The organism is Paenibacillus sp. FSL H8-0168 (assembly GCF_038592955.1).
GTDB lineage: Bacteria > Bacillota > Bacilli > Paenibacillales > Paenibacillaceae > Paenibacillus > Paenibacillus polymyxa_B.
Window position 1 is genome coordinate 922,400 of sequence record NZ_CP151948.1, and the last position, 207,601, is coordinate 1,130,000.

Here is a 207,601-nt window from a genome sequence, read left to right on the forward strand (position 1 = left end):
ATACTGGAGGAGGAAATTGCTGCTCATCCAGAGAAGCAAGCGAAATATCCTCCAAGCTTGAATGGGATTCCCAAACAGCAGTCTTGATGCTGCGTGGGATGGACAACGAATTACTGTATAGAACCAAGACGATTGGACGTCAGATGAAGTAGTTACTAATGCTAGACCTGTCTCGCAAAAAAAAGAAGCAGCAGTTACGGTGGTCAACCGTTACTGCTGCTTCTTTTGCATAATAGAATGTTGAATTATTTGATTTGGGATAACTACTTTTAGTATTCATTAAAAAAAGATTGAATTTGGTTAACATCGTGTGTTTGGGTCAAAGCAAGCATGAGCAAAATCCGTGCTTTTTGCGGATTAAGCGAATCGGTCGATACAAAGTTCGATGCCGCGTCTTTTGTTGACGGGGACACCACTCCACTTCCCACGCGGCTGGAGCGGGCAATGATCACTCCTTTTTTACCTGCGGCCTCTGCGCCTTCTGAGGAGGTCTTGGACAAGGAACCATTACCGGAACCAGCTACGACAATACCCTTGGCACCAGCTGCTACGGCTGCATCATACAGATAGCGACCATTGTTTTGATATTCGTATAAAATATCTACTTGTGGCAGTTGAGCAAGGTTAGAGATGTCGAATACAGAAGAAGTCGTATGCTTGTGTGTGGATTTGTTGTAGTAGTACACTTGATCGCCCACAACAGCTCCAAGGTATCCTTGCTCCACAGACTTGAACGTATCGACTGCTGTTGTGTTCGTTTTGGTGATGTATCTTGCTGCACCGATACGGTCGTTCAACAGGACGAGTACACCCTGACCTTTAGAGGCCGAAGCCCCGGCGACTTTCACTGCATTATAAAGGTTGAAGGGACCATCAGCACTGATGGCAGTAGCTGGACGCATAGAGCCAACGACAACTACTGGCTTATCGCTTTTGATAACAAGATTGAGGAAATAAGCTGTTTCTTCTAATGTATCTGTACCATGTGTAATGACAATGCCATCTACATCGTCTCTGGCAAGCAGTTCATTGGTGCGTTTGGCAAGTTTTAGGAGGATCTCATTATTAACGTCGGGACTACCTACATTAACAACTTGCTCACCACTGACATTTGCAATACTTTTCATCTCAGGAACGGCATTGATCAGAGTTTCCACACCCAACGCGCCTGCTTTGTAGCCGGTTGTATCCGTATTGACGGAAGATGATCCTGCGATGGTCCCTCCTGTGGCAAGTATTTTAATATTGGGTAAATGATTGGTTTGAGGATTTTCGGATTTGTCCGACGTTGTAGTGGTAGAAGCAGGTGCAGTTGTGCTGGTTGTAGCTGCTGCCGCAGCCGCAGCGTTGGCGGTAAATCCACCACTCCATAAAGTACTACCGAGAATAAAGCTAGCCAACAGGGGAATCATCGTCATTTTTTTCATGTTAGTCATATAAAGCTCCTCTCCAATCTTAAACCTCAAATATAAATGATAGATTAACTGACAAATATTTTGTCGAATTACGTTAATATCACGAATTATAGGGTGTAAAATTGCTTTTAGTCAACACTTATGTTAGGAAATATGACTTTAGAACTTATTTATTATAAATGTAATCGATTTCAAAAAAGACATTTACAAAACAAAACAACAAGCAGATATCTCATAAGGAGTCTGCTTGCTGTTATTGTGGAAGCTAAACAACAGATTTTACCCTGTAATCAATTCGCATAAAAGGCTGCAGGGTTAAGTTGATACTTTAGGTTAATAACGCGGCTATACAGCTTAATGCAGATTCGTTGATCAAGGATTGTTGGAATGCTGTTTTGTCGGCAAGCTGGCGCTGGGAGTTCCTTTTCCTCGTTTACGGTTGCGTTCTGCCTTTTTTGCATTTTCTCGCAGCTTTTCAACGTATTCATGGGTGCTTTCCATCGCAGTTCCTCCTTTAAGACGAAATAGATGCACTCGGGGATCGCCCTTATGCCACCTTACTATTTCCGCAAAAGCGCTATCCAAGTCAGAAGAGGCGTTGTTTCTGTAAAAGGGGTGGGGTTATAATGAGGGGGAGAGCGCTATATAAGGCCTAATACCTGAACTTGGTACGGTGTGCAAAAGGAGGAGAGACATTGCAGACAGGCTTGTTGGTATGGCTGCTGTTTATCAATGCAGTAGGCTATCTGGTAATGTCGGAGGATAAAAAGAGAGCACGTAAACATCGCGATCGTGTACCTGAACGGACGTTGTTTTTCCTGGCCCTGATCGGGGGAGCATTAGGCGTTCTAATTGCCATGTACCGTAAACGCCATAAAACACGGCATATGAGCTTCAGACTAGGTATTCCTGCGTTGCTATTCATGAACGCATTGCTGTATGGGTATTTTTTACGGTAAAGGGGAGGAGTTTAGGTTCTCATAGGGAAGTTTAATGATGAGTGAGAAGACTATTCCAGCCATCCGGTGACATGGAATGAACAACCACAGGAATACATATTTCAGGCTTTGAATCAATAAACTGAATGAGGAAGAGGTGCATATTATGATATTTTCAAAAGTATTGCTTGCTTATGATGGTTCGGATGCATCCAACAAGGCTTTGTTAAAGGCGGCTGAATTGGTCAAGGCATCACCGTCCTCGAAGCTTGAGGTGGTAACGGCATTCGATTTTCCTCGGATCTTTATGGGCGAAGGTTTGGCTCCAATTCCGGCTTCAATAAATAAAGAATATTACGATTTGGCCGAACAAACTACGGATGAAGTTAAAAAACGACTTGCTGAGCAGGGTGTAGATGCCAAGGTGGAACTGATTCAAGGTTCTCCAGCCGAAGTCATTTTGGATTATGCCAATGAGAATGGCTTCGATGCGATTGTGATCGGCAGCCGAGGTTTAGGTGGTATCCGTGAATTTGTATTGGGTAGCGTAAGTCACAATGTGGTGCAGCATGCGCGTATTCCTGTGCTGGTCGTAAAATAACTGAATAAAAAAGTAAAAGTCGGTTTACTGCCTGTATAGGGAGTGCCGACTTTTATTTTTTTTAGTGGGATGCGTTGCGGTCGCTGTTATCAGGGGAGGGGAGCGATAGCTAAATATAATACAATAGTCCTGACCTGTGGGTATATAAGGGTACTGATTTCAGTAAACACGAACATTCTATTGTATGATTATTCTAATGTTCGTTTTCAAGTTGACATAAGGTGTAGGGAATTGTTAAACTAGGGAGTGTATTATCGATAAAAAATGAACTTAAGGTGCAATTTAATAAGGTACACATGTTTGAGCCGAAACAAACCACGATCATACTTGTAAAGAATATCGATTGGGATGGAATAGGCACAATGCTAACTCGTATAATGCCGGGGATATGGCCCGGAAGTTTCTACCTGGAAACCTTAAATTTCCGGACTACGGGAGACATACGGCTGAAGCCGCATTGGATGCGGTGGAAGAGGCTTGCTTTTGCATGCCTTTAAGAGGCTCTGTCGTTTGTTTTTTCGTAGTCCGGTGTCTTGAAAATAACTTTATTTTCGAGTGCCGGATTTTTGGCGCTTATTGATAAACAGGGAGTGAAGGACATGTCAGTGCAGGTCGCTGTCATTATGGGCAGCACATCAGACTGGGACACCATGCAGCATGCATGTGCTGTGCTGGACGAGCTTGAAATCGGATATGAGAAAAAAGTAGTTTCAGCCCATCGTACACCGGATTTAATGTTTCGTTTTGCAGAAGAGGCCGCTGGGCGTGGACTAAAGGTCATTATTGCTGGAGCGGGTGGGGCTGCGCATCTGCCAGGAATGGTGGCTGCGAAGACAGCATTGCCGGTCATTGGTGTGCCTGTTCAGTCGAAGGCTCTGAACGGTCTGGACTCCCTGCTCTCCATTGTGCAGATGCCGGGTGGTATTCCGGTTGCCACTGTGGCAATTGGTAAGGCAGGCGCTACAAATGCAGGGCTGCTGGCAGCACAAATATTAGGCGCTTTTGACGAAAAGATAAGCCAGCGGGTTTTGGCGAGACGCGACCGTATTCGTGATGAGGTGCTGGAAGGCAGTGACTCGCTATGAATGGGGCAAGTGAACCCGCAGGCCGTATCCGACCTCCTGGTACAACGATTGGACTTTTAGGAGGCGGGCAATTAGGAAGAATGCTTGTACTGGCCGGAACCAATCTAGGATATCGCTTTGTGACACTGGACCCTGTACCGGATAGCCCCTGTGGGCAGGTATCTGAACAAATCCGCGCTGCCTATGATGATGAGCATGCGGCCAGAGAGCTGGCTGAGCGGTGCGATGTGATCACGTATGAGTTTGAAAATGTGGACGCAGGTGTGGCTGCACTTTTGGAAAAGGAATCCAGTGTGCCGCAAGGCAGCAGTCTTTTGTACACAACACAGCATCGTCTGAGAGAAAAGCGTTCTATTGAAGCTGCTGGTGTCCCTGTCGCTCCGTATCGTGAAATCAGTAGTCTTGCGGATATGGTTCAAGCGGTAGCTGAACTGGGTGTACCGTGTGTGCTCAAGACAGCAGTCGGTGGTTATGATGGAAAGGGACAAGTGGTCATTCGCCAACCAGAGCAAGCCAGGGCTGCCTACGAACAACTGACAGGAGGCGGTGCGGAACTGGTATTGGAACAGTTCATTCGTTTTCGCTGCGAAATCTCGGTGATTGTAGCTCGCAGCACGAACGGTGAAGCCAAAGCCTTTCCACCTGCCGAAAACATTCACGTGAACAATATTTTGCACACGTCAATTGTGCCTGCACGTGTGCCAGAGCCTGTCCAGGAGGAAGCACGCAAGTTGGCGCTGGCTGTGGCAGAGTCGCTGGGTGCGGTGGGACTGCTCGCTGTGGAGATGTTTGTCACCGAAGACGGACAATTGTACGTTAATGAGTTAGCACCACGACCGCATAACTCCGGTCATTACACGATGGAGGGGTGCGCGACGTCGCAATTCGAGCAGCACATACGTGCGATTTGCGGTTTACCCTTGGGCAGCACGAAGCTGCTGACTTCCGTCGTGATGGTCAATGTGCTAGGTGAGCATTTGGAGGATGTGGTTCGGCGGTTTGCGCAATCGGATGTTGAAGCTGAAAGATTGGATGTTGTACCCAAGCTGCATTTGTATGGAAAAAGTGAAGCCAAGCCAGGCCGAAAGATGGGACATATTAATCTATTGTGCCAGGATGCGGAACAAGCGCTGGAATGGATTGAACAAACCAATATTTGGGGGGATAAATAGTCATGATCGAACGCTATAGCAGACCGGAAATGAGAGCGATTTGGACGGAAGAAAATAAATTTAAAGCGTGGCTGGAAGTAGAGCTGTGTGCCTGTGAAGCTTGGGCGGAATTAGGGGTTATCCCAAAAGAGGATACTGTGGCTCTGCGTAAGAATGCAAGTTTTGATATTGAACGGATCTATGAAATTGAGCAGGAGACAAGACATGATGTCATTGCTTTTACCCGCACGGTGTCCGAAAGTCTTGGAGACGAGCGCAAATGGGTACATTATGGCTTGACCTCCACAGACGTAGTTGATACGGCACTGGGCTACCTGTTAAAGCAGGCGAATGAAATCCTGGAGCGCGATATCTTGAATTTTATTGAAATTTTGAAGGAAAAGGCATTGGCTTACAAGCACACACCGATGATGGGACGTACACACGGAGTACATGCTGAGCCAACAACGTTTGGACTGAAGATGGGATTGTGGTACGAGGAAATGAAGCGCAATCTGGAACGCTTTCGTTTTGCGGCTGACCAAGTACAATACGGTAAAATGTCCGGTGCAGTTGGGACATATGCCAACATTGACCCGGCCGTAGAAGAATTTGTATGCCGCAAGCTGGGCACCAAGCCTGCACCAATTTCTACACAGACGCTTCAGCGCGACCGTCATGCCGAATACATGGCAACATTAGCGTTGATCGCTACATCGTTGGACAAATTTGCTACAGAAGTCCGTGCTCTGCAAAAGAGTGAGTTCCGTGAGGTGGAAGAAGCTTTTGCCAAAGGTCAAAAAGGTTCTTCTGCGATGCCGCATAAACGCAATCCGATCGGCAGTGAAAACATCTCTGGCCTGGCACGCGTGATTCGTGGGCATATGGTATCTGCGTATGAGAACGTAACCCTGTGGCATGAACGCGACATCTCGCATTCTTCTGTGGAACGTATTATCCTGCCAGATGCAACAATGCTGTTGAACTACATGCTGAACCGTTTTGGCAATATCGTAAAAAATCTGACGGTCTTCCCTGAAAATATGAAGCGCAATATGGCACGTACGTATGGTGTACCATTCTCCGGCCGTATTATGACGAAGTTGATCGACAAAGGCTTTAGTCGTGAAAAAGCCTACGATACCGTGCAGCCGCGTGCTATGCAGGCGTGGGAAGAGCAACGCCAATTCCGCGAAATCGTCGAGGCAACTCCGGAAATTACTGCCGTGCTCAGCGCAGACGAAATCGAGGATGCGTTCAACCCAGCCTGGCATCTGAAGAACGTGGATACGATCTTCAAAAAGCTGGGATTAGGGGAGTAGGAGGGAAGGTTGCTGCGTGGTGAGGCCGCTGCGCGAACGGATCATTCCTCCGATTGCTGTTGCCCCTGGATTCCTGTGATTGTATAAGACCAGATATTGGTTGGAATCCAGAGGCAAAGGCAAGCGCTGACGCTTCTCCAGAACGATTCCGTCCGCTCCGCTGCACCCAGCACCAACCTTCGTGTGGGAGCAGAACTAGGGAAGGTGCGGCACATAAGATGCCGCACCTTCCCAAAGGCGATGGAAAAGCGTGTTCCACTGCTTTCTATCGCAGGCCACGTTCTCGTGAGGGCTGCCGAATTTGCGCAGCAAACAGCCCGCTGCCCTCACGAGAACGCGCAGGCTCAAGAAGCGAAGCCTTGAGCCACCGTATCCGTGCGCAGCGTAGCACATGCGCACAACAGGGCAAAGCCCAATGCTCGCTGCACGGCATGCCGTGCTACGGCCACGGGCCGAATGGTTTGGCGGTATGTAGACGCTGAACCACGGTCGAGCTGTAAGCGGCATAAAACTTGTCGCTTAGAGTCGGGAGCGTTAATACATTGTTAATACGTAAAAACGTCGATCTGTACTAACGTAAAAGCGTTGCTGGATGAAAGCTTGTGCAAACAAGCCTTCATCCAGCGGAACGCGCTCACTCCACCGTAGCTCCAGTAACCCGCCATCCCCTGCTCACTAGCCAACCCTTGCGGGAGTCCCGAGGGCAGCAGCCCTGGGGGTCCTCCCTGAGGGGAGGATTTAGGAGGGGCAAGGTTGATTTAGGAGGGGGTATACTCTTTTGGAAGAGGTGTAATGAAATGTCATTGTCTACTGCCGAAGGTCTGATCCATGCGCCGCTCTTGTATAAAGGCAAGGTGCGTGAACTGTATGATCTCGGAGAGCATTTTCTGATTGTGGTGACAGACCGAATTTCGGCTTTTGATTATGTGTTAGAGCCACCCGTGCCCGAAAAGGGGAATGTGCTGAATAAGCTCAGCGCTTTCTGGTTTGAGCAGACGAAAGACTTGTTGGAAAACCATGTCGTGCACACTGATGTGAACAAGCTCGGGCATGTGATCGACGAACAGAATAAAGAGTTGCTGAAGGACCGGATCATGGTCACGCTGAAGGCTGAACGCATCGACATTGAGTGTGTGGTGCGCGGATATATTACCGGAGGCGGGTGGCGTCAGTATGAGCAGAACGGTGAGGTGAACGGCATTCCATTGCCAGAGGGGCTGCGTAAAAATGAACGCTTTCCCAAGCCTTTATTTACACCAGCTGCAAAAAATGATGTTGGACACGACGAGGACATTTCCCTTCACCAAATGAAAGAACTGGTCGGGGTTGAACTAACAGGTGAGCTTGAGGAAAAGAGTTTGGCGTTGTACGAATTTGCACGTGCTTTCTGCGAGAAGCGGGGGATTATTTTAGCCGATTGCAAGTTTGAGTTTGGTCTTGTTAACGGGAAGGTTATTTTGATTGACGAAATTTTCACTCCGGACTCATCCCGATTCTGGGCACAGGAAAAGTATGAGCTGGATGTTGAGATTGACAGCATGGACAAGGAGCCGGTACGAAGTTATTTGGCATCATCCGGTTGGGACAAGAATAGCAAGCCTGATCCGTTGCCGGCTGATGTCGTAAAAGAAACAACTGCAAGATATACGGATATTTGGCGGCGTCTGACGGCACAGTAAATAGTAATCATAATTCAACCAATAGGATTCACTCATTCGGAGGAGGAACTGAAGGAACATGATGAAAGCAACAGTCTATGTCACGATTAAGCAAAGCGTTTTGGACCCGCAAGGGGTTGCGGTGCAAGGCGCACTGCATTCTATGGGTTTCGGAGAAGTGGACAGCGTCAGAATTGGCAAGTATATGGAACTGAATCTGGATACAACAGACCGCGAGAGTGCTGAAAAGCGCGTCATCGAGATGTGTGAAAAGCTATTGGCCAACACGGTCATTGAAGACTACCGCTACGAACTGGAGGGCTAATTCCATGAAATTTGCAGTTCTGGTTTTTCCAGGATCCAACTGTGATATTGACTGCTATAAGGCGATAGAGGACACGGTCGGTGAACCTGTCGATTATGTATGGCATACTGCGACGGATCTGTCGTCTTATGATTGTATTCTTGTTCCTGGCGGCTTCTCTTACGGGGATTATCTACGCTGCGGTGCGATTTCCCGGTTTGCACCGGTGATGAAGGAAGTAGCCAAAGCGGCTGCCGAGGGCAAATATATTTTGGGGATTTGCAACGGTTTCCAAATTCTGACCGAAGCCGGTCTGTTGCCAGGGGCTTTACGCCGTAATCTGTCGATGAAATTCCTATGCCGGGATACGGTGTTGCAGGTTACGAATAACCAAACACCTTTTACTAAAGATTACGCTGCTGGTGAAAAGATCGTCATTCCGATCGCACACGGCGAAGGCAACTATTACTGTGATGATGAGACGCTGGCTCGCTTGCAGGCGAATAACCAGATCGTATTTACGTATAAAGATAATCCAAACGGTTCCATGACGGATATCGCAGGGATTTGTAATGAACAAGGAAACGTGCTGGGCATGATGCCTCACCCTGAACGCGCGGTGGACGCATTGCTCGGAACGGATGACGGCAAACGTATGTTTACATCTATTTTGAACGCATGGAGGGATCGACATGGCACAGCAAGTGTCCGCTAAGGAACCAACGGCAGAGCAGGTTGCCGAGCATAAACTGTACCAGCAGATGGGTGTGTCGGATAGCGAATATGCGTTGATCTGTGAATTCATGGGACGTCAGCCGAATTATACGGAGATTGGTGTATTCAGTGTCATGTGGTCAGAGCATTGTGCTTACAAAAACTCCAAGCCGTTATTGCGTCGTTTTCCAACGAGTGGTCCACGAGTGCTGATGGGACCCGGTGAGGGCGCAGGCATTGTAGATATCGGTGATAACCAAGCGGTTGTATTTAAAATCGAAAGCCACAACCATCCGTCGGCTGTGGAGCCTTTTCAAGGAGCAGCGACTGGGGTAGGCGGTATCATCCGTGATATTTTCTCCATGGGCGCAAGGCCTGTTGCGGTGTTGAACTCTCTGCGTTTTGGCAAGCTGGAGAGCGACCGTGTGAAATATTTGTTCGAGCATGTAGTATCTGGTATTGCGGGCTACGGGAACTGTATCGGTATTCCGACTGTAGGTGGCGAGGTTGTATTTGATGAAAGCTACGAAGGCAACCCACTCGTTAATGCAATGTGTGTCGGACTGATTGACCATGATAAAATCCAGCGAGGTGTTGCTAAAGGGGTCGGTAACCCGGTGTTCTATGTGGGCCCACCGACAGGTCGTGATGGGATTCACGGAGCGACATTCGCATCGGTTGAGCTGACAGAAGAATCTGAAGCGAACCGGACTGCGGTTCAAGTAGGCGATCCTTTTATGGAGAAGCTGGTTATGGAATCATGTCTGGAACTGATCGACAGCGGTATTGTGCTGGGTATTCAGGATATGGGTGCCGCAGGACTTACCTGCTCCAGCGCGGAGATGGCGAGTAAGGCTGGCAACGGCCTGGAGCTGTATCTGGATCAGGTACCGCAGCGTGAAGAGGGTATGACACCTTATGAAATGATGCTGTCCGAATCACAAGAACGGATGCTGTTCGTAGTAGAGCCTAAGGATGAAGCACAGGCACTGGAAATTTTCGAGCGCTGGGGCGTTATTTGTGCCAAGGTCGGTAAAGTGACGGATGACGGTCGTTTGCGTTTGTTCCATCACAATGAAATGGTCGGAGATATGCCAGTGACGGCGCTGGTTGATGAATGCCCGATTTATGACAAGCCTTCCGAAGTCCCCGCTTATTATGAGCAAAATGCTGCCATTGACGCACTTCGTTATGCAGAAGTGACGGATTTGAACGGTGCGCTGAAAAAGGTGCTGTCTTCACCAAGTGTAGCTAGTAAGAAATGGGTATACGAGCAATATGACTACATGGTTCGTACGAGTACAGCCGTTCGTCCGGGATCGGATGCAGCTGTAGTGACTGTGCGCGGAACTCGTAAGGGACTTGCCATGACGACAGATTGTAACGGACGTTATGTATACCTTGACCCAGAGGTAGGCGGACGGATTGCAGTCAGTGAAGCAGCGCGTAACATTGTATGTTCTGGCGGCGAGCCGTTGGCGATTACAGATAACCTGAACTTCGGTAACCCTGAAAAGCCGGACATTTTCTGGCAAATGGAAAAAGCCGTGGACGGTATGGCAGAAGCTTGCCGTGTACTGGATACACCTGTCATCGGGGGCAATGTCAGCTTGTACAATGAAAATGCTAAAGGCTCCATCTATCCGACGCCTGTTGTCGGTATGGTAGGTTTGGTACATGATACAGATCATATTACGACACAAGGCTTCAAAGCCGAAGGCGATGTGATTTTTCTGGTGGGGGAAACGAAGGCTGAGCTGGGAGGCAGTGAGTTCCAAGCTGTCGTACACGGTGTATCCGAGGGACGCCCGCCTGAGCTGGATTTGAACGTAGAGAAAAAACTGCTGACTGCGGTACTGGGAGCGATTCAGGGCGGATTGGTACAATCTGCGCATGATTTGGCAGAGGGCGGATTGGCTGTAGCGCTTGCGGAATCTGGGATTAGCGGCGGATTGGGAGCACAGGTCAACGTAGAAACGACTTTGCGTCCTGACCATGCTTTGTTTAGCGAAAGCCAATCCCGTATTTTGTTATCTGCATCGCCGGATAAAGCGTCTGCTCTGGAAGCACATCTGCGTGGTTTGGAAGTGCCAGTTACTGTATTAGGAAAAGTTGAAGGATCACAATTGACAGTTGAGGTGAACGGACAACCCGCTTTGAACGAGGCAGTCGCCAGTTTGAAGCAAATCTGGGAGGATGTCATTCCATGTCTGATGAAATAACAGCACGGACGTTGTGGACTGGAGATTATTATAATGAAGGCTCTGGTAAAGAGGGGCTGTTTGATAAATTAAAAGAGGAATGCGGCGTGTTTGGAGTGTATAGGCACTCCGATGCCGCTTCCCTAGCCTATTACGGATTGCATGCACTCCAGCATCGCGGGGAGGAAAGTGCAGGCATCTGTGTGAGCAGTGGCGACGAGTTCCATTATCATCGTGGAATGGGGCTTGTAAAAGAAGTATTCAATAAAGATTTGATGGCTTCGCTGACAGGCGATATTGCCATAGGACATGTGCGCTACTCGACAAGTGGAGACAGTAAGCTAACGAATGCACAGCCTTTGGTGTTCAAGTATCGTGATGGCGACCTAGCGGTAGCTACGAACGGGAATATTGTGAATGCTTTGCAAATTCGACATGAGCTGGAGCAGGGCGGGTCTATTTTTCAAACGACCAGCGATACAGAAGTAGTGGCGCATTTGATCGCACGATCATCCAAGGATTTAGTGGAGGCCGCGAAAGATGCATTGAAGCGGATTGTCGGCGGATTTGCTTTTCTCATTATGACCAACGACAAGCTGCTCGTGGCTTCCGACCCCAATGGTCTGCGTCCAATCACGATGGGCAGACTGGGAGATGCTTATCTGTTCGCATCCGAGTCTTGTGCCCTGGAAACGATTGGTGCAGAACTGCTGCGCGATATCGAGCCGGGTGAACTGCTAGTGCTGGATAAAAACGGCTTGCATGAAGATCGGTACACGGAAGATAAGCACCGTAAAGCGTTATGTGCGATGGAGTATATTTATTTTGCTCGTCCTGACAGTGACTTGAATGGTTCTAATCTTCATGCTGCACGCAAAAGAATGGGTAGCCAGATGGCGTTGGAAGCTTTTGTCGATGCGGATCTGGTGACAGGAGTGCCGGATTCCAGCATATCGGCTGCGATTGGTTATGCAGAGCAGACAGGTATTCCTTATGAGCTGGGCATGATTAAAAATAAATACACTGGACGTACCTTCATTCAGCCGAGTCAGGAGTTACGCGAGCAGGGTGTGAAAATGAAGCTGAGCGCTGTACGCCGTGTTGTTGAAGGTAAACGGGTCATTATGATCGACGACTCTATCGTCCGGGGCACTACATCCCGTCGAATCGTGAATATGCTGCGTGATGCGGGAGCGTTGGAGGTACATGTACGTATTACCTCGCCGCCTTTCAAAAACCCGTGCTTCTACGGTATTGACACGCCGGATCGCCGGGAGCTGATTGCTTCATCCAAAACCGTCGAGGAAATTCGTGAGGAAATTAACGCCGATTCGCTTTACTTTATGAGCGCCGAGGGTTTGATTGCCGCTGTAGGTGGATATAACGAACAAGATTACAAAGGCGGTTTGTGCCTAGCTTGTTTCGATAATGATTACCCAACTCAGGTGGATTTCAAAGGTGAAGAAAAGTTCGGATGTAGTTGTTGAGAAACGGGAACAAAAGAGATACAGGTGGCGCATGGTGCAGGTGAAGCGGTTCTGAGGGGGCCACTCCGCGTGTGGAAGGTTCTTCCGATCGCTGTTGCCGCTGATTCCCGAATTGGAATAACCCCTTAGAGGGTTGGAATCCAGCGGCAAAGGCGAACGCTTCGCTTCTCCAGAATTCTTCCACCCACTGCGTTTCTCAGGTGTGCAGCATTTTGCAGCAGTGCCTGTACCTCTTTGGTTCCCACCGGGAAGAGGATAGGTAAGGTCGTTAAAAACTCATGGCATAACTATTTCATGCCATGAGTTTTTAACGGAGCGGTGACTCACAAAAAGTCACCCTGCTCTTATAAGGTTGAGCCAGCGAAGCGAAGCTCAACAGCAGGCAAGGCGAAGCTGCCTGCCTCAAAGGGCAAAGAAGTGAGCCACTCGTAGGCACCGTTCACTTCTTTGCCTGGCACGTCCCCGCCTTTGCGAAGCAAACAGCCCGGGACGTGCCCGCCGCCGTGAAGGCGGCCACGCACCAAAGCGTGTCTTTGTGAATTGCGGGAATGACCCGCAATTCACAAAGGACAACACGCGACTCACAGCACGAACCAACCACCAAGCAGCACCCAACCCTACACATCTGACCGATTCTTGAGGGGTCCAGGGGGAGCAGCCCCATGGAATCCTCCCTATTAGGGAGGACTTAGGAGGGTCAATCATTTGAAGGAGTGTTCATGAATGTCCGAAGCATACAAAAACGCAGGGGTAGATATCGCTGCCGGTAATGAAGCAGTAGAACGGATGAAAAAGCACGTTAAACGTACCTTCCGTCCCGAAGTGCTGACGGACTTGGGCGGATTTGGTGCATTGTTCGGCCTGAATAAGGATAAGTACGAGGAGCCTGTACTCGTTTCCGGTACCGATGGTGTCGGCACGAAGCTGAAGCTTGCTTTCGCAATGGATCGTCATGACACCATTGGTATTGACGCGGTTGCGATGTGTGTAAACGACATTGTCGTCGGGGGAGCGGAGCCACTCTTTTTTCTGGATTACCTCGCTTGTGACAAGGTTGTGCCCGAGAAAATTGAAGCTATAGTCGCTGGAATAGCAGAGGGATGCCATCAATCGGGCTGTGCGCTGGTCGGCGGTGAAACCGCAGAAATGCCAGGGATGTATAGCGAGGGTGAATATGATATTGCCGGATTCACGGTAGGGATTGTAGATAAAAGCAAAATTATCAACGGTAGCTCCATTGCTCCCGGAGATACAGTGATCGGTCTGGCCTCCAGTGGAGTTCACAGTAACGGCTTCTCACTGGTGCGCAAGCTGTTATTGGAACAGCAGGGTTATGATTTGCATGAGGAAATCGAAGGCTTGAACGGCAAACTGGGCGATGTACTGCTGGAGCCGACGAAAATTTACGTGAAATCCGTTTTGGCATTGCTGGACAAGGTAAAAGTAAAAGGTATGGCGCATATCACAGGTGGCGGTTTTATTGAAAATATCCCTAGAGTGTTACCGGATCACGTCAATGTGGATATAGAATACGGCACTTGGCCGATTTTGCCAATCTTCCAGCTCATGCAGGAAAAAGGTGCAATCTCCAACAAAGACATGTTCACAACCTTTAATATGGGAATTGGGATGGTAATCGTTGTAGGCGAAGAGCATGCACAGGCTGCACTGGAAGTTTTGAAGGAACAGGGCGAAGCCGCATATGTGATCGGAAAAGTAACGGAAGGCAGTTCTATCGTGACCTTTACGGGAGCAGAGGTGTAATGAACGAGTACCGGATTGCTGTTTTTGCATCAGGCGAAGGGACGAATTTTCAGTCATTGGTGGATGCGGCTGCGCGAGGAGAACTGGGCGGCGCCTCGGTAGAATTGCTCATCTGTGACAAGCCTGCGGCTCCTGCCGTAGCTAGAGCACAGAAAGCTGGAATTGCGTGCCATACTTTTCGACCCAAGGAATATCCTTCTCGAGAAGACTATGAGCGTGAATTGGTGGCTTTACTGGAGCAGAAATCGATTGATCTCATCGTGTTAGCTGGCTACATGCGTTTGCTATCCAGCGTCATGGTCGATGCCTACGCAGGAAAAATTATTAATATTCATCCGTCACTACTTCCGGCATTTCCAGGGAAAGATGCTGTTGGACAGGCATTGACCTATGGGGTCAAGGTAAGTGGCGTCACCGTTCATTTTGTGGACGGGGGCATGGACACGGGAGCCATTATTGCCCAGCGTGTCGTGGAAGTTGACGACCATGATACAGCGGAATCCTTATCCGCAGCCATTCAATCCGTGGAACGTCAGCTATATCCAGAGGTAGTTGGCAAATTGGCCCAAGGTAAAATCCAATTAAATGGTCGCAAAGTGATTTCACTTCTCTAAGAATGATTGTAATTTGTCATATCAAGGATGCTGTACAGGCATTTTCCGATATTTCTCGGGAAATAAAATGATAAAAGAGAATTTTGCAAAATTCTGAAAGAGCTAAAGGAGGAGACAGGGTGAGTATTAAAAGAGCGCTCGTCAGCGTATCGGATAAGCGAGGGATCGTGGAATTTTGCCGCGAGTTGTCCAAATTGGGTGTGGAGATCGTTTCGACAGGGGGAACGAGCAGCTTGTTGTCGAAGGAGGGCATTCCCGTCATCGGCATTTCAGAGGTAACGGGTTTTCCTGAAATTATGGATGGACGTGTTAAAACACTCCACCCTGCAGTACACAGCGGCTTGCTGGCTGTTCGGGATAATGAAGAGCATCAGCGTCAGATGAAAGAACTTGGATTGGGTTATATTGATCTGGTCGTTGTGAATCTGTATCCTTTTGCGGAAACGATCGCCAAACCCGGTGTAACTTATGAGGACGCGATTGAAAATATCGACATCGGCGGTCCAACGATGCTTCGTTCTGCGGCAAAAAATCATGCTTTTGTCAGTGTGGTAGTCGATGCTGATGACTATAGCACAGTGTTGGAGGAAATTCGTAAGGATGGCGATACGGAACTGAATACCCGTAAGCGTTTGGCCGCAAAAGTTTTCCGTCATACGGCGTCATACGACGCTTTGATTTCCGATTATTTGTCGAATGTAACAGGCGAGCCATTGCCTGAGCGGTACACTGTAACCTATGAAAAAATTCAGGATTTGCGTTATGGAGAAAATCCACACCAGCAAGCGGCTTTTTATCGTCAGCCGTTGGCAGCGAAAGGTACACTGACAACAGCCAAGCAGCTTCACGGTAAGGAGCTATCCTACAATAACATCAACGATGCTAACGCGGCACTGCAAATCGTCAAGGAATTCAGCGAACCAGCAGTGGTGGCGGTGAAGCATATGAACCCTTGCGGCGTGGGAATCGGCGGTAGTATTTATGAAGCGTACAGCAAGGCGTATGCGGCTGATCCAACCTCCATTTTTGGCGGCATTGTAGCGGCTAACCGAATTATTGACGGTGATACAGCCAAAAAACTGAGCGAAATCTTTTTGGAAATTGTACTGGCACCGGGCTTTACGAAAGAAGCGATGGAAATTTTAACCAAAAAGAAAAATATCCGTTTGCTTGATATGGGTGAGATGTCCCCGTCTGAACAGCCGGAGAGCCGTTTCGTTGTGACTTCTATTGAAGGTGGCATGGTCGTTCAGCAAAATGACATTCACGCTGTAGACTCGGATGCACTTACAGTTGTAACGGAGCGGGCACCATCCGAGGAAGAAATGAAACAGCTTTTGTTTAGCTGGAAAGTGGTTAAGCATGTGAAATCCAACGCCATCGTACTGGCGGCAGATAATATGACCATTGGCGTAGGCGCAGGACAAATGAACCGTGTCGGTGCGGCCAAGATTGCTATCGAGCAGGCCGGTGACAAAGCAAAAGGTGCCGTACTGGCATCCGATGCATTTTTCCCGATGGGCGATACGTTGGAGTTGGCAGCTAAAGCAGGCATCACAGCAGTTATTCAGCCGGGCGGCTCCATCAAAGACGAAGAATCCATCAAGGTTGCTAACGAATACGGCATTGCCATGGTCTTTACAGGCGTACGTCATTTCAAGCACTAACTTGTATGAGTTGAGGATGCAGCAGCATTTTCACCTGAACAATCTTAATGGGAGCGGGAGGAAACACCTGAATGGATATTTTGGTTATCGGAGGGGGCGGCCGCGAACATGCAATTGTGTGGGCGCTGAAGAAAAGCCCCAAGGCCGGGCAAATCTATTGCGCACCAGGCAATGCTGGTATCGGACAATTAGCGGAGTGCGTGCCGATTCCGGTGAGTGACTTTGACGCGCTGACAGAACTGGCGGAATCCAAAAAGGTAGGACTTGTCGTGGTTGGTCCCGATGATCCGCTGGCAGATGGTATTGTGGATGCTTTTGAAGCGAAAGGCATTCCAGTATTCGGACCGCGTAAAAATGCAGCGGAAATTGAAGGTAGCAAAATCTTCATGAAGGATTTGCTTCATAAATATCATATTCCGACAGCAACCTATCGCAAGTTTTATACTTACGAGGAAGCACATGCATACTTGAAGGAACAACCGATTCCGGTTGTCATTAAGGCAGACGGACTCGCGGCAGGCAAAGGGGTAACGGTCGCTTACTCAATGGAGGAAGCGGAAAAGGCCCTCTCTGACATTATGGTGACCAAGGTGTTTGGTGAAGCCGGGGCACAGGTCGTGATCGAGGAGTTTCTGGCTGGTCAGGAAATGTCGATTCTCTCCTTTGTCGACGGTGAAACGGTTCGTCCGATGGCCGCGGCCCAAGACCACAAGCCCATTTTTGATGGTGACAAAGGGCCGAATACAGGTGGCATGGGTACGTATTCTCCGTTGCCTCACATAGCCAATTCTATTATTGAGGAAGCTATTGAGACGATTATTAAGCCGACGGCCAAGGCCATGGTTGCTGAAGGGCGTCCATTCCGAGGTGTATTATTTGCCGGATTGATGATTTCGCCGGATGGCAAGCCAAAGACCATTGAGTTTAATGCACGTTTCGGTGATCCTGAAACTCAAGTGGTTCTGCCTCGTTTAAAATCCGATCTGCTCGATATTTTTCTTGCTGCTATAAATGGCACGCTGGATCAGGTGGAGATCGAGTGGAAGGATGAAGCGGCGGTATGTGTGGTGCTGGCATCTGGAGGTTATCCTGGAGCTTACGCTAAAGGTGTACCTATCCACGGATTGGAACAGGTAGACGAAGCTATCGTGTTCCATGCTGGAACGGGCATCAACGAACAGGGCGAGTGGGTAACGAACGGCGGACGTGTATTAGGTGTGGTCGGCTTGGGACGTGATATTGCCGGGGCACGGAACAAAGCTTACGAACAGGCGGATCGTATTACCTTTGAAGGTAAACAAAACCGTACGGACATTGCGGCAAAAGCCTTGCTGTAGCAGCGATATAAAGGATAAAGAGAACCTCTGTGGAGGTTCTTTTTTTGTTCAAAGGAAATTAAGTTGTAGACTGAGAAAATAAAGCGTTTTCTTAGTGCTTATATTACAGCAACAAGGAATTCACCCCAAAAAGGTTGTTTTAGTTCATTCACATGATTAAACTAACGGTTAATACTAGGTTCAAGTAATCGATGAGACGAAGAGGGGGAAACCGAAATGAAGACGATCAAGTGCATGATGGACCACCTGTACTGGGCGGACGGACGCATCTTGGACGCGCTCGAGGAGAGTGAGACGAAGAACAAGGACCTTCTGAAGCTGGTTCGGCACGTCGCGGTCGCGGAACGAGTCTGGCTGTCCCGATTGCAGGGCAAGGGCAGCGCGCAATATTCGTTGTGGGAGGAAGCAGAAGACCTGACGGCGATCCGGACGATATTCGAAGAAAACGCCGAGCAATATCGCGTCTATATCGAAGGGCTCGAGGAATCCGAGTTGGACGAGATGATCGACTATGCGAACCAGAGTGGGGTTCCGTTCCGAACGTCCGTCCGGGACATCCTGTCGCAGGTCCTCTTACATGGGCAATATCACCGGGGACAGATCAACCGGTCGCTTCGGATCGAATCGGCAGAGCCTGCCCAAGTCGATTACATCACGTTCGCGAGGCTCTAACAGAGCCTAATAATCACCTTTACTCGGAATGGGATTGGCATTGAACGACGGGTACGAAAGCTCAACAAATTGCTTTTACCATATAAGAGCAACATGCTAATGTATATTAGCAGACGATGGTGTTTTATAAGTGATAAGAACCTACACTGCCTTATTTAGGATCAAAGAGAGCCCATACCCTTATAAATTGGAAAATTAATTTGCTTCCAAATACGGTTATGGGCTTATTTACTTTTCATAAGCACTACATTAGACTGCCGGTACTTGTTTAAGCTAACGGGCAGGGGAGTTACAATATGTAGAATTGTAGGATAACCAACTCGATGGAAATATTATGTCAGTCAAAAAGAGCATAACGATTCTTTACTGATCGTTCTCAATATGTTATATTAATTGAGGGAGGGAGATTGGAATGGCGAGAAGCAAGGAGTTTGAAGAGAAAGAAGTCTTGGATAAGGCGATGCGGCTCTTTTGGGAGCAGGGATACGAGAAAACGTCCATGACCGAGTTGGTTGAGCATATGGGTATTCATCGAAGAAGCTTGTATGATACTTTTGGAGATAAGCATAATCTGTTCCTGAAAGCGATGGATCGGTTTGACGACAAAATCAGCGCCGTGCTTGCAGGAGCGGTTAAAGGATCCAAGACCGCATCGGAGGCATTACAGTTTATTTTTGGTTTCATGATCGACGGGGATGAGGACTCTCCAGCCGGCTGCTTAATGGTGAATTCGGCCGTAGAATTGGCGGCGCGTGACGTCGAGGTGGACAACAAGTCCACGAAAGCATTCACGACAGCAGAGCAATTGCTCAGGGAGATTATTCTTTGGGGACAACGTGACGGTGAATTCACCTCCACATACAATGCTGAGGAATTGGCGGAATACCTGCATAATGTATGGATTGGGTTAAGGGTAATGGCAAGAACCACGGCTTCCAGAGAAAAGCTTCACCGTATTACTCATATTTCAATGAAGCTCCTGGAAGAATAAGGGTAATTGTGGTAGTCAGTTCAGATGTGAAGTGTCCCTTCTGCTAATCCATGCTCTTTGCGATCGAGTTATCTTACGCCTAATTTAGAATGAACATTCTAAAAACGCCGAAAGAAGCTCTAAAGCATAGTTTACAATGAAGTTTATCAGCGCAGTTAAAACAACAAACAACACAACACATAAAAACAACAGAGTAAGGCACTCAGCATTTTTTTTAACGATTTTGAGAGTGACCGTTCTCGTTAGAAAACAAGTATCGAGTAAAACTCGCTTACCGTAATTACTACGTATCAAAACGCAGACCAAATAGCTTCAAGAAAACAATTTCATAAACAAAATACAATAAAAGGAGCACATGAAAATGAATATTTCTCAACAAGTTGCATTTGTCACTGGCGCGAACCGAGGTTTTGGTCGCCATCTTGCCCTTGAACTTCTATCCAGAGGGGCTAAGGTGTATGCCGGAGCAAGAAATCCGCAGTCCATTGACATTCCCGGTGCAATTCCTGTAAAGCTTGATATTACGAACCCTCAAGAGGTAGCGGCAGCTGCTATGGCCGCTCAAGATGTTACGCTTCTGATCAACAATGCAGGCTCGGCTACAGGAGCTACTTTGCTTGACGGTGATCTCGATCAAATACAGTTGGAATTTAATACGCACTTCTTTGGCACATTATCCATGATTCGCAATTTCGCACCTATTCTTATTAATAATGGTGGGGGATCCATACTGAATATCCTTTCCGCATTATCATGGTTCAGTAGTGGCGGGAGTGAAGGCGCTTATTCGGCTGCAAAGGCGGCTGCGTGGGCAATGACGAACGAGTTGCGCTTAAATCTGTATCCTCAAAATGTAAGAGTAGCTGGCTTGCATGTGGGCTTTATGGATACAGACATGACGTCAGGCGTTGAAGCTCCGAAGTCCAACCCTGCTGATATTGCAAAAATTGCAATTGATGGAATAGAGTCCGATAGCTTTGAAATTCTTGCTGATGAACCGAGCCGTCAACTCCAGCGTGCTCTCGCTGGCGGTGTAGCTGCTATTTACCCACAGCTTAAATGATGAGCAAAACTGTACTAATTACCGGAGCGTCGGGCGGAATTGGAAAAGAGCTGGCGGATCGTTTCGCCAAAGACGGATACGATTTGGTGCTGGTCGCACGCAGCGAGGACAAGCTCGTGGATCTCGCGGGGGGAATATCGGAAGAAGTACCGTGTCCAAACGACATACATCGCCAAAGATGTTGCATTACCTGGCGTGGCAGAGGAAATCTACAGGGAGCTTAAAGAAAAAGGGATCACCGTCGACTTTCTTGTTAATAATGCGGGCTTCGGCTTGTACGGGGAATTCTTGGAGACACAGTTGGAGCAAGAGATGAATATGATCGACATTAATATCAAGGCTCTGACTGTAATGACTAAGGTGTTCTTACCGGATATGGTCAAAAGGCAGCAAGGGGGTGTGCTGAATGTGGCTTCGTTGGTGGCTTTTTTTCCTGGACCACTGATGGCAGTTTACTATGCGACAAAAGCGTACGTACTATCGTTCACTGAGGCTTTGGAGAATGAGCTGCGCGGCACAGGCGTGACTGTGTCCGCACTCTGTCCGGGAGCGACAGCGACTGGCTTTGTCGATCGTGCTGGGCTAGCCACCTCAAAGCTGTTTAGAAGCGGCGTCATGGAGGTTGGGCAGGTGGCTGACATAGGATATCGCGAATTCTTGCGGGGCAAGACTTTAATCATAACAGGGGGGCGCAACAAGTTCATGGCGTTCTTGCCGCGGTTGCTGCCTCGCAAGCTCATGACAAATGCGGTCAGATCCGCACAGGCTAAAGTGGAGCGATAATCGAAAGACATTGGAGTTGATAAACTCAATTCAAAGAGGGGGGGTTAAAATGGAAAAACTGTGGAGCAAAACGAAAATTGGCAACCTGGAATTACCTCATCGGTTAGCGATGGCACCAATGACACGTAGTAGAGCGCAAGAGGATGGTACGCCGGGAGAGCTAACTTCCCATTATTATGCTCAAAGAGCATCGATGGGTTTAATTATTACTGAAGGCACACAACCTTCTGATGATGGTCAAGGTTACTTAAGGTCACCGGGCATCTATACGGAAAAGCATATTGAAGGTTGGAAAAAGGTTACGGATGCGGTACATGAAGAAGGTGGATTTATATTTATCCAATTAATGCATGTCGGTCGTGTTTCGCACCCCGACAATACACCACATCATCGTCAACCCGTTGCACCATCTGCGATCGCACCCGGTGTAGAAATGTTTACGGCTAAAGGGATGCAGGAAATACCCGTTCCAAGAGAGTTAAGTGAAGAAAATATCCAGACGACAATTGCAGACTTCCGGAAAGCAGCAGCGGCAGCTATTAAAGCAGGAGCCGACGGCGTTGAAATTCATGGAGCAAATGGTTATCTGATTAATCAATTTATTGGGGAGAATTCTAATATACGATCGGATAAATACGGTGGATCGATAGAGAACCGTGCTCGCTTTGCAATTGAAGTAACGAAAGCAATCGTTGAAGAAATTGGAGCAGAACGAACAGGCTTCCGTATTTCACCGGGAACACCTCTTAACGGAATTGATGAGGGCGAACACGGTCTTGAAGTTTATCTTCACCTTGTAAAAGAATTAGCTCAATATAATTTAGCTTACCTCCATGTTATGCATTTAGGGAACGAAACACTGCTCCGTGAAATTCGCAACATCTGGCCAAATCCATTATTAGTCAATAGAGCTGGACGGGCTCTAGAAGATCTTAGTGTAGATATTGATAATGGCCTTGCTGATATGGCGCCAGTCGGGGTATGGTCATTAGCTAATCCGGACTTAGTTGAACGTCTTAAAGAAGGCTTTCCTTTGAATGAAGCAGATCGTAAAACATTGTACTCTGGTAACGGAAGCGAGGGTTACACAGATTATCCTACGATGAAAGAACTTCAACTCAACATCAGTAAAGAATAACATGGATATTGCTTTATGATGGCGTACAAGTTAAAGTACGCCATCAATTTTTCCAATAAACGAATGTGGAATTAAGATAAATGAGAAAAGGGAAGATGAAGAATTGAAAGCTGCGCAAATGCAAAAATATTCAAAACAAATCCAATTAGGAATAAACAATATAAAAATACCGGAAATCAATAAACATGAGGTTCTTATCAAAGTAAAAGCTGCAGGTGTAAATCCCTTAGACATTCTTATTTTAAATGGTAGTATTCGCATGATTGCCGATTATGACTTCCCTTTAACTTTAGGAAACGAACTATCCGGCGTTATTGAGGCTGTTGGAAAAGATGTTGTGAAATTCAAGGTTGGAGATCCCGTTTATACGAGGCTGCCAATAAATAAAATCGGAGCTTTTGCTGAGTATGCGGCAGTCCATGAGGATGCGATTTCCGTTATGCCTAAAAATCTTTCTTTTATTGAGGCCGCCGCGGTACCCCTCACGGCTTTGACTGCATATCAAGCCTTGCATGATGTACTTCATGTTCAACCCGATAAAAAACTATTTATTTCTGGAGGAACCGGCGGCTTTGGTACGATGGCTATCCCGATTGCCAAATCGATGGGGTTATATGTGATTACGAGCGGCAGTGAAAGAGGGAGATCACGAACACTGTCCATCGGCGCTGATCAATTCATTAACTATAAAGAGGAAAATTATTTTGATTTGCTATCTAACATCGATTATGTTATCGATACATTGGGGGCAAAAGAAATTAAAACGGAACTTGCTATTCTCAAACCCCAAGGGAAATTGGTATCATTGAAGGCTTTACCCAATTACCGCTTTGCTTCTGAAAATAACTTTCCAATATGGAAAAAGCTATTGTTTGGTTTAGTAGGTGCTCGTTTAGATCGATTAGCAGTTAAACAGGATAAAGAATATCGCTTCTTATTCGTGTCCGCTAATGGCAGGCAATTACAAAAACTGACGAAACTAGTTGAGGATGAAGATATTAAGCCTGCTATAGATTCAGTTTATAATTTTGATGACATTAACATGGCTTTAAATAAAGTTTCTACTGGCCACTCCGAAGGAAAAGTGATAGTAACCTTCTAAGGAGAGGATATATGAATTTTGGAAATACGCTCGAAAGGTGCCTTGGCATAACACCACATTCACGCTTCGTAGCATTTGGCTGATTACGCTAAAGGAGAACGTTAGTTTAATAAAACAGCAGTAGTCTAAGACTGCCGCTGTCTTTTTTGTTGGCGCCAGTCTAATACTTATTTTATGGGATCTGTCGGTTTTTAAAATTCAAAAGCCGCTTGGAGCAGCAAAACTTTATTTTCTTCTGACACTTTTTTCTTTGACAAAAGTATACTTATCCTATAGGATTAAAAATACAAAACTGACTGACTGATCAATCGGGAGGAGGGAACCCATGCAGCCACGGAAGGCGAAGCAGTCCGAGACCGTCTCAAATGACCAACCTGCCGAGCACGCGGGAGAAGAAACAGACCGCAGAACACAGCTTCTTCACATAGCATTGAAGCGGTTCGCCGAGCAGGGTTACCATCAAACGAAGATTTCAGATATCGTGGTAGAGGCGGGAGTAGCCCAAGGCACGTTTTATTGGCATTTTAAAAGCAAAGAGGCACTGGCGCTGGAGATTATCGCTACCGGTCGTGAACAACTACTGTCAGCGATTGGACAGGGATATCGCCGTGATGCGGGAACGCTGGCTGATATGGTTAAGGCATCGGAGGCGCTGTTTGTTCGGTTATTTGATTTTGCATTGGAGAACCGCTATCTGATGGGTTTGCTGCTGATCGGCAGTGGTGTCGATGAACCGGTGCGCCAGAGTATCCGAGAGACAAGGGCCGCGATGGAGCTGGCATTCCGGCGCAATATGGAAAGAGCGATCGAGCTGAACATGTTGCCTGCTGAATTGGATGTCGAATTAAGGGCGGCACTACTCATGAGTATGATCGAAGGTGTCATTACACGCTGGCTATTCGGTTCAGAGGGAACATATGACCACATCACGCAGATAACTGCTAAAAGATTGGCAGCAGAGGCGGCTAATTTTGAGTTTTATGGACTACTAGGTCAAAGCTAGAGGGTCAACATCGCATGAATGGGTAGTTGGCAACAAATAATATAGCCAAATCACATATATGAACTCAATCATTTACATCCAGACAGGAGAGAACGATACATGAAAACACGTAAAAAAGGGTTCTTGGTAACTATACTCATGGCTGTGGCATTGTTCAGCCTTGTGCTAAGCGCTTGCGGTACTAAGCCAGAAGCTTCTAATACTAGCAATGGAGCGGGTAGCAGTAATGGGGCAGCGAGTAACCAGCTCGAAGCAATCAAGAAGGCCGGTGTGATTAAGGTAGGCATGATGGGCACCTATCCGCCGTACAATTTCTTGAACGATAACAAGGAATTGGACGGATTTGATGTGGATATCGCCAAAGAATTGGCGAAGCGGATTGGAGTGAAACCGGAGTTCACGGCACAAGAATTCTCGGGGCTGGTTCCAAGTTTGCAAAAGAAAAAATTCGATGCAGTGATTAGTCAGGTGACGATTACAGAGGATCGTAAGAAGGCTATTGACTTCACAGAGCCTTATATCACAAACAATGTAAACATTATCGTAAACAGCAAAACAAATGATATTACCAAGCTGGAGGACTTTAAAGGCAAAACCATTGGTGTCGGCTTGGGAACGAATGATGAATCTTATCTGCGGAATGAAGTACTGCCGAAGGTAGGCGATTTTGAGATTAAAACGTATGATGATGTCATTACTTCCTTAAAGGATCTAAACTCTGGTCGTATTGACGCAACAATCAACAATCTGTATGCTCTCAAGCCCATTATCGATAAAAACGGGTTCCAAATTAAAGCCGTAGGCGAGCCAATTAAATCGGATCAAGCGGGTGTAGCCATTAACCAGAAAACTCCTGAGCTCAAAGAAGCCTTGAACAAGGCTTTGAAGGAAATGAAGGAAGACGGCACTTACAAAACAATTTTCAAAAAATGGTTTGGCGAGGAGCCAAAAGAATAACGTAAGCCTGTTAGAGGCGTCTGGCTCCAGTCTTGGCTTTTATGCTGACATGGGGCCACTCGTCTGAAAGAAGGGAATATAACCAATGCTTGAATTAATGTGGGAGAACGTCCCTTTTTTATTAAAGGGTGCTTATTATACGCTATATATTACGATTGTCTCTATGTTTTTTGGCCTAATCATTGGTTTGATTGTTGCTGTGGCCCGGTTGAAGGGGAATCGACCTGTTCGATGGCTGGCGCGCATGTATGTATCGATCATTCGGGGGACGCCGGTTTTGGTGCAGATTGCAGTCATTTATTATGGGCTGGATGATTATGGAATATCATTCGGATCGCTGACAGCTGCTTGTCTGGCACTTAGCATTAATACAGGGGCGTACTTATCGGAGACGTTCCGTGGAGCTATTTTAGCCGTACCCCAGGGACAGACCGAGGCAGCTTATGCAACGGGAATGTCGCCCGGTCAAACGATGTGGCGTATTATTCTTCCTCAGGCGGTACGGATCGCAATTGCACCGATGGGGAATACATTTGTAGGTATGCTTAAAGAAACGTCGCTGGTGTCGTTTATCGGGGTCAGTGAATTGATGCGGCAGGCACAGCTTTTACAGGCGCAGTATTTGCTTTACATGCCGTTTCTGCTCGAAATTGGCCTGATGTACTGGATTATGAGCATTGGATTCTCCGCTATACTGGAGCGGGTGGAAAAGCGTCTGGCTCGAGCTTATTAAGGTGGAGATGATAGATGATGATAACAACTAACGGATTAGGTAAACGATTCGGACAGGTAGAGGTTCTGAAAAGCATTGATTTTCAGGTTGCCGCTCGTGAAATCGTCGTATTACTCGGCCCGAGCGGTTCAGGTAAAAGTACCTTGCTGCGCTGCCTGAACGGTCTGGAAGAGCTGTCTTCCGGCAAGTTTGAGGTGAATGGGATTGAGGTCGATGCTACGGCTCCCGTTCGTGTCCGCCAAGCAGCCATTCGTGAGATTCGCAAACAGACAGGGATGGTGTTCCAGCAATTCAATCTGTATCCGCACAAAACCGCAATCGGCAATGTCATTGAAGGACTGCTGACAGTAAAAAAAATGCCGCGCGACAAGGCTATGTCCATCGGACAACGGTTGTTGGAGCGGGTGGGGTTATCGGACAAGCAGGATGTACATCCTTCACGTCTGTCTGGTGGACAACAGCAACGAGTAGCCATTGCGCGTGCGCTGGCGATGGACCCGGCGATTATGCTGTTCGACGAGCCGACATCGGCGCTTGATCCCGAGCTGGTAGGGGAAGTACTGGGAGTTATGCGAGAGTTGGCTCAAGACGGAATGACAATGGTCGTCGTTACTCATGAGATGAAATTTGCTCGCGAGGTGGCGGACAAGGTCGTATTTATGGCAGATGGTATCATTTTGGAGGAGGCAGCGCCACAGGCGTTTTTTGACACTCCCCAGCATGAGAGAACACAGAAATTTTTACGCCAAATCAGTGAATTTTAAAGTTAAGATCGAGGATGAATCATAGATTATTAAGAGGGAAAGAAGGCCTTTGAACATGAAAGTATCTACAACTTGGCACGGCAAACGCGCGTTTACTTCGGAGGGTCCATCCGGTTATTCCGTTGGGATGGATGCTACGGCGGCTTATGGCGGTGATGGTAAAGGGATGACACCTATGGAACTGCTGTTGGCGGGTCTGGCGGGATGTATGGGCATTGATATTACGATGATTTTGGATCGTTTCTTGTCGGACATTACTCGCATCGATATTGACGCAGAAGGTACGCGCAAGGAAGAAATGCCGACAGGCTTTACAGCGATTGATCTGACATTCTACGTAGATGGCGATATTCCAGATTACCGCGTATGGAAAGCGATTCAGATGGGGAAGGAAAAATATTGTGCAGTATCCGATTCCTTAAAAGCGGAAATTCGGATGCACCTCATATTGAATGGAACCGAAGTACCCTATCCAGCATAAGGGTCGAAGGATAGTGAAAGAGAGTCAGCCTGTGTTATATACAGGAGGCTCTCTTTTTTATGTTATTTGAAAATATGACACGTAATGAAACTTTTTGTACTGTGTTTTCGTTTAAAATAGAAATTGAAATATAAAAATGGGAAAATAAACCTGTGTGTGAAGTGCATACGGGGGGAGGTAATAGTGAAACGAAAGCGCCTTATCGTGGTAGCAACTAGTTTGGCTACAGTGCTCATCGTTATGGGTGTAGCGGCAGGCTTACTATCTTTCATGCAGAATCAAGTGGCTAATCCCCCGAATACCGTCCGGCCCACAACTGCGATTGCAGCTGACGTTAAGGAAGAAACGAAGGAACAGGATGCTGCCCGCCGTTTACTTCATTTTGTGGAGGCGAATGCAGAAAAAGTTTCGATTACGATTCTGAGAGATGGAAAAAAGCTGGCAGGTCAAGAGGAAAACCGGATGATGCCTTTGGCGAGCACCGTCAAAACAATCATTGCGATCGAATATGCCAAGCAAGCGGTGGTGGGTAAGATTAACCCGGACGGGAGAGTGAAGCTGATTTCGCTGGAAAGGTTTTATTTGCCGGGTTTGGATGGGGGTGCTCATACGGCGTGGCTACAGAATATGGAGGCTAAAGGGCGGATACAGAATGAAACTGTATCTGTACGAGACGTCGCCAAGGGGATGATTCAATTCAGTTCCAACGCCAATGCGGAGTATTTAATGGACAAACTGGGGGTGGATGCGATCAATCGGACGAGAGCCAAAATGGGGCTGCAAAATCATGATCCCATTTATCCGTTTGTATCCTCCATTTTGATTCCCTACGAATGGATGAGGGAGAGACAAGGTGAGAATTGGAATAATACAAAGAATAATATTTCTGCCAAAGAAGCCATTCAGGCGATGTCTGATACGGAATTTCGCCGATATGCCCGCGTGATTCATAACAAGCTGCGCCGTGATGTGAGTGGTTCTTACAAGAGAAACGCAGATATTACGACTTGGTATGATCAGGATTATGATCGTATCAATACGGATCGCTTTATAGCATCAACGACAGCCGAGTATGCCTCTTTAATGAGTAAGCTGAATCGTCGTCAAGGGTTCACAAAAGCTGAGCAAAAGTTATTGTCCGAGGTCTTGGAGGAACCATTTATGGTTCTTCCTGAAAACCAGCAATCCCTTAAACATACTGGGCAAAAAGGTGGCTCCACGGCTTATGTTTTGACACTGGCCATGTATGCGACAGATAAGGAAGGGCATACGACAGAGCTAGCTGTCTTTTTTAACGATTTGGACCCAAGCACAAATGCCAGCTTTCCCGAAATGATAAATGATTTTAAAAAGAGGCTACTGCATGATGAATCGTTTAGAAAAGAAGTTAATCGGCGTATCGGTGTACAGGTAGCGCTGCTAAACGCTAGGGTATAGTACTGCGTTTAGCTGCGCTGCGCAACTTCTTATCCTCATCCTATCCGCTGTCTTTTTGTTTGCGTTCCCGAAGCAATAGATACAAAAAATATGGCGCGCCAATGACGGCTGTCACGATGCCAGCGGGAATTTCGAGCGGCGGCTTCAGACCTCGTCCCAGCGCGTCAGCAAGGACGAGAATCAGGGCGCCGATCATCGCCGAACCGGGCAATAGATAGCGGTGGCGATTGCCAAATAACCGCCGTGCCAGATGCGGTGCCAGCAGTCCAATAAATCCGATGGAGCCGATGGCAGCGACACAGGAGGCAGCCAAGGCGACTGACACGGCTAGCAGTCCTGTACGCACACGCTTCACGCTAAGTCCCAGCCCAGCAGAGCTTTCCTCATCTAGGCTCATAATGTCCAGCTTGCGCTGTAGGGTATAGGCGAGAGGCAGCAACACGATTAACCACGGCAGTAGCCCATACACTTCGTCCCAGCCTTTGCCCCACAGACTTCCAGCTAGCCAAGTGAGCGTGTCGCTGGCTTCGAGTGGATACTTGACCAGTATATAATCGGTCGCAGCCTGAAAAATAGCGCCCACCGCCAGTCCGGTCAAGGCTAGCATATTGGGACGCATGCCTCCCTTCATCGAAAGCTGTACGAGCAACAGTGCAGCTAGCCCAGCCCCGACAAAGGCGGCTACAGGCAGCAGTGCCACTGGGGATGAGGGCAGCAGCACGATGACGAGAACCGCCGCAAAGCCGGCCCCCTTGGATACACCTACCACATCTGGCGAGGCTAGCGGGTTGCGGATCATGCCTTGCAGCAGAACACCGGCTACTGCCAGCCCAGCTCCGGCCATGATGGCCAGCAGACCGCGTGGCAGCCGATAATGATGAACGATGAACCAGGAAGAGGCACTCCGGTCCGTCAGAGCCTTGATCAGCTCAGAGGGCGTAATGTAGGTGCTGCCCACGCCTATAGCTATAAAAGCAACACCCAGCATGAGCGCGAGTAAAATCCACAGTTTTTTCATCGTGAAGCCCTCCCGTTCTTATGCGCCAGATATAAAAAGAAGGGCGCACCCACCAGCGCGGTTACAATGCCAACGGGTGATTCATAAGGAAATGCAATAAATCGTCCAAGCACGTCCGCATAGGTCAGCAGCAGAGCTCCGCAGATTGCAGACAGGGGAATGACCCGCTTGTAATTGTCGCCTGTAAACATCTTGATGATATTCGGTACCATCAAGCCCACAAAGCCGATGGAACCGGCTACCGCTATGGCAGAGCCTGCCAGCATAATCACTGAGGCCGAGGCCAGTAGACGGACAAGACGTACGTTTTGTCCCAATCCCTGTGCGACCTCCGTCCCGAGGCTCAGCACAGATAGCGAGGGGGCCAGCGCTAGCGCAAGAATCATACCCACGGCGAACCATGGTAGCACCAGACGCGTGTCGGCCCAAGTGGACCCGTCGATGGCTCCGGCGAGCCAATATAGCACATCGGATATTTGCTCGTTGAACACGAGCAGTCCCTGGGTGATGGAGGCCAGCAGCAGATGCACGGCCATCCCGGCAAGGGCCAGCTTGACCGGCGTCATGCCCGCCGTTCCGGCCAGCGCATATACGAAGGAACCGCCTGCGATGGCCCCGGCAAAAGCAAAATAAATGCTGCCGGACGATCCGATATTCGGCAGCAGCACGACGGACAGCACGACAGCCAGCGAAGCGCCTGAGCTGACCCCGAATACCTGCGGCGAAGCCAGCGGGTTGCGTGTGATGGCCTGCATCAGGGCTCCAGCCACGGCAAGCCCGGCCCCGACGATTAGGCCAATAACGGCACGCGGTAGGCGTACCGTCAAGACAATGAGCTGATCCTTAGACGGATGCTCAGTGAACAGCGCAGTCAGCATGGTGGGGATGTCCATCCTGACTGGGCCAATCGCCACGCTAAGCAGCAATCCAGCCAGCAACGCAGCGATAAGTGCAAAGAAGACCGGCTTATTCAGCCGGTCGCGTGAGGCTTGTCCGATCAACGGGAGCCGTCTCCTTTACTTTGCGCGGGATACAGAAGCGAAATGGCTTGCTCCAGTATTTTTTCGGCTGAGCCGAGCCCACGGTACCGGGTCCACAGTGCCCGGTTTACTTCGTAAACTTCCCCTTTTTTGACGGCCGTAATGTTTTGCCAAAGCGGGTTTTGCTTCCATTCCGCAATCAGCTTCTCATCGGCTTCCACCAAAAAGATCACATCAGGATCCGCTTGTGAAATTTGCTCCAGCGTCAGCTTGACGGTAGGCTCGCTTGTATTTTGAAGGGCATTGTGGATACCCGCTTGCTCCAGTAGTTGTCCATCAAAGGATGAAGCGCCGTGAGCCGATAGTGAATCAGAACGGAATACCCCTAGCAATACGCTGCGTGGCTCACCAGCTTTGATGCCTTCTTTCAACTTTTCCATTGTAGCTTTATGCGTAGCGAGAATTTGCTCGCCTTTTTCCTTCTCACCCAACGCATCGGCGATGACACCGAAGGATGCCAAGTTTTGTTCATAGGAGGAATTGCGGCTCTTTAGAACAATGGTCGGAGCAATCTCACTAAGTTCTTTGTATATGCTTTTATGACGATTCAGATCAGCAATAATCAAATCCGGCTTCAAGGAGCTGATCGTTTCCAGGTTTGGCTGTTTGCGTGTGCCTACTGGTGTGAAGTCGATTTTCTTGCCGAGCAGCCCATCAATATCATCGTCATTTTCCTGAGCTATACCGACAGGAGTTACGCCCAGTTGGGTTGTGGCATCGACAAAAGAGAATTCCAGGGTTACGATTCTTTTGGGTGTACCTGAAACTTTGGTTTCTCCCATCTCATGTTTAATCATTCGAGTGTCGCCTGTTGCTTGAGGTGCTACTGCGCTGTTATCTTGTGACTGGCTTCCACATCCCGCCATAATGACCGTCAGTAGTGCCAGGACCGCTGCAAGCAGCATACCTGTGCGCAGTGGTTGTTTCGGTGTTGCCATATGTTATCCCCCGTTCCAGTATGATTATCAGAGAAACTGATAATCATTATCAATCAACTAACTGTTGATCATTCTAGCAATCGGGAAGGAGGACGTAAATAATGTGGTTATTTAAACCGTTTTGATCGATTAAGTGAATTAAATTCAATAAAATTATGAATAGGAGGAGGGGGAGTACCAGGACATCAGAGTTGGACGGTTTATGCATCCCTCCGCTGTCGGCGATAGATACGCTCCGGTCTGCCGACGGTTCCGTACACCTGATCGTGGTGCGCGTCGCCACTTTCCACTAAATACTCCAGATACCTTCTGGCTGTAGAACGGCTCATACCCAGCTCGATTCCCACTGTACCTGTAGTCACCTCACCCAGTCGATTCAGGAGATCTAGCACTTTGTCGCAAGTTACTTTATCGATGCCTTTGGCCCATAGTTCTCCGACTCCGTTCCCCGCCATCCGACCGGTGCCCGCGCTTTGAAGCAAACTGTCAATTTCAGATTGCTCGACTGTGGATTGTTCCTCTTGCCATGTTGTGATTTGTCGCCGAAACCGGGCATATTCCTCCAAGGTCGCACGCAATCTCTCGAATATAAGCGGCTTTACGATAAAATCAAACACGCCTGCTCGAACGGCTTGTACCACTGTTTCAGCTTCTTTGGCGGCAGTCAGCATAATAACATCTGTACCCGGATAGTGTTGCTTGATGAACGATAGCAGGGTTAGACCATCCGTATCGGGAAAATAAACATCCAGCACGACTAGAGGAGGACGGAGCACGTCCAGTTGAAGTTTTGCCTCAAATTCGTTCGTCGCGATTGCACATACGGTGAACCCATCCACCTTTTCAATAAATCGGCGGTTAATCTCCGCAATTCGCGGATCGTCTTCAATAATAAGAACCTCAATGTCCGATAAAACCCGCTCATTCATGGGCATAACCTCCTTTTGCATCATTACTCGTATCTGTCCTAATTAAAGGAATGTATACCTCAAAAATACTTCCTCCACCAGGACGTTTGTGCACTTCTATAGAGCCGCCCATTCGTTCAGTGTACTCTAGCACGAGAGCAAGGCCATATCCATGTCCTGCTTCTGCTTTGGTCGAAGCTCCTCTGACAAACAACTTTTCTTGGATATCGTCCGAAATTCCCGATCCGTTATCCGCAACTTCGATGATGATGGCTTCAGTCGTTTCTTCAAGCCGGAACCAGACCTGTCCGTCAGAGATGGAGGACATCGCAACAGCTTCCATGGCATTGTCCAGCAGGTTTCCGGCTATGGAAGCGAGAAAGGACCACTCCAACGTAGGGGACTGGGTTGAGAATGCTCCTTTAATATCAGAATGGAGTAAAACCCCTTTTTCCAGCGCCTGTTTCTTCTTACCGATCAGTAGGCTGGCGATGATTGAATCGGTTAGGAGAGCTGTGCCAATCGGCCTGTGTACACGATATTCCTCTGATTCCTGGGTGATAAAGTCCACCGCTTCGTCATAACACTCCAACTGAATCAGGCCGGATATGAGATACAGCCGATTGGCGTATTCGTGTGTTTGTGATCGCAGTACTTCCGCGTAATCTTTGACCTCTGTCAACTGTTGTGTCATGTGGAGCAGTTCGGTCTTGTCACGCAGACTGGCAACCGTGCCCATGATGCGACCGGAACGATCCTGGATCGGCACACGGCTGACGACTACAATTCGCTGCTGGACCTCAATTTCCTTATTCCATATGTCCTGTCCCTGATCTGGCCCCATCGTTGAATGCTCTACTGTGTAATCGGCAACAAGCATATCAATCAGTACATCCGGAACACCTGTCAAGTGACGAAGGTCGCATCCGTAGATAGAGGTTTCCGGCGGGAGTCCGATCAAGCGAGCTGCCTGTGGATTGGCAAGTGTGATTTGTCCGTTACTATTCACCGCGATAATCCCTTCGCCGATGGACTCAATAATGGCTTGCTTTTCCTGGTACAACCGTCCGATCTCCACTGGCTCCAGTCCATGCAGTGCGCGGCGTACCCGTTGCGCTATAACCAGGCTTCCCAATATGCCGATCATCAGCGCGCCCACCATAAACCAGAGCCATGCATATGTGTATGTACGAATATTTTGCTGCACATCTGTCATTAAAAAACCTACAGAGACGAGCCCGATGGCCTTACCTTGCGTATCATAAACGGCTGTTTTGGCGCGTATTGACGGTCCGAGAGAGCCCGTCGATTCAGTGATAAAGGACTGCCCTTGCAGTACCTTATCATTCATGGGGTCTATCATAGGCGTGCCGATGCGCTCCGGGTTTACATGCCACTGCCGGATGAGATGACGATCAGCAATAGTAATAAAATCAGCGCCGCTGCTGGCTTGGACAGGCTTTATGACCTCGTTGATACGCGAACGCAATTGCGTCGTCTCAGTCTGCTCCAGAGCGTCTCTGACCTGCGCATCTACGGCGAGGGTATTGGCGACGGTGAGCGCCCTTTCTCCGATTTCATCATATAGAGCGGAGGTGATCATATATCGAAAGGATAATCCCAACAGCCCGGTAACTACCAGTACTAATAGGGATATAAATACCATTAGTTTTGTCTGAAAACGCACATGCCTTCACCGCCGTTAAACAAAATATAGGAGGAACGGATCAGTTGATCTCTCCCCCATACGATCTATTTTACTGTATTACAGAAACGCCCGCACTTTTATTCTTTCGAAAGAATGGTCTATAATAGAAATAGTTACATAATACGAGGAGGAACATAATATGATTATTATTCATGCCGATATGAAAGTTTTACCTGAAAAAAGAGAGGCTTTTTTGCAACAAACCCAAGGGCTGGTCAGCGCATCCCAAGCTGAAGAAGGCAATGTACGCTACACGTTAATGCAGGATCTGAATGATTCCAACGCATTTACGATGGTTGAAGAGTGGAAAGATGCTGCTGCTGTAGATTTCCATAATAATTCTGCCCATTTCCAGGCATTTGTTGCCGCGGCTAAAGAATTGTTGGCTGCTCCGCTTCAAGTGAATGCTTTTCAGGATGCAACTAAACTGTAATCATCCCGTTGGATCATTCATAATCAGGAACAGGAGGAATAGACATGGGGAACATTGCGGATACAACTGTACTGAATAACGGAGTTCAGATGCCTTGGCTCGGTTTCGGTACTTACAAGGCGGAAGGCAATGAGGTCTACGAAGCGGTCAAAACAGCTATTGAGGTCGGTTACCGTCACATTGATACAGCGGCGATCTACGGTAACGAGGAACTGGTTGGACAAGCCATTCGTGATAGTGGGACGTCTAGAGAAAATCTGTTTGTAACTACCAAGCTATGGAATCAGGATCAGGGCTACGATTCAACACTGCGTGCCTTTGAGGAAAGCCGTAAGCGGCTGGGTCTGGATATCATTGATCTGTATCTCATTCATTGGCCTGGCAAGGATAAGTACAAGGAAACCTGGAAGGCATTCGAACGACTGTATGAAGAAGGAAGCGTACGCGCTATCGGAGTTAGTAACTTCCAAGTTCACCATCTCGAAGACCTCCTCAAAGACAGCAATATGGTTCCTGTCATCAACCAAGTGGAGCTTCACCCTCGTCTGACTCAACAAGAACTGCATCAATACTGCCGGGAGCACCAGATTCAGCTTGAATCGTGGAGTCCACTGATGAAGGGGAAATTAACCGAGCAAGCGGACATCGTTGAGATTGCTGCCAAATACGGTAAAACCTCTTCGCAGGTTATTTTGCGTTGGCATCTGGATCGGGGGATTGTGACGATTCCCAAATCGGTAACCGCGCATCGTATCCGCGAAAATGCCGATTTGTTCGATTTTGAACTGACGACTGAGGATATTGACCGAATCAATGGTCTTCATCTGGATGAGCGTGTAGGCACCCATCCCGATAAACTGTTGTTTTAAATAAATATTCACTTGTAAAAAGAACCTCCCATTCTGCGTTTATCGCGGTTTGGGAGGTTCCTTTTTAGGTTCAGGTGTAGCTTTGTTTAATTACTTGTTTAGCTTACGATACAACAAGTAAGAATAGAGTACAGGAGAGATAACGGATATGATCAGCACGGTAAGGAAAATGACTACTCCCGCCATTCCACCGACCCATGCCGCCACCAACGCTGAAGCACCGCCAAGCATCATCATAGGCCCACCGAAACGGTGCGTTTTACGCCATACCTCGGGATTAGACAGAGTCCACGGCGTGCGGATACCGAACGTATAGTTCGGCTGTACCTGAGTCATATAATTCCCCATCGCCATCAGCATCAGGCCTATTAACCCTAAAATTATAGCATTCATTTGCAGTCGTATATTCAGGTTATACAGCAGCATTCCCCATCCAGCTACAGCGAGAACTACAGAAACACCTGCACGCGTAACTTCATAGGCTTTTGAAAATTTCTCATAATTAGCTCTGTTGGGGTCCATGTGGCGAGCCAATCGAATGACCAGCGGGACTAGGCCCAACAACACGAGCATGATAATAGAACCACTTTTGCTCGTATACCCGTCTGCTGTATTGTTAAAGTTAATATGCGAGGCTAGAACATTGGGAAGTCGGTCGTACAGCAGTATAGCGCCTATGGCGGGTGATAAGGCAATCAAAGTTGTCAAAACATCCGTCAAGCTCCAAGGTGTTCGAAATTTCATTCAGATTCCTCCCCATCCTTAATATGATTCCTATTTTTTTTCGCAGGGGTATCAGAGTGGGCGATGCTGAACATCCAACCGATGACATCCGCCACAACCGTTGTATGCAGGGTGTAGATAATGTTTTGCCCCTGTCGTTCATCCAGCACCAGCCCAGCCTGCTTCAGGATATTGAGGTGGTGGGAGATGCTGGGCTTGCTAATTTGAAAATGTTCAGCCACTTCGCCTGCGCTCATACTTTTCTCCTTTAAAAGCTGTAAGATTGTACGCCGGGTCGGATCAGCCAAAGCTTTAAAGGCATCGTTCAAAATACATTTCCTCCTTTAGATATTTAGATAATATTCTAAATATCTAATATCATATTAAAATAGAGCTATAATACATGTCAACGGAACAATACATCATTTTAGAAAAAAAGATTTAAATCAGGCTGATTGTGTTTGTAAAAGGTAGAGAAGTTGGCTATAATCAAATTACACAAAAATAAGAATCTTAATTTAGAACAAAAATGAAGGAGGGAATATATATGAAACACGTATTTCGTAAAGGAAATCATCCGCAAGCCCCGGTTATTTTGCTGCTACATGGTACCGGCGGGAACGAACAGGATCTGATTCCATTGGCTGACATGGTAGCACCGGGAGCGTCTGTGTTAGGCGTAAGAGGAAATGTGCTGGAAAATGGGATGCCACGTTTCTTTCGCCGTTTGGCAGAAGGCGTGTTCGATATTGAGGATCTTGTATTCCGTACCAAGGAGCTGAGCGAATTCGTGGATTCAGCTGCGGAGCAATACGATTTTGACCGTAACAACGTTGTGGCTCTTGGCTATTCCAATGGAGCAAACATAGCGGCCAGTATGCTCTTTCACGATGCAAAAGCGCTGCGTGGAGCTATTCTGCATCATGCGATGGTGCCGCTGCGTGGGCTGAATTTGCCTGATTTAAACGGTATCCCTGTATTTCTGTCTTCCGGTGAAAATGACCCGATCGTTCCGGTCACGGAATCCCGTGAGCTGCAAGCTTTACTGGAAGGTGCTGGTGCGCAGGTGAATGCGTATTGGGAACGCAATGGTCATCAATTGACCCGTACTGAGGCCGAAGCCGCAGGACGTTGGTTTGGGGAGCATTTTAACCCGAGTGGAGAGCAGGTATAAGCACTAAATTTAAAAATGTGAGGAATAGGGCGAGTGACCTGGCTAAGGTTTCTCTACAGAGAGTCGATTGCTTTCAAGCAGTCGGCTTTTTCACTCGCACATAGAAGGTCGGATCTATTGACCCGGATGCTTTTGCCCGCCATGTCTCCTATTGGGCTTACACTTACCCCAGTAATATTCCTCCCGCTGCGCCCGCAAGAACAACCACCCAAGGCGGAAGCTTCCAAAAGACCAGCATCATAAACAAAATGATCGCCAGGGTAAAATCCATCGGTTTCAAGATGGCGGTAGTCCAAAGTGGATCATACAGCGCAGCCATCAAAATACCAACCACGGCTGCATTAATCCCCACTAAAGCTCCTTGGATTTTCGGGTTGTTTCTTAATCCATTCCAAAACGGGAGTGCACCGACAACAAGAAGAAATGCCGGTAAGAAAATGGCGAGAGTGGCAACCACTGCTCCTGGTACTCCCCCGGCGATAGCTCCAAGGTAACCTGCAAAGGTGAATAACGGCCCTGGAACGGCTTGCGTAGCTCCGTAACCAGCCAAGAAATTCTCTCGGCTAACCCATCCAGTTGGAACAACTTCCCTCTCCAAAAGCGGCAATACCACGTGTCCCCCACCAAATACCAAAGAGCCTGAACGAAAAAAGCTATCGAACAGCGTTAACCATCCCACTTCCTCTGAGGATCTAAGAAGCGGAAGTGCCACAAGCATTGCAACAAATACAATCAAGGAGCAGACCGCAAAAGTTCGGCTAATCGCAATTTGAAGATTGGACGTAATCTCCGCCTCTTGCTTTCGAAAAAGCCATAACCCGATAACACCAGCAGCAACAATGATTAGAATTTGACTGTAAGCTGTATGCCAGGACAACGTAATCACGGCGGAAATCACGGCAATTGTCGCCCTATCCCGATCAGGCGTCAGCTTCTGTCCCATCCCCAGAATAGCATGGGCCACAATCGCTACTGCTACGATCTTCAGTCCATGAATCCACCCCGCACTCGCTATATCGTATCCTTGAAGCAGGAAAGCAAACGCAACCAACAGAAGGAGCGACGGCAGTGTAAAACCAATCCAGGCTAACAATCCGCCAAGTAATCCTGCTCTTACAACTCCAATTCCAATGCCAACCTGACTGCTGGCCGGACCGGGGAGGAACTGGCAGAGCGCTACAAGATCGGCGTAACTTTGTTCATCCATCCACTTTCGACGGCGTATGTACTCATTATGAAAGTACCCTAGATGTGCAACCGGCCCTCCAAAGGAGGTTAGACCTAACTTTGTAGACACCCCCAGCACTTCAAGAAGAGTCGCTAATCGTCCCTTTGGAATATCTTCTAGCGGGTCTAGCTTACTCGTTTCCATATAACAGGTTGCTCCCTTTTCTTTTTTCCAACTTCAATATAACTGAATAATGTAATCTAAGTTACTCTATTTTATTAATTGCTACAAGAATGCATAAAATCATTCGATAGCGATCAAGCTACGGATTAGCGCTCTACTGAGCGACCCCATGATTAGGAGGCGACAAACGAATGGCAAAACCAGATAATCGAGCCGACAATGTTGAACATTTGCAACAAAGTATTCAGAACACACAGCAGAACCTGCATGAAGCTGAAGGATATCTAAACGAATTTTCCTCTGAAATCAGCAACGAGGAGCGTAAGCAGATCGAAGAAAAAAATAATCGTCGTAAAGAAAGTATTAGATCATTTCGGGAAGAAGTGAAGGACGAAGCAGCACATTCGCAAGAATAATTTAAAAAGCGCGACCCAATTCCGAGTTTCAATTGGAATTGGGTCGTTTTTTTATGCAAAAATCATCATAGCCTCATACAATTCATTTTCCCCCTATAATGCAAGGGGGACGCTAATCTGCATTGAAAATAAATATTTTATAAATAATGTTGTTGTAAACTAATTTGTATTGATGTTAAATAATAAAAGAAAGCGCAATCATTTATGAATTAGGATTTCATCATGCGAAGGGGGAAGGATATGCTGCTGCAAAGAAAAAGCATGGCTTTGATGCTTATGGCGGTGGTTTTGATGGCTGGACTGCTGCAAGGCTGTTCTTTCAAGACCGATGAAAAGGATGGGCCGGGAACAGAACTTGTATTATGGACGTTCAATGAACTGCATGAGAAGTTTTTTCTGCAAATGGCTGACCAATGGAACCAACAGCACCCTGATGAACTGATTAATTTGAAAGCGAATACATTCCCCTATGACAACCACCACAGCAAGCTGTCGATTGCGCTGCAATCGGGGGTGGGAGCGCCGGATATCGCGGATATCGAGGTGAACAAGATCGGTAATTTCCTCAAAGGAATACCGCAGCTGGTCCCGCTCAATCCGGTGATTGACCCCGAGATCAATAACATTGTGCCTTCCAGAGTACAGATTTACGGCAAAGACGGTAAGTATTACGGCATTGACTTCCACGTTGGGGCCGAAGTGATGTATTACAATAAAGAGATTATGGATCAGGCGGGGGTAAACCCGGATTCCATCGTCACCTGGGCAGACTATGCTGCTGCAGGCAAGCAAGTGCTGGCGAAAACAGGCAAGCCGATGGCGACCCTGGAAACGAATGACCTGTGGAGCTATTGGCCGATGATCTCCCAGCAAAATTCAGATTTTCTGGATGACAAGGGCGAGTTGACGTTGGATAACGAAACCAATATTAAAACACTCGAGTTTCTTCAACAGATGATAAAAGACAAAATCGCTGTTCCCGCACCGGGCGGCGGGCATCACATGGAGGAATACTACGGATTTATGAACAAAGGTGGGGCCGCTTCGGTATGGATGCCGATGTGGTATATGGGACGTTTTACGGATTACATGCCTGACCTAAAAGGTAAAATTATCATCAGACCCATGCCAGCGTGGGAAAAAGGCGGTTTTCGCTCAGCGGGTATGGGCGGAACCGGAACAGTAGTCACGAACCAATCAGAGCACCAGGATCTGGCGATGCGCTTTCTGGCCTTTGCCAAGCTATCCAAGCAAGGGAATGTGGAGATCTGGAAGCAGCTTGGTTTTGATCCCATCCGCAGTGAAGTGTGGACCATGCCGGAAGCCAAAGCCAAGAATAAATTTACGGAGTATTTCGGAACGAATATTTTTGACACGCTCATCGAAGTCAAAGATGAAATCAATGCGGTGCATATCGGACCGAAAACGCCTGATATCGCCAGTGCTGTGCGCAATAAAATACTTTATCGGACACTGCAGAGTGGCGAAGATCCAGCCACGGTGCTACATGAGCTGGCAGATGAACTGAGATAGACCCCAACAGGAAAGGGAGTGAGATTCATGGCAACGCCCGTTCATACGAACGCTAATGTACCGACAGGTCAGCCGCCACAACCTCAGCGTCCGACCAGAAGCCGATGGAGTCGCTTTATTCATTCCAGCCGTACGGCACCGTATGTGTTTGTCCTTCCATTTTTACTGTCCTTTGCGTTATTTTTTGCCTATCCGGTCATCTCGACGGTCATTATGAGCTTCCAGGAAGTCCTGCCAGGGATAACAACTTATGTTGGACTGGAAAATTATAAGGACTTAATCAATCCTACGTTTGGAAAGGCGATATTGAATAGCGTCCTGTACACGCTGCTTACACTGGTCGTGCTGATTCCTCTGCCGCTGGTATTGGCAGTATTGCTGAATTCGCCTAAAATGCCGGGCAGAGGGTTGTTTCGCTCCGTGATGTTTATACCTGCACTAACCTCGGTGGTGGTAGCAGGAACGATCTTCCGCCTCATGTTCGGGGAATTGGATGGTTCGCTGATGAACTCCCTGTTGGGGGTATTCGGTCTGGAGCCGTATAAATGGCTGATGAACGCCAACACCGGATTTTTAGCGTTGATCGTGCTGGCATTATGGAGATGGCTGGGTGTGAATATGCTGTACTACATGTCGGGACTCCAGAACATTCCTCCCGAGTTGTATGAAGCTGCGCAGATTGATGGAGCCAGTCGTTTCGATTCATTTTGGCGGATTACGATTCCTATGCTGAAACCAGTAACGATCTATGTATTTACGATTAGCATTTATGCGGGGTTATCCATGTTCACGGAAAGCTACATGTTGTGGAACGGAAATAACTCCCCGAACGATATTGGTTTAACGATTGTTGGCTATCTCTATCGCCAAGGTCTGGAGCAGAACAGTATGGGCTTCGGAGCTGCGGTGGGCATTGTATTGCTCGTATTTACACTCGTGCTGAACCTGATCCAGCTCAAATTTTTCGGCATGTTCCGGAAGGAGGATTAAGCGATGGCTCAGAAACAAAAAGGCTCGTTATCCGCATTGCTCGTTGTCCTGTTCATTCTGTTTGCCGGGTTTGCCCTGTTTCCGCTATTTGCCGTGACGCTTGCCTCGTTCAAGCCATCGACGGAGCTGTTGCGCTACGGCTTGAATCTTAAGCTGGAGTGGGACATCATGTCCCTGAAAAACTATGCGTTCATCTTTCAGGGGACGACGGATTATTTTCAATGGTACTGGAACAGTATTGTCATTACCGTCTTGTTTACGGTGTTATGTCTGATATTGTCCGCGATGGTAGGCTATGGTCTGGAGATGTACCGTTTTAGATTGAAAAATGTGATTTTCACACTGGTGCTGGTCGTGATGATGATCCCGGTAGAAATTATCATGCTGCCGCTCTACAAGCTAATGATTGGCATGAAGCTGATTAATACAGTGTGGGGTGTAATTCTACCATTCGTCGTCGCGCCGATCCCGATCTTTTTCTTCCGTCAATATTTGAGTGGTGTTCCCAAGGACTTCATGGATGCTGCACGGGTTGACGGCTGTTCAGAATATGGCATTTTCGTACGGATTATGATGCCCTTGATGGCGCCTGCATTTGCAGCAATGGCTATTTTGCAGGCGATGAACAGTTGGAATAACTTCCTCTGGCCGATGATTGTATTGCGTACCAACGATATGCTGACACTGCCAATTGGACTGTCCAGTCTGCTGACGCCATATGGCAACAATTATGATGTGCTGATCGCGGGGTCCGTTTTGGCTATTTTACCGATTCTCGTCGTGTTCCTGTTCTTCCAGCGTTACTTTATTGAAGGGATGACGGCAGGCGGAGTAAAAGGATAATCGGAAAGGTATTAAATAGAGCAATGGAGTACAAGAAATGTGCAACGTCAAAAAAGGCTGATCGGGCAGTGTCCCGGTCTGCCTTTTTTTAGATTCGATTGATTTTCATTCTCATTTTCATGACTATCATCTGCACAAGCTATGGGTAAACGTGGTATGATATTTGAAAGATTTCAAATACAGCACTTTGCATAATTTGATTCCTAACGCTCAAAAGTACAATATATAAACGAACTAAACCGTTTCGATTATATATTGCTGGTTTGAAATCGCTCTTGGGATTTATGCAAAATGCTCAATACAGAAATATTCAGGCGGAGCGTGGAGAACCTATGGAACCAACAGAAACCCAGAAAACTGACCCGGCCATGGCGTCAGCCGTTGGCATGGAGGATATTGTACGAGCGCATCATATGCTGCGTGAGGTGATTGTGCGTACACCTTTACAGAGGGATGCCGTCCTATCGGCCAAATATAACTGTAATGTGTATCTGAAAAGAGAGGATCTCCAAGTCGTGCGGTCCTTTAAAATTCGTGGAGCTTACAACATGATCCGCAGCTTGACCCCTGAGCAAATGGAAAAAGGCATCGTGTGTGCGAGTGCGGGGAATCATGCGCAAGGTGTGGCTTTTTCATGTAATGCACTTGGTATCCACGGTAAAATATTTATGCCGAGTACAACGCCTAATCAGAAGGTGAAGCAGGTTCGTCGCTTTGGCGGTAACAGTGTAGAGGTCATTCTGACCGGAGACACGTTTGACGATGCTTATGATGAGGCCATGAAGGTGTGTAGCGAGCAGGCAATGACCTTCATCCATCCGTTCGATCAGCCGAAAATTATTGCGGGCAATGGTACGATTGCGATGGAAGTGATGGAGAGCCTAGATACACCTATGGACTATGTGTTCGTAACGATTGGCGGCGGCGGTTTGGCGGCAGGCGTAGGTACGTATGTTAAAACCGTGAGTCCGTCCACCAAGGTAATTGGCGTGGAGCCCCTCGGCGCGGCGTCGATGACGGAAGCGATGCGTTTGCGCAAGGTCGTTACACTGGATCAAATAGACAAGTTTGTTGACGGAGCTGCGGTGAAGCGTGTGGGTCAGCTGACATACGATATTTGTAAACACACCTTGGACGATATTGTGAAGGTACCGGAAGGCAAAGCATGTACCGCGATTCTGGAACTGTATAATGAAAATGCGATTGTTGTGGAGCCTGCGGGTTCACTGCCTGTGGCAGCACTTGATCTGTATCGCGAGCAAATTCAAGGCAAAACGGTTGTCTGTATCGTCAGCGGTGGTAACAACGATATAGATCGTATGCAGGAGATTAAGGAACGGTCCCTAATTTATGAAGGACTGAAGCATTATTTTATGGTGAATTTCCCACAAAGAGCTGGGGCACTGCGTGAGTTTCTACAGGATGTGCTTGGACCGGACGACGATATTACTAGGTTTGAATATACGAAAAAGAATGATAAGGAAAATGGACCAGCTCTGGTCGGCATTGAGCTGTTCCACAAGGAAGACTATCTTCCTTTAATTGAACGAATGAACCGCAAGGGGCTTAAATATACGGAACTGAACAAAAACGAAAATCTATTTAATATGCTAATTTGAAGAGGAGCCTACAGGCTCCTTTTTTGTATCAACATTTTGCAAAATCCTCATATGTATAGCGGTATGCGTAGTTTATGAATTTCTTTTTATTTGAAATAAAGCGTTTACAAAACTGAATGTAATAGGTTAATATATGGGTAACTTCATAAGTATAAACACTAATGTAATAGGTGTGACACCTGAATTTCATTATAAGATACTCATTCGGAGGTGCGAAGGAATGTTGAAAGCATGGAAAAAATCAGTACAGAGTAAATTGACCCGAACGGCGTTTGCTGCCGTAACCTCGGCTGCTTTAATGCTGTCAGTGATGCCATCTGCATCCGCAGAGCATTGGGCGTTAACTGGCGATGTGGCAGTGCATGATCCGTCCATTACGAAGGAAGGCAATGCATGGTATATTTTCTCCACAGGGCAGGGGATACAGGTTCAAAGATCGGACGACGGACGCAATTTTTACAGATTGCCGCAAATATTCCTGTCACCGCCATCATGGTGGAAAACGTATGTACCTAAGCAAAAGACTAACGATGTATGGGCACCGGATGCTCAAAAGTACAATGGACGGGTATGGCTGTACTATTCCATTTCTACTTTTGGTGCCCGGACCTCGGCTATCGGACTAGCCTCCGCAACGAGCATTGGCGCGGGGAGCTGGAGAGATGATGGACTAGTGCTGCGTACGACGGATGCTAACGATTATAATGCCATTGATCCCAATCTCGTCATTGACGCTTCCGGTAACCCATGGCTTTCCTTTGGTTCATGGAATTCAGGCTTAAAAGTGACTCGATTGGACAAGAATACGATGAAGCCTACGGGCCAGATCTATTCTATCGCCAAGCGTACGGCTGGTGGTTTGGAAGCGCCACATGTTACATACCGCGACGGCTATTATTATCTGTTTGCTTCCATTGATAACTGCTGCAAAGGCGTAGACAGTAATTATAAGATTATTTACGGTCGCTCTACTAGTATTACCGGACCGTATGTGGACAAGAGCGGCAAAAGCCTGATGGATGGCGGTGGAACGATACTGGATGCAGGGAATGACCGTTGGAAGGGACCGGGTGGACAATCTGTCTATAACAACAGTGTGATTGCACGTCATGCCTATGATGCCACTGATGGTGGAAATCCAAAGCTTCTGATTAGTGATTTGAAGTGGGATTCGGCAGGCTGGCCTACGTACTAAAGAGAGGACCGTTTGGAGTCATTTGTGCAGTAAAATCATATAGATATATTCAAAAACTGTTCCTCCTAAGGGGAACAGTTTTTGGCTTGCAATGTCATAGAAACATGCTATTATGTATCAAGTTGATAATAATTATCATTATCGTTATAAGAGACGTGATGATTTTCAGGTATGGAGGGAGTGACCTCACCAAATGCAGTCCAAAGACAGCATGGACAAACATACAGCTCTGACAGAGAGGGCAGTTCCTGAAGTAGACATAACAGCACGTCCAGTGCTTCGAGCGGGTAGGATTCGGCAGGCGTTGTTGTTCACAGCTTCGGCTGTATTGTTGGCTTTGGCCATATTCGCCGCCATTTCTTTTGGAGCCAAGGACTTGACCGTAAGCACCGTGTGGTCGGCAGTATTTCACTATGATCGTTCGCTAATGACACATCAGATCATTCATGAGCTGAGATTGCCGCGTGTACTCGGTGCAGCTGTCATTGGAGCTGCACTGGCAGTGGCAGGCTCTCTGATTCAGGGCATTACACGCAACCCGCTGGGAGATACAGGTGTGCTAGGCATTAACGCAGGAGCGATGTTTGTAGTTGCAGTGAGTTTTGCCTTTTTCCCCAATCTACCTTATGGGACGTTAATTGTATTGTCGTTCCTTGGTGCGCTGATGAGTACCTTACTAGTATTTGGTCTGGGAGCATCTGCACCGGGAGGATTGACACCTATGAGATTGACGGTGTCTGGAGCTGTGACGGCAGCCTTGTTAGGTTCCATGACTTCGGGGATTGCGATTTATTTTGATCTAAGTCAGGATTTAGCCTTCTGGTATGCGGGTGGTGTAGCCGGGATTAAATGGTCGCAGCTTGAGATTCTTGCACCGATTTTGCTTATTGTGATCGTCTGGTCTATGGGGCAGGCACGTTCTATTTCGCTGATTTCGATGGGCGAGGAGGTGGCGTTAAACCTTGGGTTGAATCTCAGGCGTATCCGGCTTTTGGGTCTGCTGACTGTAGTGGTACTGGCCGGACTCTCTGTATCGGCTGCCGGAGCCATCGGCTTTGTAGGTTTGGTTATCCCACATATCGCCCGCAAGCTAATCGGTGTGGATTATCGTCAGATTGTGCCGCTGTCTGCATTATTGGGAGCCGTGCTGCTGGTGCTGGCAGATTTGGGAGCGAGAATGGCAAATCCGCCGGAGGAGCTAGCTATTGGAATTATGGTGTCTTTTATTGGAGTACCCTTTTTCCTCTTTCTCGCCCGTAAGGAAAGGAGGGATTTATAGTGAGTCGCTCTTTAGGGATTGGGGACACCAGAACGAAAAAGGCTTGGCTCGTTTGTTTGGTATTGGCGGGGATCAGCTTTGCCGTCCTTGTTTTGGGTTTGAATACCGGAACGATTCGTATTCCACCGCTACGCGTGCTGGATACGTTGTTTGGCGGTGGCAGTGGACGTGATCATATTGTTCTGTTCGAGTATCGTCTGCCTCGTATTGCTGTAACGGTGCTGGCTGGAGCGGGACTAGGCGCAGCCGGGGCGGTCATGCAAGGCTTGTCACGGAACGCACTTGCTGATCCCGGAGTTCTGGGACTTCACGCAGGGGCTGCGTTGGGGCTGGTAATGTTCGTTAGCTTTTTTCGCGATCTGGACGGATCAGCCGCCGTTCTGATCCCCTTGTTTACCTTTGCAGGAGGTGTCATTGCGGCCGTGCTTATTGTTTTGTTGTCCTATAGCCGCAGCAGAGGAATCGTGCCCGTGCGTCTGATTTTGTCCGGCATCGGTGTAGCCTCGGGTCTTAGCGCCATAACGCTGTATTGGTCGTTGCGGCTAGATGAGGATACGTACGCATTTACTGCACGTTGGTTGGCTGGCAGCGTTTGGGGCCGGGACTGGATACATGCAGCGGCTTTGCTGCCTTGGATTGTCATTGTACTGCCCTACGTTCTGTCGCAGACGCGCAGTCTGAACAATCTGTCGTTGGGCGATGAGACCGCAGCTGGAATCGGCACAAATGTGAAGCGCCAGCGCCTATTACTGCTGGGCGCAGCCGTGGCTCTATCCAGTGCCAGCGTATCCATGGCCGGAGGCATCGGTTTTATTGGGCTGATTGCGCCTCATCTGGCTCGCCGTCTGGTTGGGCCGATGTACCAGCATTTGCTGCCAGTAGCCTGTTTGGTCGGGGTCGTTATTCTGGTCACCGCAGACACGATTGGGCGTTCGGTGTTTCAGCCGAATGCGATTCCCGCAGGTGTGGTGGTTGCTGTGGTAGGAGCTCCGTACTTTTTATTCCTGTTGTCCCGAACAAAATGACAGAAGGAATAGGTACATATGAAATCATATGATGCAAATGATGCAACCCGCTGAAATTAATAACTAAGCAGAAGCCTTCTATATTGATCATTATAATGTAGAGTTTCTGTAGCATAGGAGAGAGTAATCATGAGAAAGCACAAATTTGAGGGTTCAGGTTTTAAACGTTCATGGGTAGTCACAACTCTTGTTGTATGCATGATCATGTTGTCCGCTTGCGAACAAGTAGCCGACAAGCAGGCTACCGATCCGAAAGCGGCTGGCAATGCGCAGACAACCATTAGTGCGGATTCGCGTATTGCTTCGATGTCTATTCATTTGACGAACAACCTGCTGGCATTGGGCATTACTCCGGCTGGTTCGGTCATTGGCGGAGATGTGAAGGATTTTCTGCCCCATGTAAAAGATCGTCTTCAAAATACCCGTAAGCTAGGTGTTGTCACAGACCCGGATATGGAAGCGGTGCTGGAGCTTCAACCTGATCATATTTTCTTGGACAAAAAATATTCGGGAACCGATGTGGCCAAATTTGAAAAAATTGCGCCGACCGAAGTTTTTGATCTGGATGAAGGCACATGGAAGGATCAATTAAAAAAAATAGCCGTTATGGTCAAACATGAAGCACAGGCAGACGCATTTCTAAAAGATTATGATACACAGAAGGAACGAGTCAAAAAGCTGATTCATTCAAAAATTGGGGACGGAACGGTTATGGCTGTACGTGTGACGGCGAAAGAGGTTCGTGTTATGGGGATGAAGCGTCCGGTAGGACCGCTTTTGTATCAGGACTTGGGCTTGAAGCCAGCCAAAGGTGTAGAAAAGATCAACAAGGCTTATCAGGTTGTTTCCCAAGAGGTTTTACCGGATTATGATGCTGATGCGATCCTTGTTATCATTAGTAAAGGCGCGGATGCCCAAAAGGTATACAAGCAGCTGGAAGGAAATACAGTATGGCAAGGTCTCAAGGCGGTGAAGCAAGGGCATGTCTACATCTTGGACGGACAACCTTGGCTGGACTATTCCGCGATGGGACATAAAATTGCTCTGGATAATGCAGAACAATTATTTTCCAAATAAGTTCTAAAGTATATCAAGCCGTATTCCCCCATGCAGCTTCTTGCAGGCCAGGAATACGGCTTTTTGGCGCACACCCCAGCTGTAAGTCGGTTGCCTGATCAAAATGAAAAGGAGCTGCTGCGATCCAAAATGAGGCAGCTCCATATAATGAGAATTGCGGGCTATGAACGTTTTTTACGCAGAAAAATCGGTTTGAGTCCAATAAAGCCGATGGCGGCGAGAATTAAATTCACCCAGGGTGAGATTCTGAATACTGGTAGTACACTGCGCAGCGCCAGTCCGGCGACAAGAATCACGACAACTAACACAACATACATCAAGATGGATTTAAGATTCATCTGGGGCTTTACAGGGGCATGGTCTGGCTGTTGTGTCTCCTCGCCTTCTTCGGGACGGTCCATAAAATTCATCAAAGCTTCAACGAGTAGAATGGCTCCTGCGGCGATGATGATAAGGGTGGATAGGCTGATTTTTTCAAAGGGTTTGATATCCCCACCTGTAAAGGTGACAAACCATCCGATAATTGCCTGTGTCAAGAAAAACATAGACAAGGCAATCCATGCAATAAGCGTATAATTTTTTGCTTTATTCATTTCTTCCTCCTGCTTTATGAGCGTATCCCGGGCTGATGGAACCGCCATTTCGTAACAAAGACAGTATACGTGAGGAAGCGTCGGATGGCAAAAGACTTTATCTATAAAATGTATATTACCGCTGCATTCTCCTCAAACTGGATACAGGGTGAGCACATAGAGCAACCTGAATATAAACGTTAAGAGGGTGTGGCATCATGAAACTGGAGAACCAGGCAGATTATTCAGTCCAAAAACGACTGGCAAACGCTTCGAACGGGAATAGCGGGGTGGTCTCGTCTACAAATGTGAGTCACCGGAGCGTTCAAGGATCATCTCCAACGTACCGTATACTGGACGATATCGAAGTGGCTGAGGATACAGAATTTGCGGGTGAACTAGGTGCACAGAACTACCGCAGCCTGTGGCATGAGGATGAACATAACGGCGCCTCTTGTAAGCTGGAGTGGGAGGGACGAACGGAGACCCACCAAATGTTTAGGAACAGCTACGAATAATGAATGTCTACTTTAATGTAGTGGATTCACTCTAATAAATGTAGTATAGCGTTCTCCGGAATCGCATCGGGGAGCGCTATTTGTTTACTTTTTTAACGATGTGAACTGACAGGTTGACAAGGAAGCAGGGCGATGATAGACTGACTTTATTATAAAATCTTATTAAACTTATCGGAATTAAAGTGAATGAATATCCTGGATGGATATTCCACGTTACTATATGAGTTTGAATTCATAAATGTGTAGTGAAGCTTGAAACAGGGGGAATCAGGATGGAACGGCAAATTGGAATTCGCTTTGAACATGAAGAACTGGCAGCAACAATTCATTATCCAAACCGTATAAATGAGGGAGATCGTCAGAAAAGGGTTCCTCTCGTTGTTATATGTCACGGTTTTGTAGGCAATCGTATCGGAGTAGATCGATTATTCGTCAAGACTGCGCGTGAACTGGCCGAAGGGGGATACTTTGTCCTGCGCTTTGATTTTGCCGGTTGTGGGGAAAGCACAGGTGAATACGGCAAGCAGGGGCTTGAGTCCATGATTAATCAGACACGTACCGTGTTGGATTACGCCGTCAATTGCGCGGACATTGACCCGACCAAGGTGACGCTGATCGGTCACAGTCTGGGGGGCGCAGTTGCCCTTCTCACAGCCGTACGGGACAAGAGAGTACAAAATCTGGTTCTTTGGTCCGCAGTGGGCTATCCGTTCAACGACATTGTCAAAATTACGGAGCGAAGCGTGTACGATGAGTCTGTTAAAACCGGTCATGCCGACTATTTGGGCTATAAGTTTACGCCTGCTTATTTTGAGTCGTTAGCTCAATTTCAGCCGTTCCAGGAGGCCGTTAAATTTAACGGAGATGTGCTCGTTGTTCATGGCACCTCGGATGATATTATTCCTGTGGATTATGCATTTCTGTTTCAAAAGATATTCTGGATGCGTCCAGAGGGACGCTGTGATAAAGAGATTATTTTCCAGGGAGATCACACTTTCTCGTCAGGTAAAGAGCGTCAACGGCTGATTGATCGAACACTTGAATGGCTGGATGAACAGGAAAATATTCAACGGGATTGGCAGCACTGGATGATCTGATTTCAGTGTGTAACGTTTTGTATTGGAAATTGCGCCTCCGCCGGAGTAAAATGGAAGAGTAACACTATACTGGCGTGTGGAGGTTGGCAGCGATGACATTACCCTCAATTTTTGTTGCGCATGGTTCACCGACACTGGCTGTAGAAAATAACGCATATACCAGCTTTCTTGCAAAGCTGGGCGCGAGCCTGCCCCGACCCAAAGGAATTGTCATTTTTTCCGCGCATTGGGATAGCCCCGATCAATGTATTGGCGCGGATGATCAGCATGCAGCGTTGCACGATTTCTATGGCTTTCCCGAAGAAATGTACTCAATCGATTACCCTGCACCAGGCGATCCAAAGCTGTATGAGGAGATAGAGCATCTGTTCAGTCAGCATAACCTGTTCCACCAGCCGGTTCGGAACCGGGGACTGGATCATGGAGCATGGGTGGTTTTGCGGCATATATACCCTGATGCGGACATACCGGTCGTACCCTTATCCATTGATTCTCGGCGCGCTCCCCAGGAGCAATACGAGATTGGGCGGATGCTGGCGCCGTTGCGAAAACAAGAAATTCTGATTATCGGTAGCGGTGGATTGGTCCACAACTTGCGGACACTCAAGCAGACGAGTGAGCCAGCCGATTGGGCCGTTCAATATGATGACTGGATTGCACAGCAGCTCCAAGACTGGAATTTGCGTCACCTATTCCAATATGACAAAAAGGCTCCATATGCCAAACAGGCGGTACCTTCTTATGGAATAGAGCATTTTTCACCTTTGTTTTATGCGATGGGGGCTGCGGATCATGAGCGCTCTGCGCATAAGCTTTTTCAGTCGTATGTCCTTGGCTCGTTGAGTCTCAATTGTTGGGCTTTTGGTCAAGAAAGTGATACGTAAATGTAAAAAAAGAACTTCCGAATCCACATGGTGTGTGGGAATGGAAGTTCTTTTGTGTATTTTGCGTCTTCGATTAATTAGAAGGCACGTTCTTTTTTAGCCAAGTGGATACCTGCGTAGTACGCTGATCTCCATTTTGATCCAATAGTGTCATAAATGCTTTCAGCTTTTGAATGTAGGTACTCTTCGAATCCATATTACGTTGAACGACGAATTGATACCCTTTTTTGGCATTCGGATGAATCTTTCCGGTATCATAATCGAATAATGGCGTATTGTTCGTGCCATAGAAAGTATAGAAGAAGTACAGATCGTGCAATTTTTTTATAGCTTGTGTACGGTTGGAATGAGGATATTGGTTTAAAAATGCCTCCTGTGCCAGCACTCGTCCGGCTAACTGTTGATAGCCGATACGGAGCGCGGCATCCTTGGTAGCCGCCTGTCCGGATTCCATCGCCATGATGTCAATATAGCTGCGGATATCTGTCGTGGTGTGCTTCCCGAAGACTTTATATTTTTCATAGTTGATGACTGGGTAGTACATGCCTTCTGCAGTTTCAAGTTTGTAGCCGGCATCTCTTGTTTGAGTTAGCAACTTTTTCAGGTTCACATCGCTTGAACGGATGATTACATTTGTGAACGAATCACCGGGTTTATAGATTTGATTTATTTTGGTTTGAACAGAGGCCGGGTATAAGGTCTTTGCATAGGAATCTAATTGCTGGTTCTGTGCATTTTCCAGATGAAGCACCATGATGGTAGCTTGAGAGGCTGGAATGGTTTGAATATGCTTTTGCAAATAAGTGAATGCCTGAGGTAGCTTGCCGGGTTGGCGTAGTAGCTGCTCGAAGGTCTTGGAGATATGTTGTACACTTTCTGCCTGAGATGTCATAGTAGACGTCGCCGCTTTGGCTGATGTCGTATATCCCAATCCCATAGTTTGCACTGTGAAAGTTACGGCTGCGAGCATGAGATAGGCTTTGGTAATTTTTTTCATGATATAACCCTCCATTACGTTCTTTGATGTAACTGTAGTGTATAGGGTAAATGTATCGTGAGCATTCCATGTTGTATCCAACTTGTAAACGTTTGGAGGGGATGATGAATCCGATAAAAGAGTTCGAGTTAGAAGGAGCTGAAAGACCCCTTGTGAGCATAACAGCACAAAAAAAATAACCATTACCCGGAGGATAACGGTTATTTTGGGATGTTTAAGCTATTTTTCGGCTAGGGTCAGCTGGAAAGGTATCTTTATTTTTACGAAACAGTCCACGCAGGAAGGGCAGTACCCAACGGTCAAAGCCAATTCTTCCGGCATTTGCACCAGCGACTACAAGGAAGATTTCAAACAGCAGGTAGATTGCATTGGTGCTTACTGTACCCGAGAACAGGAACGAGAAGTTCATAACCATAGCCATCAAAGCAGCCAGTGTAGTCAATGTACCGAGAAGCAGGCCAACCCCTACCAAGAACTCACCCAATGGGATCAGGACGTTGAACAAACCTACATTAGGCAGGGCAAAGGCTTCCAGGAACGATCCCCACCAGCCTTGTACAGCGGGATGTTCTCCACCTGTTTTAGCAATGGCCCCCGAGATAAATCCGCCTGCATCGAATCCACCTGTCAGCTTTTCAAGTCCGTGGGTCATCCATTCATACCCTAGATAAACCCGTACTACAGTCAGCAACCACATTGCCACTTTGTTTTCACGTAACCAGCTGTTAAACATTCAAACCACTCCTCTTTCTTAATCTATAATGTTGGTTGTATTTCATTTTGTTGGGGATGATCATCTTTGCTACACCTTTATTGTAGTAGGTTCAGTTACAGTTATTTGTGATAAAAATCACAAAGTCTAAATATTTTTTAAATTTTAATGTCTTTAGATAAGTATTCTATAGATTGGTCACGCTTCAATCAAGACAAAAACAGGAAATAAAGCTTATAATGAGAAAAATAACTAAGTGGAGGGATGAACTTGTCCGGGCCCATTTCCCAACGAAATCATTGGTTGCGTGTGATGGCCTCAGCTCTGTTATGCATGACGCTGATGTCTTGTTCTGCTATGTCCAATACGGGTGAATCTGAATCCGTTCCCCAACTGCCCAAGCAAGAAACAGAGAAGGAGGCACTTAAACCGCCGAAGGAGCAGTCTATTCCAACATTTACAGCTCCGCTCACCGGTCTTCCGGTGGAGCAGCCAGTTTTGGAGCGACCACTCGCTGTCATGATCAATAATGCTCCGGCTGCACGTCCACAGGCAGGACTTAGCCAGGCAGACATGGTATATGAAGTTCTTGCAGAAGGCGGGATTACCCGTTTGGTCGCTTTTTTCCAAAGTCATGGCGGAGATGTAAAGATTGGACCGGTCCGTAGCATTCGACCGTATTTGATTGAGCTGGGCGAAACCTATGGTGCGTTGCCTATACACGCAGGGGGAAGCACAGATGCCTATGCGATTTTACAGCAGCAGCGGAAGGAACATCTGGATGAGATTTCAAATGGAGGGGCTTACTTCTGGCGAAGCAAAGATCGTCGTCCTCCACATAATTTATACACAGACGTGAACAGACTGCGCAAAGGAAGCGATAGTAAAGGGTATGCCAAGCATACGGACGTTCCAGTATATTCTTACCTTAAATCCGGTGAAACCCCAGTTATGGTAGATGAGCGCGCAGCATCTTTACAAATCCGGTTTTTGCTTAAAAGCTATCGGGTATCTTATACCTATGATCCAGCGGATCAACAATATAAGCGTTTTGTGAACGAAAAGTCACATGTGGATCAAAATAATAACCAACAGCTCTCAGCAGCCAATGTCATTGTGATGAGCACTAGGCATCGAACGTTGGATGATGTAGGCAGATTAAGTGTTGAGCTGGACGACAGCGGAGAGGCCATGGTGTTTCAACAAGGACAGTTAATACAGGCTGAGTGGCAACATACACCAGGCGATGCGATTCGTTTTATGAAAAATGGGGTTGAAATCCCGTTAACGCCAGGTACATCCTATATACATGTAGTACCTGCAGATACACCACTAAAGGAACATGTAACCATAGAAGAAAATTAGAAAACGAAATACACCTTTTTAGGAAAAAATTGTCGGATAATGACCTTCTATGTCGGGCATTGTATACGTATATCATGAAATTTGCTTTTACAAACATTACAAAAACATTGATGAGTGTGATAAGATAGCAAAGGTTGTCTATTGCAGTCGAAACAGGTTGCGGATATTTTCGTAAAGGGGTAATCGTTATGAGATTGAAGAAAAAGGATATATTCTTCGAGACGTTGGAAAATATGGCAGATACGATCGTGCAAGCAGCCGATTATTTTGCCCAACATACTTCAAATCTTCAAGATGTGACTTTGTTTACAAATGAAATGAAGAAGTATGAAAATAAGTGTGATGATTACACACACACGATTATTACTGAGCTGAACAAGACCTTCATTACGCCGTTGGAACGCGACGACATCATGGAACTGACAACAACCATGGATGATGTGCTGGACGGTCTTGAAGCGACGGCTTCCCGTTTTTATATGTACAACATTACGGAGCCGGACGAGTATATTGTGCAGTTCGCTGATATTTTGCGTCAATCAGCTTACGAAATTCAGAAAGCTGTGCATTTGCTTTCACAGAAAAAATTGCTGGCCATTCGTGAATACACTATTCGCCTGAATGATTTGGAAAATCAGGGGGATGAATTATTGCGTATTTGCATCAAAAACCTGTTTGCAACTGTAACTGACCCTATTGAACTGATTAAACGCAAAGAATTGTACGAACGCCTTGAAACGACAACGGATTCATGCGAGGATGTTGCAAATATGCTGGAATCCATCATTATGCGTAACTCGTAAGGGAGTCCTTTTACATGGATACAAGTTTACTGGTATTGGGTATTGTTATTTTTCTTGCTCTGGCGTTTGATTTTATTAATGGTTTTCATGATACGGCGAACGCGATTGCAACTTCGGTATCGACCCGTGCATTGACCCCGCGACGTGCGATTATTATGGCTGCGGTCATGAATTTTCTCGGGGCAATATTGTTTACAGGCGTTGCGAAGACGATTGGTGGAAGTGTCGCTGATCCAACCAAGCTTACGAATGGAATTGATATCGTCATTGCGACGCTGATCGCTGCGATTATCTGGAACCTCTTAACCTGGTGGTTCGGTATTCCTTCATCCTCTTCTCATGCACTAATTGGTGCATTGGCTGGAGCGGTGTATGTAGGTGCGGGATCGGATAAATTGAACTGGAGCGGCTTCATCGGGATTGTCGAAGGACTTATTTTCTCCCCGTTGATTGCTTTTGTTGTCGGTTACATCGTGATGATGATTTTAAAATACATCTTCGCTCGTCGTAGTCCGCATACGGTGAACAAAGGGTTTCGTACAATGCAGGTCATTACGGCAGCGATTCAGTCGTTCACGCATGGTACGAATGATGCTCAAAAGGCGATGGGGATTATTACATTCGCACTCGTTTCGGCGGGGTATCAGGACCATTTGGAAGTACCCATGTGGGTAAAAATTTCAGCCGCAACAGCCATGGCGCTGGGTACATCTATCGGGGGCTGGAAAATCATCAAGACGATGGGAACCAAGATTTTTAAAATCGAGCCAATTAACGGATTCGCAGCCGACATTTCGGGAGCCTCTGTTATTTTCACAGCTACATTGCTTCATTTGCCCGTAAGTACCACTCATGCCATTACTTCGGCTATTTTGGGTGTGGGTTCTGCAAAGCGTTTTTCAGCTGTGCGTTGGTCGCTGGCCGGTCGAATTATTATTACTTGGGTTATAACGATACCGATTGCTGCGCTGTTATCTGGATTGATTTTCAAAATTCTTTTCTAGTTCATTATTATTTCTTGAAAAATAGGTACACACTATAGAATACACAATAAGCTTCCGTCCGCTTTTTGCGGCAGGGGCTTATTGGCATTCTGGGGCAAAACGGCTTCTTCAAAGTTCACACCTCCAGATAGTTCCATGAAACATTTTTCAAAAATAGCTGACATCAAAGTAGTCAATTTTTAATAACTCCTGTAAAATAAACAGAAAACTTTGAACCGTTCAACTGACTGGAGGAAATTATGCAAAAATCTAGAAAACTAATAGCACTCATGATTTGTTTGTTTTTCTTGGTTGCCCTGTCCGGTAATTTCGGTGTAGTGGCACATGCAGAAAATAAAACAAAGTATGATATCGGCACGGATACAACGTTCGCGCCTTTTGAGTTTGAAGATGTCAATGGTAAATTTGTCGGAATCGACATGGATTTGCTGGCAGCTATTGCCAAGGATCAGAATTTTGAATATACCATTAAGCCTCTTGGCTTTAACGCGGCAGTGCAGGCCCTTGAAACGAATCAAGTGGATGGTGTCATTGCCGGGATGAGTATTACCGATGAACGTAAGCGGAAATTTGATTTTTCCGAGCCTTATTTTGATTCAGGCGTCGTCATGGCGGTCCGCAAGGATAATGATACGGTTAAACGCTATGAGGACTTGAAAGGACAGCGTGTCGCTGTCAAAACAGGAACGGAAGGTTACACATTCGCAGAATCGATTAAGGCCAAATACGGCTTTACTACAGTACCGTTCGATGATTCTTCTCAAATGTATGATGAAGTCAAAACAGGTAATTCGGTTGCCTGCTTTGATGACTATCCGGTACTGGCATACGGTGTAAACCAAAATAACGGCCTTAAGCTGGTAACAGATAAGGAAAAAGGTGCTTCTTACGGGTTTGCTGTTAACCAAGGCAAGAACCAGGAGTTGCTGGAGAAATTTAATGCAGGGCTTGTTAATCTGCGCAATAGCGGGGAATACGATAAAATTTTGGCTAAATACCTTGGCGAATCGGGCAAAGGTGTGGCGCCTGTAGAGACCAGCCGCTGGGGACTGATTTCCGCTTCGCTGCCTTCGCTGATTAAGGGCATGGGAAATACGTTGCTGTACACACTTGTATCTTTACTCGTAGCCTTTATCCTAGGATTGGTGTTTGGCTTTATGAAAGTAAGCCATAACAAGGTGTTCCGTGGTATTGCAACTGTATTCGTCGATATATTCCGCGGTATTCCGCTGATCGTGCTTGCTTTCTTTATTTACTTTGGTATTCCACAGGCACTGGATTTCAAAATGCCGCTTTTTGTTGCGGCTGTACTGACGTTATCCCTGAATGCGGGTGCGTATGTAACTGAGATTATCCGTGGTGGTATTCAGTCCATTGATCCGGGACAAATGGAAGCAGCTCGTTCGCTTGGTCTACCCTATCGGACGGCTATGCTTAAAATCATTTTGCCACAAGCTGTGAAAATCATGATCCCGTCGTTTATCAATCAGTTGGTTATTACGTTGAAGGATACGTCCATTTTGTCTGTTATCGGTCTGGTCGAGTTGACCCAATCGGGTAAGATCATTATTGCGCGGACATTCCAATCCTTTGATATTTGGCTGGTAGTAGCGGTGATGTATCTTATCGTCATTACAGTCCTGACCAAAATTTCCAACCGTCTTGAAGGGAGAGTTCGCCGTGGGTAAAATTATCGTTAAAAACCTGAAAAAAAGCTATGGTAGTAATCAAGTGCTAAAGGGCATCGACATGCAAGTACGTGAAGGCGAAGTTGTGTGTGTCATTGGCCCGTCTGGTTCGGGGAAAAGTACGTTTTTGCGTTGTATGAACATGCTTGAAGAAATTACAGCAGGTGAGGTCATTGTCGATGACTACAACTTGAGTGACAAAAACGTGGACATTAACAAAGTCCGTGAAAATATAGGTATGGTATTTCAACATTTCAATCTGTTTCCGCATATGACCGTGCTCAAGAACATTATGTTCGCGCCGACTGAACTGGGCAAACAGTCCAAGGCAGAGGCCCGGGAAACGGCTATGAAGCTGCTGGATCGTGTAGGTTTGGTCGATAAGGCAGATGCATTGCCAGGACAGCTTTCCGGCGGTCAGAAGCAGCGTGTGGCGATTGCACGTGCGCTGGCAATGAACCCAGACATTATGCTGTTTGACGAGCCTACCTCGGCGCTCGATCCTGAAATGGTGGGCGAAGTGCTCGGCGTAATGAAAGATCTGGCGCGTGAAGGCATGACGATGATGATCGTAACGCATGAGATGGGTTTTGCACGCGAAGTAAGCGACCGTGTTGTGTTTATGGACGGTGGTTACATCGTAGAAGAAGGAACGCCACAAGAGGTATTTGGTAATCCGAAAAATGAGCGGACCATTAGTTTCTTGGAGAAGGTATTGTAAGAGGATTAAAAGTGAGGCAGGGTTTGTGTTTGTAGGCGGGGATCTCGTTGTAAGACGCTCCGCGATCCATTTGATCTTTCGATCGCTGTTGCCCCTGAATTTTTGGATTATATAAGACCTTATTAGGTGAAAATTCAGAGGCAAAGGCGAACGCTGCCGCTTCTACAGATTCAAATGGACCGCTACGCTACTGCTCGCTGAGTAGCCCCTTTTCGTGCAAAGAGCCGGCCTCACTTTTGAATGAGTGGGTGCAGGGGAAGAGGGCGCGAGTGATTTTTCATTTTTGATGTTTATTTTCATAAGTGGAGGGCTTGCTTTGAAGATAAGGACTGCTCATCATGAGGATATTCGGGCTTTGGCTTATCTGATGGAGGAGCTTGGTTATCCTACGACTGTAGAAGATATGAAGATGAGATATGATCGTATCGCTTCTGACCCTAACTACCATACTCTGGTGGCTGAAGATGAAGGGGAAGTCGTTGGGATGGTTGGACTACATGCTGATATCTTTTATGAAAGAAATGAAGATTACGCGCGTATCGTCGTTTTTGTGATGGATTCAAAACATCGTAATAAAGGCATCGGCAAGGCGTTAAATGAGGAAGCGGAAGCTTGGGCTAAAGAGAACGGGTTGGTTGCCATTGCTTTGAACAGTGGTAATCGAAGTGAGCGACAGGATGCTCATCATTTTTATCGTCGATTAGGATATGAAGCGACAAGCACAGGATTTGTAAAAAAGATTTAATTTATAATGAATTGATTATTTTATAAGGATATCTTGGGAGGCATGTTGGCCCGGAGATATCCTTTTCTTTATTAAAAGGAATTTAGAACTTGAGATTTGTATAATGTTAATTGGCTTATATAAAATATAAATAACATATCAGACGGAAGTGTAAGCGAGGGGGACGTACGGTGATACGTACATTGGCTATAGGTCATGATCATCAGGTAACAGTGGGAAAACCACTGGATCAGATCGTCATGGAGGATTATATATGGATGTGGGTAGATTTTAGCGAGCCTACAGATCGCGAGACGGAGCTGCTGACGAGTTATTTTCATTTTCACCCATTGGCTGTGGAGGATTGTATGCATGTTCTGCAACGTCCCAAATTGGATTATTACGAGGATGTGCAGTTTCTGGTCGTGCATGCGCTTGATGTAGATACGTTAGCTGCGGAAGAAGTGGATATGTTTATTAGCAGTCGTTTTTTGGTTACATATCACCATCGTGAGTTGGAGGAGCTGGATCAAGCCTGGGAGCGGATTGTCCAGCATGCGAATGAACGCAAAATATGGTCTCGAGGACCGCTGTCTGCAGCCTATACGGTGATGGACAAGCTGGTAGATAACTATTTTCCGAGCCTTTTTATGATTGAGGATGAATTGGCCGAGCTGGAGGGCTTGGGCGGTCGCGAATCCGTAGAGGAATTAATGAAGCAGGTGTTTGACCTGCGTGGCAGGCTGCTCAAGCTGCGCCGTACCATCGTACCCATGCGTGATCTAATGTACCGAGTTTTGAATTCGCAGCATGTGCAGGGCCAAGGAGATCATATGGCTTATTTTACCGATATATATGATCATTTATTGAAGCTGACAGACATGCTGGAGGCCGACCGCGAGATGACAGCCGACCTGAGGGACAGTTATATATCGCTCAATTCCAATCGCATGAATTCAATTATGAAGACGCTGACCGTAATTACGACCGTTTTTATGCCCTTGACGCTGATTGCAGGAATCTATGGTATGAATTTTTCGAATATGCCCGAGTTGGGCTGGAAATATGGATATTTTGGCGTACTGTTCTTCATGTTTTTGTTGAGTGTTGCAATGGTGGTCTGGTTTATGCGCCGAGGCTGGTTCAAATAGTATAATCTACTTTCTTTTGCGCTTGCGCGGACGTCTACGCGGGGTAGTGGTGCTTTTGCGCTGCGTCTTTTTCCGGCGTGGGCGTGGTGGTGTGTATTCATCCAATTCCTCGGTGATATCTGTGGCAGAATTTTTGCTCGCGGATTTGCCGAATGCTGGGAGCGAGCCCATAATCAGCTTCGCCATTGGAGCAAATTGCTGCACACTAGACATAACCTTTTGCACCTTGCCGACCGTAGCAACAATTCCATCAATGCCACCCATACGGTCAATGAAGCCTTTGATTTCGTTGAGATTACCGAGGTTGCCAAGACCCCCAAGCAGTCCTCCTTTGGCTGGAACCGGGTCTGGTGTGACCACGGCAGAATCCGTAATACTCGCTGGCGCCTCGTAAGGAACCAGCCCGGAAGAACCGGCTTGCGGAACCTCGTTATATGGATCGAGTCCGGGATAAGGAGATGAACTATACGGATCGGAAAGGGAACGCTGTAGCGGCCTCCGATGATAGTAGTGTCCAGGCATGAGATCACATTCCTTTGCAGGTTGATACTCTACTGTATGTTGCAAACGCACAGTGGGTTTAGGCGCGTGTCCCGAAATCAGGTATAAAAGCGGATTTGGGCATTCGTACGGTACGTTTCTATGGTCATGTAATGTTGTTCTGTAATGCGTGAAACCGTTAATGCTTGAAAAACCGACTATTCCTCGGGTACAATGAGGAGAGATCGTAACCTTGGGAGATGATAATCCATGCAGCTTAAAAAGCTTAATGATAAAAGTATTGATCAATTGTTCGAAGCTATTTTAACTCTTAAAAATTTGGAAGAGTGCTATGTATTTTTTGATGATCTGTGCACGATTAATGAAATTCAATCCCTCTCCCAACGTCTAGAGGTTGCCCGTATGCTAGGCAAAGGCAGCACATATAATCAGATTGAAGCAGAGACGGGGGCCAGTACAGCTACCATTTCACGTGTTAAACGTTGTCTGAACTATGGTAATGATGGGTATAAAATGACTCTGGAACGTCTGGGACGCTAATGCGGAGCCCTGGGATACTGGTAATCAGCCATGGCTCTAGGGAGCCATATTGGGTGGAACAGGTGGATCAGGCAGTTGCGAAGCTTCATTTGTCGGAAGAAATGCCGATAGAGGTTTCATTTTTGGAAACGGTTAAAGGAAGATTGATTCAAAATGGTATTGACCGTCTGGAAGCCTTGGGTGTAACAGATATATTGGTTATACCTTTGTTTGTGTCATCAGGCAGTACGCATGTAGATGAGATTAGCTATGCGCTGGGTGTCAAAGATGCGCCGGACAAAGAAACAGATTTGGAGCCGTTTCAACTGAAGGCGCAAGTGCATTTTGGCAGCCCGCTGGATGACGGAGAAGATGTTGCCCGCATGGTGTGGGACAAGGTTCGCCCGCTATCAGCCGACCCTGCGAGAGAGGTTATTTTACTCGTAGGTCACGGCAGTGTGCACAACGGCTTTTTTCAGCGCTGGGAGCAGGGGATTTCTTCGTTGGCCCGTACGGTGCAAAGCGTTAGCGGTATCATCACGGACCACGCTTTGCTAAATCCCGAGAGTGTGTACGACAAGGCAGCGTATTGGAATCAGGAGCGGGGTCATGATGTTATTGTGGCACCGCTATTTTTGAGTTCGGGATATTTTACAAGTCGTATGATTCCTAAACGCTTGCAGGGACTCGAATACCGTTATTCAGGAGACCCTTTATTACCGCATCCTTTGCTCACAAGCTGGATGGATAGACAAATTCGTGAATTATTGCAAAGTGTGCAGAAGCAAGCAAGGTCAAGTCATAGATAGTCTGGTTCGGCTATAGCGTCATCTTAGCCTTAAATTTCCTTATTTGGGCAAAGTCTGGCTTCTTTTATTGTAAAAGAGGTCTTTTTCCAGTATGATGATATTTTGTACAGACTGAATGTGATGAACTGCTATGTGAATATAAATATCATTAAATATACGGGTGGCGTAACGGAATGAAAAGAGCTAGATTAATCTATAATCCGACCTCTGGGCGTGAGGAAATGAAGCGTCGTCTTGCGGATGTTTTGCAGCGCCTAGATGAAGGGGGTATTGAAGCCTCTTGCCATGCAACTACGGGTGAAGGGGACGCAACGCGTGCCGCAATAGAGGCCATTGAGCGTGGGTATGACATGATTATCGCCGCTGGTGGGGACGGTACATTGTATGAGGTCATTAACGGAATGGCTGAAAGAGAAAACCGCCCGCCCCTAGGTGTGTTTCCTCTGGGGACGACGAATGATTTCGCCAGAGCACTGGGCATCCCCAAGCACTGGGAGGATTATTGCGACCTCGTTATTCGTCAAAATCCGAAGCCGCTGGATATCGGAAAAGCGAACGACCGCTACTTTATCAACATTGCAGGCGGGGGGACTTTAACCGAGCTTACGTATGAAGTTCCGAGCAAGCTAAAAACGATGATTGGCCAGTTGGCATATTATTTTAAAGGTATGGAGAAGATGGTCAGCCTTGCTCCACAGGAGCTGATCATCAAGGCATCGGGTCAGGAAGTGATTCACGACGAGTTTATGCTCTTCCTGATTGCGAATACGAATTCGGTGGGCGGGTTTGAAAAGCTTGCTCCTGGGGCGACAATAGATGATGGACTGCTCGACGTCATCGCTGTACGGAAATGCAATCTGGCGGAAATGATCCGATTGGTAACACTTGCGCTGCGTGGTGAGCATTTGCAGGACAAGAAGATTGTTTATTTCAAAACAGATTACATGGAAGTGACTTCACCCGGCTATGTCCAGCTTAATCTGGATGGCGAACTGGGGGGCACTTTGCCAGCGACTTTCCGGAATTTACCTCATCATTTGAATGTTTTCCGGTGAGAAATAAGTGGGGAATTCTTCTGTTTCCGGGCGAAACCGCAATATAGTATACGGAATGCAGAATAGGTAGTTGTTTTTTGTGAACATATTGGTTCTTGCCGTTCTCCGAGGGGAGTAACGGCATTTTCGAGTTGATATTTGTATGTTTAGATAACCGTTCAAAATAGACGTCCGAAAGAAAATATTGCATAAAAAGAAGATCAGAAAGAAGTGACAATCATGACGAATAACCGTAGCGGACGTGGAAAAAGCCGCCGGAATGCAGCATCAGCAACTCCTGTTCAAGGAAACCAGCACAAAAAGACTATGAAGGCGACAAGAGAGAGAGAACCGGAGCAGTCTCGGGTTAGAGCTGGAAATGGGCTGCTTCAAGCTGAAATCAAACATAAAAATGGAAATGCGAATGAAAATATGAATGATTCGAATCGGAAGAAGAGAAAGAACGGACAAGATTCTCGTCGCTCTTCCAGAGGTGGGCGGAGTCAGGAAGCTTCCAATCATATCCGATCCAGTGCAGAGCGTACCGATCTGCCTGTGCAAAAGAACGATGAGGCCGTGATAGACATCATCGGCATGAACCACGATGGCGAGGGTGTAGGACGTGTCGAGGGTTTTACGCTGTTCGTTCCAGGTGCGTTACCGGGTGAAAAGGTTCGAGTAAAGGTGTTAAAAACGAAAAAGCAGTATGGGTATGCCAAGCTGCTGGATATTGCGCAGGCTAGCCCTGACCGGATTGCAGCTCCGTGCGCCATCTACGATCAATGCGGTGGCTGCCAGATCCAGCATATGAGCTACGAAGCGCAGCTTAGCTGGAAGCGACAGCATGTCGTGGACGTGCTGGAGCGTATCGGGAAGCTGAGTGTGGCTACAGAGCCCAGTGAGCATACTGCACAGGTTTTGGCTGCTTCTGCGGATACAAATGGTGAGGCCGATACAGTCACGATTTCTGATTCGGCCATGAATGCGGATGGAAATGCTGATAGCATGTCGCGTGTACATGGCGTAGTCGTGCATCCTACACTCGGTATGAGTGAGCCTTGGCGATACCGCAACAAAGCCCAGGTGCCGATTGGTGTCACCGAGGGTGGGCTTGTCGGCGGTTTCTATGCACGTGGCAGCCATCGAATTGTGGATATGAACACCTGTCTCATTCAGGATGAGCGTAATGACGAAGTTGTCGCACGTGTGAAAGAGATTGGCCGAATGCTGGGCATCAGTGCATATAATGAAGAAACCGGACGCGGGCTGCTGCGCCATGTCGTTGTAAAGACTGCTTTTCGCACGGGTGAAATGATGCTGGTGCTCGTGACGAATGGGCGAGATATTCCGCATGCAGATGCGTGGATCGGCAGTATCCGTGAGCATATCCCACACGTGGCAAGCATATGCCAGAACGTGAATACGAAGCGAACGAACGTTATTTTTGGCGACGAGACTCGTGTACTGTGGGGACGTGATGTGATCTACGACTACATTGGAAACGTACAGTTTGCGATTTCCGCAAGATCCTTTTATCAGGTGAATCCCGTACAAACAGAAGTGCTGTATGGCAAAACCGTCGAATATGCCGGGCTCACGGGCAAAGAAACGGTAATTGATGCGTATTGCGGCATCGGCACGATCTCTTTGTTTCTCGCTCAGCATGCGGACCAGGTGTATGGGGTGGAGATCGTCAAAGAAGCCATCGACGATGCACGAAGTAATGCGCTGTTGAACGAAATGCGCAATGTGAAATTTGAGGTAGGCGCGTCCGAGGACGTCATTCCTGCATGGAAAGAGCAAGGCATCACCGCCGACGTTATCGTCGTCGATCCGCCCCGTAAGGGCTGTGATCCACGCCTGCTCGACACCATTCTGGAGATGAAGCCAGAGCGTGTGGTGTATGTATCCTGTAATCCAAGCACACTGGCGCGGGATTTAAGGATACTGGAGGATGGCGGTTATAAAACAGTGGAAGTACAGCCCGTGGATATGTTCCCGCATACGGTACATGTGGAGAGTGTGGCATTGCTGGAATGGTGGGGTTTGGAATAAGTGAATGTTTGAGTTGGGGACGGATTGGGGACGCGTCTGATTTTGTATTCTTACTTGTTTCTTGGATTAGTATTTTGATAAGTAAAAATTGAACTTATGAGCAAGAATTAGGGATTCGCATATATCTGGTAATTCTATAAGAGCTTTGCACTCCGCTGAATAAAAAAGAAAGTACAACCGGCTAGCCTTTAATACTGAAGACTTTTACGCTTAAACTCGTGCGTTGGCAGTTTTGCTCTAACTTACGCTTTTCATTAAAATGCCTTGCACTCAGGTAAAGTCATGAACCACTCGCTAAAGCATAAGGGGCTATTCGTTTTAAATTGCCGTGCATGCATCTTTGGTTGTAAAACTTTATTTAGTCATCCAATGACGAATACTCGCGTCGGCGAAATAGGTTGTACTCCCAAATGCTGTGGAATTACTAAGCGTTTTGCCTTGTTTTAAGTAGGACGTAGCATCCCGCGTCCAAGGTTTTTTGGAGCATTTCGCAGATCCATGGCAGCTGTACACAACGGCTCTCATTAGCAGCCCACAATCGAACGGCCGAAGACATCTCGTTTCATTTGGTATAATAAATTCGAATGGAATTCTCTATTCTACTTAGGGAACCCAAGAGATAATAGATGTACAAGAAGAAAATATTAAGATAAGCGTCAAGAAAAGCAGAAAAAACAGAGCAAACTCGGACTTTCGGAGTTTCGCGAGTGCTCATTGTAAAAATCGGAGGTATACAAATGTCAAGTGCAGTACAACGTGCAGGATTACAATCTCAAATCTGGAAAATAGCCAATGATGTTCGTGGATCTGTAGATGGATGGGATTTTAAGCAATATGTTTTAGGAACGCTATTTTATCGTTTCATTAGCGAGAATTTTTCTAGCTATATTGAAGCAGGAGACGAAAGCATTAAGTATGCAGATCTTCCTGATGATATTATAACGAAAGAAATCAAAGAGGATGCCATTAAGACAAAAGGTTATTTCATAAATCCTAGTCAGCTGTTTGCTAATATTGCAAAAACCGCCAATACAAATGAAAGTTTGAATACAGATTTAGCTACTATATTCTCTGCTATTGAAAGTTCAGCAAATGGTTATCCTTCTGAATTGGATATTAAAGGGTTATTTGCTGATTTTGATACTACAAGCAATAGATTGGGGAATACTGTAAAAGATAAAAATTATCGTTTAGCAGCTGTGATTAAAGGTGTTGAAGGTCTTGATTTTGGAAAATTTGAAAATAATCATATTGATCTTTTTGGTGATGCTTATGAGTTTTTAATTTCTAATTATGCTGCCAATGCAGGAAAATCTGGAGGAGAATTCTTTACACCGCAATGTGTGTCTAAGCTTATTGCTCAATTAGCAATACACAACCAAACAACCATTAATAAAATTTATGACCCTGCAGCTGGTTCTGGTTCACTTTTATTACAAGCAAAAAAACAGTTTGATGCTCATATTATTGAAGATGGTTTTTATGGACAGGAGATCAACCATACGACTTATAACCTTGCTCGTATGAATATGTTTTTACACAATATAAACTACGATAAGTTTAATATTGTTTTAGGGAATACTCTTTTAAATCCTCACTTTGGTGATGAAAAACCTTTTGATGCTATAGTATCTAATCCACCGTATTCAGTAAAATGGATTGGAAGCGAAGACCCAACTCTTATTAATGATGAAAGATTTGCCCCTGCAGGAGTATTAGCCCCAAAATCTAAAGCCGATTTTGCTTTTGTGCTTCACGCTCTTAGTTATCTTTCCAGTAAAGGGCGTGCTGCTATAGTTTGTTTCCCTGGTATATTTTACCGTGGTGGTGCAGAGCAAAAAATTAGAAAGTATCTGATTGATAATAACTTTGTTGAAACGGTTATTTCATTAGCACCTAACCTTTTTTATGGGACTTCAATAGCGGTTAATATCTTGGTTCTTTCTAAGCATAAAACCGATAATAAAACTCAGTTTATTGATGCAAGTGGAGTAGATTTCTATAAAAAAGAAACGAATAATAACATACTTACAGATGAACACATTGAGCAAATTATGAAAATGTTTGACAGCAAAGAAGATGTTGACCATGTTGCAAAATCCGTTGATTATGATGCAATCGTTCAAAATAATTACAACCTATCTGTGAGTTCCTATGTGGAAGCAAAAGACACAAGGGAAGTCATTGATATAAATGAGCTGAATGCAAAAATAAAAACGACTGTAGCAAAGATAGACCAACTTCGTGCTGAAATTGATGACATTATTGAGGGGATTGAATCATGATTAAGCCGAACTTTATAGAGAAATTGCTTGACGGGGGTGAGGTGGAATGGAAGCCTTTGGGGGGAGTATTTGATATTTTGGCTGGTGGTGATGTACCGAAAGATGCTTTATCTGATATAAAAACAAAAGAATTCAACATCCCTATCTTATCTAATGGTATAGATGATAAAGCTTTGTATGGATGGACTAATAAAGCAAAAATAGATAACCCAAGCCTGACTATATCTGCACGTGGCACAATAGGCTGGACGAGCTTTAGAGAAAAACCGTTTTTTCCAATAGTTCGTTTGCTGGTGTTAACGCCAAAGATTGAATTAAATTTAAAGTATGCCTATCACTTTATGAAAATGATTGAGAACGATTATAAAGTCCCAGAAGCTGGCATACCACAACTTACAAAGCCTATGATAAAAGATATAGAACTTCCAATTCCATGCCCAGAAAATCTAGCAAAATCCCTTCAAATCCAAACCGAAATCGTCCGTATTTTGGACGCCTTCTCAGAGCTTACAGCAGAGCTAACAGCAGAGCTTACAGCTCGTAAAAAGCAATATGAGTATTATCGTGATAAGTTGTTGACTTTTGGAGAGGGTGAAGTTGAGTGGAAGACGTTAGGGGATGTGGGTGAATTTACTCGAGGCAAGAGATTTGTAAAAACCGACATGCTTTCAGAGGGGTTCCCATGTATTCATTATGGTGAAATGTATACGCATTATAATATCTGGGCAGAAAAGACAAAATCGTTTGTTAGTCATGATCTAGCTTCAAAGCTAAGAGTTGCAGATCATGGTGATGTGGTAATTGTTGCTGCTGGAGAAACAATTGAAGATATTGGGAAAGGTACTGCTTGGCTTGGCAATACGGGAGTTGTTATTCATGATGCTTGTTTTTCATATAGAAGTTCTTTGAATCCCAAGTATGTTTCATACTTTTTACGCACCAAGCACTTTCATGACCAAATTAAGAAATATATATCTTCGGGGAAAATCTCGGCGATTAATGCGAACGGTTTGAGTAAAGCAAAAATCCCCATCCCACCCCTTGAAGAACAAGCCCGCATCGTATCTATCCTCGATAGATTCGATGCATTGACATCATCAATTACCGAGGGTTTACCTCGTGAAATAGAGTTGCGTCAAAAACAATACGAATATTACCGTAATATGCTTCTTAGCTTTCCAAAAGAGGAGGTAGAGGCGTAATATGGGTGTTTCATTAACTGATATTGCACAAACGTTGAAAGATGCCAAACATAAAACTAAAGCTAAAGATGCGAGAGAGTCTGATGTAACAGTTCAGTTGATTTATGCTTTTAATGGAACTGGTAAAACTAGGCTTTCACGGGAATTCAAATCGTTAGTGCTACCGAAATCAGATGGGGATACGGAGTTAGAAGTATCGGAAGTGGTTGGTAGAAAATACCTTTATTATAATGCTTTTACGGAAGATTTATTTTATTGGGATAATGACTTAGAAAATGATGCTGAACCAAAACTTAAAATCCATCCTAATTCTTTTACAAGATGGATCTTTGAAGAGCAGGGGCAAGATAGAAATATTATTTCTAATTTCCAACATTATACCGATGAAAAATTAACGCCACATTTTAATGAAGAATATTCTATTAAAGATAAGGATGGGAATAATGTAACCGTAGGAGCCTTTTCAGAAATAACCTTTTCATATGAGCGTGGTAATGATGAGCGTTCCAATAACATTAAAATTTCAAAAGGAGAAGAGAGTAACTTTGTATGGTGTGTTTTTTATTCTCTGCTTGAACAAGTTATTGATGTATTAAATGTAGCTGAACCAAGTGAGAGAGAAACAAATCAGTTTGATCAGCTGGAATATGTATTCATAGATGACCCTGTAAGTTCATTAGATGATAATCGCTTGATTGAATTAGCGGTAAATTTGGCACACTTGATTAAGTCAAGTCAGTCATACCTTAAATTTATTATAACCACACATAATCCTTTATTTTATAATGTGCTGCATAATGAGTTTAAAAAGGGTACATTTAAAAAATATTTTCTTAAAAAAAATGAAGATGGAGAATATGATTTGGTTTCCCAAAGCAATGATTCTCCTTTTTCCTATCATCTTTTCTTAAAAACCGAAATTGAAAAAGCGATTGAAACAGGTCAGTTAAAGAAGTATCATTTTAATTTCTTTAGAAATATTTTGGAGAAAACATCAACATTTTTAGGTTATGACAACTGGGGAGAACTTCTACCTAAAGACACAAATGGGAATATTAATCCTTATGAGACAAGAATTATTAATATATCAAGTCATTCAAAGCATTCAGGAGACGAGATGGTTGAATTGACAGACGATGATAGACGTGTAATAAAGTATTTAATGAATAACATTAAAGAAATGTATCGATTTAAATAAGATGAAAGAAAAGAAATTTTATATAGGGGGGGAAATGAATGAGCGATTTTAAACCCATCGCAGAATCAAACAACTTTATAGTTTTGGATAAATATACCAAGATAGATCAACAAGGGGGTGGCTATCAAACAGAAGCTGATTTAGAACGAGAACTCATTCAAGATTTAGTAAATCAAGGTTATGAACATCTACCAAGTTTAACCACTCCTGAAAAAATGCTTGCTAATGTCCGAGTGCAACTGCAAAACCTTAATAATGTACAATTTTCAGAAGCTGAATGGTTTAGATTTTGTGAACAGTTTTTAGATAAACCCAGTGATAACCATATTGATAAAACACGTAAAATTCATAATGATTACATCTATGACTTTGTCTTTGATGATGGGCATATTCAAAACATCTACTTAGTGGACAAAAAGAATATTGCCAATAATAAAGTGCAAGTCATTTCCCAATTTGAACAAAAAGGAACGCAAGCCAACAGATATGATGTTACCCTTTTAGTCAATGGCTTACCTTTAGTACAAGTAGAGCTTAAAAAACGTGGGATTGCCATTCGTGAAGCCTTTAATCAGGTTCATCGATATAGTAAAGAGAGTTTTAATTCAGAAAACTCTCTGTTTAAATATTTACAGATTTTCGTGGTTTCTAATGGGACAGATAGCCGTTATTTTGCTAATACGACTAAACGTGATAAAAACAGTTTTGATTTTACTATGAATTGGGCTAGATCAGATAATACCCTGATTAAAGATTTAAAAGATTTCACAGCTACATTTTTTCAAAAAAATACTTTACTGAATATACTACTGAAATATTCCGTTTTTGATGCGAGCGATAACCTGCTGATTATGCGTCCTTATCAAATTGCTGCTACAGAAAGGATTTTATGGAAAATAGAAAGTTCAAACCTGGCCAAAAATTGGAGAAACACTGAAAGTGGCGGATATATTTGGCATACAACAGGTTCTGGGAAAACGCTTACGAGTTTTAAAGCAGCTCGTTTGGCTACTGAACTGGATTTTATAGATAAAGTATTTTTTGTGGTGGATAGGAAAGACCTAGATTTTCAGACGATGAAAGAGTATCAACGTTTCTCTCCTGATAGTGTGAATGGTTCAGAAAGTACCGCTGGATTAAAGCGTAACATTGAGAAAGATGATAATAAAATTATAGTGACAACGATTCAAAAACTGAATAACCTGATTAAGAGCGAAACAGAGTTACCTATATATAATAAGCAAGTGGTATTTATTTTTGATGAAGCCCACCGTTCACAATTTGGTGAAGCTCAAAAAAATATCAATAAAAAGTTTAAGAAGTTCTATCAATTTGGATTTACAGGTACACCTATTTTCCCAGAAAATGCGTTAGGTTCTGAAACGACTGCTTCTGTCTTTGGTCGAGAGTTACACTCTTATGTAATTACGGATGCCATTAGAGATGAAAAAGTTTTAAAGTTCAAAGTAGATTATAACGATGTACGTCCCAAGTTCAAAACGATTGAAACAGAAAAGGACGAGAAAAAGCTATCTGCAGCAGAAAATAAAGAAGCTTTACTGCATCCTGAACGAATCAAAGAGATTTCCCAATATATTCTTAATAATTTTAGAGTAAAAACCCATCGTCTAAACGCGAATGGAAAAGGATTTAACGCCATGTTTGCTGTGAGTAGTGTTGACGCAGCCAAACTCTACTATGAATCATTAAATAACTTACAAAAAGGAAGTAATAAACCCCTTAAGATTGCGACAATCTTCTCCTTTGCAGCTAATGAAGAGCAAAATGCTATAGGTGAAATTGTAGATGAAACATTTGAACCTTCAGCAATGGATAGCAGTGCAAAAGAGTTTTTAAGTTCAGCGATTAAAGACTATAATGCTATGTTTAAAACCAATTACGGCGTAGAAAGTAAGGAATTTCAAAATTATTATCGTGACCTTGCTAAACGAGTAAAAGACAAAGAGATCGATTTATTGATTGTTGTAGGCATGTTTTTAACCGGGTTCGATGCTCCTACATTAAATACTTTATTTGTTGATAAAAATCTCAGGTATCATGGTTTGATGCAAGCCTTTTCGAGAACAAATCGTATCTATGATGCAACTAAAACCTTTGGAAATATCATTACGTTTAGAGATTTAGAACAAGCCACTATAGATGCTATTACTCTTTTCGGGGATACAAACACTAAAAATGTGGTGCTGGAAAAAAGCTACAAAGAGTATATGGAAGGGTTTACTGATATCGCAACGGGGGAAGCCCGGCGTGGTTATGTAGACGTAGTAAAAGAGCTGCAAGAACGTTTTCCTGATGTTGAAGATATTTCTACTGAAAAAGATAAGAAAGAGTTTGCCAAGCTTTTTGGTGAATATTTGCGTGTTGAAAATATTTTGCAGAATTATGATGAGTTTTCAAGTCTAAAAGCTTTACAAACAGTAGATCTCAATGACTCTGAGGCTTTGGAAAATTTTAAATCTACTCACTATATGGGTGATGAAGATATAGCTGCCATGCAAGAAATTAATGTACCAGAAGAAAGAACGATTCAAGATTATCGTTCATCCTATAATGATATTCGTGATTGGCTTCGTCGTGAGAAAAACGGAAAACAAAAAGACAATTCCTCAATTGATTGGGATGATGTTGTCTTTGAAGTGGATCTTCTAAAATCCCAAGAGATCAATTTAGATTATATTCTTGAACTTATTTTTGAAAATAACAAAAAAATAAAAGATAAAGAATCGTTGGTTGAAGAGGTACGTCGTTTAATTCGTTCTAGTGTGGGGAACCGTGCGAAAGAAAGTTTAGTAGTCGATTTTATCAATCAAACAGATTTAGACAATATTCAAGATAAAGCAAGTATTATTGATGCTTTCTTCTCATTTGCTCAAAAGGAGCAAAAACGTGAAGCAGAAGAATTGATTAATACTGAAAATCTTAATGAAGAGGCTGCAAAAAGATATATTTTCAATTCATTGAAAAAAGAATATGCTAGTGAAAATGGAACGGAGCTTAATGAAATTCTTCCTAAAATGAGTCCTCTTAATCCTCAGTATTTAACAAAAAAGCAGAGCGTTTTTCAGAAAATCTCTGTCTTTGTAGATAAATTTAAGGGAGTAGGTGGAAATATTTAATAAATCTAAAATAGTATGGTGTCTTGTTCCGTGGTGCAGCAGAAGGTGCGATTCGCCAAACGATCATTGAGAAAAACTACCTTGATACAGTTATAGGCTTACCTGCTAACTTGTTTTACGGTGTATCCATCCCAACTACGATTTTAGTATTCAAGAAAAATCGCAAAATAAAAGACATCTTGTTTATTGATGCAAGCAATGAGTTTGAAAAAGGTAAAAATCAAAACAAACTTACTGATAAAAACATTAATAAGATTATTGAAACGTACCGAAATCGTGTAGATGTTGATAAATATGCTCACGTGGCATCACTTGAAGAAATCAAAGAAAACGAGTTTAACTTAAATATTCCTCGCTACGTGGATACGTCTAAAGAAGAGCAAGTCATTGACCTTGCCGAAGTGAGTAAGCTTTTAGAGCAAGATAAACAAGAAATCGCTGAACTTGAAGCCAAAATTAATGAACAGCTGAAAATTTTGGGTATTCATGTGTAGAAATTGACGAAAAGGGTCAAGGATATTATTCCTCGGCTCTTTTTTTAAGCCATTCGCTTGGGAACGGCGTAGGCTGGGGGAAGTTATGCCGTGCAGTATTTCTATGAACTGCGGCGCTCTTCCTTTTTTTGCGAGTCTTTTGGGGAGTCTGCTCCTCTATTGGGTATGATATACTCATTTAGATGTCTATGCTTAACATATACTGCCGTTTGAACTACGTTGCTTAAACATGTTTTATGTGAAGAAGAAGCAAGGACATGAACAGGTTAGCTTTACCATTTTGGGACCAAAGATTTGTCTTGGTATTTATAGAGGAGTTTTTGATATGACGAATAATTTTTGGCGTGATTTGCCACGACCTTTTTTTATACTGGCACCGATGGAAGATGTGACGGATGTTGTGTTTCGCCATGTCGTAAGTGAAGCAGCCAGACCGGATGTGTTTTTTACGGAGTTTGCGAATACAGAGAGTTATTGTCACCCGGAGGGGAACAAAAGTGTACGCGGGCGTTTGACTTTTACAGCGGATGAACAGCCCATGGTGGCCCATATCTGGGGAGATAAGCCAGAATACTTTCGTGAAATGAGCATTGGTATGGCGAAAGAAGGCTTCAAAGGCATCGATATTAATATGGGTTGTCCCGTAGCGAATGTAGCTCAGAATGGGAAGGGAAGCGGCCTGATCTGCCGTCCCGAAATCGCAGCGGATATCATTCAGGCCGCCAAAGCCGGGGGACTGCCCGTCAGTGTAAAAACAAGGCTCGGTTTCACTGCCGTAGATGAATGGCGCGACTGGTTGACCCATATTTTGAAACAAGACATTGTGAATTTGTCCATTCATCTGCGGACAAGAGAGGAAATGAGCAAAGTAGACGCTCACTGGGAACTGATTCCGGAGATTAAGAAACTTCGTGATGAGATGGCACCAGATACACTGCTGACCATTAACGGAGATATTCCGGACCGTCAGACCGGCTTGAAGCTCGCTGAGCAATATGGTGTGGATGGCATTATGATTGGGCGTGGTATTTTCCAGAATCCATTTGCGTTTGAGAAGGAGCCGAAGGAACACAGCAGTGAGGAATTGCTTGAACTGCTGCGGCTTCATCTAGATCTCCATGATCATTATTCAGCGCAGGAGCCACGTTCGTTCAGCCCTCTCGCCCGCTTCTTCAAAATATATGTCCGTGGATTCCGAGGGGCAAGTGAACTCAGAAACAGCTTAATGAACGCCAAATCAACAAGTGAAGTGCGTACATTGCTTGATGAGTTTGGAAGCAAGGAACATGATGAGGTAGAGTAACGTGGAAATTAAATTGCCAAGTTGGGGAACGGGCTGTTAGTAGGCATTGAAAACATAGGAGGGTATATGTCCTGGAGTAAATTGAAGCAACAACTGGAGAGCTTCCGCTGTCCTGCGTTAGACGGAAGGGTCGAATACCGAGCGACCAGTTACCGTTATTTGCCTGATAAGTCTGGAATTTGTTATATAACTGTAGATAAGAAGAACATACTCAATATGAATGATATCACTAGTCCAATCAAATGGTATCAGACGGAGTTGGAAATCAAGAATGATCCAGATATCCAAGTTCCTATCAGCAATGAAGAAATTGAAGCGGTTAGAAAAGATACTAATGGGAACGTTCCCGAGGAGCGTCTACAAGTAATTGCAAGAGGTAGAAAAATATCAGAACATGCAAAGGAGCTTTTGTCAGCACAGGCCTCATTAAGCAAGTCTAATTTTAATGTTGTAGCTAATAAGTTTTTAACTACTTCTATAGAGGACAGCTTAGAGAGTAATGATATCTTATTGAATATTCTAGCTTTAGTGGACAGACGAGTAGGAAAAAAGCGAATTTTAAACATGACCGAGAAGATGAAGTTAAAGCATCCCAGTGTGCAGTATTTTTATGAACTACGGCGTAGTACGTTATGAAAATAAATAACTTCCATTGATGGAGGCACGTCGTTTTAGGATTGAGTGCTGTTCATTGTTACTGTATTACACAATGGCAAATAGTTTGGAAGATGTACAGGAAAAAAGTTAAGAGGGGCGGCATGCCCCTCTTATTTGTGTGATGCTGATCGTTTTCGCTTATTTACAGAAATCTTAGCAATTCTTTTCATAATTTTTCATCGTAAAAAGGCTTTTCTCTCATTCAATGAGCGTGCTATATTCGATAAAAGCTGAATTGTATTCCTTATCTCATGTTCCGTAGTGTCTGGGTGAATTGCACAGATTCGGAGAACAGTTTTTCCATTAAGTTGTGTCGTAAGCACAGAGGCGTATCCGTTTGTCATCATTTCTTGTGAGATCCTTTTATTGAGTGAATCTAATTCTTGCTCAGATAATCCAGTTGGCGCATATCGAAAATTAACAATCGCTAACTGTGCGGGGGATACAATTTCCCAATGATGATGTTTTTTGATTTCATCATCAGCCCATTCTGCGAGTTGAACTCCATGCTCTATGGCTTCACCGACAGCATTAGTTCCTAAAGCTTGTAGTGTCACCCATAGTTTCAAACTTCGAGCAGGACGCGTTAATTCAGGGCCCAGATCCCAATAATTCATATGTTCCTCATTAGTCTCGGCATCTTTCAAATATTCTGGATGAGTGCTGAAGCAGTTTCTAAGCTGTTGATTTTCTTTGGCTAAAACTACGCTACAGGAGTATGTCTGCATTAACCATTTATGTGCATCCCAGGTGATGCTATCTGAACGCGATATCCCGCTCAAAAGGGGCTTATATTTCGAAGAAGCCAAAATCGACGCACCGTAAGCTCCATCCACGTGTAACCAAATGTTATGTTTTTCACATAGGTCAGCAATTTCGTTTAACGGGTCAATGCTTCCCGTATTGGTTGTGCCTGCCGTGGCAATGATCGCAAAAGGCTTCATGCCAGCCGCCTGATCATCCATTACTTTTTTTTCTAAGGCTGAAACATCCATACGAAAATTTTTATCACTTGGAATCTTTCTGATTTGATCACCACGGAATCCGAGGATGCGTAACCCTTTGGCGACCGATGAATGAGTTTGATCTGAAACATAAGCAGTACCAATGGCATATTCCTGCTCGGATAACCTTGCATTGCGTGCAGCCGCTAAAGCGGTCAAATTCGACAGCGATCCGCCCGACAGAAATAAGCCTCCAGCAGTATTGGGATATCCTGCTTGGTCACACATCCACCGGATCACTTCCCCCTCTAAAAGGCTTGCGCTTGAACTCAGCATCCAGCTTCCGGCATGGGTATTATAAGCGCTGGTCATGATATCTCCTAACCACGAGTAAAGAGACATTGGACCAGGAACCAATGCGAAAAAGCGAGGGTGTTGCATGAAGGTTTGGTGAGGATAGACGTTTTTCCTCATTTCATCGACGACCTCTTGTATCGGTCTTCCTTTTTTCGGAAAACCAATTCCCCTTAAATGAGCTATTGTATCCCCATCTGCAGTGTTGATTACTTTTCGGGATCGAATATTGTTATTTTCTGCAATATATGAATGTACGAACTGTTCAATAATCTCACCTAATTGCTGATTTGGTTCTTGATTCATTATAAGCATCTCCTTTGCTTAACTTCAATCAAGTATAATATAACATCTGTTGTCATTTTGTGAGATTCACCGATTTCATCATTACGTTTATTTTTAGGCACTTGGCTATTACATAAATTAATTTTCAAGGTCAAAGATGGCTATACAACGGGGCTTGCTGGAATGGAGTTATTAAAAGATTTGAATTTTATGCTTTTCTAGATACATTGCAAAATGTGATTAATCATATAAAGCAGAAAATGGCTAGTTTGATATCCAGAATATTGAATTCGTTTTATCAAGTTTATTTCTGCTGTTATGCTAAACCCATCCCGTAAACTCCAGTATAGACGCTTTCGCAGATTGCGCTTCAGATTGTGCCCCTTTACGCCATTCTTTTGGCGGCTTTCCCATAAGCCTGGAGAAGCAACGGTTGAAGCTGGAAATGGAGTGAAAACCGACTTGTTCGGAGATCGAAAGAATAGAATCCTCCGTGCTTTTTAACTGCTTGCAAGCCTCTTCGATTCGGGTGCTGTTTAGGAAATCGAGAGGCGACGTCCCCATAATTTCATGGAATTTTCTTCGAAAATGAGTTGTACTTAAATGGCACAGGTCGGCCAAAAAATCCATCGTAATGGGGTTCATATAGTTTTTCGTGATGTATTCCAAAACCGGAGAAATGACAAAATCGTTTTTCAGGCTATGCTCTGTTTCTTGATCTGCCAACAGTTCATTCCTGGAATGAATTCTAAGGAGTTCTATGTAAAGGGATAGCAATAAGCCATAGGCACTTTCCTGATAGTAAGGATTCTGCTGTTTTAATTCTTCTACGATCGAAGTTGCAAGTGTATAAACCTTGGGATACTGCTCCTTATTCAATATACAGTTTTTTCCCTTCACCACCCACAAATTTGGTTCGAAGTTGCTGTAAGCACTTTTAAATGAATGTTGAAAGAGATCCTCTGGTGAAAAAAAGATATAAGACCACAGACTGGCTGTATTTGGCGAACTATACGTGGTATGAGGAAGATACCTGGGGATGAAGGTCACATCGCCGGCTTTGAAGGGTACAGATTCTCCTTTGATCTCCATGACGCCGCTATCTGAATAGCATATACCAATCTCCAAATGGTTATGGAAATGGAGATGCTCACTTTTAATATCAGAAATCTTCCAACGTTCACCGCTTAATAGCAAGACAGGGAAATTTATGGGCAAGCTATAGTGTCGATATTCTATAACGGGCTTCTTTTTTCTGGGCATATTCAATACCCCCATGACTTTGGTTTTAACCAGCAGATATACATCAGGATTTTGTAAAATCCTCACATAAATGATTGGAAATGCGCAGTTTTGTTGCGAATATGCTTAGATGGAGACTATTTTACTGCGTACAATGGAATAAGTAAAGCGTTTTCAAAATAGTGACGAACAGCTCTCAAGCGCTTTTGGGAGCGTGGGCGCTAAGAGAGGGGAATAAAGATGCTTCAATTGGTTTGTGACAAGGAAGAGATATTAAAAGTTATCGACAAAGTCGTCAGAAAAACCATGACGATGGATTTAACGTGGGATTGGCCCTGCGGTGTGGCTTACTATGGTGTATCCAGAGCCTATACGAAAACAGGAAATAAAGAGTATTTAAATATGCTTGTGCAGTGGGCGGATGAATATATCGAGCTGGGTCTGCCGCACTGGACGGTAAACACATGTGCTATGGGCCATATGCTGATCACGTTGTATGAAGAAACAGGAGACCCAAAATATTGGGATATTGTGATGAGCAAGGTGGATTACATCCAAAACAATGCTCTCCGGTTCGGAGACCATGTTTTGCAGCATACGGTATCCGTGGCTAATGATTTTCCAGAACAGGCATGGGCGGACACATTGTTTATGGCGGCATTTTTTCTGCTGCGTGTAGGAACCAAATTAAAGGATGAGGCAATGATCCAGGACGCCTTAAATCAATATTACTGGCATATCAAATACCTGCAAGACCCTAGTAGCGGTCTCTGGTACCATGGCTACAATAATGTCAAGCAGGATCACATGTCCGGATTTTTCTGGGGGAGAGCGAATGCTTGGGGAGCATATACCATGTCGCAAGTCAAAATTCATTTAAAAGACTGGTACTTGTATCCGCAATGCATGGACGTAGAGTGTTCGCTTCGGGATCAACTGGCGGCACTAAAGGGTGTTCAAACGGAGAATGGTTTGTGGCGGACGGTACTGGATGACGAGGAGTCCTATGAAGAAGTGTCGGCATCTTGCGGTATCGCGGCGGCCATGATCAATAACGGCAATCCGCTGCATACCAAATACGTGCAAAAGGCATTGGAGGGCATCTTGAACCATATTAGCGAGGACGGTCGGGTACTAGGTGTGTCGGGCGGCACAGCGGTTATGAAAGATCGGGATGGGTATCGCAATATTCCAAAGGACTGGATTCAGGGCTGGGGTCAAGGCCTGGCATTGGCCTTTCTGTCTGATATGTTGAATTAGGAGGGAAGCAAGTTGTCCAAACAAACTACGGGGAACTTTACACTACCGGGAGAATCCGGTTATGAGGCGCTGACCCTGAAATTAGCTGAACGGTGGGGTGCCGATGTCATCCGTGATAGTGACGGCACGCAATTGTCCGATGAGATTATTAACGCTGGGTACGGCATATATTCGACAATCTGTATCATCAGAGATCATAATGAGTGGGCGTCCCGTAATCTGGATAAGCTGCAGCAGTGTTTTTTAATTACAAATCCAAAGGTAGCTGTACAAGATTATGTGTCCATCTATCTGATGGAGGATTTTTTTGCTGAACAGTTCAAAGTGAATGATTCCAAAGAAGCGTTTAACTATTGGCAGGTTTTTGACAGAACGACCGGAGAGGAAGTTCCAAGAGAACAGTGGAATTATGAAAGGGAATCCGGCAATGTGGTCATTACCGGAATTGTTCCTTGGCATAAATACACGGTAAGCTTTATGGCCTACCGGATCTGGGAAGAGATTTCCATGTACAATCACACCACGAATCATTGGGACAAAGAGCATTTGATGCAGATTGATCCTATCTATGCAGAAACGCAACAATATCTGCTGGATTGGATGGAAGATTGGTGTCTTCATCATAAGGAAACCACGGTTGTTCGGTTTACCTCCTTATTTTATAATTTCGTCTGGATCTGGGGCAGTAATGAGCGCAATCGCCATCTGTTCTCAGACTGGGGTTCATACGATTTTACGGTAAGCTCAAGGGCGCTTGATCTGTTTGCCAAGAAATACGGGTATTCGATGACTGCCGAGGATTTTGTTAATGGCGGGAAATACCGCGTCAGTCATATCCCGGCTGAGCAGCGCAAGCTGGATTGGATGGCATTTATCAATGATTTTGTAATCGAATTTGGCAAGAAATTAATTGATATTGTGCATAAGCACGACAAGCTGGCCTATGTTTTCTATGATGACAGTTGGGTTGGCATGGAGCCTTACAATGACCGTTTTCAAGAGTTTGGATTTGACGGGTTGATTAAATGTGTATTCTCAGGTTATGAGGCGAGGCTTTGTTCAGGTGTAAAAGTGAATACACATGAGATTCGGCTGCATCCTTACTTATTTCCGGTTGGCTTAGGCGGGCTTCCGACCTTTATGGAAGGGGGAAACCCCACGCTGGATGCCAAAAAGTATTGGATTAATATCCGGCGCGCCTTGCTGCGGGAGCCTATTGACCGGATTGGGCTGGGGGGATATTTGCATCTTGTAGAGCCTTACCCGGATTTTTGTGACTATATCGAAAAGATTGCCAATGAATTTAGAGAAATTAAAGAACTACATCATGAAGGCAAACCCTATCAAATGAAGACGAAGGTAGCTATTCTGCATAGCTGGGGGAAATTGAGATCGTGGACCTTGTCCGGCCATTTCCATGAAACGTATATGCATGATTTGATTCATGTCAATGAAGCTTTATCTGGATTGCCGGTTGAAGTGCAGTTCATTAATTTTGAAGATATCCGTCAGGGAATTCTACAGGATTGTGATGTAGTGATCAATGCCGGCTCTGCTGGTTCAGCATGGAGTGGTGGGGAGTACTGGAATGACAACAAGTGTGTGGACTTACTGACCCAATGGGTTTATGAGGGGGGTACCTTTATTGGCATCAATCAGCCTTCGGCGGTAGAAGGTCACGACAGCTTTTTTAGAATGGCGCATGTTCTCGGACTGGATGAGGATACAGGCTCCAGGGTAGGTCATGGAAGATGGACATATGAGGTTAGGGATGAGTATGGTTTGGTGCCTGAGGGGGCAAGTATAACGCCAAAGAATAGCATTTATCTTACGGATGGGTCAGCTGTGGTAGTGGAGGAAGCAAGTGGTATGATAACACTGTCTATACATGCCTTCGGTAAAGGAAAGGGAATTTACCTTCCTTCATTCGAATTCAGCTGGGAGAACACAAGATTGCTGCTGAATATGATTCGCTTTGCGGGCAATGAGTTACATGAAACGAAGTATATTACGGATAACCTATATACAGAGTGTGCTTATTATCCAGAAAGTAAAATGTTGGTGGTTATTAACAATAGCGATCAACTTCAAAGAACGACGGTTGATACGGAATATGGCAAACAAACGATGGAATTAGATCCGTATGACACCATGATCACTCGTATTGGCTTAACAAAATCGGTATAGAAACGGAAAATAATAAGAGTAGCGGTGTCAAGCCCTCCTTTATTTAAGGAAGGGCTCTTTGTTTTAGCACCTCCAGAAAATCCAGCCAATTTACCGGGGATTTTGTCCATTCAAAAGTATCTACTCCATCATTAACTATAAGTAAAACAATGAAGGAGATGATTTCTTTGAGAAAGGCAACCTTAGTTAAAATTAGAAAAGCGGAAGCAAAACTGGGGAAAAAACTGAAAAAAAGAAGTCACGTGGTTATGAATCTTAAAAAAGCCATTCGTGTAACTCAACTTGGAGATGGATTTGCGCGTTTCACTTTCGCTGCGGTTACTATCCCCCCAAATAGCTTTAGAAGCACTACGATTAACGGTAACGACTACAATCTGATTAGCGGTTCATGGATTTTCTCTGGAAATCAGCAAGGGTTTCTTCTCGATAACTATTCTGCGGCGGAAGACAGATGGTTCTTTACTGCATGGAATCCAACTGGATTCACAAGAACGGTCTCCTATGCTGTTATCGCCAAACGGAAGCCATAATTCAAATGTCATCGTTAGCAAGGAAAAGGAGCTTGATCCTTCTTTTCCTTGCTAAAAGGTAGAGGAAATGTTGAACAAACCTTCGATGATCTTATAATTTTTGATAGTGGTTCAAGAGATGCTCAACTTTTTCTTTAATAATCTGTTTTAAAGATTCAGGCTTCACAGATCGTACATAATGACCATATCTCATAAAATAATGAGCGATAAACTCTTCTTCTCCAGGATTATAGAATCCCTTAATGACTGTCTTATCACCATTTTCTATTTTCATAGAGGGATAATGTTCTTTATAGAAAATGTCCTTCGCTTGTTCTACAATCTCTACTTCAAAGTCAATGCTCTTCTCGGATTGATACATTTCTAATGAACGATTAAGGAGCTCATCTATAGAAAAGTCAGAATTGCTCTCCTCTTCTTCTATTAAGGTTATTCGATCACATCTGAAAACTCTATATTTATTCGTATTTAACTCTATGCCAGTAGCATACCATTGACCAAACTTAGCGGAAATTTTGAAAAATTGAATATAGTAACTTTTTTTCTGATTATTTTTTACATATTTAACTTTACAGGTACTCTCATTAAGAATGCTTGTTAGAATTTTATCTAAATAACGACTAACATGAGTATGCTGATATACTTCAAATTGTAAGACCTTTTTCATTTTATGAATCTGGTCTATTTGTGTTTTAGAAAGACAGTGTTCAAACTTTTCATTGAGTTTATTAATACTTAAATGAAAGGGGGTGGATTGATAAGCTTCTAACGTCAACATTGCAAAGTACAGAGCATATACTTCATCCATCGTGAAAATAATGGGAGATAACAACCTATTTTTTAAGATACCATATCGCCCATGTCTGCCATGTTCCGAAAAAATAGGCATACCTAATTGTTCTAATGAATGAATATCACGTAGAGCTGTACTTTTTGAAATATGGTATTTATCCATCAGGTCATTTAAATTAAAGAACTCTCGACTGTTTAAGTATCTGATCATATCATTTAATCTTTCTGATTTCTTCATCTAAACCTCCTTATAAAGGTGTCATGTTTTGATACCTTTTTATATGATAATAAGCTTAAGGGAATATATCAAATTCATAAGATATCTACCTGAGGATTTTACAAAATCCTGACTAAGATTATATATAAAGGAGATTGATATCATGAGTGCAACACTGGAAGTAGCTATTTTCTTATCCATGAACGGAAAGGCAAAGGAAGCTATGCATTTTTACAAAAAACACTTCAACGCAGAGGAATTGTTTCTGGTTACCTATCAAGACATGGCCCAACGTGACAGTTCCATACAGATTACGGATGAAAATGAAAATTATATTTCTCATTCTGTCTTATCCATCGGAAAAACAAAAGTAATGATAGCAGAAGATACAATGAATCCCAGTGAAAAATATACAGTTGGTAATAACACTTCATTATGTATTCAAAGTGCTGACTTAGAAGAAATTAAACATTTTTATCATAGCTTAATTACAGATAATCGCGTGAAAATTATCGTGCCTTTATCTAATAATATGTTTAGCCAAGCCTACGGTATTATTGAAGACCCGTTCGGTATTCAAATACAATTAATGTTTGATAATCGATTACAATAAAAAGGTTGTTAAAAGCTAAAAAGCACAATAGCATGGTGAAAAGTGGATAATAAATGGACAGAGGTAAAAACTAAAAGGGGAAAATCCAAGATACCACAGCAGAAAAGGAGACACTATGACGGAGAGAAAAGAAATAGCAGATAAAATAGGGTGGAACTTCGACAACAGTTACTCTCGTCTGCCGGAATCCATGCTTACAAAGCTCAACCTAACTCCTGTCCGCTCACCAAAGCTGATTATACTTAATCATCCGTTGGCAGCATCACTGGGGTTGAACGGCACGGCGCTGCAAAGGAATGATGGCGTAGCGGAGCTGGCCGGCAACCAAATTCCTGAAGGGGCTACGCCTCTTGCTCAAGCTTACGCAGGACATCAATTCGGGCATTTTAACATGTTAGGAGACGGTCGTGCTCTGCTGCTTGGCGAACAGATCAATCCCTTGGGTGAACGGGTTGATATTCAGCTCAAGGGCTCTGGCAGAACGCCATACTCCCGTGGTGGTGACGGGCGTGCGGCACTTGGTCCGATGCTTCGTGAATACATCATTAGTGAGGCGATGCATGCGCTAGGTATTGCTACCACCCGCAGCTTGGCGGTGGTATCCACAGGTGAGACGATCATCCGGGAAACCGAGCAGCCCGGTGCCATTCTGACCCGTGTGGCTGCCAGTCATCTTCGCGTCGGAACCTTTCAATACGTCTCAGCATGGGGCACGTCCGAAGATCTCCGTGCTCTGGCTGATTATACATTGGAAAGACACTACCCGGAAGTTGCCAATGACGAAAACCGTTACCTTTCACTGCTTCAGGAAGTGATTAAGCGTCAGGCCGAGCTGATTGCCAAATGGCAGCTGGTTGGTTTTATTCACGGGGTGATGAACACCGACAATATGACCCTTAGCGGAGAAACCATTGATTATGGTCCTTGCGCCTTCATGGATACCTATGATCCTGAGACGGTATTCAGTTCCATCGACAGGCAGGGACGCTATGCTTATGCCAATCAGCCGCATATTGCTGCGTGGAATCTCGCGAGATTTGCTGAGACGCTCTTGCCACTGCTGCATGACAACAGGGAGCAGGCTGTCACACTGGCTGAGGATGCAATTTCAGATTTTGTAAAAATGTTTCACAGTCACTGGCTTGCAGGAATGCGAGCGAAGCTAGGGATCTTTAACGAAGAGCAGGAGGATGAATCTCTTATTGAGGATCTTCTGAATATCATGCAGAAGCATCGTGCTGACTACACCAATACCTTCCGTGCCCTAACTTTGGACAAGCTGGAGGATACGGTTCTGTTCAGCACTGAGGAATTCACCCAGTGGCACGAGCAGTGGCAGGCGAGACTGGGCAGACAGCAGGAATCCCAAGATTCATCGCATCAGCTGATGCGCAGCAGCAATCCTGCAATCATCCCGCGCAACCACCGAGTAGAAGAAGCATTGGAAGCTGCGGTGGAACGAGAAGACTACCATGTGATGGAGCAACTCCTTGAAGTTCTTTCGAACCCTTATGCTTATTCTGACGAACAGGCTATTTACTCTACATTGCCTGAGAAATCCAACTGCTCATACCGAACCTTTTGCGGTACCTAATGTAATGTAATCATGTTGAACAACTCGATGATAACCTATTTCATGCGTTGGTGGAGAAGATAGCCATTCTCTCACCAGCGCATTTTGTTTTTATTTTGGTAGGCTGCAACTAATTAATCCAGCTCTTGACCGTCATTTTCGATTTGTATGTGCCCGCAATAAAGACATTGATGCGTACAGTTCTGTGTAAGAGCAGGCTGGCCTTCGATGCGCATGTCGCTTTTTCCGTTCAGCCAAGGCATCGTAAGAACAGGAATACATGGAGCCTTTTTCACCCCATAAATATCGACCATCTCACTGGCTTGCACAGTCGGATTCAGCGGACTGGAGCAATTTCCAAAAGATTTTATGTTCACTCCAGGCACATAATCTCCAATATTCATCTGGGCTTTATTTTTGACATACACCCCGTGGCTAAAAGGGCGCTTCAAACGCGTAGGCTGTGTACCGTAACTACAGCTTAAAATCGCACCTGCCACGACATAGCTTTTTTTCGCACCTGACCCAGGCTGCACACTTGCTTCTTCCATACGGATTATTCCTCCTTTGTGGACATCTCCACTTTTTGCACACGAACACCTGTAAATGGACGACGCAGCAGACTTTCCGCTACCGCGAGATTGATATAGATATGAGCTTCCAACAAGCCGGCGATCCGAAATATAGACGATTGGATTTTTCCGTGTTTAAGTACCAACTGCTTCAAGGTATGGTCAGGATACCACTCGGTTTGTGAGGAAAGACAATCCACCACAGGTGGACGCAATATCCAGTACACATCCTGCCTGGCCTTCTGAAAATCGGTAAGTATAGCGACCTTCCATTCCAGCTCCGGCATATATTTTTCCAACAGGACTTTCATGGAGTCTGAAACCAGTGGCAAAGGGAACTCCAGAAAATCCGGATATACGGTTCGTGGATCTGTATGTACTGCTAAAAACAGGGGAGTGTCCTCCGCCTGAATGGTATGACCCGAAAGGAGTTCTTCCACCTGCAAGGGAGACAGGGGCGCAGTCTCTACCCGATGCTTTACGCGCTCGTCCACCATGAGTCGAAAATATCTCATTTACCCCCACTCTCCTTACTCACTGTATCTGTTACCTGTGTAACCAGGGGTGCTTCTACAGCAGCAAGACCAATGGCTTCGCTTAGTTGGATATCTGTAAAGATTGCCCGGTGTAGCTTTGCCCCTGTAAAATTAGCTTTTACTAAACATGCACCTATAAACGAAGCGTCAGTGACATCAGCTCCTACAAAGCAGGCACCTGTTAGATCCGCGCCGTTAAATAAAGCTCTTTGCAGCGCGGCATCTTGGAAAGTAGCTCCTTGAAGCTGTGCCTGTTGAAAACGAGCTCCCTGTAAATTAGCTCTTGTAAAATCCACTCCATCCAATCCTAACGGTTCCCAATCCAGCCAAGCATCCGATCCATATTCGCTATTGCTTAAAACTTCGTCCAGTACAGCCTCTTGCAGGGAACAGCCACGGAAATCGGCTCCGTGAAGCAGGCTGTGCGAAAAGTCGGTTCCATCTAGCTGAGCTTCTTGCCATACCGTGCCTACGAGGATACAGTGATGCAATCGGCTTTGTTGCATCCCGATCTGGCGAAAGACTGTATAACGAAAATCCAAGGAACTGTAATCTCCATCCGACAATTGCACTTGAGACAGTGCTTGGTAGCTGTAGGCCGATCCTTCTTTTTCCTCCAGCCAAGACTTTATGATGTTAGCATCCACGGGTCTTCGATCTTCCCGGTACACGGAGACACTATGATCCATATACTCTCCGACGCGAATCTCAAAAGCTTCTTCACGATCCAACGCCTCAAACTCTGGTAGGTGGACTGCTTGCTTCATAGCCTGACGAACCAGACTAACGATCATCGTATGAAGATATCCCGCTGCTTCCAGCATGATCTGCTCTAATTCAAGTTCGGAAAGGGAGACTTGCTGGTTCAAGGTTTCAGCCCCAAGTTGTTCATGTAATTGAGTCCAATAGAGAAAAATCCAACTTGCATCGTATTCCAACTGAACGGGCTCAGCATCAAGTATCCATAAGGCATCCGTAGCTTCAACAAGATAAACGGGCTTCTGTTCAAGCCATGTGGTGCGCAGCATGGAGTAGGTGATGTAACCGATAAGACCTTTACGACCTGTGAGTTGCTTTTGCCGAACCAGCTCACAAAAGGCGCGAAAATGTTCTACTATATGCTGTAATCGTTGTGTTTGTGTTGATGTACATTTCAACGCCCATTCTTTGCGAATGAGAGACCAAGCCTGTTGAAGAGCTGCTTGTTGCTGATCTAACACATCTGTTTGCTTTTCCATTGCTAATCATCCTTAATTTGACTTCACTTCGCTGCCTTTCATATCCGCTGACCCGCTTAATTCAATATGACTGCCGTTACAATCCATACGGAGCTGACTACCTGCGGACAGGCTCATCGTCTTTCCCGCAGACAGGCTGAGATTGCCTCCTGCCGAAATATTCACTTGCTTGCTGCTGGTGATATGAATGCCTTCTTTATCATCCAGTTTGATGTAAATAGCGCCGTCCTTGGCTGTAACGACCAGTTCATCCGGTCCCAGTCGAACTTCCTTGCCATGCGGGGTACGCCATATTTTCATTTGCGGATTGGAAAAATGGTTATGCGTACTCTTGCGATCTGCCCGTCTCACCGCACTACCTGCCACGCCGTCTTCTTCCCGACTACCGGGGAAATAGAGAGAAACGGAATCGCCTTTTTCTGGCATGACGTACCAGCCAGTATGGCCACCGCCACTGTAAACAGTAGAATAGTTGAACCAGTGTGCTTTGCTTGCGTCTTGTTGTTCATCACAATCCAGATGAATGCGTACCTGATCCTGACGTACGTCCAGTACAACACCGCTTAATGAGGCTCCTGCCAGCTTATCCTGGTAGTAGCTTTTTTGCCGAAATCCCTGGTAAGAACCCAACACATACTGATGCCGCAGCAGTCCTTGACTCATGGCGGTGTAGGCTTCCATGACATACAGGTTATGCCCCTGAAAATTCAACTGAACGCCCAAGTCGAGTACCTCATCTGTTTCTACCTCATAAAAAATAAAATCGTGTTCACTCAGTTTGGTCTGTTCATTCTCCTGAAAATAACGAAAAGGAAGCAATTGCTTACGTACGGTATAACGGGTATGATCCAGTATCGCCTGTGCAGGGCTGTCCTCAATACCAAAATAAAATTTGGGACTGTCAAAACGGGCTACAGGCATCAGACTCGTATGATAACGGGAGGCTATGCGTCTTAAAAAAGCCCAGTCTGTCTCCTGATACTGAATGGCAAGCCGCCCGATGGCTTCTCCGCCAGTAGCCCCGTCGATCACATCCAGTCCTTCATAGTCCTTACCTATGTGCTCCAGCATTTGAGGAATCGTCATTTTCGTATACTGAAAAGAACGAGTACGCTGCTTCATGTCCATCCGGTATGTATGGGAAATGGCTTCCACCTCCAGATAGTACACACCTCGCACGACTTTTACCTCGACCGAGAGGGCAATCCCACTAAATAGCGGCTTGCTTGCGCCAGATTCATCTTGTTGGCTGACTTCAATGATGGTATTTTTTTCTGTCGTTTCCACGTAACTGTCTTGCAAGTCTTCGGGGATAACACCTGTAAAATAAAGCCGAGTATGCTCGTTAACTCTTTTCGTTAAGGTGAGCTCTTCTAGATCAATTTGTTCATAAGGGTGAATTTGAATTTGATCGTATCCCAGACTCATGGTGTAGTCATTCCTTTCTCATTTGTAGAATAGGCAGAGGTGGGGAGTACAGAAAGGGATTGAACCCAGTATTCCGCTACAGGTAACCAGACTTCGAGATCTGCCTCCAGACAGCTAAAGGAACCTATGACAACTCGTCCTTTGTGGATAAAGAGCAGCATTTCGTTGTATAGATTACCGTCGATCCCCGCCGCCACAAAACGAATCTGTCCAACTGAAAGTCCGGAACAGTTGGTGACCATTTCGGTACCTAACCAGTTGCGAATCGGTTGTACAGACCGTAGAATATCCGCCATTTGCTCTATAAAATCGGGCAGTTCTTCCGCTTCCAGAGCGGTATCTGTAGGATTAAAAGTGATATTGATGGTCTCCTCAGATGAGGTATAAATGACCTTTGGTCGATGCTCTGAAGGATATTTGATTATAGCTTGCTCCATTGGCATAGGAGTAAAGGACTTGGGGATGTAGAAACCAATCTCTCCGTGTAGTATTGTAATGGGCTCCAACGTGAGATAATCATTTTCAACATGAAGTAGCTTTGTTTCTTCAAACATGGAACCGTCCTGTTCCGATTTCTGAGTTTGAGCTGGGATGGATTTCACATTATCGTTATTAGCTGTCTTCTGATCCACCATTTTAGCTTTGAGGCTAAGTATATGCTCGTCTAGATAGTTCATAGAAAGCCCCCTTTTAGGAAAAATACGCGTTTGTACTTGAATATGTAAAGATGAGAGGAGATATTTAAGTACAGAACCAACATATGTATTTATCGGTTAAAAGAGAGATTTAGTTTACAAAATGAACCATTCGTTGGAGGAGCATTGTTCGATATTAGATTCTATTTCATTCCATAACGCCTTTTTGCCGTAATAATTCGGTTGTAGTACTCCAAAGTAGGCGTTGCATCTTGATATCCCCACCAGGATATGTCGGCACAATCGGCTTACCAGTACCAACATTAAAATATCCGCCTGTCACTTCTTGATATTGGGATTCTGTTGCTAAACGAATAATGATGTCCGCTCCTTTCCGTGGGTCTCCGATATGCAAAGCGTTCAATATTTTCGCAAGTATCGAAGAAAATCCTAACTCGCGACCAAGGCCGGTAACGTTAAAGCCTGGATTAAGTGCGTTAACTACGATTCCAGTTCCATCTAGCTGACGTCCAAGTTCTTCTGTAAACATGATATTAAGAAGCTTGGTCTTTCCGTATATCTTAGATGAACCTCTTGCTGTAAATGCAGATGTATCTGTTAAATCCTCCGGTAATTTTAATTCACCATGGTTGCGTGATGCTTCAGAAGCCACATTGACGATCCTAGCATTTGTGGATTCCATGAGTGAATTGAGTAGTGTATGTGTTAACAGCCACGGTGCAAGATAGTTTACGGCTATCATTTCTGCCAAACCCTCTGAGGTTATTCGCTGTTCAAATCCATGTAATCCAGCATTGTTCACTAATACATCAATCTTTGGATAATTAGCTTTAATTTCATCTCCCATACGTTTGACATCTTTCATAAGAGACAGGTCTCCGAAAAAAAAGTCCACCTTTGTATTGGGCGCCAGATCTTTTAAAATATTTTTAGTCGTTTCAGCACGTTTTTCATTTCTGGCTGTTAAGACTAGATGTGCCCCACGTTTGGCTAATTCAATTGCTACCCATTGTCCAAGACCGTTAGTAGCACCAGTGATTACAATAATCGGGTATATCGACATATAAATCATCCTCCAAATTCTCGATCCAATTACATCCATATTCATGTCTACGCTTTACGGTTGTGGATGCTTTATACTGTAGATCTTCTGCTTGACACTTACCAAAGTTGAAAATATGATTGATATATATCAAGTATATGTATTTTGATTGATATATGTCAAATATATATTCGAACTCATTCAAATAAGGTGGAGACATATGGATAATAAAACTCAACATCCAGATTCTACAAGAGAGCAATTAGAACTGAATCTTGGTGAACAACTTAATGCACTTATAAGCGCGTCGCATGCACTCAATGTAAAAACTGCGGCACTTTTCGATCCATCATTACAACCTGCAGCTTTTCTGATTGTACGTTGTCTCCTGTCATACGGTCCGGCAAGCGCTACATTTTTGGCGGAATCCACCGCTATGGATCGAAGCTCTGTTAGTCGGCTTGTTACTCAGCTTAAACACTTGAATTATGTAAAAAGTGAAACTCATCCTGAGGATCGTCGGGGAGTGTTGATATCCCTGACAGCCAATGGTCGTGAAAAAGCCTTGGAAGCTTTAAAAGAAAAAGAAAAAGAGTTTTATCAACGTATTTCAACATGGGAGGATTCTAAACTTGAAGCGTTCATCGAGATGCTGAAGTGTTTTAACGGGTATGATTGCGAGGATTAATGATTCAACATAAAGCATCGTATGATGAAAAAAGGAGGCATTTTAAAAGTGAAAGAAAAAAATGTTAGGGAAATTAGAGTCTCTGATTATCATGATATTTATTTGTTGAACCAAGATTTTAACCCCAATCTATATCTATTTTCTGAAGAAAAAGTAAAAGAGAAGATTGAAATGATTATAAAAAAATCAAAAGATGTGATCTTTGTTTATGAAGAAAATAACGAGGTGTTAGGATATATTCATGGAAGCCCACATGAATTACTTTTTTCTGAATCTTTGGTAAATGTACTAGGATTTGTTGTTAAAGAAAAGTATAGAAGTCAAGGTGTAGGTAGCATGTTGATTGAGCGTCTTGAACAGTGGGGGAAGTCCCATGGATTTTCCGGGATCAAACTGTTATCTCATCCAAGTAGGATACAGGCTCACAGGTTCTACGAACGACGTGGCTATATGTTTACCAAGGATCAAAAAAATTTTATAAAAAATCTCAAATGAATACATATTCATCATTGAATAAGTGGTTCAAAACCCTGATCTTCATCTCCTTGTTTGGAATTCATGCCTAGTTATATCACAAGGTAATGTTTGAAATGTTGCTCTTTCATTCGGATTTCATGTTTTTCACTGTAAGAATACAGATTTCAAATAGGCTTAACATCGTGATATTTATCATTGAAGAAATATGTATGTTTAGCACTCTAATGCATTGCATTAAATTGACCATTGTTCAGAAAATATGAATAGCCTTCCTTTCCATTTCATGCCTAAAAATGTCTGCTAATTAGCAGTTGTATTTAGGCGTTTTTTGTCATACAATGCATCTAATGCTACGGACTCGGTCTTAGAAACAGTAAGGTTTGGACGGTAAATAGGACGTGGTTTCCTTGTATAATTACGAATCGTGGAACTACTTTGTAGTTGTTCACTCACGACCACGTCAGTCTGAAAAATTAATAATGTTTGGGGACAGTTTTCCGGATCATTAGCGTTTGATGATGAACATATACGAAGGGGAGCGTTCTTTTGGAATCGAAACAATTAACGAGAGGGCTAAAGCCACGGCACGTTGAGTTGATTGCGCTTGGAGGTACGATTGGCGTCGGTTTGTTTATGGGGTCGGCAAGTACGATAAAATGGGCAGGTCCCTCAGTGCTGTTGGCTTATCTCTTAGCTGGGATTATTATGTTTTTTGTCATGCGGATCATGGGGGAAATGCTGATTCTTGAACCGGTGACAGGCTCATTCGCTACATTTGCTCATAAATATATCAGCCCTTTAGCCGGTTTCTTGACCGCCTGGAGCTATTGGTTTTTATGGGTTACCGTAGGGATGGCAGAAGTCACTGCGATTGGGGTATATGTGGGCTACTGGTTCCCAGATATCCCGCAATGGTTGCCGGCTTTGGCAGGTGTAATTATTATTGCATTGGCCAATTTGGCGGCTGTGAAATTTTATGGGGAATTTGAGTTTTGGTTTGCGATGATTAAAATTGTCGCCATTATCTTCATGCTAGTAGTTGGTACGGGGATGATTTTCTTTGGACTCGGTAACGGTGGACAACCGATAGGTCTATCCAATCTGTACAGCCAGGGAGGCTTCTTTGCAGGTGGTTTGAAAGGGTTTCTATTTGCACTCTGCATTGTAACAGCGGCTTACCAAGGGATAGAGATGGTAGGTATTACGGCAGGTGAAGCTGAAAATCCAAAGATGACACTGCGAAAAGCCATTAAAAACATCATCTGGCGTATTTTGATTTTCTACGTGGGTGCAATCTTTGTCATTGTTACGATTTATCCTTGGAACCAAATAGGCGAGATCGGCAGCCCATTTGTTCTGACTTTTGCCAAGGTAGGAATTGTGGCTGCTGCGGGTATCATTAACTTTGTTGTACTTACAGCTGCGATGTCAGGTTGTAACAGTGGTATTTACAGTGCGGGCAGAATGTTATATACATTGGCTAAGAACGGACAAGCTCCTAAGTTCTTTGGGAAGGTTTCCGCAAGCGGCGTCCCTAGAAATAGTATAATAACGACCATTTCCTTGCTGCTGGTAGGGGTGTTATTTAACTACTTAATGCCTGATTCCAAACTGTTTCTGTATATTTACAGCGCCAGTGTTCTTCCAGGCATGGTACCGTGGTTTGCATTAGCCATCAGTCAATTTAAATTCAGGAAAAAGTGGAAGGACGAAATGAAGGATCACACCTTTAAGTCTCGTTTTTTTCCAATCAGTAATTACATCACCATTGTCTTTTTGTTGCTGGTGATCGTTGGAATGTGGTTTAATCCAGACACACGCTTGTCGTTGATTGTCGGAGCAACATTTATGGCGATCGTCATTATTGGATATTTTGTCTTTGGCATAGGAAAGCGGCAGAAAATTGAAGAATTAGAGGAAAACTAAAGATTGCTAAATATGTAACACTTGCCGAGCGCAATTCAGATGATCCTGAGTTCGCTCGGCTTTTCTTTTACATGACGAGAGAGAGGGCTAGGGAAGGTTATTACTGAGGTATAGAACCGTGTGGTTAGCCTGTTCGCACTACAAGTGTAAATACAAATACAAAAAAAGTGAGAAGGGAAACGATAAAGCTGGCTATTGCCATACTTTTACGATTGGCCTTAAACTCCGTGATGCCAGAACATAAAAGCACGAGACTAAGAAAAAATTGTGCGATTTTGTATGAATGCTTGTAGGTATCTGGATATACGAGGGATAAAGAGGAAAAGATCATAACAACTACAGCAAATATTAAAGTGAGGATTCTGTAAATATCCATTTTCTTGAACATAGATAAGTTCCACCTTCCTATATATTCCTATTGCATTATATTCTAAGGGTGGAATCTTTGGATTACAAATAAATACAAAAAGAGGAAATGGACAATAAGATGGTAGACAGAATAAAGTGAAGGTGTCCCAAGTAATACTTTGGGGACACCTTCACAATTAAAATCACTTGTACAACTTATGATTTACATAGCTTACATTGTGCTAATGTCAATTACGAATCTATACTTCACATCAGAAGCTAACACTCGTTTGTAGGCTTCATCAATCTGGTCGGCCGAAATTACTTCAATTTTAGGAACAATATTGTGTTTTGCACAAAAATCCAACATTTCCTGTGTCTCACGGATGCCTCCTATCATTGAACCAGCAAATGAACGGCGATGTCCGATAAGGGACATCACATTTAGTGACAACGGCTCCCCAGGGGCACCGACATTCACCAAAGTTCCATCTAGATTGAGTAGTGCAAAATAAGCATCCATATCGATGGCAGCACTTACCGTGTTAATAATCAAATCAAAGTGCCCAGCAAGTTTTTCAAATGTTTCTGGTTCGCTTGTAGCATAATAGTGATCAGCACCAAATTGCAAGCCATCATCTTTTTTCTTTAATGTTTGGGATAGAACGGTTACCTCAGCACCCATAGCATGTGCGATCTTGATAGCCATATGGCCAAGGCCTCCCATTCCCACAACGGCCACTTTCTTATCTGGACCAGCACCCCAGCGGTTCAACGGTGAATAAGTCGTAATACCTGCACAAAGTAATGGAGCAGCCACGTCAAGCTCAATGTTATCTGGAATTTTTACTACAAAATCCTCAGTTACGACAATGTGGGTAGAATATCCGCCTTGTGTAGGCTCGCCGTATTTGTCAACACCAGCATAGGTAGGGACATTTCCTTTAAGGCAGTATTGTTCCTCTCCTTTACGACAGTTCTCACATTCGCCACAGGAATCAACCATACAGCCAACCCCTACCCGGTCACCAACTCTGTACTTTGTAACCTCAGATCCTACCTCCGTGACAATCCCTGCAATTTCATGTCCAGGTACGAGAGGGTAGTTTACTGGCCCCCATTCGCCGTGAGCAGTGTGGATGTCAGAATGGCATATGCCGGCATATTTAATTTCAATCAGAACATCGTGTGAATCAAGATCCCGTCGTTTAATTTCAGCCGATCGAAACGGTTTGTCTGGGCCATCGACAGCTCGTGCTTTAGCAGTTATCATAAACAGCCTCCTATTATTTGAATTTTTCAAGAGAATGAAGTTATATCGGTATAAATTGAAAACTAGCTGAAGCGGTTGAAGTTCCCCTTCATTCATTTCCATTTATACTTTTTCTCTTGCAAATCAATGTTAACCCTTATAGTTAACTCTAAGTCAAGCGACAGGTTCAGGTACATTACATCTATTAATAAAGCCTCTATCCAGTAATGTTGTTTTCTTGCTAATTATATTTCGTTAGATAGCACCTGATTCTACTTTTCCTATAAGGGGACTTTGACATTCAACAAATAACTTGATAGAATCCCCCTTATATCATAGAGTTAACTCGAAGTCTATGTCATTAAAAATAGGAGATACATGATGAAGACATATTCTATCAGCGAAGTTGCAAAAGAATTGAATCTTACAGCATACGCTTTGCGTTACTACGACAAGGAGGGACTTATGCCTTTTGTAGAACGGACGTCTAGCGGAACAAGATTATTTAAAGAATCCGATATCGACGCTTTAAAAATAATTGAATGTCTAAAATCCACCGGGATGCCGATCAAAGAAATTAAAAATTTCATTGATTGGTGTTCTGGTGGGGATTCCACACTACAACAAAGATATGACATGTTTATGGAACGAAAAGCTACTGTAGAAGCACAAATGGAAGAACTTAAAAAAACAATGGAAGTTATTGAACATAAATGCTCATATTACAAAACTGCATTGGAAGCCGGAACGGAAAATATTCATAAAAACAATAAAATAGGGAGTCTCATTACTAACTAATAGAAAAGCATCTGTAATTCATCCATTTCTATATGAATTACAGGTGATTTCGTTTGTAATATTCGATTTACTACAACCTACTGATTTAAAACAGCGCGATCGGCTTTAGAAAACTAGGAACCAACTATAATGTAACTTGAACAGACAGGAGTAGTACCGAGGATCAAGTATTCCGAAAGTCAACGGGCAATTTGCCCATTATATAGCAGCAACCGATCAGCAGAATACAGGCAAATAGTTTAAATCATCTTTTGCAATAATACCCATACGTACCCCATCCGAGAGAGAAAGCTCAAATTATCTTGAGAACAGGCTAATATGGAAAGGACATAATTTATCCATACTTTCTTCTAATATTTAACTGTTGATAGATTTATTGAAAAGCTATAATGCTAATGATGATTTGAGTGTACTTGGAGAAAAGAGGGTGAGGGTATGAAGTTGAAAAAATGGCCGTTGGTATTCATGGTAGGTATTCTCATGCTGTTATCCTTAGGCTGGAACAGTGGAGTATCTTATGCGAAATATTATTACGAATACACTTGGGATCAGTACAAGGGGACTGAAATCAAGACGTATAGGTTGACACCAGTAGCTGGAAGAGCTGGATTAATGGATCAAGAAAAGGCCTTGGCTACTATTGGCAAAACCCCGAATGTGTATGGAAAGTTCAGTGGCTATAGAACAGAAAAAACAACTGAAATAGCAACCAAGAGTGTAACGGATGAGGTTTATAAATATGCAGTTGTTGATTTTATTAGCGACAAGGAGCCAGAAATTGTAGAATACGTTAATCCAAAAGGCGGAGTTCCTCATAGATGGAACGGAACCGATGAGATTCGAATTTTTATGAGAGGGTCTGAGGCAGCTTCTTTGGCAGAGCTGTTTTATGAGGGAACTCCAAGTGAAGGACGATATCATTTTAATGCTGACGATGTCTACTTAGTTACATTCTGGTCCAGCACAGTAAAACCAATCACTGAAATGTCTGCTGAAGCACTAATTGAGGAAGGCCCTTCTACGCTTATAAATCGAGAGTTGGTAGGCCAAATAAAAGACAAAGATCCTGCTGCTTATCCGCAAAACGGAACTTTAAACGGCTACTTTTATGTTTATAAGGGTTCTGAGTTTAAAGAGAATTAAAAGAGCAGACAGGAATTAATAAGTATATATGTACACGAGAACGAGATAACATTTTGTATTCTCCAAGCGAATGCGGATACAGATGTTATCTCTTTTTTTATTTGTATACGGGATCAACATAGTAACTCAAAAAGGTGATAAATATTTAATTACCAATGAAAACCATTGTTTAGTGATAGGGAATTACGGCTTAAAAAACATGGTGAATAAACAGGACATTAGATTGCCAAAACCACTTTTTTTGCTGGCTTTATTCAATCCTAGGGAGATTATTCCGATAATTCAAGTATATACAGTTTGGTGTTAACAGTAATGAAAAACCGTTTGAAAACAAGAGAGATTAATTTTCAAAGTTGATATGAAGGTACAGGTGAAAGTGGCCCAGTGCTATCTCGTAAAGGAGGTGTAATAATCTCGAATAATGAATTATGAGAAAAAGTTAAAACAAATTAGGCTTTACATGGCTGGTTTACTGGCTGTCTGGTTGTTCTGTATACATAGTGCGCCTGTTTTTGCGGACAGAGCCTTTAATGATATCGAACATTCCTATGCAGCTGATGCGATTGAGACCATGGCTGCTCAAGGTTATGTTACGGGTTATCAGGATGGGAGCTTTCGACCTTTACATTTTATCTCACGACAGGAATGGGCAAGCATTTTCGCTAAAACCTTAAAGCGAACATCGAATAACAGAGGCGTAACTTCTTTTCGTGATGTGTCACCATGGGCTCTACCTTATGTACAGGCCTTACAGGAAGAGAGAATTACGAAAGGAATTAGTGATCAATTATTCGGTGCCAAGCACAATATGACTCGTCAGGATATGGCCGTTTGGTATGCACGGTATTTTGGTGTTACTGAAGATACCCGATATGCTGGTATATCCAGTTTTGTGGATCAATCTGATATATCAGATTATGCACAAACGAGCGTATGGCTGATGGAACGGCTGGAACTGATCGAGGGAGATACGAATCACTATTTCCATCCTAAAGAGTCTGTGAGACGGCAGGACGCCACGCTGGTTGCTTATCGGATATGGTTAGGCGGTGGAGGTCTGAGAGAACGTGCCAAGCGTTTGCTGGAGTCATTAGGAAGTGGAACTGTAGCGATACCTCACACGGCCAGCCAACAAGAATCGAAGAAGATCACGGTAGATTTGACACCGGAAACTAGTCAACAACCTGTGAATTCGGAAATTGAGGAGCCTAAAAAGCATCGCCCAAGCCCCGATTCACCGGAGTCGCCGGTGACACCACCGGAGCCGAAGCCGGAACCGCCAGTTACACCACCGGGACCTAACCCCAAACCACCAGTAATTCCGGCAGATCCACCAGTGCTTCCACCGGATCATTCTTCGGATTTTCTGGTAGATGAGGTCGTAATCAAGGCGCAGGAGCTGGTAAATCAGCCGGAAAGGTACCCTTCGTATCAGCTATCCTTTCAGCTCTACAATAAAGGGCGACCCGTAAGCATTCCTGCTGCCAGCGTCACAAGTGTTACGTACACATTTAGTGATGGGTTAGGTATTTTTGATGAACAAGGGAAAATCGCACATTCCGAAAATATTCCGGCTACGGATAGCTTCATTCCTGTAGAAATGAAGGTCACTATTGCCAAACCTTATCAGGTTCTTACAGCTCAGACCAAGCTGATCGTGAAAGGGAAGACTCCGCCGGCAGAGCCACCGAACGTAATCAGGTCCGTATACTTGGCCACGTATACTATTTCAGAGGCTGCTACTTTAGATCCTGCTGCTTGGAATATGTCCTACGTATTTCATAATGCTAATGGAGAGGTTATAGCTCCTGGATTGCTGCCGACAGACTTGATACTTCGGGTAGAGGATTCCAGAGGAATATTTGACGAGGATGGAAAGATTGCCAACCTGCATTTGATTCCGACAGTGAACTCGGTCATTCCATTAAAGATCACGGTTGAGTCACCATCCCAAGGGGTTCTCTTCACATCCGATGCGGAATTAACAGTAGTATCGGGAGAACGCAAAAAGCAATACTTTGCTGTCTCCATCATGCTGCAGGGAAGCGTGACGACGGTAGATCAAATCAAGCAAGCGCGTCAATTGCTGATGGACCACTTTGGTCCCAATATCAAAGTGACGTGGGCCATGCAAAACGGTTTTGTTTTTTTAGAAACGAATCGACCGCAGCTTAAACAGGTTCTGGAATTCGTCGATCAGTATGGAGATGAAGTCGGAATTCTGGCGGGGTACCCGAACCAGACCGAGCCCGGGCTTCCAGTTTGGGAAGCAAAGATGGATGAGTGGCTATACATGTATCGTTACAATGCATTCAATGAGCTACATCAATCCGGTACAATGGGATCACCATCTGTGTTTGAAAGCATGGATACAGACCAATATCGGAAGTATCTGCCGAAATCATTGACCAGCTTTACGGTGAATCCCGAACAGACTCAATGGCTTGAAGATCACTATCGGATTACATCCGCGATGGGATGGTCGGCTACACAATATAATGTCAACGGTATGTTTGGTGAGGGCTCTCCCTTGATGCCTTACTGGTCCCATAAGGACAATCCGATTGTTCCCGCACAGGGACTTGCAGATAATAGCGGTACCGTATTCATGAACTCGGTTACGATTGATCCGATTGGATCACGCTATACGAAAGATTCCTCACGCTGGACTCTTCATCCGCTTGACCCATATGTGACTGAGACGGATGCAGCACCACAACTGTATATAGTACAGCAATATTTGGATAACCCTTATCAACGTATAAATACGGTGAACTACTTGTCCATTATTTTGGACATCAACGCACTTGCCAACACCCATAACATGGCTCCAATATGGGAGAATTTTGTGAATCACTTCCCTGTTGATCGCAAGGTTGAGATCGTAGGCGTGGACGGGCTGAAACAGATTTATGAATCAGTAGCAGGATCCAATAATGATCATACGGAGTTTACGCTCATGTTTAGAGGCTCAGGTATTAAGACGGCTATGGATTCCAATAATTCACCAGCGAATCTGCGCTATTTGTGGACCGAAAATGCCTCACAGCGGATTATTTTATCCAAAGAGGATGGAGATGCGGCATGGTCCATTATTGACTTTACCGATTATACCCGAAAACCGGTTCCGAAGATGGCCTACAACTTGGATGGTCACACGGACGTAAGCTATGTCACCGGAAGGAACTTCAAGCTATGTCCAGCGGCTCCTTTAACAGCAGATGAAATTCAACGCGTAAAGGATCGTTTGAAGGATATTTACTTTGCAGAAGAAGTGAATTATCAGTAGGTAATTGGAAAAAGTAAGAACTGAGGTTTTATGAAAAGGGGGTGTCCCAACAGCCATCGAAATGGCTGTTGGGCACCCCTTTGTTTTAGAGAAAAGGTTTTACACCCACTCAATAACCTGATCTACAGAGCGTCGAGTTTTGCCACGCGGCTCGTTGAGACGGTAGCCAAATGCCAACATACAAGAAATACCGAAATGCTTGGCATCCATAATGCCTTCTTCAGAGAGGATGCGTTCGATTTCCTGTTTATTAAAACCTTCGATAGGGCAGGAATCAATGCCGATTTGAGCTGCGGCAGTCATCATATTGCCCAGTGCGATGTAGGTTTGCCGGCAGCCCCATTCGAACAAGGCTCTTTTATTTTCCTCCAGCGCAAAATCTGATTTAAGGAAGGCATCATATACTTTCTCTTTGCCTTGCATCACTTCAGCAGGTAATTGCTGCACGTTCTCCATCATACTCTTGATATAATCGGAGGAGGCTACCATATCTTCAGGAAGTCTAGAGAGGATGAGTACAAAATGGCTGGCTGTTGGCAGCTGTTTTTGTGCCCCCCAAGAGTAAGGAAGCAGCTTCTCGCGCATAGCTTTACTTTGGACGACAACAAATTTCCAGGGTTCAAAGCCAAACGAGCTTGGAGATAAACGACCGGTTTCAAGAATAAAATCAAAATCGGAATCGCTAATTTTCTTATGACTATCAAATTCCTTCGTTGCATGTCTGAACTCGTATGCAGATAAGATTTGATCTTTAGTAGTAGCTAAGGTTTCCATCGTTATTCCACTCCTTATGGATGTTGATTAAAATTGACGCTTACCAAGTGACATGCTTAATATTAGAATATACATGACCGTTTTTGAAGTACGCACATTAATGTGCTGTAGTATATAAAATGATACCAAGGAGGAGAAAAGCCTATGCGCAATCGGAAAGGCGGCTTTGGGGAATGTACCGCTGGAAATGATCAGGCGTGTCCAGTTGAGTTCACGCTGGACGTGATTGGGGGCAAATGGAAAGGGATTATTTTATATCATCTCATGTATGGGACTAAGCGATTTAGTGATTTTCGGCGGATCTGTCCGGGAATTACTCAGCGTATGCTGACACTCCAATTGCGTGAGCTGGAAGAGGACGGAGTAGTTCACCGTGAAGTCTACCAACAGGTTCCTCCTAAGGTCGAATACTCTCTCACCGAATTCGGAAAAACGCTCATCCCGATTATTAACTTGATGAAGGATTGGGGAGAAGAATATAAAACAAAACAGCGATCACCAGAAAGCAGTCTTCAGCAACCTAGCCCCAATGTGTAGGTTTTTGAAGACGGCTCCACGAAAAAGACCTGACCATCATTTTGGCAGGTCTTTTGATTTATTAAGGAGGGATGTACAAAGTTCGTTTTTCAGTTGACAGCAAGGACGACGCTTGATATATTTCTTACGATATTGATAATCATTATCATGCGTATCGGGAAGATCATCTTCACAATATATAGGGGGTTAATCAGTTGAAAAGAAAATCGTATTTTATGATGACAGCTATGTTACTTGTATTGTCTGTACTCATCAGCGCTTGCGGCGGAAATAATAATGGAAGTAATCCGGCTTCATCTTCAGGAGATAAGCAAGAGTCGGCTACTACTGGAGAGACTAGAAGCTTTAAAACGGTTAAGGGGGATATTCAAATTCCTGCTAAGCCCCAGCGTATTGTAACGGATTTTTACGGCGGAGAACTGCTGTCCGTAGGTGCTAACGTGGTGGGTGTAGAGCCGACTGCGTTTCAAAATCCTTTTCTGACCGATTTGCTGAAGGAAAAAAGAACCAAAGAGGTGGGTGATCCGACCAATTTGGAAAAGACGCTGGAACTCAAACCCGATCTGATCGTGGTTATGAAGGATACGAATTATGAGGCTTTGTCTAAAATCGCACCTACCCTGTACATTCCGTACGGTACGACGACTAATATCTATGATACGGTCAAGCTGTTCGGCGATATCACTGGGGAAAAGGAGAAGGCTGAGCAATTTATTGCTGCATTTGATAAAAAGGCCGCTGAAGGTCGCGCACGTCTTAAAGGTGTGATTGACGAAAAAGCAACTTTCGGTCTGTATGAGCTGACGGACAAGCACGCACTTTGGATCTTTGGCGACAATGCGGGTCGCGGCGGCCAAGCTGTATACAATGCGCTTAAACTGAACATGCCAAAGAAAACAGTGAACTCCAAGGAACAAACGGTGCAGCTTTCGATGGAGGTATTGCCACAGTATGACGCAGATTATATGTTCCTGACTACGTATGACCCCGAGAAAAAGGGTGACGCGCTCAAACAACTAAAGTCGTCCGCTGTGTGGGGGAATCTTCCAGCGGTGAAGAACAATAGAGTGTTCTTTAACGATTTTGATACGTATTATCGTTATGATCCAATCGCTATTACCGGGCAAATTGATATGATCGTAGATATGCTGGTCGAAAGAGAAAAAGAGAATAAAGCTAAACAATAGATGTGAGATTCTGCGTTGTATACGCAGTATATAGCATTAAAAACCAGTCCAACATGAATCATTTTGGACTGGTTTTTAATTTACAATTTTGTCGTAATTTCAATAGTATCTTCTTTTTGTATCCAATCTACCTTGGCCCCCAGCGTTTCGCTGAGTAGCCTTAGTGGAAGATAACCAATACCATTCACCATGAAGGGCGGATTGGTGAATTTTACGGCTTTATCGTTCACTTTTGTTTGGCTGGTTTTGAAATTTACTTCTAGAGAGACAGGATGGTCTTCTGTCTTAGACTGATTCATTTTCGCTATTTTGCTGTTGAAATCATAAGCGATCTCAGCCCCCAGTTTGTCAAAAACAGAACGAAGGGGAATAAACGCTTGCCCGTTGCGGGTAATGACACCATTACTCAGAGAGACAGGCGAACCATTGAGACGGACAAGAATCGGTTTTTGTACAGGAACTGGTGAACTGTACAGAAACTCATAGTCCCCTATACCAAGCTGCGCGTGTTTGTTGACACCCCAGCCCCATAGGGCGCCATCTGCTTTTTGCATGATTACGTGCCGTGGACCTGCTTTGATGCTTTGAATATTTTTAGTAAGTAATGTAAAGGGTGTATTAGATGGTAACTTTTCACCATCTAGAGACGCAACATATACATTCCCAGCTGTGGTGAGGGCAAGTATGGAGCGTTCGGCGAAAAAGGCGTCTTTAACATCCTTTACTCCTGTTAATAGTACAGGGGTATTTTCGTTGTGATAGGTTGTATTATCTGAGTAACCTGTAACTGTAGCACCCCAGAACCATAGCCGACCTTGCTGATCAATTGCGAGATTGGAATACCTATTGGCCTTGATTGTCTTGATATCCGATAAGGCTTGAATTTGCGATACGGATAGAGTTTCGGACGGAGTTGCATTTTTATCAAATTCTTTGGGCCACGTCCACACGGTGCCATCTTTTTTTAAGGCTATGTTTTTAGCGATTGACGTAATATCCTTTAATGATGAAATAGGTTCGAAGCCCTGCAAGGCTTTTGTATTTTTCCATACACTGCCGTCTTTCTTTAGAAATATCCAGCGTTCCTCATAATCCGGTCTTTCCTCATAGTAACTATCAATATTGGCAACCTCGTCGATGCCAGATAGGGTTTGAAAAGGACTAGAGATGTTTCCATTGTCGAGCCGTTCAGCGGAAGATATGCTGCCTTCGCTGCTCAGAGCGAGCACATGATCATTCAAATTACTTACAGCTGCGAGGTTCTGTAATCCTTCCAGAGGAACGAATTTCACGGATTCAGCAATATTATTTCTAGGCACATACCAAGCAGAGTGGTCTTGTAAGGTAAATACCAGATCGCCCTCGTTGATGATATTAGAAAATGTTTTTACAACGTCCGGCTTACCCTCTACACGAGTCGGTACGGATTGATTATAACCCCACAGCCACAAGCTTCCATCAGACTGAATTAAACTTCCAGAATCATAGGAGCGAATATGGGATGTGGAGTTGTCTCCGGCCGCCCATACACTAGGACTGAGCAGCAATAACGTGATTATACTGAGTAATAGAGCCCGTCTTTTCATACGATTTTCCTCATTTCTTGATCAATGTATCCCCCTATCCATAGACGTAAATTATATAGAAAAGTTTTCCAAAATGTATCAATTTCAATAAAATAACCTCCAAACCCACGATTAGAGATGGATTTGGAGGCTATTTTTTAATGAGTAAGCAGAATATATTGGTTCGAACAGGTTAAACACGGTTATGAGCAATCTAATTCGCTATTCGACTGCGCACCATCAACAAGGTTTGTTCTTTGATCTGTCCGATTTCACGGATGAGTGCGGCTGTTTTGGTCTCATAGGAGTATTTGACATCCAAATCTTTCAGCGAAGCAAGGTTAATGTCGACGGTAAGCAGGGCAGATTGAGCGGCGGCTTCGAACAGGATTGCGCCGATGCCAAGATCCGAAATCACATTTTTATTGGACATTTCCACAATGTTGTAGGCTTGCGACAATCCGTCCCGGCATACTTCCAGCAGGCGCATGGGGACCTCAATGGCAGCGATCACCGCTGTCTGTAAGGAATGGATACGATAGCGCTTTTCTTCGTCCGTTTCCTTGGGCAAACGCAGCGCGGTCATGTACTGTTCAAAGGATTGGATGTCTGCGACCATTAGTTCCTCACAATGTGTAGACAATCTTTCCATGCTGCTAATGACGTCCGTGATTTGTTCATGGATATGCGCATATTTTTCTCCTTGTGAAAGGTTGGCGGTCATGGAGGTCATAGCCGCGCCTAGTGCCGCAGCCAGTGCGGATACACTTCCTCCGCCGGGGGTAGGCGCTGCACTTGCAGCCTCTTTTAGAAAATGCCCGATGGAATGATTCCACGACAGTTCACTCATGAATAGACCACCTCTCTGGAGTAGTGTTGCAGATGTATTGCTTTGAGCAGATTTTTGTATAAAATCGCAGTTGTTAAGGTGCCAACACCGCCGGGAACCGGAGAAATGGCATGGACCTTTTCCCCAACGTCTAAAGCGGCATCCCCCACTATTTTTCCCTCTAGCGTCTCATTAATTCCCGCATCTACCAAAATCAGACCGGGATGAACCATATCCTGTGTAATCACATCAGGGCATCCGACTGCGACGAAGGCAATGTCTGCATGGCTCAGATGCTCTGCAATATCACGTGTTCCTGCATGACAGGCGGTAACGGTGGCATTTTCTCTTTGCAACATGTGGAAAAGGGGAAGTCCCACTGTCTGTCCGATGCCCACGAGAGTGACATTTTTGCCTGCCAATGTGTGACCGTAATGCTTAAGTAGCTCGATACAGGCTTGAGGTGTTGCGGGATATAGTCCGGCGTCACCTGTTACGGTAGCCAGCTTGTTATCAGGTGTAATCCCATCAATATCCTTGTAGGGGGCGATGGATTGTTTAATAACGGAGGCGGAAAGATGTTGGGGAAGCGGCAGTTCCAGCATAATGCCATGTACATGGGATGCATCGTTCAGACTGCCGATCAGGTGCAGTAGCTCGGTTTCGCTAACATGACGATCAAAAGTATGGAGATGAAATGAGATGCCCAGCTTCTCCGCTATTTTTTGCTTGGTCCGGGCATAGTAGGCAGATGCCGGATCACCTTCTACCAATAGTGTCGCCAGATGGGGACGGTGTCCTTGCTGCTTCATTTCTTCTACCTGTGAACGGATCGTTGCATATACTTGCTCAGCTGCTTCTTTGGATTTCATGATAATAGCCATAGTCCGAGCCTCCTCTGAATTTATCGAATGATTTATCAACAGGGTGTCATGGTCTTGTAAAACGAAAAAAAGTATTTGCACAAGGTCGTCAAGACAGACGAATCCTCTGCAAATACTTCTCCCAGGCGAACGGTACGCTTTTTTTGTATGCTCCCTCGTGGTTCATTCCACTGACTTCGCCAGTCACATACAGCGTTATTATGTCTTATATTTTAACAAATAATCCTCAGAAAAGAAACCCGCGAACATTTGGAAAACGGGTTATGTTACTTGTCTATATGACAAATGTCATATACCCGAGCTGACGTTTATGACTACAGCGTCTACAGTCTTCACCTTATACTGAGATTAGATCAACATGTACGCCTAACAGGATCAAGGTATAGGCGTCATTTTAAAGGAGGATCATAATGAGTATGACACAACTCCCATTAGCCCAATTGAAAAAAAATATGGCTCCCTACGAGAAAATAAACACGAAATCCAGCGTTCTGCAACTCATCAATACTTTGGGTCCACTGATCCTATTGTGGTATGCTGCTTATCTTAGCCTGTCGGTTTCGTACTGGCTGACGCTTCCCATTGCCATTGTTGCATCGGGGTTTGTGGTACGGACGTTTATTATTTTTCATGATTGTGGTCATCAATCCTTCTTCAAAAGCCGCAAGCTGAACGACATTGTGGGAACGATTACAGGTATTATTACGCTCTGTCCTTATCATCAATGGAAAAATAGTCACGCGATCCACCATGCAACAAGCAGTAATCTGGATAAAAGAGGCACAGGTGACATGTGGGTGCTTACGGTAGAAGAGTACACAGAGGCTTCAACTTGGACACGGCTGGCCTATCGCATATATCGAAATCCTTGGGTTATGTTCGGGCTAGGTCCGATCTATACTTTTTTGATTTCCTATCGCTTTAATATCAAGACAGCCAAACGCAAGGAAAAAATGAACACTCATGTGACGAATATATCCATCGTTGCATTGTATGCACTGTTGTGCTGGGCTATTGGATGGCAGGCCTTCCTTCTCGTACAGGCACCTATCTTTTTTGTATCCGGTATGTTGGGCATCTGGTTGTTCTATGTACAACATCAATTTGAGGATTCGTATTTTGAGCACGATGAAGAGTGGAGTTATATTAATGCAGCCGTAGAAGGCAGCTCTTACTACAAGCTTCCTAAAGTATTGCAATGGATTACGGGGAATATCGGATTTCATCACGTTCATCATTTGAGCCCCAAAGTGCCAAATTATAATTTGGAAAAAGCGCATGAAGCGACACCGTTACTTCAAAAGGCGACCACGATCACAGTAAGTAGCAGTCTGCAATCATTGAAGTTCCGCCTTTGGGATGAAAATACGAAAACCTTTTTGACCTTTAAACAAGTGAAGCCGCTCCTCAGCAAACGGGTTGCAGTTACGAAACCCATCCCTACACCTGTTGTAAGCACAGAAAGAAAATAACTTTGTACAAAACTTGGTATGATATGATAAGAGATATAAGTCAAGTGAAGTAGAAGAGGGTGGGCAGGATGCAAAAATGGTATCAGATTTTCCAAAGAAATACAGGGCTTAGCCCTTATGTGTGGGTCGTCTTTTATATCCTGCCCTTTTACTACTTTAGCTCTTCATCTACAAGTCATATTATTCTGGGTACTGCTATTATTTTGGTGTTTTTTGCATGTTATGTATTGGCTTTTGTCTCGAAAGGCTGGCTCATATACTTTTGGACCAGTGTACAAATTGCCATATCGATTACCATGACACTGCTGTTTAGCTATATGTATTTTTCCATATTTATCGCCTATCTGATCGGTAATATTAAAAGTAAGGCTGCATTTACGACGCTGTATATTATTTTAATGGTTATTACGATTGGATTGATCAATTACGGTTTTGTTTCTCAAAATCCCGTTTTTATTAAACAGATTCCTTTTATCCTGCTCAATCTGATCGGTGTGATTCTCCTTCCGATTACGAATTTTAATCGCAACAAAAGCGATCGGCTCCAAGTCCAGTTAGAGGATGCCAATAAGAAAATATCGGAATTGATTAAGCTGGAGGAACGGCAAAGAATTGCGCGCGACCTGCACGATACCTTAGGTCAGAAGCTGTCACTCATTGGGCTGAAGAGCGATTTGGCGGGCAAACTGATAGATCAGTACCCGGAGCGGGCTCATGTCGAAATTAACGATGTTCGTCTCACGGCGAGAAGTGCGTTAAAAGAGGTGCGGGAAATGGTTACTCAAATGCGCGGTATGCGACTAGAGGATGAACTGCTACGTATTCGGCAGATTTTAAAGGCTGCTCACATTGAATTGACTTTAGAGGGCGACCCGAAGCTGGAGCATACATCATTAATGAATGAAAATGTCCTTAGTATGTGTATGAAGGAAGCAGTGACAAATGTGGTTAAGCACAGTGGAGCCACCGCTTGTTCCATCACCATTGAGCCGTCTCGTAAGGAATTAACCCTTCGGATTCAGGATAATGGAGTCGGTATTACGAGAGAAAATGGAACCTTTCGTGGAAATGGTCTGCAAGGTATGAAAGAAAGGCTCGAATTCGTGAACGGATGTATGGAGCTGCGTTCAGATCAGGGAACGACCCTGGTTATTAAAGTGCCCAATATCACTGAAAAGCCGAATGAGGAGGTGGGGCCATGATTCGAATTGTCATCGCGGAGGACCAGCGTATGCTGCTGGGTGCTCTAGCCTCCCTGCTGGACTTGGAAGAGGACATGAAAGTAGTCGGAAAAGCTAGCAACGGGGAAGAAGCTATAGAACTGGTGAAGCTGCACCAGCCAGACATATGCATCATGGACATCGAAATGCCGATCAAGAGCGGGTTGGATGCGGCTGAGGAACTCAAAGGCTTGAACTGCAAGGTGCTGATTTTAACTACGTTTGCCCGCCCCGGGTATTTTGAACGAGCGATCAAGGCGGGGACACACGGTTATTTGCTCAAGGACAGTCCTAGTGAAGAGCTGGCTTCCTCCATTCGCAGTATTATGGCAGGTCGGCGTATCTATGCCCCGGAACTGGTCGATGATGCTTATGCCGAAGTCAACCCGCTAACAGAGCGTGAAAAGACCGTTTTAGCGCTCATCGCTGACGGAAAGAACACAAAAGAGATTGCTGGTGAACTGTATTTAACGACAGGGACGGTGCGCAATTATATTTCAGTCATTCTCGATAAGTTGGGTGTCAGTAACCGGATCGAGGCGATTACACGTTTTAATGAAAAAGGTTGGTTTAAATGAGAAACAGGGACGCTATGAAGCAAAATGTAGCGCTCTGTTTTTTTGTTTTATCCATAGATTTGGTATGCCTTTATCGTACTACCTTGTGATACAATAGGATAGTTGTCCACAGGATGGACTGGAGTACAAGGAGGAGCAGAACTACATGAAGCAAGCCCCATTTATAGCCGTTGAAGGCCCAATCGGAGCAGGTAAAACGACGTTAGCTTCGATGCTTTCAACCGAGCTACATTTGCCGATGATCAAAGAGATTGTCGAGGAGAACCCATTTCTCGATAAATTTTATCAAAATATAGATGAGTGGAGTTTTCAGCTGGAAATGTTCTTTCTCTGCAATCGGTACAAGCAGCTGGAGGATACCGGTCTGCAATATATCGAGAAAGCTCAGCCCGTTATTTCTGATTACCATATCTACAAGAATTTAATTTTTGCCGAACGTACACTTAAGGGTGTGAAGCTCGAAAAATATCGTCAAATCTATCATTTGCTCACAGATGATATGCCTAAGCCGGACATTATCATTTATATTAGAGCAGATTTGGATACCTTGCTGGGGAGAATTCGCAAGCGTGCACGCTCTTTTGAACAGGAGATGGACCCCGCCTATCTGGAGCAATTGATCATAGATTATGATAAAGGCATGCAGTTTCTCGCTGAACAGCCCCCTTCCCCTCTTATATTGACCGTGAATGGGAATGAAATTGATTTTGTAGAAAACCAGGCACAATTTAAACAAATTGTTTCCGATGTAAAGGAGCTTATATAGTGAATAATTACAACATTCCTGCGAATGCCCTGATTACGGTAGCGGGCACAGTGGGTGTAGGCAAATCTACGCTGACTGGTGCTTTGGCCGGACGTCTTGGTTTTAAAACCTCTTTGGAGCAGGTTGATCATAATCCCTATCTGGAGAAATTTTATCACGATTTCGAAAGATGGAGCTTTCATTTGCAAATTTATTTTCTCGCGGAACGCTTCAAGGAACAAAAGAATATTTTCTTGTCTGGTGGAGGTTTTGTACAGGATCGTTCTATTTATGAGGACACAGGCATTTTTGCGAAAATGCATGCCGATCAGGGAACGATGAACCCTACCGATTATGAAACATATACTAGCCTGTTTGAGGCGATGGTGATGACACCGTTTTTCCCGCACCCTGATGTGTTGATCTATTTGGAAGGCAGCTTGCCTTCCATACTGAGTCGGATTGAGGAGCGTGGTCGCGAGATGGAGATCCAGACCGAGCGATCCTATTGGGAGCAAATGCATCGCAGATATTCCAATTGGATCAACGAATTTGATGCCTGTCCTGTACTGCGTCTGAACATTGATGAGTATGATGTACACGACCCAGCTTCCATGGATGCCATTTTGGAAGAAGTAGGAAAAGTGATATCAAAAAAATAGAGATATAACCCCAAATAAATGACAGGGACTGTGGTACAATCAGTATAAATTATGCTGATAGACTACAGTCTTTTTTTGTCGAATGAACATGTTAAAGCATGAGATATGAATAACGGTATAGTGGACAAGTTTAGGCTGGAATGCGAGAATAGGTACATATGAATTGTAATGACTCACGGGAAGGATGGGATACTGTGATGCGTTTTGGTATTGTTGGAACCAACTGGATAACAGAGAGGTTTATTCAAGCTGCGATGGAGACGGACGAATTTTCCCTGACGGCGGTATACTCACGCACAGAGGATAAGGGCAAAGCTTTTGCTGACAAATATAACAGCCAGCCGGAGGTTTTTACAGACCTGGCGCAAATGGCCGCAAGTGATCAGGTCGATGCCGTATATATTGCCAGCCCCAATTCCTTACATGCGGAGCAGGCGATCTTATGTATGAATCACGGAAAGCACGTGTTGTGTGAGAAACCCTTTGCGTCTAATGCAGCAGAGGTGAAGAGCATGATCGAAGCCGCGCGCAACAACGATGTTCTGCTGATGGAGGCCGTTAAATCCACACTGATGCCTAACTTTAAAATAATAAAGGATCATATGTATAAAATAGGCCGGGTTCGGCGTTATTTTGCAAGCTATTGTCAATACTCCTCACGCTTTGATGCTTTTAAGCAAGGTAAGGTATTGAATGCGTTTAATCCGGCTTTTTCCAATGGTTCCTTGATGGACCTTGGAGTGTATTGTTTGTATCCTATGGTGACTTTGTTCGGCAAACCTGAGGAGGTTCGGGCGGTTGGTGTACTTTTATCCTCTGGTGTCGATGGCGAGGGCAGTATCGTGATGAAGTATCCTGATATGGATGCTATCGTCATGTATTCCAAAATTACAGATTCCTATCTGCCTGCTGAAATTCAGGGTGAGAATGGAACGATGGTGATCGACAAAATCAGCCAGCCCTATGAGGTGAAAATTCATTATCGGGACGGCACGATTGAGGATCTGACCAAAGCTCAGACGCGTGAGCCAATGTATTATGAAATTCAGGAATTTATTGATTTGATCAAGAGTGGTGAACGCAACAGTTCCATTAACTCCTTGGAGTGTTCACTTACAGTCGCTGAAGTGATGGAGGAAGCAAGACAACAATTCGGCCTTCGTTATGAAGCAGATTTGAAAAATACTTCTGCACATTAGTTGGCTAGCGATTTAACAAAACCCTTAATAACTTTCTAAGACTCCGCCACTGCTTCTTATAGGGGGTCAGTTTAATACTATATATTAAGAGCACCTAGAACAGGAAGAAGGGCTGCCGGTTTCGCAAACTTTGCAAACATCCGGTAGGCCTTTTTTGGTTTATATACCTAAAGTATAATCTTCGGTGATCAAAGTAGGATAAAAACACACTCATAACCTCATTTTTACAAAGTACTATATTTCCAAAAACAACGTATTAACAATTGATTGTTATGATCATAATTATAACTTTTACATATTTAACCGCAAAGAGGAGTGTATACATGTTTAAGAAGTTTCAAAAATGGTCAGCAGCATCTATGTCTATTGCTCTTATGCTAGGTTTGATTACTGGCATGTCAGCCTTACCTGTCCATGCTGAGTCAGCAGGGAATACAGATCATGGTATTAGTAAAGTTACAGCTACATTTTATGGAGACACTAAAGGCTCCAAAGGATTTACCTGGTATACTTCAAAACTTCTCACGAACAGCACTGTTCAAGTAATAAAGAAAACGGATTCAGAAGCTGATTTTAAGAGTGCTATCGCATTTGAAGGCACTTCCTCTCCATCGACCAATTCTGCAGAAGAGCTTGTCCATAAAGCCGTAGCTACAGGTCTTCAAGCGAACACAACTTATTATTATCGTGTGGGTGATGCAGCGCGCGGGATATGGAGCGAAATAGGTACGTTTCAAACGGCTCCTAAGAGCGGTGAATTTACCTTCATTGATCTAGCTGATACACAAGCAAAAAGCGAAGATGAAGCCATATTGTCTTCACAGACGCTCGAAAAAGCACTTCAAACTGTAGGTAATGCTCAGTTTGTAGTCCACAACGGAGATATCGTAGACACCGGTACCAAAGAAGAGCAGTGGGACTGGTTGTTGGGACATTCACAAAAAAGTCTTTTGAATACAACCATTGTTCCTTCAGCAGGTAATCACGAGGATGAGAACTACGCTTTTTATGATCACTTTAATATTAATGGACCAGCTGGTTCTGCTACTAAAACAGGAGCGTACTACTCCTTTGATTACAGCAATGCTCACTTTATTGTACTGAACTCCAATGAGGACTCAGAGAAATATGCCAATTTTTCTGAAGATCAAGTTGAATGGTTAAAGAAAGATGCTGCGGCAGCCAAAAGGGCAGGTGCAAAGTGGATCATTGTTAACATTCATAAAGGTCCCTATACCACCTCTAATCATGCAACAGATTCTGACATCATAGATAGTAACGGAGTTCGTAACCAGATTGCACCTTTAATGGCTGAGCTGGATATCGACTTTGTTGTGCAAGGGCACGATCATATTTACGCTCGTACGAAACCAATCAACCAAGAGGGTAAAGCAACAACGCCAACAAAATTAAAAGATACATTAAATGATAAGACGATTGAATATAGTGTGAATCCAGATGGAAGTATCTATGTCATCCCAGCAACCGCTGGCCCCAAAGTCTACTACAAAAACCCAAGTGAAAAACTTGGAGATAAGTACTATAATCTCTTTGAACTAGCTGAAGAGAATCATGCGGCAGTATATGGCCCAGATCCGAGTGACAATCGTAGACCAACACGTGGACAGGTACAGAATTTTGTTGGCATTACTGTAGACGGAAATAAACTTACAGCCGTAACGTATGAAATTGATCAAAACAAAAATGATGCCAAACCTTTTATTGTGGATCAATTCGGAATCATCAAAAAAGATTAGTATAATTGATTTAATAGTTTCTAAATGATCATAAAAGGATATCCTACAGTCTGGTTGGCTGCATGGATATCCTTTTTCATTTTCTTAGGGGATATCTACTATTGTACTTGTAATACTTACGCCCTGTTCGGAAGCTGGTAAAACGTACATAATGCAATTAACGACTTTACAAGTTTAAACATGGAGTGACTTACAGGAGGATGAAACGACGATGGCTTATCAAGAAATCAATGGAGTACGAGTATGGGGAGCACCTGATCCAGGGGCATTATCTCAAGCCCGTACATGTGCCGAAAACGGGAATGTGATTCAGGCGCTGCTGATGGCAGATCATCATAAAGGCTACAGTCAGCCGATTGGCGGTGTGATGGTGTATGACGGACAAATTTCGCCTTCAGGTGTCGGGTATGATATCGGTTGCGGAAATAAGGCGGTAAGAACCAAGCTGTTTGCAGCAGATATTATGCCGCGTATTTCAGCCGTGATGGATGAGGTTGCATGTCATATTTCGTTTGGCGTAGGTCGTGTGAATGCAATTCAGATAGACCATGAGCTGTTCGATGACCCGGATTGGGCAGTATATGCGGCGATTGGGAAACAAGAACATGACAAACTGAAGTCCTTGGCGAGAGAACAGCTGGGTACAGTAGGGAGTGGTAATCATTTTGTTGATGTATTCGTCGAGGAAGCGACAGGACAGGTCTGGATTGCCAATCATTTCGGCAGCCGGGGCTTTGGACACAAAACAGCAAGTGGGTTTCTAAACTTGGCCGCTGGACGAGAGTTTCTCGGAAAGGCGCCGGGAGAGCATATGGATCAGCCGCCTGTGCTGCTGGATATGAACAGTGAGTTGGGGGATATGTACTACCGTGCGATGTGCCTTGCCGGACGCTATGCGTATGCGGGACGTGACTATGTGATAGAACAAGTGCTTGGTATTATGGGGACCGAAGCGGACTTTACTGTGCATAACCACCATAATTACGCATGGAAAGAACAGCATGATGGGCGTGACACCATTGTGGTCCGCAAAGGCGCTACTCCCTCGGCACCTGGCCAGATGGGCTTTATTGGAGGAAGCATGGGCGATATTTCGGTGATTGTACGCGGAAAAGATTCGGTAGAAAATCGGGATTCCTACTATAGTACAGTTCATGGGGCAGGTCGTATTATGAGTCGTACCCAGGCAGCTGGTAAAATGAATTGGAAGACCCGCACACGGAGTGGTGGACAAATCACGGACGTACAGATGAAGGAGGCCGTTCGGAACTATAGTGTCGAGCTGCGCGGAGCCGGTACAGATGAAAGCCCGTTCGTCTACCGTAAACTGCGCGAGGTACTGGACGCTCATTCCGAGACTGTAGAAGTTATGCATGAACTGAAGCCTATTGGGGTATGCATGGCTGGGGCCAATGAATTTGACCCTTATAAGGATTAATCAAAAGACTATGCTCGGCAGAAGTGTTCATTCGCCGAGCATAGTCTTTTGAGTACATTCATGAGTATATAATAGAAGGAATTCATTGCTTAGTGCACTTGTTAGCAGCTCTATGTCTACAGCTTATCAGCAAAAAGCTGTTCTTTAATATAAGCGACTGGCATCTCTTGGCCTGTCCACAGTTCGAAGGCCAATGCGCCCTGCCACAGCATCATGCCCAGACCGTTAATGGCAGTTGCACCTACGGATTCGGCTTGTTCCATCAGCTTGGATTTAGCTGGGCTGTACACTACATCGGTTACGATCAGGTCGGAACGTAGCATGGACACATCTTCAATCACACTTTTGCCTTCCAGCGGTTTCATACCAACACCTGTACCGTTAGCGAGAATATGACTTGTGCGGATCTCTTCACGTAGCTGTTCTTGATTTTCCAATGGATAGATATTCGCCTTGACTTGGGTGTGTTTCATATCTTCATTAATAATACGGACATTCTCTTCTGCACGAGCAAAGAACTGATCGTTACGGGCAAAGATTGAAATTTCAGCCAGACCTGCTTGAGCCGCTTCAATAGCAATCGGTGTAGCTGCACCGCCAGAGCCGACAAGTGTCATTTTCTTACCTTTCAGATCAATGCCGTGTTCACGCAAGTTGCGAACATAACCAGATCCATCTGTACTGTAGCCTTTTAGTATACCATCTGTGTTCACGACGGTGTTGACTGCACCTGTAAATTTAGCGCTGTCGTCCAGCTCGTCAAGATACTGTAGAATAGCTGTTTTGTTAGGCATGGACACGTTATAACCGCGTATGTTTAGAGCGCGCATCCCCCGTACCACTTCTTCAAGTTGTTCATTTCCTACTTCAAAGGCCATATACACGTTATTTAGACCCAGCTTTTCAAACGCAAGATTATGCATAGCCGGGGACAAAGAGTGTCCGATTGGTGTAGCAAGCAGTCCGATTAGTTGTGTTCTTCCGTCAATACGTCCAGCATTTTTCATAATATAAGCCTCCAAGTAATCTGTGTAGTTTAATGAAATACTTTTTTATATCGATAAGCAACAAACAAGGCCAGCAAAATACTGACTACAGCAATCGCAATATCCAGAATGAATACCGAGGTGATTCCCAAACTTTTGGACATGCCCCCGGTAGCCAAAGGCATCAGAATGAACGAAAGACTGGCTGCTATGTTCACGAGAGAAGTCGTAGTGCCTTTGTTCTTGCGGAAAAATTCCGTCATAACCGTGAGGGCAATTTGGAATATGCCTGCGGTAGACAAGCCGATCAAGAATGAACTGATCAAAGTAGCGACAGGATTGTGCCATGTAATTAAAGCCAGCAAAGAAAGCAGGGCAATAAGCGGATATACAATCATGACAGTAATCGGTTTAATAAATTTACCAAGTACCACAGCTAACAGAATAACGGAAACCAATGAACCTATACTATAGTAGCTCAGCAGTTTAATGGCACTGGCTTTGTCCATGCCCAGGGCCTCTTGTCCAAAGGTAGGAAGCCATAGCTGCACGATCATGAACAATACAGTAGAAGTAAAACCGATAATAATTAGAGATAAACCTTCTTGCCAAAACTTAGGCTCGCTGCGGAAAGTATCTGTGGATTGGGCAGCCTCGGTTGGAGCCTTTTGTTCCTCTGCTTTGTGGTTGGGGAAAGCTGTCATCGACAAGAAGATACCGTTCAGCAGATAAATCCCTGCTGGAATAAAGAAGGAATATCCATAGAACATATCGTGATTAATAAAGAATGCAATCATGAACGGAATCACAATAGCACCGATCGAGATGGATGCTTTGACCAGTACCGTTGCAGACCCGGCTTTTTTTCCAAAGCCTTCAATTAATGCAGGATACGTTCCTGCATCCATCATAGAGTTGCAAAGCCCTGCGATAATAGCAAACACGAATGCCAACGTATAGTTAGGCGCAAGCGGAATGCCGATCAGGAAGATTAAATAAGCAAATGATGCAATAACAATGAGTGGTTTTCTTCCGTATTTGTCTGACATTTTTCCGGCTACCCCGAGAGCGAGCAGCTTACCGATCCCAATCGCGGACACCAGATAGCCGATGGCTGCTTTATCCGTGTTCAATTGAACGGTCAGGAAGCTCATATTCGACGATAGAATAACATTGATCATACCCAGAAGAAAATAGTTGATGTAAAGCCCTGCTGCCATTCTGATATAAGGATTTTTCATAAGTGTAACTCCCAACTTAAATTTTAGATCAATGGCCTAGGTAGGCATCGTCAGCTGTATTACATTACGCCTACAGATAAGTGAAATTATTCACATTCTTTCTATGTCATTATTATATAAGGAGTGTTATTATAAATCCAATGCATATTTTTATCGTTTTTCATAGTTTGGGTCTATAATTTAAAATATGAATTAAAGAAGGAGAGTACATCATTATGAACCTGAAGCACTTACAATATTTTCGTGTACTTGCAGAGATGGAGCATTTTACCCAGGCAGCTGTGCGACTATGTATTACTCAACCCAGTTTAAGTCATGCGATTTCAGAATTAGAAAAAGATTTGGGAGTTCATCTGTTTGAGAAGCAGGGGAGAAATATTCGGTTAAACAAATACGGACGATTTTTCCTGAAGTATGTGGAGCACGCGATGGATGAATTGGAAAAGGGAGAACACAACTTACGGGAGTTAGTGAGTCCAAGCCATGGAAATATAGATTTGGCTTTCATTTACACGTTAGGCTCACACTTCATTCCAGCGATCATTCAAGCCTTTTCAGCTCTGGATGCCCGCAAAGATATCTCCTTTTCGTTTCACCAAGGGAATACGAACGATATTATCCAGGGGCTGAAGCAGGAACATTATGATGTGGCGTTCTGCTCTCACATGGAAAATGAACCGGATGTGGAGTTTATTCCGTTGGCTCAGCAGGAACTGGTTGTCATTGTTTCGCCTGATCATCCACTGGCCACTCTAGACCAAATTGATCTCAAGGATACAGCGGATTATCCAGTGATCTTCTTTAACAAAAAGAGTGGGATTCGGCCTATTATTGAAAACCTGTTCTCCAAAGCGGGCGTCACGCCACAGATTATTTGCGAGATTGAAGAGGATACAGCAATGGCAGGGCTGGTGTCTGTCAATTACGGAATTGGGGTTATGCCTCGAATTTCATCGTTAGATTATTTTAACGTCAAAACATTGCCTATTGTAAATCCAGAATACGAGCGTTTTATCTACCTGGCCAGCATCAAAAATAGATATTTATCCCCGGCAGTAGTGGACTTTCGGAACTTTGCACTAAGCTACGGCAAGGAGTTTTATCTGAAAACGCATCAGCGCGTCTAGGTTGGGGTCCCGCAATATTTAAACTTGATAAATCTTAAAATGTGTTCTATACTTCATCATCGACACAGGTAATGTGAAATGATTCACATTTTTAATACTACAAGACTTACTTACAAAAGCAGGTGAATTCATGATGAAACGTTCTTCTTTTCCAGTGGCGACAGGCCTTTATGTAAACTATCTTTTGTTCGGCATGTTTAATATTATGCTGGCGTCCCACATGTCCTTTTTAACAGAGCATTTGCATACAGATCAGGCGGGCATCAGTCTCTTGGTTTCTGCGATGGGATTTGGCAGGCTGTTTACCCTGTACATATCCGGGGTGCTCTCCGACCGTTATGGTCGTAAGCCGTTTATTGTGGTAGCAGGGCTACTAATGGCTGTATTCTTGGTCGGTATACCGCTAAGTCCCAGCTTTGAGATGGCGATCGTACTGGCAGTGCTGGCAGGCGTAGCGAATTCTTTTCTTGATTCAGGTACTTATCCAGCGCTGATCGAAGCTTTCCCCCAATCCTCTGGTTCGGCTACAGTGTTGGTGAGAGGCTTTATATCCATCGGGGCGGCATTTTTACCGTTAATGATTATCTTTTTTATGAATCACGACATTTTCTACGGATTCTCTTTCTTTTTACCAGCCTTCATATTTGCTTTGAATGCAATTTACCTGTTCAAGATGAAGTTCCCAGACATGCGGGTTCAGTCACCCAAGGAGCCAGTTGGTGATACTTCTGTATCGAGCGTTGAGCAAGCGGGAAAATTGGAGGCAAATGATCGGAGTAAGCCGCGGTTTTGGCAGGAAGGGGTATGCCTTATCTTGCTCGGATTTACCGGACCGACTTTGCTTTATATTGTGCAGTTATGGCTGCCTACTTTTGGACAACAGTTTATCGGTATGACCCAATCAGAGTCTCTCAGATTATTAGTTTATTACAATGTCGGTTCACTGATTTCCGTGTTTGTATTGGTAATTGTGTTAAGAAAATGGGTTAAACCTGTTCACATTATTCTTATTTATCCATGTATTTCCCTGTTGGCTTTTGGAGCGCTTCTCTTATTCAAGTCAGGGGCTGCGGCCATTATTTGTGCGAGCGTCATTGGGTTTTCAATATCAGGTGTACTTCAGCTGACATTAACCGTAATGAGTGAATTTTTTAGTCAACGAAAAGGACAGATTACCGGGTTTGTGTATACAGCAACCTCGCTGTCATACACGGTCATTCCTGTGTTTACAGGCTTTCTTTTGAAACATTCTCAGATATCCAGTGTTTTTATGCTAGCTATTATTGTGAATGTGCTAGGGATCGTACTGGCGGTGTTTGTTAATTTTCGGTACAGTTTAGTTTTTCCAGCAAGTCGCAAATTGTCCCCTAAAATCGTACTTGATACCAAATAAATGACGACTGGACCTAATCATCTGCATGCTTATTCAGAATGCGTTATACTATGAATTATTGTACATGTTCGACTTGAAACTGTAATTTGGGAGTGAGATAGAGATGGCTAAAATCGTAAAGGTGAAAGATGTTCTGATCGGTGAAGGAGCGCCAAAAATTTGTGTGCCCATGGTGGGAGAAACGTTGGAGCAGTTGAAGGAAGAGGCCACTTATTTACGTACGCTCGACCTGGATATCGTGGAGTGGAGAGTCGATTTTTTTGAGCATGTGGAGAATTTGGAAAAGGTGAAAGCTGCCTTACATGAAATTCGGTCTATTTTAGCAAATGTTCCGCTCGTATTTACGTTCCGTAGCGCTCGGGAAGGCGGAGAAAAGGAAATCAGTGCGGCGAGTTATGTGGAATTGAACCGTACAGTAGCCGAAACGGGGCAAGTCGAACTTATTGATATAGAGCTTTTTAATGAGGAAGCCGATGTGAAGACGCTGGTAGAAGCAGCACATAAGCATAACGTGTATGTGATTATATCTAATCATGATTTTCATAAGACGCCGTCGAAGGAGGAGATTGTGTCCCGGTTACGTAAGGCGCAGGAATTGGGAGGCGATCTGCCTAAGATAGCAGTGATGCCAACCAATACAGCCGATGTGCTCACTTTGCTGGATGCCACGCGTACCATGGCAGAAGAGCATGCAGATCGGCCGATTATTACGATGTCGATGGCGGGGAAAGGTGTCGTGAGCCGCCTGACCGGAGAACTGTTTGGTTCGGCTCTGACCTTTGGTGCTGCTAAGAAAGCTTCCGCACCGGGGCAGATTCCTGTCACTGAACTGAGAGAGATATTGACGGTGCTGCATAACCATTCTTAAAAGATGGATAGGCATTACTCGCTAGTCAGTAATATATCCGCAGTGAACCAAAAAGGAAGGCCCCCATGCGGTAAGCATGCTGGGCCCTCCTTTTTGTGTAACTCTTAATTCAATCCCCGAGTAGGTTCATACAACTCCCAACCTAGATTCAGCGTTTGAATAATATAGTCTGCGACTTCTTCCGCATCCAACTGATCCGTATCGATCTTGGAGTGATTCACCGCGTAAATGTCCTGTCTGGAACGGAAAAGATCCTCAATTTCCCCTAAAGTCTTGTTTTGTAGATTGGGACGGGTGTCAATCAGCATCTTAAGCCGATCTTTCCAGGAATCCCAATTTAAATCCAAGAAGAAAACAATCGATGAAGCCAAACAAGCTTGCTTCACCTCTTCCTGTAAAAATGCACCACCGCCAACGGAAATGATTTTGAGGCGTGTGTTGCTGCATAGCTTCAAAATATGCTCTTTTTCAATCTCACGGAAACGCTTCTCTCCATAAGTTTTGAAAATCTCTGTTGTTGGCATGTTGTATTCTCGTTCAATCTCCTGGTCAATATCCACGAAATCGCGATACAGCTTGCGCGCTAGATGGGAACCGATCGTTGTTTTGCCTACACCCATAAAGCCGATGAGCACAATATTTTGTTCTTTTAATGGAATCTCACTATTGTTTTGCACGATAACCACTCTTTTCTCACCAGTAATGTTGAGATGTAACGCTTCAAAGCACTAAATACATTATACGTTCATCCAACGTGTCATTCAATAGTATAGATCACATCAAAAATAAGGTATGGGACGGAAAAGAGCTTGTGAATACCATTATAGTGATCTAGAGTAAGTCAACGAGACTAGATATTCAAGTCTTGTAATGCGTAAATTGCTGAAAAACAACTTTGTACAAGTATAAAAAAGGCAAAATTGTGTACTTAATTGAAAATAAGCACATATTTTGCCGAAAAATATATTGAAATTACTGGAAGTAGGATTATAATAGAATTATGCAAATTGTAAATGTAATCGCTCTATTTACAATTTGTGTGCACCTGAATTTATAGAATGAAGTTACTTTGAACCAAAAACCAAGTATACATATGCAAATAGTATAATAATGCTTTATAGACATGTATCGGTCAATGGGTTCATTGTACGAAGGTGGTGATACGGTCTACGCGTTCTAGTCAACGAAGAATTGGAACAATAAAAAATATCTACGAGAGGGATGAATTGAAATGAAAACAAACACAGCTAAAGTATTGAAAAAGGGAATCAGTATCGCTTTATCAGGAATGTTGGTCGCGTTATTTGTCGGCAATTATTCTGCACATGCAGCACCAGAAGTCGTTCATAAGACCATACTTGTTAAAGCTGGAGAAGTATACGATGGTAAAGGCAAGACTGTAGTGGCTGATCCCGATACCTTGGGAGACGGAAGCCAGAAAGAGGCTCAAAAACCTATTTTCAAGCTTGAAAATAATGCAACTCTGAAAAATGTGACCATCGCTGCCCCTGCTGCGGATGGTGTGCATGTATATGGCAACGGAACTATTTCCAACGTAACGTGGGAGGATGTAGGTGAAGATGCCTTGACGCTTAAAGAACCAGGCACGGTAAACATTACGGGCGGTGGAGCGTTCCATGCGTACGATAAAGTATTCCAAATTAATGCCGAAGGCACGATTAACATTAAAAACTTTAGAGCCGATGATATCGGAAAGCTGGTTCGCCAACTTGGAGGCTCTACATTCAGAGTGAATATGACTTTGGATAACTCGGATATTTCCAATGTAAAGGATTCAATTCTGAGATCGGACGGTCCTAACAGCAAAGCTAAAATTACGAACACTCGTTATCACAATGTGAAACAATTGTTCAAAGGCTTTAAGTCTGGTAATACGAGCGAGTCCGGCAATACTCAATATTAATGGGTATAGAATAGAGTAAGGATAGGAGTATGGATGTGATAAGGGGCTGCCCAACAGGTCGCGTGATCTGCTTGGGCAAGTCCCTTTTTGGGTGCAGCGAGTTACCCCAAGATGATCTGGGCTTCGTTCGGAACGAGGACTATGATATGATCGTACTATTACATTTTATACAAAAAAGTTGGGTGGCTATGAATCCTTTTCATCAATATGTGAATGTTGACGGCACCTTAAATGATACGCTGGTGCGGAATCGTGAGGTTTTATATACAGGTACGAATGGCCGGCATGTGGAACGTTTTTACGTGTCATCCTCTGAAAGTTATATATTTAAACCGCTAACCAACGATGGTCAGGAAGGGCGTGAGAGATGGGTGTATGAGCATGTGCTTCCTGCGTTATCACCGATCTATCCTCGATTGCTAGCCTGGTCTGATGCAGGTGCGGATGGCGGAGGAGAATGGATGGTTTTTGAGGACCTTGGTTCGTTACATCATCTACACGCAGACGAAACTTTATTGCGAGCTGTTGGACTTGTTGCATGGTGGCATGCTTTGCCGACGGATCGTTTTGCTGGGATGCCGTTACGGGGACCAAAGCCACTTATTCAGGAGATGGTTTCCGAGCTATACACGCGCAAGCCGGATGTGTTAAAGCTTTGCAGCTCACTGGGTTTATCTAAGCAACAGATGCTGCGTATATATGTACAGCTGGAGCATGTATCTTTTTCACAGCAGCTTGTACTGTCTCATGGTGATCTTCATCCGGGGAACTATGCGCTGAGCGGGGAACGGCTTATGGTACTGGATTGGGAGCATGCTCATCTGAACACACCGCTGTGGGATGTATATCACCTGATCGACATGTCCCATCCGTTGTTTCCCCGACGCATGACGTCCGAATTGCGTATTCGTATGCTGGACACATACGTGGAGCAGCTGGAGCTGTTGGGGAAAAGAGTGGATCGAACGGCATTTATGCTGGAATATGGCATGTTTGCGGTTGTATTTTCGCTCTGGGTGCTGTTGTTAATCACAAGTGATTTGCAAAGGATTGGAACGAACCTGCATAGAAACGCCGACAAATGGTCAAAAGAGCAATTAGAGTCCCAGTTGGATGAAACGTTAGCCTGTTTGAACCAATGTGCAGCAATGATGGATTGGGGTCAAGCCCAACAATGTAGATAGTAGCTTAAGACATAGACTGTGTTTAGTTAGCCAAAGAAGGTAGGGAATATATCCATGAAAAAAGTCGGTTTAGTCATGAGAAAAATACAATTTGCTGAAGCACAGGGTCCACGTATTTTTGCAGAGCGTCTGAAGCAGATTGGGTTGGAATTGGGGGTGGACATCGTATTTGTATCACCGGAGCGCCATGTGAACAGCCATGACTGGCTTCCGGGCTATGAGCACGAAAAGGGCGACCTGGTCAACTATGACGTCGTACTGGACCAACTCCATGAGCAGCAGATTGAGCACGTTATTTATACGGTATCTGGCTTTACCTATTTGAACATGTTTTTTAAAAACAGCGTGCTTTTTCCGCATAGTTTTCCTGATCCGGCGCTTACAGGCTATGAGATGATGAAGCCTTTTTATCAGATCGTGGACAAGGCTATCGTACAGACTGCCTTTCTCAAGCAGGAGATGGCTTCAAAGTTTGGCGTAACCGATGTGACGGTCATCCCGATCGGATTCAATGAGCGTCTGGTGGAAAAGCATTTTGATCCCTCGCAAGTGGTAGAGAACCGGGTGATGTGGATTGGTAGAGATGAGGAGAACCGACGTCCGGATTTGGTGCTGGAGTATGCGAGGCATAATCCTGACAAGGATGTCTATATGGTATTTGGCGGTGAACGCTACAAGGAAAGTATGAAGAAGTACGATATCCCGGACAATGTTAAACTTCAATTTGCGTTGACGCAAGATGAGGTGTTTGCACTGATGAACACGGCGAAGGTGTATTGGAGCTGCTCCAAATTCGATACATTCGCAATGCCGCTGACCGAAGCGCTCGCTATGGGGAAAATCGTCGTGAAGCCAGAGCATCCTTGCTATGGACATATCAGCTCTACGCATTCTTTTTCAGGGAATGAGAAAAACTGGTTCGAGCTGGTCAATATGGCTGCCGCCTCACCGCGTCGGGTTTCTACAGAAAATCAGGCATACGCCATGGAACAGTTTTCAAGTCAGGTGATGAAGCAGGGCTATCGGGACTTTTTTGATCATTGGTTAAGCTGAACGGCGAGGCGAAATACTGTGGTTGCAACAAGCGTCTGAGTATCCAGAGTGAAATAAAAATAACCCGCAAGGGGGTCACTTTTTTTAAAAAATGTCCATCTTGCGGGTTACGGTTCATTGTGTTTTTTCAAAGGGGCTTTGTAGTGTTTGCAACCAGGTTGCGCCTTTTATTGGCGAATTCTTTGACTTATCGTTTGGACTTTACTGGAACCGGGGTTCCTTTTTTAAATCGAGTCGGTCTTCTCGGAATTCTGCGAATGCCGGAGTCCTCCGATTTGGAAGGTAATGCTTTATGAGTTGTCTTTGTTGACAGTTGGCTTTGGCTTGTTCTGCCGAACTCGACAGTGTAACTGTCTACAGATGAGTCAATGGAAAGTCTACGCATCCCCACTTGTCTGGATGATCCGCTGCTATAGTTCCAACACCAATGAAAATCACTGCTAGTGCTTCTCGGAAGCCGTGTGCGGTACGTACCACGCCACGAATTGGAGTGATCTTCAGCATAATAATAGAATGTGGTTCCCCCTACAGACCCGCTCCATACTTCTCTCGTATCACCAGGTTCTATCCGATACCAGCCCATTTTAGAATAATTGGTGGGATGACAGTCGGAACTAGGATAAGCATAGGCGGCATAGATGGTGTTACTCGTGTTGTTTGTAAAAAAAAGGCTCATCATACACACTTCTTTCCTCATAAATTAGTATTGCAATGCATACTATGAGGAATTTAGAAGAAGAGAGTGGACAATATCTCTCAATCTATGAAAAATGAACCAATCGTTTACGTCCAACTTGCTAAATGATTCTATGTCTGTATCTCCGCTATCGCTTCAGGATGAGCCGTCTTGCGATCCACAATGTAGCTAACTATCATGAGTAGCAGACCGCCGACAGTGATTAGCGATGCAACCCATGGAATAGCGGCTAGCCCCATTTGATTAATAACGACTCCACCGATAAAAGCGCCGCCTGCGTTGCCTAGATTCAATGCGGAATGGCTGGAGGTAGAGGCAAGCAAAGGAGCCTCATAGGCCAGGTTCATGATGCGAACCTGAATACCCGGCATGATGCCGAATGCAGCAATGCCCCAGATAAAGACAGTGATGACGGCTAATACCTGGCTTTGAAGCGTAAATGTCAGAATGGCCAAAATAATAGCCAGTATAGCATAGTTTGCGATCAGAGATGGAAGTAGTTTCCAATCTGCAAGCTTGCCGCCAACGATATTGCCGATCGTTACCCCTAGGCCAAACAGGACGAGAATCCAGGTAATGCTATGTTCGGCAAAGCCACTAATGTCCGTAAGCAAAGGCGTAATGTACGTAAAGACAGTGAACAGACTACCACAACCGACTGCACCTGTGAGCAGCATCAGCAGCACTTTTGGATTAAACAGGCTTTTGACTTCTTGTTTGAGACTGGAAGGCTTGTCCTGGTGAATTACCGGAATGTAACGAATGATACCAAAGAGAGAAATCAAGCCGATGACCACAATAGCTCCAAAGGAAGCACGCCAGCCGAGTTGTTGTCCGATAAAGGTTCCAAAGGGCACACCAATAATGTTCGCCACGGTCAAACCGGTCAGCACCATAGAAATGGCACCCGCGCGCTTGTCAGGACGAACCAGTCGGGCAGCGATCAGGGAACCGGCTCCCAAAAAGGTTCCGTGCGATAATGCAGTAGCCATACGGGCCGCAATCAGAAATTCGTAATTGGGAGCAATGACGGAAAAAAGATTGCCTAAAATGAATATGGTCATTAGTAGGCATAGCAGCTTTTTCTGCGGAATCTTATGGGTTAATACAGTAAGCACAGGCGCACCAATGGCTACACCAAGCGCGTAACTGGTGATTAACTGCCCGGCTTGCGGAATCGTAACATGAAGATCATGGGCTACATTGGGCAGTAGTCCCATAATGACGAATTCGGTCATGCCGATGGCGAAGGCACCAAGGGTCAACCATAGCAAGGAGGGGGGGAAGCGATTTGCTGTCATATTTTCTTGATTACTCATAAGTGTCTTGTATCCTCCTGGAAAAATAGTAATGCGAGTATATCATTACAGGCGATATCTGGCGACCCATTTTGCAAGAATTTTACATACTAAGTTGATGAGTTTTATGTAATTTACAAAAGCGACAGGTAGGAAGGAGCCAAGTATGTTATTTTGGTAGTATGATATGAAGATCGTAAATAACGCTGTAAGAAACAATCTAAGGAGGATACAACGATGGCACCTAAAGTGGTACATAGTATTACAGATTTAATAGGAGATACACCTTGTGTAAGACTCCAACGGCTCACAGGGCCGCAGGATGCGGAAGTGTATGTGAAGCTGGAGTATTTTAATCCAAGCGGCAGTGTTAAAGATCGAGCGGCGGGCAACCTGATTGCCGAGGCGGAAAAGGCAGGACATCTAAAGCCGGGAGGCACCATTATTGAGCCGACGAGTGGCAACACGGGAATTGGTCTTGCGATGAATGCGGCAGCCCGAGGTTACCGTGCAATTTTGGTGATGCCTTCGAATATGACGAAGGAACGGATCAATATTTTGAAAGCCTACGGGGCTGAGGTCGTACTGACACCAGCGGAAGAACGGATGCCAGGAGCGATTCGCAAGGCACTCGAACTGGGGGCTGAAATTGAAGGGAGTTTTATCCCGCATCAATTTGAAAATGAGGCAAATCCGGATATCCACCGTACGACGACGGCACTTGAGATTTTGGAACAGACAGAAGGGAAGCTGGATGTGTTCGTCGCTTCTTCGGGAACGGGCGGTACCATTACGGGAACAGGTGAAGTGCTGCGTCAGCATTTGCCGGATCTGCGGATTGTTGTAGTTGAGCCTAAGGGCTCGCCAGTGCTATCTGGAGGAAAACCCGGTCCACATAAGCTGGTTGGCACCAGTCCAGGCTTTGTTCCCACCGTGCTGAATACGGAAGTGTATGACGAAATCGTGCAGGTTTCCGATGAGGATGCGATTGCAATGACACGGGCGATTGCTGCCCAGGAAGGGATTCTGGTTGGCCCCTCTAGCGGAGCTACGATATGGACGGCGATTCAGGAATCTCGGCGTTTGGGAGCAGGCAAACGGGTACTTTGCATTGCCCCGGATACCGGAGAGCGTTATCTGAGCATGGGGATATTCGGATAAAAAGATGTGGATTGGGACCAAAGTGATACACGACCGTAAGTAAGTGGTAAAATAGGTGTGTGATAGCGGTTTCACGAACTATTCATATGTGGATAAAGCAGGGAATATTTTGAGGGTTAAAGGAGGAGCAGCATGAAGATTATGCCTTTACAGAAACGTGGAATCTCCGATAGTCGGCTGGCGCTCGGTTGTATGCCTTTTGGTGGAGAATGGAGCCATGCACCGTTTACGCAGGAGCATGTCGTTGAAGCGGAAAGAGCTGTAGAAGCTGCACAATCCATTGGGATTACGATGTTCGATCATGCGGATATCTATCGTATGGGGAAAGCGGAAGAAATTTTCGGTCGGGTTTTAAAGGGACAGCCGGGCTTGCGTGAACAAATCGTAATTCAGTCCAAATGCGGCATTTTTCTGCCGGATGGTACGCTCCCGGGCCGTTTTGATTTCTCATATGCACATATTATGGAGTCCGTGGATGGCATTCTGAAGCGTCTGGGTACGGAATATTTGGACATCCTGCTGCTGCATCGCCCCGATCCGCTGGTAGAGCCGGAAGAAGTAGCGAAGGCGTTCAGCGAGCTTAAGACGTCTGGCAAAGTACGGCATTTTGGCGTTTCCAATATGAATGTAAGCCAAATTCGGTTTCTGGAGCGGAGCCTAACGGAGCCGCTGATCGCTAATCAGCTGGAAATGAGCCTGGCGCATCTGCATTTTGTAGATCAGACAGTACATGTGAACCAGCAGGCGGGGACGAATGTACATTTTGGCGAAGGTTTGCTGGAATATTGCCAAACCGAGGATATTCAGCTCCAAGCCTGGGGACCGCTGGCGCAGGGACGTTTTAGCGGAGGTCCTTTGGAAGGGCAGCCTGAGCATGTTGTTAAGACAGCAGAACTGGTGCAGAAGCTAGCTTCTGAAAAGGAAACGACAAGTGAAGCGATCGTCCTTGGCTGGCTTATGAAACATCCGGCACGGATTCAGCCTGTCATTGGCAGCGCCAATCCTGAACGAATCAAGGCATGTCAGGATGCGGAACGCCAGAGCGAGCTGATGACCCGTGAGGAATGGTATGAATTGTACGTCAGTGCGCGCGGACAAGCCTTGCCATAACTCGTATAGCGGACCAGCTTGTTACAACAGGCGTATGTGGATGTAAGTGTATGACTTCGTTTATACGAACCGTAGTTTAATAGCCCCTCCCTTCGTCTCATTAACAGACGGAGGGAGGGGCTATTTACATGGCTGCATCTCATATTGTCTCAGCAGCTATTCCTCTTCGTAGCGTGCAAGGGCCTTGGCCGTTGTTTCCTTCATTCGTGAAATCAGCCGGGAGCCTTGGACGACCTTGACACGTTTGCCAAGGAAACGGATTTTAGATAGTACATATTCACATTCGTCTGCCTGGAAAGTGAGCGTAATACGATAGGTATCTGCTTCCTGAACATATTCGACTTCTTTTTCAAAGCAGGAAAAAGCATATAAAATACGTGACATTTCCCCGTTGTATACAGGAATAATTTCAATGATGCCCTGTTCTTTTCGCGACTCCAGTATACCGAGTATACGTTGGGTGAATTTTTCGGCCTCTTCGGGTAGAAGCTCATCTTCCGTGACGTTCACGATATTAGACAGCTTGGTAGACATGAGCGCGCGGTGTCTGCGGTTATACCACAGCAGGCTCCATTCTTTTTTGACCATGGAGAACTCCAGCTTATATGGAAAACCGGACATTCGCTCATGCATGTGTCCGTTGCGCAGTTTGTAGGTCATACAGATGCCAGAACGGGATCGCAGAATGGGACGCAATTCGCGCAGGAGTGGATGATAGACCGAGGCAGCAGGAATACCTGCTTTTTCCCGCAAACTGCCATCGGCCTCCAGAGGCTCGTCGTCTGCGAGCATCTGCCGAAGCTTATCAAGCGTAGACGGGGTGAAAGCCTCTATTGCTGCCGAGTCTGTCAGCATAGATTGGAGCCAGACTCTTTCCTGCGATGTGGTAGCAAAAGCGCCCGATTCATCCAGCCGAGAGACGATCTGGTAGTTAAATATTTTCTCGAACAGGCTCATAATAGGCTTGCAGCTCCTTCCATTCCTGTCTGAATTCCTTGCGCAGCCGCTGAGGCTCCAATACCTCACAGCTTGATCCGAAGCTGCGAATCCACGGTTTAATCTCGGTGATTCCATTCACTGTGATTTCATAGATAAAGGATTCACTTTCTTCCTCCGCGATCGTACCCCATTGTCCCTGTGACAGTACACGTTCCCGAATAAAGTTGCGCTTCGCGCCCTCAGGATTAAAAAAACGTACCCGTACCTTCACAGGACGACCGGTATCAACAAGCCAGCTGTACCGCATTTTTTCTTCCAACACCGCTAGCAGATCGGTATGAAACTGCTCTGGTACAGGCTCGCCCTCCACCAATTGAGTCATGCCTTCCATACGAAACTTCATGATTCCTTTACCGCCTACATGACCCAGAACATACCAACGTCCATATTGATGATCATAGATGACTTGCAGGGGCAGAATGGTATGTTCACGGCCCTCCGTCTCTTTTTCAAACAGCGGGTTTGTGTTCTGTGACCCGTACATGCTTCGTTTGGACGTCGAAAAATATAAAAAAGTTACACAGCGACGTTGCCGAATCGCGTGTAGAAGCGGATGAATATGGGCTTCGTCCAGAATGCGTGAATAATAGTGGTATTTATATAAAAAAGGTTCGATTATATCCCGATCTCCGGCTTGACGGCGCATGGCCTTTTTAAGATGATCTCGCAACAGATATCCCTGCACAGAGGGAAGCTGGGTGTTGGCCATAATGTCTACAAAATCATATAAGTCCAGTAATTCCTCGTCCGTCAGTCCTGTCACCAGATCGTTGCGGACAGCATAGCGATAAGGTCTGCCGCCGGGTTCCTTGCGAACCACGCCGACTTCGACCAGATATTTCAGATCGGAACGAATCGTTTTCTCATCCGGCAGCGAACTGTCGGAAGGCAGCCCGTTGCAGCAAGCATCCAGCAATTCCATAGTGGTCAGAGGCTGTGAGTGTAGCGCTGTCAGCAGAAGAGATAAGCGGACGCTTTCTGATTCCTTGAGCGATTTGGCCCGAAACAGAAATAACAATAATGGATCAGCGGATTCGTAATAATTAAAGCGCAGCATCTCATTAAAATCATATCCCTGGTCCTCAGGCAACTGCTGTTGTACGGATTGGACGATTTCCTTGAGACGCCGGATTGTTTTATCAAAGGTATGTACCGAAATGCCCAGTCTATCTGCAAATTGCTGCCGATTATAGGCGCCACTTGTTAATGTGAGCATACGCAGGAATTGAATTTCTTTATCAAAACTCTCTCTCGCCATGATGCATTCCCCGTTTCTGTTGCCGTTCTCCGAAAGCAAGTATCCCTTTATTCTACCAGGGAAGGGAAACAGGAAAAAGGGAAATTATTCTTCTTTGTAATACTTTCACCATGTTCACGACTTTCAAAATAAAGCATCATAGAAATATAAGATAGCACGATGAAATAAGAAGCAATACATAACAGAAGGGTGATGCAACATGTTTGGACGGGAGAGGAAACGGCTATGCGTCTTCGCCGCTTATTAATAGATGAAACGGATGAGTCGATTAGAGAACAGATTCGGGAAATACTTTAATGATAAGGGAGGGAACAACATGACAGATGTGAAGCATGGGCAGGGTTTCATTCAACCGGACATGTGCGAGACGATTTTGCGTGAGCTGCGCGCGTTGGAGCAGGCGGAGCAGGTGCGCATTGTATACGCTTGTGAATCAGGCAGTCGGGCATGGGGGTTTCCTTCACAGGACAGTGACTATGATGTACGATTTATCTATGTAAGACCCGTAGAATGGTATTTATCTATCTTTGATAAGCGGGATGTGATTGAGCGACCCATCAGCAATTTGCTGGATATGAACGGCTGGGATTTGAAAAAGGCACTCCATTTGTTTCGCAAGTCCAATCCGCCTTTGCTGGAATGGCTGCAATCTCCGATTCCCTATCTGGAGCAGTATTCAGTAGCTGACCAGATTCGTGCGATATCGCCGTTAACTTTCTCTCCGAAGTCCTGTGTGTACCATTACCTGAATATGGCGCGGGGGAACTATCGGGATTATTTGCAAGGAGAACAGGTGAAGATTAAAAAGTATTTTTATGTACTGCGCCCACTGCTGGCCTGTGGCTGGATTGAACGTTACAACAGCATGCCTCCGATGGAATTCGTAGACTTGCTAGAGGAATTAATTCCGACCGATACAGAACTTTATCAGGTGATCGGGCATTTGCTACAACGTAAAAAAGCGGGCGAGGAACTGGATATGGAGCCACGGCTTTCGGTGGTGAATGATTTTATCCAGCAGCAAATTGCTTATTTTGAACAAAAGGCGCCCTTGCTTCAGCATGTGGAGAGTGGACGGGATCAGCAGTTGGATGATTTGTTCCGCACTGCGGTGAATGAAGTATGGAAAGCATAAGCTGGGAAGGAGAAGTGGAGTATGCACATTACGCTAAAAGCAACCGGAACGAATGCAGGGATGATTTCGCATTTGCTTGCTAAGAATCCTTACAATACGTATGATCGCACAGAAAAAGGCGCACGTGTACGCATGGTGTACACCGTTTTTACCGAGGAAGAGGCTGAGATCGTCATTCAGGCCTCGCCAGATTCGATTGATTTGGTCAAAAACAGTCCAGACAGCTATGACATTACACAATATATTAATGACCGGGAGTTTGTAACCAGCAGCTTATTTTGCACTTATATTCGTGGCTCGCTTGGCACGGCCCTGAATGGCAAACCCAAGGAGGACTATGCAGGATGGGTGACGCACCCTTTTTCGCTGGAGTTATCGTTTGGGCCCGTTGCTTCGGATTTGCCGGATTCTGTGGTGGAGGGACTATTTGCTCCGCTGGGTTATCATGTGGCCATAGAACGAGGGGAAGCGGACTATTCTTTTCAGCTAAAAAATCGAAGCACCGTCAGATATGTCACGTTAAGTGGTCATCAGACGGTGCAGTATGCGCTTCGTCAGTTATTGCTGTTGATTCCGGTGCTGGATAATTATAAGCACTACTATATTAGTGAAGAAGAGTTTGACAAGCTGAGACGTTACGGTGAGGGCTGGCTGCCAGAGCATCCACTACGCGAGCTGATCATTCGACGCACGCTTCGTTTTACCAATCTGATTGAGCGATTTGAGCAATCTGATTCTGCTGAAACAACAGGTACAAAAAAATACATTGAAAAGGATACTGTCCAAGCTCAAAAGGATAAGCACGAACAGGTTCAACAGCAAGAACAGCCACAGGAGGAAGGGAAGCAGCAGCCTACTGTACGGCTGAATGAACTGCGATACCAAGCCATTATGGACGTGATTCGTAAGCTGCCTCGCAGACAGAAAATCGTAGATTTTGGTTCAGGGGAAGGGAAGCTTTCGGCTCGGCTGGCTCGAATGACGGGCGTTGAAGAGATTTGGGCGGTGGAGCCGTCTGCGTATGCACAGGTGAGAGCCATGGAGCGTTTTGCCAAGCTGGAAAGGCATGCCGACGCGATCAGTCCTACACCCATGATGGGCTCTCTCTTTTATTATGATGAACAATTGCGGGGCAAAGATGTGATGATTCTATGTGAGGTCATTGAGCACGTGGATGAGCATCGTCTGAACCGGGTGATGAAGACGATTGTGACGGAGTATCAGCCAGGCGTGCTGATCGTGACGACTCCCAATCGTGAATATAATGAAGTGTATCGTATGAATCAGCAAGAGCTGCGGCATGGCGATCATCGTTTTGAATGGAGTAGAAGCGAGTTTCAGGAACGATGTGAGCAGTGGATTGCGGAAGCTCCTTATTCGGTAGCGCTGAAGGGGATCGGAGAAGAGGTCGAAGGCTTTGGAAAACCGACCCAAATGGCTATATTTACGCGCAGAAAGGAGCAGAAGGAAGCATGAGCAATTCATCCAAACGTACGATTCATTTACCGCATGCTGGACTGGTTGTGTTGGTTGGGGCCTCCAACAGTGGCAAAACCACATTATTGGACAGGCTGGTGAGCGAAGGGATTCTATTGGAGACAGAAGTGGTATCCTCGGATCATTTTCGCAAGCTGGTCGGAGATACGGAATTTATAGACTGGAGTGGACTTCCAAGGCTGGAATCGGACGTACTGTTCTATGAGTATCAGCAAATGTCAGCCAAGGCGTTTGAGGCGATGGATACGATTCTGGCTATGCGCTGTCGCTTGAATAAACTGACGGTTGTGGATGCCACCCATTTGTATGCTGAGGATCGTCAAAAATATGTACAGCTGGCAGCCAAGGCGCATGTTCCTGTTATGGCCTGGGTACTGGATGTACCCGAAGCTGTGCTGCTGGATCGGGATTTAGGCAGGGAGCATCCGCGTGGCCGCCAACGGGTCAAGCAGCAGGCACAGCTGTTAAAGCGGAACCTGCGTGGTATCCGCGAGGAAGGCTTTAACGCTTGCTATATCCTTAAGGATATAGAAGAAATGAGCTTTGTTCGCCGTGCGCAGCCACTATTTCATGAGATTGGCTCAGGTATTGACATCATTGGTGATATCCATGGGTGCTACCGTGAGATGCTGGAAGTGATAGAGCAGCTAGGATATACGGAAGATACGGAAGGACTATACCATCATCCAGATGGCAGAAGACTGGTATCTGTCGGGGACGTAATGAGCCGTGGCCCAGAATCGTTACAAGCGGTGCAGTTCTGGAAAAAGCACGTGGATGCCGGACTAGCGTACATGATTGACAGTAATCATGGCTGGAAAATCGGCCGTTACCTCGATGGAAGAAAGGTGACTCTCAGTCATGGGGATGAACGATTTGCAGAGGAACTGGCCCAGTATGAACAAAAAGCGGGCAAAGCAGCGGCGGAACAGCTTAGAAGCGAGCTGAGGGATTTTCTGCTACATGCACCCTCTCATCTTATTTTTGGCAGAAATGGATTGCGACACGTGGTCGTGGCTCATGCCGGGATTAAGGATCATTTTATTGGCAAACAGTCGTCACGTATTTCTGATTATTGCCGCTATGGAGATACGGAGGGGCAGGATGCGAACGGAAAACCGATCCGTAAGGATTGGTTCGTAGACCATGAATCAGGAGAAATAGTAGTATGGGGACATGATCCGAGACCGCAGCCTACCCTTGTGAACCAGACGGTGAATATTGATCAGGGTGTGGTATTTGGCGGTATGCTGACCGCTTATCGTTATCCAGAAAAGGAATTTGTCAGCGTTCCGGCACATGAGAATTATGCGAATGATCCCGATAGCCCACTTGTCCGGTGGCAGAGAAAACGGTTTTCCCCGCCGAATTTACGCAAGCTCATCGCCGGCTATAGTGTGTTGACGGAATCGTATGGCGAAGTGCGCGTGCAAGGAGAATGGATCAAATCCGCTATAGATACCGTGTCACATGTGACTGTACCCATGGAGGAGCTGGTGTATATTCCACCAACCATGAGTCCTGCTCCAGCGGTGTCTGCAGAGGAAGGATATCTGGAGCATCCACGTGAGGCGCTGGCTTATTATCGCGGGCAAGGAGTACAAACGATGGTGGCCGAGAAAAAACATATGGGTAGCCGAGCGATTCTACTATTATTCAAAAACGAACAGGCTGCTGTTCAATATGTGGGGTACCCGACATTGGGCACGATCTACAGTCGGAGTGGGAGAGCCTTCTTTGAACAAAGCCTTGGGAAGCAAGTGCTGGAGAAGCTGAATGTGGATCTACGGACTGCTGGATATTTTGATCGGAACCAGACGGATTTTGTGTTGCTGGATGCGGAAATTGTACCGTGGAATCTCAAGGCTCGGGAACTGATTGCTGCACAGTATGCACATGTGGGGGAGGCAGCTCTGCTGGATCGCAGTAAGCTGGTAGACAAGCTGAAGCAGGCAGAGGTTGCAGGCCGAGAGGTTGGAGACTGGTTGGAGGAAATGGAGCAGAAGTACGCGAATGCCGTAACCTTTCAAGAGGCTTTTCAAAAATATTGCTGGGATGTGGACGGTCTGGATGAAATTCGTATCGCACCGTTTCATACGCTAGCACACAGCGGAAAGACTTTTTTCGACCATTCTCATACTTGGCATATGGAGCAAAACCGGGAGCTGGCTGGGCTGTCTTCCCTGTTTATGGAGACAGAGTATCGTGTCATCACGGACGAAGCAAGCGAGGAAGAGGTCATTCGCTGGTGGAACGAGATGACAGAGGATGGTCATGAAGGGATTGTGATCAAGCCGGAACGCTTTTTGATGAAAAATCGGGACAAGATGATTCAGCCTGCAATCAAGGTGAGAGGCCGGAAGTATTTGCACATCATTTACGGTATGGATTATCTTGCCCCTGAGAATTTAAAGCGTCTGAAGCAGCGTCGAACGAACAAAAAGGAGCGTCATGCCCTGATGGAAGGAGCGCTTGGTATGGAAGGCGTGGAACGTTTTGTCCGCAAGGATACGGTAGATCGTATTCATGAATGCGTCCTTGCCGCGCTATCGCTGGAATCGGAGCCGATTGATCCGAGATTGTAGTTTGCGAAGGAGGGATTGAGATGGAAAGGGGTACACCGTTAATTGATATTGGTGTGAACTTGATGCACCGTTCGTTTCATGCAGATCGGGAACAGGTGGTAGAGAGAGCCGCGGCTGTAGGGATTTCACCGCTGATTATTACCGGGACCAGTGTCCGCAGCAGTCGGGAGGCTTCTCAGTATGCAGCACGTTATCCGGGCAAGCTGTATGCGACAGCTGGCGTGCATCCCCATGATGCCAAAGACTGCAGCGCAGACACGATTCAGCAGCTCCGCCAGCTGGCGGGTCAGCCGCAGGTCGTATCCATAGGGGAATGCGGATTGGACTATAACCGTGATTTTTCGCCACGTGATGTGCAGCGTCGATGGTTTGGGGAGCAAATCCAACTGGCGTGTGAGCTGAATATGCCGTTATTTCTGCATGAACGAGATGCACATGAGGACCTTGTCGCTATGCTTCGGGAGTATCAAGGGCTTGTCGATAAAGCGGTAGTGCATTGTTTTACTGGCACTGAACAGGAATTGCATACGTATGTAGAAATGGGACTGTATATCGGGATCACCGGCTGGATTTGCGACGAACGGCGTGGCAAACATCTGCGTGAACTGGTCAGAGATATTCCCTTGGACCGTCTGATGATTGAAACGGATGCTCCATTTTTGACCCCGCGTAATTTGCCCGTGAAGCCCAAAGAAGGGCGTAATGAGCCCGTGTATCTCGCTCATATTGCTGCTACGGTTGCCGAATGTACAGGTCGAAGCATGATGGAGATCGAAATCGCGACGACGGAGACAGCCAAACGTTTCTTCGGATTATAGGATTGTCAAAGCCATAGATGTGGTATATATTATAGTGAATTAAAAGAGCATTGTCGGGAGCTTGAGAAAGTCAGGCTGAGAGGGTGGCCCTTGCCACTGACCGTGAAATCTGATCTGGGTAATGCCAGCGTAGAGAAACCAAGAACACTATACAGGAATGCCGCTTGTTTTGCGGTTGTCGATAGATTCAATGTATGTCCTAGCATTTTACCTTGACCCTGACTTTGGCTTGGTATCAGTGTAGTAGCTTAGACTACTGGTTATATAAGGCATATCGACGAATGATGTTTTGTATGGTGCTTCACCTTTTACTGCGCATAAAGCTTGCCTGGAGATTCAGCTCCAGACAAGCTTTTTTTATGGCCAAGAGGCCAATTATAAGGAAAAAGGGGAGCACGCAATAATGAATACTGCTGTAAGAGCGTCCAAAGGGTTGAAGCTGACTGATATTTTGGTCACGATTGTGATATCTGTTGTGTTCGGGTTGGTCTACAAAATATGGGGACCTGCCTATGATTTGATGAAACCATTTGGTCTACACGCCGAGCAACTGATGTATGGCATGTGGTTTATGGCAGGCACGTTTGCTTATCTCATCATTCGCAAGCCGGGTGTTGCGATTTTGGCAGAGGTGGCAGCGGCAACGGTCAGCGCTTTTTTGGGAAGCGAATGGGGCATGTCCACCTTGTACTATGGCCTGCTGCAAGGCTTGGGAGCGGAGCTGTTTTTTGCGGCTTTTCTGTATCGAAACGCAAACCTATGGGTTGCTTCGCTAGCTGCGGCTGGGGCGGCTGTCGCTTCTCTGATTTTAGACTTCAGCTACGGGTATATTGATCAGCTTTCGACCTGGAACTATGTTTTGTATATTGGATTTCGGATGATTGGCAGTATTGTGATTGCCGGGGTATTCGCGTTCTATCTGGCTAAGGCATTGGAGGTAACCGGAGTTACACGAAGTTTGAGACCTGCAACGGAACAAGATTATAAGGGGCTGGATTGATGAGCCGGGCAACCGAAGATGTGGTGGCTTCGATCACCCGTCTACGGTTGAAATTCCCCGGTGAGCAAGAGCTGCTTTTTCACAATATGTCTTTGTCTGTCCACAAGGGGGAAAAGCTGCTGCTACTGGGACCGAGTGGATGCGGTAAATCAACACTGCTCCAAGTGTTAAGCGGTCTGATTCCACGCACGATAGAAGTGCCCATGAAATGCGATGCTGCTGTAATCCCAAGTGTCTCAGGTATTGTATTTCAAGATCCTGATACGCAGTTCTGTATGTCATATGCAGACGAGGAACTGGCTTTTGTGTTGGAAAATAATCAGATTCCCCGGGAACAGATGCAATCCCGTATTCGCGAGCTGCTGATACAGGTTGGTCTATCGACGGATGATATACACATGCCCATTGGCAACATGTCACAGGGAATGAAGCAGCGTCTGGCGATTGCGTCTGTGCTGGCTATGGAGCCAGAAGTGCTTTTTCTGGATGAGCCCACGGCTTTGTTGGACGAGGAAGGCACCACACAGGTTTGGGACACCATTCGCAACATTTCGGTAGACCAAACGCTGGTGATCGTAGAGCATAAAATTAATGAAATCGTCCATGATGTGGATCGGATTGTGGTGCTTTCTGCTCAAGGGGAGATCATTGCGGATGGAAGGGCAGAAGAAGTATTTCATGTGCATCGGCAGGCATTGTCTGAGTACGGCGTGTGGTACCCGGGAGTATGGAATGAATCGTCTTCGCCACGTTGGAGTGAATCAGTGACACAACAGAACGGTGCGGGGATTGATTTGCTGGAGCTGGAACATTTTAGTGGTCTCCGCGGTTTAAGTTCAGTGATTTATGTGGAGCATGCGCAGGTGAAGCCTGGCGACTGGATTGGCGTGGTCGGTGAAAACGGGGCTGGCAAAAGCTCGCTGCTGCTCTCCATGATGCGCTTACTTCGCACACAGGGACGTTATAGCGTGCGCGGAATTGAGGCAGGCAGTACAGAACAACTGGCAGAGCGTATCGGGTTCGCATTTCAAAATCCCGAGCTGCAATTCGTAGCGCATACCGTACGAAAGGAACTAGAGTATTCGTTACCCAAGAGCTTGTTTAGTGCTGAACAGTGCCGGGAGCGGGTGGATCGGATGCTCGTACAGTTCGGATTGGAGCGGCTGGACGAGCGTCATCCGTATCAGCTTTCGTTAGGCCAAAAAAGGCGGTTGAGTATTGCTACGGCCATGATCCGTGAGCCGGAAGTGCTGCTGCTGGATGAGCCGACTTTTGGTCAGGATGCGCGTAATACCTTTGTCATGCTGGATATGTTGGAGCAGTTGAGAGCGGCAGGCACGGCCATTGTGATGGTCACGCATGACCCGGAAATTGTTCGTCGATATTGTACCGATATATGGCGGATTCAGAAAGGGGCACTACAGTATGAACCTGACCTTTCCCCATCATAAAACATGGCTGCATCGCGTGAATCCGGGCTTAAAGCTCGTTATGTTTTCCATACTGTTTGTGGTCGTTATAGTCATTCATGATCCGAATGTCATGTTTAATGTTGCGTGTTCTATGCTGTTGCTGCTTGTCTGGTCAGGCCATCCATGGAAGAGGCTGCTGCTGTACGGTTCTCCCTTTATATTGGTGTTTATTTCAACTTCAACGGGCATGATGATGTTCGGCAAAGGGGTGACGACCTGGTGGTCATGGGGCTTGATCCATGTGACGCAGGAAAGTTTTTACCGAGGCATGCATCTGGGCTTTCGTGCGCTGAGTATGGCTGCGGTAGGGTTGCTGTTTGGTTTAACGACTCGTCCGGTGGACCTTTTTTATTCACTGATGCAGCAATGGAGGCTCTCTCCGAAGTATGCGTACAGCTTTTTGGCAGCCATGCGGTTGATGCCCATGATGGTGGAGGAATTCCAGGCATTGAGACAAGCACACCGTATTCGAGGTTTACATCAGCATGTGTCCAAATGGAATATGTATGCCACACTCCGCAGATATGCGATTCCGCTGCTCGCTCAAAGTATCCGGCGTGCGCAGCGAATTGCTATTGCCATGGAAGCCAAGGGTTTTGCTAATGAAACCAAGCGCACGTATTATTATGCGATTGGCTATTCGGCTGTAGATATTTTATTTATTTTCTGTTTTGTGGTAATACTTACGCTGGCTTGGGGATTCGGTATCCGCTTTCCTTATGTAGGGGTATGGGATGTACGTTAATTGTTGTCAAAATGCTTTGCCCGTTTTCTGCTCTGTGGTATATTAATGCAATGGGAATTGACGGCTCGTACAGACCCGCCCGGGCTGGCGGGCTTATTACATTTTCCCGCAGAAATGGATCATCAGGAGGCCAAGTTTCATGATTACGCTGCATCAGGTAAGCAAGCATTATACCACCTCAAGCGGCCAATTTCATGCGGTTCAATCCGTGTCCCTTCAAGTGGAGGAGGGGGAAATTCACGGTATCATAGGTGCCAGCGGTGCCGGTAAGTCTACGTTGCTCCGGTTGATGAATGTATTGGAAAGGCCGGATGAGGGAAACGTGGTTGTAAACGGGGAAGATTTGACTCGCATGCCGGAAAAACGTCTCCGTGAAGCGCGGCGATCGATAGGGATGATTTTTCAGCATTATCATCTTGTTCACAATCGGACGGTCAGTGGAAATGTGGCAATGTCGTTGGAGCTGGCAGGTGTCGCGAAAAAAGAGAGAGCGGAACGTGTGCGCGAATGCCTGCAATTCGTCGGTTTAGCTGATAAAGCAGAACAGTATCCGGCACAACTGAGCGGAGGCCAAAAGCAACGTGTGGCGATAGCCAGAGCGCTGGCGAATCGACCTGCGGTGCTGCTGTGTGATGAGCCGACCTCGGCGCTTGATCCGCAGACGACCGCGGATATTCTGGGCGTGTTACGGGAGATCAACCGGGAACTGGGAGTTACCATTGTAATCGTAACGCACGATATGGACGTGGTACGCAATATTTGTACCCGTGTATCAGAAATGCGGGATGGGAAGCTGCTTTCAACGCAGCGTGTAGCTGACACTGCGGTAGATTCAACAGCGGGAGCAGGTGAAGCTGATGAATGAAATGCTGAGCATCATTGCGCAATATCAGTCTGAGATATGGAAAGCCATCGGAGAGACGTTTATCATGGTGGGGATTTCTATCGCAGCAGCTGTACTGTTAGGGCTTCCGGCAGGAACGATTTTGTATTTGTGTGGTAAAGGGCAAAAATATGAAAATCGACTGCTGTTCACCCTATTGAATAGTGTGGTCAATGTTATCCGCTCATTCCCATTTTTGCTGCTCGTCGTGTTTATGATTCCATTTACACGTCTGGTCGTAGGGACGGCGCTGGGCACGATGGCTGCAACGGTTCCCTTGTCAGTGGTGGCCATCGCCTATTATTCGAGGCTGGTGGAGCAATCATTGCTCGAGGTGCCCAAAGGTGTAATTGAAGCCGCTACTTCTATGGGGGCATCCACCCTCCAGCTTATTTTTAAATTTCTGTACGTGGAGGCTCGTTCCGGGCTTGTACTGGGTTTGACCACGTCCACCATTAGCTTCATCTCCTACTCCACGGTGATGGGCATTGTGGGCGGCGGCGGGGTAGGTGATTTTGCCATCCGCTACGGTTACCAGCGTTTTGAAACAGGCTTGATGGCGTTCACCATCGTTGTCATGATTATTTTCGTACAAACGATCCAGTTCACCGGAAGCACCATATCCCGCCGGATCGACAAGCGGTAAGGTGGAATTGTAACTTTCACTATACTTGCACAACTCACTATGGGAAATAAAAATGACTTTACAGTACCTCAAAAGCGGAGCGGGCAGAATTGTTCTGGAGAAGCGTCAGCGTTCGCCTTTGAAACGGGATTCTAACCTATAAATTGTGTTACAAATCAGAGAGAATCCCATTTCAACAGCGATCAGAAGAACAATCTGCACGTGAAGCGGCTGCGGCTCCCACTGTAACTCATTTTTTATCTTCCTAATCACAATTTACTTGGAGGTTCCTCATCAAATGAGTCGGAAAAACAACATGAAAACGAACTTGAAATTACTTACACTATTTGCTGTCGTTATACTACTGGTTGCTGGATGCGGTGGTCAAAAGCAGGCTGCTCCAGAAACACAGTCTAAAGAAGCAAATTCCCAAAAAGAAGTGACCCTGAAAGTAGCAACGCTAATCCCACCGATGACAGATGTGCTGGATATCGTGAAGCCGCTGCTTAAACAGGACGGAGTCAATCTGGAAATCGTCGTGCTTTCAGACAATATCCAACCGAACAACGCATTGGCAAGCCGGGAAGTAGATGCTAACTTCTTTCAGCATGCTCCTTTTATGCAACAATATAATGAAAGCAACAAGTCTGATTTGGTGGCGATAAAACCTATTTACAACGCCATTTACGGCGCGTACTCCAAAAAATACAAGAACGTTAAAGACCTGCCCGAAGGTGCGACTATTGCCATTGCCAATGACCCGGCCAATACTGGACGTTCTTTAGTAATGATGGAGCAAAACGGTTTGATCAAGCTTAAAGAAGGCGTAGGCTATAATGCTACACAGGCTGATATTATTGAAAATAAGAAAAAATTTGTGTTTAAAGAAGTGGATTTGTTGATGCTAGCGCGGTCACTGGATGATGTGGACATGGCTGCCATGTATCCCGCATATGCCAAGCCGCTCGGTCTGACACCGAAGAAGGACGCGCTGATTACCGAAAAAGACGATACGCACTTTGCCATTAATCTGGTAGCGCGTAAGGATAATGCAGATTCCGATGCTATTCAAAAGCTGGCAAAGCGAATGACTGGACCGGAAGTACGTAAATTTTTTGAGGACAATTACAAGGATAGCGTTGTTCCAGCATTTTAAATAAATAAGTATGTTGAAACATCGTTTTATGATGAAATACGACCTGTATAATGGAAGGAAGTCTGTGAAGAGCAGATGGTCTCCCTTGTGCAGGTCTTTTTTTTCATCCTTAATATGGAAAGGAATTCTCGAAAACAGGGTATAAAGTCTTATTTTTTAAGGTTTTAGGGTGTTGCACCGCTGCGAATTTTGGTCATAAAGGGCGATGGAGTAATGATAAGGAACATATTAAAATAAAAATACGAACAAACATTCGTTTTCGATTTCGTTAACGGTGTTTTTATATAGGTCAAAAAATTCAGCTGACAACGGGCCAAAAGCGTGAGTAAAAAGGAAGGGGAACGACATGAAGCTGTTTGTAACTGTAAAAAGTTTGGGAAAGCGCAAGCCCGCACTCGCACGACAGGAAATAGAGCTGAGTCCTGCTCCAGAAACATTGCGAGATTTGATTACTGCAACCGTTGCTCTGAATGTTCAAAAGCTGCGGGAAAAGCAGGAGAGTGTCGCGCTGATTCCGTTCCTTACGGGAGAAGAAGTTCAGGCACAAGGCGAGATAGGCAAAGTAGGATTCGGTTCTATATATAATGATGGTATCCCGGATATTAAGGATGCCGTGAACACGGCGATGCAGGCATTTGAAGATGGTTTATACAGAGTTTTTGTATGTGACGAGGAAACTATTGAACTCGATGCTCCTTTGTCACTTAAGGATGGGAATGAGATTGTATTTATACGCTTCACAATGCTGGCTGGAGGCCTATGGTAGAGGGGGAAACGAAACATGCATCAAGAGAACAATGAGCAAGAATATTTCACCACACTGAAGGAGCGCGCAACGCAACTGGATGGACCACAACAGGAGTTGGCTCAGTATGTTGTGGAACTAGGTAAGCTTCATTACATACAGGAGGACGAGGAGCCATTTAACGAATGTCAGCGAATATTAAAAGAACGAGCGACAGAAAGCGGAGAACCGCTGTTTAAGCCACTGACAGAGGTATTACATGCTCTAATTGGACAAACAGCGGGCGATGTATTCTCACATCTAACGGAGCATGTGACTGAATATCCATACAGCACAGGGTATGCGCGCAAACCGTTTCGCACTTCGGATATTACGGCCCATACTTCCCGGGTTTATAAAAGAATGGTGCAGTTGATCCGAATGGACTGTATCGGGTTCTCCGTAATGGATTATTTAACAAAAAAGGATTATGAACCAGGCAGAGATTATCGGATTCAGGAAACGATTGGTGACTGGATTGCTTATGAGCTGGATCACGGTAATTCACAGGTGCTTGAGGCGTTAAAAGCTATTATTTATGGGGATAATCAGGCGGCGTTACTTACGCGCAATATGATTAAAGGCATGCTCCTGAGTCATCAGGAGGAGAATTATCGCATGATCGGCGAGCTCTTGGCAGCCGCCAAACTCCAGGAGGGATTGCGCCAAAGTATCGTGGAACAAATGGATGAAGGGACCCCGGAGGCTCTAATATATCTGTTGAAGGTAATCATCGACCAAGGCTTCATTCGTTACAGTTCGGTGGTGCGGGCGCTTGCAGTATGGACGGGCATGGGCTTGGAATCCGCCAATCAGCGGGTCGTTCGCCAACTGATCGAGCAGGCATATGAAGCATTGACTCGTAGTGAACTGCGCCAGGAATGGCTGATCAGCTCAAATGCTAATGAAGTTTATATGAGTTTGTGGGCTACGGCAGTACATGAGGAACGTGATTTGTATGGACAGGTTCGAAAACTCATGGAGCAAGGAGCAACCTACCAGAAGATCGTAGCACTGTATGTACTGTCTAACAGTGACAACAAGGATGTGCGCCTCGGAATTGCGAGAGAATATCTGGATGAAACGGACCAAGAGCTTCAATATTGGATACTGACGAACTATACAAGCAATTATTTTTATGAATGGGTAGAAGGCGGGACGGTCGCGGATCGGATCGTTAAAGTGGTGCGTACTCCTTTGCTGGAGAGCAAAGAGGAGCGGCGTAAAGATTTTGAACGACTTCATAACCTGTTTGTACATATGAAAAAGGGTGAGTCCACCGAGCCCTCCAAGGTGCTGGATTTTGTTAATCTGTATCACCGCTCAGATGCACCTATTCAAAAAATGCTGTATCTCGCTGGTTATGATATGGATGCTTCCTGGATTGGGGAAATCATAGCCTTAAAGGAACAGATTAGCCCTAATCTGCGTGGCGAACTGTTGAACCATTTTGTGCAAAAACCTGAGGATGCGATACAACGTGATTTTATTTTTTCCAGTTTGTCTGACAAAAGTATGAGTATCCGTGAGTTCGCTGTGGCCAAGGCACGTAAGCTGACGCTGTCGGAACCAGAAATGCAACAAATGGAAGCCTTATTAAAGCTCAAGACGGGATCGTTGCGCCAAAGTGTCATTGGTGTGCTGCTCTCACAATCGGAAGAGCCGCTCGCTGGCTCATTGGAACGCTTGCTGCGTGCTAAGGCGGAGCTGCAACGATTGGGTGGACTGGAAGTATTGACGAAGATATATGCAGACCCGGATCGTGCCGAACAGTATGAAAGCCTGCGGACTTTGGCGGATATCATTCAGCAACCTACAGCCAAAGAGGAGCAACTGCTGTCCAAGCTGGGACAGGAGGATGCTTTTACAGGGGCTAATGGTTTTGCACTGTACGATCCGAATGTCAAGGAAGCTTGGTTGGAAGAGAAAGTTGATCTGGGTGATTTTCGATTGGCCGATGTTTTTGTTAGTCCATTGGAGAAGCTCAAGCAGTTCTTGAGTGGACTGGACGAGCTTGTTCATCATCATCGTGATGTGGAATATACTGCGGAGTATTATTCGGGCTACAAAGATACATTGCTTATTGGGACGAACCTTCGCCCTCTACGGCTGGTTCAGATCGATGAAGAAGTAGATTCCAGACTGTCTTTATATCCTCTCTATGAGCAGTGGGACCGTTATTTGCAGGAAAGCGGCATGGAAGCGCGTGAACTGCTGGAGCTTGTTTTTTATGACCGATTAGAGCCTATGGACCGAACGCTGGATCGCTATTATCGATACTTTTCTTTTAACATGGACTATTCAGAACAAAGCAAGCACAAGCTGCTGGAAGGATGGCGTAAAGATTTCGCTGAGCAAATGTATCCTTTGGATCGCATTAACGAGGTACAGAAGTGGATGGCAGAACTGACCTATTCCGATCAGGTAAGCACATTAGTTAATGCTTATTTTATGGACACATCCGGTGACCAAACATTTGACGTAATTGACCTTGCTTTAAATTCACTAATGCAAGGCATGCCTAAGGACAGACCTGAAGAGGATATGGGAATGCTCCATCTATTGTCTGGCCCGTGGGTGGCACTGGAGAAGGGGCAGGTTCATGATGGTGAGTCCTTTAAGCGCTTTTTCCATACCTTTGTGAACTACGCAGAACTGCCAGGAGCGGAAAATCGTTTTTATTCTCCGCTGGATCTGGAGGATTATTTCAAAGCATATGAAAAAGGGTTGATCGGTGTAGGGGAAGTGTATCGAGAGCTGTTGGCCGGTAGTGAAAGCAGAAGACATATGAGTTCCTTAACCAATGCCCGCAATACATGGATTTCTAGCAAACATGAATTTTTGGAAATACGTCGTACGGTTATTGATCGACTGCTAGAGGTTGAATTGGTTCGAGGCGATTTGCCTACCGAGGCTACGCCAAAGGTTATGGGATTGAGCCAATTTGAAGGTATGGATTATTTCATCCGTATTCTGGAGGGTCTCGACAAGGAAACGTTTGTGCGTGGTTATGTGTACGGCTACGGTGATCGTATTACCAAAAAAGAATCCTTCAGCCACTTGCTCAAAGCATGTTATCCGAGTGATGGCGAGAATGCCACGTTGCTCAAGGAAAAGCTGAAGAACACTAAAATTACAGATAAACGTCTGCTGGAGGCGGCTATGTATGCACCGCAGTGGATTGAGATTGTAGCAGACTATCTCGGTTGGGAAGGGCTTCGCAGTGCGGCATGGTATTTCCATGCGCATATCAATGAAGGTTTTTCGGCCGAGAAGGAAACGATTGTAGCTCATTACTCGCCGATTGCTCCACAAGATTTTAATGATGGTGCCTTCGATATTCACTGGTTTCATGAGGCCTATGAGACGTTGGGCGAGGAACGTTTTGACCTGCTGTACGATTGTGCCAAGTATATTTCGGCTGGAGCCAATCATCGTCGATCCCAGTTGTTTGCAGATGCGACGCTGGGTAAGCTGAAACGGAGTGAAATGGAAAAATCAGTGGAGGACAAGCGAAACAAAGACCATTTGCTGACCTACAGTCTGATTCCACTTGCTCAGCCGCCTGAACCAGATATACGCGAACGTTATGATTTTATCCAGAGGTTTCTGGAACAAAGCAAAAAATTCGGGGCACAGCGTAAGGCCAGTGAGGCACTCGTTTCACGGATTGCGCTCGGGAATTTGGCACGTAACGCAGGCTACGATGACGTAACCCGTCTCGTATGGGACATGGAAGCTCGGAAGCTGGATGATCTTCGGTCTTATTTTGAGCCACATGCTTTGGACGAGGCTACAACGGTGCAGCTCGTCATTGATACTGAAGGAGCGGCAGATATTGAAATTGTCAGCAAAGGCAAGACGCTGAAATCCATTCCGGCTCGTTTCAAGAAGGATGAGTATGTTACGTCGCTGAAGGAGCTTAAAGGTGATCTGGTGGATCAGTACCGCAGAGCTCGCAAAGAATTGGAACGCTCTATGGAGTCTGGTACGACCTTTATGGTGAAGGAATTGAGAGGATTGCTGGGTAATCCTGTACTTGCTCCGTTGGTGCGGACACTGGTTTTCAAGGCTGATGATCATCTCGGATATTTTAATGAGGAAACGTTGGTATTGACGGCTCCTTTTGCTGAACAGCATACTATAGGAGAAGAGGACAAGCTGATTATTGCTCATCCCCTTCATTTGTTCGAAAGTGGTCGTTGGAGCGACTTCCAGAAGGACTTATTCGACCGCCAGATACGCCAGCCATTTAAGCAGGTGTTCCGTGAGCTGTACTTGCTGAATGCTGATGAACGTGCAAATGCGACCGTTTCCCGTCGATATGCAGGACACCAGGTACAGCCGAATAAAACGGTATCCCTGTTGAAAGGACGGCAATGGACGGTCAGCTATGAGGACGGACTTCAGAAGGTGTACTATGCTGAGAATCTGATTGCGAACCTGTATGCCATGGCGGACTGGTTCTCACCAGCGGATACCGAGGCTCCTACACTGGAGACAGTGCAGTTCTTTGATCGGACAACGTATAAGAGCGTACCGTTGAACGAAGTTCCTCCTGTTCTGTTCTCCGAAGTTATGCGGGACGTGGATCTGGTCGTCAGTGTTGCCCATGTAGGTGGCGTTGATCCAGAGGCCAGTCTGACGACCATTGAAATGCGTAGGGTGATTGTGCAGGAATCACTTCGCTTGCTGAAAATTAGCAATGTACGCTTGGATGGGAATTATGCACGTGTAGATGGGACTCTTGGCGAATATGCTGTGCATCTGGGAAGCGGGGGTGTCTACAAGCAAGCGAAGGGAGCACTGCATATTATCCCGGTGCATTCGCAGCATCGTGGACGCATCTTCCTGCCGTTTCTGGACGAGGACCCAAGAACAGCTGAGATTCTATCCAAAGTTGTGTTGTTGGCCGAGGATCAGAAGATCAAGGACCCGCAAATTCTTACACAGCTTCAAGCGTAGAATAGAATTCTGATATATATAGATTCATAATTAACTCAACGTTCGCACCTAAACAATGATTTCGCATCCTCGACTGTGTAGGTGGAAACTTAGTTTAGTTGCGGAGGTTGAGTTATTTAATATTGAGCGTTTATCGAGCACGAATAAGGAGATATGGGTAATATTTTAGGTTCTGTGGTTTGATAGGAACCTAACAGTATAACAATTGACGATCATAGGAGAACACAACGATGTTTAAAAGTATCTTTCTAACAGAGTACACAACTGAGTATCAATCACAAGTTGTTGATTTAATTTTACATATTCAAAAAGATGAATATGGTATCGCCATAACCAAAGAAGATCAGCCAGATTTGCTTGATATTGAAAACTTTTATCAGCGTGGTAACGGCAACTTCTGGGTGGCTCTTAGTGAAGGAAACGTAGTAGGGACTATAGCTTTGTTAGATATTGGGAACCGTAAGACAGCACTCAGAAAGATGTTTGTAAAACAAAACTATAGAGGTAAAGCCTTTAATGTTTCGAATCAATTATTACATCATGCCATAGAGTGGGCCAAGGAACGGTCTGTTGAAGGAATCTATCTTGGAACAACACCACAATTCGTAGCAGCTCATCGTTTTTATGAGAAGAACGGCTTTGTTAGTATAGCTCTTGATGAATTGCCAATTGGCTTTCCAGTTATGAAAGTGGATAAAAAATTTTATAAATATACCATTCGATAAATGGCCTGAATCAAGACGATCCTGAAGGAAATTCCTGCTCAAAATTGACTTATTGTTTGCCTCGCTGCCTTCCTGTCGAGCTGTAATACAAACTGTCGCCGAGCAGGAATTTCTTTTGTTTAGGGCAGGCGTTTGCTAGAATAAAAGGGTATGTTGTAAGTCAACGTTAACCAAATTGCTGGGAGGGACACACGTATGAGCAAAAAGATTAAATGGGGAATTGTCGGCACAGGCTGGATCTCAGATCAATTTGTAGCGGATTTGGCGCATGTTACGAATGGAGAAGGGTATGCTGTTGGATCACGCACTATTGAAAGCGCTACCGAATTTGCGACTAAGCATCAAATATCAAGGGCTTACGGGAGCTATGAGGAATTAGCACAAGATCCTGAGGTAGATGCTATTTACGTAGGGACTCCTCATCCTTTTCATAAAGAAAATGTTCTGACGGCTCTTCGGGCGGGGAAAGCGGTCTTGTGTGAGAAACCCTTCACCGTCAATAGCAAAGAATTGGAGGAACTGATCGGCTTTGCACGTGAGCGTAAGCTATTCCTGATGGAAGCAATGTGGACACGTTTTTTGCCTCCGATTCGCCAAGTGCGGGAGTGGATATATGCGGGACACATTGGTGAGGTAAAGCTGGTTAAGGCGGAATTTGGTTTTCGGATAGATTGGAACCCAGAGGGGCGGCTTTTGAACCCTGAGCTGGGCGGAGGTGCTCTATTGGATGCAGGGATTTATCCAGTTTCTTTTGCTTCAATGGTCTTCGGCCCTGAACCTGAGCATGTATGGAGCACTGCTCATATCGGGGAGACAGGCGTTGACGAGACATTTTCGATCTTGCTAGATTATGGAAAAGGACGCACGGCTATGCTTAACGGGGCAGTCCGTCTCGGATTGACGAATGAGGCATACATCCATGGAACAAAGGGCTATATCCACATTCCGTCATTCCTGAACAGCACATCGGCTACTTTAGTTGTGGACGGTGAAGAGGCACAAAACTTTCAGGATGACCGATCCTCTACAGGCTATGCCTTTGAAGCAGAAGAAGTCGGGCGTTGCTTGAACGAAGGCTTGCTCGAAAGTTCTACTATTTCTTTGGATGAATCATTAGGAATTATGAAACTGATGGATCAGATTCGTTCACAGTGGGGGCTTCGGTATCCGTTTGAATAATCACGTTAATTCCAGGGACCTTTCAGGTTCTCTGGAATTTTTTTGTTTGTGGGTGTTTTTTATACCAGGATTTTGAAAAATCCTCATACATAAGTATTTCCAATTCCCAAATCGCGACTTTGGTCGCACGATAGGTAACGCCATATGAGTCAATCAAGAGTGGGACATATGAATCATTTTTTGTGATTTTAATTAGTTAAAAAATCGTCATTAAAAAGTTACAAAAGTGTAATTTTATTATCAGTTAACTGAATTGTGAGCGCTCTCTTTTTATGGAGAAGAATGAAGGTCCTAGTGCTGTACTTCCAAAAACTTTCAATGAAATTTTCGAAAATGTACGGTAGGGTGGTAAACGTGTCACTTGAGCCATTGCGGCTTTTGCTGACTTGCTTGCTTATCCCGTGGCTCTGGATTCTTGTCGGAGCTCGCAGGATCGAGAGCCAAAGCAAGCCTGTGAGAGTTGAATAGACATTCACCTCATGACCTAACATCAAGGAGGAGTTACAAACGTGAAAGTGAAATCAACATGGTTGTTCCGTATGGTGATGATGACAGTTATCGCGGCTGTTGTGATCGGACCTATGAATATTGCAGGAGCGGCAGGAAGCCAGACAGATCGGCCTTGGATGAACACGGCCCTGTCGGCTGAGAAACGGACAGCGTTGCTGCTGCAAGAAATGACGCTGGAAGAAAAAATAGATTTAGTGACTGGTAAGGTCAACAATTACTATGGATTTTATAATAATTCGATGGAGCGGTTGGGTATTCCGGCGCTGACGATGGCAGATGGACCTGCGGGTGTGCGCATCGCCAATCCAGATGTGCAGGGCAAGCAATCTACTGCGTTGCCTGCTCCAATTGCGTTGGCTGCAACGTGGGATACCCAAGCTGCCAAACAGTATGGTGATTTGATCGGAGACGAGGCTTTTAATACAACTCATAATGTTGCGCTTGGACCGGGGATGGATATTGCCCGTATTCCATGGGGATCGCGAAACTTTGAATCTATGGGTGAGGACCCGCTACTGCAATCGCAAATGGCGACCGCTTATGTCAAAGGTATACAAAGCCACCCTGTTTTGGCGACTGCGAAACATTACCTTATGAATAATCAGGAAACGGAGCGCTTCACGACGAATGTCAAAGTCAGTGACCGTGCGTTGCATGAGATTTACATACGCCCGTTCCAAGAAGTCATCGCCAAGGCAGATTTGGGAGGGGCCATGTGCTCCTTTAACAAGGTCAACGGCGAGTCTGCTTGTGAGAACAAAACTCTTTTGACAGACCTCTTGAAGAAGGAGCTGCAATTCAAGGGCTTTGTGATGAGTGATTACGGTGCGAACCTGAGTACAGTCGAATCAGCAAATAGCGGATTGGACCTGGAAACACCGGGTACACCATATGGTAAATGGGGAGATCAGCTGCTGGCGGCTGTTAAGAATGGCAAGGTAAGTGAAAAAACGATTGATGATAAGGCTGGGCGCATTCTGGTGCAAATGTTCAGCAAAGGTCTATTCGATCACCCGGCTCAAAATAATCAAATTGATGCCCGTGACCATGGCAAAGCAGCCCGTCAATTGGCTGAGGAAAGTATGGTACTGCTTCAAAATAAAAACAATGCATTACCGTTGTCTAAAGATAAACTCAAGTCCATTGCTGTGATTGGCCCCGATGCAGATAACGGCACTGTGGCAGGCGGAGGCAGTTCGTTGGTGAACCCGACGTATACCGTGAGTCCGTTAGAGGGCATCCGCAATCGTGTCGGCAAAGGAGTTACCGTCCAATATGCACCGGGCACAGACCCGATCTCTGCAGGAGACATTATGCCAGGGCCATCTGCTGTTCCGTCTTCACTGTTGACTACATCTGATCAGAAAGAGGATATCAGTGTTGGATATGCGACTTATGGAGATGGCGAACAGGGGCTTCGAGGCGAATACTGGAAGAATAACAAGATGGAAGGCAATCCGATTCTTGTACGCAATGATGACCAAGTCAATATGAACCTTGGATTTTATAATTATCAGGGCTTCAATGCGAAGTCCCCTAAAGTTCCAAATACACCAACGACACTGAACGGCTTGATATCTGCACGCTGGACAGGGGCTATTGCAGCTCCCAAGGATGGTGACTATGCATTGTCATTAACCAGTTTGGGATCAAGCAAGCTGTATCTCGACGATAAGCTTTTCGTGGACAATCAAGGTGAAAAGCTGGGCACTACGAAGAAAAGCATCTCCCTTAAAGCGGGTGAAAAGCACAAGATACGTATTGAATACCGCGCTGATTATCCGACAAATGGTCGTGATTCCGGTGGTATGGTTCGTCTGGGCTGGGAACCTCCGCCAGATACGTCAGATAAGTTGATTGACAACGCTGTGAAATTGGCGAAAAAATCGGATGTTGCGATTGTTGTTACGCGTACGTATGAGAGCGAAGGATATGTTGAGTGTTTCGATATGGAACTGCCGAACAATCAGGATCGGCTAATCCGTGCAGTTGCGGCTGCAAATCCGAAAACTATTGTCGTACAAATGAGCGGCAGAGCCGTGCAAATGGATACCTGGCAGGACAAAGTCTCTTCCATCGTACAAGCATGGTTTGCTGGACAAGAGCAAGGGAATGCTATAGCACGCGTCTTATTCGGGGATGTGAATCCTTCGGGTAAGTTGCCGGTAACCTTCCCGGTTAACGAGCAGTCTACACCCGTGTCCTCACCAGAGAAGTTTCCGGGTGTGAACGGTATAGGTGACTATTCAGATGGTATTTTTGTAGGCTATCGTGGGTATGAGAAATCGGGTATTCAACCGGCGTTCTCCTTTGGACACGGTTTATCCTATACGACATTCGGATATAGCGATCTGAAAACAAAACAGCATGCGAGTGGAAAAAAATCCGATCGTACGAGTTCCGTCGAAGTTTCGCTAAAATTGAAGAACACGGGCAAAACAGCCGGAGCTGAGGTTGTACAGGTGTACAACGGTAAGCTTCCGACAAACGTAGAGACTCCATCCCGTCAACTGGCAGGCTGGTCCAAGGTAGAATTAAAGCCGGGTCAAGAGAAGAAGGTTCGCATTGAGCTCGACCCGAAAGCTTTCTCATATTGGGATGAAAAGTCCAAAGCATGGGTTATGCCAGCGGGTGAAGTGCCCATTTATGTGGGCAGTTCCTCTCAGGATTTACGACTGACAGGAAGTGTTACGATTCCGGCAACCTCTACAGAAAAGGCAAAAAAGTAATCCCGTTACATTTGTTTTAAAATGGTTATATTCAAGAGAGCGCGGGCACAAGCACCGGCTCTCTTTTTGCTATCGGTATGTAAACGTCCAACAGGTATGCAAAGGGAAACCCAAGTGAAAGCTGAAATAGTAGGGAGGATGGGGACAGGATAATGATGGGGAGAGGAGGATATAGATGAAAAAACTCCAAAAGCAACGACGTACTGACATCTGGCTGCTTATAGCTGCAGTAGCCATTTTGATCTGTGCGGTCCTGGCCAGTATGGCTATACGGAATGTTCCGGAGCCGAAAGCAGAAAATAACGTCAACATGTGGCTAACAACACCCGATCCGGCGAATCGCCTAACCCAACAAACCCCGATCCGTTGGGATAGGGATCACAGTCAAGAAAATGCAGCGAATGCGGATACACTGACGATTGAGATTAAGCCAGATATTCGTTACCAGACGATGGAAGGGTTTGGAGCAGCGGTGTCCGGTTCGTCCGCATACCTGATGAATTATGGCATGTCTGCCAATCAGCGTGATCAGCTGCTAAATGATTTGTTTACAGCTAGTGGCATTCAACTAAGTTATATTCGCCATACCATTGGAGCCTCAGATTATTCCGTAGATGAACAGGGACAGCCTGGTAGCTATACCTATGACGATATGGCAACAGGCAAGGACTATGAGCTGAATCATTTCTCCATCGCCAAGGATCGGGATGTGATCGATGTGTTGAAGCAAATCCTGAGAAGAAACCAGGATTTAAAGATTATGGGAACCCCATGGACAGCTCCGCCCTGGATGAAATATGGGGAGCAGATTTATAACGGCTGGTATTTGGATTATACCGATCCGCGCGTCTACCAGGCGTATGCTGACTATTTTGTTCGTTATCTACAGGCTTATGCGAACGAGGGAATTCCGATTCAGGCGATTTCCATTCAAAATGAGCCAGAATTCACGACGCCCAAGTATCCCAGCATGAGTATGGGAGCAGCAGAACAGGCGAATTTTATTAAACAATATCTGGGTCCCACCCTAAATCGAAACCATTTATCTACTCACATTATTGCCTTTGACCATAATTGGGATACAGGGAGCGAATATGCCAAGACCGTGTTAGGAGATGAACAGGCTCGAAACTATACGCACGGAACGGCCTTTCATTGCTACAAAGGAGAGCCCACAGCGATGACAGATGTGCATAATGCTTTTCCTGATAAGCCTGTATATATGACAGAATGTAGTGGGGGAGCGTGGAGTCCGGGCTTTGGAGATGATTTGAGCTGGGATATGTCCAAGCTGATCATTGGTGCACCCCGAAACTGGTCGCAAAATGTCCTCTTTTGGAATATCGCACTTGACCCGTCCGGGGGTCCAACCAATGGGGGGTGTACCAACTGTAGAGGTGTAGTGACCATCGACCCGTTAAGCGGTGCAGTTACGAAAAATGTGGAGTACTATGCAATTGGGCACGCCAGCAAATTTGTCCGTCCAGGTGCGGTACGTATTGATTCTACACATTATAGTGGAAGTATCGAAACGGTTGCCTATCGCAACCCCGACGGTACGCTTGTCCTGATTGCCGCCAATACGGGAGAGAACACAAAGACATTTAAGGTTCGGCAGGGAAATAAGGTTTTCAAATCTACCCTTCCATCCAAGTCCGCAGCTACCTTTCAATGGAATCCTACGGTTTCCTGATATGGTGTACATCAACGTTTTATAGAAGTTTTAGAGCGCTTAGCCCATCTGGCTGAGCGCTCTTTTTTCATTTGCTACAAAATCCAGACTGCGAAAAAAATTTTTATTATTGTTCAGAATTGGTTCAGAGGCGGATGATAAGATCTTTTCACTAATAACAAGAATGAACCGTTTGGCAGCCATTCTGGTGAATGTGTTCCAATCGGGTGAACGGACGGGTATCCTTTCTCGTATCGACGGGTCGCATCGTGCTGCAATTGTTTTACAATCGAGAATGTGACTTCTCTCATAAGATGGAAGGATATGAGCTGGAGGTTCACCAATTCATGAAAAACACGAACCGTATGAACGTATCCAGCATAGCGCTATATCCGGTTAATCCAGTAATACCGTATCTGATCATAAATAGCTCCTTTTACGATTTCATGGATGTGACGAATGTTGCCTATTTTAATCAAGAGGGTCATTTCTATAACCCAAATGAATTTAATACGGTCGCATATGTACTCAAATATCATGAAACTATACCCGAAAGGTACTTATCAATATGTAGGCAGGCATACACCTTAATCGGTGTGTTTGTCTGAGCTCGCTGTCTTTTGAAGACAGGTCATGAATTCTTATAAAGGTGTAACCCATCAACTATCGTGGGTTACGCCTTTTTGTATACTGAGCATATTGTATTCATCCAAGCCTTTACTGTACAAGGAGATTCTCAACATGAAACCAGGGGCATGGGGAGTTCTTCCGCAGCAGTATCAATATGCTTGAACAATGTACTCAACTGAATTACAATACAATTGATAATGATTTTTAATATCAATTAGGATGAAAAGGGGGAGTTGGACTACATGTTTGGATTGACCAAAAAGCTACATATTTATATAGCACTTATTCTGATGATATCGGTGCTGGCTGGTTGTGCCTCAGGTGGAACTACAGGGACAACAGACCCTTCAAGTAAGTCTGCAAGTGGTGATGAGAGCAATGCAGCAGGCAGTGGTGCGGACGAGCAGACCAGAGTTATCAAACATGCCATGGGTGAAACGACAGTTAAGGGAACTCCGAAGAGGATTGTAACCTTGTTCCAGGGTGCCAATGATGTTGTTGTTGCACTTGGTGTTAAGCCAACGGGTGTTGTGGAATCCTGGGTTCAGCAACCCGTATATAAATATTTGAGAGATGATCTGGATGGTGTGACGCAAGTAGGTCAGGAATCACAGCCGAACCTGGAAGAGATCAACAAGTTGAAGCCGGATCTAATCATTGCCACCAAAACAAGACATGAGGATATCTATGATCAACTGTCCCAGATTGCTCCAACGGTAGTTACCGAGACTTTGTTTGACTGGAAAGAGACGGTAAAGACGGCTGGTGAAGCGATGAATATGAAGGAACAGTCGGACAAGTTGCTTGCTGATTGGGATGCAAGGGTAGCGGATTTTAAAGGCAAAATGGGTGACCGTCTTCCCATTGAAGCGACTATTACGAATTTTAGAGCCGATCAGGTTCGCATTTTCTATATGGGATACGCCGGAAAAATATTGAAAGAGCTTGGATTTACCAGACCGCCTGGACATGATGAAGACACCTGGGGGGTGGAGTTGACTTCGAAAGAGAACATCCCGGATATGAACGCAGATATGATCTTCAACTTCAATTCAGGCACGGAAACAGAAGCTATTGAGAAAAACTATAAGGATTGGACCAGCAGTCCGCTCTGGAAAAATCTCGATGCAGTGAAGAATAATAAGCTAGTACAGGTTGATGAAGTGGCCTGGAACATGGGGGGCGGATACACATCGGCCAACATGATGCTGGACGACCTATACAAGCAGTTCAATCTGAACTAATGGGAGCAAGACCTGCCATGTACCAGGACATTCGTATACGAAGCGTATGGGCAGGCAGGTCTTTTTGCATTTCACGGATGAAAGAGTGAGAATATGTTTCCCCTTTTTACGAAGGCAAGTACGAAAATTTATGGACTATCCGGCTTATTCATTTTGTTATTACTCGCCTGTGTAGCCAGCATGATACTGGGGCGTACACACATAACATTTCAAATAGCAGTGAATGCACTACAACACTATGACGAAAGCTCAGTGGAGCATGTCGTACTTCTGACGGAACGTTTGCCACGCACAATTATTGCCGCTGTTGTTGGTGCAAGTTTGGCGGTGGCGGGAGGACTCATGCAAGCGCTAACTCGTAATCCGCTCGCTTCACCAAGTGTGTTTGGGATCAATGCGGGTGCCATCTTTTTTATCGTTATTGCCATCGTGGTGCTGTCGGTGTCCTCGCTCAGTACGATGATGTGGTTTGGTTTTGCCGGGGCAACCATCGCAACAGTGATTGTGTACGCGCTTGGGTCCATCGGTCGTGATGGTCTGACTCCCATCAAGATTGTGCTGGCGGGTACCGCTATCTCTGCACTTTTTGCTTCGTTCACACAGGCAATCCTGGTGCTGGATGGAACGGGATTACAGGACGTGTTGTTCTGGCTTGCAGGTTCAGTGAGCGGTCGGACACTTGACATGCTGTATCCTGTACTGCCATATATGACGGTTGCCGCTGTGATATCCCTGTTTATGGGCCGGGCGATCAATCTGCTTTTGACCGGTGATGATATCGCCAAAGGCATGGGACAGAACGTGCTACTGGTTAAGGTACTTATGGGAACCGTTACAGTATTGCTGGCCGGTGGTTCTGTTGCGGTGGCCGGTTCGATTGGTCTGGTAGGATTAGTCGTACCGCATATCATGCGGGCGTTTGTAGGCAACGACTACCGCTGGCTTGTTCCCTACTGTATTCTGGGCGGCGCCATTTTGTTATTGGCGGCGGATGTGGTTGCACGGCTGATCATCATGCCGCAGGAAGTTCCGCTTGGCGTTATGACTGCGCTCATTGGTGGTCCCTTCTTCGTCTATATTGCCCGCAAAGGGGGGACGAAGATATGAGGAAGATGATTACTTTTCGCAATAAAAAAGATACGTTATCCTTGCAAATGGAGCGCAAATCGCTGCTCATTATCGGAATCTGTATGGTTTTGATATTGATTGCATCCATTGCAGGAACCAGTGTGGGTAATGATTTTATATCTCCGCTGAATGTGCTGCAGACGATTTTCGGTCTGGGCGCAGGCGATCATGACTTTGTCGTGTTGACGCTAAGGCTGCCGCGTGTGCTGTTATCGTTGCTTGTGGGTGCAGCACTAGGCATGTCCGGTGCCCTCTTGCAGGGGATTATCCGTAATCCGCTCGCTTCACCGGATGTGATCGGGATAACGGGAGGAGCTGCCGTTGCCGCTGTAGGTTTTGTCACCCTGCTGGGTGGAACCATCAGTATCAAGCTGTTGCCGTTGTTTGCCATTGTGGGGGCGATGATTACCGCAATCATCATTTATCTTCTTGCCTGGAAAAAAGGAGTTAGCCCGATTCGACTAGTGTTGATCGGAATCGGAGTGTCAGCCATTACGGGGGCCGGGACGACCTTCATGCTGATCCTTAGTCCATTCTATACGGCTGGTCAGGCGTATATCTGGCTGACGGGGAGTGTGTATGGCGCATCGTGGACCGATGTTAGAACGATCATCCCGGTGATTGTAATCGTGCTTCCGTTGGCGATCTGGTTTGCCCGGAGTCTGAACGCACAGGAATTCGGGGATGATCTGGCCACCGGGCTGGGGGTCACTGTACAGCGTCATCGTTCAGCGCTGCTACTGTGCAGTGTACTGCTGGCCGGGGCTGCTGTAGCTGTCGCGGGGACGATTGGTTTTGTCGGTCTGATTGCGCCGCATATTGCCCGGAAGCTGGTAGGGCGCATGTTTGGCAGCATGCTCATCGTTTCGGGACTGGTCGGTGCCCTGCTTGTGTTTGCTGCTGATCTGATTGCCCGTACGGTATTTCTGCCGCTCGATGTTCCGGCAGGGGTATTTACCGCCGGGGTAGGAGCACCGTTTTTCCTGTATCTGTTGTTCAAGAATCGAAATCAGTTTTGAGGAGGAGAATGCTGTGAGTATTCTGGAAGCCAAGGACCTTACGATCGCCTATGGCGCAGAGCCTATTATAGAGAATTTGAACCTGACTATTCCCAAGGGGAAAACTACTGTCCTGATTGGCAGCAACGGTTGCGGGAAGTCCACCTTGCTGCGAACGATGGCGCGACTGCTGAAGTCCAGTTCAGGCTCGGTACTGCTGGATGGCGAGGAGATTGCGAAGTTGCCTACCAAGGAAATTTCAAGACGTATGTCCATTCTGCCGCAAGGTCCTTCTGCTCCAGAGGGACTGACGGTAAACCAACTGGTTCGGCAAGGGCGGTACCCACACCAGACATGGCTGAAACAGTGGTCCTGTGAGGACGAACGCATGGTCAGGCTTGCGTTGGAATCCACCCATCTGACTGCTCTGGCTGATCGGCCCGTGGACGCATTATCTGGCGGACAACGCCAGCGCGCCTGGATTGCGATGACACTCGCACAGGGAACAGAAACCCTGCTGCTGGATGAACCAACGACTTATCTGGATATGACCCATCAGATTGATATTCTGGATCTGCTGTTCGATTTGAATGAACAGGAGGGGCGCACCATAGTGATGGTGCTTCATGATCTGAATCTTGCGTGTCGCTATGCTCACCATATTGTGGCTGTCCACAACAAGTCCATCTACGCGGAAGGAAAACCGGAAGACATTGTTACGCAGGACATGGTCCGCGCGGTCTTCCAGATGGAGTGCGACATTGCGGTTGATCCGCTGTTTGGCACACCCATGTGCATTCCGCACGGGAAGGGAAGGAAGTTAAATGAAACCACACGCTACAGCCACTTGGCTTGATGATCAAGAGATGCAGGCCTTGGCTGCCGAATACCGTCTGACCTGGGAGCCTTCGACAGATCGTACATTTTCGATGCCATTTACGGACTTGCTGGACCCGTCCAAAAGCCTGAACTATTTGCAAGGGGTGAGAGGCATCTTTGAGACGGACTCCGAAACGGCTACTGTATCGCTCTTTGCTAAACGATATGCTTACTTGATCACAGCTTCGGGTCTCTATGCCATGTCACGCTTCAACAAAGGCCTGAATTATGAGATTGCCAACGGCACGATTGAATCCAGTTATCACGGAGAAGCATGGCTTCCCAAGGCTAGGCTGACCGATTGGCAGACGACCTCACCAGAGGCGGATCAGCGTGACGTATGGAGAGATCAGGTGATTGAACAGATGTTCGCCGGCAATCTGGCCAAGGTATGGCAATCGCTGTCCAAGGCAACCCGGATTTCCCGTTCAGTCCTGTGGGAGAACACGGCCATTTACGTATACTGGCTCTATGAGAACAAGTTTGCCGAAGGAGCCACGCCTGAAGAAAAGCAGCGTGTCGAAGAGGACTTCCATTATCTAATTTGTGATGCACCTGCGCATCTCTTTGGTGAATCCCGTAACCCGCTCAAGCAGTTTAATACGCCCAAACGGGCAACAGCTGTCTCAGATACACCTATTCGTGTACGCAAAACTTGTTGTTACTATTATCTCGCGGCAGATGATCCAGAAGATTACTGCCCTACCTGCCCCAAATTAAAGCATTAATACCGATGATTATCATCCACATCCCCAGCCTATACTTCATTGCATCTCATACAGCGAATAGCACAGGCAAGCTTATGACATAACGAAATTCAGAGCTTGCCTTATTTGTTGTGCCCATTGTTCCATGAACATTCCTTCATTTGGGGATTCTCTCCCTGCAAAAACATCTTTTTTTTTCCTAAAAAGCTTATTATTGACAAGGTGAATGGAATTGCCATAAAATAGATTTTGTTTGAAACTGATAATCATTATCAATATTGTTTCTATCAAATCAATCCGATGAAAGCACAACCAGGAGCGAACGCCTTCATTCGGTCGGGGAGGATTTTCATTGTTTCCGAAAGGAATTCATAATCTACAAAACCGACTCATCATAAGCAAAGCAAGAGAAATGGGAATGACCTGCGAGCCACTTCTCGCAGAATGTGAAGATTTTCTAGAATTGTCCTATGGGGACAAGCGCAGAGTCATTAATAAAACCAGATCGCATCGTCTACCCTTGATCGCTGGACTGCTCGCTAAGAACAAGCAGGTATGTAATATGCTACTGCATGAGCGGGGAATGCCTGTGCCGCCGTTTATCGTTATCGAGGCAATGGGTGACAAGGCAGCGCAGTTTCTGAAACTGCATCGTTCCATTGTAGTGAAGCCGCTGGACGCAAGCGGCAGTGCAGGTGTGACACTGGACGTTCGAACAAACGAGGAACTGGAAGCGGCTATTGCCCGGGCGGGTACCCATAGTAACAGCATCATGCTGCAGCAATTCATAACGGGTTTGGATTATAGGGTACTGATCATTAACGGGGAAGTGGCAGCAGTAAATGAGTATCGGCCTGTCTTTGTAGAAGGGGACGGTACCTCAACCATCCGGGCGTTGATTCGAATGTTGAATCAGCAGCGAATCCAGCAGACCAGTATAGGGAAGTACGAGGCTTTTCCCAAGATTGATGAAGACGTAGAGCCTTTGCGAAAGGTTCTGCTTGGACAGGGAATCACGCTGGAGGAGGTGCCTGCGGCAGGAAGAGAGATCGAGCTATATGATCTTCGCAATTCGGCCGCCGGAAACATCAGTGAGTTTTATGTGGACTGTACGGAAGCGATTTTTCCTGATAATGCACAAATGGCAATTAAAGCCGCAGAAGCTCTCCAGATTGATGTGGCTGGCATTGATATCCGTTGTGAGGATATCCGCCAGCCGCTGACAGCAGATCAGGGAGGCATTCTGGAAGTCAACGCATTGCCGGACCTGACGCACCATGTCTTTCCCTTTGGGGGGACCACACGTGATGTCGTCCGATTGTACCTGGAATATCTTTTTCAAATGGAACATCATTTCGAAAAGTCGATTGCAGAATAAGGGCAATTCATTGCCTGTTATGGCTCAATGTCCCGCTTACTTTGTTCTCGCTCCTATGGTGTGGTCGGTACATTCGAATGTGTGTGCCCACCCGCCGCAAGCGGTGGCATCCATCAGCATTCTGCTGCTGGTCAGCAGTGTAGGTCTCTGGATGATAGGTCTGCTAAAGACTTGCCGGGGTCGGAACACCAGCGAATATGGCCCGATGGGCGGCACTGAAAGAGATTAGTAGGCTCTCGGCTGTGCCATCCTGTTGACCTTGTCCCTCGTTTTATTTATAACCCGAAAGAAGGTTGGCAACATTGTTCGAGATGGAAAACAGGCTCAGGTCTGAAGCAGAGCAGCAGGCGAATGTACACTCTTGTAAGCTGCTGCTCAATTGTTATATCCGGGAGCTTGCGGTGGAGAAGGAGGGCGACATTCGGATTAATCCAGATGCGATGACGTACGCAGTTGCTTTTCAGGCCAGCGGGGTGACGATAACCGGACAATTAGCGTATTACTCGGCTATGGGTGAGCATGAGTACCGAAGCATACAACAGCTTCACGGGCAAGCGGTGCATTATCAGGACCTGGTTCGCTGGATCATCCGGGAGCTGAGTGAAGACACGGCGTATGGAAACAGTCGGCATGAGCAAGGCGGGTTGACCCGTGTGGCTGCTGTGCGTGATTTTGCGGAAAAGGTAGATAACAGCGTGAATAATCTTGTGCTGTATATCGAGCAGGCTGCTGGACTTGGCATGTATGATTACTGTACTTCTGAACAGTCTCTGGTGTATGGACATCCCTTTCACCCGTTTCCCAAAAACTCCAAAGGTTTCACTGAACACGACGTACGGATGTACAGCCCGGAACTGCGTACCTCGTTCCAACTCTGTTACGTTGCTGTGAGGAAGGACGTATATAGGCAGGAATGGGTAGATGATCCCACCAGGATCAATCTGCATGCCAGCCTGCACGGGCATGTGGAACAAGCTTGGGAAGCGGAGTGCGGTGAGCATGGGGATGAGTATGAACTGCTGCCTGTCCATCCCTGGCAGTATACGTACGTGTTGAGCTTGTCCGAGGTCCAGCAGTATATTCTGGACAAGAAACTCATTCCGATAGGCAGCTGTGGACCGAAGGCCTACCCGACCTCCTCGGTACGCACCGTCTATATCCCAGAGCTAAATTGCAATATCAAGCTGTCGCTGAACATACAGATTACCAACATGATTCGCACCAATAGTGCGGAGCAGATGCGAAGGACGCTGGACGCCTCCAGGTACGTCAGGCAGCAAAATTGCTTCGGTGCAGATCAGCAAACGCAGATTGCCTATGAGACAGGTGTAGCCACTTGTGATTTTCAGGAGGAAGAATTAACGAGTTTGTTTACTGTCGCATACAGACCGATTGAGTTTGACCCGGAATGTACATATGTCCTGTCGAGTCTGGTAGAAGCTCCCTTGCCGGGAATGCAATCACGACTCATGACGATGCTGGGTGGCGTACGTGCTGAAGCCGAGCGCTGGTTTGCACGTTATCTGACCTTGTCTTTGCTGCCCATTGTACGAGCGGCCGGAGAGCGAGGCATTCACTTTGAAGCTCATTTGCAAAATACTCTCGTGACGCTAAGAGACGGAATGCCTGAGGCATTTATCGTGCGTGACTTGGAAGGAGTCAGTGTCGATGAGGAGCTGATGCATGAGGTGGATACTGATCCCTCTAGATTGTTGTTTTATCCACGGGACAAGGCTTGGGCGAGGACATCCTATTACTTTATCATCAATCATCTGGGTTCCCTCATTCATGCGATGGCAAGGGATGTGAACGTACCGGAGGAGCATTTCTGGGCAAAGGTCCGCGAAGTGCTGGTGAAGGAACTAGACCGAACTGGAAACGTATATGTGCAGCATTTGCTGACCGCGGACAGTTTTCTGGCGAAACAAAATCTGGTGAGCTGTCTCAAGGGGATCAGTCAGACCCCGGCGTATGTGCCGGTGAGCAATATAATGAACCGAATAGGGAGTGAAGTGGCGTGGGGTTCATAGGGTACAGGGCTGAGAAAGGTCACAAGACGGCAGTATACACGGATGTACAGGAACGGATCATGCGGCAGACGCTGGAAGCCATGTGGTTCGAGGGTATCCTTGACTGTAAGGTGGATGGGAACGAATGGCGCACTGTGGGACGGAATACGTCAGGGCAGGCTGTGACATACAGCTGTGAGGCGGAGCAGAAATTTTCATTTGGCCGAGTGAAGGTGGCGAAGGGCTCGATTCGAAGAGAGGGCGTGTCCTGCACCGATCTGGATCTGTTTCTGGAGGAAATGGTACTGAACCTTCTGGAGGGTGCGAATGTGACGGCCTTCATTCAGGAATTGCTGGAGACGATGGCGAAGGACAGTCAGTGCCGGGCTTTGCTGCCTGAGAAGATTCCGGGTAAAGACCGGCACTATGATGCCCTCGAAAGCCATATGAGCGACGGTCATCTCTACCATCCAAGCTACAAGTCGAGGCTTGGCTTCACCCTAAAAGACAATCTTGCTTACGGTCCAGAGTTTAACTCGGATGTGACCGTATACTGGATTGCCGTGAAAGAAGGACTTGTGCAAACGGCTCTCTCCACAGGCTACACGTCAGAACAGTTGGTGAGACAACATCTCACAGAGGCGGATATCAGCCGATTTGATCGGGTGCTTCAGTCGGAAGACACTGAGGGGAATCGCTATATATTCATTCCTGTTCATCCATGGCAATGGGAACACCAGCTGGAATCGGTGTTTGCCCGGCAACGAATGGACAAAGATATCGTTTTTCTCGGCCCTTCGGCATCAGCTTATCGCGCCCAGCAGTCCATTCGTTCCCTGTCGAACCGAATGAATCCAGAAGCGCCTTATCTCAAGCTGGCACTGAGTATTACCAATACGTCCAGTACACGTATTCTCGCACAACACACGACCCAGAATGCACCGCTGATCAGCGACTGGCTGGAAGCACTCATTCGGGAGGATGAGTTGCTGCAACGGGAACAGTTTGCCATTCTGAAAGAAATCATGGGACTCACGCTCCGGTACGAGAACTTGCCTGCAATCCAGTATGAACGAGCGTATGGCACAATCGGGGCGATCTGGCGTGAAAATGTATCTGTTCATCTGCAAGAAGGCGAGACAGCTTGGCCCTTAAATGCACTTATGCTAGTACAGTCGAACGGGGTACCGTTTATCCAGGGTGCAGTTGAACGTCATGGCATTCAGAAGTGGAGTGAAGCCCTCGTTCGAACGGTATCGCTGCCCATTATTCATCTGCTCTATGCACACGGCATTGCGCTGGAATCGCATGCCCAGAATATCATTCTGGTGCTGCAAAATGATCTGCCGAAACGGATTATCATCAAGGATCTTCACGATGGTGTCCGCTATGTACCCGAGAAGTTGCTGAACCCAGAAAGAGCCCCGAAGCTGCACCCCGAACCGGAGACCCATCGCAAGTTCAATCGGTATTCCTTTATCTACGCAAGTGATGTGTCGGAAGTCCGGGACTATACGTATGATGCGTTCTTTTTTATCTGCATGACGGATATTGCGCTGACGCTGGAGAAGTTCGGTCTGACGGAAGAAGCGTTCTGGCAACTGTGTGCGGCTACGATTATGGACTACCAGCGGGAGCATCCGGAGTATGAGGAGCGGTTCGAGTGGTTTGATCTTTTTGCCGAGGATGCGCTGATTGAAGAGATGACCAAGCGCCGCCTGTATGGGGACGGAGACCTGTATTTCCGTAAGGTCAGCAATCCGCTGAAGTTGGCGAAGGACGTTTTCGGATGAGAACCAACACGCTGAAGGAGAAAATTGAACGTAAACAGCCAGTGTTCGGCCTTTTTGTCTCTATCCCGCATCCGGTCATCATCGAGATGATCGGACATGCGGAGTATGATTTTGTAATTATCGACCTGGAACATGTTGCAACGAATATGGAATCGGTGGAAGAGCTGGTTCGTGCTGCGGAACTGGCAGGGATGACCCCGCTGGTACGCATCTCAAAGGTAGAGCGAGCAGAGATTCTAAAGGTATTGGACTGCGGCGCACAAGGCATCGTCATACCTCATGTGGAACAGCGGGAGCAGGTGGAGGAAGCGGTTCGTCATGCGTATTATCATCCGCTTGGCATGCGGAGTCTGAACAGTGGGCGTCCGGGGGTATTCGGCAAGTATCCACTCACTGGGTATATTCAGGAAGCGAATGAACAGGTGATGGTTGTACCGATGATCGAAAGTGTGGAGGGCGTCCGGCAAAGTGCGAACATTCTATCTCATCCCCAGGTGAGCTGGGTACTAGAGGGGGCGGCAGACCTGTCGCAATCACTTGGCGTACCGTGGCAGACGGAACATCCAGACGTGCAACGTTCGCTAGGTGCATTACATGAAGCCGCGAAGCAGTGCCAGGTACCGTATGCAACGGTGGCCAGAAGCAAGGAAGGCATGGCGCTGTGGGCGGAACGAGGGGTATACATATACGTGTTGGGCGATGACCGGAATACGGCTTTTCGGGCATACGAACAGAAACGGAATGACTATGGAAATGCGGGTGGACTGATATGAAATCAAGCGTATGGAATATGATCCATGAACTGCAAAGAGATAGTGAAGACCCGGTGTGTACTTATGTCTACGATCTGGCTGGTATTCAGGAGCAGGTCCGTCACATGCTGCACACGCTGCCTGGAGGCATACGGTTGTTCTATGCCATAAAGGCCAATCCCGATTCTCGAATTATTGAGGCTTTGCTGCCCTGGGTTCACGGGTTCGAGGTAGCTTCCATTGGCGAGTTGCTCAAGGTGAGGAGCGTAAGTAGCGAGGTTCCAATCCTGTTTGGCGGTCCGGGGAAAAAAGAGAATGAGTTGAAGCAGGCTATCGAGCATCAGGTGCGTTTTATTCATGTGGAGAGCCTGCTGGAACTGCGGCGTGTCATCGCCATTGCTACAAGGAGAGGAGAGGAAGTTCGCATTCTGCTGCGGATCAATCTGAGAAGTAGCACATTGCCACGGACCCGGATTGTAATGGGCGGTGGTCCGAGTCCATTCGGCATGGATGAGGAGAGCGTGGAGGAAGCAGTCCGGGTCATTCGTGAGGAAGGTGCGGGTTCGGTGCGTTTATGCGGATTTCATTTTCACTCGTTATCGAACAATGTGGACGCAAGACTGCATGCCGAGATGATCGAGCTGTATTTGCAAAAGGCGGAGATGTGGCAGCAGACATATGACCTGCATCTTGAAGTAATTAACGCTGGAGGCGGGTTTGGTGTCACATATGATGGTAGCCCCGGGTTCGACTGGTCCCTGTTCACATCCCTGATTGAGCGAAGTGAAACTAGAGGGCGCCTTGCTTCACGCGGCATACAGTTGTATTTCGAGCCGGGTCGCATGCTTGTCGCTGACCACGGTTATTATGCGGCAGAGGTTACGGATATCAAAACATCGCATGGTCAGCATTTTGCCGTGTTAAGAGGAGGTACACATCATAATCGTCTGCCCGCATCATGGGGACACAACCATCCATTTCACATTATGTCTACGGACCGTTGGGGGCATTCGTTTGCAAGACCAGAGGTAAGGGACAACAAAGTTCACGTGGTCGGAGAACTATGTACACCCAAGGATCGTATGCATTCAAATGCGGAAGTAGAGCGGCTACGTGTAGGCGATATTGTTGTGTTCGAGAAGTCGGGAGCCTATTGCTGGACCATCTCGCATCATGATTTTCTGGGTCATCCGCACCCGGCATTCCATTATTTGACGGAGGACGACAACCATGTCAACAGTGATGAAGCGTGCCAGTCTGCAAGACGCTGAGCGGCGGATTATGGAGGATCTGATCAATGCATTTCTGGCCGAGCAATTGCTTCCGCTGGAAGGGCATCCGTTCATTGAACTCTCTACTTCACCAGAACCGTTCCGCCGAATGTTTCTGGGGGATGGTAATGGAGGTCCTCCGCAGAGTGGACGAGGAATAGCTGACGGACTCGACGGCAATGTCGCAGGCAAGGATAAGCAGGATGAGAATGGAACAGGTAGGCATAGTGGACAGCTTATGCTGCATCTGAAAGGGATTTTGTTTCTGGTGGAAGCAGGAAAAAGGCAGGGATATCAATGGGTACAAGGTTCACCTGTCTATGGAGAGACACCGGATGGAGGCTGGAAGCTTCTTGAATCTCCAGCAGTCGTAGGACAGGCTGTGCTTCGGATGACGCTTTCCGATGAAGCATACGCGCATCCCGGGGTTGCAGAATTCTTGGCAGGCGTGGAAATAGCCACCGAGCAATTGGCACTGGGACTCCAGCAGGTGCAAGGGCTGGGAGAACAAGTTCCGTTCAATGCCTACGATTGGTTTATCAAGGGAGAGCAGGTTGCAGCGCTGCGAGATCGTCCATTTCACCCCACCTCTAAGGCCAAGGTGGGATTCACAGAAGCGGATGTGGCCCGGTATGCAGCGGAATTCAGGAAGGAGATCCCGCTGCGATGGGTGGCGGTGCGTTGGGATGCCGTACAACAGGGATGTGAGGAAGGGCTGTCCACACTGGATGTACTGGATGAAGAACAGCGGAGCAGGCTGGAAGCAGAATTGGCCCGGAAAGGCCTGAATCTGCAAGAATACATGCCCATGCCAGTACATCCATGGCAGATGGAGCATATCATCTTGCCGCGTTTTACTGGAGAGATCGCGGACGGCACCATCATTGTACTGGATATCGAATTGGGAGAGGTGCAGGCGACATCGTCCCTGCGCTCGATGGCTCCGATGGAGGAATCCACACAGATGCTCAAGCTTCCGGTCAGTGTGTTGTCTCTCGGGGCCGCCCGCTATCTCCCGGTGGTGAAGCTGCTGAATGGTCTGGCTGGGGAGAAGATGTTACGACAAGCGGTGGCCTGTGATGAATCGCTCACAGGTAAAGTGTGGCTCTGCGAGGAACGGAACTGGTGGGGATACATGCCGGAATCCATGGGATTGTTCGATGATCATCCTCGTCATCTGGCCGCCCAGATTCGCATCTATCCGCCAAAGTTGCTGGAAGAAGGTGTGCAGGTCATTCCCATGGCTGCGCTTGGGGTGACGCTGGAAGGTCGCCATATGTTACCCGACCTGCTGGGCAGAGAGTTAACCAGTGAAGAGGTTATAGGATTCTACACCGATCTGACGGCGTTATTCTATGATGTGGTGATGCGGTTGTTCAAGGTAGGTGTTGTACCCGAAATTCACGGTCAGAACTGCTGCGTGGTCCTGCGGGACGGACAGGTGAACGGCCTGTTATTCCGTGACCACGATTCCGTACGTTTGCATCAGCCGTATCTGGACAAACACGGCATTGCGGACCCGGGTTATCATATCCGGCCAGGATACTCGAACAGCTTGTATAATGAGACGATCCGCAAGCTGATCTTCTACGTGCAGTCGCTGGGCACGCAGGTAAATCTGGCTGCGATTATGGAAGCGCTAAGCGAGGTGTATCCTATCCCGGAAGCGAAGTTATGGGATATTACCGAGCAGGCGTGGAAGGAAGCGCTACGGGTGGTGCCGCTTCCCGAAGCTGACCGGGCCGAGCTGCTCCAAGCGGTATTCGAGAGCAGGGAGTGGCCGGTGAAGCTCATTGTCCGTCCGCTGCTTGAAGCGGACGGTGTGCCTGGGGCGATGCCATCGGGCAAAGGCACAGGTCATAACCCTTTTTACAAAGGATAGAGTTGTGGCTAGAATGTTAGTTTATATAGGGTGAGCGATGACGGAGGTGACCCGGTGTAATCGGGTTGCCTTTTTTAAGTAAGAGTTCATTGATAGCAGTGAGTGCAGTCACATAGACACATACAAAAACATGACTATAATGAACACATAGTTAAAATTTAGTCTTTATGGAGCTGACGGCTCCAAACATCTCATTTATAAAGGAGAGAATTCATCTCATGAGCATACATTTAGAATTGGATTCCTTGTCCGTTGAAAGGCTAGAAATGGCCCTTTCAGGACGACCGGGAATGTTCAAGTTGTTTTATGACACCGAGGATTGCGGATGCAATGGCGTACTTGTCATCTTGGTTGTCACTACGCCGAATGCAACTGATAAAGTAGTTCAGTCTGAGCCTTATTCTTTTTGGGTAGATCGCCAGCAGGAGCAGCAGTTCGATAGCAGAATGCGGCTTGAGGCAGACCCTAGTTACCCGTCATTCAAGCTAAGCAGTGATGCCGGTATATTTAGTAGCAACATTAGAATTAAAGATGTCCGCATAAAATCGTCTGAGGAGTGATATGGAATGGAAAAGGATAATAGCAATGGGTAAACCATCCATTCAGAACTAGCACCAAACTCCAAAAGACGAACCTGATCCAGCCCAATTGGAAGAGGTTCGTCTTTTGCGTTATATTCAATTCGTTCCTCCAAAAAACGAAGTGTTTAGTGGTCTGCTCTGAAGTGGTACAATAACCTTTATGATAATCGGAGAAGGACGTTGAGAAGATGAAAAACTTGCTCGTTTCGGGCTATCGTGCCCATGAGCTGAATATTTTCAGTCAGAAGCACGAAGGCATTCCATATATTAAAAAGGCGATTGCAGGCAGGCTTATTCCCCTGATTGAAGAAGGGCTGGAATGGGTGATTACCCCCGGTCAATACGGGGTGGATTTGTGGGCCTGTGAGGTCGTTACTGCACTAAAACAGCAATATCCCCACCTGAAATGCTCTATTATGATGGCTTATCAAAATATGGAAGAGAAATGGAAAGAGGACAAAAAGGAATATTTTCAGCAGATTTGTGCCGAAGTTGACTATGTGGGAGTAGTTAGTCGTCAGCCCTATCAGGGAATATGGCAACTCAAGGCACGGGATGAACTCCTTTTCCGCAAAACAGACGGTTTATTGCTTGTTTACGATGAGGATGCCGGAGAGGGCAGCCCACGTTTTATGAAGGAACTTGCATTGAAAAAACAACAGGCAGAGGGCTATCAGTATATCAGCATCAGCTCGGAGGATATCCAGAGCATCGCGGATGAAGAAAGATTATTCATGGACCTCTGATTTTTAAAGCTTTAGCCCGGATTTTTGAACAAAAAGGACGTATTCGTCCCTTTACATTAATGTAAGCGCTATCATAAAATTTAAACAACAATAACTTATCAGTCACATAAAATAAATTTATTGAAAATACAAACCATGAAAGGAGCTAATGATTCAGATGAACAAAAGGTTCCGGTATACTGCGTTGCTCTGTCTCGGTGTTATGTTGAGTGGAGTGGTCACCCCGATGGATAGCCAGGTCTCTGCTGCCTCTACGAGGCAAATGGAAAAGCTAAACCGTGGAGCCGTCGCTGTTAAGGTGCCTGAGGGTGTACTGGTGAGCTGGCGCTTGCTGGGCACGGAAGCGAATTCGGTCGGCTTTAATTTGTACAGAGGGACAAGCAAGGTGAACGATGCGCCGATTACATCGAGAACCAACTTTTTGGACAAGGCAGGTACGACCTCATCTTGGTATACCGTTCGTGCCGTGGTCAATGGAGCAGAGCAGGCCGCTTCCCCTGCGGTGAAGGTATGGAACAACAACTATCTGGATGTTCCGATCCAGCAGCCCGCGGGAGGCACAACCCCGGATAATGTGAATTACACGTACCATGCCAATGATGCCAGCGTAGGGGATCTCGATGGAGATGGCGAGTATGAGATTGTGTTAAAATGGGACCCTTCCAATGCCAAGGATAATTCGCAATCCGGTTATACGGGAAATGTATTTTTGGATGGCTACGAGCTGGATGGAACACGCAAATGGCGGATCGACCTGGGACGGAACATACGGGCTGGAGCCCACTACACGCAATTTCTCGTCTACGATTTTGATGGAGATGGCAAAGCAGAGATCGTATGTAAAACAGCAGACGGCACGGTAGATGGTACAGGTGTAAAGATTGGGGACGCTTCGGCTGATCATCGAAACACGAGCGGATATATTTTGCAAGGTCCCGAGTTTCTAACTGTGTTCTCAGGTGATACAGGCAAGGCTCTTAGTACGATTGACTATGTGCCACCGCGCGGAACGGTATCGAGCTGGGGAGATAATTATGGTAACCGTGTGGATCGTTTTCTCGCCGGGGTTGCTTATCTGGATGGCGTGAGACCCAGCATTGTGATGGCACGTGGTTATTACACCCGTTCCGTTCTGGTCGCATATGATTGGCGGAACGGGAACCTGAGCCGACGCTGGACCTTTGACAGCAACAGCTCCACCAATGCTGGAACGGCTGGACAGGGGAACCACAGTTTGAGCGTGGCGGATGTGGATGGAGATGATAAGGATGAGATCGTGTATGGCTCGCTGGTTGTAGACGATAACGGAGCGAAGCTGGCTAACACGGGGATGGGACATGGAGATGCACTTCATGTTGGCGATCTGGACCCCGACCGTTCAGGTTATGAAGTGTTCAAGGTGAACGAGGACAAAAATGCCACCTACGGAGCTGCCATGTACGACCCGCGTAATGGAAATATTTTATGGGGCGTAAATACAGGCAAGGATACTGGAAGAGGCATGTCGGCAGACATTGACCCGCGGACCAAAGGGAACGAGCAGTGGGCACCGGGTATTGGTTTGCGTTCAGCTAAGGGGCAGCTCATTACCAACACGCTACCGTCTTCCATTAATTTTGGCATCTGGTGGGATGGGGATCTCCTCCGTGAACTGCTGGATCATACCTCATCAAGCGCTGGAAAAATAGACAAGTGGAACTATACGAACTCGACTACTTCCAACTTGCTTACGGCAACAGGAACGAGTTCCAATAACGGAACCAAAGGAACGCCGTCCTTGCAGGCCGATTTGTTCGGTGACTGGCGTGAGGAAGTCATTTGGCGCAAAAGTGATAATTCGGCGCTGCGTATCTACACAACACCATACGAGTCAGAACATCGATTCTATACGCTTATGCATGATCCAGTGTATCGCCTGAGTGTTGCCTGGCAGAACGTAGCTTATAATCAGCCGCCGCACACCGGGTTTTATCTCGGAGAAGGGATGTCCAAGCCCCAGCAGCCGAATATATATACTCCTTGATATGTCGTTCGAAAGTGGTCTGAAAGCAGGTAGAATGAACAAAAACAGAGAGGGCTCCAAGCTAATTGGAGCTCTTTTTGTTATGACAGCCCACAAGATAATGTATGATTTCCATAAAAATGGGAACATTAGTTCTTATTGGTGGAACATATGTATGAAAAAGGAGGCGGAATCTGTGAGTTCTTTAACGACTGAAGGTATGATCGAGCTCGTAACTAATGTCGGATTCCCTGCTGCATTAAGTCTGATTCTGTTAAAATACATTCTCGTCACTTTGAGTCGCAGATTGGAGGAGCTGGACCGATCTGTTAAGCAACTGTCGCTATCCTTGGAAGAGATGGAGGCAAAGCAGTTGAAACATTCAGAACAACCGTCCCCGGCAAATACGGACAAACTTCGTGCAGAATGAACAAAAAAAGGCAAATAGAAACAATTTAGCAACCCAATCGAGAAGCGAAATTCTTATAATAGAAACGTGTGCAGTTTATGCAGACATATGATTATGGAGGTGTATATGAGTATGAAATTAAATACGAAGCTATCCGCACTATGCATTGCGGCCACACTTATGAGCGTGGCACAGGCCGCCGCAGCCGCGCCCGCTGTGACCGCTCCAGCGGAAGCGACACAACCGAGCGTGGCCAGTCCGTCCGCATCCGCCCCGGCTCAGGTGCCAGCACCAGCAGCGTCTGCGTCGGCTACGACGCCAGCCCCGGCGCAAGCGCCGTCGGTTCCAGCCGCCTCGACCCCGGCCGCAGCCGCAGGTTCTGCCAAAGCCGCTACACCCGCAGCTCCATCTGCACCAGTACAGCGTCCATCTACACCAGTAGCTCCGTCTGCACCAGCACAGCGTCCATCTACATCGGTAGCGCCAGCGGCTGCTCCGTCCGTACCGTCGACTGTGAAGCCGTCTAAGCCGCAACAGCCGTCCACTTCGGCGCCAGCAGCCGCGGCTTCCAGCGTGAAACCGACGCAGCTGGACAAGCTGAATCACGAGAGTGCGGTTCCGCTTGTGCTGGAGGCGCAGTCTCGTTATCAGTATGCGATCAGTGGTGGCAGCCCGGTGGGTGAGTCGTTCCAGTTGAACGGTAAAAGCTACCGCTATCTGTCCGAGGATATCGGCACGAAGACCAAGCTGATCAGCTATCTGACGCAGGCCTACACAAAGCAGGCCAGTGAGCAATTTGTCGGTAAATTTTTCGTTGAAGTTAACGGCAGACTAGCTCAGTTGAACGCAGCTGGTGGCAATTTGCTAGAGTTCAACCGGGCTACGGCGAAAATGGTGACCATGACTCCGGTGAAGCGCAGCTATCTGCTGACCGTGCCTTATCCGGCAGAAACCAAGCAGGCGAATGAGAAAATCACCGTGAATTTTGAAAAGGTCGGCAGCTACTGGAAAATCAGCTCCGCGCCGCATGTCATTTTCTAAATTAAGATTTTGCAACAAGCTTCATATGGGGTAAAGTAATGTTAAGGCTTGTTTCATAAGCCCCAATTCAATGCAGGGGAGTGCTGTGCAATGATGACACCCATCAAGGTAAAAGACGTTAAGGATATTGAAAAAATCAATCAAATCGTTTCGAATTATACCTATGATATCTGGATTCATGGCAAAAGCGGCATGGCAGATGCCAAATCCATTTTAGGCATGTATGTGCTGAAGCTGGATGAACCGCTAACTCTGGTTGTACCTGACAATGTTAATCCCAAGAAGCTGTTCAAGGAGTTGGAGGAATTTATCCATTTTCCTGCCCAAGAAGGATAAGAGGCAAGAAAGCACCTGCTCTATTACTAAAATAACGCAAAGAAGCCGTGGAACCTAAGTCCCACGGCTTCTTTTTTTAGTGTTCTTCCTCGTCTAAAAACGGGAGATTCACCGAATAGTACATAACCCCCATAAGCAGCACGCCGCCAACCAGATTTCCGAGCGTGACCGGAACGAGATTATGGATCACACCAGCGACAGAAACCGTACCCGGATGATCCAGCACGAGCGCAATGGCGAAAGTACACATATTAGCCACACTATGCTCATATCCCGAAATGAAAAAGCAGAACACAAACAGCATCATGGCAAACATCTTTGCGCCATTTTCCTTCATAAACATTGGAACAAAAAAGGCAAGACAGACCAGCCAATTACACAAAATAGCTCGGAAGAATAGCTGCATTGCAGGCGCTTCCATTTTATGCTCAACCACACTCAGTAGAAAGCTGTTCACGCTGGAGGAGTCAAACAGCCCGGTCAAGTAAATAAGGAGTGCAAATACCCCTGCACCCAGCAAATTACCGCCATAGCTGGCAGCCCATAATCGAAGCACCTGCCCCCAGCGCAGCTTTTTACGGAGCGCAGCATAAGTGTAATAGAAGGTGTTACCTGTAAACAAATCCCCGCCGCCGTAAGCGATTAGAATGATGGCCGCTCCGAATGTGAGCGCCGCCATGGGATAAGTGAATGGAGAATGCTCCATGTAAAAAAAGTTGCCCGTCTTGAAGGCTACAATAACGCCGAACCCGATGAACATACTCGCCAGCATGGAACGTGCCAAATACCGGAGTAGGCTCTGCTTGTAAATTTTGTACTTCTTCATGGCTAGCTGTTCGACATTGCGTAAGCCTTCCGTCTCCATATTTAAGGACAACCTCCTATTTTCTCATATGTAAGTCTTTAAACAGACTTTATTTTTTCCAAAACATGTCCAGTCTATCAGCAATCCTGTTAGCTTAACAAACCAAGCTTTTGCAGTCCGTACAAAATACCGTCTTCATCTGCGCGTTTTGTGACCATTTTAGCTGCGGCTTTGGCTTCATCACAGCCGTTGCCCATCGCGACGCTGTTATGTATAGCTGTCAGCATCTCCACATCATTTAAGCCATCGCCAAAGGCGTATTGATTTTCATCGGCAATGCCCAGTCTGGACGTAATTTCGCGGATGCCCTTCGCTTTGGAGCCAGAATGAGGAACAACGTCCACAGAACTCGGATGCCAGCGCACAAAGTCAAACGCCTTGAATACCGCTTCATAGAAAGGCTCTTCTTCTGCTGTACACATCAACAGCGTCTGATAAATATCTCTTCCTTGGAAATAGAGTGGATCGTATCCAACTGAAATCTTGGCCTTAAGCGTTTGGACCGATCTCTCCACAAGCTCATCGTTAGGGATATTGGCCTTCATATCCATATGATCCATATATACGAGAGCATGATTATGTGTGAGAGCCAGATCGGTCATCGCTTGCAACGCTTCTCTGTTCAGCGGATTGGTAGCGACCACTTCCCCGCGAAGCACGACATATTGCCCATTAAAGCTAACGTAGGAATCAATTTCTAACTGCTCGCGAATATCTTTGAACATAAAAGGCGCACGGCCTGTTGCGATGGCCACCTCATGTCCCAGATCTTTCAAAGCAAAGACGGCCTTTTCTGCCGTTAACGGCATTTTCTTGTCATCGTCCAGTAACGTACCGTCGATATCAAAAAAGATAATTTTTTTGTCTGACATGTCCATACACCTGACTTTCAATAATGTATTGTCGAAATGAACTCATATGGATTCATTATATCAAAGGAACTGCTTCTGAATACACAAATACGTATAAATCCTCATGAATGTCCGACCTCTATAGCTTACAATATGAAATAAGGATTACTGTAAAATATAATTTCTATCTCCTATTTTCTTAGATGGGATGTGATCACCATGACAAAAATCCAAGTCACACCGGAGCAGCTGGACAACGTGGCCTCCCAATTTGCCAATGCCCACGGCACACTGTATAACCAGTTAAACGGCCTGGATAGCACAATGAACCGCCTTCACAGCCAGTGGGATGGTATGGAGAGAAATCGTTTTTATAATGACTATCGTACGGCTAAATATACACTTTCTTCGGTATTAAATAAGGTTCAATCCATTGAAATTGAACTGAAAAGCATCGCTTCGAAGTTTAGAAATGCGGATGGTGAAAGCACACGTGGCTTCTGGACAGCCCTAGCAGCGGCAATGAACGCTAGCGCAGCGCTGGCAGGCAGTGGAGAGGCTGGAGATCATGGTGGAGAAATTGCCAAGCAGCCAAAAAACATAGACGAATGGGATCAGGCAGACGCGGATAAATATCATCAATATGAGGAACTACTGAAAAACGCCGAGGCCGTCGGCGACAAGCAGGTTATGCAGAAAATTCACGATCAGATGAATGTCCTGCAGCTGCAATATGAAGACTCGGTTACCCGTACAGATTACAATACAGGAGAGACCTCTAAGATCACATCCGATTCCCTTGTCGCTGTCACCGAACTGACAGGTAAAGACGGAAGCAAGACGGATATATCTATAGATAAAAAAGGGAATGTTGTGAGTTACGAGCAAAATACGGATAAATACGATTACTGGGTCCAAAAGCATACCCAATCCGCCGGAGAGCACGCTCTAGGTAAAACGGCCCAGACCGTCACCGGATATGGAATAGGTCTTATTTTGTCGCGCGGGGTTGGTGTTAGTGGAGCAGGTTCGGGCATCGGTTCTGGCGCAGCCTCCGGTTGGGGGGAACACGTCGTCGGCATTGGTGGCGGCATGCTCAGTGACAAAGTACTTTTCTCTGTACCCGATGAGGGCGAAACCCGTACCATGATCTACCGAACGAATAAAGAAACGGGACATATTGAAAATATGGTCGTTGTCACCAAAGGTGAGAATGAAATGGAGTATCGCTATTGGGAAGATTATAACTAGATCTTGAGCAGTGAACGATAATAACGTGTTTAGGAGTATCCATAAAATCTACAGTCTTTTTTTCTGGAACAGGTGAGCGGCAGGTGGAAACTGTAAACTGTAAACTCACTAGCTGGAGAGGTCTGTGGATTTTTTTGTTTACCATTTTTTTCTGAATTCCGATATATTAAATAGATAGAATACATATCCAAGGTAATTTAATTGAATATTCGAAAAAAATTAAAGTACTAGTTTTAGAGGGAGAAATAGTAAATGAAAAAAATCAGAGTCGGCATAATGGGAATAGCTAGTTTAATAATGCTTGCAGGGTGTAACGTACCATCTCAAATTGATATTAATATTAATGACACTAAGGAGCAGTCGAAGCCAAATAAGGTACAAGAAGTCCAGAGTTCAGGCCCTTCAGCTTCTGACAATCAAAGTGTTACTGGCAGTGCGGCTACATCTAAAGTTAAACCGGCAACTGACAGTACAACTACCACCTCAGAAACATTACAAAAGAAATCAGTAAAATCTAGTTACCCAGTTAAGGAAAACGCGATTGAAGAAGATACGTGGTATTGGCGTATAACAGAGGCACAGGTGAATCTCCGAAAAGGACCAGATATTAACTCTCAATCAATGGCAGTACTTGAACGTGACGAGGAGCTTGAGTATCTTCACCACAAATACATAGATCCTAATGATGAGCGTATCTGGTATGAGGTGCAGACGTGGGAAGGGAAAATCGGCTGGGTGAGCAGTCGGGTTATTATCAAGTCTGATGGACGATATTACAGTGGTTATGCGGATACGGAGGAGATTGATTACTGGCAGGTTACCGTAAACCAGGCTAATTTACGAGCAGAGCCATCCATCAGTAGCAAATCTGTTGGTATTGTTCACAATCAAGACTATTTAGAATTTCTACAAGATACGATGTTGGACCCTAGTGACGGGCGAACTTGGTATCGTGTTGAAACTTCTGATGGTCTAATAGGTTGGATTAGTAGTCGTGTTGTTTTGAGAGGGTAGGGAGAGGAGTTACTATATCCAGTTTCTGATGGTTATTATGGCTACATACAAGCTTATAGTAGATGATGAAGTTGATCCTAATAGATAGCGATGTTCTTCTTTCCATTCTTAGTTTTTGTAATTATTCCTTTCTTTACTATTAAAGAAGTGAAAGCTAACTACCTAAATCACCCACAATGGCCTATTGAGAAAGATTATGAGTTTTCAAAGGAGGGTCTTCATTTTACGTACTCTGCGGGTTACAACTGGGATGAAGTAAAGGGGGTCATTAATACTCTGACTGCCTTTTATATATTGTTGCCTGATCATAAGTTTATATTGATTCCCAAACGGGTTTTTTCTAGTAGACTGGAGGGCCGACAATTCAAAGAAATGTTGAAAACCCAGATCGGATCAGAGAGATGGGATTATAAATTTATAGACAAGATGAGCAAATTAAATAGAAAATGATTGTATTTCTAGTAAATTTAATTGATGCCTAATACGGTTGTTAAAAGGAGGAACTCATATGTATCTTCTATTTTGTAGCGATCCTCTGAATTCTAAAAATGTGGATATGGATTACCGTGAAGAGTGCGAGGTTGCACGGAGTCTTGGTTTTGATACAGGGTTGGTCAATTTCGATAATCTGATTGAGGATGAACGGGAAGAATCAGGGTCTAACCCATATATTGTTTCTAAGAATATGCGAGAGTATGTTGCTAAACAGGGAAACGAGTACGTGAATGCGCTATACCGAGGATGGATGTTAAGGCCCAAAGTGTATGATGCTTGGACTGCAGCCTTGGAGGCCGATCGAATCAGGATGCTGACAAGTGCTGAGAGTTATAGGAACTGTCATTATTTTCCTGATTCATACTCGTTAATTCAAAACTTTACGCCTCGAAGTGTATGGCTGGAGCGGGACCAATTGGATGCGGAGTATATTCGAAAGGCGGTCATGCCTTTTGGAAAGACAGCAATAATGGTCAAGGATTTCGTTAAATCACGGAAACATGATTGGTTGGACGCTTGTTATATCCCAGATGCGTCAGATCAGGTGCATGTGGAACGTGTGATTCGTCGTTTTGTTGAACTTCAGGGAAAGGAATTGAATGGAGGAATTGTGTTAAGGGAGTTCGTACCTTTAGAATTTCTTACCCTTCATCCCAAAAGTGGTATGCCCTTGTCTAAAGAATATCGTCTTTTCTTTATGTTCGGAGAGCCTGTTTTTACGGTTAATTACTGGGATGAGGCGGCATATGAAACAGTTCCTACAGATCTGAATGAATTTATTCAGATTGCACGTCAAATCCAAAGTCCGTTTTTCACAATGGATATTGCTCGTACACAAGCAGGGCAATGGATTATTATAGAATTAGGAGATGGACAAGTTTCGGGGCTACCTGAGCACACCGATCTTGAAGCGTTCTATACCAATTTAAAAAAAGCGGTGGTGAACCGTGGGTTATGGTAAAAGGCACAGTGCTTCTGTTGAATTGGAAGGCTGTGCCTTTCTATGAACTCTACCATTTCACAGACTTGCAATTGGGGTACCAAATGATGGATGATAGAAGAGGGCCTTTTATGTAGAAAATAGGGCTAAAGATAGAGAGGATACCAATAATAAATAGATCGTATTTACCGTATTTTTGTATATTATTGTAGAAAAAGATCGTAATTCAGGTTATAGTAAAGGAAGAAATTAACTAGGATGCATTTTACTCAAATACGTAATTGTGGAGGTAACCATGAGTACATTTAAAAATTGGTTGAATACAACTAAAAAAGGACTTGGTGACCAAGTTAAGAAGTTTAAGAATAAAGATTTTATGGAAGCTGTTGTTGCAGGCTGTGCATTAGTAGCATTTGCTGACGGTACGATTAGTCCGGAAGAGAAAACAAAAATGGCCGGATACATAAATATCAGTGAAGAATTGAAAGTGTTTGATATGGGTGAGGTCATTAACCGTTTCAATCACTATGTAGCGAACTTTGAATTTTCACCTCAAATCGGTAAACAGGAAGCACTGAAGGCGATTGGTAAATTGAATGGCAAGCCTGAAGTAGGCCGACTCGTCGTTGGCGTATGTAGTGCCATTGGTGCAGCTGATGGTGACTTTGATGCCAATGAGCAGCGAATTGTGGCTGAGATTTGCGGCGCGCTTGGTTTGAATCCGTCTGAATTTAGTCTGTAAATTTTACGGAAGGGAGGTGTGTTAATCAGTGGCTGTAATTAATCTGGTCAAGGGCCAGAAAATTGATTTGACCAAGGGAAACACAGGACTAACCAAGGTTATAGCAGGATTGGGATGGGACCCTGTACAGTCCAAAGGATTTTTTGGCTTCAAGAAGCAACCCAATATTGATTGTGATGCTTCTGCCATTTTGCTGGACGCAAACGGGAAACTGACTCAGTCGGACAATGTAATATGTTTCCATAATAAAAAAAGCCCATGCGGCTCAGTCGTTCATTCCGGTGATAATCTGACTGGACAAGGCGACGGTGATGATGAACAAATTGCGATTGACCTGGCACGTATTCCTGCCAATGTCGACAAAGTGCTTGTTGTTGTGAATATATATGATTGCGTAAACCGGAAACAGGATTTCGGCATGATCGAGAAGGCGTATATCCGCATTCTGGATGGTGCTAATTCCAAGGAACTGGTGACGTTTAATTTATCTGATAATTATGAGGGGCTGACCGCACTGGTCTGTGGAGAACTCTATCGTCATAACAACGAATGGAAGTTTGCTGCAATCGGTGAAGGAACCCATGCCGTACATATTGATGTGCTGGCTCAGCGTTATATGTAATTTTAGTTACTCATACAAAACTTAATGTGAAAAGGGGTTCTTACTCATGGCAATTAACTTATCCAAAGGTCAAAAAATTGATTTGACGAAAACAAATCCAGGTTTGTCCAAAATCACGGTTGGTCTCGGTTGGGACACAAACAAATATGATGGTGGTAAAGATTTTGACCTGGACGTATCCGTATTTTTGGCTAATGCGGAAGGTAAAGTAGAATCCGATAAGAACTTTGTCTTTTTTAATAACCCACAAAATGAGAACGGTTCTGTCGTTCATACAGGGGATAACCGCACAGGTGATGGCGACGGAGATGACGAGCAAATTAAAATTGATTTGGGTAGCGTGCCAGCTAACGTTGAAAAGATCGCTTTTACGATTACAATCTATGAAGCACAAGAACGCAGCCAAAACTTTGGACAAGTGTCCCGTGCTTATGCTCGTATCGTAAATGAAGCAAACAATGAAGAATTGATCCGCTTTGATCTGGGAGAAGATTTCTCGATCGAAACAGGCGTTGTTGTAGGCGAACTGTATCGTCATAGCGGTGAGTGGAAGTTCAATGCCATTGGTAGCGGCTACCAAGATGGTCTTGCAGGACTGACACGCGATTACGGTTTGGCATAAAAAAATCTATACAACGAAAGCAGGTATGCGGAATGACCATTAGCCTTTCCAAAGGACAACGTATTGATCTGACCAAAACGAATCCCGGCTTGACTCGTGTCGTTGTAGGTCTTGGATGGGATACGAATAAATACAGTGGTGGCGCAGACTTTGACCTGGATGCTTCGGCTTTCCTACTTTATGAAGACGGTAAAGCCAAAGCAGCGGATGATTTTGTATTTTACAACAACCCGACAGGCGGGGCAGGATCGGTTACTCATACGGGCGATAACCGCACAGGTGAGGGCGATGGGGATGACGAGCAAATCATCGTTGATTTCTCGAAGATTCCTGCGAACATCCACCGTATCGGGATCACGGTTACCATTTATGATTACGAGGCTCGCGCGCAAAACTTTGGTCAAGTGTCCAATGCTTTTGTGCGTGTGGTAGATGCGGCAACAGATCGTGAAGTGCTGCGCTACGATTTGGGAGAAGATTTCTCCACCGAAACGGCCGTCGTATTCTGTGAATTTTACCGTCAGAATGCGGACTGGAAATTCCAGGCTATCGGTAGTGGCTTTGCTGGTGGATTGGGTGCGCTTGCTAAAAACTATGGCTTGGACGCTCAATAATATCCACTTGGGGTGGTGTCCATAGGGCGCTACCCTTTCTTTTTAAGCTATTACATTAGCGTACGCTGACACATGACAAACCGACAGAAAGGTGACACAATCATGGCTGTTATCGTAGTAAAGGGACAGAAGGCGGATTTGACGAAAACAAATCCGGGCCTGACCCATGTCAACGTAGGGATTGGCTGGGAGTCCCCAGCATCTCTGGAGCTGGATACTTCGGCATTTTTGCTGGGTTCTGGAGGAAAAGTATCGGGCGATGAGGACTTAATTTTTTATAACAATCCGACCACGCCCTTTATCACCTATTCAGACGGACAACAGTCCGGTGATAAAAAGCAATTTGCCCTTGATCTGACGCGAATTCCTGCAAATATCGAGAAGATTGCGTTTACGCTGACGATTTATGATGCGGATCAGAAACGGCAAAATTTTGGACAGGTTCAAGGTGGGTTCATTCGTTTTGCTCATCCGGTTAGCGGAGAGGTTTTGCGGTTTAATTTGGACAGTGGATTTACAGTGGAAACGGCGATTGTCATTGGTGAACTGTATCGTCATAACGGGGAATGGAAATTCAACGCGATTGGCGCAGGTTTTTCCGGTGGATTGGATGCGTTGTGCGTTAATTTTGGGATTGAAGTGGAAAATAATCCGGCTCCTCCCACGCCAGTGCCTACACCTCCGTCTCCAGCGCCTCGACCAGCACCAACGCCGCCACCAGTACCACCTGCTCCGAAGCCAGAGCCATCTGCAACACCGGTGAATCTGAATCTGCGGAAAATTGAGCTGAAGAAGAAGGGCGATACCATCAACCTGAAAAAAGGCTCAGGCGGATTGGGTGAAATCCTGATCAATCTGAACTGGAATCAGGTGCAGCAAAGCAAGGGCTTTTTCAATCGCGGTTCCAAGGGTGTCGATCTGGATCTGGGCTGCTTGTATGAGATGAAGAACGGAGATAAAGGCGTTGTGCAGGCGCTCGGGGAAGTTTTCGGTTCTCTAAATCGCTTCCCGTACATTGCTCTGGATGGCGACGACCGTACAGGCTCTGTGAAAACAGGGGAAAATCTTCGCATTAATGGTGCTAAAATTTCTGAAATTAAGCGAATTTTGGTGTTTACCTTCATCTATGAAGGAGTCATGAACTGGTCACAAGCGGACGGGGTAGTCACGCTGTACCAGAAGGATGGGCCGGACATTATCGTTCACATGAATGAACATGACAATCGCAAAGGGATGTGTGCAATTGCCATGATTCAAAATGTAAACGATGAAACGTTCAGCATTGAAAGACTCGTGCAGTTCTATGGCGGTCATCGTGAGTTGGATCGGGCATATAACTGGGGCATGCGCTGGTCGCAGGGTAGCAAATAAATTGAATTATCGGAGGCACTCTTTTCATGTTGAATGATTTGTTTAAAAATATCAGCGAAAACTACGGCCATTTCTTTTCATGGAGTGATGTTGTAGCTACGCTTACTGATCCAGTGAGTTGGGGGATTATAGGAACTCTCATTTTGCTGGAAGGACTTTTATCGGCGGATAACGCCTTGGTTCTCGCAGTTATGGTTAAACACTTACCTAAGGAACAACAGAAGAGAGCCTTATTTTACGGGATTTTGGGTGCGTATATATTCAGGTTCCTGGCTATCGGTTTGGGTACATTCCTGATTAAGTTCACCCTGATTAAGGTACTGGGTGCGGCTTATCTGCTCTATATCGCTTATAAGGGCTTATTCAAGTCCGAAGGTGATGGAGAAGTGAAGAACAAACCTACTTCTTTTTGGAAAACCGTATTAATGGTCGAACTGATGGATATTGCCTTCAGTATTGACAGCGTCATTGCCGCTTTCGGTGTGAGCGAGAAAGTATGGGTTCTGTTCCTGGGTGGTATTCTCGGCGTTCTGATGATGCGTGGTGTTGCTCAAGTGTTCCTCAAGCTCATTGATAAATTTCCGGAACTGGAACAGACAGCCTTTATTATGATCGCCATTATCGGGGGTAAAATGCTGGCTGCTGCTTTTGGCTTTCATATGTCGCAGGTTTTATTCTTCGGCATTTTGATTGCTGTCTTTGTAGGCACAATGGTTATCAGCTCGGCGAAAAGAAAGAAAAAGGCCGACAAAGAGGCTTAATGTACAAAGTATAGCGAAATCCCTCCTGAAACTAAGGGGGGATTTCTTTTATACCCGAAGCACAGGGCTTCAGTCAGACAAGAAAGAGCAAGAGGAGGGGAAGGGCCCTGAAATATTTTAATGATTTAACCTCTGAGGAAGTAGAAGCGATCTTTTATACTCCACCGTTGGAGTTTCATAACCGTTCTCCCAAAAGTATATTGGCTTATGCGATAGGAGCGGCTTTGTACATGCCAGCGACCCGCTCGGAAGTAGCAGAAGAGATCAAAAATGGAAAACATGAAGGACTAACAACGGTCATTCTGGATCTGGAGGATGCTATAGGGGATCAGCAGGTCGGTCAGGCAGAACAATCGCTGGCACAGCAGCTGCTTCAACTATTGTCCTATGTACGGACGGGGATGATGAGTGAACAGCAATTACCTTTGTTATTTGTGCGTGTGCGCTCTGTGGAGCAGTTGGAACGACTGCTGAACGGTTTGGGAGAATCTTTGTCGCTGCTCACGGGCTTTGTCTTACCCAAGTTCTCTTCGGATAATGGACGGGCATATTTTGCACTCATTTCCGAATATAACCGGAGTATGCACACAGGGGCAGGAAACGAAAGCAACATGCCTGTGCTGTACGGATTACCGATTCTTGAAAGCTCCAAAATTATTTATCGGGAAACCCGCTGGAAAGAGCTACTGTCGATTAAAGAAATTTTAGACGAGTACCAGGAATATGTGCTCAATGTACGAATTGGGGCAACCGATTTCTCCAGTCTATATGGCTTGAGACGCAGCCCGGATATTACGATTTATGAAATTGACGTCATTCGGGATTGCATCGCAGATATTATTAACTTGTTTGGACGCGTGGGCTCAAATTATGTCATTTCCGGTCCTGTATGGGAATATTTCTCTCACCGAGAACGTGTCTTTAAACCTCAATTAAGAGTGTCTCCTTTCGAAGATGCACTTGGAAAGCCGGGACGACACTTGCGGATGGACTTCATCTCAGATGCCGTAGACGGACTGATTCGAGAAGTCATGATGGACAAAGAGAATGGGATTATTGGCAAAACGATTATTCATCCCTCCCATATTAAACCGGTACAGGCCATGTATGCGGTGACACATGAAGAGTATATGGATGCACTTGAAATTGTTGAGCGTAACGACGGTAGTCTGGGTGTATTCAAAAGTACCTATGCCAACAAAATGAATGAAATTAAGCCGCATTTGAATTGGGCTCATCGTATTATCAATAGATCAAAAGTATACGGGGTGTTACATGAACAACAACATTTTGTCAGTCTCTTACCCAACCACGAAAACACATCTGCTGCCAATCCTGGAGCAGTTCAGCGTTAAAATTACGGAGACACATAATCCATTCCGCCTTCCTGTGGACAAGCTGTTTGCGATGGCGGCACGGGTCAATAAAAAGCGTTCGTTTTTATTTGTCAGCAAGGTGCTGGGCAAGCATATTCCGGTAAACCCATACACCTCTCTGCTCAGTGGTGCGGCGCTGGCGATTCTACTATATAAGGAGCTTGTCCCACAAGCGGGACAACAGATGGATGAACTGATAGGAGAGGCCGTGAGAGGACTTCTTGACCCGGACTATGCGAAAGAGGCCTACCGAAAGTTGATGGATGAACGTTTAGCTTTTGCTTTTACAGAGCCGATCAAGTTTGTTGGTTTTGCCGAGACGGCTACAGCACTGGGACACAGCATGTATCGGTTGTTTGACGACGGAGCCTCGTATATTCATACGACGCGCGAGGATATCCCGGGCCTTCGGCCTATTATTCGGTTTGAAGAAGAGCATTCGCACGCTGTTGATCATCGTTGCTATGCACTGGATGAAGATGCCTTTGCAGGAGATGGCCCGATTGTGCTGGTAGATGATGAAATTACGACGGGAAAAACAACGCTTAATATCATACGGGATATTCAGGAGCATTTTCCGCGTAAACAGTATGTGATTGCTTCGTTATTGGATTGGCGGACAGACAGCGACGAGCAGGCTTTCACCGACCTGGAGGCAGAGCTAGGCATTACGATTACGCCTTTAAGCTTGCTCAAAGGAAAGATTGAGGTACAGGGTGTACCGATCCTAGATCACGCAGCATATGCCGGACAGGCTGGGCACTCAGAACATGCAGCCACTAGCATGGCAGAGGTTAATAAAGACGCTTCTGGAATAATTGACCACCGTTTTGAAAAGGATACTTCCGGTTTTGAGCGGATAGTACACAGTTCCATGTCAACAGACGGGTATGCCAATACAGCTCCTTATCTAAAATATACAGGCCGTTTTGGTCTACAATCCGCTGACAATTCAGCCTTGGATGCAGAAATCACGCGTACAGCTGAACGACTGAACCAACTTCGTTCTGGGCAACGCACGCTGGTTATGGGCACGGGGGAATTCATGTACATTCCAATGCGGATTGCAGCAGAGTTAGGCCCGGATGTATATTTTCAATCGACGACACGCAGCCCGGTGTATCCCCACCGAGAAGAAGGGTATGGCGTCGCTTGTGGTGTGACATATCCTTCGCCTGAGGACAGTACGGTACGCAATTTTATTTATAATGTAGACCCCGGTCAGTATGACGAAATATTCGTTTTGATGGAAAGGGAGTCAGACCCCGGGCGGATGAAACCCATGCAGGAAGCTTTGACCCGTCTGGGCTGCGATAAAGTGCATGTCGTTTATTTTAACGGTTTAGCTAGACAGGAGAGTAAAGGAGCGCGGATATGAAGCAAGCACTTATGGAGCAAATACAGCAGAAGAACATTCATCCGCCCGAACCGCTGGGCAGTTATCCTGCCTCGGATGTCACTTTTTTATTGAAGGATTTGAGCCGGGTTACGTTGGAAAAAGGGACGGAGGATCGTGAAGAGGCGATTCAGTCGGGAGTCCATTATTCAGAAATGCTGCCAGTAGAATACGAGCCGACAGCAGAGTATATTGCATTGTTTCACGAAACGCTTGCCCAATCTGCCAAAAAGGTTGCATTAGCGGCAGCTTCTGTGGCTGAGATGATTGTGAGAAAAAGAGGCCTGAACACGGCGATTGTTTCTCTTGCCAGAGCAGGGACGCCCATTGGTATCCTGATCAAGCGTTATATTGACTGGAAGTATGGCGTATCTTTGCCGCATTACAGTATTTCTATTATTCGTGGCAAAGGCATTGACCGGAATGCGATTTTATACATTTTACAGCAGCATGGGCTGGGGATTGAACTTCAGTTTGTTGATGGCTGGACGGGGAAAGGGGCGATTCGCCAGGTATTGATTGAGGCCTGTCGTGAGATGAACACGGATTACGGGTTGCGTCTAAATGATGATCTGGCGGTGCTGGCCGATCCGGGCAGATGTTCGGAAACCTTTGGTACACGAGAAGATTATTTGATTCCAAGTGCTTGTCTGAATTCGACTGTATCCGGTTTGATGAGTCGGACGGTATTACGCGACGATCTCATAGGCCCGGACGATTTCCATGGGGCCAAATTTTATGAATCTTGGCGGTCAGTGGATCAGTCCAATACGTTTGTGGATACGATATCCGGATACTTTCAAGACGTGGCTGAAACGGCCATTGCATATGCAGAACAAATGACATTGAACCCGTCTGCGGTGACATGGCAAGGCTTACGGGATATAGAGGCGATTCAGCAGGCATTTGGTATTCGGGATATCAATCTGGTCAAGCCCGGAGTGGGGGAGACGACTCGTGTACTGCTGCGCAGGGTGCCGTGGAAAATTCTGATTGACCGCGAAGATAATCCGAATCTTCAGCATATTATGCTGCTGGCCAAGGACCGTGGAGTGCCTGTAGAGGTATTTGAAGGATTGACTTATTCCTGCTGCGGAATTATCAAGCCGCTCAAGGGGGGACAAGAATGATCTACGCAAGTGATCTCGATCAGACACTGATTTACTCCAAACGTTCGCTTGGCGTACCGCTGGAGTCCCCTGGTCTGTTGCCTGCGGAACAGATAGACGGGGCAACGTGGGCTTTTATTTCTGAACAAGCCCTGCAATTGTTAAAGACACTGCCTGAAGATGTGATGTTTATGCCCGTGACGACTCGGACGATAGAACAGTATAGACGAATCACTGTGTTTCAGACGGAGTTGGTTCCCACATATGCCGTGACGAGTAATGGTGGAAACATTATCGTTGGAGGCGAGGTGGATCGAGAGTGGAATCGGCGTATTCATGAACAAGTACGCCGTGATGGTGCTCATGCGGAAGAAGCACGTCAGGTGTTCGGACAGGTGCTGCATGAAGACTGGGTGGTAAACGAGCGCTTTTGCGATGAGTTATTCTATGCTTTCATGATTGAACGGGATCGTATGCCACTGGAACAGGTGCTGGAGAAGGCGCGAATCATGCATGAAATGGGCTGGGAGGTATCCATTCAAGGTCGTAAGGTGTATTTGGTACCTGCGGCCGTGAATAAACAAGCAGCCGTGGAGCACATCCGCAATCTCACGAATGGAGGGGCAGTGGTTGCGTCCGGTGACTCTTTGCTAGACCGTTGTCTGCTGGACTATGCCGATTATGCGATTGCTCCGCGTCATGGTGAATTGTATCGGGAACAGCTACGGGATAAGCTGGAGGTCAATTACCGTTTTACAGAAGTGTCGGGGGTTTATGCAGCGGACGAAATCATGGCGTATGTTCATGCAATACACCGGAGTGTATTCGCAGCTCAAACTTCATTTTCAGAATAGATAGGGGACGTGGCTCTGTGAAGAAGGTTAAGGTGTATTTTAACCGCTGGTTTTCAGTGGCGTATCATTATATGAATGCTATTCGTAACAATGAGGACGGTATTCCGTTCGAGATCTATGCGACGCACTCAGATCCGCAGCACATGGCGCTACAGGCCAGTGATATAGCTGAAGTAGAGCCTCGCACCAGTGGTGTGGAGTACGCACGGTTTTGCGCTGATTTTTGCAGGCGGCACGGAATTGATGTCTTTATCCCACGGTGGAATATGCTCGATATTAGCAAGCATCTTTATTTATTTGATGATATTGGGACAAAAGTGATGGTATGCCAAGATACCGAACTGCTGGAGCAACTGATGGAAAAGGATCTGTTTTATGAATCCATTCGTCAAAAGGACATTGTCACGATTCCCGACTATGCCATTGCCAGCAATGCCGAGCAGTTTAAACAGGCTTATGAGTCGTTAATAGCACTTGGGCATAAGGTATGCTTCAAGCCATGTAATGCAGAAGGCGGGATGGGCTTTCGTATCATTAACAATGAACGTAATCCGCTGGAGGAGCTGTTCGGCCATGCGCTGAATCATATTTCGTTCGAGGAGGCACATCGCGTATTGTCATCCACAGAATCATTTCCCAATCTGATGGTGATGGAGCTGCTGGAGGGATACGAATACAGTATTGACTGCCTGGCCGACCGGAACGGAAAGCTGCTAGCGGCAGTTCCGCGTAGGAAGGCAGGAGGACGATTACGGCTGCTGGAGCAGCATCCCGAGCTGTTGGAGGTGGCACAGAAGGTCGCTGAGGCGTATCACATTCCGTACAATTATAACATTCAGGTAAAATATAACGGCGAGCATGCCAAGCTGCTAGAGATCAATCCGCGGATGTCCGGAGGACTTCATGTATCATGTTTGTCGGGTATCAATTTTCCTTATCTAGCGGTGAAGTCGGCTTTGGGTCATGAGATCGGTTCACTTCATCCGCAATACGACATTTTAGCCAGTCATATCGAGCAGCCAATCACCATACGTAAATCCGTACATTGACACACACAAATATTGTTTTCTACAATATGGTAAGGGTTTACGTCAGGAGGTACAAGCTATGACGTCAAAAATGTGGGGTGCCACGATTGCTGTGGTTAGCTACCTGATTGCGCTTTTACTAAGTTTTTGGTTGCCACTGTTTGTGTGTTTGGCGATTCCGATCATTGGTTTGGGAGGATACAGCGCCATCATGGCCGTTCGCCATCCTCGCCCCAATCTGACCGGTTCCGTGATTCCGGTGGTGCAGGAGCAGGTCGGTGAGACACAGCAGCATGAAAAGGAAGCTACCGTTCGATCGGAGTCTATGACAGGACAAGTACGTCAACCAGTTCAGGTGAGTAGTGAATTTGCTCAGGTGATGGAGTATTTGGAGGTACTGGAGGATATGGTGATCTCCGAGGGACAGAAGGATGCGCTTGATAACGAGATTGTCGAGAAGGCGCTGGCTCTATTTGCACGTTTGCAGCGGGTCATTCCGCTTTTGCATGAACTGAACAACAGTGAAGTGAATCATACGGTTCGGAGATTGATTTTGAAGGATTTGAACGGACTGATTAATCCGTTTCTTCGGCTCAGCGGCGATGCGAAGCGGACCAACCGGAGGACGTTATTAAACGGATTACGGGATGTGGACAGCAAAATATCGGTAATTGTGTCCACGGTGGAGCATAAGGATCTGCTGGAATTACAGAGCAAAGCGGAGCTTATTCACCAGCGATATAGCAGTTCCGAATTGTAGGCGATTTTTTGAGAAAATAAAAAAGTAGCAGAATAGCTGCTCTGAATAACAACGATTAGATTTGGGTAACAGTTGTTTTCAGAATAGGAGGTAGCGTATGGCGACCCCATGGGCTGAATTGAAAAAAGAAGATGAACAAAAGGTGACTGAGGAGGCTTCACAGCTGATTCAGAAGGTATCACAAAGCGATGTCATGAGCCTGGATACCTTAATGGATGATATCGGTAAGCTGGGGGTTAAAACGCAGGAACGTGCGGGGCAGACTCTAAAAATGCTGGATCGTCCGGTAAACGACCTCATGTCCGGTGATCGGGCTGAGGTATCCAATATGATCTTAAAGCTGCGTGATGAATGCGAAACGCTCCAGCAGAGCAAAAATGTGAGCTTTTTTGGCAAGCTTCTGCGTAAAAGCCCGTTAAAAAACTACATTTACAAGTATCAGTCGGTGAAGACGAACATCGAGAAAATCATTACTGCCTTGAGAGATGGTAAAGATAATCTGGAAGAAAACATTGTCAGCATGAGACAGTTGAAGAAGGCTTCCATTGAAGAAATCTACAATTTACAGACGAAGATTGCCTTTGGTAATCGCTTGAAAGAACTGTTTGAGACCGAGATTGCCAAGTCGGAAAACGAAAACCGTAAGCCTCATCTGGAGCGGGGATTACGCAAGGTGGTTACTCGTACGCAGTCAATGACAGAAATGATTTTGTTATACAATCAGGCGATTGCAGCAACGGATATTATTAATGATAACAATGATAAACTGATTGATTCTGTAAATAATGCGATTGATAAAACATCGAATCTGATCACTGTATCGGCTATGATCGCGATGGCGCTGGCGGATCAAGATAAAATCATTTCAGCCGTCGATGCGACCAACCGTACGATTGAAGATCAATTCAAGGAAAATGCGAAGCTTCTCAAAACGACGACCGAGAGAACGACAGATTTGCTTAGTAAGCCTTCAATGTCACTGGAGGCTGTGAATCAGGCGATTGGTGATTTGGTATCTGCTTTGGATCTGTCTGAAAAATCAAACCGTCGGATTATTGAAAGCTGCCACGATTATACAAGTAAAATGACAGCAATCAATGCCAACCTTAGCCAACGTCTGGGGATCGAAGGGAAAGAACCATCCAAACCGCTGAAGGATAGCAATTCCTCTGAGGGTTTAAGCTCGTTTTTGAACTGATGACAATGTAGAATAATAGACCCAATCTATGAAAAAGACGCCAGGATGACTCCGAAAGGCGTCTTTTTTTGGTTTGGCAGCAGCTAATAAAGGACATGATGAACATACATAGCATTCTCGTGCATAAACTCTTAAAAAGCGAATGACAAAAGGAGAGAGCGAGCGTATGATGTCCTTTATTTTAGGGTGTGTGATTGTCTATTTACTTGTGGCTGCCAGTAGCGAAAAAGCAGATTCAATTGTGGAGTTAAATGATTCTGTGAAATAAATTTTTTTATTGAAAATCATGCATTTTCTGATAGGATAGAGTTAAATATTGGAATCCCAAAGGAGAATGCATGCTGGAATTTTCATTTGAAATTATCGACGAATCGAAAATCAACATTGTATATCAGTATGGAAGCAGTAGCTTCAATTTTAATTTGTTTTTTAACTACGGTGTGTGGACGCTGCATCCTTTTGACGGGATTCTGCTGCAGAACAAGGAAATGTGCCGTTTGATCGTTACGGATCTGTTTAAGAACAAAGATTTTCATGTCATGCTGGCGCGCGAAAATATTTTATTGTCAACCTTGCGTACCTCTATTGATCTCAATCCTGAAACTCGGGGAGATCGATATCAGGAACAGGAATTTGATGAGCTGTCTGATTTTGCTGAGACACACAGCTTTGAAGAGGTACTGCAAATCGAGCAGGATTCCGTTCGCGAGCGTATAGATTTCTTCCAAAACATCATTCAAAAAATGTATATGGAAGGATTCGGCCCGGAAGACAATGATTTTAACAAGGTACAAGCTATTCTTCGCATTTATAAGGCTGCACATGACCAACTCGGAGAATTGAGCGACTTTCCCCTGAGAGGCGACGAGCGACGCAGATGGTAGATTTGAAACAAAAAAAGAGAGAGTTCCGCAGCAAACGCCTTTGCGAAACTCTCTCTTTTCATTTACACACCTCTAAAACGTATAGAAGCTCTACGGCGGTTGCCAGCGGAGCGGGCAGAATTGTTCTGAAGAAGCGAAGCGTTCGCTTTTGTCCTCGGATTTTAACCTTTACTGGTTGTGTACAATAATAAAAATCCGAGGGCGGTGGCGATCGGAAGAACAATCTGCACGCGCAGCGCCCACCAACCGCGAGAAAGCTTTCATACGCCCTAACTAACTTATCCCCATTAATATCATCGAGCAAAGGATAAGCCCCGCCCCGCACCCCGAAGTATATACCTTGAGGTGGCGGAACATGGATGTTTTCCAGGCTGACAGAGATTCATCGGAACGCAAACGTTCATTTTCCTCCCGTAATGCCTTGGATTGACGAATGAACAACTGTCTGATGTCGGCAAATCCCCGCAGGAAGAGGGTTAGAAAACCGCTTTGCAGAACGTGGAAGATTGCACCGATCACCAAGCCCAGCAACCCCAACAGGAATAACAGATTTGCAGTAGCCATGTTTTCACGACCATACAAGAGATGGGGGATGGCGTACAGAAATCCTAAGGTACCGACAATCAGGGCAGTGATCCCGAAACGTAAAACCATTATTTTTGGACCCGTTTCGCAAAGCGCAGGTCTGGGTTCGAACGAGCATCAAATACGATACCTTGAATCTTAGGACTGATTAATGCCGTGTCCGCAGAGAACTGGATCGGAATAATCGGCAGATCTTCCATCAATACGTCTTCTGCCTGATGGAGCTGTTCAAAGCGTTTTACCGGATCAAGCTCAAAGGTTGAGGATTCGATCAGTTTGTCATACTCCGGGTTGCTCCAGTTGGTAAAGTTGTTCGAATTTTTGGAAGTGTAATGCCCCAATACGCCAAGTGGATCCAGGAAGTTTCCTTCCCAGCCCATACGGGCGATCTGGAAGTTCTTCTGTTTAAAGGTATCAATGTACGTTTTCCATTCCTGATTCTCCAGTGTCACTGCAACGCCCAGGTTCGTTTTCAGCATTTCCTGAATCGCTTCAGCTACTTTTTTATGCTTGTCCGAAGTGTTGTATTTGAAGGTAATCGGTGGCAGCTTGGTCAAACCTTCTTCTTTCAGACCTTCGGCCAGCAATTGTTTCGCTTTTGCAGCGTCAAACTCATAGTATTTTTTCGGTGCTTCATCACGGAAGTCTTTGCCGGATGGCGTTGTTGTTCCGTATGGAACATAACCGTAAGCCGGAGTTTCGCCACCTTTGGTTACGCTGGTAGCCAGTGCTTCGCGGTCAATCGCGTAGGCGATGGCCTGTCTGATTTTTTTATTGTCAAACGGCTTTTGTTTTACGTTAAAAGAATAGGTGTACACACTGAAAGATGGATGCGACAGGAATTCCTTGTTGCTCTTTTCCTGATCTAGTGTATCTACGGGAAGGCTCAAAATCAGATCCAGATCGCCCGTTTTATACATTTGATAATAAGTTGTGGAGTCTTGAACCATTTTAAAATTAATCGTTGCCATCGTAATAGCATCTTTGTTCCAGAATTGATCGTTTTTAGCCAGCGTAATTTGCTCGTTATGTTTCCATTCCTTGGCTACATACGCACCGTTGCCGACCATTGTGCCCGCTTCAGCTGCCCATTTGTCATTTTTCTCAACAACCGATTGGTTTACTGGCAGATAGGCATGACCCACTGCAATCGTTGGGAAGAAGCTCAGCGGTGATTTCAGCTCAACTACAAGAGTTTTATCATCTTTGGCTGTAACACCCACGTCTTCAATTTTACCTTTGCCTGTGTTGTACGCTTCGGCACCTTTGATGTAGTAGAGGGCAGAAGGATCGTAGGCAGCTGTTTTTGGATTCAGTACCCGTTTCCAGGAGTATTCAAAATCCTTAGCTGTCAGTGGGTCACCATTCGACCATTTTGCGCCGTCACGGATCGTAAAGGTGTAGGTTTTACCGTCAGGAGATACGTCTACTTTGCTGGCAGCGCCTTCTACGATTTTACCGGCCTTATCGTATGTATACAGCCCTTCGTACAAGTTATCAATCACAAAGTAGGACGTTGTATCTGATGCGAAAGCAGGGTCTAGCGTATAAGGCTCGCCACCTGCCAGATTGGCAGTAATTTCTTGCGGGATATCTGCTTGAGGCGCAGCGGACGGGTCGTTGCTTGCTGTTTTGTCCGCAGTGCCAGAGCATCCAGCCAAAGCCGTTACGGCCAAAAGTAAGATGATCGTCATCCAATGCATTTTTTTCATCGTGGTTATCCTCCATTACTGTGATTAGTTATGCCAAAAATAAGGTACACCGTACCGGGATTTATTCATCCTCCTTTCCCGCAGGTATGCCGCGTGTGCGCACTTCGATAAAGGAACTGCCGTTTTTCCTGCGGTTAGGCGAGAAGCTGCGGATCATGGTGACACCCCTCCTTATCCAATTTGGATCTCTCTGTTGTTAATGTTGTGAGCGCGGGTCAAGTGCATCCTGAAGCCCGTCTCCAAGTGTATTGAACGCCAGCATGGTGAGCGATATCATCAGTCCGGGGAAAAATAGGCGCCACCATTGACCGCTTAAAATAACGCCAAGTGAATCGTTAGCCATCGTCCCCCAGCTGGCCGAAGGAGACTGAATCCCCAGACCGAGAAAGCTCAGGAACGATTCGGCAAAAATAGCCGACGGAATAGTGAACGTCAAATTTACAATAATGATTGCCGCTGCGTTCGGTAGCAAATGTCTGAAGATAATACGTGAATGAGATGTCCCCAAGCTGCGGGCTGCTAACACATATTCTTGCTGCTTCAGCTGTAAGATTTGCCCACGCACTACACGGGCCATACCGACCCAGCCAGTAATAGATAATGCAATAATCATCGTGAGTAGGCCTGGCTTCATAATGACGAGCAGCAGAATGATGACCAGCAGATAAGGAATACTATACAAAATTTCAATAATACGCATGAGAATGCTGTCGATCCGGTCGCCCGTTTTACCGTGCCCAGCACAATAGCCAGCAACACAGCCGACGAGAATGCCAAGCACCAAATCAATGGCGGCAGCGGCAAAGCCGATCATGAGTGAAATTCTAGCACCGGCCCATGTCCGTGCCCATACGTCCCTCCCCAGATCATCCGTGCCAAACCAGTGCTCTCCCGAAGGAGAAAGATTCGTCTTCAAAAGGGATTGATCACTGGGTGCATAAGGAACCATGGAAGGTCCAATAATCGCCAGCACAATAATAATAATAAGTAGAGAAAGCCCCAACAGAGCAAGCTTGTTGTTAAAAAGTCTGCGTAGCCGATCTCGCCAGGGTGATTCTTTGGGTCTGGTCAACGTGGGGGTGGGGATCTGGCTGCGGTCTACAAGACTAAACAGGCTGTCCTTTTCGACAGTAGGTGCTGCTTTCATGTTAATCTCCTTTGCTGTCTAATTTGATTCGCGGATCGACAAGGCGATAGGATATATCAATTAAAAATAAAGTAACGACCAGAATGGCACTGTAGAAAATGGTCGTCCCCATAATCACTGGATAATCCCGATTAAAGATACTATCTACGAAGTATTTACCGATGCCGGGAATGGCGAATATTTTTTCGACGACAAAGGTACCTGTAATGACGGAAGCGAATAGCGGTCCGATAAAGGAAAGCACCGGAATCAATGCATTACGTAATCCGTGACGAAGAACTACTGCCCAAGAGGACAACCCTTTTGCTTTGGCAGTGCGTATGTACTCCTCATGCATAACTTCCAGCATGCTTGTCCGCATAAAGCGGGCGATAACGGCAAGAGGTGAAACAGCGAGAGCCAGCGACGGGAGCACCGTATGCTGCCAGGTTCCCCATGAGGCGACCGGAAGCAGATGCCATTGGACGGCAACATACTTGATTAACAGCGGTGCCAATATGAAGCTGGGTACGGAAATACCAACAATCGCGATAAACATCGAGATATAATCCAGTGGTCGATTATGGTGTAGAGCAGCCAGTGTTCCGAGCGAAATACCGGCAATAATCGCGACCACGATGGATTGAATACCCAGCAATGCAGAAGGTGGAAAACCTCGGGCAATGAGCATATTGACGTCCGTCGTTTTCGATTGAATAGACGGGCCCATGTCCAGCACTAGCAGATTTTTGAGATACAACACATACTGCACAGCGAGCGGCTTGTCCAGATTGTACCTGGCACGCATGTTTTGCAATACCGCTTCCGGAATGGTTTTGGAATCGTTCGAGAACGGATCACCCGGAATGATGTGCATGATGATAAACGTTAAAGTGACGATAATCCACAACGTAATGAACATCGTAAAGAGACGTTTTAAAATGTACATGGGGCTTTATTTCTCCTGTCTATCAAGCTGATTTACATACTACGGCTGCTGAAATTTTAAAATAAATAAAAGTATATAAGAATACTAGGAAATGATAAGACGGTTTAGGTGACATGTCAAGGCAAGGTTTTACATTATAGAACACAGGTCAAATTTTCGTCACAGGTTTTCCATTTATATAAGGCTAAGATTCCGCTTATTCCTCTCGACGAGTATCCTGCGGTATGTTATGATGATACTCTGATAACGTGTTAACGAACTAAAGCGTTTGCCACCTGTTCTTGGATACGGGGGTCACCATTGTTGGAGGGGAATAAGATGAGAAAAGCAGCCATGTTTACGATGTTAATTGGATTGATGATGATCGTGTTGGCCGGATGTTCCGGCGGTAAGGATAACAGTAAATTGATTATTGGAATTGATGATAAATTCGCCCCGATGGGCTTTAGAGATGAAAATAACGAGCTGACCGGCTTTGATATTGATTATGCAAAAGCGGCCGGGGAACAAATGGGTAAACAGGTGGAATTTCAGCCGATTGACTGGTCTGCCAAAGAATCCGAGCTGAACAGCGGACGTATTGATCTCATTTGGAATGGATACACCATTACGGATGAGCGTAAGGAAAAAGTGCTGTTCACAAAGCCATATCTGAAAAACAGTCAGGTGATTGTCATTCCGGCTACTTCCAGTCTATCCAAGCTGGCTGATCTGACGGGCAAAACGGTCGGACTCCAGACGCTGTCTTCAGCAGCCGATGCATTGGATGCAAATCCGATCAAAAGTAAATTGAAGCAAGTGTCCGAGTTCCCGGATAATGTTCTGGCTTTGACGGACTTGAAAACCGGACGTCTGGATGCGGTTGTCATTGATGAGGTCGTAGCCAAGTATTATATGTCGAAGGAACAAGGGACGTATAAGCTGCTTGATGAATCATTGGCCCCTGAGGAATACGGCATCGGTGTGAAAAAAGGAAATGAAGAGTTGTTGATGCAGCTGCAATCCGCTTTGGATGAGCTGCACAAGAACGGAAAAGCTGCTGAAATTTCGAAAAAGTGGTTTGGTGAAGATAAAGTATTAAATTAATACGTAGTGTATTGAACTAAGGGTTTAGGAGTCGAAGGTCATGAGTATGGAATATATTTTGCGAATTATGAAGCCTATGCTTGAAGGGGCACAGATGACGGTTATTTTATTTTTCATCACGCTCATCTTGTCTATTCCATTGGGTTTTATCGTTACGTTGCTGGCCAAAAGCCGGATTAAGCCAATCGCCTGGCTGATGCATACGTACATTTATGTTATACGCGGTACGCCGCTATTGCTGCAATTATTGTTCTTTTGTTTTGGTCTGCCGATGTTGCCTGTCATTGGGGAGTATCTGGTCTTGGACCGGACAACGGCTGCGGTACTGGCATTTGTACTGAATTATGCGGCTTATTTTGCAGAAATTTTTAGAGGCGGAATGTTGTCGATTGATAAAGGGCAATACGAGGCTTCGCAAGTGCTGGGCTTGAGCAAGTCGCAGACGCTGATTAGAGTCATTGTGCCGCAAATGGTACGGATCGCTTTGCCTGCGGTAACCAATGAAGCGACAACACTGGTAAAAGATACGGCACTACTGTATGCAGTAGCGGTACCGGAACTGCTACATTTTGCGAATACGGCTGTAAACCGTGATTTCTCGATTGTACCTTATGTTGTAGCGGCGGTTATTTATTTGTTGTTAGCTTTGGTGCTGACGCTATTCTTCAGGGCGCTGGAAAAACGTTTTAAATTCGAGTAAAAGGAATGTCGGGATATGAATACTAATGCAATAGAAGTAACCGATTTGAAAAAATCGTTCGGCAAGCTCGACGTTCTGAAAAGAGTGAGCTTTAACGTTAAAGCGGGCGAGGTTGTAGCCGTCATCGGTCCTTCAGGTTCAGGAAAAAGTACCATGCTCCGTAGTTTGGTACACCTGGAAGATGTGACGGGCGGGACGATCCGCATTCATGATAAAGCACTGGTGGAAAACGGTCAGTACGCTCCGGCAGGTGACATTAAGGGTATTACCACCGGTATGGGCATGGTGTTTCAGCATTTTAATCTGTTCCCTCACTTGACGGTGCAGGATAATCTGGAGCTGGCTCCGAAGCTGGTGAAGAAGGTGAGCAAGGCTGAGCTACGTCGCCAAAGCGCTGAGTTGCTGGCTAAAGTCGGTTTGGCAGATAAAGCAGATGCGTATCCATCCCGACTGTCGGGAGGGCAGAAGCAGCGCGTGGCGATTGCCCGGGCAATGATGATGAACCCTGATATTTTACTGTTTGATGAGCCGACCTCGGCCCTTGATCCCGAGCTGACGGGTGAGGTGCTGCGAGTTATCAAAAAGCTGGCTGAGGAACATATGACGATGGTCATCGTGACCCACGAGATGAACTTTGCGAGAGATGTGGCGGATCGTGTCATTTTTATGGATAATGGCGAAATTGCAGAATCCGGTACACCAGAGCAGATTTTTGGCAATCCTCAGCTGGAGCGGACGAAGGTGTTTTTGAATCGGGTGGGGGATTAAAAATATAGTTGCTTGTTAGAGTGTGTGTCGGTGAGCAATATGTTTTTAAGCAGGAAGTATGAGGGAAGAATAAAAGCAAGGGAGATGGCAAACGCCATCTCCTTTTTGTAGTTATAGAGTATGCGAACTGTGTAACCACATTTGGGCAATATGTAGATTGAGGTTCGTATACAGATTATTATTTTTAATCTTTACATACCTACCGAAGGTATGTAGAATGAAAGATACCTACCGAAGGTAGGTTTTAAATGATGAGAGGATGAGTCGACCATGAATAAAACTCGCAACGAAATCATCTTTACGCTAATCATCAATCTTGTATTGCCTTATTTGGCTTATCGCCTGCTAATTCCGTATACGAGCAGTGTGGTGGCTCTGTCTTTCGCTGCTCTTGTACCACTATGCGACTCACTCTACAATCTTATACGGACGCGCAAAGCAGATGTGTTCTCTGGCTTTATCTTTCTTGGTCTGATTCTGGGCGTGGTGGCCGTTCTCTTGGGCGGTGACGAACGCTTCATTTTGCTACGGGAGTCTTATGTAACCGGTATTATGGGGTTGGTGTTTCTAGGCTCGCTGCTCTTTGGTCGATCATTAATTTATTATTTTGCGGAAAGATTCACAGGTCATAATCCTCAGATAAACGATAAATGGGAGAAGCTTCCACGCTATCGCTTTAACTTCCGCCTGATAACGGCGGTGTGGGGACTCAGCCTGCTGCTGGAAGCCTTCATCAAAGTAGTGCTGGTATATTCGCTGTCCATACCGACCTTTCTGGTCGTATCGTCGTTCTTCACCTACGGGCTTATTGGTTTGACGATCTGGTGGAATATAGGTTTCATTAAACGAATAAAAAGACAGACAAACGGGAGGTAAAAGATTATGCAAGATAAAGCGATGAACGACAGTCTAAAAAAGCTGCTTGAGATTGCCGAAAAGATGATTATGGAGAAAGGCTGTCGGGCGACGACACTACAGGATATTGCGGATCGCAGCGGACTGACTAAAGGAGCCATTTACCATTATGTCAAAAGCAAAGATGAATTGTTCGGTATGATTCTGGAGGCGGGAATGGAGAAAACCAATCAGCGCTTTTTTGAATCTGTCGCCCGGACTCCCGCAGGACCAGAAGGAATCAAATCCCCGCTTAACACCTTAACTGAACGGCTTCGTAACATCGGTAGTGGGGACAGCGCTGCCAGCCTGATTTTTATTTATCTACTCAGCCAACAGGATAAGCCCGCCGTGGCTGGCATTCTGAAACGTTATCATGAAGCATCTATCCTCACTGCCAAAACGTGGATCGAAGTCGGACAGCAGAATGGAGCTATCCCTGTTTCAATCGATGCGGACAGGACAGCTCGGATGTTCACCGTGTTCAAGAACGGACTGCAAGTTCAGCATAACATAGTGACCGATGGCGATAAAATCAACGAACTGGAAATTTACGAGTTCTTGATGAATGCGCTGGGCGCAGGAAGAGGCTAGGCAGCCCCTCCATTCGTCTGAAATTCTCTTAAAGTATTCCATTCGTTCAGCTATCCCTGGATTTTACCTTTAAGTTTATATTCTACTGAGGAGAAATCTAGGGATAACAGCGATCGGAAGAACAATCTGCATGCGTAGCGGGCTCACCACCATAACTCCTCCATTATCTATCTATTAGGATCAACAATTTCTTTGTCCTCGCTAAATACTTCAATCATCGTTAATGCCCCCGCCCGGTACCCGTGAATGAATGCTGCTGGTAATTTGCTTTTCAACATCTCCATGAGATCACTAATTTTTTGATTCACTTTTTGAGATTCAGGGTCGGTTGAATTTATCTGTTCACTAGGACGCCATTTCCCATAATACATATCCTCTAAAATCATTTTTTATCAAACCTCCTATGAAAAGTTAAGTGTTTGTCCTCACGTGAATCGAGATTTCCCATTATGCACTGCTAATCACCCAAGCACATTTTACTGTATGTGATGGATGCATATTGATATTTATGCGTTATTTGCATAAATTTTTTTTAGTATATAAGCTGAGTTAAAAATGTACATGAGATGCCACTAGGCTGTCGGGTGGTGCTTCCCATCGCTGAAATACTGGAATTATTTTATAAAATTCAAAGAGAGCTAAACATAATAGAGTTAAAGCTTTAATTTGCTAGGTTTATATGCAAACGCTATTATTCTATAATTTCACTCAGAAAGGAGGTTAAAGTAAAAAAATACGGAATATGGAACGTATAGGTGATATACTGCAAAGAGAATCAACCAACAAGCAAGTGTATGGGACAAACACAAAATTTTAGGAGGTAGAGTATGTTTAATTTTAGTAAGAAAATGATGACGGTAGTTCTTGCAGCTTCCATGAGTTTTGGATTATTTGCAACAACCTCAAGTGCAGCGACAGACTATTGGCAAAATTGGACCGATGGTGGTGGGACGGTCAATGCTGTTAATGGATCAGGCGGTAATTACAGCGTAACATGGAAGGATACCGGGAATTTTGTTGTCGGCAAAGGCTGGACTACTGGATCGCCAAACAGAACGATCAACTACAATGCCGGTGTCTGGGCGCCGTCCGGTAATGGATATTTGGCTCTCTACGGGTGGACGAGAAACTCACTCATCGAATATTACGTCGTTGATAGCTGGGGTACTTATCGACCTACCGGAACGTATAAAGGTACGGTGACCAGTGATGGGGGCACATATGATATCTACACAACAATGCGATACGACGCACCTTCCATTGAAGGCGAAAAAACGACGTTTATTCAGTACTGGAGTGTTCGACAGTCGAAGAGACCGACCGGGGGCAACTCCACAATCACTTTCAGCAACCACGTGAAAGCATGGGCGAGCAAAGGAATGAATCTGGGAAGTAACTGGTCTTACCAGGTGTTGGCGACAGAGGGGTATCAGAGTAGCGGGAGCTCTAACGTAACGGTGTGGTAACCACTCAACTGCAAGCTGTTCAACGAACAGGCGCGGTTGGGACTGTCTCACGGGATAAGCGGGTTTTGAGAGCTGTCTGATAGATAGGGTTTAAATGAATCGATCATGGAGGACTCACCGAGCCCTAAGTATTGTAGACAGGCCGATGACCGTTCCCCTCCAGTCTATCCGTCAGTGCGGATGCGTTGAAGGCCGTTTCCTGCCAGGCGAACGGCCTTCAACGCTGCTGGAGGCGAGTTGAAGGCCATCACGGCCTACTATTTTTCCTATCAGCTTAAAGGAGATCTATCCATGAGAAAGCTATTAATGTTTATTTTAATAGCAACAATAAGAATGATAACGATAATATAAAATGGACAGTAACGATTAATGAGGGAGCTAACGGTTACCGATTGCCTACAGAAGTGGAGTGGGAATATGCTGCAGGCGGAGGTCAGGCGAGCAAGGGCTACACATACAGTGGAAGCAATAATGCCGACGAGGTCGCATGGTATTGGAAAAACGCCGGAGACAAATACTTATCTGGAGACTGGAACTGGCCTATCATAGAGAGCAACTATAATAAAACAAAATCGATCGGTACCCGGAAACCCAACGAGTTAGGAATTTACGATATGTCCGGCAACGTCAGCAACAACGAGATATCTTTCCGAGGTAAGTTCGATGCGAATGGCTTTGGTCCCGATCAAGGGTTTCGTATAGCTCGTAGAGAATAGTCGGAACAAGGCACAACAAATGAAGGTTAAACTAACGGGCAGTTTAGGTTAATACAGTTCTACCCCACCGAGAAGACAGGGTCGGGGAGTGTCCTTATCCTGCCTTCTTGCATGTTATATGTTTTCTACTGTACTAAATTATCCAAATCCGGCTGCAATTTGGTCCGCAGAACATACAGCATGATGGCACCAACAAGGAACGCGACGGCATCCGAAATGACAAGCGACCAGACCACCCCGTGGAATCCGTTCATTCGATTAGCAATATACAACACAGGAATCAGAGTAACTCCTTGAATAACTGACATAATAAACGCGGCGGTTCCTTGCGCTGTTGCTTGAAAGATACCGGTAAACAGCGAGGTCATTCCTGTAATGAACAAGGATAAGAACGTCACATGTAGAATGTAGCTACCCATTTCAATTAATTGCGGGTCACTCGTAAATAAACCAATTAAGTGGTCGGAAATCAGGTAGACGATAACACCAAACACGATTG

190 protein-coding genes, 3 pseudogenes and 3 riboswitches (2 of these 196 cut by a window edge) are annotated in these 207,601 nt (G+C 45.7%); of the genes and pseudogenes, 147 read left to right on the plus strand and 46 right to left on the minus strand.

Annotated features, from left to right (window positions below):
- Window positions 1-87: the 3' portion of a hypothetical protein gene (locus tag MHI21_RS04210; RefSeq protein ID WP_016819760.1), read on the plus strand. Its footprint begins 51 nt before the window's first position; 87 of the gene's 138 nt are visible here — the last part of the coding sequence; the start codon falls outside the window, past its left edge; the stop codon is at window positions 85-87.
- A gap of 182 nt (window positions 88-269) precedes the next feature.
- On the opposite strand, the gene MHI21_RS04215 is transcribed toward MHI21_RS04210, so the two are convergent.
- Together MHI21_RS04215 and MHI21_RS04220 are read right to left on the minus strand one after the other, a co-directional pair.
- Window positions 270-1,436, minus strand: a complete 1,167-nt coding sequence (locus MHI21_RS04215; RefSeq protein ID WP_342419499.1) for a type II asparaginase — start codon at window positions 1,434-1,436, stop codon at window positions 270-272.
- Between the two features lie 351 nt (window positions 1,437-1,787).
- Window positions 1,788-1,916, minus strand: coding sequence for a DUF4023 family protein (locus MHI21_RS04220; protein ID WP_081112528.1), 129 nt, complete (start codon window positions 1,914-1,916; stop codon window positions 1,788-1,790).
- Between the two features lie 194 nt (window positions 1,917-2,110).
- Between MHI21_RS04220 and MHI21_RS04225 the strand changes: the two genes are divergently transcribed.
- From MHI21_RS04225 to purB, 5 genes are all read left to right on the plus strand, one after another.
- Complete coding sequence (locus MHI21_RS04225; RefSeq protein ID WP_025719814.1) at window positions 2,111-2,374, plus strand: DUF1294 domain-containing protein; 264 nt, start codon at window positions 2,111-2,113, stop codon at window positions 2,372-2,374.
- Window positions 2,375-2,519: 145 nt separating this feature from the next.
- A complete protein-coding gene (locus tag MHI21_RS04230; RefSeq protein WP_061832065.1) occupies window positions 2,520-2,954 on the plus strand; it encodes a universal stress protein in 435 nt (144 codons plus the stop codon).
- A 350-nt stretch (window positions 2,955-3,304) separates the two neighbouring features.
- Window positions 3,305-3,406, plus strand: a riboswitch (purine riboswitch).
- A 147-nt stretch (window positions 3,407-3,553) separates the two neighbouring features.
- Window positions 3,554-4,039, plus strand: a complete 486-nt coding sequence (gene purE, locus MHI21_RS04235; protein WP_013308792.1) for a 5-(carboxyamino)imidazole ribonucleotide mutase — start codon at window positions 3,554-3,556, stop codon at window positions 4,037-4,039.
- On the plus strand, window positions 4,036-5,211 hold the full coding sequence (gene purK / locus MHI21_RS04240; RefSeq protein ID WP_342419500.1) for a 5-(carboxyamino)imidazole ribonucleotide synthase: 1,176 nt from the start codon (window positions 4,036-4,038) through the stop codon (window positions 5,209-5,211). The genes purE and purK overlap by 4 nt, the downstream gene beginning before the upstream one ends.
- 2 nt (window positions 5,212-5,213) lie before the next feature.
- Complete coding sequence (gene purB / locus MHI21_RS04245) at window positions 5,214-6,512, plus strand: adenylosuccinate lyase (protein ID WP_013308794.1); 1,299 nt, start codon at window positions 5,214-5,216, stop codon at window positions 6,510-6,512.
- Window positions 6,513-7,057: 545 nt separating this feature from the next.
- Here the strand turns inward: purB and MHI21_RS04250 are convergent.
- Window positions 7,058-7,195: a hypothetical protein gene (locus tag MHI21_RS04250; RefSeq protein WP_165179507.1), complete on the minus strand. Its 138-nt coding sequence runs from the start codon at window positions 7,193-7,195 to the stop codon at window positions 7,058-7,060.
- Window positions 7,196-7,309: 114 nt separating this feature from the next.
- Between MHI21_RS04250 and MHI21_RS04255 the strand changes: the two genes are divergently transcribed.
- Genes MHI21_RS04255 through purF form a run of 5 tightly spaced genes read left to right on the plus strand, consistent with a single transcriptional unit; the run spans window position 7,310 to window position 12,876 of the window.
- Entirely contained in the window at window positions 7,310-8,191 is an 882-nt protein-coding gene (locus tag MHI21_RS04255) for a phosphoribosylaminoimidazolesuccinocarboxamide synthase (RefSeq protein ID WP_069012417.1), read from the plus strand.
- Between the two features lie 58 nt (window positions 8,192-8,249).
- Window positions 8,250-8,495 (plus strand): phosphoribosylformylglycinamidine synthase subunit PurS, encoded by a 246-nt coding sequence (gene purS, locus MHI21_RS04260; protein ID WP_007428837.1) that lies wholly within the window; start codon window positions 8,250-8,252, stop codon window positions 8,493-8,495.
- A gap of 4 nt (window positions 8,496-8,499) precedes the next feature.
- The gene (gene purQ / locus MHI21_RS04265) at window positions 8,500-9,189 is read left to right on the plus strand and encodes a phosphoribosylformylglycinamidine synthase subunit PurQ (protein WP_069012416.1); all 690 of its coding nucleotides are present in this window, start codon (window positions 8,500-8,502) and stop codon (window positions 9,187-9,189) included.
- Window positions 9,167-11,410, plus strand: a complete 2,244-nt coding sequence (gene purL / locus MHI21_RS04270; RefSeq protein ID WP_342419501.1) for a phosphoribosylformylglycinamidine synthase subunit PurL — start codon at window positions 9,167-9,169, stop codon at window positions 11,408-11,410. Before purQ ends, purL begins: the two co-directional genes overlap by 23 nt.
- Window positions 11,395-12,876 carry an amidophosphoribosyltransferase gene (gene purF / locus MHI21_RS04275; RefSeq protein ID WP_208332447.1) on the plus strand — a complete coding sequence of 494 codons (1,482 nt, stop codon included), beginning with the start codon at window positions 11,395-11,397 and terminating at the stop codon, window positions 12,874-12,876. Before purL ends, purF begins: the two co-directional genes overlap by 16 nt.
- 344 nt (window positions 12,877-13,220) lie before the next feature.
- Here the strand turns inward: purF and MHI21_RS04280 are convergent, their stop codons facing one another.
- The gene (locus MHI21_RS04280; RefSeq protein ID WP_176715755.1) at window positions 13,221-13,397 is read right to left on the minus strand and encodes a hypothetical protein; all 177 of its coding nucleotides are present in this window, start codon (window positions 13,395-13,397) and stop codon (window positions 13,221-13,223) included.
- Window positions 13,398-13,599: 202 nt separating this feature from the next.
- Between MHI21_RS04280 and purM the strand changes: the two genes are divergently transcribed.
- The 16 genes and pseudogenes from purM to MHI21_RS04360 all read left to right on the plus strand — a co-directional run bounded on the left by purM (window position 13,600) and on the right by MHI21_RS04360 (window position 29,382).
- The gene (gene purM / locus MHI21_RS04285; protein WP_342419502.1) at window positions 13,600-14,640 is read left to right on the plus strand and encodes a phosphoribosylformylglycinamidine cyclo-ligase; all 1,041 of its coding nucleotides are present in this window, start codon (window positions 13,600-13,602) and stop codon (window positions 14,638-14,640) included.
- Window positions 14,640-15,254, plus strand: coding sequence for a phosphoribosylglycinamide formyltransferase (gene purN, locus MHI21_RS04290; RefSeq protein ID WP_069012413.1), 615 nt, complete (start codon window positions 14,640-14,642; stop codon window positions 15,252-15,254). Before purM ends, purN begins: the two co-directional genes overlap by 1 nt.
- A 119-nt stretch (window positions 15,255-15,373) precedes the next feature.
- Entirely contained in the window at window positions 15,374-16,921 is a 1,548-nt protein-coding gene (gene purH / locus MHI21_RS04295) for a bifunctional phosphoribosylaminoimidazolecarboxamide formyltransferase/IMP cyclohydrolase (protein ID WP_069012412.1), read from the plus strand.
- A gap of 71 nt (window positions 16,922-16,992) precedes the next feature.
- Window positions 16,993-18,258: a phosphoribosylamine--glycine ligase gene (purD, locus tag MHI21_RS04300; protein ID WP_069012411.1), complete on the plus strand. Its 1,266-nt coding sequence runs from the start codon at window positions 16,993-16,995 to the stop codon at window positions 18,256-18,258.
- A 216-nt stretch (window positions 18,259-18,474) separates the two neighbouring features.
- Window positions 18,475-18,930, plus strand: coding sequence for a DinB family protein (locus MHI21_RS04305; protein WP_069010461.1), 456 nt, complete (start codon window positions 18,475-18,477; stop codon window positions 18,928-18,930).
- Between the two features lie 412 nt (window positions 18,931-19,342).
- Complete coding sequence (locus tag MHI21_RS04310) at window positions 19,343-19,921, plus strand: TetR/AcrR family transcriptional regulator (RefSeq protein WP_165179499.1); 579 nt, start codon at window positions 19,343-19,345, stop codon at window positions 19,919-19,921.
- Between the two features lie 361 nt (window positions 19,922-20,282).
- Window positions 20,283-20,984 (plus strand): SDR family oxidoreductase, encoded by a 702-nt coding sequence (locus tag MHI21_RS04315; protein WP_025723270.1) that lies wholly within the window; start codon window positions 20,283-20,285, stop codon window positions 20,982-20,984.
- Window positions 20,981-21,767: pseudogene (locus MHI21_RS04320) on the plus strand (SDR family oxidoreductase). The gene MHI21_RS04315 and the pseudogene MHI21_RS04320 overlap by 4 nt, the downstream one beginning before the upstream one ends.
- Window positions 21,768-21,816: 49 nt before the next feature.
- A complete protein-coding gene (locus MHI21_RS04325; protein ID WP_342419503.1) occupies window positions 21,817-22,905 on the plus strand; it encodes an alkene reductase in 1,089 nt (362 codons plus the stop codon).
- A gap of 103 nt (window positions 22,906-23,008) precedes the next feature.
- Entirely contained in the window at window positions 23,009-24,007 is a 999-nt protein-coding gene (locus MHI21_RS04330; protein WP_342419504.1) for an NADP-dependent oxidoreductase, read from the plus strand.
- Window positions 24,008-24,332: 325 nt separating this feature from the next.
- Window positions 24,333-25,010 (plus strand): TetR family transcriptional regulator, encoded by a 678-nt coding sequence (locus MHI21_RS04335; protein ID WP_061832076.1) that lies wholly within the window; start codon window positions 24,333-24,335, stop codon window positions 25,008-25,010.
- 99 nt (window positions 25,011-25,109) lie between these two features.
- Window positions 25,110-25,967 carry a transporter substrate-binding domain-containing protein gene (locus MHI21_RS04340; protein WP_069012862.1) on the plus strand — a complete coding sequence of 286 codons (858 nt, stop codon included), beginning with the start codon at window positions 25,110-25,112 and terminating at the stop codon, window positions 25,965-25,967.
- A gap of 85 nt (window positions 25,968-26,052) precedes the next feature.
- The gene (locus MHI21_RS04345; protein WP_069291124.1) at window positions 26,053-26,700 is read left to right on the plus strand and encodes an amino acid ABC transporter permease; all 648 of its coding nucleotides are present in this window, start codon (window positions 26,053-26,055) and stop codon (window positions 26,698-26,700) included.
- Between the two features lie 14 nt (window positions 26,701-26,714).
- Entirely contained in the window at window positions 26,715-27,464 is a 750-nt protein-coding gene (locus MHI21_RS04350) for an amino acid ABC transporter ATP-binding protein (protein ID WP_013308809.1), read from the plus strand.
- Window positions 27,465-27,519: 55 nt separating this feature from the next.
- Window positions 27,520-27,945: an OsmC family protein gene (locus MHI21_RS04355; protein WP_340884378.1), complete on the plus strand. Its 426-nt coding sequence runs from the start codon at window positions 27,520-27,522 to the stop codon at window positions 27,943-27,945.
- Between the two features lie 183 nt (window positions 27,946-28,128).
- Window positions 28,129-29,382, plus strand: coding sequence for a serine hydrolase (locus tag MHI21_RS04360; RefSeq protein WP_342419505.1), 1,254 nt, complete (start codon window positions 28,129-28,131; stop codon window positions 29,380-29,382).
- Window positions 29,383-29,422: 40 nt separating this feature from the next.
- On the opposite strand, the gene MHI21_RS04365 is transcribed toward MHI21_RS04360, so the two are convergent.
- From MHI21_RS04365 to MHI21_RS04385, 5 genes are all read right to left on the minus strand, one after another.
- On the minus strand, window positions 29,423-30,400 hold the full coding sequence (locus tag MHI21_RS04365) for an iron chelate uptake ABC transporter family permease subunit (protein ID WP_069291126.1): 978 nt from the start codon (window positions 30,398-30,400) through the stop codon (window positions 29,423-29,425).
- Window positions 30,397-31,401 (minus strand): iron ABC transporter permease, encoded by a 1,005-nt coding sequence (locus MHI21_RS04370; protein ID WP_069012865.1) that lies wholly within the window; start codon window positions 31,399-31,401, stop codon window positions 30,397-30,399. The genes MHI21_RS04365 and MHI21_RS04370 overlap by 4 nt, the downstream gene beginning before the upstream one ends.
- Window positions 31,398-32,378 carry a helical backbone metal receptor gene (locus MHI21_RS04375; protein ID WP_342419506.1) on the minus strand — a complete coding sequence of 327 codons (981 nt, stop codon included), beginning with the start codon at window positions 32,376-32,378 and terminating at the stop codon, window positions 31,398-31,400. Before MHI21_RS04375 ends, MHI21_RS04370 begins: the two co-directional genes overlap by 4 nt.
- Window positions 32,379-32,578: 200 nt before the next feature.
- Window positions 32,579-33,307 carry a response regulator gene (locus MHI21_RS04380; RefSeq protein ID WP_342419507.1) on the minus strand — a complete coding sequence of 243 codons (729 nt, stop codon included), beginning with the start codon at window positions 33,305-33,307 and terminating at the stop codon, window positions 32,579-32,581.
- Entirely contained in the window at window positions 33,300-34,973 is a 1,674-nt protein-coding gene (locus MHI21_RS04385) for a sensor histidine kinase (protein ID WP_342419508.1), read from the minus strand. The genes MHI21_RS04380 and MHI21_RS04385 overlap by 8 nt, the downstream gene beginning before the upstream one ends.
- 160 nt (window positions 34,974-35,133) lie before the next feature.
- Here MHI21_RS04385 and MHI21_RS04390 point away from each other — a divergent pair, with 160 nt between their 5' ends.
- Both MHI21_RS04390 and MHI21_RS04395 read left to right on the plus strand, forming a co-directional pair.
- Window positions 35,134-35,427, plus strand: a complete 294-nt coding sequence (locus MHI21_RS04390; RefSeq protein WP_069012869.1) for a putative quinol monooxygenase — start codon at window positions 35,134-35,136, stop codon at window positions 35,425-35,427.
- Window positions 35,428-35,471: 44 nt separating this feature from the next.
- Window positions 35,472-36,296 carry an aldo/keto reductase gene (locus MHI21_RS04395; RefSeq protein ID WP_342419509.1) on the plus strand — a complete coding sequence of 275 codons (825 nt, stop codon included), beginning with the start codon at window positions 35,472-35,474 and terminating at the stop codon, window positions 36,294-36,296.
- Between the two features lie 90 nt (window positions 36,297-36,386).
- Here the strand turns inward: MHI21_RS04395 and MHI21_RS04400 are convergent, their stop codons facing one another.
- Together MHI21_RS04400 and MHI21_RS04405 are read right to left on the minus strand one after the other, a co-directional pair.
- Entirely contained in the window at window positions 36,387-37,040 is a 654-nt protein-coding gene (locus tag MHI21_RS04400) for an SdpI family protein (RefSeq protein WP_069012871.1), read from the minus strand.
- On the minus strand, window positions 37,037-37,348 hold the full coding sequence (locus tag MHI21_RS04405) for an autorepressor SdpR family transcription factor (RefSeq protein WP_025676831.1): 312 nt from the start codon (window positions 37,346-37,348) through the stop codon (window positions 37,037-37,039). Before MHI21_RS04405 ends, MHI21_RS04400 begins: the two co-directional genes overlap by 4 nt.
- Before the next feature lie 218 nt (window positions 37,349-37,566).
- Between MHI21_RS04405 and MHI21_RS04410 the strand changes: the two genes are divergently transcribed.
- Window positions 37,567-38,193, plus strand: coding sequence for an alpha/beta hydrolase (locus MHI21_RS04410; protein ID WP_342419510.1), 627 nt, complete (start codon window positions 37,567-37,569; stop codon window positions 38,191-38,193).
- A gap of 163 nt (window positions 38,194-38,356) precedes the next feature.
- Here MHI21_RS04410 and MHI21_RS04415 read toward each other — a convergent pair whose 3' ends face one another.
- A complete protein-coding gene (locus tag MHI21_RS04415) occupies window positions 38,357-39,565 on the minus strand; it encodes a chromate transporter (protein ID WP_341162245.1) in 1,209 nt (402 codons plus the stop codon).
- A gap of 170 nt (window positions 39,566-39,735) precedes the next feature.
- On the opposite strand from MHI21_RS04415, the gene tlp reads away from it, so the two are divergent.
- The 9 genes from tlp (at window position 39,736) to MHI21_RS04460 (ending at window position 49,521) form a co-directional block, all read left to right on the plus strand.
- Window positions 39,736-39,960: a small acid-soluble spore protein Tlp gene (gene tlp, locus MHI21_RS04420; protein WP_013308822.1), complete on the plus strand. Its 225-nt coding sequence runs from the start codon at window positions 39,736-39,738 to the stop codon at window positions 39,958-39,960.
- A 240-nt stretch (window positions 39,961-40,200) separates the two neighbouring features.
- Entirely contained in the window at window positions 40,201-41,493 is a 1,293-nt protein-coding gene (locus MHI21_RS04425; RefSeq protein WP_342419511.1) for an ABC transporter substrate-binding protein, read from the plus strand.
- Window positions 41,494-41,520: 27 nt separating this feature from the next.
- Window positions 41,521-42,483, plus strand: a complete 963-nt coding sequence (locus MHI21_RS04430) for a sugar ABC transporter permease (protein ID WP_023987071.1) — start codon at window positions 41,521-41,523, stop codon at window positions 42,481-42,483.
- A 3-nt stretch (window positions 42,484-42,486) separates the two neighbouring features.
- The gene (locus MHI21_RS04435; protein ID WP_029517136.1) at window positions 42,487-43,326 is read left to right on the plus strand and encodes a carbohydrate ABC transporter permease; all 840 of its coding nucleotides are present in this window, start codon (window positions 42,487-42,489) and stop codon (window positions 43,324-43,326) included.
- A 332-nt stretch (window positions 43,327-43,658) separates the two neighbouring features.
- Window positions 43,659-44,945, plus strand: a complete 1,287-nt coding sequence (gene ilvA / locus MHI21_RS04440) for a threonine ammonia-lyase IlvA (RefSeq protein WP_061830889.1) — start codon at window positions 43,659-43,661, stop codon at window positions 44,943-44,945.
- 220 nt (window positions 44,946-45,165) lie between these two features.
- Complete coding sequence (locus MHI21_RS04445; RefSeq protein WP_013308827.1) at window positions 45,166-46,140, plus strand: glycoside hydrolase family 43 protein; 975 nt, start codon at window positions 45,166-45,168, stop codon at window positions 46,138-46,140.
- Between the two features lie 193 nt (window positions 46,141-46,333).
- Window positions 46,334-47,419, plus strand: coding sequence for an iron ABC transporter permease (locus MHI21_RS04450; protein WP_342419512.1), 1,086 nt, complete (start codon window positions 46,334-46,336; stop codon window positions 47,417-47,419).
- Window positions 47,419-48,444 (plus strand): iron ABC transporter permease, encoded by a 1,026-nt coding sequence (locus tag MHI21_RS04455; RefSeq protein ID WP_341162242.1) that lies wholly within the window; start codon window positions 47,419-47,421, stop codon window positions 48,442-48,444. The genes MHI21_RS04450 and MHI21_RS04455 overlap by 1 nt, the downstream gene beginning before the upstream one ends.
- A 129-nt stretch (window positions 48,445-48,573) precedes the next feature.
- On the plus strand, window positions 48,574-49,521 hold the full coding sequence (locus tag MHI21_RS04460) for an ABC transporter substrate-binding protein (protein ID WP_342419513.1): 948 nt from the start codon (window positions 48,574-48,576) through the stop codon (window positions 49,519-49,521).
- A gap of 161 nt (window positions 49,522-49,682) precedes the next feature.
- On the opposite strand, the gene MHI21_RS04465 is transcribed toward MHI21_RS04460, so the two are convergent.
- Window positions 49,683-50,114: a hypothetical protein gene (locus tag MHI21_RS04465; RefSeq protein WP_013308831.1), complete on the minus strand. Its 432-nt coding sequence runs from the start codon at window positions 50,112-50,114 to the stop codon at window positions 49,683-49,685.
- A gap of 197 nt (window positions 50,115-50,311) precedes the next feature.
- On the opposite strand from MHI21_RS04465, the gene MHI21_RS04470 reads away from it, so the two are divergent.
- The 3 genes from MHI21_RS04470 to MHI21_RS04480 all read left to right on the plus strand — a co-directional run bounded on the left by MHI21_RS04470 (window position 50,312) and on the right by MHI21_RS04480 (window position 52,592).
- Complete coding sequence (locus MHI21_RS04470; protein WP_342419514.1) at window positions 50,312-50,611, plus strand: hypothetical protein; 300 nt, start codon at window positions 50,312-50,314, stop codon at window positions 50,609-50,611.
- 272 nt (window positions 50,612-50,883) lie between these two features.
- Window positions 50,884-51,708 carry an alpha/beta fold hydrolase gene (locus MHI21_RS04475; protein WP_342419515.1) on the plus strand — a complete coding sequence of 275 codons (825 nt, stop codon included), beginning with the start codon at window positions 50,884-50,886 and terminating at the stop codon, window positions 51,706-51,708.
- 92 nt (window positions 51,709-51,800) lie between these two features.
- Window positions 51,801-52,592 (plus strand): class III extradiol ring-cleavage dioxygenase, encoded by a 792-nt coding sequence (locus MHI21_RS04480; protein ID WP_342419516.1) that lies wholly within the window; start codon window positions 51,801-51,803, stop codon window positions 52,590-52,592.
- A 73-nt stretch (window positions 52,593-52,665) separates the two neighbouring features.
- Here the strand turns inward: MHI21_RS04480 and MHI21_RS04485 are convergent, their stop codons facing one another.
- Together MHI21_RS04485 and MHI21_RS04490 are read right to left on the minus strand one after the other, a co-directional pair.
- Window positions 52,666-53,589, minus strand: coding sequence for a hypothetical protein (locus MHI21_RS04485; protein ID WP_341057963.1), 924 nt, complete (start codon window positions 53,587-53,589; stop codon window positions 52,666-52,668).
- A gap of 214 nt (window positions 53,590-53,803) precedes the next feature.
- Window positions 53,804-54,322 carry a DoxX family membrane protein gene (locus MHI21_RS04490; protein WP_071639588.1) on the minus strand — a complete coding sequence of 173 codons (519 nt, stop codon included), beginning with the start codon at window positions 54,320-54,322 and terminating at the stop codon, window positions 53,804-53,806.
- Window positions 54,323-54,571: 249 nt separating this feature from the next.
- Here MHI21_RS04490 and MHI21_RS04495 point away from each other — a divergent pair, with 249 nt between their 5' ends.
- The 7 genes from MHI21_RS04495 to corA all read left to right on the plus strand — a co-directional run bounded on the left by MHI21_RS04495 (window position 54,572) and on the right by corA (window position 61,757).
- Window positions 54,572-55,666, plus strand: a complete 1,095-nt coding sequence (locus MHI21_RS04495; RefSeq protein ID WP_342419517.1) for a DUF3048 domain-containing protein — start codon at window positions 54,572-54,574, stop codon at window positions 55,664-55,666.
- 188 nt (window positions 55,667-55,854) lie between these two features.
- Window positions 55,855-56,469: a DUF47 family protein gene (locus MHI21_RS04500; RefSeq protein ID WP_007428879.1), complete on the plus strand. Its 615-nt coding sequence runs from the start codon at window positions 55,855-55,857 to the stop codon at window positions 56,467-56,469.
- A 14-nt stretch (window positions 56,470-56,483) separates the two neighbouring features.
- A complete protein-coding gene (locus MHI21_RS04505) occupies window positions 56,484-57,473 on the plus strand; it encodes an inorganic phosphate transporter (RefSeq protein WP_341162234.1) in 990 nt (329 codons plus the stop codon).
- Window positions 57,474-57,712: 239 nt separating this feature from the next.
- On the plus strand, window positions 57,713-59,161 hold the full coding sequence (locus MHI21_RS04510; RefSeq protein ID WP_342419518.1) for an amino acid ABC transporter substrate-binding protein/permease: 1,449 nt from the start codon (window positions 57,713-57,715) through the stop codon (window positions 59,159-59,161).
- Window positions 59,154-59,882, plus strand: a complete 729-nt coding sequence (locus tag MHI21_RS04515; protein ID WP_023987087.1) for an amino acid ABC transporter ATP-binding protein — start codon at window positions 59,154-59,156, stop codon at window positions 59,880-59,882. Before MHI21_RS04510 ends, MHI21_RS04515 begins: the two co-directional genes overlap by 8 nt.
- Before the next feature lie 316 nt (window positions 59,883-60,198).
- On the plus strand, window positions 60,199-60,627 hold the full coding sequence (locus tag MHI21_RS04520) for a GNAT family N-acetyltransferase (protein WP_342419519.1): 429 nt from the start codon (window positions 60,199-60,201) through the stop codon (window positions 60,625-60,627).
- A gap of 170 nt (window positions 60,628-60,797) precedes the next feature.
- Window positions 60,798-61,757 (plus strand): magnesium/cobalt transporter CorA, encoded by a 960-nt coding sequence (gene corA / locus MHI21_RS04525; RefSeq protein ID WP_307354003.1) that lies wholly within the window; start codon window positions 60,798-60,800, stop codon window positions 61,755-61,757.
- Window positions 61,758-61,763: 6 nt separating this feature from the next.
- On the opposite strand, the gene MHI21_RS04530 is transcribed toward corA, so the two are convergent.
- Complete coding sequence (locus MHI21_RS04530) at window positions 61,764-62,279, minus strand: hypothetical protein (RefSeq protein ID WP_061830840.1); 516 nt, start codon at window positions 62,277-62,279, stop codon at window positions 61,764-61,766.
- A 228-nt stretch (window positions 62,280-62,507) separates the two neighbouring features.
- Here MHI21_RS04530 and MHI21_RS04535 point away from each other — a divergent pair, with 228 nt between their 5' ends.
- From MHI21_RS04535 to MHI21_RS04585, 11 genes and pseudogenes are all read left to right on the plus strand, one after another.
- Complete coding sequence (locus MHI21_RS04535; protein ID WP_007428885.1) at window positions 62,508-62,798, plus strand: YerC/YecD family TrpR-related protein; 291 nt, start codon at window positions 62,508-62,510, stop codon at window positions 62,796-62,798.
- On the plus strand, window positions 62,798-63,586 hold the full coding sequence (locus MHI21_RS04540; RefSeq protein WP_342419520.1) for a CbiX/SirB N-terminal domain-containing protein: 789 nt from the start codon (window positions 62,798-62,800) through the stop codon (window positions 63,584-63,586). The genes MHI21_RS04535 and MHI21_RS04540 overlap by 1 nt, the downstream gene beginning before the upstream one ends.
- Window positions 63,587-63,759: 173 nt before the next feature.
- A complete protein-coding gene (locus tag MHI21_RS04545; RefSeq protein WP_013308843.1) occupies window positions 63,760-64,641 on the plus strand; it encodes a diacylglycerol kinase in 882 nt (293 codons plus the stop codon).
- Window positions 64,642-64,860: 219 nt separating this feature from the next.
- Window positions 64,861-66,675, plus strand: coding sequence for a 23S rRNA (uracil(1939)-C(5))-methyltransferase RlmD (rlmD, locus tag MHI21_RS04550; protein ID WP_342419521.1), 1,815 nt, complete (start codon window positions 64,861-64,863; stop codon window positions 66,673-66,675).
- Window positions 66,676-67,412: 737 nt separating this feature from the next.
- A complete protein-coding gene (locus MHI21_RS04555) occupies window positions 67,413-68,960 on the plus strand; it encodes a type I restriction-modification system subunit M (RefSeq protein WP_342419522.1) in 1,548 nt (515 codons plus the stop codon).
- Window positions 68,957-70,162, plus strand: a complete 1,206-nt coding sequence (locus tag MHI21_RS04560) for a restriction endonuclease subunit S (RefSeq protein ID WP_342419523.1) — start codon at window positions 68,957-68,959, stop codon at window positions 70,160-70,162. Before MHI21_RS04555 ends, MHI21_RS04560 begins: the two co-directional genes overlap by 4 nt.
- A 1-nt stretch (window position 70,163) precedes the next feature.
- Window positions 70,164-71,360 (plus strand): AAA family ATPase, encoded by a 1,197-nt coding sequence (locus MHI21_RS04565; protein ID WP_342419524.1) that lies wholly within the window; start codon window positions 70,164-70,166, stop codon window positions 71,358-71,360.
- Between the two features lie 38 nt (window positions 71,361-71,398).
- Entirely contained in the window at window positions 71,399-74,497 is a 3,099-nt protein-coding gene (locus MHI21_RS04570) for a type I restriction endonuclease subunit R (protein ID WP_342419525.1), read from the plus strand.
- 14 nt (window positions 74,498-74,511) lie between these two features.
- A pseudogene (locus MHI21_RS04575) lies at window positions 74,512-74,991 on the plus strand (N-6 DNA methylase); the annotation flags it as partial.
- Window positions 74,992-75,316: 325 nt separating this feature from the next.
- Window positions 75,317-76,294, plus strand: a complete 978-nt coding sequence (locus MHI21_RS04580) for a tRNA-dihydrouridine synthase (RefSeq protein WP_342419526.1) — start codon at window positions 75,317-75,319, stop codon at window positions 76,292-76,294.
- Between the two features lie 66 nt (window positions 76,295-76,360).
- Window positions 76,361-76,930 carry a hypothetical protein gene (locus tag MHI21_RS04585; protein ID WP_342419527.1) on the plus strand — a complete coding sequence of 190 codons (570 nt, stop codon included), beginning with the start codon at window positions 76,361-76,363 and terminating at the stop codon, window positions 76,928-76,930.
- Between the two features lie 197 nt (window positions 76,931-77,127).
- Here the strand turns inward: MHI21_RS04585 and MHI21_RS04590 are convergent, their stop codons facing one another.
- Both MHI21_RS04590 and MHI21_RS04595 read right to left on the minus strand, forming a co-directional pair.
- Window positions 77,128-78,555, minus strand: a complete 1,428-nt coding sequence (locus MHI21_RS04590) for an aminotransferase class I/II-fold pyridoxal phosphate-dependent enzyme (protein WP_342419528.1) — start codon at window positions 78,553-78,555, stop codon at window positions 77,128-77,130.
- Between the two features lie 300 nt (window positions 78,556-78,855).
- Window positions 78,856-79,812, minus strand: a complete 957-nt coding sequence (locus MHI21_RS04595) for an AraC family transcriptional regulator (protein ID WP_342419529.1) — start codon at window positions 79,810-79,812, stop codon at window positions 78,856-78,858.
- A gap of 204 nt (window positions 79,813-80,016) precedes the next feature.
- Here MHI21_RS04595 and MHI21_RS04600 point away from each other — a divergent pair, with 204 nt between their 5' ends.
- The 3 genes from MHI21_RS04600 to MHI21_RS04610 all read left to right on the plus strand — a co-directional run bounded on the left by MHI21_RS04600 (window position 80,017) and on the right by MHI21_RS04610 (window position 83,753).
- Window positions 80,017-81,036 (plus strand): glycoside hydrolase family 88 protein, encoded by a 1,020-nt coding sequence (locus MHI21_RS04600; protein WP_069012888.1) that lies wholly within the window; start codon window positions 80,017-80,019, stop codon window positions 81,034-81,036.
- Between the two features lie 12 nt (window positions 81,037-81,048).
- The gene (gene gnpA, locus MHI21_RS04605; protein ID WP_029517108.1) at window positions 81,049-83,223 is read left to right on the plus strand and encodes a 1,3-beta-galactosyl-N-acetylhexosamine phosphorylase; all 2,175 of its coding nucleotides are present in this window, start codon (window positions 81,049-81,051) and stop codon (window positions 83,221-83,223) included.
- A 158-nt stretch (window positions 83,224-83,381) separates the two neighbouring features.
- Window positions 83,382-83,753: a hypothetical protein gene (locus MHI21_RS04610; RefSeq protein WP_342420173.1), complete on the plus strand. Its 372-nt coding sequence runs from the start codon at window positions 83,382-83,384 to the stop codon at window positions 83,751-83,753.
- Window positions 83,754-83,844: 91 nt separating this feature from the next.
- Here MHI21_RS04610 and MHI21_RS04615 read toward each other — a convergent pair whose 3' ends face one another.
- Window positions 83,845-84,783, minus strand: a complete 939-nt coding sequence (locus MHI21_RS04615; protein ID WP_029517106.1) for a YafY family protein — start codon at window positions 84,781-84,783, stop codon at window positions 83,845-83,847.
- A gap of 142 nt (window positions 84,784-84,925) precedes the next feature.
- On the opposite strand from MHI21_RS04615, the gene MHI21_RS04620 reads away from it, so the two are divergent.
- Window positions 84,926-85,375, plus strand: coding sequence for a VOC family protein (locus MHI21_RS04620; protein WP_029517105.1), 450 nt, complete (start codon window positions 84,926-84,928; stop codon window positions 85,373-85,375).
- Window positions 85,376-85,490: 115 nt separating this feature from the next.
- Window positions 85,491-86,969 carry a YdiU family protein gene (locus tag MHI21_RS04625; RefSeq protein ID WP_069012890.1) on the plus strand — a complete coding sequence of 493 codons (1,479 nt, stop codon included), beginning with the start codon at window positions 85,491-85,493 and terminating at the stop codon, window positions 86,967-86,969.
- 113 nt (window positions 86,970-87,082) lie between these two features.
- Here MHI21_RS04625 and MHI21_RS04630 read toward each other — a convergent pair whose 3' ends face one another.
- From MHI21_RS04630 to MHI21_RS04655, 6 genes are all read right to left on the minus strand, one after another.
- On the minus strand, window positions 87,083-87,499 hold the full coding sequence (locus MHI21_RS04630; RefSeq protein ID WP_069012891.1) for a DUF4280 domain-containing protein: 417 nt from the start codon (window positions 87,497-87,499) through the stop codon (window positions 87,083-87,085).
- Between the two features lie 5 nt (window positions 87,500-87,504).
- Window positions 87,505-88,035, minus strand: a complete 531-nt coding sequence (locus MHI21_RS04635) for a hypothetical protein (protein ID WP_176715766.1) — start codon at window positions 88,033-88,035, stop codon at window positions 87,505-87,507.
- Entirely contained in the window at window positions 88,032-89,294 is a 1,263-nt protein-coding gene (locus MHI21_RS04640) for a pentapeptide repeat-containing protein (protein WP_342419530.1), read from the minus strand. Before MHI21_RS04640 ends, MHI21_RS04635 begins: the two co-directional genes overlap by 4 nt.
- 12 nt (window positions 89,295-89,306) lie before the next feature.
- Complete coding sequence (locus tag MHI21_RS04645) at window positions 89,307-90,722, minus strand: phage baseplate assembly protein V (protein WP_342419531.1); 1,416 nt, start codon at window positions 90,720-90,722, stop codon at window positions 89,307-89,309.
- Entirely contained in the window at window positions 90,719-91,399 is a 681-nt protein-coding gene (locus MHI21_RS04650) for a hypothetical protein (RefSeq protein WP_342419532.1), read from the minus strand. The genes MHI21_RS04645 and MHI21_RS04650 overlap by 4 nt, the downstream gene beginning before the upstream one ends.
- A gap of 166 nt (window positions 91,400-91,565) precedes the next feature.
- The gene (locus MHI21_RS04655) at window positions 91,566-92,441 is read right to left on the minus strand and encodes an SDR family NAD(P)-dependent oxidoreductase (protein ID WP_341162212.1); all 876 of its coding nucleotides are present in this window, start codon (window positions 92,439-92,441) and stop codon (window positions 91,566-91,568) included.
- Window positions 92,442-92,640: 199 nt separating this feature from the next.
- Here MHI21_RS04655 and MHI21_RS04660 point away from each other — a divergent pair, with 199 nt between their 5' ends.
- The 3 genes from MHI21_RS04660 (at window position 92,641) to MHI21_RS04670 (ending at window position 95,511) form a co-directional block, all read left to right on the plus strand.
- On the plus strand, window positions 92,641-93,108 hold the full coding sequence (locus MHI21_RS04660; protein WP_061831604.1) for a MarR family transcriptional regulator: 468 nt from the start codon (window positions 92,641-92,643) through the stop codon (window positions 93,106-93,108).
- A gap of 48 nt (window positions 93,109-93,156) precedes the next feature.
- Window positions 93,157-93,603 (plus strand): GNAT family N-acetyltransferase, encoded by a 447-nt coding sequence (locus tag MHI21_RS04665; protein WP_341162211.1) that lies wholly within the window; start codon window positions 93,157-93,159, stop codon window positions 93,601-93,603.
- 528 nt (window positions 93,604-94,131) lie between these two features.
- Window positions 94,132-95,511, plus strand: coding sequence for an amino acid permease (locus MHI21_RS04670; protein WP_342419533.1), 1,380 nt, complete (start codon window positions 94,132-94,134; stop codon window positions 95,509-95,511).
- Between the two features lie 124 nt (window positions 95,512-95,635).
- On the opposite strand, the gene MHI21_RS04675 is transcribed toward MHI21_RS04670, so the two are convergent.
- Both MHI21_RS04675 and MHI21_RS04680 read right to left on the minus strand, forming a co-directional pair.
- Window positions 95,636-95,899 carry a DUF3953 domain-containing protein gene (locus tag MHI21_RS04675; protein ID WP_342419534.1) on the minus strand — a complete coding sequence of 88 codons (264 nt, stop codon included), beginning with the start codon at window positions 95,897-95,899 and terminating at the stop codon, window positions 95,636-95,638.
- A 192-nt stretch (window positions 95,900-96,091) separates the two neighbouring features.
- Window positions 96,092-97,132 (minus strand): NAD(P)-dependent alcohol dehydrogenase, encoded by a 1,041-nt coding sequence (locus MHI21_RS04680; RefSeq protein WP_250243289.1) that lies wholly within the window; start codon window positions 97,130-97,132, stop codon window positions 96,092-96,094.
- Between the two features lie 360 nt (window positions 97,133-97,492).
- On the opposite strand from MHI21_RS04680, the gene MHI21_RS04685 reads away from it, so the two are divergent.
- The 3 genes from MHI21_RS04685 (at window position 97,493) to MHI21_RS04695 (ending at window position 102,341) form a co-directional block, all read left to right on the plus strand.
- Window positions 97,493-97,909, plus strand: a complete 417-nt coding sequence (locus MHI21_RS04685; protein ID WP_023987117.1) for a MerR family transcriptional regulator — start codon at window positions 97,493-97,495, stop codon at window positions 97,907-97,909.
- A 435-nt stretch (window positions 97,910-98,344) separates the two neighbouring features.
- Window positions 98,345-99,052: a hypothetical protein gene (locus MHI21_RS04690; protein WP_341162209.1), complete on the plus strand. Its 708-nt coding sequence runs from the start codon at window positions 98,345-98,347 to the stop codon at window positions 99,050-99,052.
- 421 nt (window positions 99,053-99,473) lie between these two features.
- The gene (locus MHI21_RS04695) at window positions 99,474-102,341 is read left to right on the plus strand and encodes an S-layer homology domain-containing protein (protein ID WP_342419535.1); all 2,868 of its coding nucleotides are present in this window, start codon (window positions 99,474-99,476) and stop codon (window positions 102,339-102,341) included.
- Window positions 102,342-102,440: 99 nt separating this feature from the next.
- Here the strand turns inward: MHI21_RS04695 and MHI21_RS04700 are convergent, their stop codons facing one another.
- Window positions 102,441-103,115, minus strand: coding sequence for an NAD(P)H-dependent oxidoreductase (locus tag MHI21_RS04700; protein WP_342419536.1), 675 nt, complete (start codon window positions 103,113-103,115; stop codon window positions 102,441-102,443).
- Window positions 103,116-103,259: 144 nt separating this feature from the next.
- Between MHI21_RS04700 and MHI21_RS04705 the strand changes: the two genes are divergently transcribed.
- Both MHI21_RS04705 and MHI21_RS04710 read left to right on the plus strand, forming a co-directional pair.
- Complete coding sequence (locus MHI21_RS04705) at window positions 103,260-103,652, plus strand: helix-turn-helix domain-containing protein (RefSeq protein ID WP_068938572.1); 393 nt, start codon at window positions 103,260-103,262, stop codon at window positions 103,650-103,652.
- Window positions 103,653-103,846: 194 nt separating this feature from the next.
- The gene (locus MHI21_RS04710) at window positions 103,847-104,839 is read left to right on the plus strand and encodes an ABC transporter substrate-binding protein (RefSeq protein WP_081326333.1); all 993 of its coding nucleotides are present in this window, start codon (window positions 103,847-103,849) and stop codon (window positions 104,837-104,839) included.
- 80 nt (window positions 104,840-104,919) lie between these two features.
- On the opposite strand, the gene MHI21_RS04715 is transcribed toward MHI21_RS04710, so the two are convergent.
- The 3 genes from MHI21_RS04715 to MHI21_RS04725 all read right to left on the minus strand — a co-directional run bounded on the left by MHI21_RS04715 (window position 104,920) and on the right by MHI21_RS04725 (window position 108,117).
- Window positions 104,920-106,425: a stalk domain-containing protein gene (locus MHI21_RS04715; RefSeq protein ID WP_342419537.1), complete on the minus strand. Its 1,506-nt coding sequence runs from the start codon at window positions 106,423-106,425 to the stop codon at window positions 104,920-104,922.
- A gap of 193 nt (window positions 106,426-106,618) precedes the next feature.
- Window positions 106,619-107,254 (minus strand): cyclodeaminase/cyclohydrolase family protein, encoded by a 636-nt coding sequence (locus MHI21_RS04720; RefSeq protein ID WP_341162206.1) that lies wholly within the window; start codon window positions 107,252-107,254, stop codon window positions 106,619-106,621.
- A complete protein-coding gene (locus tag MHI21_RS04725; protein ID WP_029517626.1) occupies window positions 107,251-108,117 on the minus strand; it encodes a bifunctional 5,10-methylenetetrahydrofolate dehydrogenase/5,10-methenyltetrahydrofolate cyclohydrolase in 867 nt (288 codons plus the stop codon). Before MHI21_RS04725 ends, MHI21_RS04720 begins: the two co-directional genes overlap by 4 nt.
- A gap of 112 nt (window positions 108,118-108,229) precedes the next feature.
- Window positions 108,230-108,314, minus strand: a riboswitch (ZMP/ZTP riboswitch).
- 213 nt (window positions 108,315-108,527) lie between these two features.
- On the opposite strand from MHI21_RS04725, the gene MHI21_RS04730 reads away from it, so the two are divergent.
- The 8 genes from MHI21_RS04730 to MHI21_RS04765 all read left to right on the plus strand — a co-directional run bounded on the left by MHI21_RS04730 (window position 108,528) and on the right by MHI21_RS04765 (window position 117,188).
- Window positions 108,528-109,589, plus strand: coding sequence for a fatty acid desaturase (locus tag MHI21_RS04730; protein ID WP_013308916.1), 1,062 nt, complete (start codon window positions 108,528-108,530; stop codon window positions 109,587-109,589).
- A 68-nt stretch (window positions 109,590-109,657) separates the two neighbouring features.
- Window positions 109,658-110,791: a sensor histidine kinase gene (locus MHI21_RS04735; RefSeq protein ID WP_342419538.1), complete on the plus strand. Its 1,134-nt coding sequence runs from the start codon at window positions 109,658-109,660 to the stop codon at window positions 110,789-110,791.
- A complete protein-coding gene (locus MHI21_RS04740) occupies window positions 110,788-111,387 on the plus strand; it encodes a response regulator transcription factor (RefSeq protein WP_017426246.1) in 600 nt (199 codons plus the stop codon). The genes MHI21_RS04735 and MHI21_RS04740 overlap by 4 nt, the downstream gene beginning before the upstream one ends.
- Before the next feature lie 145 nt (window positions 111,388-111,532).
- Complete coding sequence (locus MHI21_RS04745) at window positions 111,533-112,153, plus strand: deoxynucleoside kinase (RefSeq protein ID WP_342419539.1); 621 nt, start codon at window positions 111,533-111,535, stop codon at window positions 112,151-112,153.
- Complete coding sequence (locus tag MHI21_RS04750; RefSeq protein WP_013308920.1) at window positions 112,153-112,794, plus strand: deoxynucleoside kinase; 642 nt, start codon at window positions 112,153-112,155, stop codon at window positions 112,792-112,794. Before MHI21_RS04745 ends, MHI21_RS04750 begins: the two co-directional genes overlap by 1 nt.
- Window positions 112,795-112,991: 197 nt before the next feature.
- Window positions 112,992-113,993 carry a Gfo/Idh/MocA family oxidoreductase gene (locus MHI21_RS04755; protein WP_103049808.1) on the plus strand — a complete coding sequence of 334 codons (1,002 nt, stop codon included), beginning with the start codon at window positions 112,992-112,994 and terminating at the stop codon, window positions 113,991-113,993.
- A gap of 323 nt (window positions 113,994-114,316) precedes the next feature.
- The gene (locus MHI21_RS04760) at window positions 114,317-115,750 is read left to right on the plus strand and encodes a metallophosphoesterase family protein (protein ID WP_342419540.1); all 1,434 of its coding nucleotides are present in this window, start codon (window positions 114,317-114,319) and stop codon (window positions 115,748-115,750) included.
- 211 nt (window positions 115,751-115,961) lie between these two features.
- On the plus strand, window positions 115,962-117,188 hold the full coding sequence (locus tag MHI21_RS04765; protein WP_342419541.1) for an RtcB family protein: 1,227 nt from the start codon (window positions 115,962-115,964) through the stop codon (window positions 117,186-117,188).
- A 116-nt stretch (window positions 117,189-117,304) separates the two neighbouring features.
- Here MHI21_RS04765 and MHI21_RS04770 read toward each other — a convergent pair whose 3' ends face one another.
- Together MHI21_RS04770 and MHI21_RS04775 are read right to left on the minus strand one after the other, a co-directional pair.
- On the minus strand, window positions 117,305-118,195 hold the full coding sequence (locus tag MHI21_RS04770; protein WP_165179441.1) for a shikimate dehydrogenase: 891 nt from the start codon (window positions 118,193-118,195) through the stop codon (window positions 117,305-117,307).
- A 29-nt stretch (window positions 118,196-118,224) separates the two neighbouring features.
- The gene (locus tag MHI21_RS04775) at window positions 118,225-119,415 is read right to left on the minus strand and encodes an MFS transporter (RefSeq protein WP_342419542.1); all 1,191 of its coding nucleotides are present in this window, start codon (window positions 119,413-119,415) and stop codon (window positions 118,225-118,227) included.
- 215 nt (window positions 119,416-119,630) lie between these two features.
- Here MHI21_RS04775 and MHI21_RS04780 point away from each other — a divergent pair, with 215 nt between their 5' ends.
- The 3 genes from MHI21_RS04780 (at window position 119,631) to aroD (ending at window position 122,803) form a co-directional block, all read left to right on the plus strand.
- The gene (locus MHI21_RS04780; RefSeq protein ID WP_165179439.1) at window positions 119,631-120,542 is read left to right on the plus strand and encodes a LysR family transcriptional regulator; all 912 of its coding nucleotides are present in this window, start codon (window positions 119,631-119,633) and stop codon (window positions 120,540-120,542) included.
- Window positions 120,543-120,672: 130 nt separating this feature from the next.
- A complete protein-coding gene (locus tag MHI21_RS04785) occupies window positions 120,673-121,935 on the plus strand; it encodes an MFS transporter (RefSeq protein WP_080751598.1) in 1,263 nt (420 codons plus the stop codon).
- Between the two features lie 103 nt (window positions 121,936-122,038).
- Window positions 122,039-122,803 carry a type I 3-dehydroquinate dehydratase gene (aroD, locus tag MHI21_RS04790; RefSeq protein WP_342419543.1) on the plus strand — a complete coding sequence of 255 codons (765 nt, stop codon included), beginning with the start codon at window positions 122,039-122,041 and terminating at the stop codon, window positions 122,801-122,803.
- Between the two features lie 104 nt (window positions 122,804-122,907).
- Here aroD and MHI21_RS04795 read toward each other — a convergent pair whose 3' ends face one another.
- Complete coding sequence (locus tag MHI21_RS04795; RefSeq protein ID WP_023987143.1) at window positions 122,908-123,480, minus strand: shikimate kinase; 573 nt, start codon at window positions 123,478-123,480, stop codon at window positions 122,908-122,910.
- 554 nt (window positions 123,481-124,034) lie between these two features.
- Here MHI21_RS04795 and MHI21_RS04800 point away from each other — a divergent pair.
- From MHI21_RS04800 to MHI21_RS04810, 3 genes are all read left to right on the plus strand, one after another.
- Window positions 124,035-124,727, plus strand: a complete 693-nt coding sequence (locus tag MHI21_RS04800; protein ID WP_061830632.1) for a pectate lyase — start codon at window positions 124,035-124,037, stop codon at window positions 124,725-124,727.
- 146 nt (window positions 124,728-124,873) lie between these two features.
- On the plus strand, window positions 124,874-125,911 hold the full coding sequence (locus MHI21_RS04805) for an aminoglycoside phosphotransferase family protein (protein WP_342420174.1): 1,038 nt from the start codon (window positions 124,874-124,876) through the stop codon (window positions 125,909-125,911).
- Between the two features lie 54 nt (window positions 125,912-125,965).
- Window positions 125,966-126,964, plus strand: a complete 999-nt coding sequence (locus tag MHI21_RS04810; RefSeq protein ID WP_342419544.1) for a glycosyltransferase — start codon at window positions 125,966-125,968, stop codon at window positions 126,962-126,964.
- 187 nt (window positions 126,965-127,151) lie between these two features.
- Here MHI21_RS04810 and MHI21_RS04815 read toward each other — a convergent pair whose 3' ends face one another.
- Both MHI21_RS04815 and MHI21_RS04820 read right to left on the minus strand, forming a co-directional pair.
- Window positions 127,152-127,643 (minus strand): DUF1036 domain-containing protein, encoded by a 492-nt coding sequence (locus MHI21_RS04815; RefSeq protein ID WP_342419545.1) that lies wholly within the window; start codon window positions 127,641-127,643, stop codon window positions 127,152-127,154.
- Between the two features lie 128 nt (window positions 127,644-127,771).
- A complete protein-coding gene (locus MHI21_RS04820) occupies window positions 127,772-128,980 on the minus strand; it encodes an MFS transporter (protein WP_342419546.1) in 1,209 nt (402 codons plus the stop codon).
- Window positions 128,981-129,196: 216 nt separating this feature from the next.
- Here MHI21_RS04820 and cysK point away from each other — a divergent pair, with 216 nt between their 5' ends.
- The gene (gene cysK, locus MHI21_RS04825; RefSeq protein ID WP_342419547.1) at window positions 129,197-130,120 is read left to right on the plus strand and encodes a cysteine synthase A; all 924 of its coding nucleotides are present in this window, start codon (window positions 129,197-129,199) and stop codon (window positions 130,118-130,120) included.
- 132 nt (window positions 130,121-130,252) lie between these two features.
- Window positions 130,253-131,230 carry an aldo/keto reductase gene (locus tag MHI21_RS04830; protein WP_342419548.1) on the plus strand — a complete coding sequence of 326 codons (978 nt, stop codon included), beginning with the start codon at window positions 130,253-130,255 and terminating at the stop codon, window positions 131,228-131,230.
- A 156-nt stretch (window positions 131,231-131,386) separates the two neighbouring features.
- Here the strand turns inward: MHI21_RS04830 and MHI21_RS04835 are convergent, their stop codons facing one another.
- The gene (locus tag MHI21_RS04835; protein WP_076295778.1) at window positions 131,387-132,187 is read right to left on the minus strand and encodes a WYL domain-containing protein; all 801 of its coding nucleotides are present in this window, start codon (window positions 132,185-132,187) and stop codon (window positions 131,387-131,389) included.
- Entirely contained in the window at window positions 132,162-133,487 is a 1,326-nt protein-coding gene (locus MHI21_RS04840) for a WYL domain-containing protein (protein ID WP_342419549.1), read from the minus strand. The genes MHI21_RS04835 and MHI21_RS04840 overlap by 26 nt, the downstream gene beginning before the upstream one ends.
- 316 nt (window positions 133,488-133,803) lie before the next feature.
- Between MHI21_RS04840 and MHI21_RS04845 the strand changes: the two genes are divergently transcribed.
- From MHI21_RS04845 to MHI21_RS05005, 33 genes are all read left to right on the plus strand, one after another.
- The gene (locus MHI21_RS04845; RefSeq protein ID WP_160789401.1) at window positions 133,804-134,622 is read left to right on the plus strand and encodes a nucleotidyltransferase domain-containing protein; all 819 of its coding nucleotides are present in this window, start codon (window positions 133,804-133,806) and stop codon (window positions 134,620-134,622) included.
- A 21-nt stretch (window positions 134,623-134,643) separates the two neighbouring features.
- The gene (locus tag MHI21_RS04850; RefSeq protein WP_342419550.1) at window positions 134,644-136,098 is read left to right on the plus strand and encodes a 3' terminal RNA ribose 2'-O-methyltransferase Hen1; all 1,455 of its coding nucleotides are present in this window, start codon (window positions 134,644-134,646) and stop codon (window positions 136,096-136,098) included.
- Window positions 136,095-138,704: a polynucleotide kinase-phosphatase gene (locus MHI21_RS04855; RefSeq protein ID WP_342419551.1), complete on the plus strand. Its 2,610-nt coding sequence runs from the start codon at window positions 136,095-136,097 to the stop codon at window positions 138,702-138,704. Before MHI21_RS04850 ends, MHI21_RS04855 begins: the two co-directional genes overlap by 4 nt.
- A 20-nt stretch (window positions 138,705-138,724) precedes the next feature.
- Window positions 138,725-139,522, plus strand: coding sequence for a TatD family hydrolase (locus tag MHI21_RS04860; RefSeq protein WP_342419552.1), 798 nt, complete (start codon window positions 138,725-138,727; stop codon window positions 139,520-139,522).
- 43 nt (window positions 139,523-139,565) lie between these two features.
- A riboswitch (TPP riboswitch) is annotated at window positions 139,566-139,677 on the plus strand.
- A 248-nt stretch (window positions 139,678-139,925) separates the two neighbouring features.
- On the plus strand, window positions 139,926-140,522 hold the full coding sequence (locus MHI21_RS04865; RefSeq protein WP_342419553.1) for an ECF transporter S component: 597 nt from the start codon (window positions 139,926-139,928) through the stop codon (window positions 140,520-140,522).
- Window positions 140,522-141,973, plus strand: coding sequence for an ABC transporter ATP-binding protein (locus MHI21_RS04870; RefSeq protein ID WP_342419554.1), 1,452 nt, complete (start codon window positions 140,522-140,524; stop codon window positions 141,971-141,973). Before MHI21_RS04865 ends, MHI21_RS04870 begins: the two co-directional genes overlap by 1 nt.
- Window positions 141,948-142,739, plus strand: coding sequence for an energy-coupling factor transporter transmembrane component T (locus MHI21_RS04875; RefSeq protein WP_342419555.1), 792 nt, complete (start codon window positions 141,948-141,950; stop codon window positions 142,737-142,739). The genes MHI21_RS04870 and MHI21_RS04875 overlap by 26 nt, the downstream gene beginning before the upstream one ends.
- Window positions 142,740-142,878: 139 nt before the next feature.
- Complete coding sequence (locus tag MHI21_RS04880; protein WP_342419556.1) at window positions 142,879-143,604, plus strand: ATP-binding cassette domain-containing protein; 726 nt, start codon at window positions 142,879-142,881, stop codon at window positions 143,602-143,604.
- On the plus strand, window positions 143,597-144,268 hold the full coding sequence (locus MHI21_RS04885) for a methionine ABC transporter permease (protein WP_013308947.1): 672 nt from the start codon (window positions 143,597-143,599) through the stop codon (window positions 144,266-144,268). The genes MHI21_RS04880 and MHI21_RS04885 overlap by 8 nt, the downstream gene beginning before the upstream one ends.
- A gap of 277 nt (window positions 144,269-144,545) precedes the next feature.
- Complete coding sequence (locus MHI21_RS04890; RefSeq protein ID WP_342419557.1) at window positions 144,546-145,403, plus strand: MetQ/NlpA family ABC transporter substrate-binding protein; 858 nt, start codon at window positions 144,546-144,548, stop codon at window positions 145,401-145,403.
- Between the two features lie 346 nt (window positions 145,404-145,749).
- Window positions 145,750-146,169 carry a hypothetical protein gene (locus tag MHI21_RS04895; RefSeq protein WP_341162185.1) on the plus strand — a complete coding sequence of 140 codons (420 nt, stop codon included), beginning with the start codon at window positions 145,750-145,752 and terminating at the stop codon, window positions 146,167-146,169.
- Window positions 146,170-146,184: 15 nt separating this feature from the next.
- A complete protein-coding gene (locus MHI21_RS04900) occupies window positions 146,185-151,152 on the plus strand; it encodes a DUF4132 domain-containing protein (protein ID WP_342419558.1) in 4,968 nt (1,655 codons plus the stop codon).
- 230 nt (window positions 151,153-151,382) lie between these two features.
- Window positions 151,383-151,877 carry a GNAT family N-acetyltransferase gene (locus MHI21_RS04905; protein WP_342419559.1) on the plus strand — a complete coding sequence of 165 codons (495 nt, stop codon included), beginning with the start codon at window positions 151,383-151,385 and terminating at the stop codon, window positions 151,875-151,877.
- Window positions 151,878-152,072: 195 nt separating this feature from the next.
- Window positions 152,073-153,056: a Gfo/Idh/MocA family oxidoreductase gene (locus MHI21_RS04910; RefSeq protein ID WP_342419560.1), complete on the plus strand. Its 984-nt coding sequence runs from the start codon at window positions 152,073-152,075 to the stop codon at window positions 153,054-153,056.
- 509 nt (window positions 153,057-153,565) lie between these two features.
- Window positions 153,566-156,295: a glycoside hydrolase family 3 C-terminal domain-containing protein gene (locus MHI21_RS04915; RefSeq protein WP_342419561.1), complete on the plus strand. Its 2,730-nt coding sequence runs from the start codon at window positions 153,566-153,568 to the stop codon at window positions 156,293-156,295.
- A 175-nt stretch (window positions 156,296-156,470) separates the two neighbouring features.
- Entirely contained in the window at window positions 156,471-157,988 is a 1,518-nt protein-coding gene (locus tag MHI21_RS04920) for a glycoside hydrolase family 30 beta sandwich domain-containing protein (protein ID WP_342419562.1), read from the plus strand.
- 851 nt (window positions 157,989-158,839) lie between these two features.
- Window positions 158,840-159,841 (plus strand): iron-siderophore ABC transporter substrate-binding protein, encoded by a 1,002-nt coding sequence (locus MHI21_RS04925; protein ID WP_342419563.1) that lies wholly within the window; start codon window positions 158,840-158,842, stop codon window positions 159,839-159,841.
- Window positions 159,842-159,934: 93 nt separating this feature from the next.
- The gene (locus MHI21_RS04930) at window positions 159,935-160,948 is read left to right on the plus strand and encodes an iron ABC transporter permease (protein WP_165179418.1); all 1,014 of its coding nucleotides are present in this window, start codon (window positions 159,935-159,937) and stop codon (window positions 160,946-160,948) included.
- The gene (locus tag MHI21_RS04935; protein ID WP_061830587.1) at window positions 160,945-161,988 is read left to right on the plus strand and encodes an iron ABC transporter permease; all 1,044 of its coding nucleotides are present in this window, start codon (window positions 160,945-160,947) and stop codon (window positions 161,986-161,988) included. The genes MHI21_RS04930 and MHI21_RS04935 overlap by 4 nt, the downstream gene beginning before the upstream one ends.
- Window positions 161,989-162,001: 13 nt before the next feature.
- Window positions 162,002-162,823, plus strand: a complete 822-nt coding sequence (locus tag MHI21_RS04940; protein ID WP_025722914.1) for an ABC transporter ATP-binding protein — start codon at window positions 162,002-162,004, stop codon at window positions 162,821-162,823.
- Window positions 162,792-163,574 carry an IucA/IucC family C-terminal-domain containing protein gene (locus MHI21_RS04945; protein ID WP_341162178.1) on the plus strand — a complete coding sequence of 261 codons (783 nt, stop codon included), beginning with the start codon at window positions 162,792-162,794 and terminating at the stop codon, window positions 163,572-163,574. Before MHI21_RS04940 ends, MHI21_RS04945 begins: the two co-directional genes overlap by 32 nt.
- 331 nt (window positions 163,575-163,905) lie before the next feature.
- Window positions 163,906-164,931 (plus strand): ATP-grasp domain-containing protein, encoded by a 1,026-nt coding sequence (locus MHI21_RS04950; protein ID WP_342419564.1) that lies wholly within the window; start codon window positions 163,906-163,908, stop codon window positions 164,929-164,931.
- A gap of 311 nt (window positions 164,932-165,242) precedes the next feature.
- Window positions 165,243-166,961 (plus strand): IucA/IucC family protein, encoded by a 1,719-nt coding sequence (locus MHI21_RS04955; RefSeq protein ID WP_342420175.1) that lies wholly within the window; start codon window positions 165,243-165,245, stop codon window positions 166,959-166,961.
- Complete coding sequence (locus tag MHI21_RS04960) at window positions 166,949-168,733, plus strand: IucA/IucC family protein (protein ID WP_342419565.1); 1,785 nt, start codon at window positions 166,949-166,951, stop codon at window positions 168,731-168,733. Before MHI21_RS04955 ends, MHI21_RS04960 begins: the two co-directional genes overlap by 13 nt.
- Window positions 168,730-169,506: an aldolase/citrate lyase family protein gene (locus tag MHI21_RS04965; protein ID WP_342419566.1), complete on the plus strand. Its 777-nt coding sequence runs from the start codon at window positions 168,730-168,732 to the stop codon at window positions 169,504-169,506. Before MHI21_RS04960 ends, MHI21_RS04965 begins: the two co-directional genes overlap by 4 nt.
- Entirely contained in the window at window positions 169,503-170,756 is a 1,254-nt protein-coding gene (locus MHI21_RS04970; protein WP_341162174.1) for a type III PLP-dependent enzyme, read from the plus strand. Before MHI21_RS04965 ends, MHI21_RS04970 begins: the two co-directional genes overlap by 4 nt.
- The gene (locus tag MHI21_RS04975; RefSeq protein ID WP_341162173.1) at window positions 170,716-172,638 is read left to right on the plus strand and encodes an IucA/IucC family protein; all 1,923 of its coding nucleotides are present in this window, start codon (window positions 170,716-170,718) and stop codon (window positions 172,636-172,638) included. The genes MHI21_RS04970 and MHI21_RS04975 overlap by 41 nt, the downstream gene beginning before the upstream one ends.
- A gap of 218 nt (window positions 172,639-172,856) precedes the next feature.
- On the plus strand, window positions 172,857-173,198 hold the full coding sequence (locus MHI21_RS04980; RefSeq protein WP_069291208.1) for an iron-sulfur cluster biosynthesis family protein: 342 nt from the start codon (window positions 172,857-172,859) through the stop codon (window positions 173,196-173,198).
- A gap of 209 nt (window positions 173,199-173,407) precedes the next feature.
- Window positions 173,408-173,965 carry an SLOG family protein gene (locus MHI21_RS04985; RefSeq protein ID WP_039272489.1) on the plus strand — a complete coding sequence of 186 codons (558 nt, stop codon included), beginning with the start codon at window positions 173,408-173,410 and terminating at the stop codon, window positions 173,963-173,965.
- A 226-nt stretch (window positions 173,966-174,191) separates the two neighbouring features.
- Window positions 174,192-175,988, plus strand: coding sequence for a rhamnogalacturonan lyase (locus MHI21_RS04990; protein WP_342420176.1), 1,797 nt, complete (start codon window positions 174,192-174,194; stop codon window positions 175,986-175,988).
- A gap of 175 nt (window positions 175,989-176,163) precedes the next feature.
- Complete coding sequence (locus tag MHI21_RS04995; protein WP_342419567.1) at window positions 176,164-176,397, plus strand: hypothetical protein; 234 nt, start codon at window positions 176,164-176,166, stop codon at window positions 176,395-176,397.
- Window positions 176,398-176,508: 111 nt separating this feature from the next.
- On the plus strand, window positions 176,509-177,417 hold the full coding sequence (locus MHI21_RS05000) for a DL-endopeptidase inhibitor IseA family protein (protein ID WP_342420177.1): 909 nt from the start codon (window positions 176,509-176,511) through the stop codon (window positions 177,415-177,417).
- 90 nt (window positions 177,418-177,507) lie between these two features.
- Window positions 177,508-177,753 carry an HPr family phosphocarrier protein gene (locus MHI21_RS05005; RefSeq protein ID WP_023987189.1) on the plus strand — a complete coding sequence of 82 codons (246 nt, stop codon included), beginning with the start codon at window positions 177,508-177,510 and terminating at the stop codon, window positions 177,751-177,753.
- Between the two features lie 76 nt (window positions 177,754-177,829).
- Here MHI21_RS05005 and MHI21_RS05010 read toward each other — a convergent pair whose 3' ends face one another.
- Together MHI21_RS05010 and MHI21_RS05015 are read right to left on the minus strand one after the other, a co-directional pair.
- Window positions 177,830-178,618 (minus strand): formate/nitrite transporter family protein, encoded by a 789-nt coding sequence (locus tag MHI21_RS05010; RefSeq protein WP_039272492.1) that lies wholly within the window; start codon window positions 178,616-178,618, stop codon window positions 177,830-177,832.
- 89 nt (window positions 178,619-178,707) lie between these two features.
- Window positions 178,708-179,490: a Cof-type HAD-IIB family hydrolase gene (locus MHI21_RS05015; protein ID WP_165179406.1), complete on the minus strand. Its 783-nt coding sequence runs from the start codon at window positions 179,488-179,490 to the stop codon at window positions 178,708-178,710.
- Between the two features lie 198 nt (window positions 179,491-179,688).
- Between MHI21_RS05015 and MHI21_RS05020 the strand changes: the two genes are divergently transcribed.
- The 18 genes from MHI21_RS05020 (at window position 179,689) to MHI21_RS05105 (ending at window position 196,506) form a co-directional block, all read left to right on the plus strand.
- Window positions 179,689-180,720 carry a WXG100 family type VII secretion target gene (locus tag MHI21_RS05020; RefSeq protein WP_342419568.1) on the plus strand — a complete coding sequence of 344 codons (1,032 nt, stop codon included), beginning with the start codon at window positions 179,689-179,691 and terminating at the stop codon, window positions 180,718-180,720.
- Between the two features lie 252 nt (window positions 180,721-180,972).
- Window positions 180,973-181,734, plus strand: coding sequence for an SH3 domain-containing protein (locus MHI21_RS05025; RefSeq protein WP_342419569.1), 762 nt, complete (start codon window positions 180,973-180,975; stop codon window positions 181,732-181,734).
- Window positions 181,735-181,824: 90 nt separating this feature from the next.
- Window positions 181,825-182,184, plus strand: a complete 360-nt coding sequence (locus MHI21_RS05030; RefSeq protein ID WP_342419570.1) for a YcxB family protein — start codon at window positions 181,825-181,827, stop codon at window positions 182,182-182,184.
- Window positions 182,185-182,242: 58 nt separating this feature from the next.
- On the plus strand, window positions 182,243-183,190 hold the full coding sequence (locus MHI21_RS05035) for an ATP-grasp domain-containing protein (protein WP_342419571.1): 948 nt from the start codon (window positions 182,243-182,245) through the stop codon (window positions 183,188-183,190).
- A gap of 274 nt (window positions 183,191-183,464) precedes the next feature.
- Window positions 183,465-183,911, plus strand: a complete 447-nt coding sequence (locus tag MHI21_RS05040; RefSeq protein ID WP_013308968.1) for a tellurite resistance TerB family protein — start codon at window positions 183,465-183,467, stop codon at window positions 183,909-183,911.
- A 28-nt stretch (window positions 183,912-183,939) separates the two neighbouring features.
- Window positions 183,940-184,533: a TerD family protein gene (locus MHI21_RS05045; protein WP_160789138.1), complete on the plus strand. Its 594-nt coding sequence runs from the start codon at window positions 183,940-183,942 to the stop codon at window positions 184,531-184,533.
- Window positions 184,534-184,579: 46 nt separating this feature from the next.
- Window positions 184,580-185,155, plus strand: coding sequence for a TerD family protein (locus MHI21_RS05050; RefSeq protein WP_044646587.1), 576 nt, complete (start codon window positions 184,580-184,582; stop codon window positions 185,153-185,155).
- Window positions 185,156-185,187: 32 nt separating this feature from the next.
- Complete coding sequence (locus tag MHI21_RS05055; protein ID WP_023987194.1) at window positions 185,188-185,769, plus strand: TerD family protein; 582 nt, start codon at window positions 185,188-185,190, stop codon at window positions 185,767-185,769.
- 102 nt (window positions 185,770-185,871) lie between these two features.
- Entirely contained in the window at window positions 185,872-187,140 is a 1,269-nt protein-coding gene (locus MHI21_RS05060; RefSeq protein ID WP_342419572.1) for a TerD family protein, read from the plus strand.
- Window positions 187,141-187,166: 26 nt separating this feature from the next.
- Window positions 187,167-187,901 carry a TerC family protein gene (locus tag MHI21_RS05065; protein ID WP_023987196.1) on the plus strand — a complete coding sequence of 245 codons (735 nt, stop codon included), beginning with the start codon at window positions 187,167-187,169 and terminating at the stop codon, window positions 187,899-187,901.
- A gap of 167 nt (window positions 187,902-188,068) precedes the next feature.
- On the plus strand, window positions 188,069-189,256 hold the full coding sequence (locus tag MHI21_RS05070) for an HpcH/HpaI aldolase/citrate lyase family protein (RefSeq protein ID WP_342419573.1): 1,188 nt from the start codon (window positions 188,069-188,071) through the stop codon (window positions 189,254-189,256).
- A 52-nt stretch (window positions 189,257-189,308) separates the two neighbouring features.
- The gene (locus tag MHI21_RS05075; RefSeq protein WP_341163715.1) at window positions 189,309-190,655 is read left to right on the plus strand and encodes a phosphoribosyltransferase family protein; all 1,347 of its coding nucleotides are present in this window, start codon (window positions 189,309-189,311) and stop codon (window positions 190,653-190,655) included.
- A complete protein-coding gene (locus tag MHI21_RS05080) occupies window positions 190,652-191,803 on the plus strand; it encodes a cysteine protease StiP family protein (protein WP_165179398.1) in 1,152 nt (383 codons plus the stop codon). Before MHI21_RS05075 ends, MHI21_RS05080 begins: the two co-directional genes overlap by 4 nt.
- The gene (locus MHI21_RS05085) at window positions 191,800-192,636 is read left to right on the plus strand and encodes an HAD family hydrolase (RefSeq protein WP_165179397.1); all 837 of its coding nucleotides are present in this window, start codon (window positions 191,800-191,802) and stop codon (window positions 192,634-192,636) included. Before MHI21_RS05080 ends, MHI21_RS05085 begins: the two co-directional genes overlap by 4 nt.
- 17 nt (window positions 192,637-192,653) lie before the next feature.
- Window positions 192,654-193,685 (plus strand): ATP-grasp domain-containing protein, encoded by a 1,032-nt coding sequence (locus MHI21_RS05090; RefSeq protein WP_134903222.1) that lies wholly within the window; start codon window positions 192,654-192,656, stop codon window positions 193,683-193,685.
- A 58-nt stretch (window positions 193,686-193,743) separates the two neighbouring features.
- Window positions 193,744-194,424, plus strand: a complete 681-nt coding sequence (locus MHI21_RS05095) for a hypothetical protein (protein ID WP_342419574.1) — start codon at window positions 193,744-193,746, stop codon at window positions 194,422-194,424.
- 97 nt (window positions 194,425-194,521) lie between these two features.
- Complete coding sequence (locus MHI21_RS05100) at window positions 194,522-195,622, plus strand: toxic anion resistance protein (RefSeq protein ID WP_165179395.1); 1,101 nt, start codon at window positions 194,522-194,524, stop codon at window positions 195,620-195,622.
- Between the two features lie 338 nt (window positions 195,623-195,960).
- The gene (locus MHI21_RS05105; protein ID WP_061831749.1) at window positions 195,961-196,506 is read left to right on the plus strand and encodes a hypothetical protein; all 546 of its coding nucleotides are present in this window, start codon (window positions 195,961-195,963) and stop codon (window positions 196,504-196,506) included.
- 273 nt (window positions 196,507-196,779) lie between these two features.
- Here MHI21_RS05105 and MHI21_RS05110 read toward each other — a convergent pair whose 3' ends face one another.
- From MHI21_RS05110 to MHI21_RS05125, 4 genes are all read right to left on the minus strand, one after another.
- Window positions 196,780-197,160, minus strand: a complete 381-nt coding sequence (locus MHI21_RS05110) for a DUF3899 domain-containing protein (protein WP_342419575.1) — start codon at window positions 197,158-197,160, stop codon at window positions 196,780-196,782.
- On the minus strand, window positions 197,160-198,803 hold the full coding sequence (locus tag MHI21_RS05115) for a peptide ABC transporter substrate-binding protein (RefSeq protein ID WP_342419576.1): 1,644 nt from the start codon (window positions 198,801-198,803) through the stop codon (window positions 197,160-197,162). Before MHI21_RS05115 ends, MHI21_RS05110 begins: the two co-directional genes overlap by 1 nt.
- A gap of 196 nt (window positions 198,804-198,999) precedes the next feature.
- The gene (locus tag MHI21_RS05120) at window positions 199,000-199,950 is read right to left on the minus strand and encodes an ABC transporter permease (protein WP_023987209.1); all 951 of its coding nucleotides are present in this window, start codon (window positions 199,948-199,950) and stop codon (window positions 199,000-199,002) included.
- A 1-nt stretch (window position 199,951) separates the two neighbouring features.
- Complete coding sequence (locus MHI21_RS05125; protein ID WP_165179391.1) at window positions 199,952-200,878, minus strand: ABC transporter permease; 927 nt, start codon at window positions 200,876-200,878, stop codon at window positions 199,952-199,954.
- Between the two features lie 318 nt (window positions 200,879-201,196).
- Between MHI21_RS05125 and MHI21_RS05130 the strand changes: the two genes are divergently transcribed.
- The 5 genes from MHI21_RS05130 to MHI21_RS05150 all read left to right on the plus strand — a co-directional run bounded on the left by MHI21_RS05130 (window position 201,197) and on the right by MHI21_RS05150 (window position 204,920).
- On the plus strand, window positions 201,197-201,964 hold the full coding sequence (locus MHI21_RS05130) for an amino acid ABC transporter substrate-binding protein (RefSeq protein WP_165179390.1): 768 nt from the start codon (window positions 201,197-201,199) through the stop codon (window positions 201,962-201,964).
- 40 nt (window positions 201,965-202,004) lie between these two features.
- A complete protein-coding gene (locus tag MHI21_RS05135) occupies window positions 202,005-202,664 on the plus strand; it encodes an amino acid ABC transporter permease (RefSeq protein ID WP_023987212.1) in 660 nt (219 codons plus the stop codon).
- Window positions 202,665-202,679: 15 nt separating this feature from the next.
- Window positions 202,680-203,432: an amino acid ABC transporter ATP-binding protein gene (locus tag MHI21_RS05140; RefSeq protein WP_023987213.1), complete on the plus strand. Its 753-nt coding sequence runs from the start codon at window positions 202,680-202,682 to the stop codon at window positions 203,430-203,432.
- A 270-nt stretch (window positions 203,433-203,702) separates the two neighbouring features.
- Window positions 203,703-204,308 carry a VC0807 family protein gene (locus MHI21_RS05145; protein WP_342419577.1) on the plus strand — a complete coding sequence of 202 codons (606 nt, stop codon included), beginning with the start codon at window positions 203,703-203,705 and terminating at the stop codon, window positions 204,306-204,308.
- A 6-nt stretch (window positions 204,309-204,314) separates the two neighbouring features.
- Window positions 204,315-204,920 (plus strand): TetR/AcrR family transcriptional regulator, encoded by a 606-nt coding sequence (locus MHI21_RS05150; RefSeq protein WP_069291221.1) that lies wholly within the window; start codon window positions 204,315-204,317, stop codon window positions 204,918-204,920.
- Window positions 204,921-205,087: 167 nt separating this feature from the next.
- Here MHI21_RS05150 and MHI21_RS05155 read toward each other — a convergent pair whose 3' ends face one another.
- Window positions 205,088-205,306 (minus strand): DUF6809 family protein, encoded by a 219-nt coding sequence (locus MHI21_RS05155; RefSeq protein WP_254327123.1) that lies wholly within the window; start codon window positions 205,304-205,306, stop codon window positions 205,088-205,090.
- Window positions 205,307-205,747: 441 nt separating this feature from the next.
- Here MHI21_RS05155 and MHI21_RS05160 point away from each other — a divergent pair, with 441 nt between their 5' ends.
- Window positions 205,748-206,386 (plus strand): glycoside hydrolase family 11 protein, encoded by a 639-nt coding sequence (locus MHI21_RS05160; protein WP_061831741.1) that lies wholly within the window; start codon window positions 205,748-205,750, stop codon window positions 206,384-206,386.
- A 317-nt stretch (window positions 206,387-206,703) separates the two neighbouring features.
- Window positions 206,704-207,102 (plus strand): annotated as a pseudogene (locus MHI21_RS05165) (SUMF1/EgtB/PvdO family nonheme iron enzyme); the annotation flags it as partial.
- 125 nt (window positions 207,103-207,227) lie between these two features.
- Here MHI21_RS05165 and MHI21_RS05170 read toward each other — a convergent pair.
- Window positions 207,228-207,601 carry the final stretch of an MATE family efflux transporter gene (locus tag MHI21_RS05170; protein WP_342419578.1) on the minus strand. The gene runs 979 nt beyond the window's last position, so the window shows 374 of its 1,353 coding nt (coding positions 980-1,353); its start codon lies off the right edge, out of view — the gene reads right to left on this strand; its stop codon occupies window positions 207,228-207,230.

What these genes read in the sequence shown, in the direction of transcription:
- MHI21_RS04590 (WP_342419528.1), bottom strand. Translation starts at nt 78,555, where the DNA reads ATGAATCAAGAACCAAATCAGCAATTAGGTGAGATTATTGAACAGTTC.
- MHI21_RS04735 (WP_342419538.1), top strand. Translation starts at nt 109,658, where the DNA reads ATGCAAAAATGGTATCAGATTTTCCAAAGAAATACAGGGCTTAGCCCT.
- MHI21_RS04540 (WP_342419520.1), top strand. Translation starts at nt 62,798, where the DNA reads ATGCGGAGCCCTGGGATACTGGTAATCAGCCATGGCTCTAGGGAGCCA.
- purS (WP_007428837.1), top strand. Translation starts at nt 8,250, where the DNA reads ATGATGAAAGCAACAGTCTATGTCACGATTAAGCAAAGCGTTTTGGAC.
- MHI21_RS04255 (WP_069012417.1), top strand. Translation starts at nt 7,310, where the DNA reads ATGTCATTGTCTACTGCCGAAGGTCTGATCCATGCGCCGCTCTTGTAT.
- purF (WP_208332447.1), top strand. Translation starts at nt 11,395, where the DNA reads ATGTCTGATGAAATAACAGCACGGACGTTGTGGACTGGAGATTATTAT.
- purQ (WP_069012416.1), top strand. Translation starts at nt 8,500, where the DNA reads ATGAAATTTGCAGTTCTGGTTTTTCCAGGATCCAACTGTGATATTGAC.
- MHI21_RS04755 (WP_103049808.1), top strand. Translation starts at nt 112,992, where the DNA reads ATGCGTTTTGGTATTGTTGGAACCAACTGGATAACAGAGAGGTTTATT.
- MHI21_RS04845 (WP_160789401.1), top strand. Translation starts at nt 133,804, where the DNA reads ATGACAGATGTGAAGCATGGGCAGGGTTTCATTCAACCGGACATGTGC.
- MHI21_RS04840 (WP_342419549.1), bottom strand. Translation starts at nt 133,487, where the DNA reads ATGGCGAGAGAGAGTTTTGATAAAGAAATTCAATTCCTGCGTATGCTC.
- ilvA (WP_061830889.1), top strand. Translation starts at nt 43,659, where the DNA reads ATGGAACCAACAGAAACCCAGAAAACTGACCCGGCCATGGCGTCAGCC.
- MHI21_RS04860 (WP_342419552.1), top strand. Translation starts at nt 138,725, where the DNA reads ATGGAAAGGGGTACACCGTTAATTGATATTGGTGTGAACTTGATGCAC.
- MHI21_RS04835 (WP_076295778.1), bottom strand. Translation starts at nt 132,187, where the DNA reads ATGAGCCTGTTCGAGAAAATATTTAACTACCAGATCGTCTCTCGGCTG.
- MHI21_RS05060 (WP_342419572.1), top strand. Translation starts at nt 185,872, where the DNA reads ATGGCTGTTATCGTAGTAAAGGGACAGAAGGCGGATTTGACGAAAACA.
- MHI21_RS05055 (WP_023987194.1), top strand. Translation starts at nt 185,188, where the DNA reads ATGACCATTAGCCTTTCCAAAGGACAACGTATTGATCTGACCAAAACG.
- MHI21_RS04635 (WP_176715766.1), bottom strand. Translation starts at nt 88,035, where the DNA reads ATGAGATATTTTCGACTCATGGTGGACGAGCGCGTAAAGCATCGGGTA.
- MHI21_RS05000 (WP_342420177.1), top strand. Translation starts at nt 176,509, where the DNA reads ATGAAATTAAATACGAAGCTATCCGCACTATGCATTGCGGCCACACTT.
- MHI21_RS04985 (WP_039272489.1), top strand. Translation starts at nt 173,408, where the DNA reads ATGAAAAACTTGCTCGTTTCGGGCTATCGTGCCCATGAGCTGAATATT.
- MHI21_RS04805 (WP_342420174.1), top strand. Translation starts at nt 124,874, where the DNA reads ATGATCGTACTATTACATTTTATACAAAAAAGTTGGGTGGCTATGAAT.
- tlp (WP_013308822.1), top strand. Translation starts at nt 39,736, where the DNA reads ATGGCAAAACCAGATAATCGAGCCGACAATGTTGAACATTTGCAACAA.
- cysK (WP_342419547.1), top strand. Translation starts at nt 129,197, where the DNA reads ATGGCACCTAAAGTGGTACATAGTATTACAGATTTAATAGGAGATACA.
- MHI21_RS04770 (WP_165179441.1), bottom strand. Translation starts at nt 118,195, where the DNA reads ATGAAAAATGCTGGACGTATTGACGGAAGAACACAACTAATCGGACTG.
- MHI21_RS05130 (WP_165179390.1), top strand. Translation starts at nt 201,197, where the DNA reads ATGAGAAAAGCAGCCATGTTTACGATGTTAATTGGATTGATGATGATC.
- MHI21_RS04725 (WP_029517626.1), bottom strand. Translation starts at nt 108,117, where the DNA reads ATGGCTATTATCATGAAATCCAAAGAAGCAGCTGAGCAAGTATATGCA.
- MHI21_RS05075 (WP_341163715.1), top strand. Translation starts at nt 189,309, where the DNA reads ATGGCGGCACGGGTCAATAAAAAGCGTTCGTTTTTATTTGTCAGCAAG.
- MHI21_RS05120 (WP_023987209.1), bottom strand. Translation starts at nt 199,950, where the DNA reads ATGAAAGCAGCACCTACTGTCGAAAAGGACAGCCTGTTTAGTCTTGTA.
- MHI21_RS04490 (WP_071639588.1), bottom strand. Translation starts at nt 54,322, where the DNA reads ATGTTTAACAGCTGGTTACGTGAAAACAAAGTGGCAATGTGGTTGCTG.
- MHI21_RS04965 (WP_342419566.1), top strand. Translation starts at nt 168,730, where the DNA reads ATGAGAACCAACACGCTGAAGGAGAAAATTGAACGTAAACAGCCAGTG.
- MHI21_RS04355 (WP_340884378.1), top strand. Translation starts at nt 27,520, where the DNA reads ATGAAAGTATCTACAACTTGGCACGGCAAACGCGCGTTTACTTCGGAG.
- MHI21_RS04760 (WP_342419540.1), top strand. Translation starts at nt 114,317, where the DNA reads ATGTTTAAGAAGTTTCAAAAATGGTCAGCAGCATCTATGTCTATTGCT.
- MHI21_RS04310 (WP_165179499.1), top strand. Translation starts at nt 19,343, where the DNA reads ATGGCGAGAAGCAAGGAGTTTGAAGAGAAAGAAGTCTTGGATAAGGCG.
- MHI21_RS04815 (WP_342419545.1), bottom strand. Translation starts at nt 127,643, where the DNA reads ATGATGAGCCTTTTTTTTACAAACAACACGAGTAACACCATCTATGCC.
- MHI21_RS04900 (WP_342419558.1), top strand. Translation starts at nt 146,185, where the DNA reads ATGCATCAAGAGAACAATGAGCAAGAATATTTCACCACACTGAAGGAG.
- MHI21_RS04685 (WP_023987117.1), top strand. Translation starts at nt 97,493, where the DNA reads ATGAAGACATATTCTATCAGCGAAGTTGCAAAAGAATTGAATCTTACA.
- MHI21_RS05010 (WP_039272492.1), bottom strand. Translation starts at nt 178,618, where the DNA reads ATGGAGACGGAAGGCTTACGCAATGTCGAACAGCTAGCCATGAAGAAG.
- MHI21_RS04485 (WP_341057963.1), bottom strand. Translation starts at nt 53,589, where the DNA reads ATGAAAAAAATTACCAAAGCCTATCTCATGCTCGCAGCCGTAACTTTC.
- MHI21_RS05110 (WP_342419575.1), bottom strand. Translation starts at nt 197,160, where the DNA reads ATGGTTTTACGTTTCGGGATCACTGCCCTGATTGTCGGTACCTTAGGA.
- MHI21_RS04705 (WP_068938572.1), top strand. Translation starts at nt 103,260, where the DNA reads ATGCGCAATCGGAAAGGCGGCTTTGGGGAATGTACCGCTGGAAATGAT.
- MHI21_RS04955 (WP_342420175.1), top strand. Translation starts at nt 165,243, where the DNA reads ATGGAAAACAGGCTCAGGTCTGAAGCAGAGCAGCAGGCGAATGTACAC.
- MHI21_RS05155 (WP_254327123.1), bottom strand. Translation starts at nt 205,306, where the DNA reads ATGATTTTAGAGGATATGTATTATGGGAAATGGCGTCCTAGTGAACAG.
- MHI21_RS05095 (WP_342419574.1), top strand. Translation starts at nt 193,744, where the DNA reads ATGACGTCAAAAATGTGGGGTGCCACGATTGCTGTGGTTAGCTACCTG.
- MHI21_RS04435 (WP_029517136.1), top strand. Translation starts at nt 42,487, where the DNA reads ATGGCTCAGAAACAAAAAGGCTCGTTATCCGCATTGCTCGTTGTCCTG.
- MHI21_RS04980 (WP_069291208.1), top strand. Translation starts at nt 172,857, where the DNA reads ATGAGCATACATTTAGAATTGGATTCCTTGTCCGTTGAAAGGCTAGAA.
- MHI21_RS04785 (WP_080751598.1), top strand. Translation starts at nt 120,673, where the DNA reads ATGATGAAACGTTCTTCTTTTCCAGTGGCGACAGGCCTTTATGTAAAC.
- MHI21_RS04690 (WP_341162209.1), top strand. Translation starts at nt 98,345, where the DNA reads ATGAAGTTGAAAAAATGGCCGTTGGTATTCATGGTAGGTATTCTCATG.
- MHI21_RS05105 (WP_061831749.1), top strand. Translation starts at nt 195,961, where the DNA reads ATGCTGGAATTTTCATTTGAAATTATCGACGAATCGAAAATCAACATT.
- MHI21_RS05140 (WP_023987213.1), top strand. Translation starts at nt 202,680, where the DNA reads ATGAATACTAATGCAATAGAAGTAACCGATTTGAAAAAATCGTTCGGC.
- MHI21_RS04340 (WP_069012862.1), top strand. Translation starts at nt 25,110, where the DNA reads ATGAAAACACGTAAAAAAGGGTTCTTGGTAACTATACTCATGGCTGTG.
- MHI21_RS04720 (WP_341162206.1), bottom strand. Translation starts at nt 107,254, where the DNA reads ATGAGTGAACTGTCGTGGAATCATTCCATCGGGCATTTTCTAAAAGAG.
- MHI21_RS05125 (WP_165179391.1), bottom strand. Translation starts at nt 200,878, where the DNA reads ATGTACATTTTAAAACGTCTCTTTACGATGTTCATTACGTTGTGGATT.
- MHI21_RS04395 (WP_342419509.1), top strand. Translation starts at nt 35,472, where the DNA reads ATGGGGAACATTGCGGATACAACTGTACTGAATAACGGAGTTCAGATG.
- MHI21_RS04695 (WP_342419535.1), top strand. Translation starts at nt 99,474, where the DNA reads ATGAATTATGAGAAAAAGTTAAAACAAATTAGGCTTTACATGGCTGGT.
- MHI21_RS04530 (WP_061830840.1), bottom strand. Translation starts at nt 62,279, where the DNA reads ATGCCTGGACACTACTATCATCGGAGGCCGCTACAGCGTTCCCTTTCC.
- MHI21_RS05065 (WP_023987196.1), top strand. Translation starts at nt 187,167, where the DNA reads ATGTTGAATGATTTGTTTAAAAATATCAGCGAAAACTACGGCCATTTC.
- MHI21_RS04505 (WP_341162234.1), top strand. Translation starts at nt 56,484, where the DNA reads ATGGATACAAGTTTACTGGTATTGGGTATTGTTATTTTTCTTGCTCTG.
- MHI21_RS05030 (WP_342419570.1), top strand. Translation starts at nt 181,825, where the DNA reads ATGTTCTTCTTTCCATTCTTAGTTTTTGTAATTATTCCTTTCTTTACT.
- MHI21_RS04895 (WP_341162185.1), top strand. Translation starts at nt 145,750, where the DNA reads ATGAAGCTGTTTGTAACTGTAAAAAGTTTGGGAAAGCGCAAGCCCGCA.
- MHI21_RS04375 (WP_342419506.1), bottom strand. Translation starts at nt 32,378, where the DNA reads ATGGCAACACCGAAACAACCACTGCGCACAGGTATGCTGCTTGCAGCG.
- aroD (WP_342419543.1), top strand. Translation starts at nt 122,039, where the DNA reads ATGGCTAAAATCGTAAAGGTGAAAGATGTTCTGATCGGTGAAGGAGCG.
- MHI21_RS04905 (WP_342419559.1), top strand. Translation starts at nt 151,383, where the DNA reads ATGTTTAAAAGTATCTTTCTAACAGAGTACACAACTGAGTATCAATCA.
- MHI21_RS04600 (WP_069012888.1), top strand. Translation starts at nt 80,017, where the DNA reads ATGCTTCAATTGGTTTGTGACAAGGAAGAGATATTAAAAGTTATCGAC.
- MHI21_RS04680 (WP_250243289.1), bottom strand. Translation starts at nt 97,132, where the DNA reads ATGATAACTGCTAAAGCACGAGCTGTCGATGGCCCAGACAAACCGTTT.
- MHI21_RS04730 (WP_013308916.1), top strand. Translation starts at nt 108,528, where the DNA reads ATGAGTATGACACAACTCCCATTAGCCCAATTGAAAAAAAATATGGCT.
- rlmD (WP_342419521.1), top strand. Translation starts at nt 64,861, where the DNA reads ATGACGAATAACCGTAGCGGACGTGGAAAAAGCCGCCGGAATGCAGCA.
- MHI21_RS04465 (WP_013308831.1), bottom strand. Translation starts at nt 50,114, where the DNA reads ATGAATAAAGCAAAAAATTATACGCTTATTGCATGGATTGCCTTGTCT.
- MHI21_RS04780 (WP_165179439.1), top strand. Translation starts at nt 119,631, where the DNA reads ATGAACCTGAAGCACTTACAATATTTTCGTGTACTTGCAGAGATGGAG.
- MHI21_RS04365 (WP_069291126.1), bottom strand. Translation starts at nt 30,400, where the DNA reads ATGAAAAAACTGTGGATTTTACTCGCGCTCATGCTGGGTGTTGCTTTT.
- MHI21_RS04230 (WP_061832065.1), top strand. Translation starts at nt 2,520, where the DNA reads ATGATATTTTCAAAAGTATTGCTTGCTTATGATGGTTCGGATGCATCC.
- MHI21_RS04650 (WP_342419532.1), bottom strand. Translation starts at nt 91,399, where the DNA reads ATGAACTATCTAGACGAGCATATACTTAGCCTCAAAGCTAAAATGGTG.
- MHI21_RS04875 (WP_342419555.1), top strand. Translation starts at nt 141,948, where the DNA reads ATGAACCTGACCTTTCCCCATCATAAAACATGGCTGCATCGCGTGAAT.
- MHI21_RS04545 (WP_013308843.1), top strand. Translation starts at nt 63,760, where the DNA reads ATGAAAAGAGCTAGATTAATCTATAATCCGACCTCTGGGCGTGAGGAA.
- MHI21_RS04660 (WP_061831604.1), top strand. Translation starts at nt 92,641, where the DNA reads ATGGATAATAAAACTCAACATCCAGATTCTACAAGAGAGCAATTAGAA.
- MHI21_RS04560 (WP_342419523.1), top strand. Translation starts at nt 68,957, where the DNA reads ATGATTAAGCCGAACTTTATAGAGAAATTGCTTGACGGGGGTGAGGTG.
- MHI21_RS04910 (WP_342419560.1), top strand. Translation starts at nt 152,073, where the DNA reads ATGAGCAAAAAGATTAAATGGGGAATTGTCGGCACAGGCTGGATCTCA.
- MHI21_RS04645 (WP_342419531.1), bottom strand. Translation starts at nt 90,722, where the DNA reads ATGAGTCTGGGATACGATCAAATTCAAATTCACCCTTATGAACAAATT.
- MHI21_RS04990 (WP_342420176.1), top strand. Translation starts at nt 174,192, where the DNA reads ATGGATAGCCAGGTCTCTGCTGCCTCTACGAGGCAAATGGAAAAGCTA.
- MHI21_RS04390 (WP_069012869.1), top strand. Translation starts at nt 35,134, where the DNA reads ATGATTATTATTCATGCCGATATGAAAGTTTTACCTGAAAAAAGAGAG.
- MHI21_RS04350 (WP_013308809.1), top strand. Translation starts at nt 26,715, where the DNA reads ATGATGATAACAACTAACGGATTAGGTAAACGATTCGGACAGGTAGAG.
- MHI21_RS05150 (WP_069291221.1), top strand. Translation starts at nt 204,315, where the DNA reads ATGCAAGATAAAGCGATGAACGACAGTCTAAAAAAGCTGCTTGAGATT.
- MHI21_RS04865 (WP_342419553.1), top strand. Translation starts at nt 139,926, where the DNA reads ATGAATACTGCTGTAAGAGCGTCCAAAGGGTTGAAGCTGACTGATATT.
- MHI21_RS04460 (WP_342419513.1), top strand. Translation starts at nt 48,574, where the DNA reads ATGAGAAAGCACAAATTTGAGGGTTCAGGTTTTAAACGTTCATGGGTA.
- MHI21_RS04215 (WP_342419499.1), bottom strand. Translation starts at nt 1,436, where the DNA reads ATGACTAACATGAAAAAAATGACGATGATTCCCCTGTTGGCTAGCTTT.
- MHI21_RS04475 (WP_342419515.1), top strand. Translation starts at nt 50,884, where the DNA reads ATGGAACGGCAAATTGGAATTCGCTTTGAACATGAAGAACTGGCAGCA.
- MHI21_RS05145 (WP_342419577.1), top strand. Translation starts at nt 203,703, where the DNA reads ATGAATAAAACTCGCAACGAAATCATCTTTACGCTAATCATCAATCTT.
- MHI21_RS04870 (WP_342419554.1), top strand. Translation starts at nt 140,522, where the DNA reads ATGAGCCGGGCAACCGAAGATGTGGTGGCTTCGATCACCCGTCTACGG.
- MHI21_RS04675 (WP_342419534.1), bottom strand. Translation starts at nt 95,899, where the DNA reads ATGTTCAAGAAAATGGATATTTACAGAATCCTCACTTTAATATTTGCT.
- MHI21_RS04305 (WP_069010461.1), top strand. Translation starts at nt 18,475, where the DNA reads ATGAAGACGATCAAGTGCATGATGGACCACCTGTACTGGGCGGACGGA.
- MHI21_RS04925 (WP_342419563.1), top strand. Translation starts at nt 158,840, where the DNA reads ATGTTTGGATTGACCAAAAAGCTACATATTTATATAGCACTTATTCTG.
- MHI21_RS04745 (WP_342419539.1), top strand. Translation starts at nt 111,533, where the DNA reads ATGAAGCAAGCCCCATTTATAGCCGTTGAAGGCCCAATCGGAGCAGGT.
- MHI21_RS04930 (WP_165179418.1), top strand. Translation starts at nt 159,935, where the DNA reads ATGTTTCCCCTTTTTACGAAGGCAAGTACGAAAATTTATGGACTATCC.
- MHI21_RS04315 (WP_025723270.1), top strand. Translation starts at nt 20,283, where the DNA reads ATGAATATTTCTCAACAAGTTGCATTTGTCACTGGCGCGAACCGAGGT.
- MHI21_RS04885 (WP_013308947.1), top strand. Translation starts at nt 143,597, where the DNA reads ATGAATGAAATGCTGAGCATCATTGCGCAATATCAGTCTGAGATATGG.
- purB (WP_013308794.1), top strand. Translation starts at nt 5,214, where the DNA reads ATGATCGAACGCTATAGCAGACCGGAAATGAGAGCGATTTGGACGGAA.
- MHI21_RS04800 (WP_061830632.1), top strand. Translation starts at nt 124,035, where the DNA reads ATGAAAACAAACACAGCTAAAGTATTGAAAAAGGGAATCAGTATCGCT.
- MHI21_RS04450 (WP_342419512.1), top strand. Translation starts at nt 46,334, where the DNA reads ATGCAGTCCAAAGACAGCATGGACAAACATACAGCTCTGACAGAGAGG.
- MHI21_RS04810 (WP_342419544.1), top strand. Translation starts at nt 125,966, where the DNA reads ATGAAAAAAGTCGGTTTAGTCATGAGAAAAATACAATTTGCTGAAGCA.
- MHI21_RS04345 (WP_069291124.1), top strand. Translation starts at nt 26,053, where the DNA reads ATGCTTGAATTAATGTGGGAGAACGTCCCTTTTTTATTAAAGGGTGCT.
- MHI21_RS05160 (WP_061831741.1), top strand. Translation starts at nt 205,748, where the DNA reads ATGTTTAATTTTAGTAAGAAAATGATGACGGTAGTTCTTGCAGCTTCC.
- MHI21_RS04630 (WP_069012891.1), bottom strand. Translation starts at nt 87,499, where the DNA reads ATGGAAGAAGCAAGTGTGCAGCCTGGGTCAGGTGCGAAAAAAAGCTAT.
- MHI21_RS04445 (WP_013308827.1), top strand. Translation starts at nt 45,166, where the DNA reads ATGTTGAAAGCATGGAAAAAATCAGTACAGAGTAAATTGACCCGAACG.
- MHI21_RS04415 (WP_341162245.1), bottom strand. Translation starts at nt 39,565, where the DNA reads ATGGAAACGAGTAAGCTAGACCCGCTAGAAGATATTCCAAAGGGACGA.
- MHI21_RS04700 (WP_342419536.1), bottom strand. Translation starts at nt 103,115, where the DNA reads ATGGAAACCTTAGCTACTACTAAAGATCAAATCTTATCTGCATACGAG.
- MHI21_RS04655 (WP_341162212.1), bottom strand. Translation starts at nt 92,441, where the DNA reads ATGTCGATATACCCGATTATTGTAATCACTGGTGCTACTAACGGTCTT.
- MHI21_RS04935 (WP_061830587.1), top strand. Translation starts at nt 160,945, where the DNA reads ATGAGGAAGATGATTACTTTTCGCAATAAAAAAGATACGTTATCCTTG.
- purD (WP_069012411.1), top strand. Translation starts at nt 16,993, where the DNA reads ATGGATATTTTGGTTATCGGAGGGGGCGGCCGCGAACATGCAATTGTG.
- MHI21_RS05015 (WP_165179406.1), bottom strand. Translation starts at nt 179,490, where the DNA reads ATGTCAGACAAAAAAATTATCTTTTTTGATATCGACGGTACGTTACTG.
- MHI21_RS04565 (WP_342419524.1), top strand. Translation starts at nt 70,164, where the DNA reads ATGGGTGTTTCATTAACTGATATTGCACAAACGTTGAAAGATGCCAAA.
- MHI21_RS04585 (WP_342419527.1), top strand. Translation starts at nt 76,361, where the DNA reads ATGTCCTGGAGTAAATTGAAGCAACAACTGGAGAGCTTCCGCTGTCCT.
- MHI21_RS05115 (WP_342419576.1), bottom strand. Translation starts at nt 198,803, where the DNA reads ATGAAAAAAATGCATTGGATGACGATCATCTTACTTTTGGCCGTAACG.
- purM (WP_342419502.1), top strand. Translation starts at nt 13,600, where the DNA reads ATGTCCGAAGCATACAAAAACGCAGGGGTAGATATCGCTGCCGGTAAT.
- purL (WP_342419501.1), top strand. Translation starts at nt 9,167, where the DNA reads ATGGCACAGCAAGTGTCCGCTAAGGAACCAACGGCAGAGCAGGTTGCC.
- MHI21_RS04400 (WP_069012871.1), bottom strand. Translation starts at nt 37,040, where the DNA reads ATGAAATTTCGAACACCTTGGAGCTTGACGGATGTTTTGACAACTTTG.
- MHI21_RS04430 (WP_023987071.1), top strand. Translation starts at nt 41,521, where the DNA reads ATGGCAACGCCCGTTCATACGAACGCTAATGTACCGACAGGTCAGCCG.
- MHI21_RS04715 (WP_342419537.1), bottom strand. Translation starts at nt 106,425, where the DNA reads ATGAAAAGACGGGCTCTATTACTCAGTATAATCACGTTATTGCTGCTC.
- MHI21_RS04945 (WP_341162178.1), top strand. Translation starts at nt 162,792, where the DNA reads ATGAAACCACACGCTACAGCCACTTGGCTTGATGATCAAGAGATGCAG.
- MHI21_RS05040 (WP_013308968.1), top strand. Translation starts at nt 183,465, where the DNA reads ATGAGTACATTTAAAAATTGGTTGAATACAACTAAAAAAGGACTTGGT.
- MHI21_RS04880 (WP_342419556.1), top strand. Translation starts at nt 142,879, where the DNA reads ATGATTACGCTGCATCAGGTAAGCAAGCATTATACCACCTCAAGCGGC.
- MHI21_RS05100 (WP_165179395.1), top strand. Translation starts at nt 194,522, where the DNA reads ATGGCGACCCCATGGGCTGAATTGAAAAAAGAAGATGAACAAAAGGTG.
- purN (WP_069012413.1), top strand. Translation starts at nt 14,640, where the DNA reads ATGAACGAGTACCGGATTGCTGTTTTTGCATCAGGCGAAGGGACGAAT.
- MHI21_RS04580 (WP_342419526.1), top strand. Translation starts at nt 75,317, where the DNA reads ATGACGAATAATTTTTGGCGTGATTTGCCACGACCTTTTTTTATACTG.
- MHI21_RS05085 (WP_165179397.1), top strand. Translation starts at nt 191,800, where the DNA reads ATGATCTACGCAAGTGATCTCGATCAGACACTGATTTACTCCAAACGT.
- MHI21_RS04425 (WP_342419511.1), top strand. Translation starts at nt 40,201, where the DNA reads ATGCTGCTGCAAAGAAAAAGCATGGCTTTGATGCTTATGGCGGTGGTT.
- MHI21_RS04335 (WP_061832076.1), top strand. Translation starts at nt 24,333, where the DNA reads ATGCAGCCACGGAAGGCGAAGCAGTCCGAGACCGTCTCAAATGACCAA.
- purK (WP_342419500.1), top strand. Translation starts at nt 4,036, where the DNA reads ATGAATGGGGCAAGTGAACCCGCAGGCCGTATCCGACCTCCTGGTACA.
- MHI21_RS05025 (WP_342419569.1), top strand. Translation starts at nt 180,973, where the DNA reads ATGAAAAAAATCAGAGTCGGCATAATGGGAATAGCTAGTTTAATAATG.
- MHI21_RS04830 (WP_342419548.1), top strand. Translation starts at nt 130,253, where the DNA reads ATGAAGATTATGCCTTTACAGAAACGTGGAATCTCCGATAGTCGGCTG.
- MHI21_RS04620 (WP_029517105.1), top strand. Translation starts at nt 84,926, where the DNA reads ATGAGTGCAACACTGGAAGTAGCTATTTTCTTATCCATGAACGGAAAG.
- MHI21_RS04765 (WP_342419541.1), top strand. Translation starts at nt 115,962, where the DNA reads ATGGCTTATCAAGAAATCAATGGAGTACGAGTATGGGGAGCACCTGAT.
- MHI21_RS05135 (WP_023987212.1), top strand. Translation starts at nt 202,005, where the DNA reads ATGAGTATGGAATATATTTTGCGAATTATGAAGCCTATGCTTGAAGGG.
- MHI21_RS04595 (WP_342419529.1), bottom strand. Translation starts at nt 79,812, where the DNA reads ATGGGGGTATTGAATATGCCCAGAAAAAAGAAGCCCGTTATAGAATAT.
- purE (WP_013308792.1), top strand. Translation starts at nt 3,554, where the DNA reads ATGTCAGTGCAGGTCGCTGTCATTATGGGCAGCACATCAGACTGGGAC.
- MHI21_RS04610 (WP_342420173.1), top strand. Translation starts at nt 83,382, where the DNA reads ATGATTTCTTTGAGAAAGGCAACCTTAGTTAAAATTAGAAAAGCGGAA.
- MHI21_RS05020 (WP_342419568.1), top strand. Translation starts at nt 179,689, where the DNA reads ATGACAAAAATCCAAGTCACACCGGAGCAGCTGGACAACGTGGCCTCC.
- MHI21_RS04970 (WP_341162174.1), top strand. Translation starts at nt 169,503, where the DNA reads ATGAAATCAAGCGTATGGAATATGATCCATGAACTGCAAAGAGATAGT.
- MHI21_RS05035 (WP_342419571.1), top strand. Translation starts at nt 182,243, where the DNA reads ATGTATCTTCTATTTTGTAGCGATCCTCTGAATTCTAAAAATGTGGAT.
- MHI21_RS04625 (WP_069012890.1), top strand. Translation starts at nt 85,491, where the DNA reads ATGACGGAGAGAAAAGAAATAGCAGATAAAATAGGGTGGAACTTCGAC.
- MHI21_RS04640 (WP_342419530.1), bottom strand. Translation starts at nt 89,294, where the DNA reads ATGGAAAAGCAAACAGATGTGTTAGATCAGCAACAAGCAGCTCTTCAA.
- MHI21_RS04570 (WP_342419525.1), top strand. Translation starts at nt 71,399, where the DNA reads ATGAGCGATTTTAAACCCATCGCAGAATCAAACAACTTTATAGTTTTG.
- MHI21_RS04850 (WP_342419550.1), top strand. Translation starts at nt 134,644, where the DNA reads ATGCACATTACGCTAAAAGCAACCGGAACGAATGCAGGGATGATTTCG.
- MHI21_RS04890 (WP_342419557.1), top strand. Translation starts at nt 144,546, where the DNA reads ATGAGTCGGAAAAACAACATGAAAACGAACTTGAAATTACTTACACTA.
- MHI21_RS04535 (WP_007428885.1), top strand. Translation starts at nt 62,508, where the DNA reads ATGCAGCTTAAAAAGCTTAATGATAAAAGTATTGATCAATTGTTCGAA.
- MHI21_RS04510 (WP_342419518.1), top strand. Translation starts at nt 57,713, where the DNA reads ATGCAAAAATCTAGAAAACTAATAGCACTCATGATTTGTTTGTTTTTC.
- MHI21_RS04740 (WP_017426246.1), top strand. Translation starts at nt 110,788, where the DNA reads ATGATTCGAATTGTCATCGCGGAGGACCAGCGTATGCTGCTGGGTGCT.
- MHI21_RS04325 (WP_342419503.1), top strand. Translation starts at nt 21,817, where the DNA reads ATGGAAAAACTGTGGAGCAAAACGAAAATTGGCAACCTGGAATTACCT.
- MHI21_RS04920 (WP_342419562.1), top strand. Translation starts at nt 156,471, where the DNA reads ATGAAAAAACTCCAAAAGCAACGACGTACTGACATCTGGCTGCTTATA.
- MHI21_RS04775 (WP_342419542.1), bottom strand. Translation starts at nt 119,415, where the DNA reads ATGAAAAATCCTTATATCAGAATGGCAGCAGGGCTTTACATCAACTAT.
- MHI21_RS04480 (WP_342419516.1), top strand. Translation starts at nt 51,801, where the DNA reads ATGACATTACCCTCAATTTTTGTTGCGCATGGTTCACCGACACTGGCT.
- MHI21_RS04555 (WP_342419522.1), top strand. Translation starts at nt 67,413, where the DNA reads ATGTCAAGTGCAGTACAACGTGCAGGATTACAATCTCAAATCTGGAAA.
- MHI21_RS04615 (WP_029517106.1), bottom strand. Translation starts at nt 84,783, where the DNA reads ATGAAGAAATCAGAAAGATTAAATGATATGATCAGATACTTAAACAGT.
- MHI21_RS04380 (WP_342419507.1), bottom strand. Translation starts at nt 33,307, where the DNA reads ATGAATGAGCGGGTTTTATCGGACATTGAGGTTCTTATTATTGAAGAC.
- MHI21_RS04410 (WP_342419510.1), top strand. Translation starts at nt 37,567, where the DNA reads ATGAAACACGTATTTCGTAAAGGAAATCATCCGCAAGCCCCGGTTATT.
- MHI21_RS04855 (WP_342419551.1), top strand. Translation starts at nt 136,095, where the DNA reads ATGAGCAATTCATCCAAACGTACGATTCATTTACCGCATGCTGGACTG.
- MHI21_RS05080 (WP_165179398.1), top strand. Translation starts at nt 190,652, where the DNA reads ATGAAGCAAGCACTTATGGAGCAAATACAGCAGAAGAACATTCATCCG.
- MHI21_RS04470 (WP_342419514.1), top strand. Translation starts at nt 50,312, where the DNA reads ATGAAACTGGAGAACCAGGCAGATTATTCAGTCCAAAAACGACTGGCA.
- MHI21_RS04820 (WP_342419546.1), bottom strand. Translation starts at nt 128,980, where the DNA reads ATGAGTAATCAAGAAAATATGACAGCAAATCGCTTCCCCCCCTCCTTG.
- MHI21_RS04220 (WP_081112528.1), bottom strand. Translation starts at nt 1,916, where the DNA reads ATGGAAAGCACCCATGAATACGTTGAAAAGCTGCGAGAAAATGCAAAA.
- MHI21_RS04975 (WP_341162173.1), top strand. Translation starts at nt 170,716, where the DNA reads ATGTCAACAGTGATGAAGCGTGCCAGTCTGCAAGACGCTGAGCGGCGG.
- MHI21_RS05050 (WP_044646587.1), top strand. Translation starts at nt 184,580, where the DNA reads ATGGCAATTAACTTATCCAAAGGTCAAAAAATTGATTTGACGAAAACA.
- MHI21_RS05005 (WP_023987189.1), top strand. Translation starts at nt 177,508, where the DNA reads ATGATGACACCCATCAAGGTAAAAGACGTTAAGGATATTGAAAAAATC.
- MHI21_RS04500 (WP_007428879.1), top strand. Translation starts at nt 55,855, where the DNA reads ATGAGATTGAAGAAAAAGGATATATTCTTCGAGACGTTGGAAAATATG.